This window comes from Nonomuraea solani, from assembly GCF_900108335.1.
GTDB lineage: Bacteria > Actinomycetota > Actinomycetes > Streptosporangiales > Streptosporangiaceae > Nonomuraea > Nonomuraea solani.
The window spans coordinates 1-228052 of the sequence record NZ_FNVT01000019.1 but is presented as its reverse complement, the minus strand read 5'-3'; the positions used below and the strand labels follow the sequence as shown (position 1 = coordinate 228052).

Below are 228052 nucleotides of genomic sequence, written 5' to 3'. Positions count from 1 at the left end.
CGTTCGTGTCCGGACTGGCCAACGCCGACAACTACCGCGTCAGGTCGGGCGACATCATCACCAGGAACATCGTCACCCAGACCAAGGAGCTGCGCCCGTCACGGGACGGCGGCACGGAGGAGCACGACGTCGCGCCCGCCAGGCGGCACGTGCAGACCCTCACCGACGAGCAGATCCTGCGCCTCGAAACGCTCGGCCGCCGCATCGAGCGCCACTTCGGCCGCCCCCAGGACATCGAGTGGGGCCTGGCCGGCGGGGACTTCCAGGTGCTGCAGAGCCGGCCGATCACCACGCTCTACCCGGTGCCGGAGGCCGGAGACGACAAGAACCACGTCTACATGTCCTACGGGCACCGCCAGATGATGACCGACGCCTTCAAGCCCCTCGGCCTGTCGTTCTTCGCCCTCCTGCACGACCGGCTGGGCCGCTCGGCGGGCACGGTGACCGGGGGCCGCTTCTACAAGGACATGTCGGCCGAGCTGTCCTCCCCGATGGCCCGCGCCGTCACCCTCAAGAGCCTCGGCCAGGTCGACGTGCTCATGGCCAACGCGCTGCGTACCGTGCTGACCAGGAAGGACTTCGCCCGCGGCCTCGCCCGCGGCAAGACCTCGATCCTCGCCTTCGGCGAGGGCGGGGTGCTGCCGATGGTCCGCCAGTACCTGAGCATGGCCCGGCGCGACGACGCGGACGTCGTGCCGCAACTGATCGCGGAGAACGAGGCGACGGTCGAACGGCTCCGGCGGGGGATCGCGGGCAGGTCGGGCGACGAGCTGTTCCAGTACATCCTGGACGACCACGACGTGCTGGCCGCGCTCACCTTCGACCCGCGCAGCGTGGCGGCGGCCTTCGTCGGCATCCAGTCGGTGAACTGGGTCAACAAGCACATGAAGGCATGGCTCGGCGTCGAGAACGCCGCCGACTCCATCGCCCAGTCCGCCGACCACAACGTCGTCGCCGCGATGGGCCTGTCCCTGCTCGACGTGGCCGACGTGATCCGCCCGTTCCCTGAGGTCGTCCGGCACCTCGAAACGGTCGGCCGCGACACGCTGCTGCCCGGGCTCGACCTCCTCGAAGGCGGCCCGCGGGCGCGGCGCGCCCTTGAGGGCTATCTGGCCGAGTACGGGATGCACTGCTCGGGCGACATCGACATCACCAGGACGCGGTGGAGCGAGGACCCGACCCTGCTCGTCCCCCTCCTGCTGGCCAACGTCAGGAACCTGGAGCCGGGGGAGAGCGCCCGCAAGGCGGGACGGGGCCGCGCGGAGGCCGAGCGCATGATCGCCGACCTGCTGGACCGCCTGAAGGGGAGCCCGCGCAAGGCCCGCAAGGCGGCCCGCCAGATGAGCCTGGTGCGCCACTTCATCGGCTACCGCGAATACTCCAAGCACGCCCTGCTGCAGCGGTACGAGCTGTACAAGCGCGCGCTGATGGCCGAGGCGGACCGGCTGGCCGGGAACGGGGTGATCGAGCGGGCCGAGGACGTGCACTTCCTGTCGCTGGAGGAGTTCAGGGAGGTGGTGCGGACCGGCCGCGCCGACCGGGCCCTGATCGAGCGGCGGCGGGCGGAGTTCGAGGAGTACGGCAAGCTCACGCCGCCGCGCGTCATCACCTCGGAGGGCGAGGTGATCTCCGGCGAGTACGACACCGGCGCCCTGCCGGAGGGGGCGCTGGCCGGGATCGCGGTGTCGTCGGGCGTCGTGGAGGGCCGGGCGCGGATCGTGCGCAGCATGCGCGACGCCGCCGTCGAGGAGGGCGACATCCTGGTCACGGTGTTCACCGATCCGAGCTGGTCGCCACTGTTCGTGTCGGTGAAGGGGGTGGTGATGGAGGTCGGCGGCGTGATGACGCACGGCGCCGTGGTGGCCAGGGAGTACGGGCTGCCGGCCGTCGTCGGTGTCCAGAACGCCACCCAGGTGATCGAGGAGGGCCGCCGGATCCGGGTCAACGGCACCGAAGGGTATGTCGAGCTCCTTTGATGACACTCTCTTGACAGATGCTGACTTTACGATCAAATTAGGCAAGGTTTACCTAACTTAACCACTTAGGGAGGACTTGCCGCAATGGAGGGGATCGAAGGCAGGATCGCCTTGGTGACCGGCGCGGCCCAGGGGATCGGAGCGACCGTGTGCTCCGCCCTGGCCGACGCCGGAGCCAAGGTCGCCGCCGCCGATTTGCGGGCCGGTGCCGTGGCGGCCGGTGTGGTGCCGTACCGCATGGACGTGCGCGATCCCCAGGACGTCGAGGACGTCGTCGCCGCCGTGGAGCGGAACCTCGGGCCCATCGGCCTGCTCGTCAACATCGCCGGCGTGCTGCTGCCCGGCTCGGTGGACGAGACCGACGCCGACCGCTGGCGCCAGAGCTTCGCCGTCAACGCCGACGGCGTCTTCCACGTCTCCCGCGCCGTCGCGCGCCGGATGGCGCCGCGCGGGCAGGGCGCCATCGTCACCGTCGGCTCCAACGCCGCCTCCGTGCCGCGCGTCGGCATGGCCGCCTACGCCGCCTCCAAGGCCGCGGCCCGCATGTTCACCCGCTGCCTCGGCCTCGAAGTGGCCGGGCACGGCATCAGATGCAACGTCGTCTCCCCAGGATCGACCGACACCGCCATGCTGCGGGCGCTCTGGGCGGGCACCGACCCCGACGAGGCGCTCTCCGCCACCCTCGCCGGCGACCCCGGCGCCTTCCGCGTCGGCATCCCGCTCGGCCGGGTGGCCGACCCCGCCGACATCGCCGACGCGGTCCTGTTCCTCTGCTCGGAGCGGGCCAGGCACATCACCATGCACGTCCTCCTCGTGGACGGCGGCGCGACCCTCCGCGCCTGACCAGATTGGACGTACATGCATCTGCTGACAACCGCGGCGGATCCGCTGGCGGGCTACGACCGCGCGGCCTCGGTGCTGTTCGCCTCGCCCCACGGCACGCTGCTCACCCAGGGGGTGCGCGGGGTGGCCGGGGGCGAGCTGGGCACCCTGGCCGGGCGGTTGGACGGGCCGGCCGCCGGGGCGATCGGGTTCGACGGCACGGCGCACCTGATCAGGCCCGAGTCCGAGACCTGGACGCAGCCGATCCAGCCGGGCGGCCGGCCGCTGCGCAGCGGCGGCTGGTGGAGCAGGCGGATCCCGGTGCCCGCCGACTACGTCGCGGCGGTGCGGAAGGTCCTGGACGAGCTGGGTGCGGGCCGGCTGGCCAAGGTGGTGCTGGCCAGGACCGCCGAACGGTGCGCGGTCACCACCACGACCACCCGCCTCAGCCGGGCGCTGTCCAGGGCGGTGGCCGGTGTCTGACTCCGCCTCGGCCGAGAGACTGCGCGCGCAGATCGCCGAACTCCTGGACGTCGAGCCGGGCGAACTCGGCCTCCACGACGACCTGGTGGAGGCCGGGCTCGACTCGATCCGGGTGATGACGCTGATCGAGCACTGGCAGCGGGAGGGGCACCGGATCGGGTTCGCCGACCTGCTGGAAAAGCCGACCATCGCGGCCTGGGCGGAGCTGTTCGCCTGACATGACCGCCCTTCCCTCTTCAGGACCCGGGACTCTCACAGGAAACGCCCGATGACCACACCACCTGCTGGGCCGCTCATGCCTCTTACCGGGGCGCAGGCCGGGATCTGGTTCGCCCAGCGGCTCGACCCCGCCAACCCCGTCTACAACACCGCCGGCCGCGTCGACCTCCGGGGCCCGCTCGACGCGGCCGTGTTCGAGCGGGCGCTGGCGCGCTGCCTGGCCGAGGCCGAGCCGCTGCGGCTGCGCTTCACCGAGGAGCCCGCCCAGTACCTGCGCGAGTACGACTCCCTGCGCGGCTCCCTGACCGTGCTCGACCTGCGCGGCGAGGCCGACCCTGAGGCCGCGGCGGACGCCTGGATGCGCGCCGACCTGCGTACCCCGGTTGCCGAGGCCTGGCGGCCGTACGTGGGTGGGGTGATCGAGACGCATGACGTTGCCTGCGGGCACAAGGGCATGATCCGGCCGGGGCCGATGGCCGAGATCGGTGCGATGGTCGCGGCCCGTCTTCAGGAGCCGACCTCGTGAATCCCTTCGACGACCCGAAAGGCGAGTTCCTCGTCCTGGCCAACGACGAGGAGCAGCCGTCCATCTGGCCCTCCCTCAGCGTCGTGCCCGACGGGTGGTCGGTGCGGTTTGGCCCGGACGTCCGGGCGGCGTGCCTGGCCTATGTCGCCGCCTGTTGGACGGACCTGCGTCCATGAAGCCCGTCACCCACACTGCGGCGAATCTACAGTGTAAAGGCGCTGGCTTCGGTCGGCCTTCCGGAACTGGAGCCTGAATGGCACGCAGCAACCTGACCACCACCAGGATCAAGCCGCAGACCTCCGAACTGCTCATCCTCCACGTCCTGCGCACCCAACGCCTGTCGCCGCACTTCATTCGCGTCACCCTGGGCGGCGGTGACATCGGACGCTTCGTGCCCATGGGCTACGACCAGTGGTTCCGCCTCTTCTTGCCCGTCTCCAAGGATTCGCTGACGCGCCTGCCGCCCAAGCTCACCGCCCTGAGCTATGCCAAGATCCTGACGATGCCGAAGGCGTCCCGGCCGGTGCTGCGCAACTACTCGGTACGGGCGTACCGTCCGGAAGGCCCCGAACTGGACGTGGACTTCGTCCTGCACGGCTCGGCCGCCGACGGCCCTGCTGCCACCTGGGCTGAGACGTGCGTGCCCGGTGACAGCGTGGGGATCATCGACGAGGGCATCGGCTTCAACCCGCCGTCCGGGACGCGACGGGTCGTGCTGGCGGCCGACGAGAGTGGACTGCCGGCACTGGCGGGCATCTTGGCCTCCCTGCCGCCGGCCACCGAGGGGCACGCGCTCGTTGAGATCCCCTCTCTGGAGGACCGGCAGTCGCTCGATGCGCCTGAGGGGGTGGAGGTGACCTGGCTCGCCCGCGACCACCGCAATGCTCGTGGCGATCGCGGTGCCCGTGACGATCGTGATGACCGCAGCGCCTCTGACGACCGTGATGACCGCAGTGCCCCCGACGCCCACGCCGCCGCCCCTGGTGCGCTGGTGCTGGCGGCTGCGCAGGAGATTCCCTTTCCGGCCGAGTCGTGCTACGGCTGGGTGGTGGGGGAGTCGGCGTTGCCCACGGCGTTGCGCCGGCACTGGGTGCGTAACGGCGTGCCGAAGGAGCGCATCATGTTCTGTGGCTACTGGCGCAGGCGCTGACGAGTGACCTTGGGTTCCCCACGGACGGCGAGGGTGGGCTCGGCTCGCTGGACGACCATCGTCGCCAAGGTGGCGACGTGCGGGAACGGGCAGGCAGGTGGTCAGGGCTGGGAGCCTGGGGCGTCCGGCACCTTTCCGAGGGGGACGCCCCGGGCGGTGAGCAGGACGAGGAGGACGCAGCTTCCGCTGAGGGCGATGTCGGCGACGTTGCCCACGAACAGGCCGCCGTAGTCGATGAAGTCGACGACATGCCCTTGGGCGAAGGACGGCGGGCGGAAGAGGCGGTCGAGCAGGTGGGAGGTGGCGCCGCCGAGCAGCGCGCCGAACGCGACCGTCCAGGCCATGGAGGCCGTCGTACACAGCCGGCGCCCCGCGTACAGGATGCCGCCCACCGCGGCGGCCGCCGCAAGGGTGAACACCCACGTCGCGCCGGCGCCGATCGAGAACGCGGCGCCGGCGTTGTACAGCAGCCGGAATTCGAGCAGTTGCGGGATCACCGCGATGCGTTCCCCGCCCGAGAGCACCGAGGTCGCCCAGAACTTGGACGACTGGTCCACGAGGAGGACCAGCGCGGCCAGCGCGAGCATCCACCCGTACCGCCGCATTCCTGGCACCGCTGGCTCTACGACCGACACTCTCAACCCCCCGCAATCCACGACGATTCCGCCTCAAATCTAGCGGGCTGACCCGGGTTCGTACGGCTCGATGGCCGTCACGGCTGCCAGGTGCCGTGCGGGTTGTCGATGACGTAGCGCCACTGGCCGTCGGCGCCGCGCCGGGCCACGTCGGTGGCCGTGCCGCTCATGTCGATCTCGGTGCCGTCGGTGGCGGTGCCGCGCATCGACCAGTCGACGATGAGCAGGGCGATGTCGCCGGAGACGTACACGTGGCGCGGGCGGGCCTTGATCGGCAGGCCGAAGCTCTGCATGTGCCGGTTGGCGGCGATCCGGGCGGGCCCGGTGACGGGATGGCCGGGCACGGGCACCAGGACGGCGTCGTCTTCATAGATGTGCTCGATGGAGCGGGAGTCGCCTGAGTTCATGGCCGCGACGAAGCGGGCGGCCGGACCGTCAGGGTCGCCGGCGAGGACCGTACGAGATTGTGAAATGTCATGACTGTTCATGACCTATTGATCATATCACGTTCCAAGATCACCTCGCGTGGATTGCGCCGTGGGTGAAGGGCTTCCGCTGTCGGCGATGACGGGGTGTGCCGGGCTGCCGGTGGAGGGAGGGTGGACGGGACGGAAGGTGGTGGGTGTGATGGTGGTAGCGCAAGTCACAGGGCCGGGGGAGTGGCTGGCCGATGAGGTCCGGGGCCGTGACGAGTGGAAGGTGTGGCTGACGGAGGAGCACCGGCGGGAGGTGCTCGCGGCCGTGCGGGCGGCCGGGCCCTCGCCGGCGGAGGTCTCCGAGGAGGGGTTCCGGCTGCCGGCGCTCGGTCCGGTGCTGCGGGAGGTTCGCGCGGAGCTCGTGGGTGGGCGCGGGTTCGTGCTGGTGCGGGGCGTGCCGGTGGAGGAGATGAGCGAGCACGAGTGCGCGGTCGCCGCGCTGGGCCTGGGCTGTCATGTGGGCGGGGTCGTCGCGCAGGGCGAGACGCTGTTGAAGCATGTGCGGGACACCGGCGCGGACCCGGCGCGGGCGCGCAGTTTCGAGCACAGCGGCCGGCTCGGCTACCACAGTGATCCGTCGGACGTGGTGGCGTTGCTGTGCGTACGCCCGGCGATGTCGGGCGGGGCGAGCGCGATCGTCGGTTCGGTGGCGGTGCACAACGAGGTGGCGCGCACCCGGCCGGACCTGGCGGAGGTGCTCTACCAGCCGTGGTGGCACGACCGGCGCACCGGTGACGGGCCGGACAGCTTCTACGCCCAGCCGATCTGCGTGGCGCGGGACGGGGGCGGCCTGTCGATGGCGTACGGGCCCGACTACCTGCGTTCGGCGCAGCGGGGAGCGGAGGTGCCGCCGTTCAGCGCGGCGCAGCGGGAGGTGATGGAGCTGCTCGATCGGCTGACCAACGACGCCCGGTTCGCGCTGACCATGGAGCTGCGGACGGGCGACATGCAGTTCCTCAACAACCATGTGGTGCTGCACAGCCGTACCGCGTACGCGGATCATCCGGATCCGGCGCGGCGGCGTCACCTGCTCCGGCTCTGGCTGGCCACCGGGCGGGGCGAGGTCCAGCCGTCGGCCAGGTCGGCGAGGTCGTCGAGCGCCGCCTCGACGCGCTCCTTGTCGCCGGTGGTCAGGTAGTCGATCTGCAGACCGGCGTAGGCGGCGTTGAGCAGGGTGGCGTTGCGCAGCGCGAGCTCTTCCGGCACGCCGTGGGCGCGGAGCACCCCGGCCACGAAGCCGGCCCGGTCGCCGAGCATCTTGGGCACGTAGGGGCCGGTGAGGCGGCCGGCGGCGGACAGGCCCTCGATCTCGTGCAGCAGGCGGACCATGGGCAGGTCCTCGTTGATGTGCCAGGCCCAGGAGGCGCGCACGACGTCGCCGAGCCCGGTCCCGGGGTCGGGCAGGGCGCGCAGGCGGGCCTTCTGGCGCTGGTCGAGGTGGGCGAGGACGGCGGTGATCAGCTCGTCCTTGCCGGCGAAGTGGTGGGTGAGCGCGTACGTGCTGCGGCCGAGCGCCTTGGCCAGCGGGCGCAGGGAGAGCTGGGCGATGCCGTGCTCGGCCAGGTAGCCGACGATCGCGTCGAGCAGTTCGGTACGGCGCTGCGGATCACGGGGCCTGGCCACGTAAAGGATTCCTTCCGGCGATTAACATGACGATCGTTATGTTAATCGTGCGAAAGGACCCCCGCCAGATGACCACCATGACGTTCGCGACCGTACGCGGCCTGCGCCTGGCCTGGCTCGACCACGGCCCCGAGGACGGCATCCCGATCCTGGCGCTGCACGGGCACTTCGGCCGGGCCCGCGCGTTCGCGAACCTGGCCGCCGCCCTCGCCCCCGGCCACCGGGTGATCGCGCTGGAACAGCGCGGCCACGGCCACAGCGAGCGCGGCGACGGCGACTTCGGCTCCGACGCCTACGTGGCCGACGCCGCCGCGTTCCTGCGCGGGCTCGGCCTGGGCCCCGTGATCGTGCTGGGCCACTCCATGGGCGGGGTGACCGCGTTCCGGCTCGCCGCCCGCCACCCGGACCTGGTCCGCGCCCTGATCGTCGAGGAGGGCGGCGCGCTCAACCGGCGGCCGGAGGTGCCGCACCCCGTCCTCGACGTACGCGACTGGCCCCGCCGGACCGCCACCCTGGCCGAGTTGCGCCGCGCCATCGAGGCCCGTGGCATCCCCGACGCGGGCTACTTCCTGGAGAGCGCGGCCGAGCACCCGGACGGCTGGGGGCTGCTGTTCGACCACGGCGACATGATGGCCTCCCAGCAGGCCCTCGTCGGCGACTGGTGGCCGGACTGGCTCGGCTCGAGCTGCCCGGCGCTGCTCGTGCACGGCCTGGACAGCACCATCCTGCCCACGGCCATGGCCAGGCGGATGGCCGCGCGCCGGCCGGGCACCGTGCTGCGCGAGCTGCCCGGCTGCGGCCACTGGGCGCACGACGACGACCCCGGCGCGTTCGCCGGGGCCGTACAAGAGTTTCTGGAGACGCTCAGGTCGTGATCGCCTTGGACTCCATGTCGGCGATCGTCCACTCCTCGACCTCGTCCAGATGGACGGCCGCCGCCCGCTGGGCGGTGGCGGAGTCCCTGGCCGCCATCGCGTCGAGGATCTCCAGGTGGCGCCGGGTGGAGCCGGCGATGCGGTGCGGCCCGGTCGCGCCCAGGACGCGCAGCCACTGCACGAACGGCTCGGTGGAGGAGCGCGCCTTGATCAGCCGGGCGTTGCCGGTGGCCGCGACGATCTCGTTGTGCAGGCGGCTGTCACTGGCGAAGAACGGCTCGTAGTCGCCGCGCTCGGTCTGCTCCAGCGCCTCGACGGCCTCCGCGCGCAGGTCGGCGATGTGCTCCTGCGACATCGAGGCGGCGGCGAGGCCGGTGGCCACCCATTCGATGCCCTTGCGCAACTGGCAGACCTCGTGCACGTCGGTGACGCCCGGCCGGGCCACGAAGGTGCCGGACCGGGGCCGCGTCACGATGAGCTGGTCGTGTTCGAGGCGGGCCAGCGCCTCACGTACGGGAGTGCGTGAGACGCCGAACTCCGTCGCGACCGCCTGCGGGTCGAGCCGGGAGCCGGGCGCGTACGTCCCGCCGGTGATCCGTTCGCAGAGGATCCGGTAGAGCTGCTCCGCGATCGACTCCACGACCAGGGACGAGCCCTTTGCCAGAGGCGGCACCATGTCTCCTTTACCGGACGAGTGACGGCTAAGCGATCAGATTAGCCGCGCGCAGCGCGGTGGCGATGCGCTCGCGCTCGGCCGGGCTCGCGGGCGCGAACGGCTTGCGCGGCCGCCCTCCGTCGCGGCCCTGCAACTGCAGCGCGGCCTTGAGGGTGGCGGGCAGGTTGGGGCCGTCGATGGCCCGCCACACGCTGAGGATGCGCTCGTGCAGCCGCCGCGCCAGGTCGTGCTCGCCGGCCTGGACGGCGTCCCACAGCTCGACGCTGAGCCGGGGCGTGACGGTCGGGATGGCGGCCAGCGCGCCGTGGGCGCCGAGCATGAACGCCGGGTAGTGCAGGTCGTCGAGCGCGGCCAGGATCGTGAACCGGTCGCGTACCCGGGCCAGCAGGTCGACCAGCAGGTGCATGTCGCCGCCGCTCTGCTTGACGGCGACGAGCTGCGGCACCTCGGCCAGCCGCTCGATCACGTCCACCGGCACCAGGGCCCACGGCACCACGTTGTAGAGCACGATCGGCAGGCCCACCGTCTCGCCGATCTCGCGGTAGTAGGCCACGGTCTCGTCGGCCGACGGGGCGAACACGTAGTGGACAGGGGTGATCTGCAGGGCGTCGACGCCCGTCTCCTTCAGCGCCAGGGAGTAGCGGAGCACCTGGGCCGTGGAGTTCTGGATCACGCCCGCGATGACCGGCACCCGGCCGCCGGCCTCCTCCACCACCGTGCGGCAGATGTCGACGCTCTCCTCCAGCGACAGGGTCTGGCCCTCACCGGTGCTCCCGCACGCGCAGATCGCGGTCACGCCGGCGTCGAGCAGATATTTGACCTCCGCGCGCAGCAGCCCGAGGTCCACCTGGTCGTCGTCGTCGAACGGCGTGACGACGGTCGAGATCATCCCGTGCAGATCCAGCATGAAGACTCCTGGTCCTTGGTGTTGCGATGGTGTTAAATCTAGTGTCTGATATATCAGACTACCAGAAGGGATGCCGATGGACAGCTCGACCAGCGCCCCCGCACCATCGCGGACGCCCGGCCGCACGCCGCTCAAACGCGTCGTGTGGGCCAGCGCCCTGGGCACGACCGTGGAGTACTACGACTTCACCCTGTACGCCACCACCGCCGCCCTCGTCTTCGACGACGTCTTCTTCCCCACCGAGACGCCGCTGGTCGGCACGCTGGCCGCGTTCGCCACGTTCTTCGTCGGCTACCTCGCGCGCCCCCTCGGCGGCCTGATCTTCGGGCACTTCGGCGACAAGCTCGGCCGCAAGAACGTCCTGATCATCACGATGCTCATGATGGGCGCCGGCACGTTCGCCATCGGCCTCATCCCCTCCTACGCCTCCATCGGCATCGCCGCGCCGCTGCTGCTGGTGCTCATCCGGCTGGTGCAGGGCCTCGGGATGGGCGGCGAGTACGGCGGCGGCGTCCTCATGGCCCTGGAGTACAGCCCGCGCGAACGGCAGGGCCTGTCCACCTCGCTGGTGCACATCGGCACCCCCGCCGGCGTGCTGCTACCGGTCGGCCTGGTCACCCTGCTCGACACCTTCCTGCCGGAGGGCACGTACGAGGCGTGGGCCTGGCGCCTGCCGTTCCTGGTGAGCATCGCGCTCATCGCGGTCGGCTTCTACATCCGGCTGCACCTGAGCGAGAGCCCCGAGTTCGTCAAGATGCGCGCCGAGCGCGAGGTGCACACCGTGCCGGTCAAGGAAGTGTTCCGCCGGCACGTGGGCAGCGTGGTGCTGTCCATCCTCGCCAAGATCGCCGAGAGCGGGCTGTTCAACGTCTACTACGTCGTCGCGATCGCCTACGTCACCACCGAGCTGGGGCAGCCGCGCGGGCCCGTGCTGATGGCGGTGCTCATCGCCTGCCTGGTGGAGTGTTTCACGCTGCCGCTGTTCGGCGCGCTGTCGGACCGGATCGGGCGGCGCCGCGTCTACATCGCCGGCGCGGTGTTCCAGGCGGTGCTGGCGGTGCCGTTCTTCCTCATGGTGCAGACCGGCTCGTTCGCGCTGACGACGATCGCGATGGTGCTCGGCCTGGCGGTGGGGCATGGGGCGATGTACGGGGCGCAGGCCGCGCTGTTCGCGAACCTGTACCCGGTGCACGTGCGCTACACCGGCCTGTCGGTGACCCAGCAGGTGGGCGCCACCCTCGGGGGCGGGCTCGCCCCGCTGGCGGGCACCGCGCTGCTGGCCGCGGCGGGCGGGCATTGGACGTGGCTGGTGGCGTACATGATCGGGGTGGCCGTCCTGTCCAGTCTCGCGGCGAGCCGGCTGCGCAGTGGCGAGGTGCGCGCATGAGCGGCGCCTTCGTTTCCGGACAGACGGGTGCGGGCATGGGTTTCCAGCGATTCCAGGGAAAGGTGTGCGCGTGAGTCATCTGTTCGTACCCAAGGGTGACGCGGTCGCCCCGGCGCTGCGCGGCTTCGCCCGCGCTCACGCCGAGCTGGTGGAGCTGCGCGAGAACCCCGCCCACCTGGTCGCCCGCGAACGCGACCCGCGCCGCGTGGCCGGCCTGGTCTCCGGCGGCGGCTCCGGCCACGAACCGCTGCACGCCGGCTTCCTCGGGCGCGGCATGCTCGACGCCGTCGCGCCCGGCCAGGTGTTCGCCTCTCCGCACAACGGGCAGGTCCTGGAGGCCAGCCGGGCCGCCGCCGGCCCCGAGGGCGTCCTGCACATCGTCAAGAACTACACCGGTGACCGCATCAACTTCGGCATCGCCGCCGAACGCCTGCGCCACGAGGGCATCGAGGTATGCCGGGTCCTCATCGACGACGACCTGGCCACCGACGACGCGGAGAGCGCCACCGGGCGGCGCGGCACCGGCGCCACCGTCGTGGTCGAGAAGCTGCTCGGCGCCGCCGCCGACGAGGGCCGCGGCCTGGCGGAACTCGCCGGCCTGGGCGCCGCCGTCGCGGCCGCCTCCCGCAGCCTCGCCGTCGCCTCCCGCGCCCAGACCTCCCCGCACACCGGCGACCCGGCCTTCGAGCTGGGGGCGGACGAGCTGGAATACGGCGTCGGCATCCACGGCGAACGCGCCGCCACCACCATCGGCCGGCCGCCGCTCGCCGAACTGCTGCCGCGCATGGTGGACGAACTTCTGGCCGGCCTGCCACCCGGCCCCGACGACCTGCTGGTCCTGGTCAACGGGCTCGGCGCGACCACTCAGCTGGAGCTGTACGGGATCTTCGAGCAGGTGGCCGACGACCTCGAGGGGCGCGGGCTCCGGGTGTGCGAGTCGCTGGTCGGGACGTTCGTGCCGGCGCTCGACATGGCCGGGTTCTCGCTGACGCTGACCCGTCTGCACGAGGGCTGGCGGGAATGGTGGCACGCCCCCGCCCGCACCCCGGCCTTCCCCGACCGGCCGGCCATTTCCCAGGAGACCGCGACCTCGCGGCCCGCCGCCCCTGGAAGCCCCGCGCAGGCGGCCGCCGTCGCGGGAGCCGCGCCCGAGGCTCCGGTGCTGCGGCGATACGCCGAGGCGGTGGACGCCGCGCACGGCGAGCTGACCCGGCTCGACCAGGCCAGCGGCGACGGCGACTTCGGGGACAACCTCCGCTCCGGCCTGCGGCGCGTCATCGCGGAACTCGACTCCGGCGGCTCTTCCGGCGACGGGTTCGACGTGGCGGGGCGGGTCTTCCTCGACGAGGTGGGCGGCACCAGCGGCCCCCTGTTCGGGCTGCTCTTCACCGAGCTGGCCGGCCGCGGAGACGGTGACCAGCAGGTCCGCTGGGCGCGCGGCGCGGCCGCCGGGCTGGCCGCCATCCAGCGGGTGGGGGAGGCCGAGGTCGGCGACCGTACCCTGGTGGACGCGCTCGCCCCGGCGGTGGCCGAGCTGGAGCGCGGCACGGGCTTCGCGGCGGCGGCCCGCGCGGCGGCCGAAGGGGCCCAGGGCACCGCCGGCCTGCGCGCCCGCCGCGGCCGGGCCAGCTACGTGGGCGACCGGGCCCGCGGCCTGCCCGACCCCGGTGCGGTGGGCGTGGCCCTGCTGTTCCAGGCCCTGGCCGGCACGGACGGTCCGCAGCCCTGAGCCGGGGAGGGCCGGCCCTCCGTGCCGGCCGGGTCAGTTCAGGGCGGCTCTGGCGTCGGCGAGGATCTCCGCCTGCCGCAGCCACTGCTCGCCGTCCAGCCCCAGGCCGACCGCGTCCGCGCCCGCCTCCGCGTACGCGGCCAGCCGCTCGGTCACCCGCGCCGGCCCGCCGGTGACCGGAATGTCCGCGGCCTCCTCCTGCGACATGCCGAACGCGTTCACGAGGCTGCCGACGAAGGACTCCACCGCGGCCCGATCGTCCACCAGGACGGCGTGACCGCCCACCGAGACCGAAGGGACGGGACGGCCGAGCTCGGCGGCCAGTTCACGGAGCCGGGCCACCTTGACGGCCAGGTCGCCGGGGCTGATGAGCGAGGGGGCCCAGCCGTCCCCGTACAGGATGGCGCGGCGCATGGCGGCCTCGGAGTTGCCGCCGACGAGGATCGGCGGGACGGCGGCGGCCGGGCCCAGGGTGAGCTCGGCGTCGCCCACCACGACCGGCTCGCCGCGGATGAGGCCCGGCAGCGCCCGCAGCGCCGCGTCGGTCCAGCGCCCCCGGCCGGTCGGCGGCGCGCCGACCGCCCGCCAGAACGGCGAGCCGGGGAACCCGCCGATGCCCACCCCGAGCACCACCCGGCCGCCCGACAGGTGCTGCAGCGTCTGTACCTGCGCCGCCACCCAGGCCACCGGCCGCAGCGGCAGGCTGAGCACGCCGAACTCCAGCTCGATCCGCTCGGTGGCGGTCGCGGCGGCGGCCAGGACGAGCGGCGGGTCCAGGCCCGGCGTGCCGTCCCCGATGATGACGTCGGCCGCGCCGATTCCGTCGTAGCCGAGCTGTTCGAGGTGGCGCGCCATCGCGAGGTCGGGTACGCCTCGCGGGTCCGCGGGCAGGCTCGTGGTCAACCGCATCGTGATCCTCCATGCAGGTCGAGGGGCATACGGATCACGGTAGAACCTCAAGTCGACTTGATATCAAGCCGCCGGGGTCAGGGCGCTGAGGTCGGCTTCGATGTGGGTGACGGCGGTCATGGCCCCGTACGCCAGCAGGTAGACCGTGCAGTGGTCGCTGTGGCGGCGGTCGGTGGCGCGCCAGGTGGCGACCAGTTCGTCGGTGATGGCCTCCGGCGCCAGGCCCGCCAGGATCGCCACCCGCGCCCCGGCCCGTTCCGTCTCCGTCAGCTCCGCCAGGGGCTCCTCCAGCCAGGGGCCCGCGGCCAGGCGGCGGCCCCGGTGGGCGGCGATCACCTCGGCCACCACGCCCGCCGCCCGCGGCGTCAGCAGGCCGCCGCCCTGGGTGGCGGTGGCGGCGAGGGTGGCGTAGGCGGTGCCGACCGGTGTGCCGGCCGCCCATCTCGGCTCCTTCCCGGACGGCAGGCCGTCGAGCAGGGACAGCGTGGTCCCGGGCCGCAGGTCCTTGATCAGCTCGCGCAGGACCGGGGCGCCCTCGAACGGCGGCTCGTCGGCCGGGTCCATGGTGCCCGGCAGCAGGCCGGCGGGCAGCATCGCGGCCGCCACCCGGTCGACGAAGTGCGTGAACAGCGCCGTCCCGAGGAACTCGGCGGCCGTCCCGGCCGGGAACGGCGCCGGCTCCGGCTCCCTGCCGGTCACGCCGGTCGAGGCCGCCCAGCTCAGCAGCGCCGCCAGCCGGTCGTCGGCCGGCCGCTCACCGCGTTCGATGGTGCCGGCCAGCTCCGGCTCGCCCATCAGGCGCAACACCGACAGGAACGCGCGCACGTCGTACTCCAGGGCGTTGGCCTGCGCCGCCCCCAGCGCCACCACGACCTTCTCCAGCGGCGGTACGTCCCCGGCCAGCTGCGCCTCACGCATCAGCGACCAGCCGGCCGCCAGCGGCTCCGGCGCCGGGGACATCATCATCACGGCCGGCCCGATGCTGCTGAACTCGGCGTTGACCTGCGCGTACACCTCCGCGACCAGCCCTCGGGCGCGCTGCGGGGTCACGGGGGTGACATGGCGTACAAGAGTTGACATGAGCTCTCCAGAAGAAGGCGGAGGCTCGATCATCGCCGCGCGGGTCCGGGCACGTCGTCGTACGGCCGGAGACAGTGCGCGTTACTCCCGCCGGGGTAGGGCCCCCACGGGCTACGGCGCCGGGAGTAGCACCCGCCACCCGTGCGCCGGCACCAGCGCCGGATCACCCGCACCGGCGTCGCCCGCCTCCGCGACGGCATACCGGCCGGGACCGAGCGGGAACCGGTACGGCCGGTCGTCCAGGTTGAGCAGGGTGAGCAGGGCCTGACCGGAGCCGTCGCCGCTGCGCAGCACGGCGGAGCGGTTGGCCAGGTGCGGCACGCTCGTGCGGGCCCTGGCCAGCCACGGGTTCGCCCGGCGCAGCGCGATCAGCCGCCGATGCAGCCCGAACACCTCCCGGCCCTGTTTCGGCAGGTCGGCGGGCGTGGCCGGGAAGGCCGGCCGGATGGCGTCGTCGCCGCCCTCCCGCTCCTCCTTGACGCCCTGAAGGCCCAGCTCGTCGCCGTAGTAGACGCTCGGGGCGCCGCCGACGGTGAACAGCACGGCCAGGGCGTGGCCCAGGTGCCGCGGGTCGTCCAGGCGGGTGGCCAGGCGGGTGACGTCGTGGTTGCCGGTGAAGGTGAGCGGGGTGAAGGACTCCAGCATGGCGTCGTGGCGGTCGAGGGCGTGGGCGAGCTCGTACAGGTTGCGGTCGTTGAGCGAGCTCCAGATGGCCTTCCACAGCTCGTACTGGGTGACGGAGTCCAGCCCGGACCGGGCCACGTAGCCGGCGTAGTCGCCGTGGATGACCTCGCCGGCGAACCACGCCTGGGGGTGGCGGGCGCGCACGCGGGGCAGCACTTCGCTCCAGAACTCCGCCGGTACGGCATAGGCCGCGTCGAGCCGCCAGCCCGCCGCGCCCCGGTCCAGCCAGTGGCCCAGAACCGAGGCGACGTACGCGCGCACGGCCTCCTGCCCGTGGTCGAGCGCCACCAGCCGGTCGTGGCCCTCGAAGGTGTCGGGCTCACCGTCCGGGCCGCGCCTGAGCCAGCCGGGGTCGCCGGCGAACGAGCGGCCGACGTGGTTGAACACGCCGTCGAGCACGATCCGCAGCCCGCGCTCGCCCGCCTCCCCGACCAGCGCGTCGAAGTCGGCGTCGTCGCCGAGCCGCCGGTCGATGGCGAAGTGGTCGACGGTGTCGTAACCGTGCGTCTCGGAGGCGAAGATCGGGCCGAGCTGAAGCCCGGTACAGCCCAGCTCGGCCACATGATCCAGCCACGACCGCAGGTGACGCAGCCCATGCCGCACGGGCCCGCCGTCCCCCACCGGGGGCGCCCCGGTGAAGCCCAGCGGGTAGACCTGCCACCAGATCGCCTGATCACTCCACGAAAGGGCCATCCCTTAACGGTAGTCCGAAACCCCGATATGTCAGAGGCCGGCGGCCTCCTCCAGGGCCTTGACGTCGATTTTGTGCATGCCGAGCATCGCCTTCATGACCTGCTGCGCCTTGACCGGGTCGGGCTGGGACAGCAGGGCGGGCAGCCGGCGGGGGATGATCTGCCACGACAGACCCCACCGGTCCTTCAGCCAGCCGCACTGCGACTCCTCCCCGCCGTCCGCCGTGAGCGCGGACCACAGCTCGTCCACCTCCTCCTGCGACTCACAGTCGACGAACAGGGAGATGGCCGGGTTGAAGGTGAACTCCGGGCCGCCGTTCAGGGCCATGAAGCGCTGCCCGGCCAGCTCGAAGGTGACCATCATCGCGGGGCCCGCCTCGCCCTGGCGCTGCACCTCCAGGATGCGCGAGCCGGTGAAGAGCGAGGTGTAGAAGGCGGCGGCCTCCTCGGCCTGGCCGTCGAACCAGAGGAACGTGGTGATCTTCTGCATGGTCTTTCCCTCCATCAGGGGGTCGTCTTACCAACGCGTCGAACGGCCCCGGCCGGGATCGACATGGCCTGAGAAAAAAATCCGTCAGCCCAGAACGGCGCCGATCGCGGTCATGATCGGGATGGACAGGCCCGTCGTCAGCAGGATCGTGCTGCGGGCCAGCCGCCTGCCCGTGTCGTAGGTGACCGCGTACACGTAGATGTTCTGGGCGGTGGGCAACGCCGCGAACAGGGTGGCGGCCAGCAGCTGCGTGCCCTCCAGGTGCAGGAGGAAGCGGGCGGTCACGTAGCCGATCACCGGCTGGGCGAACGCCTTGAGGACCACGGCCAGGGCGATGTCCTTGCCGACGCCGTTCCCCTCGGGCGTGGCGGGGGCGCGGCGGGCGCCGTACAGGCTGAGGCCGTAGGCCAGCAGCGCGACGGGTACGGCCGCGCCCCCGAGCAGGTCGATCGGGCGCATGACCATGACCGGCAGCGAGACCCCGCTGATCGCGAAGGCCAGCCCGAGCAGGGAGGCGACCGTGAGCGGGTTGCGGAAAGGGAGCAGCAGCGCCGCGCGCACGGAACGTGAGCCCTTGTCGAGGATGAGGAAGGCGACCGGCGTGAGCACCAGGAGCTGGAAGAGCAGCACGGGGGCCACGAGGGCGGCGTCGCCGAGCACGTAAAGCGAGATGGGCACGCCGAGGTTGCCGGCGTTGACGTACGACGACGCCAGCGCCCCGATCGTGGCCTCCCGCGCGGTACGCCGCCACGCCAGCATCGCCACCAGCACGAACGCCAGCTGCGTGCACACCACCGCGACCACCTCGGTCAGCAGCACCGGCGAGAACAGCGACGCCAGGTCGGCCCCCGACACCGTGGCGAACATCAGCGCCGGCGTCGCCACGAAGAACGCCAGCCGCGACAGCACCAGTTCGTCGCTGGCCTTCAGCAGCCCCGTGACGCCGATGATGTACCCCAGCACGGCGACCGACACCAGAGCGGCGAACGCCGCGACAACCCCCGACACGTGAATCCCTCCAAATCGGACGTTAGGGAGCGTATCTGAAGGTAGTCGGGACGAGCTCTTGCCGGTCCCGGTCGCTCGCGTACGATGAAGATCGGTCCTCGGCCAGAGGTCCACCCGCACGAACTCTCCCCGAGCGAAACGGCGCGAGCCGGCCTCGCCTCGCGCCGCGAAACGACCATCACCGGCGGATCGAGACAGGGATCGAGGGATCGTGACTCGGAGATCGGCAGACCACTCCTCAACGCGCGTCGCGGTGACGTTGATCGTCAACGGCGAGAAACGCCCGCTCGACCTGGACGCCCGCGTCACGCTCTTCGAGGAGACGGTCACCGACGCCGGCACGGGGCGGGTGGCCAACGCCACGTTCGGGGACTACCTGGTGCCGGTGAACGCCGACATTCCCGACATGGAGGTGGTGTTCGTCGGCGGCCCGGACCCGTTCAACCCCATCGGGGTGAAGGGGGTCGGCGAGATCGGCCTGGTCGGGATGGCCGCCGCCATCGCCAACGCCGTCTTCCACGCCACCGGCCGGCGCGTCCGCGCCACGCCGATCACGCTTGACCTCCTTCTGTGAGGTGGGCGCGATGGCGGCGGACGAGCGCCTCCAGCGCGGTGATCGCCGCCGCCGTGCAGAGGCCGGTGACGATCCACCGCGACCGGCCGCGCTCGGCCCTCGCCAGGGTGAACCTCCGCAAATCATGAAAAAGGCGGCCGTGGGACCCGGGGGTCCCACGGCCGCCTTCAAGAGCGGGAGGCTAGCTGCAGTGCTCCAGGGGGCTGTCGTAGACGGCCGTGCCCGCCTTGCCGCCCCACCTGACGCACTTGTCCGCGGCGGCGGCCCGCACCGGTCCGGCGTAGTAGGCGAAGTTGCCGGCGTCGGTGGCGCGCGGCTTGCCCTCGACCTCCAGGTAGGCGCTGACGGCGCTGGCCGTGCCGATGGACGTCTTCTTGATCGTGGCCACGCAGTTGTTGCCGTTGGCCGAGTTGTACAGCAGGGAGACCGTGCCCGCGGTGCCCAGCGGCGCGGAGTCGATCACCTTGTAGCCGTCGCCGCACACGGTCTCGGGGGTGTGCGGGTTGGTGGGCGTGCCGCCGCCACCGGTGACGAACTGCATGTACTTGGTCCAGTTCCAGTGGCCGCCCGGGTCGGTGTGGGTGGCGCCGGGGACCTGGTTGTGGCCCACGATGTGGGTGCGGTCCAGCGGGATGCCGTACCGGCTGGCGATGTTGCGGGTCAGCGCGGCCGAGGAGCGGTACATGGTGTCGGTGAACCAGGAGGCGTTGTCGACGTAGCCCTCGTGCTCGATGCCGACGGAGCGCCGGTTGTACGAGCCCGCGTGGAAGGCCCGGTCCTTCTCCCTGACCGTCTGGGTCACGGCGCCGTCGGAGGAGCGGACGACGTAGTGCGCGGAGGTCGGGTTCGGCCGGGGGCCGGTCTGGAACCAGCTGATCGTCCCCGCGTAGGTGCCCTGGGCGACGTGGATGACGATGCGGTCGATCGCGTCGCTGGTCGGGCGGTTGGAGACGGCGTAGTTGCTGCTGTGCGCGGGCGCCCACGCGGCCGACGGGTAGTCCGTCGAGGCCGCGAGCGTGCTCGGGTTGCCCAGGTCCTTGGCCTTGGCGTACGGGCCGCGGTCGGGCTCGACGGCGCGCGGCTTGACGGTGACGGTCTCGCCGCCCGGCGCCGGGGCCTGGATGCCCTCGTCGAGCAGCTCGTAGACCGTGTCGGCGTACAGGCGCGCGACGTCGGGGGAGGAGGCGCCGCCGTACTTGGCGACGGCCTGGTACCACTTGCCCGGCTCCTTGCGGGCCGCGGCGGTCAGGCCGAGCTTGTCGGCGTGCGCGCGCAGCACGGCCGCGCCGCCCTGGATGTTGGCCGCGTCGTCCTTCTTGAGCGCGGCGGCGCTCTTGCCGGTCAGCTTGGCGGCCTGCTCCAGCGAGCCTGAGGCGACCAGGTGCATCACACCGTAGCCGCCGCTGGAGCTGGGCTCACCGCCGTGGCCGTCCAGGTGGGTCTCGGCGTACGCGAGCGACACCAGGAGGTCGCGCGGGACCTCGTACGTGGTCGCCGCACTGGCGAACGCGTCCTCCATGGGACCGGCGGCGATGGCGGTGGCCGGCTGGGCCACGATCAAAGACAGGGGGATGATCGCGCCGGCCACCAACGCGGCTGCACGGCGACGTACGTTTCTGTGTTCACTCACGAGATCAAGAGTGGAAGGTCCACGTACAGAGAACCTCCAGAAACGGCACAGGCGACAGGTCAGGCGATCTTGCGGGTGGCCCGCATGCCGACGTACACGCAGGGCGTGCCGTCGGACAGCGTCGTGAACACCACGGGGGTGTGGGCCTCGCCGCTGGGGACGAACCCGGTGGCGGCGAACACCGTCGCGGCCCCCGATCGCGACACCGGGGTCAGGGCGCCCTCCAGCGGCGGCGACAGGTCCGCGATGTCGTCGGCGAACGCGTAACGCAGGCGCGCGCCGCCGTCGCCGTCGCGATGGACGGTGATGATGACCCCTTCGCGCCGGTACGTCCCCAGCAGCGGCTCCAGGTCCACGGCAGGCGGCTCCGCCGGCGGCGCGAAGGGGGCGGGCATGCGGACGCCGGCCAGGTCGGCGGCCAGTTCGCCCACCAGGTCGTCCTGCAGCGGGGCGACGTGGCCACCGTTCATCAGCAGCGCGACCGCGAAACCGGCGCCGGGGATCACGCGCAGGCAGGCGTGCTGGCTGACGGCGCTGCCGAGGTGGCCGAAGCCGGCGGTCCCGTCCCAGTCGCTCAGGCCCCAGCCCAGGCCCCAGCCGTCGGCGGCCATGCTCCACCTGTCCGGGCAGTCGACCTCGCGGCGTCGCATGGCGGCGACCGCGCCGGCGGACAGGACGCGGGTGCCGTCGGCGGCCAGGCCGCCGTCCAGGTGCATCTTGGCGAAGCGGACGACGTCGCCGGCCGAGACGATGACCCGGCCGCCCGGGGCGACCGCGCGCGGCATCACGTCCCAGGCCGGGGCCGGGACGGGGTCGTCGCCGACGTGGCCCATCGCCGTACGGAAGCGCAGCGCCTCCTCGGGCAGGGTCATGGAGTGCTCCAGCCCGAGCGGGGTGAACAGCCGGTCCTTCAGCGCCTGGTCCCAGGTCTGGCCGGTGAGCACCTCGACGATGCGGCCCAGCACGACGTAGCCGACGCCGCCGTAGCTGAAGCCTGTCCCCGGCGACACGTCCAGCGCCACGTTCCTGGCGGCCTCGACGTATCGGGCCAGGCAGTCGTCTCCGCGTCCGGCGTCGTAATAGAAGTCGGTGGTCATGCCGCCCGTGTGGGACAGCAGTTGCCTGACGGTGATCGTCTTGGTCGCCTCCGGGTCGGGGGTGGCGAACTCGGGCAGCACGCTCACGACGGTGGCGTCCAGGTCCAGGTCGCCGGAGTCGACCAGCGTCATCGCCAGCGTGGCGGTGTAGACCTTGGCGACCGAGCCGGCCAGGAAGACCGAGTCGGTGGTCACCTCCACCCCGGTTCCGCGGTGCAGCACGCCGCTGGCCAGCTCGTGGACGGTGCCGCCGGTCAGGACGGCCAGCGCGGCGCCCGGCACGCGGTGGGCGGCGCGCAGGTCGTCGAGGCGGGCCTGCCAGTGATCGTGGTCGAAACGCATGGGGGTTCCTCTCATGGTCCGCACGGCGTGCGGTCGCCGCACACTGTACGGGGATCGCACATCGTACGCAAGGCATACACTGTGCGACGTGAAGGAACCGTTTCCCTCGGTGTGGGCCCGCCCGCACGCCGAGCGGCGCGAGCAGCCGGCGCTGAGCCGGCGGCAGATCGTCGCCGCCGCCCTCGAGCTGCTCGACGCCGAGGGCATCGACGCGCTGAGCATGCGCAAGCTCGGCACCCGGCTGAACGCCGGCGCCACCTCGATGTACACGCACGTGGCCAACAAGGACGAGCTGATCGAGCTGGTCGTGGACGAGGTCTACGGCGAGATCGAGGTGCCGCCCGCGGGCGGCGGGGAGGGCTGGCGGGCGGCGGCGTTCACGTGCGCGGGCAGTATGCGGGCCACGCTGCTGCGCCATCCGTGGATCGTCTCGGTGCAGGGCGAGGCCGGGGTGGCCTATCTGGGGCCCAACGTGCTGCGGTTCTCCGAGAGCCTGCTCGGGGTGTTCGAGGGGGGCGGCTTCTCGCTGGAGGCGGCCGACCGGGCGCTGAACACCCTGACGGCCTACGTGCTCGGCTACGCGACCAGCGAGGCGGCGTGGCTGACCACGCTCAGGCGCAGCGGGCTGAGCGAGGGGGAGTGGACCGAGCGGCTGTGGCCCGTGGCCGAGGAGGCGGTGCGCGCCTATCCCCGGCTGCGGACGTTGTACGCCGCCCAGCGACACGAGGACCGCGACCGCGACTTCGCCGAGGGCCTGGAATGTGTGCTGGACGGCTTGGTGGCACGGCTCAAATAGGGCTCAGGTAGCGAGGCGCGCCAGGTCGTCGGCCGAGAGTCTCAGCTCGGCGGCGGCCATGTTGGCGGCCAGGTGGTCGGGGTTGCCGGTGCCGGGGATGGCCAGGACGTGGGGGCCCTGGTGGAGCGTCCACGCCAGCCGTACCTGCGCCGGGGTGGCGCCGTGCGCGCGGGCCACGGCGAGCACGGCCTCGTCGTCGGTCGCGGGCGCCCCCGCCTCACGCCCGGCGCCGGCGATCGCGAAGAACGGCACGAAGGCGATGCCCCGCTCGCCGCAGGCCCGCAGCACCTCCTGCTCGGCGGCCGTGGCGCCGACGCCGTACGGGTTCTGCACGCAGACCACCGGCGCGATGGCCTGGGCCTCGGACAGGTGGGCGAGCGTGGCGTTGGAGATCCCGAGATGGCGGATGAGCCCCGCCTCGCGCAGCTCGGCCAGGGCGCCGAAGTGCTCGGCGATGGAGCCGTCCCCGCGGCTCGGGGGGACACGCAGGTTGACCACGTCCAGGTGGTCGCGGCCGAGCTGGCGCAGGTTCTCCTCGACCTGGCCGCGCAACTGCTCCGGCGTGGCCCACCACCACTGCCCCGAGGGGTCGCGGGCCGGCCAGACCTTGGTGGAGATCACCAGGTCGTCCGGGTACGGCGCCAGCGCCCGATTGATCAGCTCGTTGGCCGAGCGCAGCGGCGAGAAATAGTACGCGGCGGTGTCGATGTGGTCGACGCCCAGCTCGATCGCGCGCCGCAGCACGGTGATCGACCGCTCGCGGTCGCTGGAAGAGGCGGAATCGAAGGCGGCGGCGCCGGTCAGGCGCATGGCGCCGAGGCCGATGCGGTTGACCCGCAGGTCACCGAGGTTAGAGGTCATGAAAAAAGCCTCCTCGGCGGACAAAGGTCCGGGCCGAGAAGGCTTCAGCGGTGTCGTCATTCTATCAGGACGCGGCGTGCTCCCAGTCGATGTGGTGGTCGTAGATCCACTGGCTCGGGTCGTGGCCGGTCTTCGCCATGCGGCTCATCGCCAGGCGCATGACGAAGTCGCGCGGGACGCGCGCCAGCGGGCCCAGCGTCTTCCAGCCTCCGGTGCGGTTGCCCTGCGCGACGACCCGTTCGACGCGGGCGCGGCGCTGCCTCTCGTACGCGGCGAACGCGGCTTCGGGGCCGGCGGCGTCGCGCAGGCAGGTGGCCAGCACCACGGTGTCCTCGATGGCCATGGCCGCGCCCTGGCCGATGGAGGGGGCGGTGGCGTGGGCCGCGTCGCCGATGATGATCATCCGGTCGCGGTGCCAGCGCGGCACGGAGGGAATGTCGTAGGTGTTCCAGCCGGGCAGGAACGTGTCCGTGGCGGCGATGATGTCCAGGGCGGGGCCGCGGTCGTGCCGGAACAACTCGACGAGGCGGGCGCGCCAGTCGTACGTGCTGGGCGAGGTGAGCTCGGTCCGCTGCGCCGGGTTGGCCGCCCACCACACCTCGCCGTCCGGGTGGGTGGTGTGGGTGAAGAAGCAGCGCTTGCCGAAGATCGCGTGCATGACGCCGGGCTCGCCGCCGGTCGTGACGCCGCGCGCGTAGCCGCCGAGGGTGAGCAGGCCGGTGTAGCGCGCCTCGGGGGCGTCGGGGTCGATGAGGTGGCGGGTGCGCGAGCGCAGGCCGTCGGCGCCGATCAGCAGGTCGCCCTCGGCCGTGGTGCCGTCGGCGAAGCTCGCCCGTACGCCGTCGCCGGTGCCGGACGCGTCGACCAGGCGCTTGCCGTACTCGATGCGCAGGCCGCGGCGCAGGGCGTGCTCGCGGAGGGTGCGGTAGAGGTCGGCTCGCTTGACCGTACGGGAGGTCGTGCCGTCGGGCAGGGAGCTGCCGTGGGGGAGCCGGCCCAGTAATCTGCCGGATCCGCTGGTGATGGTGATCTCCGGCGTGTCGAAGCCCAGGTCGCCGATGTCGACGCCGAGGGTGCGCAGGGCGTCCAGCGCGTTGACGGCGAGGGTCAGGAACGCTCCCGCCTGGTCGGCGGTCTTGTCGTAGGCCTCGTAGATCACCGCGTCGTGGCCGGCCTTGCGCAGGGCGATGGCGCTCAGCGTCCCGGCGATGCCCCCGCCGATGACCATGGCTGTGTATGTCATACACTGAGTGTATGTCATACACTTAGATCATGAACGACAAGCTGCTGAGAGCGCTCTGGGAACCGGCGGCCCCACGGGAGGGGCTGAGCCTCCCGGCGATCGCGCGGGCGGCGGTGGAGCTGGCCGACGCCGGCGGCCTCGAAGCGGTGTCGATGGCCAGGGTCGCCGAGCGGCTGGGCTTCACCACGATGTCGCTCTACCGGCACGTCAAGAGCAAGCAGGAGGTGCTGCTGCTGATGCTGGACGCGGTCGCGCCCGTGCCCGCCGAGCTCGACGAGCCGTGCGACGGCTGGCGGCCGGGCCTGGAGCGCTGGTGCCGGGCCCAGTGGGAGATGCTGCGCGCCCACACCTGGATCGTGCACCTGCCCGTCTCGGGGCCGCCGATCACGCCGAACCAGCTCGCGTGGACCGACCGCGCGCTGGCCGTCCTGCGCGGCACCGGCCTCAGCGAGAGCGACAAGGCCGGCGTGGTCCTGCTGGTCGCCAGCCACATGCTGACCGCCGCCCGGATGAGCGTGGAGCTGGGGCGGGCCGCCTCGGGCGAGTCGATCGCCGCGTACACCACGCTGCTCGGCGACCTGGTCGACGAACGCCGGCTGCCCGCGCTGCGCACGGCGCTCGACGCGGGCGCGTTCGGCTACCCGGCCGGGATCGCCGAGGAGGAGCGGCGCTTCGACTACTCCTTCGGCCTGGCCCGCGTCCTGGACGGGGTGGCCGCCTTGATCGGCGACCGCCGCGGGTGACCCGACGGGCATGATCGCTACGCTGGTGATTCATGCCGAACCTCGTCCCAGACCTCATCGCGCCCGGCACCCTGAGCGGTGTTCCACAGCCCGTCCTGACCGCCGGGCCCGGCCTGCTGCTCCGGCCCTGGACCGCCGCGGACGCGCCCATGATCGTCGACGCCTTCCGCGACCCGGCCACCCGGCACTGGCACTGCCGCAGCGTCGAGTCCGTCGCCGAGGCCGAGGAGCTCATCGACGGCTTCACGCGGGGGTGGCGTACCGAGACCAGCGCCACCTGGGCGGTCGTCACCGCCGGGGGAGAGGTGCTGGGCCGGGTCGCGTTACGCGCCATCGGGACGGCGAAAGGGGAGGCCGAGGTGGCGTACTGGATGCGCGCCGCCGCCCGCGGCCGGGGCGCGGCGCCCGCCGGTGTCGGCGCGATGAGCGCCTGGGCCTTCGGCGTCGGCCTGCACCGGCTCATCCTCAACCACTCGACCAGGAACGAGGCGTCCTGCCGGGTCGCGCAGAAGACCGGCTTCGAGCTGGAAGGGGTACGGCGCAGCGCTGAGCTGCACGTCGACGGCTGGCACGACGTCCACCTGCACGCCCTGATCGGCCCTTCGGACCAGCGCGAGGACGACCCGCTCGGGCCATACCGGGCGGCGGGGTGAACCTGGGCGCGCGTCTCAGCCCAAGCGCGATACGGCGGCGCTGGTATCAGGGGGGCGGCCACCTTCCCCGGGGTCGTCGCCCGCGGTGTGGCCGGTGGCCGGCAGGGTCGGCGCGGTGGCGGGGCCGAGGAGGCGGCGGCGCGCGTACATATCGTTCATACTGCCTAGATCGGTGTCGAGCGCGAGGAGTTCCGTGCGCTCCGTGAGAAGATCGCAACTATGACCGCACTGCCTGGCTCGGACCGCCGGGGCTCTTTCGCCCGCGCGGCGTCTTTCGACATCTCCGTGACGTTCATGGCGCGACCGGGACGGTTCGCCCATACCGGTGTCCGGCCACTCGCGGGGCGGCCATGGCCAGGCGGTCCCGGCGGTCATCCACGCCCCGCCTCCGGAGAGCGGCGGGGCGCCGCACGGCGGACGGACACGGTCGAGTGCTGAGCATGCCCCAAGCCGACACCCCCGACCCCAGCCCCGATCCCACCACTCGCCCCGTCCTCGCCAGGCGCCTCGGAGGAGCGTCCGCCCGCGATGCCGCCCGTGATGCCGCCGGTGATCCGCAGGCCGGGTTCTTAGTCGCCGCCCACAACCGGGAAGCAGACCGGCGCGAGACACCCCACGGAGGCGAGATGGCGCACGACACCCCCCGCGGGCGCGAGACCGCGAAGAGCCCGGACGGCCGGTCGGCGGACGGGCCGGAGACGCCCGGCGAGTCGGCCACCGTGCCACCGGATTCCACGGCGGGCACTTCGGCGGGCCCCACGACGGGTTCCACGACGGGTCCGCAGGTGGCCGGGGAAGGGGCGCCCGAGGCGGCCAGTGTCGGGTTGATCGCCGGGCTGCGGCCGCGGCGTCAGCCCGGGGACGGCGGTGAGGTGCGCGGGGTCGACGTCGACCTGGTGGACGCGCTGGCCCCGCCGACCCGCCATGCCGTGACCGCCTGGCTGCAGGACAAGCCGTCCGCGGCCACCCGCCAGGTCAGGCTGCAGGTCCTGGCCGCGTTCCTGCGCTGGCTCGACACCGCAGAACCCCCGGTAGAGCCGCTCGCCGTCACCGGAGCCCACCTCGACGACTACTGCGACGCGGCGCTCTCCGGAACCCTGACCATCGGCGTCCGCAACCCGGGCAAACCCCTGTCGAACACCACGGTGTCCAGGAAGCGCGCCGTCCTGTCCTCGTTCTACCGCTTCGCTTGGCGCCACGGGCTGGTCCAGCACGACCACGCCATCGGCCGGCAGGCGCCCGACGCCCGCGACGGCCGCCTGCTCACCCGCGAGGACCGGCGGCTGCTGCGCAGGGGCATCGCCCGGCTGGCCGCCGAGGGCAGGAACGCGGAGGCCGCCGCCGTCGCCCTGCTGGAGGCCACCGGCGCCCCCGTGGACGCGCTGGCCAGCCTCACACCCCAGGACCTGCGTCCCGTGGCCGCCGGTGACGACGGGCCGACCCTGATCACGGTGCACGACAGCCGGGGCGACATCGTCGCCTTCCCGATCCCGCCGCTGGCCCGCCCGCTGCTGCGGAAGCTGTCCGCCGGCCGTACCGCGGGAGAGTTGCTGATCAGCCGGGGTGACGGGCACCCGGTGGACGTGCAGTGGCTGCGCCGCGCGCTCACCGACGCCGCGCTCGCCGGCGGCATCCCGCGGCAGCGGGCCGAGCTGCTGCACCCGTACATGATGCGGGCCACCACCGTGGCCGAGCTGCTGCGCGACCGGGCCGGCAACGGCATGCAGCCGCCCGCCGGGATGACGGCCCTGGTCGGGAGCGGCCGGCCCAGGTAGGAGACCTCCGGCGGGGACGGTCCCCGTACCGTCCCCGCCGTGCGGCTCAGGGCCTGAGATACTCGGCGGCCTTACCGCAGTAGCTGATCCCCACCGGCGAGTTGCTGAACCGGCAGACCTGTACGACCACGCGGTCGATCGCGCTCACCCCCATCGCGTCGGACAGCACGAGCGCCACCGGGGCCGTGCCGTTGTCGACCTTGACGGCGTCGCGGTCGACGACCGTCGCACCGTTGTAGGCGACGAAGGAGGCTTGGGAGTACATCTGGTCGGGTGCGCAGATCGAGATGCCCGCGTCGTCGGACACCTCACCCTTGACCACGACGGTCGGCCTGATCACGGGTCCTTCGTCCCAGTTGAGCGTTCCTTCCGTGACCCCGCGGAGGCACCGGTCCCCGCTGTCGGCGGAGAACTTCACCGCTGCCGCCTGAACCGCCGCCGCCTGAGCGGCCGCGGCCGGCTGTGCCCCCAGCAGGCCCGCGGTGATGGCGGCGACCAGCGCCGGCCAAGCACGTAAACGCATGACAGTTGACCCTTTCGTGTGGTTGATCCTGACCTTCATCGTCGATCAAGCCTTCGATGAGTGCCAGCCCCACTCCCGGCCGGGCACGTGGGCCGGTACGGGGCCTGCGGGAAGAAGGCCCACCGAGGCGGCAGGCCGCCTCCGGCTCGCTCGCACACGGCGGCCCGCCGTGGTGTCCGGGGCGAGGTCGTACCGCTGGAAGGGGGCGCACTGCCCGGCGGCGTACAGGGTGCGGCCGTCGGCGCCGAAGGCGAGGATGCCGTCGCCAGGAGTGGGTCGCGGTGGAGTAGTGCGCCCGCCTGGCCATGGCCCGGCAGGTCAGGCCGCCCGCCTCCTGCCGTAGTTCGCGGAGCTCACAGGCGAAACGGGCCACGCGCCCGTCGGCCGGATCCAGTGGTCGCTCGCCGCGCCCCAAGACTGATCTTGCCCCCGTCGGTACGGAGTGATCACGCGGCCGGATTCGGACATGTCACGGCCGGCGAGTTCGCGGGAACTCCGATCGGCGGGCGATCGTTCGCGAGCATGAGGGGACACGGAAGGCGGGACCGGCCTTGAGAACCCGGCTGCTCGGCAAGTTCCTGATCAACCTGGTCCTGTGCCTGGTCGCGGGCCTCGGGCTGGCGATCACCGTGGGCGGGCCCACGTGGCGGGCCGCGCTCTGCGCGATCGCCTTTCTCGTCGCCGGCTTCCTGTTCGGCCTGCCCACAGGCCGCTACCTGGCACGCTCGGAGGAACGGCGGGGGAGCCTGGCGGGGGCCGTGCAACAGCCGCAGGGCCCGGAAGAGCCTCGGGAGTGGCCACGGAGCCTGGGGCCGGTCATCGTGATCATGACCCTGTCGACGGAGCTCCTGCGCGTGGGCCTGGTGCTCTGGTCCGGCATGACGGCGCAGGAGGCCGCCTGGACCGCGCTGCTGGGCCAGACCCTGATGTGGCTGCCCGGCCCGATCATCGCGCTGACCATCCCGAGAGCCCACCCTGCCCGGCCCGGCGAGCGTCCGCCCGGCCCGGCGTACGTGGCGACCAGCGCGGGGACGCTCGCCAGAGACATGGCGCACTGGCTGCTGGTCGCGTGGAGCCCGCTGCTGGCCCTGCTCACGTTCGCCGAACAGGTGGGCGTCTCCCTGGCCGGCGAAGAGCGCCGCCGATACCAGGCGGCCGCCGGCTACCTGCTCCTGGCACTCGCCCTGGCGTTGTGGCTCGCGTGAGCCGCCGGGAATCCTCCTCCGAGGCGCGCTGACCTTCGTACGTCCTCGGGCATAATCAGAGCCATGCGTGCCGGAATCGCGCATCACTTCGGCTGGGCCGTGGCCGTCACGGCATCGGACGACCACCAGGTCGTGGACCGCCGCCGGATCGAGCTGATCGAACCCGGCGTGCCACCGGCGCCCGTCCACCACCCGGGCGCACCACTCGACGACGCCGCGCTCTCGGACCTGGTGGCCAGGGTGCGAGCGTCGGCGATCCGGGCGACGTCGGCCTCCCTCGACGAACTTCCCGGGCCGATCGTCTCCATCTCCATCCGCGCGTGGCCTCCCGGCTTCCCGGACGACATCGCCGTGCAGCGGCGCGTCCCGTACGAGGCCAGGGCGGACTCCGTCATGTACCGCCGGATCCTCGCCGGCCTCGCCCACGCCCGGGGCTGGGCCGTCCACCTCTACGACGCCAAGGACGTCGAGCACCAGGCGGCCGCGATCCTGGCCGGGCGGACCCGTGAGGTCCTGTACGGGCCGCGGGCGACGCTCGGCCCACCCTGGACGAAGGACCATCGGACGGCGCTCGCCGCCACGATCCTGGCCGCCACCACGAGCAGGGCCCTGAACAGCGGATCACCCTCGTGAAGGGAAGGACCCCATGAAGATCGTCATCATCGGCGGCACCGGGCTGATCGGCTCGAAAGTGGTGGACCGGCTGCGCGTCCGCGGCCACGAGGCCGTCGCCGCCTCGCCCGCCACCGGTGTCGACACCCTCACCGGTGAGGGCCTGGCCGCCGCGCTGACGGGCGCCCAGGTCGTGGTGGACGTGACCAACTCGCCCTCCTTCGAGGACGCCGCGGTGCTGGAGTTCTTCACCACCTCCACCGCCAATGTGCTGGCCGCCGAGGCGCGGGCCGGGGTGGGGCTGCACGTGGTGCTGTCGATCGTGGGCATCGAACGCCTGCCCGCCAGCGGCTATTTCCGGGCCAAGGTCGCCCAGGAGAAGCTGGTCGAGGAGTCGCCGATCCCGTACACGATCGTCCGCGCCACCCAGTTCTTCGAGTTCGTCCAGGGCATCGCCGACGCCGCCACCGACGGTGACACGGTGCGCGTGCCGCCGGCCGCGTTCCAGCCGATCGCCGCCGACGACGTGGCGGACGCGATCACCGAGGCCGCCCTGGAGCCTCCACGGAGCGGCACCATCGAGATCGCCGGGCCGCGGCGCTACCCCTTCGACGAGCTCGTCCGGATCGCCCTGACCGCCTGGAAGGACCCGCGCGAGGTCGTCACCGACCCGCGCGCGGCCTACTTCGGCGCCGTGCTCGACGAGGGCAGCCTGGTGCCCGCCGGCGACGGCGCCCACCTGGGCAAGATCGGCTTCGAGGACTGGCTCGCCCGCTCCTGACGATCACCGTTGTCGGTACGACCCTCTACGCTGCCATGGCATGACCTTGCCCCCCGACCTGTCGGGTCACCGAAGCAAACTCGGCTCGGCGTCTCCCGCGAGCGCCTGGAAAGCGGTCCGCGAGCTGGTCCTCGACGGCCGCGCGGAAGCCCTCGCGCTGGCCGCCGACTTCGCGGAGATCGCCGAGCCGTCCACCGACAAGCTGCTCAAGCTCTGGCCGCAGGCGCCCGACCCGGACGGCTTCGCCGAGCTGCTGCTGGCGCCCGCGTTCGACCGCGAGGAGCGTACGAAGCTGGAGCTGCGCCGCCGCGACACGATCACCGGCGTGCGGCACCTGACCATGCTGCGGTCGCTGCGCCTCGACCACTGCAAGAACCTGACGGATCTATCCGATATCGCCGAGCTGACCGGGCTGTTCCGGCTCGAACTGGACGGCTGCGCGGCCGTCACCGACCTCACCCCGCTGTCCGGCCTCCCCGCGCTGAAGACGCTCATCCTCCGCAGCAGCCGGGCGCTCACCGACATCACCCCGCTGCTCAGCCTGCGCGGCCTGCGCCATCTCGACCTGCGCAGCAGCGGCGTGACCAGCGTCGCAGGGGCCGGCGACGCCTTCCCGCACCTCGAATACCTCAACCTCGACCACTGCCGGGCGATCGACGACGTCCTGCCCCTGTCAGGGCTGCGCCGCCTGAAGATCCTCGACCTCAGCGGCACCAAGATCCGCTCCCTGGCCGGCCTGCGCGACCTGGGCTCCGTCACCGAGCTGACCATGCACTGCGCCCGCCTGAAGAGCCTCGACGGCCTCGCCGCCATGCCCGGCCTGCGCCGGCTGTGGCTCGGCGGCTGTACGAACCTGACCGGTCTCGACGGCCTCGGCCACCACCCCCACCTGACCAACCTGGGCCTGCCGAGCTCGCCCATTCCGGACCTGCGCCCGCTGTCCCGGCTGCCCGCCCTCGCCACGCTCAACATCGACCGGTGGCAGAGGCTGACCTCGCTCGACGGGCTGGAGGAGCACCCCTCGCTCGCCGAGCTCAGCCTGACCTACGCCGAGGACCTGCGCGACTTCTCCGCCCTGGCCCGCATGCCCGCCCTGCGCGAGCTCACCCTGCAGGGGATGGCGCAGCTCACCGACCTGGCCCCGCTCGCCGGGCTGCGGCACCTTGAGGAGCTGCACGTGTTCATGGGCGACCACCTGCGCACCCTCGGCGACCCGGGAGACCTGCCCGCGCTGCGCACCCTGCGGCTCTACCGCTGCGATGCCCTGGCCGATCTGGGGACGGTGATCGACCTGCCGTCGCTCAAGGAGGTGGAGGTGGATCGGTGCCCCGCGCTGCCGGCCGCCGTCATGGCCGCGTTGGAGGCCCGGGGCCTGCTCACCGGCTAGGCTGGGCCGGGTCGTCGTCCGAGCGGCCCCGGGGGGAGGGGACTGGGATGGTCGGCCGTTACGCACGTGTCGTGGTGAAGCTCAGCGGCGAGGCTCTGGCGGGCCGGTCGGGCTGGGGCACCGACCCGGCCAGCCTGGCGCAGCTCGCCGACGAGCTGCTGTCGGTGCACGCCCTCGGCGTCGAGCTCGCCGTCGTCATCGGCGGCGGCAACTACTTCCGCGGCCGGATGGCCGACGGGTGGGGGATCGGGCGGGCCGAGGCCGACAACATCGGGATGCTCGGCACGCTCATGAACGCCCTCATGCTGCGCGGCGTGCTGACGGCCCGCTGCGACTCCGACATCCGGGTGATGACGGCGGTGCCGATCCAGAGCGTGGCCGAGCCGTTCATCCGGCTGCGGGCCGACAGCCACCTGCGGCGCAAGCTGATCGTGCTGCTGGCGGGCGGCATCGGCCAGCCTTACGTCACCACCGACTACCCGGCCGTCCAGCGCGCCCTGGAGCTGGAGGCGGACGCGCTGCTGGTGGCCAAGCGCGGCGTCGACGGGGTCTACGACCGCGACCCCAACCTCGACCAGGACGCCAAGCGGTTCACCACGCTCACCTACACCGAGGCGCTGGCCGCCGGCGTCAAGGTCATGGACCAGAGCGCCTTCGTCCTGGCCAACGAGCAGGGGCTGCTCATGCACGTCTTCGACGTCGCCGCGGTGGGCGCGATGAGCGCCATTTGCCAGGGGGAGGACATCGGCACCCGCATCACCCCCTAAGGCTCCAGCAGCCGCCGCAGGTCGTCGACAGGCTGCACCCCCGACACGGGCGGCCGGCCGTCGATCACCAGCGAGGGCACGCCGGTGACCCCGGCCGCGGCCGCGCGCCGCCGGTCGGCCCGTACCGTCCCGGCGTGGTCGTCCCCGGCCAGCATCGCGCCCACCCGCCCGCCGTCCAGACCGGCCTCCTCGCCCAGGCGCCGCAGGACCTGCGGGTCGGCCACGTTGAGCCCCTCGGTGTGGTACGCCCGCAGCAGGCGTTCCCTCATCTCCTCACCCCGGCCCTGACCGGCGGCCATCAGGCACAACCGGTGCGCGTCGAAGGTGTTCACCGGCCGCGCCAGGTGCAGGTTCAGCTCCAGCCCCTCCGCGGCGCCCATGGACCGGATCAGGGCGACCCGCTCCGGCGCCCGCTCGCCCCACCATTCGGCCATGGCCTCGTCGGCGGGCGGCCCGGGGACCCGGCTCGCGTCCGGGGCCAGCTCGAAAGCGCGCCAGACGACCTCCACCCCTTCAGGGTCGGCGAGCCGCTCCAGCGCCGCCGTCAGGCGTCTCTTGCCGATATAGCACCAGGGGCAGAGCACATCGGCATACATCTCCACGTTCATATATGTCCTTCGCAGTGATCGGGTGTGCCCATCCTGCAAGCTCGACCGCGATTGAGGTCAACAACCGGCGGTTGTGAAACCGGCGTTCCGGTTGTTTGTTTCCGTCGCCGTTCCCGGTGTTGGATCAGCACCCGTCGGACGAAGGGGTGGGCATGGGGCGAGACTTCGGGTGGTTGTGGCGGGCCTTCGCGGTCAGCTCCCTGGGCACGGGGCTGGCGCTGGACTCCCTTCCGCTGCTCGCCGTCCTCGTGCTCGGCGCGAGCGCGGCGCAGGTGTCCTGGCTCGCGGCGGCGGGCGGCGCGGCCGGTGCGCTGCTGGCGGTGCCGCTGGGGCCCTGGGTGGAGTTCCGTCCCAAGCGGCCGCTGATGATCGGTGCCGACGTGCTGCGCTTCCTCGTGCTGCTGACGCTGCCGGTCGCCTACGTCCTGGACCTGCTGAGCCATCCCCAGTTACTGCTGGTGGCCGTGGTGGTCGCCGTGGCCGACATCGTGTTCATCGGCGCGAGTGGCGCGCATCTGCGGGCGCTCGTCCCCGAACACCACCTGACGCGGGCCAACGGCCGGTTCGAGACCGTCAGGTGGGTGTCGACGGCCGTGGGCCCGCCGGCCGGCGGCGCGCTCTTCGCCCTGCTGGGGCCCGTCGCCACGATCCTCACGAACGCGATCAGCTACCTGCTCTCCGCGCTGGCCATTCGCGCGATCGCGGCCCCCGAGCCGCCGCCGCCCGCACCGGTCGCGGGCGGGTCCCGGCGGGCCGAGCTCGCCGAGGGGTGGCGCGCGATCGCCGCCGACCGCGACCTGCGGCTGCTGTTCGCCAACGCCGTGCTCGTCAGCGCGCTCATCATGGCCGCCGGGCCGCCGCTGCTGCACCTGATGCTGGGCGAGCTGGGGTTCACACCTTTGGAGTACGGGCTCGGCTTCGGCATTCCCTGCCTGGGCGGCATCCTGGGCGCCCGGCTGTCCGCGCCGCTGGTCCGGCGGTTCGGGCAGCGGCGGATCATGCTCGGGTTCGGCGTCGGCCGATCGTGCTGGCTGGTGGGGCTCGCCTTCGTCGGGCCCGGCACGGGCGGGCTCCTCGTCGTGATGGCGGTCGAGATGGCGATGATCACGTGCATGGGCGTCTTCAACCCGGTGCTGGCGACGTACCGGCTGCAACGGGCGGACCGGCGCACGATGGCCCGCGTTCTCACCACCTGGACGATCGGCTCCCGGGCGGCCGTCGCCGCCACCACGGCCCTGTGGGGCGTGCTGGCCGCCTTCGCCGGCGCGCGGACCTCGATCGCCGTCGCGGGGATCCTGCTGATCGCCACGAGCGCCCTGCTGCCCTGGCGGGCGGGGAACGGCGACGCGCGCCACTCTTAGGGAAATTTCCCTAAGCCGATGGGGTGAAGTAATGTACGTTCCCTCGAGGGACGCTGATCGTACCGCGGGTGCGACGGCGCGGTTCAACTCAGCGAACACTCTGACCATTCCGGTCACCTGCGCCTTGGGGATAATAAGGTGGCCGAGCTCGAACGGACCGGCGCGTGGCAACGCGATTTCCGGCTGCTCTGGAGCGGCTCGGCGATCTCCCAGCTCGGCTCCGTCAGCGCCACCGTGACCGCGCCCCTGCTGGCGCTGTCGCTGACCGGCTCGCCGGTGTTCGCCGGCTGGGTCACGGCCGCCGGCACCCTGCCCCGCATCCTGCTCCACCTGCCGGTCGGCGTGCTCATCGACCACTCCGACCGGCGCCGCGTCCTCATCGTCACCATGACGGCCCGCCTCGTGCTGGCCGCCTCCGTGGTCGCGGCCATGCTGACCACCGAGCTCACGGTCTTCCTGCTGCCGGCCATCGCCGTCCTGCAGGGCGTGTGCCTGGTCGTGTGCGGCACGGCCGAGACCACGCTCATCCCGCGGCTGGTCCCCGGCGAGCGCCTGCCCGGCGCGATGGCCAGGAACGAGGGCCGCGTCCACGGGGCCGGGCTGCTCGGCCGCCCCCTCGGCGGCCTCCTGTACGACCTGCACCATGCCCTGCCGTTCCTCATGGAGACGCTGACGTCCTGCCTGTCGGTCGTCGCCTTCGCCAAGATGCGCAAAGAACCGGCCGAGCCCGCCGGGCGGCGGCAGGCCCTGCGGATGGCCGGCCGCGCCCAGGAGCTGCGGGCGGGCCTGCGGTTCCTGGGGGAGGACCGGCTGCTGCTGTCGGTGCTGGTGGTGTGCGCCCTGGCCAACTTCTGCTTCCAGACCCTGGGCCTCGTGCTCGTCATGGTGGCGCACCAGCAGCAGTTGTCCATGTTCGTGATCGGCTGCCTGATCGCCGCGTCGGGGTTCGGCGGGGTGGTGGGCGCGTTCACGGCGCCGCGGCTCCTGCGGCGGCAGAAGGACCAGCGCAAGATGATCGTGCAGAGCGTGTGGTCGTGGATGGCGCTCAGCTTGGTGCTCGCCCTGATGGAGCCGGGCACGCTCTTCTACGCGGTCTTCGCGCTGCCGCTCGTGTGGGGCGGCATCGGGTTCACCGGCGCGCACCTCAACGTCGCGCTCGCCCTCTACCAGGCCGAGCGGGTGCCGCAGCACCTGTACGGCCGGGTCACCGGCGCCGGGCGGTTCCTGTCCGGCAGCGCCGTCCCGCTCGGCGCGCTGGCCAGCGGATACGTCATCGCCGAGCTTGGCACGCAGGACGCCGTCATCCTGGTCGCGGTGGTGGTCGCGGCGCTCGCGGTGGCCATCACGATCATGGCGCCGCGCCCGGTCGAGCGCTGCACCCGGGTGCGCGCCGCCCTGGCCTGGGTCGCCCGCGGCGGGCGCGGCTGAGCCCTACGCTTGTCGGCCATGTACTCCCCGATCGAGCCCTACGACCAGGGCATGCTCGACGTCGGCGACGGTAACGGGATCTACTGGGAGGTCAGCGGGAACCCGGCCGGCAAGCCGGCGGTGATCGTGCACGGCGGGCCCGGCGCGCCGTTCTCCAAGCACGGGCGGCGCTTCCACGATCCGGAGGCGTACCGGATCGTCATGTTCCACCAGCGGGGGTGCGGCCGGAGCACGCCGGACGCCGGGCTGCTGGAGACCGACCTGTCGGTCAACACCACCGAGCACCTCATCGCCGACATGGAGCTGCTGCGCACGCACCTGGGCATCGAGAGGTGGCAACCGCTCGGGGCGTCGTGGGGTTCGGCGCTGAGCCTGGCCTACGCGCAGCGGTATCCGGAGCGGGTGAGCGAGCTGATCCTGTACTCGGTCACGGCGGGCCGCCGCACCGAGATCGAGTGGATCACCCGCGACGTCGGGCGGATCTTCCCCCGGCAGTGGGAACGGTTCCGCGACGCCGTACCGGAGCAGGACCGCGACGGCGACCTGGCCGCCGCCTACGCCAGGCTGCTGAACGACCCGCTGACCTGCGAGCGGGCGGCCCGCGACTGGTGCGCGTGGGAGGACACGCACGTGAGTCTCGACCCCAAGCACCGGCCGAGCCCGCTGTTCGACGATCCCGCCTTCCGCATGACGTTCGCGCGGCTGGTGACCCACTACTGGGCCAACGACTGTTTCCTGTCCGAGAAGGACGATCTCGTGGAGAACGCCCACCTGCTGAGGGGCATCCCCGGCGCGATGATCCACGGCCGGTACGACGTGAGCAGCCCTCTGGACACGGCCTGGGAACTGAGCAAGAACTGGCCCGGCGGCGACCTCGTGGTCATCGACGAGGGACACGGCGGGGCCGACATGGTGGCGGCGGCGGTCGAGGCGGCGAATCGGTTCCGCTGAGCGGCCACTCGGGGCTCGCCCGTCCGCCGTAGAGTGGTGATCATGCAGCCGCTGCCGACGATCACCCCCGCCACCGTTGACGTGATCGAAGCCCTGATGGCCGACCTGAACGCACGGTGGGACCTGGAGATCGTCAAGGCGTCGGGCCGGGCCCCGGGGAGCGTCTATCTCGTGCTCGACCGGCTGGAGCGCAGCGGATGGGTGACCTCCGCCTGGGAGGCGGACTCCGTACGGGAAGGGCCACGCCGGCGGCTCTACCGGCTGACGGGCGACGCCCTGCCCGCCGCCCGCCGCGCCGTCGCCGCACACGCGGCGGCCGCGCACCAGCCGATCGGCCAGAGCCTGCCCCAGCCGGGGGTCGTCGGCGAGGGCCTGCCCCAGCCGGGAGTCTGAGGTGGACGCGTTGAGCCGTGGCATCATCGTCACGGCGGCCGCCATCCTGCCCGGCCGGGCGCGGCGCGAGCGCTACCGGGAGCAGTGGCTGGCCGCCGGGGCGGGGGCTCCGGAGCTGGAGATCAGCCCGCTGACCGTGGCGCTGGGCGCCCTCAGGGCGGCGCTGGCGATGAACCTGACCCGTGGCTCGGCCGTGGCGCTCGGGCTCGCGGCCGTCCTGGTCATGGGCGGGATCCGGCTGGCGACGATCACCCCGGACCCGGTGCCCGGCGCCGCCCTGACGCTGGCGGGCGTGGCGTTACCGGTCCTGCTGCTGATCATCCGCAGGTTCACGGAACGCGACACGCCCGGCGACTGGGACTCCGTGGCCGCCGGCCGGGGACATCCGCCCTCTCCGGACACGGATGCCGAACCGGCCAGGACCTGGTTGTTCTGGCCGGCCCTGGCGGCCCTGGCCGCGCTGCTGCTCTATCTCCTGTTCGCGTGACGAAGCCGCCCCGGGATCAGGCCTTGGCGCTCCTGACCGCCAGTGGTTCGCTGGGCGCGTCGGCCTTGGCCTTGGCCATGCGCTCGCCCAGCGCCTGCAGCTCCTTACGGCCCATCGCCTCCCGGACCTGCGGGAACCACTCCTTCTCCTCTTCCTCGACGTGGTGGCGGACGTTCTCGATGAGCACCGTCACCTTCGCGGTGAAATGTTCGTCCGCGGGGTCGAGGTCCTTCAGCTCCGAGAGGATCCACACCACGACGTGGTGCTCCTCGACGCTCTCCAGCACGTGGTCGCTCGTCTCGGGGACCTTCGCGCGAGCCGCCGGGTAGAAGATCTCCTCTTCGATGTACGCGTGCGTGACGAGCTCCTGGGTGATCTGGTCCACGAGCCGCCGCTTCTCGACGTGGGCGCGTTCGCCGGCCTGCTCGAACTTCTTGAACAGGGCCTCGACGTTCTTGTGATCCTCTTTGAGCAGCACGATGGCGTCCATGTCTCCTCTTTCGGGGGTGGGGGTTTGTCGGGTCGGGGTGCACCGTCTTCCCCGTCCGTCCGGGATGAAACGACGGCGCCGTTCCCGCTGAACTTGGTGCCCGCCAGGTCGGACGCTGGCGGGCAGCCGTTACCCCCGCGTCGGCTGCGGCCGCTAGCGGAGAGCCTTCTCCAACTGGGCTTTGGTCATCTGCGAGCGGCCCTTGATGTCACGGCGCTGGGCTTCGGCGTACAACTGGTCCCGCGTACGACCACTGATGCGACCGTTGCCGCCGGAACGCGAGCGCAGCGTGCTCGTCGCCGACGTACGGCCGGAGGTCTTCGACTCACCGGCCTTGGCGCGCTGCTTGTTGACCGTGCGGGACGCCATCTCCGTCGCCCGCTTCTTGCTCGTCCCCCGCTTCTGGGCGCTGTCCTTGATGTGGCTGTACTGGCGTTCCCTCTTCGAACTCGATCCGCGAGGCATCCTCGTTCTCCCCTCGTGATTACCCGCGAAAGCGGATTCGCTGCTCATACCCACATGAGAGCTGTGAAACGGGGCGTAACGCTGTGACGTGCCGTTTCGTCCCTCATGGGCGGGGAAGACGGGGTGCACGCAAGGGGAGGTGACATGATCCGGCACGCACGGCATTTCACGGGTGAGCATCCGGGAACCGCGATACGGGACCGCCTGCGGTGTGGGCGCCGGACTGCTCGCCCCCCTCACTCCGGACTGACTTCAGCCCTTCATCAGACCCCGTATCAGACCGGGACCTGGCCGTTCGCGAACAGCGAGTCGCTCAGCGCGCGCAGGCTCGACTCCAGGTCCGACTCGACCTTCTCCGAGCTCGCCGTCGGCCCCGCCACCGAGCGGGCGTACCCGAACGCGTGGCTCGCCGCCAGGCTCAGCTCCTCCAGCCGCTCGGCCGCCTTCGGCGGGCACAGCGGCTGGAGCTGCCTGATCGCGGTCTTGGCCGCCCAGTACTCCGTGCGCGCCTGGCGGATCTGCGTGGGCAGGTCTTCTCCGTCCAGCCGGGCGTGGCCGTTGAGCCGCATGTCGAGCACGATGCCCAGCGTGATCCCGAGCTTCAGCACCGCCGACTGCACCTCGGCGAGCGCGGCGCGCAGCGCGGTTTCGCGCGCCTTGAGCGCGTCGGCCCGCCGCTGCTCCTCCGCCGCCAGCCGGGCGTGTCTGGCCTTCACCCGTTCGGTGATCGTGGTCCAGCTCGCGCCGCACAGCGCGGCCAGGAACGTGGCCGAGCCGGTGATCAGGGCCACGAGCGCGATGTCGGACATCAGGCGCCGTCGCGCAGGTGCTCGGCGGTCTTGCGCTGGTGCCGCGGCAGCCTCGGGTGCCGCGCAGAGATCGCCTGGTCCGCGAACTCGGCCGCCGTGGTGACGTCGCCGGTCAGCTCGTGCACACGGGCGGCCCGCAGCAGGGCGGGCCCGTTGTCCTCGGCCTCGGCGATGGCGGAGCTGAGCTCCTCCCCGGCCGCCTCGACCCGGTCCAGCGTGGCCAGGGCCAGCGCGCGGGCGGCGCGGGTGGACGGTTGCGGCCAGCGGCTGGCGGACTGCCCGATGTCCTGCAGCGCCGACGTGGCCTGCCCCAGATCGGCCAGGATCTCGCCCCGCGTGCGCCGAGCCTCGGAGGCGTCGCCCTCGCGGTCGATCACGTCGGTCAGCACGGTGATCGCGGCCTGCGGCTCCCCGGCCTCCCAGAGCACCTGGCCGAGCGTGGTCCGCACGACCAGGTCATGGGGTGAGCGGCCGAGCGCCGCGTGCAGCTCCTCGATGGCGTCGCTCTGCTTGTCCTGCGCCAGGGCGATCCGGCCGATGGCCGTCAGCGTCCAGCCCACGGCCGTGCCGTCGGGCAGCGCCTCGTACAGCTTGGCGGCCTCACGGTAGCGGGCGACCGCCTCGTCCAGCTCGTCCTGCTCGTAGGCGATGTTGCCGAGCAGCGACTGCAGGTCGGCGCGTACGCGCAACGCGGTTCCCGGGGCGGCGAAGGCGGCCTCCTCGGCGATCCTGCGGGCCCGCTCCGGCTGGCCCTCCCAGCAGGCCCGGACGGCGGCGCTCAGCCGCGCCGCCGGATCCGCCGACGGCGCGGGCCACTGCGTGGCGTCGAGCCGGCGCAGCGGGGCCGCCAGCCGCCGCCTGCGCAGCTGGTGCAGGCGGAGGCCGTGCTGTTGCAGGGCCTTGAGCAGACGGTGGTCCTCCAGCGCGTGCAGCAGCACCCCGCGCACCTCCACCAGCGGCGCGAACCTGCGGCTGTCGTGCAGGATCTTCTGCCGCAGCCAGGTCTCCAGCCGGTACGGCGACAGCTCGTAGTCGGCGGCCACCTCCGCCAGGGCCCGCGCGCAGAACCCGTTCAGCGCCCGATCGACCTCGACGTCGAGCCGCGCGTTCATGAACCGCTCCCGATCGGGCGGATCACCCCACAGATGGCTGCCGGCCACCTGTAAGAGCAGCGGATCGATGTCCCGTTCCGGCGACCGCTCGCGCACGTGCCCGGTGTCGTCACGGATGTTGCGCAGCTCCTCGACCAGCTCGGCGACCCGCTGCGGGGCCGCCCGGTGGCCGGCCACCTCCATGGACCTGTTAACGACCGCGGCGGCCTGCTCCGGGCTGAACGCCCGCAGGCCGAACTCGGCGTAACCGGGACTGCCGTACCCCTTCAGCACGTGCAGCAGGTCGTCGAGGTAGTCGGTGCGCACCGACAGCAGCAGGTGCAGGCGGGGATGCCGCTCCAGCGTCTCGAACAGCTCGTCGAGGAAGTGGGCGCGGTGGTGCTCGTAGGAGGGCGACTGCCGCAGGAACGTCTCCGCCTGGTCGATCGCCGCCAGCGTCGGGGCCGGGTCGCCGTACCGGTCGATGCCGTCGTGCCTGCGCAGGAACTCGCCGACGCTCCAGCCGGCGATGCGGGCGGGCGGCTCGCCGGCGCCCCAGGAGGAGAGCAGGGCCAGCACGTACGGATTGCGGTCGGGCAGCGTGGCGGCGGGCCAGACGCGCGAGGAGGTGGCCTGACCGACGGGTAACACCCGCGCGCGCTCCCGCTCCAGACCGGGGATCAGGCCCGCGCGTAACAGCGACGTCTTGCCCGCCCCCGCGTCGGAGTGCAGGATCGTCAGCCGGTTGCGCCGCCACAGGGTGGACAGCTCGCAGATCTCGTCGGCCCGTCCGGAGAACAGCAGCTCATCGCGGGCCTCAAAGGCCCGCACGCCGATGAAAGGACCGCGTGGCGGATGCGCAACTGTCATATAGCCGACCTTGTCTGCGGAGGACCTGAATTCCGTTCTCCTAGAAGAACGGAGAATTCATGTCGCCGGATCACGCCTCAAGGGATGCTGTAATAGTACGGCATCCCCTTTTGCCTGAGGCGGATCCGGGAAGATCGAAATCCCCACCCGCTGATCGATCAGCTGTCCAGTTGCGGCGGCAACGTGCTGTTGTCGAACCGCGCGAACGTCTCCTCTTCTTCCAGCCCGCCTTCGAGGAGCTCCGATAACGCGTGCGGAACCGCGGTATCGCCGAGTTCTCGCAGGTCGGTACGGGAGATCACGGACAGATCGACGAAGGCTCGTGACCGTGTGACGATCTGGGGCTGCATGGGCGCTCCCTCGCTGGGGCGATGTCCGCCCCGCAGCGTCGGCGATGGTGTTCAACAGGCATTTATCACATCCGCCGACCGCCGCCTAGCCTGGGAGAATAACCCGGATTTCCAGTCGCGCCGAATACGCGAAATGTGCGGTCCCTAACCGGGAAAACACCCGGCGCGAAGCGGGGCCATCGGGCCTCGGGCGGGACTACTATCGATTTATCCTGCGCATGTTCTCGGATATCCCTGCTGTGATTCGCGTCGAGTGGACGGGAGGCGGAGCACGTGTCGGTCTCATGGCACCCCGCCACAGAGCGGTCGGCGACCAGTTTTCCCGAGGTCTGGAAGGTTCCGCCGCGCAATATCAACTTCACCGGGCGTGAGCTGCAGCTCGGCAGACTGCGCGGCGGCATCGGTGAGAGGATCACCGCGGTGGTGCCCCACGCCCTGCACGGCCTCGGTGGCGTCGGCAAGACCCAGATGGCCATCGAGTACGCCTACCGCTTCCGCGCGGAATACGACGTCGTCTGGTGGATCCCGGCCGACCAGCCCGGCCTGGTCAGATCGAACCTGGCGATGCTGGCCCCGCGCCTCGGCGTGCCCGACCCGACCAGCACCGGCATCGAGGAGGCCGCCCTGGCGGTTCTGGAGGCTCTGCGCCGCGGCGAGCCGTACGCGCGCTGGCTGCTGATCTTCGACAACGCCGACGAGCCGGAAGACCTCACCGACCTCCTCCCGCCGGGCCCGGGAGACGTCCTGATCACCTCCCGCAACCACCGCTGGGGCAGCGTGGTCGAGGCGCTGGCCATCGATGTGTTCACCCGCGAGGAGAGCGTCGACTTCCTCAAGAAGCGCATGCGCAGATCGATCGGCGACGCGGACGCCGGCCGCCTGGCCGACGCGCTGGGCGACCTGCCCCTGGCGCTGGAGCAGGCCGCCGCCCTGCAGACCGAGACGGGCATGTCGGCCGAGGAATACCTGCGCCTGCTCAAGGAGCAGACGGCGAGCCTGCTGAGCGAGGGCAAGCCGACCGAATACCCGGTGTCGATGACCGCGGCCTGGGGCCTGTCGGTGGCCAAGCTGAAGGAGTCGCTGCCCGAGGCCGTCGACCTGCTGCGCTGCTGCGCCTTCTTCGGTCCCGAGCCGATCCCGCGCACGGCGTTCCGCCCGGTGCCGGGCCCGGTGCGCCCGGAGGTCGCCGAGGTGCTCGCCGATCCGATCCGGTTGAGCAAGGTCATCAAGCGCCTGGGCCGCTACGCCCTGATCCGCGTCGAGACCGAGACGGGGGCGCGGACACTGCAGGTCCACCGGCTGATCCAGGCCCTGCTGCGCGAGGAACTGCCGGTCGACGTCCAGGACACCATCCGCTCGGAGGTCCACTCCCTGATGGTCGGCGCGGCCCCGCAGAACCCGGACGACCCCGCCGACTGGCCGCAATACGACGCCCTGCTCGCCCACGTGGGCCCCACCAGGGTGGCCGGGAGCACACGCGACGACGTGCGCGACTTCGCGATGAACATCCTGACCTACCTCAGCGCGTCGGGTAACCACGAGGCGGCGCGCACGCACGTACAGACGTTCCTGGAGCAGTGGACGGCGAGCTCCGGGCCCGCCGACCTGCACGTGCTGCGGGCCCGGCGCGCGCAGGGCAACCTGCTGCGCGACCGCGGCCGCTACAACGAGGCCTACGAGCTCAACCAGGAAACGCTGAAGACGATGCGCGAGGCGGTCGGCGAGAAGCACCGCGACACCCTGATGCTGCTCAACGGCATCGGCGCCGACCTGCGGGCGAGGGGCCTGTTCCACGAGGCGCGCGACCATGACGCCGAATCCGTACGCCTGCACGAGGAGGTGCTCGGGCCCGAGCACGTGCTCACCCTGCGCGCCATCAACAACCTGGCCCTCGACTACGGCCTCACCAGCGAATACCAGGGGGCCAGGTCGCTGCTGGAAGAGGCGCTCAGGACGGCGCAGTTCGCCCAGCCCGTGGTCACCCGGGGCACCGTGCTCAACCTGTGGACCGGCCTCGGCCGCATCGTCCGGTTGTGCGGCGACTTCGAGGAGGCCTGCGACATGGGCGAGGAGGCCCTGGCCTACGGCTTCGAGGCGTTCTCCGCCGACCATCCCCGCATCCTGATGGCCCAGAAGGACCTGTCCATCGCCCGGCTGCGCACCGGTGAGCGCGACAGGGCCCTCGAACTGGCCTCCGACGTGCACGCCCGCTACAAGCGCCTGTACGACCTCGACCACCCCGGCACGCTCGCCGCGGCCACCGCCCTGTCCAACGCGATGCGCTACAACGCCCAGGCGGAGGAGGCCTTCACGCTGGCCCAGGACACCATGCAGCGCTATCCGGCCATGTACGGCGCGGAGCACCCGTACAACTACGGCTGCGCCAGCAACGTCGCGCTCCTGCACCGCGTTCTCGGCCGCCCCCGCCAGGCCCGCGACCTCAACCGGCAGAACCTGGCCGGCATCGAGGCCAAGCTCGGGCGCGACCACCACTACGTCCTGATCATCGCGCTCAACCTGGCCAGCGACCTGTCCGAGCTGGGGGAGCTCGACGAGGCGTGCGCGCTGGAAGAGGACACCCACCGGCGGCTGGCCGCGCTCCTGGGCGACACGCACCCCACGACCCTCGGCGCCGCCGCCAACCTGGCCGCCGACCTGGCCACCGCGGGCCGTAAGGAGGAGGCGCAGCGCCTGCACGACGCGACGATGCGGCACTACACGGAGACGCTGACCATGGAGCACGCGGACGCCGTCGCGGCGGCCGAGGGGCGACACCTGGACTTCGACTTCGACCCGCCGCCGGTTTAAGGCCGCAGGTTCGACCTTTCGCCGTCGGTTCAGGCCGGAGCCGCCTTGGCCAGGAGTTCGACGTCCGCGGCCACCACCCGCCGGATGTGGGTGATCAGCCGGTACAGGTCGGCGCAGTAGACCGACGGGTTGCGGAACCCGCTGCCCGGCCGATATCGGTGCGGATACAGCCCGCCCCCGCACACCTGCGCGATGTCACACGCCAGGCAGGTGGGCGACAGCGCCCTGGCGCCGATCTGCCGGGCCGCGATCGCGGGCAGCAGCAGCGCCGTGTCGAAGGAGTCCCGGTAGACGTTCAGCGGCGTGCCCGTCGCCCCGTCGTAGGCGGACTTCAGCGTGTCGACCTGCTCCATGCCGCCGTTCGTCTCCACCACCAGCATCGCCGCCGGCGACAGCCCGATCGACTCGCTCCTGGACGGCCGCCCGCACACCAGCCGGACGATCTCGCCGAACAGCCGGATCCGCGTCTCCCGGCGGGGCGCGCCGTACCAGTGGTCGAAGATGGGGATCAGCCATTCGCCGTAGATCGCCCCCGGGTCGGGCAGGCCGGGCGGCGGGGCGCCCCAGTGCCCGTGGGGCAGCAGGAAGTCCACCATCGGCGGCGCGAACTCCAGCAGCGCCTTGTACGTCACCAGCGGGTCGTTCGCCAGGTCCACCGTGCACAGCAGCCCGCCGAACAGGTGACGGTAGGCGGGCGACGTCAGCCGCTCCAGGCCGGCCCGCACCTCGTCGTAGCTGCCCCGGCCCGAGACGCGGCGGCGGTGCCGGTCGTGCCCGTCGGCGTCGCCGTCGAGGCTCACGCCCACGGACACGTCCAGCTCGGCGAACATCTCCAGGAACGCCTCGTCGAGCAGCACGCCGTTGGTCTGGACGCGTACGGTGAGGCCGGCCACCCCGGCCAGCGCCGAACGCAGCGACCGCACCGCGTAGCGGGTGTGATCGACCCCGGCCAGCAGCGGCTCGCCGCCGTGCAGGATGACCTCGACGTCACCGAGACGGTGGGCCAGGGCGTGCTCGGCGACGCGCGCGGCCACCCGGTCGACGGTCATCTTCGACATGCGGCGCGGCTGGCGCCGCCAGCCCTGGTCGGCCATCTCGTACATGTAGCAGTAGTCGCAGGCCAGGTTGCACCGGCTGTGCAGCTTGACGATGAACTGCCGCAGCGCGGTCGGCCGCCAGCCCAGCTCCAGCAGCCTGTCGACGTCGAGGCCGGCGGGCCACTCCAGGGCGTCCGCCCCGGGCTCTTCTCCCACGCGCATCAGCTCCAGGCACGACGACTACGGGGGCACCCGCTACATGATGACTGAGGGCCCGGGGTCGCGCCATCGTTCCATGGCGATTATTCCCGGGGTTCTCCGGCCTGGAACACGCAGGAGAGGGCTCGGAACAGCGCCGTCGCGAACGAGAGGTCGTTGCCAGGTTCGAGCCAGTGCCGCCCGGCCACCCGGATGCCGCCGGCGATGGCGGCCGCCGTGACGGCGGGGAACAGGTCGCGGTCCGGGTCGAGGCCGGTCCGCTCCGCGATCGCCTCCGCGAGCGGCCGTTCGGCCGGGACAGGCGGTGGGCGAGCACATCGTGCATCTCCCGGGCGATCCGGTCGCGTTCGGGCGGCGGCGACATTGGCTTCCAGGCTTCACCCACATATGGAGGATGCTCATGACCATCGGGTCGGCCTCGCCGTGCAGGACGAGCGTGGGCGCGGTGATCGCGGGCAGGCGGGGCAGCAGGTCGCCGGTCGCGCCGACGGCCGCCGACTGGCGCATCTCGCCGCCCTGGGAGTCCGGGCAGCGGTCGTACGACACCGCGGCGGCCTCCCGCCACCATGCCTCGTCCGGCGGGTAACCGGGGGAGGCGATCACCCGCATGCCGTCGGCGAACCGCCGCGCGGCGCCCTCCCGGCCGGGGGCGTGGCGCCGCGGGCTCTGCCTGAGCATGAGCCGGGCCACCGTCGCGACGTTGACCCGGCCGCGCTTCCATCCCGGGTGCGCGCGGCGGCTCCCCGTCCGGTGTGCCCAGGCGCTCGTAGGCGAGCTCCACGTCGCCGTTGCGCGCGAACTCGATCGGCACGTCCCACACCCCATTTTTTACAATGCAGTCGCATGGCAACCAGGGCGTGCCCGCTTTCTCAATGCACTAAGGTGACCCGTCATGATCACGCCACCCGCCGAGCCGCCCTACATCACGGCCCTGCGCCCCAAGCTCGCCACGGTGTCGGAGGCGCGGGCGTGGAAGGCCGTCCGCGAGCTGGTCCGGCAGCCGGCGCCCGCCGGTCACGCGCGGACCGCGCTGACGCTGGCCGGCCTGTTCGCCGCCAAGCTGACGTCACCGCACACCCACAAGCTGCTGAAGCTGTGGCCGGAGTCGACCGATCCGGACATCTTCGCGGAGCTGGTGCTGGCGCCCGCGTTCGTGCGCGAAGGACGTAGCGAGCTGACGTTGACCAAGGCCGCCGCCGTCCCCGGCCTGCGCCATCTCACCGCGCTGCGGTCGCTGCGCCTCAAGGACCGCGAGAACCTGTCCGAGGTCGCCGGGCTGACCGGGCTGACGGAGCTCGACGTGCGCGGCTGCCCGTCGGTCGCCGATCTGCGGCCGCTGACCGGGCTGACCGCGCTGCGCGAGCTCGACCTGCACGGCTGCTTCCCGGTGTCGGACATCTCCCCGCTGATGGGGATGACCGAACTGCGCACCCTGGACCTGATGGGGACGTCGGTGGCGAGCCTCGACGGCATCGCGGCGGGCCTGCCCCGGCTCGAAGTCCTCAACCTCCAGGCCTGCCGCTCGCTCCGGGACCTCAGCCCCTTGGCGGGCCTGCGGCACCTGACCGCCCTGTGGCTCACCGGCAGCCCGAACCTGAACGGGCTCGACGGTCTCGGCCACCACCCGAACCTGACCTCGCTCGGCACGCCCACCTGCCCGCTCACCGACCTGCGCCCGCTGTCCCGCCTGCCGGCGCTGACCGAGATCACCCTTTTCAAACGCAACCGGCTCACCTCGCTGAACGGGCTCGGCGGGCATCCGTCGATCAGCGGGGTCCACCTGGTCGAGACCGAACGCCTCACCGACGTCTCCGCCCTGGCCGACATGCCCGTCCTGCGCGAGCTGTCCCTGAACCGGGTGCACCACCTGACCGATCTGTCCGCCTTCAGCGACCTGGCGCACCTGGAGCGGCTCGTCCTGCACGACTGCCGGGGGCTGCGCAGTCTGGGCGCGCTCAAGCTGCCGGAGTTGCGGTCTCTGAGCGTGTACGACGGCGCGAACCTGACGGATCTCGGCGACCTGTCCGGCCTGCCGGCGTTGTCCAAGGTGCTGCTGCGCGGCTGCCCGAACCTGCCCGCCGCCACGATCGCCGGCCTCAGGGCCCGGGGCATCGACGTACGATAGGCCCCCTTCTCTGCGCGAGTCGCCCCGCGAGAGGGCTGCTTGGCGTAAGAATGCCAAAGGTGACTCGTGATGAATTCTGGGCGATCCTCGCCGAACGTCCCACGCTGGACGAACTCGTCGCCACGCTCAGCCGGTTGACCGCACGCGAGATCGCCGCCTTTGACGGCCACCTCGCCGACTGCCGCCTCGCGGCGCATCGGGCCGATCTGTGGGGAGCCGCGTATTTGATCAACAACGGCTGCTCCGACGACGGCTTCGACTACTTCCGCTGCTGGCTGGTCGCCCAGGGGCGGGCGGTGTACGAGGCCGCGCTCGCCGACCCCGACTCCCTGGCCGGCCACGGCCCGGTCAGGAGCAGCATCGCCGGAGATCTGGGCGCGTGCGAGTACGAGGACTTCATGTACGCCCCCGAATGGGCCCACCGGCAGCTCACGGGGCGCGGCCTGCCCGAGGGCGGCGGCGCGTACCCGAGACTGGGGCGATTCTGGGACTTCAACGACGACGACGAGATGCGCCGCCGGTACCCGCGGTTGATGGCGCTGCTGGACGAGTCCGACGCGATCGCCTGACCGTGCCGGACGGGTCCGACGCGATCGCCTGACCCGTGCTGGACGGGTCCGGCGCGGTCGCCTGACCGTCAGGCGGGCTGCTCGTCGTCCCAGTCGGGCGGCGTCACCGTGCCCGCCAGCCAGTCGTCGCGCAGGATCGCGTAGCCGATCGAGTCGTACAGGGTGCCGTCCTGAGCCGGCCACGCCTGCCGGTAGTGCGCCTCCTTGGCGTAGCCGCTCTTGCGGAAGACCTTCCGCATGGCGTGGTTGTCCTGGCGGGTGGTGCCCTCGATGCGCAGGATCTGGGGCAGCTCGGTGAACAGGTACGCGGTCAGCCAGACGACCGCCGCCGTCCCGAGGCCCAGGCCCCGCCACGGCAGCCCGATCCGCAGGTCGAACAGGGGCGTGTCGTCGGCCAGGTCCTGCAGCCGCACCAGCCCGGCGCGCCGCCCGTCGGCGAGGATCCAGAACGTCCGGGTCTCCTCGTCGTCGTAGCCGCCCTCGGCCGCCCGGCGCCTGATCGCCTCGGGGTCCTGGGTGCCGACGTGGTAGGGCCACTCCTCGCCGGTCAGGAAGGCGGCCAGCGCCTCGGTGTCAGCGGGGGAGAATCGCGCGAACTCGATGTGCACCCGGAAATCATTCTCGTCTCTCCCGTATCTGGTCAAATCGATTTCCGGATGGTCACTCTTCCGGGCGGCGCGCCACGAAGACGTACTCGCGGCTTTCCTCCGTGAACGGCTCGTTCCCGAAGCCGCCGTAGAGCGCCGTCAATTCGAGCCCGGCGACGTCGAGCAGCCCGAGCCACTCGTTCTTGGTCGCCCACCAGGAGGAGCTCGTCGCGCCGTCGTCCAGGACGATGTCGATGCGGTTGTCGCCCACGGCGAACCGGAAGGTGTGCGGGACCGGCTCCTCTTCGCGCGCGCCGTCGAGACGTGCGGCGAGGTGGTGGTCGAAGGCGATGGCGTTCCAGGCGAAGTGCCCGCCGGGCCGGAGGGAGGCGGCTATCCGCTCGAAGGCGCGCCGGCGGTCGCTCCACGCCGGGAGATGCTGCAGCGAGAGGAAGGGGCAGTAGATCAGTGCCGCCGGCTCGTCCAAGGAGAGGTCGCGCATGTCGCCTTGCCGCAGGTCGAGCTCCACTCCGGCGGCGGCCGCGCGGGTGCGGCACTGGGCGAGCATGGCCGGGGAGTGGTCGATGCCGATGACGGGACGGCCGATCGCTCGCGCGACCGGGATGGCGACGCGCCCGTTGCCGACCGCGAGCTCGACCACCGGGCCGCCGGCGTCGCGCGCCAGGGTGGTGTAGAAGGGGACGTCGTCGGTGACGTGCGCGGTCCAGTCGTCGTACCGGTACGCGAAGGCTTCGTCCCACGTCATGGTCCATGATCCCACCGGATGGCGATCAAGCCAGCGAATCACGACTTATGCCGCTAGGGTGCATAAGTCCGCCTCAGCCGTCACAGGAGTCACCGTACTCATGCCGAACGCCGACCCGCTGCGCCCGGGCGACCCCGAGGTGATCGCCGCCTACCGGATCGTCGGGCGGCTCGGCGAGGGCGGCCAGGGCATCGTCTACCTGGGCCAGGCGCCGGACGGCCGGCCGGTGGCCGTCAAGGTGCTGCGGCAGGCCGCCGGGGGCGACCGCTTCGCCAAGGAGATCGCGGCGGCGCGGCGGGTGGAGCCGTTCTGCGTCGCCCAGGTGCTGGACGCGTCGCTGGGCGGGCGGCCGTACATCGTCAGCGAGTACGTCGAAGGCCCGTCCCTGCAGCGGAAGGGCCGCCATCACGGCGCCGACCTGCAGCGGCTGGCCGTCAGCACGGCCACGGCGCTGGCCGCGATCCACCAGGCGGGCATCGTGCACCGCGACTTCAAGCCCGCCAACGTGCTGCTCGGCCGCGATGGGCCGCGCGTCATCGACTTCGGCATCGCCCGCGCCGCCGACTCCGCGGTCACGGTCACCAGCAGCGTCGTCGGGACGCCCGCGTACATGGCTCCCGAGCAGCTCGCGGGCGCGTACGTCGGCCCGGCGGCGGACGTGTTCGCCTGGGCCTCGGTCATCGTGTTCGCCGGTACGGGCACGCCGCCGTTCGGCGAGGACTCGCTGCCCGCGGTCATCAACCGCGTCCTGAACCAGGAGCCGTTCCTGGGGGACCTGCCGGATCCGCTGCGCTCGGTCGTGTACGCCTGCCTGGCCAAGGACCCGAACGCCCGCCCCCGGATGCAGGACGTCCTCCTCCGCCTGATCGGCGGCCGGCCGGAGGCGCCGATCCAGCGGCAGCCTTGGTCAGGTGCGCCGAACCCCGTCATGTCCGGCCCGGTGCCGCCGCGCCGTCCGAGGTCGCGGTTCCCGCTGATCGCCGGCGTCTCCGGGGCGGTGGCCGTGTGCCTGACGGCCGGTGTCGTCATCTGGAACGCCTCCCTGGACAAGACCCCCGAATCGGTCAAACTGGCCGCCAGGCTCGGCGAACGCGAGCCGACCCCCTCGGTCACCGCTTCACCCAAGCGCCAGAAGACCTCCACGCCCACCGGCAAGAAGACCACCAGGACGCGCACCCCGTCGGCCGCCCCGAAGACCACGCGCCCAGCCCCCTCTCCGTCCCAGCGGCGCACCACCGCCCGCCCCACCCCGACTAAGCAGCCCACCACGGCCCGCCCCACCCCGACCAGGAAGCCGGCCACCAGCCGCCCGTCGCCGACCAGGACCAAGGCCAAGGCCGCGTCGTTCACGCTCGCCTACGTGAGGATGGCCGGGAAGTCCCGGATCAACCAGGAGGGCGTCACCTGCTACTACGGCGCCATGACGTTCGGCGTCGGCCTGGACAGCAGCGAGACGGGCGCCCCGTTCTCCTACCAGTGGCTGGTCGACGGCCAGGTGATCGAGAGCGGCTCCCGGCGGATCCCCTCCCACGCCCGCAGCGACTATTTCGGCTCGAAGAGGGAGATCACCCTCGAACTGGGCTCCCGGCACACGGTCACCTTCCAGCTCACCTCCCCGGTCCGGCGGGCGATGTCGAAGAGCTGGACCATGTGCTGAGCCGCCACAACGAGGTGACCTCCGCCTGCCTGGCGGCATGGAGGGGATCGGCGGTGTCACGCGCCCGGGGATGCCGCGGCACGGTGTCGATCCGGTCCACGACACGCAGCCCGGCCGCCGTGAACGCCTCCAGCAGCTCGCGCCGCGTCCTGAGCCCGAGGTGCTCGGCCAGATCCGACAGGACGAGCCAGCCCTCGCCCCCCGGCCGCAGGCGGGCGGGCAGCCCTTCGAGGAACCCGCGCAGCATGGCGCCGTCCTCGTCGTAGACGCCCTGTTCGAGGGCGGAGCTCGGCCGGGCGGGCAGCCAGGGCGGATTGCACACGACCAGATCGGCGCGGCCCTCGGGATAGAGGGCGGGCCCCACGATCTCGACCCGCCCGTCCAGGCCCAGCCGCCGCACGTTCTCCCGGGCGCAGTCCAGGGCGCGCGGGCTGATGTCGGTGGCCACCACCCGCTCGAACCCGCGCCTGGCCAGGACGGCGGCGAGCACGCCGGTCCCCGTGCCGAGGTCGAACGCCGTGCCGAGGCCGGGCAGCGGCGCTTGCGCGACCAGATCGACGTACTCGCCTCTGACCGGCGAGAACACCCCGTAATGGGGATGAACACGGGCGTCCAGGGCCGGCACCGGCACGCCCTTCACGCGCCACTGATGAGCCCCGAGCACGCCCAGCAGCTCGCTGAGCGCGACCACCACCGGCTCGTGCGGCGGGCCGTACGCCTGCGTGCACGCGAGACGTACATCGGGAGCCCTGCGCAGGCTCAGCGAATGATCGTCCTCCAGCAGCACCAGCAGCTTGCCCAGCACGCGCGCCCGCCGGCCGCGCGCCTGACGGTGCTGCTCGAAATCGCCGGCGGGGCCGTCACCGGCGCGGCGGCCCATCGCGCGCAGGAGCTGACGGCCGTTGTGGTAGTCGCCCCGCCACAGCAGCGCGGTGCCTTCGCGGGCCAGGCGGTAGGCGGTGTCGGCCTTCATCCGGTCGTCGGCGACGACGACCCGGCCGGGAACGGGTGCCGCGTTCTCAGAACGCCAGCGGGCGGATCGGGTGGTGTGGTCTTCGGTCCAGCGGACGGTGGACACCGGGTACTCCTCGTGATCGAACGTGCGGGGGGCACGAAGAGCACTTCGGCGAGGAGCAGGACGACCACCCGTGCCGCGGCGCGCGCACGAGTGTCAGGGCAGGCAGGGCTACCGCTCCCGCGCCGAAGCGCGCGAGCGGACGTCGCCCAGAACCATGCCCAGCGTCACGACAAGCCCTTTCCACGAGGATGACGTACGAGGTTCGCACAGCACGTCCGCCACCGGCAAATCGGCTACCGGGCGGCGCGGACCAGCACGTCGCCGGCCTCCGTCCGGTAGTACAGCACCGGGGCGCCGCTGCGGCTGCTGCTGGCCGCGCCGTACGTGGTCTTCGCGCTGCGGCCGGGCCTGCTCGTGGCCGCGCTGGCCGTGGCGGTCACTCTGGCGCTGGCGAAAGGGCTTACGTGACATAGCCCCCCATGGTGCGGAAGAAGTCGGTGGCGCGGTGCTCGCGGCCGTCGTCGGTGCGGATACGCTCCAGGATCACGCCGTACTCGGTGCCGCCGCGCGCGCCGGGCCCGCAGACGATCGCGACCCCCTTGCCGTCCGGGCGGAACACCCGGCCGGGCGTGCCGCCCAGGCGGAGCCTCGACACCGAGGCCGACAGGACCCGGATGCGCTCGCCGTTGTAGTACGCGAACGCGTTGGGGTAGGGGTCCGCCTGGGCCCGTACCAGGTTCGCGATGTCCCTGGCCGGCGACGTCCAGGAGATCCGGCTGTCCTCGGCCGAGCGCTTGTGGAAGAACGTGGCCTGGGCCGGATCCTGCTTGACCCAGTCCGTACGACCCGAGTGGATGAGGTCGATGGCCTCCAGCGTCATCGGCGCGAACAGCTCGATCGTCTTGTGGAACAGGTCGGTGACGGTGTCGTCGTCCCCGACCGGCACCCGGCGCTGCAGCACGATGTCGCCGAGGTCGAAGCTCTCGTTCATGAAGTGCACGGTGACGCCGACCTCGCGTTCACCGTTGATCAGGGCCCAGTTGAGCGGCGCGAAGCCGCCGTAGCGGGGCAGCAGCGCGTCGTGGATGTTGATCGCGCCGTGCTTGGCCAGGCCGTAGATGTGCGGGGCCACCCAGGTACGCCAGTCGGAGGAGACCAGGAGGCCGGGGCTCAGCTCGCGCAGCAGCTCCGCCACCTCCTCGTCGTTGGCGTACCGGCGTTCCAGCACGGGGATGTCGTGCTTGGCCGCGAGGTCCGCCACCGAGTCGTCCCAGATGGACTCGTACGCGTGGTCGCTCGCCGGATGGGTGATGACGAGCGGGACCTCGTGCTCGGAGGTCAGCAGGGCCTCCAGCACCCGGTGCCCCCACGTCTGGTAACCCATGAAGATAAGACGCACGCCCTCTTTCCTTTCGGTTCGCGTTCAGTTGGCTGGTTGGGCCCGCAGTGTGCGTACCTCGCGGGTGAGCAGGAGCGGCAGGCACACGCCGGCCGCCAGCAGTCCGAGCACCCACAACATCGGCCGCACGCCGACCACGTCGCCGAGCACGCCGCCGAGGGCGGCGCCCAGCGGGAGCGTGCCCCACACCGCGAACCGCATCGAGGCGTTCATCCGGCCCTGCAGCTCCGTCGGCGTGATCGCCTGCCGCAGGCTGATCTGGTTGATGTTGTAGACCGAGATCCCCGCCAGCATCAGCCCGATGGCGACGGAGATGAGCAGCGCCCCGGCACCCCGGCCGGCCGCGGCGATGAGCAGGATCGGCAGCACCGCCAGCATCGCGGCGCCCACCAGCGTCGGCCCCAGCCCCAGCGCCTTGACCACCCGGGCGTTGACCACCGCGCCGAGCAGGGCGCCCGCGTTGCCCAGGGTCAGGATGAGCCCCAGCGTGCCGGGCGTGAGGTCGAGGTCGTTGAGCGCGAACACGGTCAGCAGCGCGGTCAGCGCGCCCCCGAGCCCGATCAGGTTCATCAGGCTCGTGCACATGGCGATCGCCCGCAGCGTACGGTTGCCGAACACGAACCGCAGCCCCTCACCGATCTCCCGGGCCATCCTGCGGCGCGGCGCCGGCGCCCTGGTCTCGCCGCCCGCCCTGATCCTGCTGATCAGCACGGCCGACAGCAGGTACGTGCTCACGTTGAGCAGCAGCACCAGCGGCGCGAGGAGCACCTGGAGGAGCAGCCCGCCGAAGCTCGGTCCCCCCAGGTAGGCGATCGACCTCGACACCTCCAGCCGGGTGTTGCCCGCCGGTATGTCCTCCGTCTCGACCACCGACGGCAGGAACGCCTGGTCGGCGATCTCGAAGAAGACCGTCTGCACCCCGACCAGCAGGCCGACGACCAGCATCAGACCGATGCTCAGCACGTCGAACGCGAAGGCGAGCGGCAGGGCCGCGAGCACCGCCATCCGGCCGACGTCCGTGAGGATCAGGGTGCGGCGCCGGTTCCAGCGGTCGACCCACACGCCGGCGGGCAGCGAGACCAGCAGGAACGGCAGCGTCTCCGCCGCCGCGAGCAGGCCGACCTGGGTCGCGGACGCGTCGAGCACGGTCAGCGCGATCACCGGGATGGCGAAGAAGGTGATCTGCGAGCCGACCTGGCTGGCCGTCTGGGCCGCCCACAGCAGGGTGAAGTCGCGATGGCGCCAGAGACTCGGCCTGGCGACGGTGGGCGTGGCCTTACCGTCCACGGGGGTGCCCCTCTCTTCCTCAGCCCGTCTTCTCGGCCCGCGCCAGGTGCTCGCGGAGTGAGCGCGGCCGCATGTCGGTCCATACCTGTTCGATCCGGTCGAGGCAGCTCTCGCGGTCGCCGGTGGTGCCCTCTTCGGTCCAGCCGAGGGGCAGGGGGCGTCCGGCGGGCCAGATCGAGTACTGGTCCTCGTCGTTACGGACGACGCGGTAGTCGGTGCTGTCGGTCATGAGCACTCCTCATCGAGCTGAATCTCAAGCTGAATGGACGCGACCGGCCGGTCCAGGCCGTCGGCCAGGGTGTCGAGCACGCGTCTGACGTGGTGCAGCAGGTGTACGGCGCGCTCGTCCGACACGTGCTCGCGGTAGTGGCTCACCTTCAGCAGCAGGGCCGGGTCCGGCCAGACGACCAGCCGCAACGTCTCGTCGCCCGGGGAGCCGTTGGCGATCGGGTTCCAGCTCGCGAGCCGCGACTGCAGCCGGCCGTCGAACGGGAAGTTCTCGACCACGATCTCGGTGTCGTAGAGCCGGTCGGCGTCGTCGATCCCGCACCAGCGCTGGACGTCGAGGGGGGAGACGTGCTCATACCTGGTCGCGTCGGCATGGTCGGCCTGCAGCCCGCGCAGCCAGTCGGCGCAGGTGGCGGCGCCGTCGATGACGACCCGGCAGGGCAGCCGGTTGTTGAGACACCCGACGGCGTCCTGCCCGTCGTCCGTGTCGGCCCGGCCCGAGACGACGGTGCCGAAGACGAGGTCGCCGGTCGCGAGCGCGTGCCCGAGCGCGATCGCGTAGGCGCCCTGGACCAGGGTGTGCAGCGTCACGCCCGCCTCGGCGGCCCGCTGGTTCAGCAGCGCGGTGCGCTCGGCGGGCAGCCAGGCCCGCTGGTCGGCGTGCGCCCGTCCACTCGAACCTGCCACGCCGTCCGCGCCGAGCAGGCGGTGCGGCGCGCCGGCGAGCCTGCCGGTCCAGTACGAGCGGGCGGCGGCGAGGTCGGACTCCTGCCGGATCGTCCCGAGCTCCGGCCGGGCGGCCAGGGTGACCGGCTCGCCGGCCCGGAAACCGTCGTGCAGGTCGAACAGATCCCGCAGCAGCGCCGAGAACGACCAGCCGTCGAGATTGAGGTAGCAGTAGTCCCACACCAGGTAGGCGGCTCCGTCCCCGAGGTCGAACACGGTCAGCTCGACCTGACAGCGCCGCAGCGGATCGGCCGGGCTGCTCCTGACCGTGCTCAGATACCGGTCGAGCGCCAGAACGGCCCCGGCCGTGCCGTGCCCGCGCAGGTCCACGCGGCGTACGGGCAGGGCGGCGTTGCGGTGCACCACCCGCAGGTCCACACCGTCATGGGTGCGCAGCGAGGTGCGCAGGGCCGGATGGTGCTCGACCAGCGCGTTCCAGGCCAGGACCAGCGCGTCGACGTCCACGCCGGCGCCGGTGACGTCGAACGCCTCGTACACCCGGTACATGCCCGGCCGGGGCTGGTTCCGCAGCCGGTTGAGCCCCCAGCGCTGCATCGGACCGGCCGGCTCGATCCGCTCGGCGTCGATCACCCCGGCCAGCAACGCCGCCCGGCTCGCCCCCTCGATCCCGAGATGGGCGGTATCGGGTAGGCGAAACTCACGGGAGATCGGCCGGTGCGAGCCGACAGGCGTTTCCCGCAGGTCGCCCGCACTAACCTGGGGCGCCCAGGCCGCGCCGAACGCCTCCGCCAGCTCACGAACGCTCTGATGGGCGAACACGTCCCGCACCGTGAACGGCATCCCGGCCGCCCTGGCCAGCGAGACCATCCGGATGCTGGAAATGGAGTTTCCGCCGACGGCGAAGAAGTTGTCGTCGGCCGAGACATCGTCGCGCCCGAGCACCTCCCACCAGATGCGCAGCAGCGCCGCCTGCGTGGCGTCCACCGGCGCGGCCTCGGGCCGCGGACCTCGTACGGGCTCGGGCAGCGCGCTCGGCACCAGCTTCCCGCCGGCGGTGCGCGGCAGCTCGGCCAGCTCGACCAGGTACGCGGGCACCTGGTAGCCCGGTATCCGCTGGACGAGGAATCGCCGCAGGTCATCGGTGTCGAGGGTGCCTCCGGGCCGGGCCACCACGTAGGCGATCACCTCGTGCGAGCCCTCGGTACGCACCGCCCGCGCGACCACCTCCTCGACGTCCGGATGAGCGGCGACCGCCACCTCGACCTCGCGCAGCTCGACCCGGTGACCGCGTACCTTGATCTGGCCGTCGACCCGGCCGACGAAGCGCAGCACACCGTCGGCGTCCACCTTGGCCCGGTCGCCGGTCCGGTACATCCGCGCCCCCGCCACCCCGGCGAACGGATCGGGCAGAAACCGCTCGGCCGTCGCGGCGGGCAGGCCCGGATATTCGCGGGCCAGGGCGGGGCCGGCGACGTACAGCTCGCCCGCCAGGCCGGGCGCGACCGGCCACAGCTCGGTGTCGAGCACGTAGCCGCGCATGCCGCGCATCGGCAGGCCGATCGGCACGACGGGGCCCAGCCTGCCGTCACTCACCGAGCCGGTGTGGGTGATCGAGGTGATCAGCGTCTCGGTCAGGCCGTAGGCGTTCACGACCGGTACGTTGGTACGCTCCGACCACCGCTTGAGGTCGGCCACGTAGCCCGCCTCCGCGCCGATCACCACGGTACGCAGCGCAGGAGGGAGCGGGCGCGGGCGGCGTTCCAGGTCGCGGGCCCACTCGGCCCAGTAGGAGCTGGTGAAGTCGGCCAGCGTGCCGCCACCGTCGGCGAGAACCCGTTCCAGGTCCACCGGGGCGATCTTGTTGTCCTCCAGCAGCAGCACCGAGCCGCCGAGGCACCACACCGGCACCGTCTCCTCGAAGCAGACGTCGAAGGTCAGCGCCGAGAACTGCAGGAACACGTCGTCGGCGGTGATCGCCAGGCGCTCGGCGAAGATACCGGCGTAGAAGGCGAGCGCGTCATGGGCGACCGCGACGGGCTTGGGCAGCCCGGTGGATCCCGAGGTGAACAGCACATAGGCCAGCGCCTTGAGCTGAACGTCGGGCACCTCGGCCCCATCACCGCCTGTGCCGTCCAGATCCAGCCAGTCGAGGTCGATGTCGAGTCGCTTGGCGATCGTCTTGGCCGCCTCGGGGGACTCGGCCAGTCCGATGCGCACCCCGGCCGCCTCGGTCATCGCACGCAGCCGCTGGTCGGGTAAGGACAGGTCGAGCGGGACGACGGCGGCGCCCGCGTACCAGGTGCCGAGCACCGCCACGGCCCAGCCCACCCCGCGCGGCAGGGCGAGCAGCACGGCCTCCTCCGGCCCCGCACCCGCTCGGCGCAGCCGCGTGGCCAGCGACCTGGCACGATCGTCGAGCTCCCGGTACGTCACCTCGACGCCCCGATCGGTCCGGGCCGCGATGGCGCCGGGGCTCAGAGCCGCCCGCTCGGCGATCTGCACCGGCACCGGCACCCGCGTCGGCAGGACCGGCCCTTCGGGCTGCGCGGGACCGAACAGCAGGCTGCCGTTTCCGCCCGCGTCGAGGTCGCGCACCAGCCCGTCGCCGCCATCGGCCACGAACGACTCCAGCAGGGCCAGGTAGGCGTCGGCCAGCGCGGCCACCGTGCTCTCGTCGAACAGGTCCGTGCGGTACTCCCAGTCGGCGACGACCTCCCCGGCGGTGACCTCCACCCCGAGACCCAGCTCGAACTTCGCGTTCGTGCACGGCGTCGCCATCCGCTCGGCGACGACCCCGGGGCCGAACTCGGGCGCGATCACGTCCAACTGGTCGAGGCCGCACAACACCTGGACGATGGGCGCGTACACCGTCGAACGGGGCACCTGCAGCCGGTCCACCAGCTCCTCGAACCCGACACCGCCGTACCGCATCGCTTCGAGCACCCTGCTCCGCACCTGGCCGAGCAGGTCGTGGACGGTGTCACCGGCACCGACGCGCAGCCGCAGCGGGGCCGTGGTGACGAACATGCCGATGGTGTCGGCATCGTCCATCGAGGTACGCCCCGACGACGGCGAGCCGATCACCAGGTCACGCTGCCCGGTCAGCCGTGCCAGCAGAACCGCGTACGCGGCCAGCACCACCATGTACGGCGTGACCCGCCACCTCCCGCAGGCGCCCACCAGCCGCTGCCACAGCCCGGACGGAACCACCCGCCGCAACGCCCGCCCCGCGCTCCCGCCGCCCTCGGGCCGCGGCCGGTCGGCCGGCAGCTCGATGACCTCGGGAGCGCCCCGCAGCAGCTCCTCCCAGTACCGCAGCGCCTCCTCCCGGTCGGCCGGCACGGTCGTATCCCGCCCGAACCAGGAGGTGGGCAGGAAGAGCACCTCCCACGTCTCGTCGGCCGGTGTCTCCGCGGCGAGTACGCGGTAGAGGCGGCCGAGGTCGCGATACAGCACCCTGAGGGACAGGCCGTCGCACACCAGGTGATGGACCACCAGGACCAGCACGTGGTCGTCGGCGGACAGCCGCAGCAGAGCCGCGCGCAGCAGCGGGCCCCGGGACAGGTCGAACGGCCGGCCCACCTCATGAGCGAGCCTGGCCCGGGCCATGTCCAGCGCCGTGCGCGGCGAGTGCGAGAAGTCCACCACCGGCATCGCGAGCACCACCGGGCCGGTGTCCTCCAGCACGGGCCGCTCGCCCGGGACGACGTGGCCGCGCAGGACCGGATGCCGGTCGAGCAGGGCGGTCAGCGCCCGGTGCAGCACGCCGGCGTCGAGCGGGCCGCGCACCCGGAGTGAGGTGTTGATGTGGTAGAGCGCCGCCCCGCCGTCCGGCTGGACCTCACGCTCCCATAACTCGCCGAACCAGAGCCCGAGCTGCGAGGGCGTCAACGGCGCACGATCGGGTGCGCCGGTCATGCGGGCACCTCTTCGGCGAGGTGGCCGGCCAGCTCGGCGACCGTCGGATGGGAGAAGAAGACGGCCACCGGGAGGTCGACGCCGGTCGATTGGCTGATGCGGTGGCGGATCCGCAGCACGGCGAGGGAGTGTCCGCCCAGATCGAAGAGGTTGTCGTGCCGGGCCACCTCGGGCACGTTGAGCACGTCCGCCCAGATGCCGCGCAGTGTGCGCTCCAGCTCGGCCCATTCGGCCCCTTCCGCCACCTCGGTGGTGGCAGGGCCGGTGCCGGGTGGTGGGTCCGGGAGCCGGGCGCGGTCGATCTTGCCGGACGTGGTCAGCGGGATCTCGTCGAGCAGGACGTAAGAGGTCGGCACCAGGCCCGAGGGCAGCTTGAGCGCGGCGTGGGCGGCGAGGTCCTTCGCGGAGGGTGGTTCGTGCGCCGAGGGTCGTACGTACGCGACCAAGCTCTGGTCGGGGGCCTCGCCGCGGACCACGACGTACGCGGCCGCGACGCCCGGGTGTGTGCCCAGGACCTGCTCGATCTCGCCGAGCTCGATGCGCAGGCCACGGATCTTGACCTGGTGGTCGCGCCGGCCGAGGTAGTCCAGCCTGCCGTCCATCGCCCACCGGGCGCGGTCGCCGGTGAGGTAGAGGCGGCCGCCCGGGCGCCGGCCGTACGGGTCGGGGACGAAGCGTCCGGCGGTGAGGCGGGGGCGGCCGACGTAGCCGTCGCTGACGCCCTCGCCGCCGATGGCGAGCTCGCCCTCGACGCCGCGCGGCAACAGCATCCCGTTCTCGTCCACGACGTAGACCTCGACGCCGGGGCCGGGGGTGCCGAGTGGCCAGGGCCGGTCGGGGTCGGCGGTCACCGGGCCGCCGGTGACGAACACCGTCGTCTCGGTCGGGCCGTACAGGTTGCGCACCATCGGCACGCCCGCCTCCGTCAGCAGCCGTACGAGCGGCGCGGTGCCGGCCTCTCCCACGAAGTTCACCGAACGTACGCCCGCCGGGATCGCGCCCTCGCGCAGCAGTTCGGCCAGCATGCTGCCGACCACGTTGACCTGCGTCGGCACCAGGCGCTCCGGCAGCGACGGCAGCCCGAACAGGTCGTCGACCAGCACGATCGTGCCGCCGGCCGCCAGCGTCGGCAGGAGCTCGTGCGCCGAGACGTCGAATGTCAGCGCGGTGGAGGCGAGCGTGCGGTCCAGCAGCCCGGCGGGGCTCTCCGCGAGCGTCCAGCGGACGAAATGGTCGAGGTTGGCGTGGGTCACCCGGCAGCCTTTGGGCCGTCCCGTGCTGCCCGAGGTGTACATGACCCAGGCGGTCGCGGCAGGGTGCGTGCTTTGACGGGGGGAGGCGGCTCGGCCGGGGACGTCGGTGATGTCGAGTGCGCTCCACGGGCCCGGGGGGAGCAGGCCGGCGGTGCCGGGCTCGACGAGGACCTGGCGCGCGCCGGAGTCCGCGAGCATGTACGCGATCCGGTCCGCCGGATGGGCCGGGTCGAGCGGCAGATACCCGCGCCCGGACAGCAGCGTGCCCAGCAACGCGATCAAGGCCGAGGGCGTACGGCGCAGCAGGATCCCGACGGGAGCGTCGGAGCCGGGCGTGAGCAGGCAGGCGATGGACGCGGCCCGGGCGGCCACCTCCGCGTAACCGAGCGTCTCGTCCACCGTGCTGATCGCGGCCGCGTCCGGAGTGCGCGCGACCACCCCGGCGAACAGCTCGGCGAAACCGGGGGCCGGTTCGGCGGACGCGCCGGTGCCCAGGGTGAGAAGCCCGGAGCGGCTCGCCGGGCCGAGCAGATCCACCGAGGCGAGCCGCACCCCCGGGTCGTCCGCCATCGTGGCCAGGAGCTGCAGGTAGGAGTCCGCCACCTCGGCGATGAACTCCTTGGCGAACAGGTCGCTGTTGTACTCCCACAACATCGTCACCCGCCCGTCGAACCGCCCGTCCGCCCCGGGCTCCGCCTCCGCCCTCGGGATGACGACCACGTTGAGGTCCACCTTCGCCGAGCCGTTGTCGCGCTCGTACACCGTCGCCGAGCACCCGGGCAGCTCCAGATCGGGCATCCGGGCGTCGTTGGCGCTGAACATGACCTGGAAGTACGGGTTGGCCGCGGGGTCGCGGTCGGGGTTGAGGGCGCGCACCAGCTCCAGGAACGGGTACTCCTGGTTGGCCGTGGCCGCGCGGACGGTCTCGGTGCTGCGGCGCAGCAGCTCGGCGAACGTGGGGTCGCCGCCCGCGTCGCAGCGCAGCACGACCGCGTTGACGAACATGCCGATGACGTCCTCGGTCTCGGCGAGCTGGCGGTTGCCGAACGCCGAGCCGATCGCGAGGTCGTCCTGGCGGGTGTAGCGCCACAGCGTGGCGTAGAAGCCGGCGAGCATGGCGCTGAACAGCGTGGTGTGGTGGGTCCTGGCGAGCTCGCGGAGCGCGGCGACGGTACGCGCCGACACCTCCAGCCGCACCATGCCACCGTCGAAGCTCTGCGGCCGCGACCTGGCCTTGGTGGTGGGCAGCGACACCGCCGGTGGGCTGCCGGCCAGGGTCGCGGCCCAGTGGTCGCGCTGGCGCCGCATGCCGTCACCGGCCAGCGCCCGCTCCTGCCAGCGCGCGTAGTCGGCGTACTGGAACTCGATCTCGGGCAGCCCGGCGGGCGCCCCGGTGACCTCGGCGGTGTACGCGGCCCGCAGCTCCCGCATCAGCAGCCCGAAGGACCAGCCGTCGTGCACGAAGTGGTGCTCCACCAGGATGATCTCGTGCAGGTCGGGCGCCAGCCGGACCACCGTCCACCGCACCAGCGGCAGCTCGCCCAGGTCGAACGGCGTGGTCATGTCGCGGACGACCAGCTCCTCCACCTTGGCCCGGCGCTCGGACTCCGGCACCGTGGACAGGTCCGCGAGGTGGACCGGCATCGGGCCCGCCGCGTGCACCCGCTGGTACGGCACCCCGTCGTCGTCGTGGAACGTGGTCCGGAAGATCGACTGGCGGGCGGTGATGACGCCGGCCGCGCGCCGCAATGCACCCAGGTCCAGGTCGCCGACCACCCGTATCGTCGTCTGCGCGTGGTAGGCGATGTTGCCGGGGGAGAGCCGGTCGAGGAACCAGACCTGCTGCTGCTGCGCGGTCAGCGGCACCCGGGCGTAGTCTCCGCCGCGTTCCATCCGGACGGACGCGCTGGGGCTGCTTCTTTCGACGAGCTCGGCCAGGTCGGCGACCGTCGGGTGGGCCATCAGGTCGGCGACGGTGATCTCGGCCCGCAGGCGGGCGCGGATCCGGTTGGTGATCTGCACGGCGGCGAGGGAGTGGCCGCCGAGGTCGAAGAAGGAGTCGTCGGCGCCGATCCGGTCGACGCGCAGCGTCTCGGCCCACAGCCCGGCCAGCGCGCGCTCGGTCGCGGTCTCCGGAGCCCGGAAGGGGATGTCGCGCTGCCACAACTGCGACTTGGGCAGCGCGCCGGTGTCGATCTTGCCGCCGGGCAGCAGCGGGAGCGCGTCGATGACGACGTAGCGGCTGGGCAGGTGCCCGGCAGGCAGGGAACGTGCCAGGTGCTCGCGGAGCCGTCCCGCGGTGGGCACGCTGTGGGAGTCGGCCGGTACGACGTACGCGACCAGCCGGGGATCACCGTCGTCCCCGGTCTCGGCGCGGGCGTGGGCCGCGGCGACCTCGGGATGGGTGCGCAGGTGCCGGACGATCTCTTCGGGATGCACCCGCTGGCCCCGGATCTTCACCAGGCCGTCGGCGCGGCCGAGCACCCGTAGCACGCCGCCGGGCCCGAGGACGCCGCGGTCGCCGGTGCGGTACAGACGCGCCCCCGGCCGCCCTGACCAGGGGTCGGGGACGAACCTGCCGGCGGTCAGCCGGGGGTCGCCGCGGTAGCCGAGCGCCACGCCGGGCCCGCCGATGTACACCTCACCGGCCGGGACCCGCTCCAGGTCGTCGTCGAGCAGCAGCACCTCGGTGCCCGGGATGGCGGTGCCGACGGGCAGGGTCCCCTCACGGGAATCGGTGCCGGTGAGGGGGTGCGTGGTGGAGGTGATCGTCGTCTCCGTGAGACCGTACGCGTTGATCATCTCGACCTGGCTGAACCGGCGCCAGGCGGCCAGCGTCGCCGCGCGGCCCATGTCGCTCCCGACGACGAGCAGCCGCAACGACGCCGGTACGGCCCCGCCGCCCTGGTCGAGGTCGCGCACCCACTGCTCCCAGTACGGCGTGGGCAGGTTCGCGACGGTCACCCGCTCACGCTCGATGAGCCCGGACAACTGCTCCGTCGTGATCGCCGAGGCCGGCGCGAGCACCAGCGTGCCCCCGGCCAGCAGCGTCGGGAAGATCTCCTCCAGCGCCACGTCGAAACCGATCCCGGCGAACTGCAGCACCCGGTCCTCGCGGGTCAGCCCATAAACGGCCCGCACGGCCTTCGCGTGCGCGGCGAGCGCCCGCTGCGGCACCTCGACGGCCTTCTGCGTCCCGGTGGTGCCCGAGGTGAACAGCACGTAGGCGAGCTGCTCACCGTGGAAGGCCACCTGCGCGAGAGGTGAGCCGGACGCGGGAAGGAGCCGTACGCCCGCCCGCTTCGCGACCGGCGCCCCCGCCGCGTCGGTGAGACACAGGTCGGCCGTGGCGAGCATGCGCAGCTTCCGGTCGAGCGGCAGCGACGGGTCGACCGGAAGGAAGGCGGCCCCGGACAGCAGGACGCCGGCCAGCCCGGCGATCAGCTCGTCGCCTCTGGGCAACATGATCGCGACGACGGTGCCGGCCTCCGGCGCACCGACGCGCGAGGCGACGTCGAGCGCCCGTTCCCGCAGCCGCCGATAAGTCAGTTCTGAGCCGCCAGCGCGAACGGCAATTCGCTCGCCGCCCGCCCTTAATGATTCGTCGAGTGCGTACGAGAAAACAACGGACTTGGCGTTCACGCAGCCTCCAGATCGTTAACCCTGCTCCCGCACCGCCAGGCCGTTCCCGATCACCCGCGCTGCCCGGACCAGCATGTCAGTCGGCTCACATCGTGTCTTCGTGAGTTGTGACAACCCGCCCATACCACTATCGACGGCCTTTTCATCACAATTGATAATGAGTGGTTGAAGCCTTTTTCGTTAATCTCGGAACATGTCGCGAAAATCCGAAAAAAGGACCGCCGGTGACTGACAAGTTATGGGGCGGTCGTTTTGCCGAGGACATCACTCAGGACGTACTCGACTACACACTCACCGTGGACGTGGACGAACGGCTCGTCTTCGCCGACCTCTGGCAGAGCGTCGCGCACGTGCTGATGCTGGGCGCCAGGAAGATCGTGCCCGCCGAGGCCGCGCGGGACCTGCTCGGCGCGCTGCTCCGGCTGCGCGACCAGAGCGAGAACGGCCGGCTGCGCCTGCGCCCCGAGCTGGAGGACGTGCACTTCAACATCGAGCAGCAGGTCATCGAGGATCTCGGCCGGGAGGTCGGCGGCCACCTGCAGACCGCGCGCTCACGCAACGACCAGGTGTCCACGGACGCCCGCATGTACCTGCGGCGGGTCCAGCTCGACGCCGTCGAGGCCAACCTGGAGCTGATCGGCGAGCTGCTCGGCTTCCCCGAGGAGGAGCTGCTCGCGATCCTGCCCGGCTACACCCACGGCCAGGCCGCCCAGCCGATCTCCGTCGCCTTCTGGAAGACCGCGCACGCGAGCCTGCTGCTGCGCGACGTGCGCCGGTTGCGCGGCGCCTTCGACCGGACGGACGAGTCGCCCCTGGGCGCCTGCGCGCTGGCGGGCACCTCCTTCCCGCTGGATCGCCAGGTCACCGCCCGGCTGCTCGGCTTCCGCGCGGTGCTGAGTCACGCGCTCGACGCGACCAGCGCCCGCGACTACCTGATCGAGAGCGCCTCCGCCTTCGCGATCGGGGGCAACAACCTGTCGCGCATGGCCGAGGAGATCGTCGTGTGGAGCGGCCACGAGCACAGCCTGGTGGAGGTCCAGGACGCGTACGCCACCGGCAGCTCGATCATGCCGCAGAAGAAGAACCCGGTCGTCGCCGAGCTGGCCAGGGGCCGCGCGGGGCGGACCGCGGGCACGCTCGTCCAGCTCCTCACCATGGCCAAGGGGGTGACCCTCGGCTACAGCTGCGACCTGCAGGAGGACAAGCCGTACCTGTGGCACGCCATCGACGCCTACCTCTCCACCCTGCGCATCGTGGCCGGCCAGACCAGGGGGCTGCGCTTCGACGGTGCGCGCGGTGAGGAGCTGTGCTGGGACAACTTCTCCACGGCCACGGAGCTGGCCAACCACCTGACGGCCGGCGGGCTGGCCTTCCGCGAGGCGCACCACGTCAGCGGCGCGCTCGTCTCGGCCCTCATCCGGCGGGGCGCGACCCTGCGGGACACGGCCGCGAGCGCGGAGATCCTCGCCGGGCTCGGCCACCCGGTGCCGGAGCCGGTGCTCGCCCGCATCTTCGCGCCCAGGACCGCGGTGACCGGCTACACCAGCCCCGGCGGCACCTCGCCGCGGAGCGTCACCGCCGTACGCGCCGAACTGCGGGCCGCCGTGACCGCGTACGGCGCCTGGCTCGAGGGGACGCGGCGCCGGCTCCAGCGCGCGCACGACGCCGCCTTCGGCGCGGCCCGCGACGTCGCCGACGGCGCCGACCTCGGCAAGGCCCTCGACCGGATCGCCCCCGACCTGCCCACGCTCTACGGAGACCTGTCATGAAGATCGTTCTGGCCTACTCCGGCGGCCTCGACACGTCGGTGGCCCTGCACTGGCTCAAGCGGCGGTACGACGCGGAGATCATCGCCTTCTGCGCCGACATCGGCCAGCTGGAGCCGCTGGAGACCGTGCGGGAGCGGGCGCTGCGCACCGGCGCCTCCAAGGTCTACATGGAGCCGCTCACCACCCGCTACCTGCGGGACTTCGCGCTGCCCGCGCTGCAGGCGCACGCCCGGTACGAGAACAGGTACCTGCTGGCCGCGCCGCTCTCCCGGCCGCTGATCGCCGAGCGCATGGTGGAGATCGCCCACGCCGAGGGCGCGGACGCCGTCGCCCACGGCGCCACCGGCAAGGGCAACGACCAGGTGCGCTTCTTCACCAGCGTGACCGCGCTCGATCCGCGGCTGCGGGTGCTGGCGCCGGTCATCGACTGGGAGCTGACCACCCGTGAGACGGAGCTGGCCTACGCCCGCGAGCACGGCATCGAGGTTTCGGTCAGTAAGGAGAAGCCGTACAGCATCGACACCAACATCTGGGGCACCAGCATCGAGTGCGGCGAGCTCGACGACATCGACCGGCCGCCGCCCTGCCACGCCTGGCAGCTCACCGCCGACCCCAAGGCCGCGCCCGACCGGGCCGAACGGGTCACGATCGGCTTCGACGGCGGCGTACCCGTCTCGCTCGACGGCGACAAGCTGGAGCTCACCGACCTGGTGAACCACCTGACCGCGATCGCCGCCGGGCACGGCGTGGGCCGGGTGGACATCGTCGAGAGCCGGGTCGTGGGGTTCAAGACCCGCGGCATCTACGAGGCCCCGGCGGCGACCGTGCTGATGGCGGCGCACGAGGAGCTGGAGGCGATCGTCCTCGACCGTGAGACGCTGCACCACAAGCAGGGGCTGGCGCAGCGGTACGCCGAGCTCGCCTACTACGGCTACTGGTTCTCCGACCTGCGCCGCGCGCTCGACGGGTTCGTCGCGACGTTGCAGCCGCAGGTGACGGGCGAGGTGACCGTCGAGCTCTACAAGGGCAACTGCTCCGTGGTCGCCCGCCGGTCGCCGAACTCCCGTTACAGCGGGGCGCTGGCCACGTACGAGGCGGGGGACACCTTCGACCACCGGGCCGGCGCCGGGTTCGCCTACGTGTGGTCGCTGCCGCTCAGAGGCCGCCAGGACTGACTTGAACGCTGTGCAAGCTATCTTGGGCGCATGCCACGCGACACGCTGACCCGCGAACAGATCGTCAACGCCGCCATCGACCTCCTGGACGCCGAGGGCCTGGAAGGCCTGAACATGCGCGCCCTGGGCAAGCGGCTCGACTCCGCGGCCACCGCCGTCTACTGGCACGTCGGCAGCAAGGACAACCTGATCGCCCTGGCCGGCGATCAGGTGTGGGGCGAGGTCCCGCTGCCCGACCTGGCCGTGATCGGCTGGCGGGCCGCCGCCACCCAGGCGGCCACCGGCCTGTACGAGATGCTCGCCCGCCACCCCTGGCTGGTCCAGACGTTCACCGCGTTCCTGATGCCGAGCGCCGGCAAGGCCCGCCACGACGACCACGCCCTGGCGATCTTCGAGGCGGCCGGGTTCGCCGGCGCGCAGGCCGACCAGGCGGTCGCCACCGTCTTCACGTTCGTGCTCGGCAACGCCCTCGTCCCGGCCGCGCAGGCGTCGCTGACCAGGAAGCTCGGCCGCGACGGCGGTGACCAGGAAGAGCTGATGCGCGAGACCATGGAACAGGCCGTGGAGATCGCGAGCCGGTTCCCGCGCCTGCGCGCCCGCCTCGACTCCGTCGCCGGTTACGCCGACGCGCCGGACGACACCTTCGCGTTCGGCCTGGAGACCATCCTCGACGGCCTGGAGGCCCGGCTCAATCCGTAGCGCGGCGCTCCTCCCGAAAGCCGGAACGCCGCACAATCGGCAGCGGATCGTGCGAGTATGTGGCCTTGCCCTGCTTCAGCTCCCGGCCGCCGGCCCTTGCGGCAGACACGAGAGTGCCGGAGCCACCGATGGAGCGTCGTATGGACCACCTGCAACTGTCCACTCGCCGTCTCGGCCGTGCCGCCGTCGTCACGGTCGGGGGCGAACTCGACTCGGTGACCAAGGGTGCGCTGGACCGGTGCCTGCGCACGTTCTTCCGTACGGCCGATGACCACGTGGTCGTGGACCTGTCGGGCGTGACGTTCATGGACTCCGGTGCCCTCGGCATGATCACGGAGCACCATCAGCGGGCCACCTCGTCGGAGGGCAGCCTCGCCTTCGCCGGCGCGTCCCCGTCGCGGATGCAGGTCCTGTGGCTGACCGGCCTGGCCACCTGGCTGCCCTTCTACAAAGACGTGGCCGCCGCCGTTCAGGCTCTCGGCGGCGACGACGGCCCTGGGTGAATCAGTACGGCAGTCTGCGTCCCGAAGGTGTCCGCAGGTCCAGGCCCGGTTGCGGGCGGGCCGGTCTCGGCCTGGGTCTCATGAAGGTGGTGCGCAACTCAGCCTCCTCAGGGTCGGGGTCCTAGTTCCTAGTACGTCCCGGCGGCGCGCCGCGGATGAGTGAACAGGACCCCGATCTCCAGGGAGGTCAGGCGAGCGCGCGAGCCAGGGCGTTGTCCCCGCCGGGCGCGACCGGCTTGGTCAGGGTCACCGGCGCCTGGGACATGAACCGCGGCCGGGTGCCCCGGTGCTCGTCGGCCGCGTGCACGGTCAGCGGGTGCACCAGGTACATGTCACCCGGCAGCCCGGTCGCGTACGCCACCGGGCGGTCCTTCGAGGCCTCGTCCAGCAGCGGCCCGGCCTCGAACGGGTCGAGCACCCGCTCACCCAGCATCTCCGCGGCGTCGCGGTGCGAGCCCACCCTGATCCGGGTCGGCGCGTCGTCCTCGCCCACCTCGGACAGCAGCACCAGCAGCAACATCGTCTCCGGCCGCCCCGACACCGCCCACGAGCCGTCGGGCAGGGCCACCGAGGCGTCGATGTGCCAGCCGCGATCGTCCACCGGCGCCTTGCCGGGGAACCGGATCGGCATGTTGCCCAGGACGCCGCGCGGCTGGTAGCCGCCGGGCCCGGCCACCTCGTCCAGCGCCTCACGCAGGCGCGGGCTGCGCATGAGCTCCCCGAACGGGCCCTTGCCGGCCAGGTCGGCCGCCCACACGACGGGCTGCTGCCAGCCAGAGGGGTCGTCGGGCGACAGGCCGATCTGCCGCCACATCAAGTCTCTGGCCGCGTCGCCGACCTCGCGGGGCACGGCCGCTTCCAGCTTGGCGAACCCATCGGCGATGAACCGGTCGACATCGATAACAGTCATAGGCGCCACGATAACGACGGCGTCCACCGATTTTCCGGCGTACATCTGCGGGATGACATCGCCGCGAGGATGGACCCGCGGGCTGATGCCGGACGGCTCGCGCCTGTCCTAGCGTGCTGCCCGTGGACAGTGACGACACAACAGGACAGGTCATCGTACGGCTGGACGGGGTGCGCAAGCAGTACGGCGAGACCGCGGCGCTGGACGGCGTGACCCTGGAGATCCGCGCGGGCGAGGCCGTCGCCGTGATGGGGCCGTCCGGCTGCGGCAAGTCGACCCTGCTCAACATGATCGCGGGCCTCGACCGGCCGACCGGGGGCACGGTCGCGGTCGGCGGGCAGGAGCTGGGCCGGCTGAGCGAGACCGGGCTGGCGTTGTTCCGGCGGCGGCACATCGGCATGATCTTCCAGTTCTTCAACCTCATCGACGACCTGCCCGCGCTGGACAACGTCGCCCTGTCCGCGCAGCTCACCGGCACCCCGGCCCGCCAGGCCCGCCGGCGCGCCCTCGAACTGCTCGACGAGCTGGGCATCGCGGGCCGTAAGGACGCCTACCCGGCGGTGCTGAGCGGTGGCGAGCGGCAGCGGGTGGCGGTGGCGCGGGCGCTGATGAACCGCCCGGCGCTGCTGCTGGCCGACGAGCCGACCGGGGCGCTGGACCGGCGGTCGGGCGAGCAGGTGATGGACCTGCTCATCGACCTCAACCAGATCGGCCAGACGCTGCTGCTCGTCACCCACGACCCGGCCCTGGCCCGCCGCTGCGCCGGCCGCCTGATCGAGCTCGCCGACGGCCGCGTCACCGGCGAAAGCGCCCTGGAGCGTGCCGAATGAACGCGCCGCGGGCGGCTGATGGGAGCCCTGGAGCGTGCCGAATGAGCGCCCCGTGCGCGGCTGACGGGTGCCCTGGAATGGGCCGAATGAGCGCGGACGGCATGAGTGGATGGGAGGGGGCCCGATGAGCGCGGTGTGGCGGGCCGCGCGGGCGGCGGTGCGGCGGCGACGGCTGCAGACGGTGATCATCGGGCTCGTCGTGTGGTCGGGCACCACGACGATCATGCTCGCGCTCGGCCTCCTCGACGCCACCACCACCCCCTTCGACCGCGCCTTCGACCAGCAGCGCGGCGCTCACACGGTGGCCGTCTTCGACCTGACCAAGGTGTCGAAGGAACGACTGGCGCGAACCGCGAAACGGCCGGGCGTCGAGGCCGCGGCGGGCCCGTACGACCAGGTCGTCATCGACTTCCCCAGGACCACCGACATCAGCGAGGCCGAGGGCCCGCTCAAGCTGGTCGGCCGCGCGGACCCCGGCGGGCCGGTGGACCGGCTGCCCCTGCTGCACGGCCGCTGGGCCACCGCGCCCGGCGAGATCGTCATCAACCAGAGCTCGGCCGACGACCGCCTCAAGCCCGGCGCCCTGGGCTCCCGGCTGGTGGCGCCCGGGGTCCCGCCGCTGACCGTCGTCGGCTTCGCCTCCAGCATGAGCCGGTCGGCCGACGCCTGGGTCACTCCCGCCCAGGCCGCCGCGCTCCGCCCCACCGGCGCGCAGATGCTCTACCGGTTCACCGACCCCGGAGACGCCCTGGACACGGTCACCGCCGGGCTGCCCCCGGGCGCGCTGACGGTCGCGCAGTCCCACGTCGCGCTGCGGCGGGCCTTCTCCAGCACGGCCTCCTCCTACCTGCCGTTCATGACCCTGTTCGGCGTGCTCGGCCTGCTGGTCGCCGTCCTCATCGTGGCCAACGTGGTCAGCGGCGCGGTCGTGTCCGGATCCCGGCACATCGGCGTGCTCAAGGCGGTGGGCTTCACCCCGAACCAGGTGGTCGCCGTCTATCTGACGATGGTGTCGGTGCCCGCGATCGCCGGGTGCGTCCTGGGCACGCTGATGGGCAACCTGCTGGCCAGGCCCCTACTGCGGGCCGCTTTCCAGGGCACCGAGACCGGCAGCGCCGGCATCGGGATCAGCCCGTGGGTGTCCGTCGTCTGCCTGGCGGGGATGCCGCTCCTGGTCGTCCTCGCGGCACTGGTGCCGGCGCTGCGCGCGCACCGGCTGCCGGCCGCCCGGGCGATCAGCGCGGGCGGCGCGCCGGGCCGGGGACGAGGCCGGGGATGGGGGCTGGGTGTGCGGCGCCGGCTCGGCGGCTCCCGGCTGCCGCGCCCGGTCAGCCTGGGGCTGGGGCTGCCGTTCGGGCGGCCGGGCCGTACGGCGATGACCATGGCGGCGATAGTGCTCGGCGTGGCCACGGTCACCCTCACCACCGGGCTCACCAGCACCATGATCGCCTTCGCGGAGGCGGAAGGGAGCCCGGTCCCGCGGGTGGGCGTGCGCGCGGGCGAGCCGGCGTTCCAGCAGACCGCACCGAAGCTGAGCGACGAGCGGATCGAGGCGCTGCTGCGCTCCCTGCCCGGCGTGACGCACGTGACCGCCCAGCGTTTCGTCGAGGTGCGCCTGACCGGCCAGGCGCAGCGCGGCGCCGTCAACTTCCAGCGCGGCGACCCCGCCACCGTGGCCGGTCAGATCGTCGAGGGGCGCTGGATCGACGGCCCCGGCCAGATCGTCGCCCCGCCGCCGTTCCTGGCCCAGCGCGGCCTGGGGGTCGGCGACCAGGTCACCCTGGAGCTGAACGGCCGGCAGGCCCGCGTCACGATCGTCGGCCAGATCATGAGCGGCGACCCCCGCTTCCTCTGGTCCTCCTGGCAGACGCTGACCACGCTGGCCCCGGACACCGGTGCCGACAACTACGAGGTACGCCTCGCCGCCGGCGCCGACCCCCACGCCTATGCCAGGGCGGTCAAGGCGGCCGACCCCGGCCTCTACCCGTACGTCGCGGGCGCGGAGAGCACGGCCACGGCGGTCGTCGTCGGCTTCGCCTCGGTCTTCACCACGCTGCTGATCGTCGTCGCGGCACTCGGCGTCTTCAACACCGCCCTGCTCGACATCCGCGAACGCCGCCGCGATCTCGGCCTGCTCAAGTCCATCGGAATGACGCCCCGCCAGGTCACCATCATGGTGGTCACCTCGATGGCGGCCCTGGGCGTGGCCGGCGGCCTGCTCGGCATCCCCATCGGCACGCTGGCGCACCGGGCGATCGTCGACAACGTGCCGGCCGTGGTCTTCCCGGAGCACATGAAGGACGTGTGGGACCTGCCCCTGCTCGCCCTGCTGGTGCCTGCGGGCGTGGCGATCGCCGTACTCGGCGCCCTCATCCCCGCCCGCTCGGCGGCCCGCCTCACGATCGCCGCCGTCCTGCACAATGAGTGACCTCAGAAGGGGAACGTCCGGTCCTGGTCGCGTACGGTGACCCACTGGAGCTCGCAGAACTCCTCGGCGGCCAGGCCCAGCCCGAAGCGGCCCCAGCCGCTGTCCTTGACGCCGCCGAACGGCATCTGCGGCTCGTCGTTGACCGGCTGGTCGTTCACGTGCACGATGCCCGCGTCCAGTTGCGCGGCCAGCCGCAGGCCGCGGCCGGCGTCGCCGGTGATGATCGAGGCGGCCAGGCCGAAGTCCGAGCGGTTGGCGCGGGCGACCGCCTCCTCGGCCGAGTCGACCACCTCCAGGACCACCACGGCCCCGAACGTCTCGCCCTGCGCGATCTCCGCCTCGTCGGGCACGTCGGCGAGCACGGTCGCCGGGTAGCACGGCGGCTCGGGCACGCCGCCGGCCAGGACGCGGGCGCCCAGCCCGACGGCCTCCTTGACGCGGCGGTCGAGGAGCGCCAGCGCCCACTCGTTGATCACCGGTCCGACGACGGTGGCCGGGTCGCGCGGGTCGCCGGTCGGCAGCGCCGCCGCCCTGGCCGCGAACCGTTCGGCGAACGCGGCGGCCAGCGGGCGTTCGACGTAGACGCGGCGGGCGCACATGCACACCTGCCCCTGGTGCACGAAGGCGCCGTAGGTGGCGGCGTCGACCGCGTAGCCGAGGTCGGCGTCGCCCGCCACGATGAGCGGGTTCTGGCCGCTGAGCTGGAGCAGCACGCGCTTCAGCCGCCGGCCCGCCTTCTCGGCGAGGCGGCGGCCGGTGGGCGTGGAGCCGGTGAAGTTGATCCGCTTGACCAGGGGGTCGTCGAGCAGCGCGTCGCCCACGCCGCCGGCCTCGCCCGCGGCGTGGGTGACGACGTTGAACGCCCCGGCGGGCAGACCGGCCTCGTGCAGGATCTCGGCCCAGAGCGCGCCCCCCGTGTACGGGGACTCCTCCGACGGCTTGAGCACCACGGTGTTGCCGAGCGCGAGCGGCCCGACGGTCGCCCGGCCGGCCAGCACGACCGAGGCGTTCCACGGCGCGATCGCGGCGACCACGCCCACCGGCCGCCGTACGGCCATCGCCCGCGTGCCCTCGACGTCGGACGGCAGCAGCTCCCCGGCCGGCCGGTAGGCCAGGTGCGCGGCCTGGCGCAGCAGCTTGAGGGCGAAGTCGACCTGTACGCCGCCGAAATGACGCCCGCACCCGGTCTCCAGCGCGAGCGCGCGCAGCACCTCGTCGCGGCGGCTCTCCATGAGGTCGGCCGCGCGCAGGAAGATCCGCTGCCGCTCATGGGGCAGGGCCCTGGCCCAGCCGCCGAACGCCGCGTGGGCGGCGGCCACGGCCCGCCCGGCGTCCTCGCCGTCCCCGGCCGCGACCTCTCCGAGCACCTCCCCGGACCAGGGGGAGCGGTTCGGGTAGGTACGGCCCGAGGCCGCCTCCACCCACGCGCCGCCGATGAAGTGCCCGGTACGTGGCCTGGGCCAGCCGCTTCCGGTCATCGAGCCCCCGATCCGCTTGGTTCGAATAGTTGGAACTGTATGACCGTATCCTGACGGGTGTGAGCGACGATCCCCGCCCGCGCGGCCGCACGAGCGCCGACCCGGCCTTCTCCGTCTCCCTCGAACGCGGCCTGCGCATCCTGTCGGCCTTCAGCGGGGACCGCTCCGTGCTGGGCATCGCCGACCTGGCGCGCGCGGTCGGGCTCAACAAGAGCACCACGCACCGCTATGTCGCCACCCTCACCAAACTGGACTACATCCGGCAGGACCCGGAGACCAAGAAGTACTACCTCGGCCCCCGCGTGGTCGACCTCGGGTTCGCCGCGATCGACTCCATGGAGCTGACGAAGGTCGCGGGGCCGCTGCTCCAGGCGCTGGCCGACGAGACCGGGTTCACCGTGAGCATGGGGCTGTGCGACGGGCCCGACGTCGTCTACGTGGACCGCAGGCGCAGCGGGCGGCGCAGCTCGCTGGCCATGGACCTCAACCTGCACGTGGGGTCCCGGCTGCCGGCGTACTGCACGTCGATGGGCAAGGTGCTGCTGGCGTACAAGGATCCGGCGGCGCTGCGGCAGATCCTCGACCGCACCGACATGGCCAGGCGCGGCCCCAAGACGATCACCAACCGCGAGCAGCTGATCGCCGCGCTGGCCAAGGTGCGCCAGAGCGCCGTCGCGGTCAACGACGAGGAGCTCGCGCCGGGGCTGCGCTCGTTCGCGGCGCCGGTGTGGGACCGCTCGGGCGAGGTGGTCGCGGCGGTCAACATCGCGGTCCACCTGACCATCTCGCCGACCAGCGTGGAGGCGCTGGCCGGGCGGGTGGAGCCGGCGCTGCGGCGCACCGCCGGGGAGATCTCGCGGCGCCTGGGATACCGCCCGGAGGCGTAGGGCGTTCCAAGGAGGCAAATCGCGTTCGAGCCTTCGGAACCTGTTGTTGCTCTGATGCGGGCGGGATCGTACGGTCGGCTCAATTCCCGCCACCGGAGGCCACCCGAGGTCCTTACCGCCCACCAGGTGGCGTTCCCCCCAGAGCAATGGCGGTGTGCTCGGCATGCCGCCGACAAGGAGTTCGCGTGAGCGACACCTCTTCGAGCGGCCCGAACCGCCGCTCCGTGCTGCGGGCGGCCGCCGCCCTCGGTGGTGCGTCCCTGGTGAGCGCCTGCGGCGGGCTGAAGGGCACCGGCGCCTCGTCGTCGGACGTGCTCAAGATCGGCTACGTCAGCCCCCAGACGGGCCCGCTGGCCGGCTTCGCCACCGCCGACACCTTCGTGGTCAAGCGCATCCAGGAGGCGGTGCGCGACGGCTTCACCGCCGGCGGCAGGAAACGCCGGATCGAGATCGTCGTCAAGGACACCCAGTCCAACCCGAACCGGGCCACCGAGGTCACCCGGCAGCTCATCAACAGCGACAAGGTGGACCTCATCGTCGGCTCCTCCACCCCCGACACCACCAACCCGGTCGCCGACCAGTGCGAGGCCAACGGCATCCCCAACGTCACCACGATCGCCCCCTGGGAGGCGTGGTGGAACGGCCGCGGCGGCAAGGACAAGGGCTTCACGTACACGACCCTGTTCTTCTTCGGGATGCGGGAGTTCGCCGACTGCTTCTTCCCGATGTGGCGGCGCATGGACGTGTCCAGCAAGAACGTCGCCGCGCTGTGGCCCAACGACACCGACGCCAACGCCTTCCGCCAGGGCCTCGGCCCGATGATGAAGCAGGCCGGCTACACCCCGGTCGACGGCGGCGCCTACCAGGGCGGCGCGACCGACTTCACCGCGCAGATCGCCACGTTCAAGGAGTCGGAGGCCGAACTCTTCACCTGTACGCCGATCCCGCCCGACTTCCAGACCTTCTGGAAGCAGGCCAGGCAGCAGGGGTTCAGGCCGAAGCTGGCCACCGTCGCCAAGGTCATGCTGTTCCCCTCCGAGGCCGAGGCGCTCGGGCCGCTGGCGGCCGACATCGCGACCGACTTCTGGTGGACGCCCGCGCACCCGTACAAGTCGACGCTCGACGGAGGTTCCGCCAAACAGCTCGCCGACGACTTCGCCGCCGACACGGGCAAGCAGTGGACGCAGGCGCTCGGCTCGGTGTATTCGCTGTTCGAGATCGCGATCCAGGCGTTCAAGGAGGCGGGTGACCCGAAGGACCGCGACGAGGTGGCCTCGAAGCTGCGCGGCATGAAGATCAGCTGCATGAGCGGGAACCTCGACTTCACCACCGGCCCGCACCCCGGCATCGCGATCCAGCACCCCGTCGGCGGGCAGTGGCGCAAGGGCGAGACGTTCCCGTGGGACGTCGTGATCGTCGACAACTCGGGCAACAAGGACGTCCCCATCGGCGGCGACCTGCGGCCCACCAACGCCTGATGACGACGACACCACTGCTGCGTCTCGACGGCCTCACCAAGAGCTTCGGCAAGGTGACCGTCGCCAGGGACCTGACCCTGTCCGTCGGGCCGGGCGAGGCCCTCGGGATCGTCGGGCCGAACGGGGCCGGCAAGTCCAGCCTGTTCGCGATGATCTCGGGCGACCTGCGGCCCGACGGCGGCACGGTCTGGCTGGACGGACGGGAGATCACCCGTGTGCCGCCGCACGTCCGTACGCGGGCCGGCATCGGACGCACCCACCAGGTGCCGCGGCCGTTCGAGCACCTGACCGTGTTCGAGAACGTGCTGGTCTGCGGCCACCAGGGCGCGGCGCTCAAGGGCCGGCGGGCGTGGGGGCATGCCATGGAGGTGCTCGACCGCACCGGCCTGGCGAGCCTGGCCAACATCCCGGCCGGGCGGCTCACGCTGCTGCAGCGCAAGCGCCTGGAGGTGGCCCGCGCCATGGGCACCCGCCCCCGGCTGCTGCTGCTGGACGAGGTCGCCGGCGGGCTGACCGAGCCGGAGGTGCTGGAGCTCGTCGGGGTCGTCCGGCGCCTGCACGCCGACGGCCTCGGCATCGTCTGGATCGAGCACGTCGTGCACGCGCTGGTCAAGACCGTCGGCCGGATGGTGTGCCTGGCGGGCGGCGCCGTGGTCGCCGACGACGCCCCCTTGAGAGTGCTGGCCGACGCGAAGGTACGCGAGCTGTACCTGGGCGTCATGACGGAGGAGGATGCGTCATGACGCCGCCGATCCGCACGACCGGGGAGAACGCGTCATGACGCTGCTGTCGGTGCGCGACCTCACCGTTCACCACGGTCAGTTGCGCGCGGTGGACGGGCTCAGCCTCGACCTGGGCAAAGGCGAGGTGCTGGCCATCATCGGCGCCAACGGCGCCGGCAAGTCCACCCTGCTGCGCGCCCTGGCCGGGCTGAACCCGCCGACCTCGGGCTCCGTGCACTTCGGCGGCCGCGACATCACCCGGCTGCCCGCGTACAAGCGGGTGGGCGCGGGGATCGCCCTGGTGCCGGAGGGCCGCAGGCTGTTCCGCTCCCTCACCGTCGAGGAGAACCTGCTGGCCGGCGCCTACCGCCGGCGGCCCGGCGCCTGGACGCTGCCCGCCGTGTACGAGCTGTTCCCCTGGATGGCCGACCGGCGCACGCAGAACGCCGCCCAGTTGTCCGGCGGCGAGCAGCAGTCGGTCGCGATCGGCCGGGCGCTGCTGGCCAACCCCGCCCTGCTGCTCATCGACGAGCTGTCCCTGGGCCTGGCGCCGGTGATCGTCCGCCGCATCTACGAGGTGCTCCCCGGCATCGTCGGCACCGGCACCACCGCGCTGCTCGTGGAGCAGGACGTCTCCCAGGCCATGCGCGTCGCCGACCGCGTGCACTGCCTGCTCGAAGGCCGCTCCGTGCTCCAGGGCCGGCCCGCGGACCTGACCGCCGAGCAGGTCGAGCACGCGTACTTCGGGATGGGGGACTGACATGGGCTGGCTCAACGCCATCGTCCAGGGGCTGCTGCTCGGCGGCCTCTACGCGCTGTTCGCGACCGGGCTGTCGATCATGTTCGGCGTCATGCGGATCGTGAACCTGGCGCACGGCGACCTCGCGGTGGTCGCCTCGTTCCTGGCGCTGGCCCTGGTCGGCGGGACCGGGCTGCCGCTGTGGATCGTGCTGGTGGTGACCGTGCCGCTGTTCGCCGTGCTCGGCTACCTGACCCAGCGGCTGCTGCTGCAGCGCAGCCTGTCGGCGGGGCCGCTGGCCACGCTGCTGGTCACGTTCGGGCTGTCGATCGTGCTGCAGAACGTGCTGCTGGAGATCTTCTCGGCCGACACCCGCACTCTTGACGGGGGCGCGTTCGCCACCGGCTCGTTCGAGCTGAGCGGCTCGATCTCGGTCGGCTACCTGGCGCTGACGACGTTCCTGCTGGCCGGCGCCGCGCTGATCGGCATCCAGATGTTCCTGTCGCGCACCGGCCTCGGACGGATGCTGCGCGCCTCCGCCGACGACCGCGAGACCGCGAGCCTGATGGGCGCCGACAGCCGGCACGTGTACGGCGTCGCCACCGCGATCGCGTTCGCCACCGTCGCGCTGGCCGGCCTGATGTTCGCGATGCGCTCGTCGTTCGACCCCTCGATCGGGCCCGCCCGGCTGATCTTCGCCTTCGAGGCGGTCGTCATCGGCGGCCTCGGCTCCCTGTGGGGCACGCTGCTCGGCGGCATGGTCCTCGGCGTCACCCAGTCGCTGAGCGCGCAGGCCGACCCCGCGCTGACCCTGCTCGCCGGGCACCTCGTCTTCCTCGCCGTACTGGCCTTCCGGCCGCGCGGCCTGCTCGCGGGGCGGGCCGCATGACGATCTCCGAGACGCTCACCGGCCGCGCGGCGGCGGCGCTGGACGTGAGCCGGGCGGCCCGGTCGTCGAAGGTGGCGGCCGTCGTCATGGTGGCCGCCGCCGGGCTGCTCGCGGCGCTGCCGTTCCTGGTGTTCAGCACGGTCACCGACACGCTGGTCAACCTGTTCGTGCTGATCGCGCTGGCGAGCATGTGGAACCTGCTCGCGGGTTTCGGCGGGCTGGTGTCGGTGGGGCAGCAGGCTTACATCGGGATCGGCGCGTACGCCGTCATCGCGCTGGCCGACCTGGGCGTGCAGCCGTACCTGGCGCTGCCGCTGGCCGCGCTCACCTGCGCGCTGTTCGCGGTGCCGACCTCGTGGCTGGCCTTCCGGCTGCGCGGCGACTACTTCGCGGTCGGGACCTGGGTGATCGCCGAGGTCTACCGGCTTCTGGTGGTCCGGATCGACAGCGTGGGCGGCGGCAGCGGCAAGGGGCTGACCGGGCTGTCGGGCATCGACCAGACGCTGCGGGGTGCGCTGACGTACTGGATCGCGCTCGCGCTGGCGCTGGCCACGATCGGCGGGTGCTACCTGCTGCTGCGCGGGCGGCTCGGGCTGGCGCTCATGGCGGTGCGCGACGAGGAGACCGCGGCCGGCTCCGCCGGGATCGACGTGGGGCGGGCCAAGCGGCTGGTCTACCTGGTCGCGGCGGCCGGGTGCGGCGCGGCGGGCGGGGTGATCACGGTCAGCTCGCTCAGCGTCAACCCGGACTCCATCTTCAGCGTGCAGTGGTCGGCGTACATGATCTTCATCGTGGTGATCGGCGGCATCGGCTTCATCGAAGGGCCGCTGCTCGGAGCGCTGATCTTCTTCGGGCTGCAGCAACTGCTCGCCGACTACGGCTCGTGGTACCTGGTGCTGCTGGGCGCGGTCGGCATCGTGGTCGCGCTGTGGTTGCCGGGCGGGTTATGGGGGATGGTACGCGGCCGGACCGGGCTGAGCCTGTTCCCCGTCGGCTACCACGTACGTATGAGGTGAGGAACACGAACGGAAGGACGGTCGCCATGGGACTGCTCGACGGCGTCGAATGGCAGGGAAAGATCTTCAAGAACGGCGAGTGGACCGCCGGAAAGGGCGGCGACTACGCGGTCGTCGAGCCCGCCACCGGCAAGGAGCTCGGCCGGATGGGGCGGGCGACCCCCGAGGACGTCGCCGAGGCCGGCGCGGCCGCCGCCCGCGCCCAGAAGGAGTGGGCGGCGCTGCCGCACACCGCTCGCGCCGCTGTCCTGCGCAAGGCCGGTGACCTGTGGCAACAGCACGCCGAGGAGATCAGCGGCTGGAACGTGCGCGAGGTCGGCGCGGTCCCCGGGATGGCCGGGTTCGCCCTGCACGTGGCCTCCGAGGAGTGCTACGAGGCGGCCGGCCTGCCGGCGCGCGCCATCGGCGAGGTCCTGCCGTCGGAGCAGCCCCGGCTGTCCATGGCGCGGCGGCTGCCGGCCGGCGTGGTCGCGGTCATCTCGCCGTTCAACGTGCCGATCATCCTCGGCATCCGCTCGGTGGCGCCGGCGCTCGCGCTCGGCAACGCGGTCATCCTCAAGCCCGACCCGCGCACCGCCGTCACCGGTGGCACGCTCATGGTCCGCGTGTTCGAGGAGGCCGGCCTGCCGCCCGGCGTCCTGCAACTGCTGCCGGGCGGCCCCGACGTGGGCGAGGCCCTGATCACCGACCCGGCGGTGCGGGTCATCTCGTTCACCGGCTCGACGGCCGTCGGCCGGCGCATCGGCGAGCTGGCCGGCCGCCACCTCAAGCGCGCCCATCTGGAGCTCGGCGGCAACTCCGCGCTGCTCGTCCTGGACGACGCCGACGTGGACGCCGCGGTGAACCTGGCCGCCTGGGGCTCGTTCTTCCACCAGGGCCAGATCTGCATGACGACCGGCCGCCACCTGGTCGCCGGCCACCTGTACGACGCCTTCGTCGAAGGACTGGCCGCCAAGGCCGCCGCCCTGCCCGTCGGCGACCCGGCCGGCGGCGAGGTGGCGCTCGGCCCCGTCATCGACGCCGGACAGCGCGACAAGATCCACGGCTTGGTCACCGCGAGCGTCGGCCAGGGCGCCAGGCTGGCGGCCGGTGGCACCTACGACCAGCTCTTCTACCGGCCCACGGTGCTGGCCGACGTGCCCCTGACCGCGCCGGCGTTCGCCGACGAGGTCTTCGGCCCCGTCGCGCCGGTCACTCCCGTCGCCTCCGTGGAGGAGGCCGCGCGGCTGGCGTCCGCCGGTGAGTACGGCCTGTCGCTGGGCATCGTGACCCGCGACGTGATGCGCGGCCTGGCCGTGGCCGAGCAGATCCCCACCGGCATCGTGCACATCAACGATCAGACGGTGAACGACGAGGCCAACGCCCCCTTCGGCGGTGTCGGCGCCTCCGGCACCGGCTCCCGGTTCGGCGGCGCCGCGGCCAACGTCGAGGCGTTCACCGAGACCCGCTGGATCACGATGCGAGGGGAGCCGCCGCGGTATCCGTTCTGACAACCTCCGTAAAGACCCTTTCGCGGCGCGCCGAAATGGTTTACAACGTGGGAAAGAGAATCGGAGGTACCCTCTATGCGGCACTTAGGCCGTATCGCCCTGCTTCTGAGCACCGTCGCGGCCTGGTTGCCGACCGGTGGCCCGGCCGCGGCCGCCGTGGCCCCTGCCGCCGTGATCAGCTCCAACTTCCCCGACCCCGACATCCTCCAGGTCGGCTCCACGTTCTACGCCTACTCCACCAGCGGCTCGGCGGGCCGCATCCCGGTGGCCAGCGCGCCGTCGGCCACCGGGCCGTGGACCAGGCGCGGGGACGCGCTGCCGAACAAGCCGTCATGGGCGGGCACCGGCGGATTCTGGGCGCCCGACGTCTCGCGCCGCCCCGACGGCCGCTACCTCATGTACTTCACCGGCCCCAGCACCGCCGCCGGGCGCATGTGCCTCGGCGCGGCGGTCGCGGACGACCCGCTCGGCCCGTTCCAGCCCCTGGGCAGCGCGCCGCTGGTCTGCAACGCGAGCGAGGGCGGCGACATCGACCCGTCGAGTTTCGTGGACGCCGACGGCAAGCGCTACCTGCTCTACAAGAACGACGGCAACGCCGTCGGCAAGCCCTCCATCCTGTGGCTGCAGCAGGTCGCGGCGGACGGCGTCACCTTCGTCGGCGGCCGGACCGAGCTGATCCGCAACGACCGGCCGGAGGAGGCCGGGGTGATCGAGGCGCCGGTGCTGGTCAAACGGGCCTCCCAGTACGTGCTCTTCTACTCGGGCGGCTCCTACACCGGCAACAGCTACTTCACCGGGTACGCCGTGTCGCCGTCGCTCAAGGGCCCCTACACCAAGGCGTACCGGCCGCTGATGACGACGGCCACGTTCGACGGCGCCGTCCAGGGTCCCGGCGGCACCGACGTGCTCGGGAACCGCGCGTTCTTCCACGGCTGGGTGAACAACGCGCGCTGGATGTACACCGCCGAGCTGGGCTGGGCCAACGACTACCCGGTCATCCGCGGCAGCCGGGTCCGCTACGAGGCCGAGCGGGGCGCGATCAACCACGCCGAGGTCCGCAACGCGTCGGGCGCGTCCCAGGGCGCGGTCGTCGCCAAGCTCGACTACGCCGACAGCTGGGTCGACGTCACGGTGTACGCGCCGGTCGCCGGGGCCTACACCGCCCACGTGACGTACGCGGCGGGGTACGGCGACGCGCAGCACCGGCTGACCGTGAACGGCGGCGCGCAGATCGTGGTCGACTACCCCGACCGCGGCTGGGAGAACTGGACGCAGGTGCCGGCCGGAATCACGCTGAACGCGGGCTGGAACGTGCTGCGCTTCCAGCACCAGACCCGCTGGGCGGAGCTGGACCACATCGAGATCGCCTGATCGCTCCGGAGGGACGGCCGGCGATCACGGGCCTGAGGACCCGGGTGCGCCGGCCGCCCGACTTCAGGCCCGGATCACCCGGCCGCCCGTCGCCCGCAGCTCGTCCACCGCGAGTTGCACGACGGGCGACGACGCCGACGGCAGCACCCGGACGAAGTCAGCCACCGGGATCTCGGCCGGCTCCGGCCGCAGATCCTGCCACAACGTCACGAAAGGACCGGCCTCCGCGGCCTCGACACCGGCCAGGGAACCGGCGGGCGCAGCCGTCGATCAGCGTCCGCCGCGGCACCCGGCCCGACCCGGCCAGCGTGACCAGCTCCCCGATCAGGCTCTGACCGTCGGACCAGAGATGGTTCCAGGCCAGCGCTTCGGCGACGCCCTGCGCCTGGAACAGGTGCGGCAGCAGGTGATCGAGCAGCGGGTCGTCGGTGAGGACGGCGGCTCCCCGGCTCAGCCGCTGCCGCTCGGCCAGCCGCCCACACCCAGCCGGCCACGAACGCGTCGTTGCCGGGCGGCTCGATGCCCGTCTCGATCGCCAGCCCCGCCGCCAGGTCCCAGCCCTGCAGTTGCTCGCCCCACCGCCACGGCGAGCCGGTGACCGGCCGCAGCCGCCGCACCAGGCGTACGGCCAGGTCACGGCGCCACTCCTCGGGCCGGTCGCGGATCAGGGACAGCACGCGTACGGCGTCGGCCTCGGCCGCGGGCACCCGGCGCAGCTCCCGCCGGTCGAGCCAGCTCGCCACCTGCTCCGCGCCGCCCAGGCAGGCGGCGCCCGCCAGCCGGTAGCCGGGGGCCAGCTCCTGGACCCGCCACCGGGCCTCGACCCCGCCGCGGAGCCGTCCGGCGAGATGCGCGGGCAGGTGCCGGGCCACCTCACGCCGGCCGGCGTCGCCGAGGCCGTTCAGGAGTTCCGCGAGATCGTTCAGGGCGGCGGCCTCGACGCGGTGGAGCACGTCCTGCAGCGGGGTCCTGCCGCCCGGGGCTAATGGGGGGTGTGGGGCGCGCTCGCGCTGGCCTTGATCATGGCCGCACCCTAGTGACCGGGGCCGACACTTCCGGCGAAGTAGGCCGCGACGACCCGCGTGTGCAGGGAGAACGCCAGCTCGGCGGGCCGGTCGATGAGCAGCCACTCCGACGTCTCCGCCGTGGCCCGCACCGGCGGGAGGCCGGCCGCGTCCAGCCGCGGGCCCAGGGCGAAGATCAGCACCGTCCCGTCGGGGGCGCTGATCACGTCGAGGAGCCGTACGGCCTCCGCGTCGACGACCACCCCCGTCTCCTCCCGCAGCTCCCGTACGGCGGCGCGCTGCCAGGACTCGCCCAGATCGACGTAGCCGCCGGGCAGGGCCAGGGCGCCGCGGTGCGGCTCGACGTCGCGGCGTACCACCAGGACGCCGTCGTCCACCGGCAGCACCATCACCGCGACCGGCAGCGGGTTGAGGTAGCTGGTGTTGCCGCAGGCGGCGCAGGCGCGCGGCCAGGGCAGGCCCGCCGGGAAGGCCGTGCCGCAGAAGGAGCAGTGCGCGTTCTTGGTCGTCACGGTGGTGATCCTAAGGGCCGGGCGCGGTCGATCCAGTCGAGCAGGAGCCGCGCGAGCTCGTCCACGCCTTCGGGCCGGACGGTCCCGTGGGCGGCGAAGTACGCGACCACCGGATCCCCGGCGTCGCAGCGGGCGCACAGGACGACCTCGCGCGCGCCCCCGGCCTGGTTCGCCCAGGTGGCGGGCAGGCGCAGGACGGCCAGGACGCTGTCGGTGCGGCAGCGGGGGCAGCCGCCGTCGCCGGTCACGCGCCCCCGATCGCGCCCGCGCCGAGCAGGGCCTTGACGTCGCCGTAGAACGCCGGCTCCGGAGTGACCTGGAACGGCGGCAGGTCCAGCAGCACGCCGGCGGCGCCGTTCCTGAGCAGGCGCACGTGCACGGGCGCCCGCCCGGGATGGGTGGTCAGGATGTGCCGGAACTCCCGCACCAGGCGCGCGCTGAGCTGGGTCTCGTGGATCGAGATCACCACGGGCGGCTCGGTGCCCGCCTGGGCGACGTTGAGCGGGGTCAGCTCCTCGCCATAGACGCTCACCGTCTCGTCGCGTACGTTGATCCGGCCGCGTACGGAGATCACCTGGTCCTGGGCGAGGGCCTCGCCGTACAGCGAGTACGTCTTGGGGAAGATCAGGCACTCCACGGCCCCGTCGTGGTCTTCGAGGGTGACGATCGCCCACGGGTTGCCCTGCTTGGTGACCTTACGCTGCACGCCCGAGACGATGCCGCTGATCCGGGTGACCCCGTCCTGCCGCCCGGAGGTCAGCAGGTCGGCGATGGTGGTGTCGCGGTGGGCGTTCAGCACGTGTTCGGCGCCGTCGAGCGGGTGGCTGGAGACGTACAGGCCGAGCATTTCGCGCTCGAACGCGAGCAGCGTCGCCTGGTCCCACTCGCCCTCGGGGATCGCGACCGAGAACGCGCCGCTCCTGCTCGGCTCCCCGAACAGCGAGTCCTGGCCGTGGGCCGCGTTGCGCTTGAGGTCGATGACCCCGTCGACGGCCTGCTCGTGCACCGCGACCAGGGCCTTACGGTGGTGCCCCAGGCTGTCGAAGGCGCCCGACTTGGCCAGCGACTCGATCACCCGCTTGTTGCAGACGACGGAGGGGACCTTGGCGAGGAAGTCGTTGAAGTCGGTGTACGGGCCCCGCGCCTCCCGGGTGGTGGCGATGGCGTCCACGACGTTGGCCCCGACGTTGCGCACGGCGCCGAGGCCGAAGCGGATGTCGGTGCCGACGGCGGCGAAGTTCAGCAGGCTCGCGTTGACGTCGGGAGGCAGCACCTTGATGCCCAGCCGCCGGCAGTCGGCCAGGTAGACGGCCATCTTGTCCTTGTCGTCGCCGACGGAGGTGAGCAGCGCGGCCAGATATTCGCATGGATGGTTGGCCTTGAGATACGCGGTCCAGTACGAGACCAGGCCGTATCCGGCGGTGTGCGACTTGTTGAAGCCATAGCCGCTGAAGGGGACCAGAACATCCCAGACCGCCTTGATCGCCTCGCCGGAGAAGCCGCGCTCGCGCATGCCCGCCGAGAACCGGTCCCATTCGGCGTCCAGGACCTCCTTCTTCTTCTTGCCCATGGCCCGGCGCAGCATGTCGGCGGCGCCCAGGGAGTAGCCGGCGAGCCGCTGGGCGATGGCCATGACCTGCTCCTGGAAGACGACCAGGTGATAGGTGTCGCCCAGGATGGGTTCGAGCGCGTCCGCCAGCTCGGGGTGGATCGGCTCGACCGGCTGCTTACCGGTTTTGCGCAGCGCGTAGTTGGTGTGGGCGTTCATCTCCATCGGGCCGGGCCGGTAGAGCGCGTTCACGGCCGCGATGTCGGTGAACGTGGTCGGCTGCATCAGCCTCAGCAGGACCCGCATGCCGCCGCTGTCGAGCTGGAAGACGCCGAGCGTGTCGCCGCGCGCCAGCAGCTCGTACGTCGTCGCGTCGTCCAGCGGCACCTCGCGGATGTCGATGTCGAGGCCCTTGTTGGCGCGCACGCCCGCGACCGCGTCGCCGATCACGGTGAGGTTGCGCAGGCCCAGGAAGTCCATCTTCAGCAGGCCCATCTCCTCGGCCTGCGTGAAGGGGAAACCGGTGACGATCGGCCCGTCGGCCTTCGGCCTGGCCAGCGGGATCACGTCGGTCAGCGGCTCGCTGGACAGGATCACCCCGGCGGCGTGGACGCCGGTGCCGCGGGTCAGGCCCTCGATCCCGGCCGCCGTGTCGACGACCCGTTTCACGTCGGGGTCCTGCTCGTACAGTTGGCGCAGCTCGGCGGCCTCGCCGTGGCGCGGGTGGCCGGCGTCGTGGATGGCGGCCAGGGGGATCTCCTTGCCGCCGACCGCCGCCGGGAACGCCTTGGTGATGCGGTCGCCCAGGGCGTACGGGAGGCCGAGGACGCGGCAGGAGTCCTTGATGGCGGCCTTGGCCTTGATGGTGCCGAACGTGACGATCTGGCAGACCCGGTCCTCGCCGTATTTCCGGGTGACGTAGTCGATCATCTCGTCGCGGCGCCGGTCGTCGAAGTCGAGGTCGACGTCCGGCATCGAGATCCGCTCGGGGTTGAGGAAGCGTTCGAAGATCAGCTTGTGCTCGATCGGGTCGAGCTGGGTGATCCCCGTGCAGTACGCGACGATCGACCCGGTGGCCGAGCCGCGCCCCGGGCCCAGGCCGATGCCGTGCTCCCGCGCGTACCGGCAGATGTCGGCCACCACCAGGAAATAGCCGGGAAAGCCCATCATGTCGATGACCGACAGCTCGTAGTCGATGCGGTCGAGCACTTCCTGCGGCGGGCGCGCGCCGTAGCGGTCGCGCGCGCCTTCCAGCGTCTCCGCGCGCAGCCAGCTCGACTCGCTCTCACCCTCCGGTACGGGGAAGCGCGGCGTCAGGTCCCGGTGGGCGAACACCTCGTCGTAGTCGCCGACCCGTTCGGCGATCAGCAGCGTGTTGTCGCAGGCGCCCGGCACCTCTCCGTCCCAGAGCGCGCGCATCTCCCCGGCGGACTTGACGTAGTAGCCGCTGCCGCTGAACCGGAACCGTTCGGCGTCGGCCAGCCGCTTGCCGGTGCCCACGCAGAGCAGCACGTCGTGCGCCCTGGCCTGGTCCTCGGTGACGTAGTGCGAGTCGTTGGTGGCCAGCGGCGGCAGCCCGAGGTCCCTGCCCAGCCTGAGCAGGTCCTCGCGGACCCGTCGCTCGATGGCCAGGCCGTGGTCCATCAGCTCCAGGAAGTAGTTGCCCGGGCCGAAGAGGTCGCGGTAGCGGGCGGCGGCCTCGACGGCGCGGTCGTACTGGCCGAGCCGCAGCCGGGTCTGCACCTCGCCGGACGGGCAGCCGGTGGTGGCGATGATGCCCTGGCCGTGCTCGGCCAGCAGTTCATCATCCATGCGCGGATATTTCTGGACATGTCCTTCGAGCCACGCCCGCGACTGCAACCGGAACAGATTCCGCAGACCCCGGGCGTCGGCCGCCCACATCGTCATGTGCGTGTACAGGCCGCGCCCCGACACGTCGCCGCCCTCGCCGGTGTCGTCGTTCGACTTACGCAGGGCGAGGTTGTCGCTGTAGAACACCGGCTGCCGGTGCCGCCGCGAGGCCGGGGCGACGTAGCTCTCGATGCCGATGATCGGCTTGACCCCCGCCTTGCGGGCCGCGTGGTGGAACTCGTACGCCCCGTGCACGTTGCCGTGGTCGCTCATCGCCACGGCCGGCATCCCCTGCCGGGACACCTCCTTCATCAGCAGGCCGACCTTGGCCGCGCCGTCGAGCATGCTGTACTCGGTGTGCACGTGCAGATGCACGAAGGACGCCACGAACACCACGCCTTCCAGTTGTAGGCTTATCCCCGCGAACGAGCATTCGACCCGAAGGCGGGTGGGGTTGTCCAACAACCGACACACCGAAACAGCACAACCAGAAGATGTGAGTGACCTCGACCTCGGCACGGTCCGCGCCTTCGTCGCCATCACCGAGGACCACTACTTCAGCGAGGCCGCGGCCCGGCTCGGCATCAGCCAGCAGGCCGTCTCCAAGCGGATCGCCCGGCTGGAGTCCGACCTGGGCGTGCGCCTGTTCTTCCGCTCCCGCAACGGGGCCGAGCTCACCGCCGACGGCCGGGCGTTCCTGCACCACGCGCGCGCCCTCATCGGCATCGCCGACCAGGCGCTGGAGGTGCTGCGCGGCCGGCGGCGCTCACTCCGGGTCGACGTGCTGGACACCCGGCTGTCCTCCGTCGACCTGGTGCGGGCGTTCCACCAGAGCGCCGAGGGCGTCGACATCGAGATCACCACCTCCAACGGGCTCAGGACCGCCCGCGACGCGATCGCCCACGGCTCCGTCGACGTCGCCTTCGCCCGCTTCACCGGCACGCCGGACGAGGACCTGCGGTGCGTGCCCGCCTACCTCGAACCGGTGCACCTGCTGGTCGACCGCGACCACCCCTTCGCCGGCCTGCCGGAGGTGCCCATCGAACGGCTGTCGGGCACGACCGTCTGGATGCCCGGCAACGCCCCCGGCAGCGAGTGGGCCGAGTTCTACCGGCTTCTGGAGGCCGCGTTCGACATCGAGATCGACGCCACGGGGCCGGACTTCGGCTGGGAATACTTCGTCGAGGAGATCGGCTCGGGCCGGCGGGTCGGGTTCGCGGGGGAGGGGCTCCGGCTGCCCTGGCATCCCCGCACCGTCCAGATCCCGATCGTCGGCCCGGCCCCCGTCTACCCGTGCTCGCTGCTCTGCCACCGCCAGAACCACCACGCGGTACTGTCCCGGCTCATCGACTTCGTCACCGCCGAGTTCCGCCCCTTCGACCCACGTCACCAGTGGCTACCGGACGCCGACCGCGCCGCCTTCACCCACCCCCACTGACGACCGGTCCTCCAGCCACAAGCAGCGCCACCGCCCCCGGACCATTCGGGCCAGTGGGTCTTCAGTGGCCGAAGGATCCGACCAGGGCCTCCGGTCGGTCGCGTTCGGCGTACAGCCGCCAGAAGGTTTCGGCGAACACGTCGGGATGGATCACCTCCGGCTCGAACCCGAGCGGTTCGGTGGCCGACATGATGGCCTGGTGGGGCACGCTGCCCTCGATCAGCGCCCCGACGTTCACGGCGCCGACGTAGACGCCCTTGTCCGCCAGCGCGCCGTTGAGGTTGTGGAAGTAGTTGCGCAGCGCCGCCTGCGCCATACCGGCGTTGCCGAGGAACGGCGTCGGATGGATCCCCGACTGCCCGGCCGTGAACAGGATCGCGCCGTCGCCCCGCCCGACCATGTCCGGCAGCACGGCCCTGACCAGGGCGACCCCCGACAGCAGGAAGCGGTCGAGGATGATCTGCAGGTTGGACGGGTCGACGTCGAGTACGGCCTTGATGCCGTCCCCCATGTTGCCGCCGCCCGGGCTGAACTCGGCGACGTCGATGCGGCCGAACCGCTCGGTGATGGCCGCGACGGCGGTCTCGATCTGCGCGGGGTCGTACACGTCGGCGGTGAAACCGGCCGCCTCGACGCCGTCCGCGGCGAGTTCGGCGACGAGACGGTCGAGGTTCGCGCTGGTACGGGCGACGAGCGCGACACGGAACCCTTCACGGCCGAAGCGGCGGGCGAGGGACAGCCCCAGGACGGGACCGGCCCCGAAGATCGCAAGGGTGAGGGGCATGACAGCTCCTTCAATAAGTTGACTGTAGTCCCAACTTATACGGGAAAGTTGGGAGCACGGTCAACTTAGGTAGGATCGCTCCATGACGACGCGTACGAAACGGCTGAGGGCGGACGCGCAGCGCAACCGCGACCTGCTGATCGGGGCGGCCAGGGAGTTGTTCGGCGCGCGCGGCCTGGACGTCTCGCTCGACGAGATCGCCCGGACGGCGGGGGTGAGCAGCGGCACGCTGTACAACCACTTCCCCGACCGCGCCGACCTGGTCGAGGCTGTCTTCGCCGACCGGGCCGCCACCGTGGTGCGGATCGCCGAGCACGCCCTGGCGATGGACGACGCGTGGGCGGGCCTGGTGCACTTCCTGGAACGGGTCTGCGAACTGCAGGCCGCCGACCGCGGCTACAACGACCTCGTCTCCCGCCGCGGCCCGCAGGCGCCGCCGACCGAGACCCATCTGCGCGGCTACGAGCTGATGAAACAGATCATCGAACGGGCCCGCGAGTCCGGGGCGCTGCGCGCCGACTGCACCCTCGAGGACATGGCCTTCGTGACGTGGGGCACCGCCCGCACCGTCGAGGCCACCGCCGGAATCAGGCCCCAGGCGTGGCGCCGCCATCTCGCCCTCATGCTCGACGGCCTGCGCGCGCCGGCCGCGCATCCGCTGCCGGAACCGCCGCTGCGGCCGGAGGAACTGGTGGACGCCATGCGCGCGTGCTCATGACGTTTCTTCGGAAACCATAAAAGAAATTCTGGCCCGCTCCAGGAAGCGGGCCAGAATGCGTTCTACCGGTTCGGCTCGACGATGGTGACGCGGGTGCCGTCGCCCAGGGGGTCGGCGCCGGCGGGAAGGCTCCAGAGGGCGACGGACAGCGCGCCCAGCAGCACACCCGCGGCGATACGCCTGAGTTTCACCTTCTTTTCCTTTCATTCTCCGATATATCCGGTATTCACCCTAGGGCGGGCCATCGCAGTGGCCGGATATTTCAGAAAAATGTGGAGTATCGAGTGGAGCTGCTATTTCGCGGCGGCTTCCTGGTCCGTGGCGATGCGGCCGCGCAGCATGGCCGCCATGACGTCCATGAAACGCTGCGCCCGCCCGCGCCCGATGACGAACGGGTTCTTCGCCGCCCCCGCCCGCAACTCCTCCATGCGCACCAGCCCCTGGTCGGCCTGCCCATGGTTGTTCAGCTCGACGTCCACCCCGGCCCGCCGCATCCGCGCCGCGAAGGCGAGCGTGGAGGACAACTGGACGCGCTTGTCCGCGGTCGCGCGGGGCGGGTTGAGGCCGCCCAGGAGCATCGCCGTGTGCCGCCGTCCCTTCCACCGCACCGGGAAGATCGGCGAGATGGTGCCGGAGGTGTGGCCCGGCGTGTGGTGGAAGGTGATCGTCGTGTCGCCGAGGGTCAGCCGCTGCCCGTCGGCGATGTCCAGGTCTCGTACGGGGGCGTCCGGCGGGGAGTCGGTGGCGAGGAGGTCCCAGTCGGCCGGGGACATCATGACCCGGGCCTTGTACCGGCCGGCGAGATAGCGGGCGCCGCCGAAGTGGTCGCTGTGCCCATGGGCGCACACCACGTATTTGATCTTCGACGGATCCACGCCCAGCGACCGGAGCTGCGGGACGATGACCTTCTCGGCGTCGTCCGGGGAGCCCAGCGCGTCGATGAGGATGACGCCCTCCGAGGTGAGCAGCGCCGTGGCCGACACCGTGCCGATGCTCACCACCGCGACGTTGTCGAAGATCTTCAGCGGCTCCGGCGGCTGCACCGGCCGCGGCGTGCCGCCGGGAGTGAGGGCCCTGACGAGGTTGCGCAGAATCGGATCGTCGCCGGCCAGCCGGGCGGCGTGGTCATAGTGCTCCTTCGCGCTCTTGGGCGCGGTGGCCGACGCCTCGCGTCCAGCCAGCGGCACGAGACCTCCGGCCAGCAAAAGGGCGCGGCGGGACGGATGCACAAAGGACATGCGGGAATACCTGCTTTCGACTTCGCCCGGCACTTTCCCGCCCCAGCAGACCAGAGGCGATCAAGTGGCGTCCAATACCGGTATGACCGCCGAAGCGATAGCGAAAGCGATATCGCCTCAGGTCATGGCCGCCGCGTCGGCGCCCCAGCTGGCCAGCAGCCGCAGGTTCTCCGCCGCCGCCGAGCCCGGCCGGGCGTGGTAGACGGTCAGGCAGAGGTCGGGGTCGTCGGGCAGGCGCATCGACTCGAAGGTGAGTGACAGCTCGCCCACCAGCGGATGCCGCAGCCGCCGGGTGCCGTGGCTGGTCTCCTTGACGTCGTGTGTGGCCCACAGGTGGCGGAAGTCCTCGCTGCGCAGCGACAGCTCACCGATCAGCGCCGACAGCCGCGGATCGTCAGGATGCAGGCCCGCGTCCAGCCGCAGCGCGCCGACCACCTCGGCCGCCTTCGCCGCCCAGTCGGCGAACAGCCGGCGGCTGTCCGGCCGCAGGAACACCAGCCGCGCCCAGTTGCGTTCGTCTTCGGGCAGCAGGTCCCAGTCGCCGAAGAGCGCCGCCGCCGCCGCGTTCCAGGCGAGCAGGTCCGAGCAGCGCCCCGTCACGTACGCGGGCACCGCCTCCAGCGAGGCCAGCAGGTCGAGCAGCGCGCCGCGCACCTGCGGCCGCACCGGCTTTCTCGGTCTGAACGGCCGGTGCTGGTGGCGGAACAGGTGCCCGAGGTGCTCGTGCTCGGCGTCCGACAGCCGCAGGGCCCGGGCGAGCGCGTCGATCACCTCGGCGGACACGTTGTTGCCCTTGCCCTGTTCGAGCCGGGTGAGGTAGGCGACCGACACGCCGGCGAGCTGGGCCAGCTCCTCCCGCCGCAGGCCCGGCACCCGCCGGTGCCGCCCGAAGACCGGCAGGCCGACCTCCTCCGGCCGCAGCCGGGCCCGCCGGCTGCGCAGGAACTCGCCGAGCTCGGCGCGCGGGTCGAGGGGCCGCTCCGTGTCCTCCATCGTCCCATTCTCGCTGATCGCAGGCCCGGGACCGGTCACGAGCCTGACCCTGCCAGGAGTAGGACCAGCGGACGTAAGCGGAACAGGGCTCTGGGTGTCCGCGCCGCGCGGCGGCAGTCTCGTCTCCCGCACCACTCGTACCGATGTGAGGAGATTGTCATGAGCGCTCCCGGCGCGGCCCCAGTGGCCGTGCGGTGGCCGGCCCGGCTGTGGATCGCGCTGCTCGTCTTCAGCGGCGTGATCCTGCTCGACGGGCTGGAGAACTCGATGATCGCCGTGTCCCTCCCGGAGATCCAGCGCGAGCTCGGGATGAGCGCGGCGACCGCGCAGTGGCTGATGGGCGCCTACATCCTGGCGTTCGGCGGCTTCCTGCTGCTGGGCGGCCGGTTCGCCGACCTGTTCGGCCGGCGGCGGGTGCTCGTGGTCGCGATGACCGTGTTCGCGTTCCTGTCGCTGCTCGGCGTGTTCGCCGACGACGCGGCCCTGCTGATCGTCTCGCGCTTCGTCAAGGGCATGGCCGCGGCCTTCACCGCGCCGGCCGCCATGTCGCTGCTGACCACGACGTTCCCCGAGGGCCCGCAGCGGAACAAGGCCTTCGGCATCTTCAACGTGTTCGAGGCGTGCGGCTACTCCTGCGGGCTGCTGGTCGGCGGCCTGCTCGCGGCGCTGGACTGGAGGGCCACGTTCGTCCTGCCGATCCCGATCGCGGTGCTGGTGCTGGCCGGCGCGCTGCTCGTCCTGCCGCCCGACCCGCCGCGCGCCGGACGGGCGCGGCTCGACCTCGGCGGCGCCGTGACCCTGGTCGCCGGGATGCTGCTGCTCGTCTACACGGTCACCACGGCCGCCGACGCCGGCTGGACGTCGCCGTGGACGATCGGCGGCTTCGCCCTCGCCGGGCTGCTGCTCCTCGCCTTCGTGATCATCGAGCGCACCGTGGAGCAGCCGCTGATCCGGCTGGGCATCCTGCGCGGCCGTACCCTGGTCACCGCCAACCTCAGCGCCGCGCTCCTGTACGGCGGCGCCATGGGCTTCCAGTTCCTGCTCGCCCTCTACCTGCAGAACCTCAACGGCTGGCAGCCCTGGCAGATGGCCCTGGTGCTGCTGCCCGCCGGCCTCATGGTGGTCCTCGCCGGCCCCAGGCTCGGCGCCCTCATCGACAGGTACGGCGTGCGGAAGGTGCTGATCGCCGGCCTCGTGGCGTTCGTCCCGGCCTACCTGCTCATGCTGCGCATGGGCCCCGAGCCCGACCTGTGGACCGTCCTGCTGCCCGCCTCCCTCCTGTGGGGCGTGGGCTTCGCGCTCAGCATCTCGGCCCTGATGGTCGCCGGCACCAGCGGCGTGGCCGACCACGAGCAGGGCCTGGCCTCCGGGCTGCTGACCAGCTCACTGCAGGTCGGCGGCGCCTTCGGCCTGGCCGTCGTCACCGCGGCGATCGTGCCCGGCACCCGGCTGGACCAGCTCTACCCGGGCGTCGCCGTCATCCTGGTCCTCGCGGTCCTCACCCTCCTGGTGCAGCTGCCGCGCTCGCGGACCAGCCCGGCCAGTAAGGGCTGAGCAGGTCGAACTGGTTCGGCAGGCCCAGCAGGTAGCGGGCGTCGTCGGTGTCGTACAGCGGCTGGAACTCGCGCGGCAGATAGAGGCCGAACAGCCGGGCCCGGGAGGCCGACGAGCCGGCGGCGTCCAGGACGGCGTTCGCGCGCTCCGGCACGGCAAGGGCGCCCGCCCGGCCATCGTCCGGGGTGTCCGGGACACGCTCCCCGAACTCACCCGGCTCCTCCGATGAAGGTCACCGGCCTTGGCGCAGGCCCGGGATGGTCAGGCCGACGGCGGCCACGGCGGCGACGCACAGCAGCCCGCCGCTGACCAGGGCGGTCGTGCCCGAGGTGGCCTGCGCGATCAGCCCGCCGCGCAGGTTGCCCAGGTCGGGCCCGGCCCGCCCGACGATCTGTTCGGCGGCGCCGACCCGGCCGAGCAACTCGTCCGGTGTGTGCCGTTGCACGATGGTGCTCCGGGACACTACGGAAACGGTGTCGGCGGCCCCGGCCAGGGCCAGGAAGGCGAGTCCCGCCCAGGGATCGGTGGACAGCCCGAACAGCGTGAGCGCCACACCCCAGCCCACCGACCCGCCGAGCATGACCAGGCCGGGCCGGGGGAGCCGGGTGAAGGCCCCGGAGAAGACGGACGCGGCGACCCCGCCGACCGCGATGGCCGTCAGGAACAGCCCCAGCGTGCGCGGATCGTCGCCGAACCGCTCGGCGTTGACCAGCGGGAACAGGCTGACCGGCATCGACAGTACGGTGGCGGCCAGGTCGGTGAGGAGCGCGCCCCGGACGATGGGCGTACGGACCAGGAACGCCAGGCCGTCCAGCACGCCGCGCAGACCGGGACGGGCCGGCTCACCGCCCGGGTTCGTCCGCGGCAGGTCCAGGGCGCCGAAGATCGCCGCGCTGAACGTGAGCGCGTCGATCAGATGGCAGGCGGCGATTCCCGGCCCGCCCAGGATCAGCCCGCCGAGCGCGGGACCCAGCAGCAGGGCGCCCTGGAACGCGATCCGGTTCAGCGCCAGCCCGGCGGCGAGCTGGTCTTCGGGCAGGAGCCGGGGGATGAACGTCCGTGCCGCCGGACCGCTGCCGGCGGCCAGGCAGGACTGCGCCGCGATCATCACCAGGAGCCCCGCGGGCGGCAGGTAACCGTAGAGGAACTGGCCGGCGAGGACCAGCGAGCCCGCCGCCTGGCCGCCGGTGACGATCAGGTAGAGCCGCCGCCGGTCCACGCGGTCGACGACCGAGCCGATGAAGAGGCCGAGCACGATGAGCGGAAGCGCCGAGGCCAGGCCGACGGCGCCGGTCCACGCGGTGCTGCCGGTCGTCGCCCACACCTGGAACATCACGGCGACGAACGCCATCTGGCCGCCGATCGCGGACAGCGTCTGGCCGATCCACAACCGCCGGAACGGTGGTGAGGAGCGTAAGGGGGTCACATCCAGCAGCGCGCCGGCGATGGTCATGGGGCCGAATTCTAACAGCGCTGTTATTATTTGCGGAACGCGGTCTCCGGCGCATCGGTGAAGACGCCGAGCGCCTCGGCTACCTGCGGCCGGCTCCAGGCCGCGCATGGCTAATCCTCATATAGGCAACTCGGGTTGCTAGTCGCGGAGTCCGGGGGTGTGGTGCCGCAGCACCTCCAGGAAGGCGGCCGTGAGCCGGCCCTGGTGGCCGCCCTTGCGGCGGACCGCGACCACGGGCAGGTGCGCGTCCAGGCCGTCGACCTCGATCGCCCGCAGGCTGCCGATCCGCAGCTCCTCGCGTACGCTGCTGGGCGGCATGAGCGCGATGCCGAGACCGGCCTGCACCAGGCGTTTCTGGGCGGTGAGGCTGTCGACCCTGATGATCGAGGCGCCGGCCGTCTCGCGCTCCAGGAGGTGGCCGAAGGAGTCGGGCTGGCCGCGTTCCGGCGGGAAGCCGATCCATCGTTCGCCCGCGAGTGCCCGCAGGCCGGGCAGGCGGCGGGCGGTGACGCGGTGCGCGGCGGGCACGATGACCAGGAGCCTCTCCGCGCCCAGCGGGATCGACTCCAGCTTGGGGTCGGCGTCGGGGAAGTAGCGCAGGCCCAGGGACGCCTCGCCGCCGCGTACCAGGGCGCTGACCTCGCGGCTCGTCGCCGTGCGCAGTTCCACCGACACCTCGGGGAAGCGGGACTCGAACGCGCGCAGCGCGTCCACGATGTGCGAGTCGGCCAGGGTGCCGACGATGGCGAGGCCCAGGGCCGTGGCGCCGCCGGCCCGCTCGCGTACCGCCCGCTCGCCGTCGCGGACCGCGGCGAGCACGGTCTCGGCGTACGGCAGCAGCGCCCGCCCCGCCTCGGTCAGTGTCACGCGGCGGCCCGCCCGCTCGAACAGCGTCGTCCCCAGCGACCGCTCCAGCTCGCGGATGCGGCGGCTGATGGCGGGCTGGGAGCGGCCGAGCCGCCTGGACGCCTCCGTGAACCCGCCCAGCTCGGCCACGTGGACGAAGGCCTCGACCTCATCGAGCGTCATATCCATAAGTTTTGCTGATGGCAACGATCCATTCAATGCATTCGCCGACTGCCCTGATCGGAACGAGAGTGAACTGGTCACCCGGACTCCTAGGGGGAGCACATGACCGATCAGCTGACCAGGGCGACCACCTTCCGCGCCTTGCACGAACGTCCCGAGCCGCTGCTGCTGCCCAATCCGTGGGACGCGGGGACCGCGCGGCTGCTGGCCTCGCTCGGCTTCGAGGCCCTCGCCACGACCAGCCTGGGCGTGGCCAACCACCTCGGCCGTACGCGGGCCGGCCGCCAGGACGTCCTCGACAACCTGCGCGCCATCTGCGACGCGACGCCGCTGCCCGTGAACGCCGACCTGGAGAACTGCTACGCCGACGAGCCCGCCGAGGCCGCCAAGATGATCGAGGCGGCCTGCGCGCACGGCGCCGCCGGGGCCTCCATCGAGGACACGACGGGGGACAAGGCTTCGCCGATCTACGACTTCGAGCTCGCCGTCGAGCGGGTGCGGGCGGCGGTCGAGGTGGCGCGCGGGCTGCCGTACCCGTTCGTGCTCACCGCGCGGGCCGAGAACCTCCTGTACGGTGTCGCCGGGCTCGACGACACCATCCGGCGGCTGCAGGCGTTCGAGGCGGCGGGGGCGGACGTCCTCTACGCGCCGGGGCTGCGCACCCTCGACGAGATCCGCACGGTGGTCTCGTCCGTCGGCAGGCCGGTCAACGTCGTGATGGGCTTCGCCGACCCGGCGATCACGCTGGAGCAGCTCGCCGAGGCCGGGGTGCGGCGGGTGAGCATCGGGGGAGCGTTCTCGCGGGTGGCCATGGGCGCGTTCCTCGGCGCCGCGCGGCAGATGCGGGAGGGGCGGTTCGGGTTCGTGAGGGAGATGACCTCGCTCAGCGAACTCTCCGACGTGTTCGGGGCCTTTGACGGCCCTCGATCTTGAATTTGCGCTGGGAGTGAAGACGCTGGGTGTGGCGCGGCGGGGTGGGCCAGGATGAGGCCATGCGGACATTTGTTCTGGGCGGTACGAAGTTCCTGTCCAAGGAGATCGCGCGGCAGGCCCGCGATCGCGGACACGAGGTGGTGTGCGCGGCGCGGGGGCTCGCGGGCGAGCCGGCGCCGGGTGTGGAGTTCGTCAAGGTGGATCGGGGCGAGGACGGCGGGCTGGCGCCGGTGCGGGGGTCGTTCGACTTCGTCATCGACGTCGCCAGGCATCCGAGCCTGGTGCGACGGGCGGTCACGGAGCTCGCGGGCCGTTTCGGTCACTGGACGTTCGTGTCGTCGTGCAACGTCTACGCCGATTTCGGGGTGGCCGACCAGGTCCTCCACGAGCCGCTGGCCGCCGACGCCGACGAGTTCGACCCGGCGAACTACGGGCCCGCCAAGGTCTCGTGCGAGCGGATCGCCGGTGAGGAGGCGCTGCTCGTACGGGCCGGGCTGATCGTGGGCCCGGAGGACGAGTCCGACCGGCTCACCTACTGGGTGGACCGGCTGGCGCGCGGCGGGCCCGTGCTGGCTCCCGGGTCGCCCGACGACCTGGTGCAGTTCGTCGACGTGCGCGATCTGGCGGCCTGGACGCTCGACGCGGCGGAGAAGGGGCTCGCGGGGCCCTACGACGGGTGCTCCATGCCCTTCAGCAGGGGCAGGCTGCTGGCGGAGATCGCCGAAGGGGTGGGGGTGGAGCCGGAGCTGGTCTGGGCCGACCAGGAGTTCCTCGTCGAGCGGAAGGTGGCGCCGTGGATGGGGGAGCGGTCGCTGCCGATGTGGCTGCCGTTGCCGGAATACGCGGGCTTCATGGCGCGCGACACCTCCGCGACGCTGGCCGCGGGGCTGCGCATCCGCCCGGTCGCCGACACGGCTCGCGACACGCTCGCCTGGCAGCGCGAGTCCGGGCACGTGGTGAGCCGTTCCGGCATCTCCGCCGCCGACGAGGCCGAACTGCTCCGGGCGCTCGCCTAGCCCCATTATGTACGCTCGTACATATGAAGCCCGGCCTTGACGACCGCTCGACGCTGGCCGAGCTGCTGGGGGCGGTCGGGGAGGGCACGGAGACCCGGCCGCCGCCGCGCGTCGGCGTGCGGTCGTTCGCCGGCTTCGGCCTCGTCGCCCTGGACGTCGCACCGATCACCATCGGGTCCAACGCGCAGCTCATGACGCCGACGCATCCGGTGGATCCGGAGTTGCGCCGGGCGAAGTGGGAGGCCGCCCGGGTGATCCGCACGATCGAACCGGGCCCGGCATGAGCACCCCCACCGCCCCGCGGCCGCCCGGCCCTCAGCCAGCCGGCCCGCAGCCGGTCGGTTCTCAGGCGGCCGGGCCGTCGTCGGCCGGGTCGCGGCCGGCTGGTGCGCGGCGGGCTCGGCGGCATGATCCTGGGCGGCGGGATCGGCTGATCGATGCCGCGCTCACCGTGATCGCCGAGCGGGGTGTCGCCGGGACGACGCATCGGGAGATCGCCCGCGTCGCCGATGTGCCGCTCGGCTCGATGACCTATCACTTCACGTCCCTGGACGAGGTGCTGGCCGAGGCGTTCACCCGGCACGCCGACGCGGTGGCGCGCGTTTTCGACGAGCGTCTGAGCGCCGCCGCAGACCGTGACGCGGCGGTCGAGGCCGTCATCGCCCTGGTGTCGGACGACCTGCTCGGCGCCCAGGACGACCTCGTCCTGTCCGTGGAGCTGTACGCGGCCGCAGCGCGCAACCCGGCCCTGCGGGCCGTCACCCAGGCCTGGATGGCACGCAGCCGCCAGGCACTGGAGCGCCACTTCGACGCCACCACCGCCCGCGAACTGGACGCGCTCATCGAAGGACTCGTCCTGCACAGCGCCCTGTCGACCGACCCGATGACACCCGAGCAGATCCGCCACGCCATCCACCGATACCTGCGCTGACGCCAGCGCGGGCCTGCCCCTGCCCATTCGCCCGGTCCCTGCGCTGATCCCGCCCCCGCCCGTACGTGATCGGAAAGTCGATGTCCGCCGTCCCCCGCACCCTGCCCGGCCGCGAGGCGCGCCTGGCCCGTGTCGCCGTCGCGGCGCTGTTCCTCACCAACGGCGCCGTGTTCTTCAACGTCGTCCCGCGCTACCCGCAGATCAAGGCCGACCTCGGCCTGAGCAACGTCATCTTCGGGACCGCGCTGGCCGGCTACCCGATCGGCGCGCTGCTGGCCGGGCTGCTCGCCGGCGCCGCCATCCGCCGGCTCGGCTCCGCACGGGTGGCGGCGTTCGGGATCGTCGTGACCACGGTGACGACGCTGGTCATCTCCTTCACGCCGAACTGGATCGCGCTGGGCGGCGCCCTGTTCGTCGTCGGCGCTCTCGACGCGATCGTCGACGTCGCGCAGAACGCCCACGGCCTGCGGGTCCAACGTCTCTACCGGCGTTCCATCGTCAATTCGCTGCACGGGGTGTGGAGCATCGGCGCGGTCCTGGGCGGCCTGATGGGCTCAGCCGCCGCCGGCCTCGACATTCCCCTCGCGGTCCACCTGGCCATCTCCGCGACGGTGTTCGGCATCGTCGCCCTCATCGCCTACCGGTTCCTGCTCCCCGGCCCCGAGAACGCCGAACGACTCGCCGAACCCGAGGACCTCGCCACCACCGCCGATCACTCGGCCCAGGGCCTTGCCGCGCCCGATGGCCAGGCCACAGGTGGGGGTGGGCGCTGGTTCGCGGGCTCCGCCGTGCGGATGCTGGCCGCGCTCGGGATGCTGGCCGCCTGCGGGGCCCTCGTCGAGGATGCCGGCGCGTCCTGGGGCGCCCTGTACCTCAGCGGTGACCTGCGCACCAGCGCCGCCACCGCCGGCCTGGCCGTCGTGGCCCTCCAGGTCGCCATGACCGTCGGCCGGCTCACCGGCGACCGCGTCGTGGACCGCTTCGGTCAGCGCGCCGTCACCCGCGCCGGTGCCGTCCTCGCCGCCGTCGGCATGGGTGCCGCCCTCGCCGTACCGTCCGTGGCGAGCACGCTGGCCGGTTTCGCCCTCGCCGGGCTCGGTGTCGCCACCCTCGTGCCCGCCGCCATGCACACCGCTGACGAACTGCCCGGCCTTCCTCCCGGCAGCGGCCTGACGATCGTGAGCTGGCTGCTGCGCGGAGGGTCCCTGCTGTCCCCGCCCCTCGTCGGACTCGTCGCCGACCTCACCAGCCTGCGCGTCGGACTGCTCTCCGTGGTGCTGGCCGGCGTCATCACCGTCGTCCTCGCCCGCGCCCTGAGGACCGCACCACGTCCTGAGGACGGGTGACCCACGGCACGCGCTCTTGTGAATGCGAGGGGGAAGCCATGGATCACCTCGTGGCTGCGACTGGATTCCGGTATTCAGGTTGGAATGTGCGGAAGGTAGGGTGAGGGCTTGTGACGACGTTTCGGATCAGCGAGGCCGCGGCGCTGCTCGGGGTCAGCTCTGACACCGTCCGCCGGTGGGTCGACGCGGGCAGGCTGGGTGCCGAGCGCGACGAGCAAGGGCACCGGCGGGTGAACGGCGCCGACCTGGCCGCCTTCGCCCGTTCGCAGATCGAGACCGGCGACGACGGTGGTCGCTCCTCGGCGCGTAACCGGTTTCGCGGGATCGTCACCGAGGTGATCCGCGACGCGGTGATGGCGCAGGTGGAGATCGCCGCGGGGCCGTTCAGAGTGGTGTCGCTGATGAGCCGTCAGGCCGCCGACGAGCTCGGCCTGGAGGTAGGGGTGGTGGCGGTCGCCGTGATCAAGTCCACCAACGTCGTCGTGGAGATTCCCGGTCACGAGCGCGTGGCCGGTCATGTATGAGGAGCCCCTGTGGTGCGTCTTTCCCGATGGGCGATCGCCCTGCCCGTAACGCTCGCGCTGGCGGGCCTGTCCGGTTGCGGCTCCGGCGGACCGGCCACGTCCACGACCGGAGCTTCGTCCTCGGCGAGCCAGGCCAAGGAGGTGACGGTGTTCGCGGCGGCGTCGCTGACCGGGACGTTCACCGAGCTCGGCAAGAGCTTCGAGGCCGCGAATCCGGGTACGACGGTGAGGTTCAACTTCGGTTCCAGCGCCACGCTGGCTCAGCAGATCACCCAGGGCGCTCCGGCGGACGTGTTCGCGGCGGCGAGCCCGGCCACGATGAAGACGGTCACCGACGCGTCGCTGGCGGGTTCGCCGACCACGTTCGTACGGAACAAGCTCCAGATCGCGGTGCCGGCCGACAACCCGGCCAAGGTGGGCGAGCTGAAGGACCTGACCGACGGAAAGGTGAAGGTGGCGCTGTGCGCGGAGCAGGTGCCGTGCGGGGCGGCGGCGGTCAAGGCGCTGGCCGCGGCCAAGCTGACGGTCAAACCGGTCACTTTGGAGCAGGACGTCAAAGCCACGCTGACCAAGGTGGAGCTGGGTGAGGTGGACGCGGCGCTGGTCTACAAGACCGATGTGATCGCTTCGGCGGGCAAGGTCCAGGGCATCGCGTTCCCCGAGGCGGACCAGGCGATCAACGACTACCCGATCGCCACGTTGTCGAAGGCACCGGCCGGTGACGCGGCCCAGCGGTTCGTCGATCTGGTGCTGTCGCAGCAGGGCAAGGACGTGCTGACCAAGGCCGGCTTCGAGGCCCCCTGATCCGATGGGTGCCTCCGCGTCAGAACAGCTCGAACCGGTGAGCGCCACCGGCCGCGAGGTCTCCGGGCGGCTGCCCTGGATGCTGGTCGTGCCCGCGCTGGCGGGGCTGACGTTCCTGGTGCTGCCGCTGGCTGGGCTGCTGATCCGGGCGCCGTGGCCCACGCTGCTGGAACGGCTGGCCGAGCCGCACGTGCTGGAGGCGTTGCGGTTGTCGCTGGTGACCGCCACCATCGCGACCGCTCTGTGCCTGCTGCTCGGCGTGCCGCTGGCCTGGCTGCTGGCCCGGGTGGAGTTCCCGGGCCGGCGCCTGGTGCGCGCCCTGGTCACGGTGCCGCTGGTGCTGCCCCCGGTGGTCGGCGGTGTGGCGCTGCTGCTCGTGCTCGGGCGGCGCGGGCTCGTGGGGCAGTGGCTGGAGGCCACCTTCGGGATCGCGCTGCCGTTCACCACGGCGGGCGTGGTCGTGGCGGAGGCGTTCGTGGCGATGCCGTTCCTGGTGATCAGCGTCGAGGGCGCGCTGCGCGGCGCCGACCGGCGTTTCGAGGAGGCCGCCGCGACGCTCGGGGCCTCGCGCTGGACGGTGTTCCGGCGGGTGACGCTGCCGATGGTCATGCCGGGCGTGGTGGCCGGGGCGGTGCTGTGCTGGGCGCGGGCGCTGGGCGAGTTCGGGGCGACGATCACGTTCGCCGGCAACTTCCCCGGCACGACGCGGACGATGCCGCTGGCCGTCTACCTGGCCCTGGAGACCGAGCCGGAGGCGGCCATCGTGCTCAGCCTGGTTCTGCTGGTCGTCTCGGTGATCATTCTGGCCAGCCTGCGCGACCGGTGGGTGAGCGCGCCATGACCCTCGATGCCCGGCTGGTGGTCACCCGGCCCGCTTTCACCCTCGACATCACCCTGAACGTGCGGCCGGGCGAGGTGGTCGCGCTGCTCGGGCCCAACGGCGCCGGCAAGACCACGGCGTTGCGCGCCCTGGCCGGGCTCACCCCTGCGTCCGGCGGGCAGATCGCCCTGCGCGGCAGGCCGTTGCACACGCTGCCCGCCGAGAGCCGCCCGATCGGCATGGTGTTCCAGGACTACCTGCTCTTCCCCCACCTTTCAGCGCTGGACAACGTCGCCTTCGGGCCGCGCTGCCAGGGCGTGCCCAAGGCCGAGGCCCGCCGCACCGCCGCCGCCCTGCTGGAACGGGTCGGCCTGGCCGACCGCGCCGCCGCCAGGCCACGGCAGCTGTCCGGCGGTCAGGCCCAGCGGGTGGCGCTCGCCCGCGCGCTGGCCGTACGGCCCGAACTGCTGCTGCTCGACGAGCCGCTGGCCGCGCTCGACGCCCACACCCGCCTGGAGATCCGCTCGCAGTTGCGCCGCCACCTCAACGAGTTCGACGGCGCCACCGTCCTGGTCACCCACGATCCCCTTGACGCCATGGTGCTGGCCGACCGGCTGATCGTCATCGAGAACGGCGCCATCGTCCAGCAGGGCACCCCGGCCGAGATCGCCCGCCGCCCGCGTACCGACTACGTGGCCAGGCTGGTCGGGCTCAACCTGTATCGCGGGACGGCCGACGGGCTCCGGGTCAAGGTGGGCGAGTTGCTGCTGCACACCTCCGAGCACCTCGAAGGGGCCGCGTTCGTCGCGTTCCCGCCCGCCGCCGTGGCGCTGTACCGGACCCGCCCCGACGGCAGCCCCCGCAACCTGTGGCAGGCCCGCATCGACGGCATCGAACGGCACGGCGACAACGTCCGGGTGCACCTCGACGGCCCCGTCACCGCCTTCGCCGACATCACCCCCGCCGCCGTCGCGGACCTCGACCTGACCCCGGGCCAGCAGGTCTGGGCGTCGGTCAAAGCCACCGAGACCCACGCGTACCCGGCATGAGCGGCTGTGACGCCATTTGTCTCGGCGGCCCCGGCCACGGCCCGCTCACCCACATCGAGCGGGACATCGGCCTCCTCGCCATTTCCGTGCCACGCCCGTCGCCCGGCCGGCCCGAGACGCGCGCCGCAGCGGTCGCCCGGCATCACCAGGTGTGGTCCCCGCTCGTCGAGAGGGCGGGCAGTCCATGCCGACGACCCGCAGCGCGGCGGTGTTGCCGAACTCAGGGTCGATCTCGTCCCACGACAGCGCCGCCCGATGACCGTCACGGTGAAGTAGTGGCCCGTTGAGAAAGGCGGCCCCGGGAAGTGGGTGCCAGGCGGGGCGGGGTCATCCCGTGGTGCGGCATGGTCCGCCACGAATGGTCGGGCTATGCCAGGTGCTCGCGGGTGAGCCGGTCGAACACCTCCCGCAGGTCGAGGTCGCGGGCGATGTCCAGCACCGCCCTGGCCATCACCGACTCGGGGCCCGTACCGGCCACGATGAGCCCCACGCGCGGCTCCTTGGCCGGCCGCTCCAGCCGGACCACCCGCATGCCCTCGGGCACGCCGAACATGTGCAGCCACGCGTGCGCGATCACACTCGACCAGCGGTGCGTCGCCACGTGCGCGAACAGCGCCGAGACGGTGTCGGTCTCGATCGCCGGCACCGCCACCGCCCCCGCCTGCCTGAAGTTGGCGTCCAGGATGCGCCGGTTGCGCATCTCGGGCGCCAGCAGGCACAGCGGCAGCGCCGCCACCTCCGCCCAGCGCGCCACCCGCCGCCCGGCCAGCTCGCCGTCGGACGGGGTGAGCAGCAGGTAGCGCTCCTCGTACAGCGGGCTGGCGCGTACGTCGCCGAGGTCCTCCTCGTCGTCCATGTACGTCATCGCCATGTCGATCTCGAACTCGGTCAGCCGCCGCGCGATCTCCCGGGACGACAGCGACGTGAGCAGCACCCGGACGTGCGGATTCCGTTCGCAGAACGGCGTGGTCAGCAACGACGCCGCGGTCAGCGCGGTCGGGATCGCCCCCATGCGCAACGTGCCCGACAACCCGTCGCGCATCCGGGACAGGTCCTGGCGCAGGGAGTCGGTGTCGGCGAGGATGCGGTGCGCCCACAGCAGCACCCGCTCGCCCTCGGGCGTGAGCCCGGCGAACCGCCGGCCGCGCCGGACGAGCGGCACGTCCAGCTCGCGCTCCAGCTTGCGGATGGCGGCCGACAATGACGGCTGGGAGACGTGGCAGGCCGCCGCGGCACGGGCGAAATGCCGTTCACGGGCCAGGGCGACCAGATACTCCAGTTGGCGCAGCAGCACGCCACAGAATGCCCCGGCCACGCCCGTCCCGTCCACCTCATGCGGCTCCGTCGCTGACCGCGACCGGCACGCGGCCCTGCGCGAGACCTTCTACGGTGACCCCGGTGGCGCCGCGGCGGCGTTCCGTCCGCGAGATCGACTCCGTGTCGGCCGCGCCCGCCCGCGTCGTGGAGCTCGACCGCGCGCACTCACCGTTCCTGTCCCGGCCGTCAGAGCTCGCCGAGGTGATCGCCGCCCTCTGGTGACGACGGCGCGCACAGCCGGACGAGTTCGGGCACCAGGTGCCGGAGCATCTCCTCGTCGCGGGGGTCCGAGGGAGCGTACTCGGTGATGCCCAGGCCGGCGATCTCGTGCCCGGCGGCCAGGGCGGCGACCTCCTCGATGAGCGCCGCCGGGGACAGGCCGCCGGGTTCCGGGTAGCCGACCGAGGTGATGCCGTCCAGCACGTCGAGATCCACGTGGACGTACAGGACGGCGTCGTCGTCGATGGTGGACAGGCCGCCGATGCCGGTACGCCGGATGTGGTCGGTCTCGGCGGGGTCGAAGCACCGCGTACCGGACAGGGCGATCTGGTCCGGGCGCAGCGCGGGGGAGGGCACCAGGCCGGGCGGGCCCTCGCCCTGGAGCGCGCGCAGGATCATGCCGTGGAAGGCGCCCGACGGGGACGTTTCCGGGGAGTTCATGTCGGGGTGGGCGTCGAACCAGACGAGGTTGAGGCGGTCACCGTACCGGCGCAGCGCGGCCGCGACCGGTTCGAGTTCGACGCCGCAGTCACCGCCGACCGTCACGGTGAAGCCGTCCTGCGGCAGTGCCTGCCGGACCCGGGCGGCGGTGTCGGCCAGGGTGCCGCCGGTGCTCACCCGGACGTGCCGCGCCTCGGGGATCATGGCGGCCAGCCGGGCGGCGCCTTCGACCAGCCTGGGTGCCGTGGGGGACAGCGATCCCTGCCATTGGGGGATCTCGACGACGTTCAACATCCTGTGCTCCTCATCCGGTGGTCGGGGCGACAGTCTCGCGTGGTCCAATTGGCAATGTCCACTTAGTGTTTCCGTACTGATCTATAAGGATCGCTTGATGTTGGATCCCGCCCGGCTCCGGCTGCTGCGCGAGTTCGCCGAGTACGGCACCATGACCGCCGTGGCGGACGTGTGCGGCATGACCTCCTCCGCCGTCTCGCAGCAGCTCGCCACCCTGGAACGCGAGGCCGGGGTGCCGCTGTTCGAGCGGGCCGGGCGCCGGGTCCGTCTCACCGCCGAAGGGCGGCGCCTGGTCGGGCACGCGCACATCGTCCTGAACGCGCTGGACGCCGCCGAGGAGGATCTCCGCTCGGCGCCGACCCCGCGCGGGCCCGTCCGGGTGGCCTGTTTCGCCACCGCCGCGGTCCACCGGCTTCTGCCCGCGATCGCGGTGGCCAGAACCCGTCACCCCGAGCTGAACGTGATCGTCTACGAGCTCGAACCCCGCCCGGCGATCGAGGCGCTGCGCGGCGGGAGCTGCGATCTCGCGATCACGTTCGTCTACAGCCTGATCCCCGAGGACGTGCCGCCCGGGGTGTCGCGGCGGCTCCTGGGCGCCGAGCCGATCATGATCGCGCTGCCGGCGGGCCACCCGGGCGCCACCGGCGCGGTGGACCTGCGCGTCCTGCGCGAGGAGCCGTGGATCGCGGGCTCCCAGGGCACCACCGACCACGAGATGCTGCACCGGGCCTGTGGCCTGGCGGGGTTCCGGCCGAACGTGATTCACACGGCCGACGACTACGCGCTCGTCCTGCGCATGGTGCGTGAGGGCCTGGGCGCCGGGCTGGTGCCCGAACTGGTCTCCACGGTGGTCGGTGTCCCCGACGGCGTCGTCCTGCGCCCGATCTCCACGGTCGAGATCACCCGGACCACCCACGCCCTGGTCCGCACCGTCACCCCCGCCGTCAACGCCATGATCGAGCTGCTGTTAAGTTAGCCTTCCCTAAGTTATGTCCGTTTCGGGGAAGGAGCGCCGGTTGGAGTCCGGCCGTGACGTACTGCTCCGTTCGATCGCGGGCCAGCGCCGCAGACTCGCCGCCGGGTCGCTGCTCGGCGCCGGTCACCAGGCCGGCGAGGCCCTGGTGCCCGTCCTCATCGGGCTGGCCATCGACCAGGCCGTCGTCGGCGCCTCCTGGGGACGGCTGCTCATGTGGCTCGCCGTTCTCGCCGTCGTCTACGTCGGCCTGTCCTTCAGCTACCGGTTCGGCATCCGTGTCGGCGAGCGCGCCGCCGAGGAGGCGGCCCACGACCTGCGCCTCGCCGTGGTCTCCCGGGTGCTGCACCCGCGCGGCGGCGCCGAAGAGGGCCGCCTGCCCGGCGCGCTGACCAGCATCGCCACCGAGGACGCCCGCCGCGTCGGCGCGGTCATCATGGCGGTCCTGGCCGGGATCGCAGCCCTCACCGGCCTCGCCGTGTCCACCGTCGTCCTGCTGCGCATGTCGATCCCGCTCGGACTGATCGTGCTGCTCGGCACGCCGGCCCTGCTGTGGCTGGGACACCTGCTCGGCAAGCCGCTGGAGCGCCGCAGCGAGGTCGAGCAGGAACGCGTCGCGCACGCCTCCGGCATGGCCGCCGACCTCGTCGCCGGGCTGCGGGTGCTGAAGGGCATCAACGCCGAGGGGGCCGCCGTCGAACGCTACCGGCGCACCAGCCGCGACTCCCTGTCGGCCACCCTGCGCGCCGCCCGCGCCGAGGCGCTGCAGAACGGCGTCGTCCTCGCGCTCACCGGCGCGTTCATCGCGCTGATCGCCCTGGTCGGTGGCAGGTTCGCGATCGACGGCAGCATCAGCCTGGGCCAGCTCGTCTCCGCCGTCGGCCTGGCGCTCTTCCTGCAGGGCCCGCTGCAGCTGCTGGCCTGGGTCAACGCCGAGCTCGCGCAGGGCCGCGCGTCCGCCGCCCGGGTCGCGGCCCTGCTGTCGGCACCGCACGCGGTGACGGGCGGCGGCGGGCTGCCCGGCGCGGGTGCGGGCGAACCGCCCGGCGCGGGTGCCGGCGAACCGCTCGGGACGACCTCGGGTGCCGGCGAACCGCTCGGGACGATCACAGGCGCGGTACGGCTGCGCGGCCTCACCTACGACCGCCTCACCGGTCTCGACGCCGACATCGCCCCCGGCGAACTCGTGGGCGTCGCCGCCACCGACCCGGCCGCCGCCACGGCGCTGCTGCGCTGCCTGGGCCGGCAGGCCGACCCCGAGTCGGGCTCGGTCGAACTCGACGGCGTACCGCTGCGCGACCTCGACCCCGCCCGCCTGCGCGAGGCCGTGCTGGTCGCCGAGCACGACGCGATCCTGTTCGAAGGCACGGTACGCACCAACATCGGCGGCACCGCCCCCGCCGAAGCGATGGCCGCCGCCGGCGCCGACCAGTTGCCGGGTGGCGAGGACACCCGCGTCAGCGAACGCGGCGGCTCCCTGTCCGGCGGGCAGCGTCAGCGCGTCGCCCTGGCCAGGGCCCTGGCGGCGGGGCGGCCTGTGCTCGTGCTGCACGATCCGACCACCGCCGTCGACGCCGTCACCGAAGCGCGCATCGCCGAGGGCATCAGGCGGGTCAGGCGCGGCCGTACCACGATCGTCGTCACCACCAGCCCCGCGCTGCTCGCGGTGGCCGACCGGGTGCTCCTCCTGGACGATGGCCGGGTCACCGACGCCGCGCCCCACGCGGACCTGCTCCGGCGCAACGCCGGCTACCGGACGGCGGTACTGGCATGAGCACCCCCCGCGAACTGCTGCCCACCGCCACGCCGGCGCGTACGCGGGCGGCCGTGTGGAAGATCATCCGGCCGTATCGGGGGCTGGCCGCCGCCGGGCTCGGCCTGCTCGTCGTGGCCACCTCCGTCGGCCTGCTCACCCAGCCCCTGCTCGGCTGGGTCGTGGACCTGGTCGCCGGCCGCCGTCCCGCCGCCGAGCTCACCACGCCGGTGGTCCTGCTCGTGGTCGTCGGGGTCGCGCAGGGGTTGCTGACGGCGTACGGGCTGGTGCTGGTGTCCCGGCTGGGCGAGACCGCGCTGGCGGAGCTGCGCGAGCGCTTCGTCGAGCGGGCGCTGGCGCTGCCGCTCGAACGGGTCGAACGCGCCGGGTCCGGCGACCTGACCTCGCGGGTGACGCGCGACGTGGCGCAGGTGGCCGAGGCCGTGCGCTCGGCGCTGCCCGCGCTGGTCCGGTCGCTGTTGTCGATCGGGCTGACGCTGGTGGCGATGGCGCTGCTCGACTGGCGGTTCCTGGTCGCGGCGCTGCTCGCCGTACCGGTGCAACTGCACACCGCCCGCTGGTACGTACGCAACGCGGTGCCTCTCTACGCCGCCCAGCGCGTCGCGACGGGGGAGCAGCAGCAACAGCTGCTCGACACCATCGGCGGCGCCTCCACCGTGCGCGCCTACCGCGCCGAGACCGAGCACCTGGAGCGCGTCACGGGGCGTTCACGTGCGGCGGTGGACCTGACCATGCGCGGGGTACGGCTCGTGCTGCGCTTCTACAGCCGGCTGCACATCGCCGAGTACGTCGGGCTGGCCGCCGTGCTGGCGGCGGGGGTGTGGCTGGTGAGCGACGGGTCGGCGAGCGTCGGCACCGTCACGGCCGCCGCGCTGTACTTCCACAACCTGTTCGGGCCGGTCAACACGGCCCTGGCGCTGCTGGACGACGCCCAGTCGGCCAACGCGAGCCTGTCCCGCCTGGTCGGCGTCGCCGACGAGGCGGCACCGGAGCGTGCGCCGTTCAGCGAAGTGGTCGTCGGGCCGGAGGGTGTTCCGGACGGGCATGGCCGTGGCGGGGTGAGCGTGCGCGAGCTCGTTCACGCCTACGAGCCCGGCCGGCCGGTGCTGCACGGCGTCGACCTCGACATCCATCCAGGCGAACGCGTCGCGCTGGTCGGCGCGAGCGGCGCGGGCAAGACCACGCTGGCCAAGCTCATCGCCGGCGTCCACGAGCCCACCACCGGCACCGTCGCCGTCCCTTCCGGCATCGCCATGGTCACCCAGGAGGTGCACGTCTTCGCCGGCCCCCTCGCCGACGACCTGCGCCTGGCCCGCCCCGGGGCGACGGACGACGAGCTGCGCGCCGCCCTGACCACCGTGGACGCGCTCACCTGGGTCGAGACGCTGCCCGACGGCCTGGCGACGGTCGTCGGCGAAGGCGGTCACCGGCTCACCGGCGCGCAACGCCAGCAACTCGCGCTGGCCCGGCTCGTCCTGGCCGACCCGCCCGTGGCGGTCCTCGACGAGGCCACGGCCGAGGCGGGCAGCAGCGGCGCCCGCATACTGGAGCGCGCGATCGAAAGCGCCATCGACGGCAGGACCGCGCTGATCGTCGCCCACCGTCTCACCCAGGCCGCCACCGCCGACCGCGTCGTCGTCATGGAGGACGGGCGCGTGGTGGAGCGCGGCTCACACGAGGACCTGCGCGCTGCGGGCGGCCGCTACGCCACCCACTGGGCCGCCTGGACCGACCACCAGTCAGCCCCGGCGACCGACCAGGAGGGCACCACCTGACGGCACGTCGGTTGTCAGAGGCGTTCGCGCCAGGGGTGGGCGGCGTGCACGATCTTCAGCGCCTCGTCCAGCCAGCGCCGCTGCTCCTCGGTCAGCAGGGGAAGGACCGTCTCGAAGTCGGTCTCGTCCTTCGGGCGCGGGTCTTTGGACTTGTAGAGGAGTTGCACTTCGGGAGCGAGCCGGTGGAAGCCGTCCTCCTCGACGGTCAGCCCGGCCAGGGGACGGCGGACGCGGGGGTCACGCCGGTAGATCCACTCCTGGCCGTCGGCCTCGTCCAGCATGAGCTGGAAGCGCCAGGGACCGTCCGGCTGCTCGCGTACCCAGATGTGACGCGCCTGCTCGGGCAGGACCTCGTCGAGCGCCCACGGCCGCAGGTTCCCGGAGATCGCGACATGGACGTCCCAGCCGTCCAGGAGCCGGCGCGCGCCAAGCTGGTCCCGGCGCAGGAGCCCGAGGTCCACGTCCCCGTGCTCGCGGAAGGCGCGGCCCACGGCCAGTTCGATCGCGTACCCGCCGGCCACCCACCACGGCGCCGCCAGCCTGCGGAAGAGCGCGACCACCTCCGCGAGCGGAGCGGCGTCCCAGGGGCCCCACGGTGTGTCGATCCTCGTCATCCGATCATCATGCGGAACGTGGGTTTCCGTGCGGTGCGTAAATGCCGGAAACGGTGGCGGAATTTAATTCCGCGCCGCAATGCCGGTGCGGAGATATCGTGGGCCCATGGGGCGACCCGAGCGCAAACTCGACCCGGATGGCGGCCCTTTACATCAGTTCGCCGCCGAGCTCAGAGAACTTCGGACAAAGGCCGGTAAGCCCAGCTATCGCGAGCTGTCCAAACGCGCGCATTTCTCCGTCACCGCACTTGCCGAGGCCGCCAGCGGGACCATGGTGCCGACGTTGCCCGTCGTCCTGGCGTACGTCGTGGCCTGCGGTGGCGATCCGGAACAGTGGGAAGAACGCTGGCGGCTGCTGAACGATCAGATCAAAGGCCCCGAGCCGGCGGAGGAGGAGGCGGCGCCCTATCTGGGCCTGCGGACATTTCAGCCGCAGGACGCCCGGTTGTTCGCCGGGCGTGAGCGGTTGGTGGCCGCGCTGCGCGAAAGGCTGCTCGCCGACTCCTTTCTGGTCGTCGTGGGCCCTTCGGGTTCGGGTAAGTCATCGTTGCTGCGGGCCGGGTTGCTGCCCGCGTTGCGGGACGACTGGCCGGTGGCCCTGTTCACGCCGGGAGAACGGCCGCTGCGGGCGCTGGCCGGGCGGCTCGCCGAGGCGGCGGGGTCGAGTGCGAAGGCCGTGCTGGAGGCCGTACTGGATGACCCGCGCAACGTGGCCGTGCAGGTGGGCTCGCGGCTGCTGATCGTGGTCGACCAGTTCGAGGAGATCTTCACGCTGTGCCCGAGCGAGGCCGAGCGCAGGGCTTTCATCGCCGCCCTGGTGGCCGCCGCCGCCGAGCCCTCGTGCCGCGTCGTCGTGGGTGTGCGCGCCGACTTCTACGCCCGGTGCGCCGGATATCCGGAGCTGGTGCCGGCGCTGCAGGACGGCCAGCTTCTCGTCGGGCCGATGGACGACGACGATCTGCGCGAGGTGGTCAAGGAACCGGCCCGGCGCATGGACGTCCACGTCAGCGCCGAACTGGTCGAGCTGGTCGTGGACGAGGCCAGAGGGCAGGCCGGGGCGCTGTCGCTGGTCTCGCACGCGCTCCTGGAGACGTGGCGCCGGCGGCGCGGCAACGCGCTCACGGTGGCGGGCTATCGGGCGACGGGCGGGGTGCGGGGGGCGATCGCGCAGACGGCCGAACGGGTGTACGGCGCTCTGACGACGGGCGAACGGGAACAGGCCAAGCACCTGTTCCTGCGGCTGGTCACGCCGGGTGACGGCACGGAGGACGCCCGCCGCCGGGCCGCCCGTACCGAACTGTCCGGAAACGGGCACATGGTGATGAACGGGAGTGTTGCCGGGGTGCTCGATCGGCTCATCGCGGCCCGGCTGATCACGGCCGACGAGGAGAGCGTGACGATCGCGCACGAGGCGCTGATCCGTGGCTGGCCCCGGCTGGGCGGCTGGCTGAGTGAGAACCGGGAGCTGCTGCAGGCGCACCGCCGGTTGACCGAGGCGGCCGCCGAATGGGACCAGCACGGCCGGGACGAGGCGTTCCTGTACCGGGGGGTGCGCCTGGCGGGCTGGGACGACCGTCCTGGCGACCGTCTCAACGCCCTCGAACACGCCTTTCTCGACGCCTCCCGCCACAGGCAGTCGGCCGCCAGGACGCGGCGGCGCCGGCGGGTCCGCCTGGTGGTCGGCGGGCTGATCGCCGTGGTCGCCGTGGTCAGCGTCCTGGCCGGCCTCGCCCTGACGCAGACCCGCGAGGTCTCCGTCCAGCGGGACATCGCCCTCTCCCGTCAGCTCGCCGCCGAGGCCCAGGGTGAGCTGGCGCTCAACCCCGGGCGGGGGCTCCGCCTGGCCGGGCGGGCGCACGTGCTGTGGCCGACGGTGGAGGCGGACACGGCACTGCGGCAGGCGCTGATCGACGACCGGTTGCTGCGGACGATGCCGGGCTTCGGGCGTACGCTCGGCGTGACCTTCTCCCCGGACGGCGGCCGGGTCGCCGTCACCACCGCCGACGGCCTCGTACGGATCTGGGCCTGGGAGCAGGGCCGCCTGTCCGCGCGGCCACAGGTCGTCCTGAGCGGGCACGAGGGCGAGGCGTGGAGCCCCGCCTTCAGCCGCGACGGCCGCCGCCTGGTGACCGCGGGCCTGGACGGCACCGTACGCGTGTGGGACCCGGCGGGCGGCGCGGACCCGGTCGTGCTGCGCGGGCACAAGGGCCCGGTCTGGGGCGTGGCGTTCACCACCGACGGGCGGCGCGTGGCCTCCACGGGGGAGGACGGCACGCTGCGGATATGGGACGTGGCCGGTCGCGCGGACCCGCGGGTGCTGCGCGCGGGCAAGGGGACGTTCTTCGGCCTGGCCGTCAGCCCCGACGGCCGGCATGTGGCCACCAGTAGCTCGGACACCCTGATCCGCGTCTGGGACCTGTCCGGCCGGGCGGACCCCGTCGTGCTGAAGGGGCACGAGTCGATGGTCAAGCGCATGGCCTACAACGCCGACGGCACCCGGCTGGCCAGCGCCGGCATCGACGGGACCGTCAGGGTCTGGCCGATGGACGAACGCGACGCCGTGCCGGTCGTGCTGCGCGGGCACGAGGGCAGCGTGGAAGGGGTGACGTTCAGCCCCGACGGGCACCGCGTGGTCGCCTCGGGCGACGACGGCTCGATCCGCGTCTTCGGCCCGGCCGGCGGCGGCGACCCGCTGGTGCTGCGCGGCCACGACCGGGTGGTGTGGAACGCCGACTCCAGCGCCGACGGCCGATACCTGGTCAGCGTCGGTGACGACGGCACGATCCGGGTCTGGGACACCCGGGTCATGGGCGAATCCGTGATCATGCGCGGTCACCGCGGCGAGGTGTGGAACCTGTGCCTGTCACCCGACGGCACGCAGATCGCCAGCGGCGGCGCCGACAAGGACGTCCGGCTCTGGGACGTTTCGGGAAAGCGCGCTCCCAGGGTGCTGCAGGGCCACACCGGCCAGATCTACGGCCTGGCCTTCGGCCCCGGCGGCCGGCTGCTGGCCACCGGAAGCGGCGACGGCACCGTACGCCTCTGGGACACCACCGGCGATGCCGAGCCGGTCGTCTGGCGCGGGCACACCGAACCCGTCGGCGCCGTGGCGTTCCGTCCCGACGGCCGCGACGTCGCCAGCGTCAGCAACGACGGCACCCTGCGCGTCTGGCCGGTCGGCGGCACCGGGCGGCCTCGGGTGATCAAGGTCAGCCCCGAGATGGTCCGATACGTCGCCTACAGCCCCGACAGCCGCTACATCGCCACGTCCGGGCTGGACGGCCTGGTCCGCCTGTACGACACCACCACCTACGGCCCGCCCACCGAACTGCGCGGCCATGAGGGCATGGTGTGGGCGGTGAGCTTCAGCGCGGACGGCCGCCGCCTGGCCAGCGCCGGCACCGACGCCACCGTCCGCATCTGGGACGTCGCCGGCCACGCCGCCCCGCTCGTGCTGCGCGGCCATCAGGGCGCGGTCTGGCAGGTGGCCTTCACCCCGGACGGACGCTGGGTGGCCGCGGGAGGCCACGACGACACACTCCGCATGTGGCGCGACGGCAAACCGGGCACCCCGCTGACCGTCACCGGCTTCGCGGCGACGGTCGAAGCCGTCCAGTTCCTCCCGAGCGGCCCGGCGAGCACAGCGGGAACCGCCCTGCCTGAGGACGGCACGCCCGCAGGAGCCTCACCGGCGCATGGCGGCGAAGGCGCCGTCCGGCTGGTGACCGCGCACGGGGACGGCACCGTGCGCATGTGGACCTGCGACGCCTGCGCCCCCATCGAACGCGTCCTCGCCGAGGCCAACGCCCGCCTGACCGCCCCTCCCGAATAGCCCGCCCGAGAACATGTGAGGAACGCACATGACGTGGTGACAAACCGTCTCTAGGCCCCTCGTACGACGGCTTCTACGGTCGAAGCATGCCCATCACACACCTCGTCGCCGCGGCCGCCCTGGCCTTGCCCGCGATGATCCTGCCCGCCCAAGCCGCCGGCTCGCACACCTGTTTCGGCGGCGAGCTACGCCCGGGCGACAACCTGCTCGCGTCGGGCTGCGACGGCACCGGCTACGTCAACGTGACGGTCATCGTGAGGTTCGGCCCTGCCGCCGGCACCTATCTCTGCGGCTCGGTCTTCTCCTGGAACGGAACCCTGTCAGGAACCGGCTGCCACCTCCACTGACACCTCTTCACGAACGGCGGCTTCGCAGGTGCCCGGGCAGTAGCCGTTGGTGACGATGAGCCGTCCGCGAGCGGGCGTGTAGGAGTCGGACTGCGGGGAGACGATCACGCCCTGGCACGTCGGGCATACGGTCGGCCGGTCGGCGGTCATGGGGGCCCTTTCAGGGAGGCGACTGCCACTATCGTACACACGTTCGATCGGTGGTCAGGTATCGGCCGGCGCGTACTGGGCCGCCTGCAGCCCGTACATGGTCGCGTACGCCCCGCCGGCCCGCATGAGCTCCTCGTGCCGCCCGTGCTCGACGATCCGCCCGCCCGCGAAGACGTAGACGCGGTCGGCCCGCGCCACCGACGCCAGCCGATGTGTGACCAGGATGACCGTGTGCCCACGGGTGGCCAGCCCGGCCACCTGGTCGAAGATCTCGATCTCCGCCTCGGGGTCGAGCGCCGAAGTGGGCTCGTCGAAGACCAGCACCGGCGCGTCCCTGAACCAGGCCCGTCCCAGGCCGACGCGCTGCCACTGCCCGCCGGACAGCTCCGTGCCGCCCATGAACTCGCGGGCCAGCAACGTCTCCCACCCGTCGGGCAGACCGGCCACCACGGCGTCCGCGCCGCTGGCGACGGCGGCCCGCCACAGCCGCTCCCGGTCACCGCCCTCGGGGTGGCCGAGCGTCAGGTTGACGCGCGCGGTGGCGGGCCAGCGGGCGAAGTCCTGGGCGACCAGGGCGACCCGGTCGAAGACGCTCCGCCGGTTCAGCCGCTCGATCGGTACGCCGCCCCAGGTCACCCGCCCCGACGTCGGCAGATAGAGCCCGGCCAGCAGCTTGGCCATCGTGCTCTTGCCCGAGCCGTTGGCGCCCACGAACGCCACGATCTCGCCCGGCCGGATGACGACGTCGGCGTGGGCGAGCGCCGGGCGGCTCTGGCCGGGATAGACGAAGGTCAGGTCGTCGGCGCGGATCTCGACGGGATGACCGGGCAGCGGCACCGGCCCACTGCTCATCTGGTGGCGGGCGGCCTCGTCGCAGGCGCGTTCCCACTCCAGGACGTACAGGCCCTGCTCGTAGACCTGGTTGATGGACATCACCAGGCTGATCAGGCCGGCCTTGGCGGTGCGGATGGCGATGACCGCCGCCCCGGCCACGGCCAGCGGGATCGTCCCGGCGGTCAGGAGCAGGCCGAGCGTGACGTAGGTGAGGACGCCCGCCGCCCCCGACACGGCGTCCCCGGCCAGCGCCAGGCGCGCCTCGTCGCGGCCCAGCCGGGCCTGTTCGGCCTCCGCCACGGCCGAGAGCCGGTCGTAGTGGCCGAGCAGGAAGTCGCCGGCGGCGTGCGCGCGTACCTCCGGAGCGACGTCACGCCCGGTGAGCAGGCCGCTGAGCACTTCGAGCTGGCGGCTGAGCTCCATGTTCCGCTGGGCGGAGACGAACCGGGCCCGGGCCGAGCGTACGGCGCTCCAGCCCTTCGGCAGCACCGTGGCCAGCAGCAGCGGCAGGAGCAGCGGATGCAGGACGCCGAGCACCGTCCCCACCGCGAGCAGCGTGGACAGACCGGCCAGCAGTTGCGCCGCCTGGGCGATCACCAGCCGGGCCGCCCTGGTGCCCTGCCGGGCGGCCTCCAGGAGGTTGTGGAAGCCGGGCGACTCCAGGGCCGCCAGCTCCGCGCCGGCCGCCAGCCTGAGCAGCCGCGTGTAGGCGAGCCGCTCGATCGTGGGGCCGAGCCGGCTGACCGCCGCCTTCCCGGCGGCGCGCGCGAGGCTCCCGGCCGCGGCCGCGCCTCCCACCACGAGCAGCGCGGGCACGGCGGACGCGAGCCGCTCCGCCGACGGCCCGCCGGTCATGAGCGGAACCAGGACGCGGTACGTGGCCATCAGCGTGACCACCGTCGCGACCCCCGACAACAGCTCGGCGACCAGCACCACCAGCAGATCCCTCGGCGCCGCCCGCCGGGCCAGTCGCACGGTGACGGCCACCAGGCCGGGCAGTTCGCGCGCCATGGACAGGAATCCGGTACGCACCCCGGCGCCCTCGTGCTTGAGCCGGCCCATGGACGCGCGGATGCCGCTGCCGAACAGCGGATCGCGTACCTCCGACGGGGCGTGCCCCGTGCGATGGCGCCCCATCAGGCCGCCAGGAACAACGACATGGCCGGTACGTCCCCCGTCACGGCCAGCAGCGCCAGCGCGATCCCGGCGGCCCCGCTGAGCAACCCTGGCTCCTCCACCTCGAACCCCAGCGGCCGCCGGCCGTCATAAGCCGCGCAAAGGCGGTCAAACAGCCCCTCGGCGGCGGCCGCGAAATCGTAGCCGGCCTCTCTGGTGGCGCCCGCGGGGCCGTTCCGGGCCTCCCCGGCGGCGAAGGCCGCGGTGATCAGCAGGAGCCCGGCCAGCCCGTGGCACACCCCGAGCGACTCCAGCCCCCACACCCGCGGCGCCACCAGCAGCCGGGCCATCGCCTCGTCGGCGGCGCGCCGGTAGCGGGGCTCGTCGAGCGCCTCCCCGGCCAGCCGCAACGCCCGCGCGACGCCCGGCACCCCGTAACACCAGGAGGCCCGCCGCGGCGACGGATGCCACCCCCGCACATCGACGCCCGCGGGCCACACCGTCCCCCACTCGTCCTGCCGGGCGACACCCAGCAGCCGGTCGGCGATCGCCCTGATGCCGTCCGCGCGTACCGTCCCCTGAGCTGCCAGCAGCGAGAGCGCGGCGAGCGCCCCGGCGGCCCCGTGCGAGAGCCCGCAGTCGGCATACCCCTCACCGACCGCCCACCCGGCGGGAACGCGGCGCATCGGAAAGGCCGGTCCGGCACCCGCCAGAGCGTCGGCCACCTCGTCCCGCTTCCCCGACGGCGGCCGCATCAGCAGATAGAGGGCGGCCCCCGAGGTGCCGGAGACGAGGTCGTGATCGGGTACGGCGCCCACGGCCGCGTCCACCCGCCCGAGCAGGCCACCGTAGTGACCGGCCCCGCTCAGCGAGGCGGCCGCCGCCCCTATTCCGGCGATCCCGCCGTCGAAAAGACCGGCGCGCGACGTCGCCCCCGCCCGCGCCGCGAGCGCGAGAAAACGATGACCGAGGGCATGCCAATCAGCGCCGGGATCTCTTCTGTCAAGAGCGGCGTAAAGCGGTACTAGTCCCAATTCTCCATAAGCCAGCACACCAGCCCGCCTTTTATCCGGATTAATGTGAGCCGGATCGGCGAGGCGAGCCGCCACCTCCCGCGCGATGGCCAGGGCGGCGGCTCGCCGGGGCGCACCGGTCAGATGCACATGCCCGGGGCCTTGGCCCCATAGGTGGGCGAGCACGTCCCGCAGTCCTGCGTCCCGCTGCAGGTCCCGCTCCACGACACCTGGGTGCCGCACGTGGTGTCACTACCACTGCAGGCGTAGACCGGCGGGACCGAGTCCGTCTCGACGAGTAGCTCGATGTCGAGGTCGAAGACGTCCTCGGCGAGGTCGACCTGGGCCACTGGGCTCACGTTGTCTTCCCTTCCGTTCGATTGCCCGGCTTCGGGCTGATCGGAAAGCGACGCTACCGGTATGCCCGCACACAACGGCTTCGAATTATAGAAATTTCGAAGCATCGAATCGCGGCGGATATGGCTGTTAGGCTCTCGCGTTCAGCACGGCCGTCACTGAATTCGTCATGCTCCATTCACGCGTTGAGAAGGCAGGATATGGCTGAACTCGTCGCCGCCGACGTGGCGTTGCTGCGCATGAGCGCCCTCCCGGCCGCACGCGGGGAACAGACCCGCGACGACGGCGGAGATCCCGCGGGCCACCTGCGCTCGCTCACCGCCGACCCGCTCGTCAGAGAGGCGATCGCGGTGTCGAGCCCGTCGCTGGCGCGCACCCTCGATCTGCTGCACGAGGGGCGTCCCGTCGAGCCGAAGCGGCTGCGCAAGGCCGCGCTCGCGGTCACCCGCTACGTGCTGCGCATGGCCACCCGCCCCACCCCGTTCGGCCTCATGGCGGGCGTGGCGGAGGCGCGGTTCGACGACACCGGCAAGGTGCGGGTGGGGGAGGCCCACCGCAAGCTCGTCCGTCCCGACATCGCGTGGCTGCTGGACATCGTGCGCGAGCACGAACGCCGTCCCGAGGTGCTGCGCGGGCTGCGCGTCGTGCTCAACGGCCTGTGCTTCGCGCGCGGCGACCGGCTGGCCCTGCCGCATCTGCCGCGCGACGGCGACAGCGGCGTCCGCGAGCTGTCGGTACGCATGACGCCCCTGGTCCGCGCGGTCATGGAGCACGCCCGCCGGCCGGTGGCGTTCACCGGCCTCGTCGACCACCTGCTCGCCGCCTTCCCGCAGGGGACCAGGGAGAAGGCCGAGGGCGCGCTGGCGAACCTGGTCGACCGCGCGGTCCTGCTGACCGACCTCGTCCCTCCCGACGACGCCCCCGACCAGATCGCCCACGTCGCCGACCGGCTCCCACCCCGCGAGACGGCCGCGCTCACCGTGCTCACGACGGCCGCCGCAGCGCTGCGCGCCTACACGACGGCGCCGCTCGGAGCGGGATCATCCGCCTGGCGGGACGTCGTGACGGCCACCGAGCGGGCCCGCCCCGGACACCACGCGCCGCACGTTGACCTGCGGCTGGACGCCGACGTACGGCTCCCGCGCGAGGTCGCCGCCGAACTGGAGCACATGGGCCGCACCCTGGTCCGCATCACCCCGCCCGGACAGGGCACCGAGCACCTGCGCGCCTACCACGACGAGTTCCTCGACAAGTACGGCACCGGCCGCCTCGTCCCCCTGAAGGAACTCCTCGACCCGGAGCTGGGCCTGGGCGGCCCGGCCGGCTACCGAGGATCCGAACGCCCCGAGCGCGACCCGGAACAGGACGGCTACCGCACCCGCGTGCTCGGCCAGCTGGCCCAGGGCGCGCTGCTCGACGGCGCGCGCGAGGTGGAGCTCGACGACGCCACCGTGGACCGGCTGGCCGACCGGGACGACGGCCGCCTGCCGGAGGTCCTGGAGCTCGGCGCCCACCTGCTCGCCGACTCGATGGAGGCGCTCAACGGCGGCGACTTCCGGCTGGTGCTGGCCAACATGCCGCTCTCGCGCCGGGCCGGCGCCATGACCGGGCGCTTCACGTACTTCCTCGACGAGCTGCGCGACCAGACGGCCGACATGTGGCGCGCGGGCGACGCCGCGGCGGCGCAGGTGACGTTCCAGCCGGCCTGGACGCGGATCATGAACGTGGCCCGCGTCCCGGCCCTGCTGGAGCGCACGCTGCCGATCGGCAGGTTCGCCGACCCGGGGGACGAGTCGGTCATCTCCCTCGACGACCTGGCCGTCGGCGCGGCCGGCGACCGGCTGTTCCTGTGGTCGGAGCGGCTGGGGGAGGAGATCGTCCCCGCCACGCCGCACATGCTCGTCGTCCCGCGCGTGGCCCTCGACGCCGTCCGGTTCGTCTACGAGCTGGGCGAGGCCAGGCACCGGGTGTGCCAGGGATGGGACTGGGGCCAGGCGGGCAAGGTGCTGCACTACCTGCCGCGCGTCCGCCGCGGCCGCTCCATCCTGGCCTCGGCCATCTGGCGGCCCGCCGCCGAGCTCAACGACCGCGCCGCGCCCGACGGCGAGTGGGAGCGGCGCTTCGACGCCTGGCGGGAGCGGTGGCGGGTGCCCTCGGCGGTCTACCTGACCAACGGCGACAACCGCATCGGGCTCGACCTCGACGCCCCCGCACACCGTACGGTCCTCCGCCACGAACTGGCCCGCAGGCCCAGCACGCTCCTGGTGGAGGCCCCGGGCGGCGACGGCTTCGGCGCGGGCTGGCTCGGCGGGCACGCCAACGAGCTGACCGCGACCCTGCGCTCGACCGCTCCCGAACCGCCGATCCGCACGGCGGCCCGGCTCACCCCGCCCGCGCCCCGCCACCATCCCGGCGGCCCGTGGCTGTACGCCAAGCTCTACGCCTCCGCCGACCGGCACACCGACCTGATCAGGCAGCGGCTGCCGATCCTGCGCGCGGCGCTGCCCGAGGGCGTGGACCGCTGGTTCTTCATCCGCTACTTCGACCCGGGCGCGCACCTGCGGCTGCGCTTCCACGGCGATCCCGGCCTGCTCGGCCGCGAGGTGCTCCCGCTGGTGCACGACTGGGCCGCCGACCTGTGCCGCGCCGGGCTCGCCCGCTCGCTCGTCCTGGACACCTACGAGCCCGAGGTCGAGCGGTACGGCGGCGCGGCGGCCCTGGAAGCGGCCGAACGGGCGTTCACCGCCGACAGCGACGCCGTGCTGGCCCAGCTCAGCCTGCGATCCGCGATGACGCCGGAGCTGCTGGCCGCCGCCAACTACGCCGACCTGGCTCGGGCCTTCCACGGGCAGGGCTGGGAGGACTGGGTGATGGCCGCATACCCCGTGGACGAGCACCATCGCGCCTTCCAGAGCGTGCGCCGCACCGCGATGGACACGATCGCCGGGCGCGACCTCGACCCCCGGCTGGCGGAGATCTGGCGGGCGCGCAGCGGCCCCGTCGCCGCGTACGGCGAGCTGATCCGCTCGCTGCACCGCAGGACGCCCCTGCCGGCGCTGCTGCACATGCACCACAACCGGCTGATCGGCGTGTCCAGGATGTCCGAAGGCGCCTCGTACGCCATCGTCCGCGGCGCGCTGCAGGCGCTGCGCGACCGCGCGAGGCACCAGCGGTGACGCGAGAACGCGCGGTGCGGGTCGCCGAAGAGGTGGCCCACCGGCTGGCCGACCCCGCCGACGTCGAGAAGGCCGCCTCGGCCGGCACCGACCGGCTCCTGGACGGCAGGACGCCGCTGATCTGGCATGCGATGTCCCTCAACGAGGGATTCCTCGGGGTCGCGCTGCTCCACGCCGAGCTGGGACGGCGTGAGCACGCGCACGCGTTCCTGGCCGCCGCGGCCGGCACGAGGCCCGCCCGGCACGCGCTGAGCGACGGGCTGCCGGCGCTGCTGTTCGCCACCCGGGCCGCCGCCGTCAAGCCGGGCGACTACGCCGGCCTGCTCGGCCGGGCCGAGGGCGCCGTCCGCGAGATCACGCGGCAGCGCGCCGAGACGGAGACGGCCGGGCTCGCCCGCCTGCGGCAGGACGGCGGGGGAGTGACGTTCGGCTCCTACGACGTCGTCGAAGGGCTGAGCGGGCTGGGCCGCCTGGTGCTGGCGTACGGCGACACCGAGCCGCTGTCCTACCTCATCGCGCTGACCGAACCCAGGGAGGTGGCGGGCGGCACGGTGCCCGGCTGGCTGGTCTCGCACGCCCCCATCCGCGGCGGCCCCGACGGTGACGGGCACTTCAACCTGGGCCTGGCACACGGCATCCCCGGCCCGCTGGCCCTGCTGGCCATCGCCCACCGGGAAGGGGTACGCCTGCCCGGCCAGGAGGAGGCCATCGAGCGGGTCGCGGACTGGCTGCTCGGCTGGACCGACGGCCGCTCCTGGCCGCCGACGGTGACCTTCCACCACGAACTCGCCCGTACCCACACCCACGCGTTGCCGCCGCGCCCGGCCTGGTGCTACGGCACGGCCGGTGTCGCCAGGGCGCTGTTCCTCGCGGGCACGGCCCTCGACCGGCCGGACTGGCGGCGGGCGGCGATCCGCGCGCTGCGCGAGACCCTCGCGCTGCCCTGGGACGCCTGGGGCATGGTCGACGCCGGCCTGTGCCACGGCTGGGCCGGGATGCTGCACGCCACGTACACCGTCGGCCGGGACAGCGGCGACGAGACCCTGCTGGCCGCGGCCGACGGGCTGGCCGGACGGATCGTGGCCGCGTACGCCGACGACGCCCCCTTCGGCTTCCGCTACTCGGCCACCGGCGGCGTCGAGGTGTCCCCCGACCGCGTGGGGCTCCTGGAGGGCGCGGCGGGCATCGCGCTGGCCCTCCACCACTACGGCACCGGCGAGCCGCCCGTCACCGGGTGGGACACCGCTCTCCTCATGAACTGAAAGGACGTAGATGACCGGGCTGGCCGCACTCGTGGGAGACGTGGACACGTTCTTCGAGCAGCACCTCGGCAGGAAAGCGCTCCACCGGCACGGCGTGGCCCGCGAGGTCGTCTCCCTGGACGACGTCGACCGGGTCATCACCGGCAGCGGGCTGCGCGCTCCCGGCCTGCGCGTGGTGAAGGACGGCACGGTGCTGCCGCCGGAGCGCTACGTGTCGCCGTCCACGTACGGCTACGCCGGGCTCGGCGACGTCGTGGACCCCGGCAAGGTGACGGCGCTCTTCCGCGACGGCGCCACGATCGTCCTCGGCACGGTCGACGCCCTGATGCCCCGGCTGCACGAGCTCTGCAAGACGATCGAGATGGAGCTCGGCCACCCGGTGGACGCCAACATCTACGTCGCGCCGCCCGGCGCGCAGGCGTTCCAGGTGCACTGCGACGCCCAGGACATCCTCGTCGTCCAAGCGCACGGCGGTAAACGCTGGACGCTCTTCGACCACCTCGAACCCGACCCCGCCGGCGGCCGGATGCTGCCCGGCCTCGACGCCCCCGCCACCGACTACACGCTGCGCGAGGGCGACGTGCTCTACGTCCCGCGCGGGATGCCGCACCTGGTCCGTACCGAATCGTCCGCCTCCGTCCACGTCAGCATCAGCGTCAACACGCTGACGTGGGCCGACCTGCTGACGGCGCTGACGTCGCAGCTCCTGCGCTCCGGCGCGTACGCCCGGCCGCTGCCGATGGGCAAGGACGTCGCCGGCCAGGTCGGGCCCCTGCTCAAGCGGTACGCGGACGACTTCGCGGCCGCGCTGGCCGACCCGGGCCACGACCGGCTGCACCGGGCGATCCACGGCAGGACCGCCTGCGCCGAGGGGCACCGGGCCGGGCTGCTCACCCAGGCCCTGCTCGGCACGCCGCCCGCCCCGGGGGAGCGGATCGCGCTGCGCCCCGGCACCTGGCCGCTGATCACCGGCGAGGGCACCAGGATCGAGGCGGGCGGCCGCACGTTCGCCGTCTCACCCGAGGTCGGGCGGGCATGCCGCCGCCTTCAGGACGGCCCGCTGCCCGTCGCCGAGCTGCCGGGGGAGGTGGCCGGGACGCTGGTCGAGCTGGGCCTGTGCGTCACGTCCGCCTGACCTACCAGGTGACGGGCAGCTCGTGCATGCCGTACACGGCCGCCTCGTCCTTGAACCCGAGCTGGTCGGCGGGGACGGCCAGGCGCAGGCCGGGCATCCGCCGCAGCAGGGTCTCGAAGACGATCTCCAGCTCCACCCGGGCCAGGTTCTGGCCCATGCACTGGTGGGCGCCGTAGCCGAAGGCCAGGTGGTTGCGGGCGCCGCGGTCGATGTCGAACCGCTGCGGGTCCTCGAACACCTCCGGGTCGCGGTTGCCGGCGTTGGCCAGCATGAGCACGCCGGACCCCGCGGGGATCACCGTCCCGCTCAGCTCGACGTCCTCCAGGGTCACCCGGGTCATGGCGAACTCGGCGATGGTGAAGTAGCGCAGCAGCTCTTCGACCGCGTCGGCCGTCTTGTCCGGGTTGTCGCGCAGCGCGGCCAGCGTCTCCGGCTGGTCCAACAGCAGGTACGTGCCCAGTGAGATCATGTTCGCGGTGGTCTCGTGCCCGGCGATCAGCAGCAGGAACGCCAGGCTGAGCAGCGCCGGATGGTCGACCTCGCCGTTCTCGCGCTGCTTGGCGATCTGGCGGCCGAGCAGGTCGTCGGAGTGCTCCTGCTCCTTGGCCGTGATCAGCTTGTCCAGGTAGATGGCCAGCTCCAGGGTGGCGTGCTGGCGCTCCTGCTCGGTGGCGCCGCGGTCGAGCAGCCGCGCCGAGTGCACCTGGAAGAAGTCGTGGTCGGCGTACGGCACCCCGAGCAGCTCACAGATCACCAGCGAGGGCACCGGCAGGGCCAGCGCGCGCACCAGGTCGGCCGGCTGCGGGCCTTCGAGCATGGCGTCGATGTGCTCGTCGACGATCTCCTGCATGCGCGGCCGCAGCGCCGCGATGCGCCGGACGGTGAACTCACCGATCACCGCGCGCCGGGCCGGGCCGTGCTCGGGCGGGTCCATCTCCAGGATCATCTTGGGCAGCGGCGACGCCTCCAGCCCGCCCCCGCTGTCTCCGGCCAGGCGGGGCGTCTTCGGGTGGCGCCGGTCGGCGGTGAAACGAGGGTCGGTCAGGATCGTCCTGATGTCCTCGTAGCGGGCCGCCACCCAGGCGTCCTTCCCCGTCGGGAGCGTCACCTTGGCGACGGGCTGCTCACGCAGCAGTTCCAGGTGCTGCTCAGGAGGGGCGAAGGGGCAGCTGCGCGTGGTCTGGAGCGTCGCAGCGGGGTCAATGGTCAAAGCTCTCCCCATTCGGTGTGACTGCCACAATAACCTACATATGTACGTTAACAGACGAGTGTCCGGCAAAGTATGCTGAACCGGTGGCGACTCCCCAAGACCGCGTGGCCGGACAGGGCGACCGCCGGATGCGACGCACCCAGGCGGCCCTGCGCAACACCCTCATCGAGCTCGTCCAGCAGCGGAACCTGGCGCAGATCAGCGTCGCCGACGTGGCCGAACGCGCCGGCGTGGGCCGCTCGACCTTCTACGCCCACTACCGCGACGTGCACGAGCTGGCCGAGGCCGCCTGCACGGCGATGATCGACGAGCTCATCGACGCCATTCCCGGCCACAGGCGGGCGGGCTCGCCCGACAACCTGGCGTTCTTCTTCGCCCACCTCGCCGAGCACGCCGGGCTCTACCGTGGCGTGCTGGGGCCGCAGGGCAGTGCCCGCCTGATCGACCACGTACGCCGCCGCGCCACCGTCGCCACGTACTTCGGCTCCCGCCACCCCGCCGACTGCCTCTCCACCGGGGACGTGCGGCTCGTTACCGAGGACGTGCCGCATTCCACCGGGGATGCGCCGCACTTCACCGGGGACGTGCTGCTCTCCACCGGCGACACGCCGCACGACGTGACGGCCGCCTTCACCGCGGGCGCGCTCCTGGGCGTGGCGATCGACTGGCTCCAGCGCGGCTGCCCCCACCCGCCCGCCGAGATGGCCGACCTGACCCGGCCCCTCCTCATGACCCTCTACCAGGACCGTCGCTGACCCTCTCGGTATATTCACGAAGATGTTCACGCTGGAGTCCCTGGTCGCGAACGCGTCCTTGCGGCTGAAGGTCCTCCTGCCAGGGCCGGAAGGCGCCATGGACGAGCCCGTCGCGTGGGTCCACAACACCGAACTGCCCGACCCGTCCGCGTACGTCCGGGAACGGGAACTCGTGCTCACCAACGGGCTGTGGGCGGGGCAGGTGAGCGCGGCGCGGTTCGTGGCGGGCGTGCGGCGGGCCAGGGCGGCGGGGATCGTCTTCGGGCTGCGCGCCGAGACCCCCGTCACGCCGCCCGACCTGGTCGACGCCTGCCGCGACGCCGGGCTGCCGCTGCTGGAGATCGCGCCCGAGGTGCCGTTCACGGCGATCTCCCAGGCGGTCTCCGCCCTGTACGCCGACCAGCGCCGGGAGTCCCTGGCCGGCACGGTACGCAGGGGCGACGCCCTGGCGACGGCCATCTCGCGCGGCGCGGGCGTCTCCGGGGTGCTGGCCGTGCTCAGGCGCGACCACGACCTGCCCCTCGCGGTGGTCGACCGGATGGGCCGGACCCTGGCGGCGGCCGGGACTGAACTCGACGACGCCCAGGCCCGGACGGTGGCCGCCGGCCTGGCCCGCCGCCCGCCCGCCCTCGAACTCGACCTGGGTGGTGTCACCGCCGCGCTCTTCCTGGTGGGCGCGGTGGGCGACGTGGACGCAGCCCTGGTGTGCCTGCGCCCGCTGTCCACCCTGGGGGCCGCCGAGCGGGAGGCGCTGGAGCAGGCGGGCCGGTTCCTCAGCCTGGAGGTGGCCAAGCAGCAGGCGGTACAGGCGATCGAGATGCGGTTCGCCGGTGAGCTGCTGGACATGGTGCTGTCGGGCGGGACTCGGGCAGGGGAGGTGGCGGGGCGGCTGCGGGCGTTCGGCGTCGACCCCTCGGAACCCTTGGCCGTCTGCGCCCTGACCTTCACCGACCCCCACCCGGCAACCCCGCCAGGCCCGGTCGGAGGGCGGGGGGAGGTCGCTTCAACCGGCCTGGCCGGAGAGCAAGGGCCGGTCGCCTCGACGGGGCTGGCCGAGGCGGTCGGTGACTTCTTCGGGGGCGCCGGTATTCCGGCCGTGGTCATCGGGGGCACGCACGACGTCGTGGTCGTGTTCGCCTGGCGGGACGCGGACTCCGAGCTCCCACCGCTGGCCCAGCGCCTCCTGGCGGCCGTGGAGCGGCGCTTCCCGGGCCGGCGGGCGGTCGCCGGGCTCGGTGGCGTCGCCCCGTACGCGGCCCGCCTCCGTCAGCCGCTGCTGCACGCGCGGGAGGCGTGCCGGGTGCTGCGGCGCTCCCGTACCGGACCGGTGGTGCGGAGCTTCGCCGAACTGGGCACGCACCGGCTCCTGCTCGGCCTGGTGGACCAGGAGACGCTGCACGGCTTCGCGCACGACCTGCTCACCCCGTTGCGCGACCACGACGCCCGCCGTGGCGGCGACCTGGAACGCACCCTGCGCGCCTTCCTCGACCACGACGGCCACTGGGCCGACACCGCCGCCGCCCTGCACGTCCACGTCAACACCCTGCGCAACCGGCTCACCAAGGTCGCCGACCTGACCGGCAGAGACGTGGGCCGCACCGAGGACCGCGTGGACATGTTCCTAGCCCTGGCCATAGACGCCATGGACTGAGGCCGCCCGGCTCAAATCACGGCCCCTGTCCAGCGATCACCATGGAGTGAGGCAGTCGCTCAGGTCATGGCCCCCAGCCACCGCCGCGCGTTGTCCAGCGTCGCCATGGGCTCCAGCATCCGGCGGTCGTACGGCTCCAGCGGCAGTCCCCGCGACAACCGGTCAGGCAGATCGGGATTGGCCAGCGCACCCCGTCCGATGGACAGCAGGTCGGCGTGGCCGTCGGACAGGACCTGAGCCGCCTGCGCGAGATCGTGCATGCCGCCGTTCGCGATGACCGGCAGGCCGGTCACCTGGCGGGCCAGGCCCGTGATCGTGACGCCGCCGTCCAGGCGGGCGGTCTCGTTCCAGTCGCGCCCTTCGCTGGCGATGTGCAGGTACGTGGCCCCCGCCCCGGCCAGCGTGCCGAACACGATCCGCGCGTCGGCGGCGCCCCCGGCCCAGCGGTGGGTGAAGTCGTTCACCTTGCCCTGGGAGAGCCGTACGCCGACGGGGAAGTCCGCGCCGAGCTCGTCCCGGATCGCGGCCACCACCTGCGCCGTCAGCCGGATCCGGTTCGTGACCGGGCCGCCGTAGGAGTCGGTGCGGTGGTTGGTGTACTCGGTGAGGAACTGGTCCAGGAGGTAGCCGTTGGCGCCGTGCAGCTCGACGCCGTCGAAGCCGGCCTCCCTGGCACGGACGGCCGAGTCCACGAAGCCACCGATCGCCGCCTCGATATCGGCCCCGGTCATCTCCCGGGGCGTGGGCCACGGACCGGACCCGCCGTACTCCGGCAACATTCGCCCGACCGGCGGCACGGCGGACGGGCCGGCCGTGTCGGTGCGGTACCGGTTGCCCTGCGACAGCGCGCCCGCGTGCATGAGCTGGAGCACGACACGCGCCCCGGCAGCGTGCACCGCGTCGGCGACGCCTCGCCAGGCCGCCACGTGCTCGGCGGACACGATGCCCGGCTGATTGAGGTAACCCTGGCTGTGCACGGCGTCGGTGTAGGTGCCTTCCGTGATCACCAGGCCGAAGCCGCCGGTCGCGTATCGGGCGTAGTAGTCGATCATCTCGGAGGTCGGCGTGCCGTCGGGGGCGGCCGACACCCGGGTCATCGGTGAGACGGCGAGCCGGTTGGGCAGGTCGAGGCGGCCGAGCCGGATGGGCTGCAGTGCCGCTTTGAGTTCAACGGATGTCATGACATCAGATGACCACGCCGTCTCCGATCGGGACCATGGAGATTCATCCACGAAACGCCACGTCGGCTGTACGAACCTCCATGGGTGCAGAATCGGCTGCGAGACCCTCAACGGGCGCCGTAGCGGGTGGACGGATCTCCGCGAGTGCCGTGTCGGCTGGACGAGGTTCCACGGATGGCGCGTCGGCCGGACGAACTTCCGCGGGTGCCCGCAGTGCCCCGAGAAGTCGCGGTGCCGCCGTCGCCACGAGCACCGCCAGGGCCGCGGGGATGATCAGGGCCGCCGGTAGCGAGGCCGCCCCGGCGGCGTACCCGATGACGGCTGGTCCGACCAGGCCGCCGCCGTAGCTGCGACGTCACCTTCGGCCGCGCGCCGAGCCTGCCCGACCCGGTACGACAGAGACCGGTTCGCTATGAGCCGATCACCGTCGTGCTGCCGGAGCGGCATCCGCTCGCCGGGCTGGACGCCGTACCGTTCGAAGCGCTCCGCGGCACCAGCCCGTGCATTCGTGCCGGCGACCACGCCACGCCCGGCTGGGAGCACGCCGTGCTCCAGTTGCTCGCGCCCTTCGGCGTGGATCCCGCCCTGGCCCACCCGCACGTGCAGGGGGCCGGCGAGCTCGCCCGGCACGTACGCGACCGCGACGCCCCCATCCTCACCCTGGCCGGCCAGCCGGCCGTGCCCGGCGCGGTGGTGCGGCGGCTCGTGGACCCGGTCGCGATCTTCCCCTGGACGATGATCTGGCGCGCCGGCACCGACCATCCCGGGGTGCGCGTCCTGCACGAAGCCGTGGACGAACTGGCCGCCGCCCACGGCTGGCTGTCGGCCCCGGACGGCGCCTGGTTCCCGGAGCCCGAGGCGAGCCGCCTGCCCGGATGAACCGGGTGCGCGGTCAGGCGCCGGCGAACGGCATGTGCTCGCCCGGCACGTACGTGGGGAACGGCTGGTAGACGTTCACGCCAGGCTCCCCGCGCAGCAGCAGCGCGGAGACGAACGGCTGCTGTTCGCTGGTGATCCGGGTCGAGGTCGGGATGTAGCGGATCGTCAGCCCGCAGCGGCGCTTCGGCGAGGTGTTGGCGTTGGAGGCGTGCAGGATGTTCGGATGGTGCACCTCCACGTCGCCGGGTGACAGCACCAGGTCCACGGCCTTCGACTCGTCCACCGTCACGGCGCTCTCCGAGCCGAGCACGTTGTCGACGTCGTCGCGCTGCCGCAGCTCGTGCAGGTCGTCCCGGTGCGAGCCGGGGATCACCCGCAGGCAGCCGTTCTCCGTCGTGGCCTCGTCCACGGCCAGCCAGAGCGTGACCACCCGCATCGGCTCCAGCGGCCAGTACGCCCCGTCCTGATGCCAAAGGACCGGTTTGCCGGCGAACGGCGGCTTGCTGATGTAGTGCGAGGCGAACAGGGCGATGTCGGGGCCGACGAAGTGCTCGGCGATGTCCAGCAGCCGGTCGTCGCTGACGAGCCGGACCCAGAAGGGGTCGCCCGCGACCAGCTCGGTGCCCAGGTCCTCGCCGAGCCGCTCGGGGTGCTTGGCCTGGAGCCAGGCCACGTGCTCGCTCGCCTCGCCGATCAGGTCACGGTCGAGGACGTTCCGGAAGATCGTGTAGCCGTCGCGGTCGTAGTCCTGGAGAGTCCGGTCGACTTCCGTGATCACCATGTACTCCTCTGGAGGCCGTGGGCGGGTCATCGATCCGGATTCTTCGTTCTCGACGGTCCGTGTTACTAGTATTCGGCGCGCCATAACTATTAATTTCCTGACATGTCGACCATCCTGCGCTGGGTCGAGTTCGCCGCGGGCCTGCCCTACCACGCGGCCCTCGTGCCGGTGACCGGCGGCCGCCGCGACCGGCCGGAACCCCACACGCACGCCGACTTCCACGAACTCGTCCTCGTCACGGCGGGCACGGGCACGCAACGTGTCGGCGAGGCCGAGATACCCCTGCGCGCGGGCGACCTGTTCCTGGTACGCCCGTCCGACCACCACGAGTTCGCCGCCACCGAGGGCATGCGCTTCGTCAACATCGCCTTCCCCAGCGAACGCTGGCACGCCTTCGCCGACCTCGCCGGGCTGGCCGGCACCGCGGACTGGGACCGGCGTGAGCTGCCCCTGATCGCCCGTACGGACCTGGACGGGCCCGTCGCCGCGGAGTTCGCCCGCGTGCTGGCCGCCTACACCGGCACACCCCGCGTACTCGACCTGGTCAGGCTCTGGACGGCGGTGGTCCCGGTGCTGGAGCGCGCCGACGGCACGGCCGTGGACGGGCGGCCCGGCTGGCTGGTGTCGGCCTGCGTGGCGATGAGCCGCGAGGAGAACCTGCGCGAGGGCCTGCCCCGGCTGCTGGCGCTGGCCGCGGTCAGCTCCGGGCACCTGGCCCGCTCCATGCGCCGGCACTACGGCCGCACCCCGGTGGCGTTCGTGGCCGGGCGCCGCCTGGAGCACGCCGCCCTGCTGCTGACCACCACGACGGCCGGCATCGGGGAGATCGCCCAGCGCTGCGGATTCTCCGGCCAGTCCTACTTCGGCCGGCTCTTCCAGCGGAGATACGGGATGGCGCCGCGCGACTATCGGGAGGCGACGCGGCGGGCGGTGGTCCCCGCGGCTATGGACACCCAAGATATCAAGTGATTAGATGACTCGCCACGGGTCCCGTTTCACCCCCACCGTGCAGCACTTGTGAGCGAACAGGAGGCCGGGCATGAACCGGTCGCGTCCACTGCTTCTCGCCGCCGTCATCTCCCTCGTCCTGGCCGGCTGTTCGGGCGGCGAATCAGGCGGCTCAGGAGGCTCGGGGCCGAAGGCCGCCAAGACCGAGCTGAAGCTGTACAACGACAAGGGGGCCTGGAGCAAATACTTCGACGAGATGGGCGCCCTGTCCAAGCAGCAGATCGGCCTGTCGATGAAGCCGGTCGGCTACACCGACGAGCCGACGTACCAGGCGTTCATCAAGGCGTCCTTCCGCACCGACGTCAAGCCCGACCTGTTCACCTGGACGACCGGCGGGCGGCTGGTGGAGATCGTCGCGCAGAAGCAGGTGGCCGAGACGACCGCGCTCTGGCAGGAGGCCATCAAGAACGGCGACCTGTCCACGGAGCTGGCCGAGTATTACACGGTGGGCGGCAAGCAGTACTGTGTGCCGCTGAACGCCGCGTACTGGGGCATGTTCTACAACAAGAAGATCTTCGACCAGCACGGCCTGCAGCCCCCGAAGACCTGGGACGATCTCATCAAGATCGCCGACACGCTCAAGCAGAACGACGTCAAGGCGTTCTACCACACCAGCGTGCTGTTCTCCTTCGTCTGGTTCGAGCAGCTCCTCGCCGGCACCGACCCCGACCTGTACGACCGCCTGTCCACCGGCCAGGCCAAGTACACCGACCCCGGCGTGGTCCAGGTGATGGAGAAGTGGAAGTCGATGATCGACGCCGGCTACTTCACCAACCCCGGCGACAAGACCGACCCGGGTGACGTGCTCAAGACCGGCAAGGCGGCGATGCTGTCGTTCGGCACCTGGTTCAACACGAGCATGACCCAGCGCAGCATGAAGGCGGGCTCCGACTACGGCTTCTTCGTGATCCCGAACGTGAACGCCGCGCTCCCCAAGACCTCGATGATCTTCGAGAGCGGCCCCCTCTGCTCACTGGCCAAGGCGCCCGACCCCGAGGCCAGCACGAAGTACCTCAAGTGGTGGGTGAGCTCCGCCGCCCAGGAGAAGTGGGCCACCGCCCGGGGCGACGTCTCGGCCAATCCCAAGGTCGCCATCGCCGACGAGGCCATCGCCGAGGTCGGCAAGTCCGCGGGCAGCGGAGAATATCGCCTGGTCAACCGCTACTTCGAGGCCACGCCGCCGCCGGTGCTGACGGCCGCGCTGGACGGCTTCGGCGCCTTCGTCGTCAAGCCGGACGGCTACCAGAAGGTCCTGGCCGACATCCAGGTCGCCGCCGACGAATACTGGAGCACCCACAAACAGGGTGGCTGACGGGCCGGCGGGTCTCCGCCTCAGGAGACCCGCCGTGTGGCGGCTCAGTTCACGCAGTCCTGCGTCTTGAGGCCGAGGGCGAGCTCCTCGACCTTGTTCCGCTGGTTGACACCGAAGTAGAAGAACGCCTTGCGGTTGCCCGGCACGGTGGCGTAGTAGCCGCTGATCTCCTTCTTGACGCCGGGGTAGGCCTTCTTGACCTGGCTGAGGGTCGCGCCGACGGCGATGCCCTTCGGGGTGCGCGCTCCGGGCGGCGCGAAAATGACGGCGACGCCGCGCTTCTTGGAGAGGAAGAGACTCGCCTTCTTGTCGGCCTTGTAGTGATAGCGGCTGCAGTAGCCGCCGAATTCGCGCACGAGCTTGCCGGTGGCCTTGGCCTGCGCGGTGGTCATCCCCAGCTTGACGCCCCCATAGCCGTACGGGCCCAGCGTGCCGGCGGCGGTGGCCGCCTGCGCCGGGCTCGCGATCACCAGCGCCGTGCTCGCCGCCGCCACCGCCGCCATCGCTCGCATCGTGTTCATCCCCATCACCCTTCATTGGTTTTTCCCTCTCTCTGATGCCGGTTATGGCCGCAAAGTTCGCTCCGTTTGGCGACAGGTTCGGCAGGTACTCTCGGCGCATTTCCGGCCGGAAGAAGGGTGCAGAGTGAAACGTCTTTTAGCCGTGCTCGCGAGCATGGCCATGGTGACGCTGGCCGCGGTCACGCCCGCGGCGGCCCAGACGGGCCTGGCCGTCAACCCCACTGCCTGGGCGTCCGTGACGTCCCAGGATCCCGATCAGGCTCACTGGTCGGAGTACGAGCCGACCTGGGAAGGCGCCGACGTGTCCGTCGGCCGTACCGACCATGGCGAGGTCACGCGCGCGTTCTTCGAGCTGGACGTCACCGCCTTCGCGGGCAAGCGCGTCCTCGACGCCAACTTCGTCCTGTACGTCCGCGCGCACGGCGCCTGCGGGCCCGACACCGAAATGTGGGAGACCGGGCGCATCTCCTCCCAGACGACCTGGAACGACCAGCCCCAGTGGCTGCGCGAACTCTCCACCTCCCCGGCCGACTGCGGGGTGCAGGGATGGATGATCTCCGAGGCGGTCAAGGACGCCGTGGCCCGCGGCGACGAGGTCGTCACCATCGGCCTGAAGTCGGCGGACGAGAGCACCGCCGGGCGCTACGTCTTCTGGACCACGCCGTCCGTGGGCAACGCGACAGGGCCGGGCATGTCGGTCCGCTACAACACGGTGCCCGACGTCCCGTCGGGCCAGGCCGTCACGGCCGGAGACTGCCAGGCGCCGCCCGGGGGGCCGTACCTCCGTACGACGACGCCGTCGTTCCTGGCCATGCTGACCGACCCCGACCACGGGGGCAACGAGATCATGCGGGGCCGGTTCGAGTGGGCCGACGCCGCCGGTGCGAAGATCGGCGAGGCCGTGACAACCGAGCAGACGGGGGACGCGCGCCACTGCGTCACCGTCCCCGCGGGGCAACTCGCCGACGGCGGCTCCTACACCTGGCGGGTACGCGCCGAGAACTCCTACACCGTCGTCGGCCCGGGCGGCTACGAGACCTACTGGGACATGGGCGAATGGAGCGCCTGGCAGCCGGAGCTGCACATCGACCAGGCGCCGCCCGCGAACCCGCCGGCCATCAGCTCGGCCGACTTCCCCGAGAACCAGGTGGGCGGCCGCGTCGGACAGCCCGGCACCTTCACCCTCGCCCCGAACGGCGTCACCGACGTCGCCTCCTACGACTACGACTTCGGCCGGGGCTTCGTGCCGGTGCGGGCGGGAGCCGACGGGACGGCGACGGTGACGTTCACACCCACCAACACGTTCCCGCAGCGGCTGATCGCCAGGTCCGTGGACCGCGCGGGCAACCTCGGCCCCACGGTGACGTACGCGTTCCGCGCCGCCCCGCGCTGACCTCGTAGGGCGGCCAGGTCCTGGCCGCCCTGCGATCAGTGTTTCATGAGAGCGGAGTACTGCTGCGGATCGCTGGAGGCGCGCACCACCAGCTCCGGCCGCAGCAGCTCCGTCTCGGCGCGACCGCCCTCCAGGACGCGGACGAGCTTGCGCAGCCCTCTGCGCCCCATCTCGTGCATGGGGGAGCGGACCGTGGTGAGCGGCACCGGCAGCTCGGCGGCCAGCGGCGTGTCGTTGAAGCCCACGACCGCGATGTCCACGCCCACCCGCAGGCCGTGGTCGCGCAGCGCGCCGAGCGCGCCGATGGCGCCGAAGTCGTTGACCACGAACAGCGCCGACGGCGGCGGCCCCGACGCGAGCACCCGCTCGGTGCCGGCCCGGCCGCCGCGCGCGTCGAAGCGCGAGTGCACGATCCGGTGCGCCGGGATCGGCAGCCCGGCCTCGCGGAACCGGTCGGCGAACCCGCCGGTGCGGTTGATGCCGGTGCTCGCGTAGGGCTCGCCGGCCACCACCGCGACGTCCTCGTGCCCCAGCTCCAGCAGGTGCTCGGCGACCATCCGCCCGCCGAGATAGTCGTCGCACACCACCGAAGGATGCCCCTCGGCCTGCCGGTTGACCAGCACGAACGGCACGCCCCGCGCGGCCACCTCGTCGAGGAAGCCCGAGTCGGAATGAGCGTCGCCGAAGATGATGCCGTCGACCCGGCGGGCCAGGACCATCTCGGTGCGGGCGCGCTGCTCCTCGGGGATGTCGCGGGTGTTGGCCACGAACGTGGACAGGCCGTGCTCGGCCGCCGCCTCCTCGACACCTTCGTAGATCGTCGCGAGGACCATGTCGGACAGCCGGGGGACCAGCACGCCGATCAGGTTGCTCCGCTGGGTGCGCAGGCTCATCGCGTGCGGGTTGCGCTGGTAACCCAGCTCGTCGGCGAGCTTGCGCACCCGCTCGACGGTCGGGCTCGACGCCGCCCGCAGCCCTTCGCCCGGCTTGGCGTGCAGCACCCGGGACACCGTGGAGACGTGGAGCCCCAGCCGATCGGCGATCATCTGCAGCGTCACCGGACGCGCCCTCTTGGCACCCATGTCCCTCGGCTTTCGGCGATCACGGCTTGGCGGCTTCACCTGATTTTAACGTGATGTTCTTGACATTCCGTAGTCGCAGGTCAGATGCTACCAAACGTTTGGCCCAAACGTTTGGGTAAACCGAGGAGGTCCCGCGTGTCCAAAGTCATCGTCCTGTCCACCGGAGGGACCATCGCCACCCGCAGGAACACGCGGGGAGTGGGTCTCGCCAAGGACTCGGCGGGCGAACTGCTCGGGCGCCTGCCCGCCGTACCCGGCGTGGCGCTCGAAGGGGTGGACGTGCTCTGCGCGGGCAGCTATCTGTTCACGCTCGCGGACATGCGCCAGGTCGCGCTGAGCATCCGCGCGGCTCTGACCGGGCCGGGCGTGCTCGGCGTCGTCGTCACCCACGGCACGGACGGCATGGAGGAGACGGCGTACCTGGCCGACCTCTTCCACGACGATCCCAGGCCGGTCGTGTTCACCGGCGCGCAGCACCCGGCGGACGCGCCGGACGGCGACGGCCCGCGCAACCTCGCGGGCGCGATCGCGGTGGCGTCCTCCGCCCGGGCGCGCGACCTGGGCGCGCTGATCTGCTTCGACGGCCAGATCTACGCCGCCGCCGGCACCCGCAAGACCCACACGCTGGCCGAGGCGGCGTTCAGCACACCCGACGGCGGGCCGCTCGGGCGGGTCCGCGACGGCCGGGTGAGTCTCTCCATGACTCCGGTACGCGCCAAGCCGCTCGACCTGGACACCTTCGACCTCGACGGAGTGCGTACCGACATCGTGGCCCTCTACCCCGGGTGCGACGCGGCCGCGCTGCGCGCCGTGGCCGAGGCGGGCGCCACCGGGATCGTGCTCCAGGCGCTCGGCGCCGGCAACGCCAACCCGCTGATCAGGGACGAGGTGGCCCGGCTGACCGAGGCGGGCGTCGTCGTCGCCCTGTCCACCCGGGTCGACGCCGGTCCCGTCGCCACCCTCTACGGCAACGGCGGCGGGGCCGACCTCGTCGAGGCGGGCGCCGTACCGACCGGAACCCTGCGCTCGCCGCAGGCGCGCGTCCTGCTCAGCGCGCTGCTCGGTGGCCGGCGCGACCCGGACCGCGTACGCGAGGAACTGCGCGCGCGGACGTCACCAACCGAGCGGACGTCACCAACAGAAAGGACGAACTGATCATGCCCAAGGAGATTCTCGTGGCGTACGGCGTGGACGTCGACGCCGTCGCCGGCTGGCTGGGCTCCTACGGCGGCGAGGACTCGCCGTGCGACATCTCGCGCGGCCTGTTCGCCGGCGAGGTCGGCTCCCCGCGCCTGCTGCGCCTGTTCGAGAAGTACGACCTGCGCACCACCTGGTTCATCCCCGGCCACTCCATCGAGACCTTCCCCGACCAGACCCGCATGGTCGTCGACGGCGGCCACGAGATCGGCGTGCACGGCTACTCGCACGAGAACCCGATCGCGATGAGCCGCGACCAGGAGAGCGCCGTCCTCGACCACTGCATCGACCTGGTCGAGAGGTACTCGGGCCGCAGGCCGACCGGCTACGTCGCCCCCTGGTGGGAGTTCTCGCCCGTCACCAACGAACTGCTGCTGGAGCGGGGCATCAAGTACGACCACTCGCTCATGCACCAGGACTTCACCCCCTACTACGTCCGCGTCGGCGACAGCTGGACGAAGATCGACTACTCGCTCCCGGCGGCCGAGTGGATGAAGCCGCTGCGGCGGGGCCAGGAGACCGATCTCGTCGAGATCCCCGCCAACTGGTACCTCGACGACCTCCCTCCGATGATGTTCGTCAAGGCCAGCCCGAACAGCCACGGCTTCGTCAGCCCGCGCCACCTCGAGGAGACGTGGCGCGACCAGTTCGACTGGGTGTACCGCGAATCGGACTACGCGGTGTTCACCATGACCATTCACCCCGACGTCTCGGGCCGCCCGCAGAACCTGCTCATGCACGAGCGCCTCATCGAGTACATCAGCGGCCACGAAGGGGTGCGCTGGGCGACCTTCGACGAGATCGCCGACGACTTCAAGGCGCGCTTCCCGCGCTGACGCGCGGCTTCCCCCCACCTCGAAAGGGCATTTTCCATGACAACGACCTCGCCGAACGCCACCGGGCGCCTGCCGCGCTTCGGGGTGCGGGAGACGCGCAAGGCGACCGTGATCGCGCTGTTCGCGTGGATCTTCGCCGTCTACGACTACATCATGTTCGGGACGCTGCTGCCGGAGATCTCCGCGCAGTTCGGCTGGACCGCGGCGGAGGCGTCGCTGTACTCCACGCTGATCTCGGTGGGGACCGCGGTCGTCGTGCTCGGGGTGGGGCCGCTGGTCGACCGGCTGGGGCGGCGCAAGGGCATGATCATCACGGTGTCGGGCACGGCGCTGGCCTCGGCGGTGTCGGCCGCCACCATGAACGCCGCGTACCTGATCGGCGTCCGCTCCATCGGCGGGCTCGGGCTGGCCGAGCAGTCGGTCAACGCGACGTACCTCAACGAGGTCTACGCCGTCACCGAGGACGAGAAGATCAAGAAGCGGCGTGGCCTGATCTACAGCCTGGTCCAGGGCGGCTGGCCGCTCGGCACGCTGCTGGCCGCCGCGTTCATCGCCGTCTTCCTGCCGCTGGTCGGCTGGCGCGGCTGCTTCCTGCTGGCGACGTTCCCGGCCATCGTGATCGCGCTCCTGCGGCGCGGGCTGCGCGAGACGCCGCAGTTCGAGCTGCAGCAGCGGATGGAACGGCTGCGCAAGGCCGGACAGCGCGAGGAGGCGGCGGGGCTCGCCCGCGAGTACGGCGTGTCCGAGAGCCAGGCGGCGCCCTTCCTGGAGATCTTCCGCGGGGCGGCACTGCGCAACACGCTCGTGCTCGGGTTCGCCTGGTTCGTCAACTGGTTCGGCATCCAGGTGTTCAGCGTGCTGGGGACGACGGTGCTCACCGAGGGCAAGGGCGTCGGGTTCACCAACTCGCTCCTGATGTTCATCGTGATCAACGCGGTCGGCTACCTCGGGTACGTCTTCCACGGCTGGGCCGGGGACCGGTGGGGGCGGCGCAACGTGATCGCGTTCGGCTGGATGGCGTCCGGGGTGCTGTTCGCCCTCATGCTGGTGGCCGCCGAGGGGACCTTCGCGGTGGTGGCGCTGTACTCGCTGGGGATGTTCTTCCTGGTGGGGCCGTACTCGGCGATGTTGTTCTACATGGGCGAGTGCTACGACACGCGCTGCCGGGCCACGGGGACCTCGTTCATCAACGCCATCAGCCAGCCGGGGGCCATCGCGGCGGGGGCGATCATCACGGCGATGCTCGTCGCCGGCTCGGACTGGAGCCAGGGGGCGCTGATCGTGGGGGCGCTGGGGACGTTCCTGTCCGGGTTCGTGATGTTCGGTGCGCGGAAGGTGCCCGCACTGGCGGGCTGACCATTTTTAGGGATTTATTGTGAATATGTCAGGACGGGTTGCCGTCATCACCGGAGCCGCCAGCGGCATCGGCCGCGCGCTCGCCGTCTCGTACGCCTCCCGCGGCGTCCGCACGGTCATCGGCGCCTACCCCGGCGACCCGCACGACCCCGCCGAGACCCTCGCGCAGGTCGAGCGCGCCGGCGGCGCCGGCGTGGTGCACGAGGTGGACGTACGGGACGCCGCCCAGGTCGAGGCGTTCGCCCAGCGGGCCCTTGACGAGTGGGGCCGCCTCGACATCGCGGTCGCCAACGCCGGGGTGCTGCGCCGGGCTCCCCTCGCCGAGCTCACCGACGCGGCCTGGGACGACATGCTGCAGGTGGACCTGACCGGCGTCCTGCGCACCCTGCGCTCGTCCGCCGCCCGGATGTCCGGCGCGGGCGCCATGGTCGCGGTGTCGTCGATCGCCGGCGGCGTGTACGGCTGGGGCGAGCACGCCCACTACGCCGCCGCCAAGGCCGGGGTCATCGGCCTGTGCCGGAGCCTGGCCGTCGAACTCGCGCCCCGGCGCGTCCGCGTCAACTCCGTGATCCCCGGCCTCATCGTCACCCCGCAGTCCTCCGACCCGGTGAACTCCCTCGGCCCCGCCGGCCTGGCCCGCGCCGGCGCCGACATCCCGTGGGGGCGGGTGGGGGAGCCCGGAGAGGTGGCCTCCGTGATCGGCTTCCTGACGTCGGACGACGCGGAGTACGTCACCGGCCAGTCCCTCATCGTGGACGGCGGCCTGACGGTCCGCATGCCCGCCTGACCGCCCCCCATTCACCTGCCTACGTGAAGACCTGCCCGCCATGCCTGGAGGAACCATGCCCGCCCTGGAGAACCGGACCGCCCTGATCACCGGCGGCGCGAGCGGGATCGGCCGCGCGATAGCGGAGGCGTACCTTCATGAGGGCGCCCAGGTCGTGATCGCCGACCTGGACGTCTCCGCCACCGTCCCCGGCGCGGCCGCTCACGTCGCCCTGGACGTGAGCGATCCGGCCTCCGTCCAGGACGCCGTCGCCACCACGACCGGGCTGCTCGGCCGAATCGACATCCTCGTCAACTCGGCCGGCATCCTCACCGAGGCGCCGCTGGCCGAAATGGAGCCGCGGGTGTGGTCCGAGACGATCGCGGTCGACCTCACAGGCGTCTTCCTGTGCTGCCGGTACGTCGTACCCGGGATGATCGAACGGCGCTGGGGCCGGATCATCAACATCGCCTCCCAGCTCGGCATCAAGGGCGGCCGCTCCCTCACCCACTACGCCGCCGCCAAGGCCGGGGTCATCGGACTCACGAAGTCCCTGGCCCTGGAGGTCGCCGAACACAACGTCCTGGTCAACGCGATCGCGCCCGGCCCGGTGGAAACCCCGATGGTCGCCGGAATCACCGAGGAGTGGAAGTCGGCCAAGCGTGCCGAACTCCCTCTGGGCCGCTTCGGCCGCCCGGAGGAGGTGGCCCCCACAGCCGTCCTCCTCGCCACCGACCCCGGCGGCAACCTCTACGTCGGCCAGACCCTCGGCCCCAACTCGGGCGACGTCATGCCGTGATGAAGCCTGGAGACCCAAGCGAGAGAGGTGACCCCTGATGTGCGGTGCCTGCGGCGAGCGGGGGAGCGGCGACTGGGCACGCCCCTGGCTCGCCGGCCCCGCCGCCCGCGCGGCGATCGCCACCGCCGCCCGCGCCGCGGCCGGACGGGCGGGTCCGTCCGCCGGACCGAGGATCTCGCCCACCGCCGGCGGCTGGGTGGTCGCCCGGCCGACCGGGGGTTCAACGGTCTGCGCGACGCTGGGCGAACTCGTCGCCGCGATCCGCACCACGTCGCCCGCCCCGCTCAGCCCCCTCGACCCGCCCGGCCCGCCCGGCCCGCCCGGCCCGCCCGGCCCGCCCGGCCCGCCCGGCCCCCTCGACCCGCTCGGCCCGCTCGGCCCGCTCGGCCCGCTCGACCCGCTCGACCCGGAGCGTCCATCGGGCCGGTTGGCCGTGCCCTCACGGGACGGCCGCACCGGAATCGTCCTGCGGGTCAACTCCGGAACCCCACCACGACCCCTCGACACCGCCCTCCCCGACGGGATCGTGACGGTCCCGGACGACCGGGCGGCACTGGCCGTACTCGCAGACCTGGCCACCCCACCATGGCTCCAGCGCGCCTACCTCGCCCGGCTCGAAGGCGTTGAGGCACCCTGGGGAGGCCCACCGGTCACGCTCGGCCGGACGCTCACCTCACCGGCCGTGGCCGCCGACGCCGTGCTCCGGCTGGAATGGGCGCGCCAGGGCGGCCTGTACGACGGCACCGCCATCGCACTCCGCTGCCCCCTCGACGAGGCGACGTACCTGAACGTGGAAATCCGCGCCGGCCACGTCGTACGCGCACACCACACCGGCCCGCACCACGTCGCGGATCCGCGCGTCCGGACCGCGGGCGACGATCACCAGCACCCGGGCATGTCGTACCGAGTCCTCTGAATCCGACGGCACTGTGACAGTGATTCTTCGCCGTGGCGGAAGTGGGGTTTCGAGTGAAGTGCCGAGACCGCCGGTGAGCCCGAACGCGATGGTATGCGCTCCTGGCATCTTCAGGTCGCCGCCGAGCGTGGAGGAGGGTGACCGGATTGCGAGGTTCCCGAGCCCGCACGGAAGAGATCCTCGCCGGCAGGCGTACGGTCGTGCGTCGTGCAACACCGGCTCCACCCGGACACTCTGAATTACGAGCTTTCGTCGGGGGAGGTCGTGATGCGGAGGGCGTACACGAGGTCGTGGATGCCGGATCTCGTCGACAACAGGTCGCGGTTCAGGAGGCGTTCGGCGGTGCGCAGGTGGGCGGTGACGGTGTTGCGGCTGATGCCCAGCAGCCCGGCCGTCCGCTGGGTGTCGGTGTCGGCCTGGATCCAGGTGGTCAGCGTGCGGTAGAGCTTCTGGTGGCCGGGATCGTCGATCGGGGCCAGCAGGGTCCGGGCCCAGGTGGTGGCCGCCTGGGTGCGCAGCAGTTTCTCCAGCGACGGGGGCGAGTGGGGGGTGCCGCTGTCGGCGTACAGGCTGGTGATGGCCAGGGCCAGGGCGAGCGTGGCGCGCGAGCCGACGTCGTCGAGCCGGATCCCGAGAGCCGCCTCGACCCGCTTGAGATGGGCGGTGACGCTGTTGCGGCCGATGCCGAGCAGTCGCGCCACCCCGACGCGAGGGAACGTCACCGCGAGCCGGGTGATGTCGATGGTCAGCGCGGGCACCGGGCGCAGCGGGCGGAGGTAGGAGCGGGCCCAGGCCTCGGCGGGTTCCCGGGGGAGCAGGTGCTCCAGCGGCGCGGGGCCACGGTAGTCGGCGATCCGGCCGGGGGTGTTCCTGGCGACGGCCAGGGCGTGGCGGGCCTCGTGGTACGCCTGGGCGGTGGCGGCGAGCGGTTGCGGCGAACTGCCGCCCAGCGTGTAGTGCGCGTTGTCGCGGATCAGGTGGCGCAGCCCGTCCACCAGGCGGGAAGTGGGCGCGTCGGGAGTGAGGCAGATCAGGTGGTCGTCGTAGACGGGGCAGCGCAGCATCAGTCCGCGGCCGTGATAGCCGGATAAATCCTGATAAGTCCGTATGTGGCGGTCGCGGTCATCCGGCGGGCAGCGCAGCAGCAGGACGCGTACCCGCTGGGCCTCCAGCAACGCCGGTACGGCGCCGCTCGTGAGCCGCCGGGCGAGGGTGGGGTCGCCCGCCATCAGGGCCATGAAGACCGCCACCCTGACCTGGGCCGCCTTGTGCTGGTAGGCGTTCGCCAGCCCGGCGTCGACCCGGACCCGGCGCAGCACCGCGATCAGGCTTCCCGCGTACGTGACCAGCCCGGCCGCCCGCGAGGTCAGCGTCTCCGGGACGACCACGACGAGCACGGGCCGCGGCACCTCGGCCCCCAGCGCCTCGCACCGGACCCGGAGCGCGCCCGCCTCCGTGGCGGCCGTGGCCACCTGCCCACGCGACAACCGGCCGAGCGGCTCCTCCAAGGACTCCGTCAGCCCTTGCGGGAAACCCGGCGTCGCCAGCTCCACCGCACCGGCCTCGTCGACGAGCGCCACCTCCGCGCGAATCCGCCGGCCCAGCCAGCCGACGATTCTCGCCAGGTCAGGCCCGGACTCCCGGGCGGCCTGGCGCCGCAGTTCCCGTACCAGCTCCTCAAGCCACTCATTCTCCGCCCGGGCCTCGGATGTCATGAAACGACCATCGCCATCAGCGGCGCGGAACTCCAGAGCACGCGTTCGATAGGTCCGTATTCTTGGGAAAGCCGATCGGGCCGTCACGACCCCATGTCACAGTCCGGGGCGTCCAGGTCGTCCTTGGGACATGACCGACAACCGGGGGAACGGGCGCACCCGCCGCGGGCTCGCGTTCGCGAAGATCGGCGCGGGGCCGCCGCTGGTGCTGCTGCACGGCATCGGGTCCTCGCGCGCGGCCTGGGCGCCGGTGCTCGACGGGCTCGCGGCCGCGCACACGGTGTACGCGGTGGACCTGCCGGGCTTCGGCGGCTCCGACACGCTGGACGGCAACCATCCGGTGACGCCGCGCCGGCTGGCCGAGGTTGTGGCCGCGGCCCTGGACGAGTGGGGCGTCGACCGGCCGCACGTCACCGGGCACTCGCTCGGCGGATGGGTGGCCCTGGAGCTGGCCCACCTCAGGCCGGTCGCCTCGCTGACCCTGCTGGCTCCGGCCGGGTTGTGGAGGCGGGGCCAGCCGGCGTACTGCACCGTGAGCTTCGTCCTGACCTGGGCCGCCTGCCGGTACGGCGCGCCGCTGCTCAGCACGCTGTCGCGCCGGGCCTGGGGGCGCAGGCTGCTGTTCTGGCAGCTCTTCCACCATCCCGAGGCTCTCGCCCACGAGGACGTGGTCCACGCCGTCGCCGACATGGGGCGCGCCCCGGGGTTCCTGCCGACGTTCAGGGCGGCCATGTCCATCCGTTACCGGGCGGCGGGGGAGGTGTCCGCGCCGGTGACGGTCGCCTTCGGAGCCTCGGACCGGGTACTTCTCACGCGGCAGTCCCGGTTCACCGACCAGCTCCCGCCGCACACCCGGCACCTCGTCCTGCCCGGCGCCGGTCATGTGCCGATGAGCGACACCCCCGAGCTGGTCGCGCGGGTCATCCTCACGGGGACGGCGGCGTCATGATGCCACGGGAGGCCGAGCTCTCGGCCGGTTACGCGGCGGCGCGCTCCCATCTGACCCGGGTGGCGTACGCGATCCTGGGCACGGTGTCCGAGGCCGAGGACGTGGTCTCCGAATGCTGGTTCAAGCTCGTCCGCGCCGACCGCCGGGCCCGCGTCCAGGACGTCGAATCCTGGGCGACGGTGGTCGTCGCGCGGGCGGCGATGGACGTGCTCAAGACCGCCCGGCTGCGCCGCGAGACGTACACCGGGCCCTGGCTCCCCGAGCCCCTCCTGACGCCCGTGGCCGACCCCGCGGACCGGGTCACGCTCGACGAGTCGGTCGGCTTCGCGCTGCTCGTCGTCCTGGAGTCGCTCACCCCGGCCGAACGTACCGCCTGGGTGCTCCACGACCTCTTCGGCCTGACCTTCGAGGACGTCGCCGCCACCGTCGGCCGCACACCGGCGGCGGTGCGCCAGCTCGCCGCCCGCGCCCGCAGGCACGTCGGCGAGGGCGCGCCACGCGTCGACGTCGACCGCGACCAGCACCGCCAGGTCGTCGAACGGTTCCTGGCCGCCGCGGCGGGGGGCCGCCTGAGCGCCCTTGTGGCGATCCTCGACCCCGGCGCCGTGCTCACCAGCGACGGCGACGGCCGGGCCAACACCGCCCGCCAGCCGGTCCACGGTGCCGAACGGGTCGCCCGCTTCGTGCTCTCCATCATGAGCGACGCCGCACCCGGCCAGGTCCTCGCCCCGGTTACCGTAAACGGCGCCCTCGGCCTGGCCCTGTACGACCACGGCAAGGTCGACACGGTCGTCTCCTTCACCGTCACCGGCGGGTTGCTCAGCCGCATCGACTTCATCCGCGCCCCGGCCAAACTGCGCTAGCTACGATCATGCGGTGCGGCTCTCTCACGCGGGAAACACGGCGGCCACGCCCATCCTCGACTGGCGGGACCCTCGCGTCCTGAGACTGGCGGCCGAAGCCAGGAAGGCGAGCGGCGACCGGGCGTTCCTGATCGCGGCCCACCGGCTCATCGCGGCACGCGTGCGCCCGGTCTCGTGACGACCTGTTCGGCGCGCACGGGCAGACCCTGTGCCTGCCGGTACGCGTTCCCGTGGATCTCGTCATGCGCCGCCGGGTAGCGTAGAGCCCAGGTACGTCGAAGTCGGAGGTGATCACGGTGCATCCGGTCTAGTGACGGCCCCATCCCGGGGTGTCACGGAGCCGAAAGGTGACCGTATGAGCAAGACCGACAAGACCCGGCCCTGGTGGGTACGCATGGCCGACGCGCCGATGGTGACCTGCGTGCCCGTCCACGACCACCGGTTCGGGATCTGCACGCTGCCCGACGAGATCACCACCGCAGGCGCGTCTCTGAACCACCGCACCAGCGGCTGTTACTGGAGGGCCACCGACCACCACCTGCTCGGTGCCGGCGCCCTCGGCGGCGGCCGGGAGTGGAACGACCTCCGCCGCGAAGAGCGCCGCCGCAGCCGCCGCCGGGCACGTCGCGACCTGCGGAAGTATCGCGACGACCGGGCCTAGGACCCCTGGGCGCGCACGGACAACGCGTGACGGAAGACGTTACGCGGGTCCCAGCGCGCCTTCACCCGCTGCAGCCGCGCGTAGTTCTCCCCGTAGTAGATCGTCGACCACGGCACGCCGGAGGTGTTCCACCGAGGGTCGGCGTGGTCGGCGTCCGGATAGTTGATGTAGGCCCCGCCGCAGTTGCCGCCCGGCACCGGCACGCCTCCCGTGGCCGCGAACGTGCGCTGGTGCAGCCGCCGGACCCACTCCAGGTGCGCGGCCCCGTCCTGCTCGGCCGACCAGGACGCCAGCTGGAGCATCTTGAGCACGGACTGACGCTCCACGGTCGCGGTGGCCTCCGGACGCGTCCGGTTCACCCGCCCTCCGTACGAAAGGAGCCACAGCAACCCGGTGGAGGAGACCGCGTCGGCGGCGTTCAGGGCGTCGTACGCCACGTCGGCCTGCTCGTCCGTGAGCGCCTTGCGCAGGTAGGCCGACTTGCCCTTGTACCGGCCCGACTCCGACTCCGCCCCCAGCGACAGCGTACGGACCGCCTGGTACCACGGCACCCGCTCCAGCGGCGGCACGAACACCTCGGGCGTGACCCCCTCGGCCACGGCGGCGAAGTGCTCGCGCAGGACCTGTTCGGCGCCGGGCACGTCCGCGTCGATCTGCGTGGGCAGGATGATCCCGCCCGGGTCGGCGCCGGCCTGGCGGCCGGGGATCAGCAGGGAGCCCCACAGGGAGACGTGCGGGCTGCCCGGCGTGCCGTAGCGCTCGTGCCACTCGGCGAAGTTGCGCAGCAGCCGACGGAACGACTCCTTCGTCATGCCGTTCCAGGACCAGATCGCCACCCCCGACAGGACGGTGGCGGGCGGCCGGGGCAGCAGCTTGGCCGGGTCGTCGCCCCGGGCCTCCGGGTCGCGCATCCAGTAGCGCGTCACGATGCCGAAGTTCCCGCCGCCGCCACCCGTGTGCGCCCACCACAGGTCGTGGTTCGGGTCGGCCGGGTTCCTGGTCGCCACCACCGCCCGGGCCCGCCCGTTGCGGTCGACCACCACGACCTCCACCGCGTCCAGGTAGTCGACGGTGAGCCCGTCGCGCCGGGACAGCGGCCCGTACCCGCCGCCCGCGATGTGACCCCCGGCGGCCACGCCCCCGCATTGGCCGCCGGGAATGGTGACGCCCCACCCGAAATAGAGCGTGCGGTACGCCTGCATGAGCGTGGCGCCCGGCTCGATGGCGAACGCGCGGCGCCGCTCGTCGTAGTAGACCTCCGACATCTCACACAGGTCGATCACCACCTCCGCGCCGTCGCCGACGAAGTTCTCGTAGCAGTGACCGCCGCTGCGCACGGTGACGCGCCGGCCCGCCCGGACCGCCTCGTTGACGGCGGCCACGACCTGCTCCGTGGAGCCGGGGACGTGGAAGTAGTCGGGTTCGGCGCGGAAGCGCTGGTTCGTCCGGCGTACCGCTAAGTCCTCGTAACGGGGGTCGCCGCGCCGGACGACCACCGGGCCGAACTCGGGCGTGCCCGGCGCGGCGGCCGCAGCCGGCGTGAGCCGCGTCGCGACGGCCGCCCCGCCGACCGCCGCCGCGCCGCTGAGGAGCCCGCGGCGTGTGACCTCGCTCATGCTGATCCTCAATCCCCTGGTCGAAGTCCCGAAATATGTGCTCATGACACTATGTGTGGGGCGCTGCGGGGAGAATGCATTCAGGCGTACGCCGGGGGTGGAGCTAGCTACACCTCCGGCCGTACCGGCATCCTGTCCCCATGTTGATCAGAGAAGCCGGCGCGGCCGACTGGCCCGCCATCTGGCCCTTCTTCCACGCGATCGTCGCCGCGGGGGACACCTTCACCTATCCGGTGGATCTCGACGCGGAGCGGGGCCGTGACTGGTGGTTGCTGCGGGCACCCGACCGTACGGTCGTCGCCGTGGACGACGCGGGGAAGATCCTCGGTACGGCGAAGATGAACCGCAACCATATGGGCAACGCCTCCCATATCGCGAGCGCCAGCTACATGGTCGACCCCGCGCATTCCGGACAGGGCGTGGGGCGGGCGCTGTGCGAGTACAGCCTGGAGTGGGCGCGGGCGGCGGGGTATCGCGCGATGCAGTTCAACGCGGTGGTGGAGACGAACGCGCACGCGGTGAAGTTGTACCGGTCGCTCGGGTTCGAGGTGGTGGGCACGCTGCCGGAGGGCTTCCGGCACCCGGAACGAGGTTACGTCGGGTTGCACATCATGTACCGCGCGCTCTGACCGGAGGACGCCGGGTGGGATATCCTGGCGGTCGGCGTCCGTCCGCGCCCAACCTCCGGCGGCCCGCCCCAGCCGGGCCACCCACGGAGGCAAAGGGGGGCCCACCTCTCGGCCGGAGCGCCGTCGTCGATCGCGCGCTCACCGCACCGGTCGCTGGGGGATCCGCGGGTGGGGCGCGGGAGATGACCATGACCAAGCAGGCCGACTTCAAGCGGCGCGTGCGCGCCCGCATGGCCAAGACCGGCGAGTCGTACGCGACCGCCCGCAGCGAGCTACTGGCCGGACACCGTGACGACGGCTGGATGGCCGAGGCGTTGCACGTCAGCAACGGCGACGCCACCGACCTGCCGGGCACCGGCATCGCCCGGCGCGTGATGTTCTGGCGCGATGTCCTGCACGAGGGCCCGGTGCCCGCCGTCGGCCCCGAGGAGCTGCGCCGGATCAGGGCGGCGTTCCTCATCCAGGCCGACGCGGACGACCGCGGCGAGGTCATGGAGATGTTCGTCGAGCGAGACCGCGACCTGGCGGCCAACCGCGACGGCGAATACGTGCTGTGGTTCGAGGCCGACCTCTACGACCAGCTCCAGATCATCCAGATCCTCGCCCGCCTCGCCGACCTGGAGGTGCCCGCCGAGCGCGTCACCCTGATCTGCATCGGCGAGCACCCGGGCATCGCGCGCTTCGGCGGCCTCGGCGAGCTGACCGCCGAGCAACTGCGCGAGCTGCCCGCGACGAAGGCGTGCGCCCGGCTGACCCCGGACGCCCTGGAGCTGGCCACCCGCGCCTGGGCCGCCTTCCGGGCGCCGACGCCCGCGGGCCTCGGCGCCATCGCCGCGGTCCGCTCGCCTGAGCTGCGCTTCCTCGGCGAGGCGTTCGACCGGCTCAGCCGCGAATACCCGGCCACCCGCGACGGGCTGTCGCTCACCGAGCGACGGGTGCTCGCCGCCGTCGCCGACGGCGCGTCCGACGCCGCCACCGCGTTCGTCCGCGCCGGGGCCAGGGAGACGCGCCCGTACCTCGGTGACGACTGGTGCTTCGCGATGATGGACCGGATGGCGTACGCGCCCGTCCCGCTGCTCGGCACCGAGCCTTCCGGCGCTCCGGTCGGCCGCGCCACCCGCCTGCGCCTGACCGCGACCGGGGCGCGGGTGCTCGCGGGCGAGGCCGACCACGTCACGCTCAACGGTATCGACCGGTGGATCGGCGGCGTGCACCTGCACGGCCGGGACGCCCGCTGGCGCTGGGACGACGGCACGGAGGCCATCGCCGAGAGCCGCTAGGAGACCAGCGGGAGGAGCGTGATCAGGCCCGTCACGCGGGCACTCGGGGATTCGTTCACCGCTGGAGGCCGGGATCCCTCCCGGCCACCGGGCGGGCGTCCAGGTGCCAGAGCTGCGAACCGGCGTTCGTGCACGGATTGACCCGGGCCTCCGCGCCGTCCGCCGTGGAGCCGTCCGCGACGTCCAGGCACAGCGCCTGGTTGTTACGGGGCTTGATCACGTAGACGGACCTGCCGGCCGCGACCGGCAGCCAGTCCTGCGCGCCGGTGCCGTTGCACGTCCACAGGTGCGCCTTGTCACCCGGGTCCACGGAGATGTTGCCGTTGGGCACGTCCAGGCACTTGCCGGACTTCGGGTTGACGAAGGAGAACACGCCAGTGGCCCGCCGCGTCGGGCGCCACTCCTGGGCGAGCGCGCCGCCGCAGGTCCACTGCTGGATCCGGGTGCCGTTCGTCACGGCGCCCGCGTCGGCGTCCAGGCAGCGGCGGCTGGCCAGGTTGATGGCGCGGTAGACGGCCGAGGCGGACACGCCGGTGGCGTCGCCGGTGCCGAGGGAGGAGCCGGTGGCGACGTACGCCTTGCAGGTGCCGTCGGCCACGTCGGTGGCGATCTCCAGGACCCGGGTGCCGTCCGCGGAGGGCAGCAGCGGTGGGCTGTAGTTCTGACAGGGCAGGTACAGGTTGGCGTTCGGCGGATCGAGATCGACGCCGACCTTGACCGGGGCGTCGATCTCGTACCAGGCGCCCACGCCGCCGGCGGTGTTGACCAGGATGGTCCGGCCGCTCTCCGGCAGGACGGTGGCGGCTCCGCGGTCGCCGCCGGTGCGCACCAGCTTGGCGATCACCATGAGCCGCCCGCCGGGGCCGCCGCCGGGAGCCCACGCCACCGTGGGCGCGTGGGCGAGGTGCTTGCCGTCGGCCGTGCGGATGATGGTGCCGGGGTTCGCCGGGTCGCCCCAGTTCCAGCCGTCCGACGAGGTACGCAGATAGACCCGGCAGCCGTGCCCGTTCGTGACCGGCCGCAGCTCGCAGTATTCGTACACCATGACGTAACCGCCGTTCGGCAGCCGCCTGACCACGGGCATGCCGGGGCTGTCCGCGGCGTCCGCCTCACCGGCCACCGTGTTGACCTTGGCGCTCCACGTCAGGCCGCCGTCGGCCGAGCGCACGCGCGCCAGCGTCTGGCCGTAGCGCGGCTGCTGGGTCTTGTCCGAGAAATGCATGACGAGCTGCCCCGCCGCCTCGGAGAACTCGGGCTCCCACAGGCCGTGGCCGGTGGAACCGGTGACGATCGGGCCGCCGATGGGCGCCCAGGTGTATCCGTGGTCGGCGCTCGTCCAGGCGACGATCCGGGCGGTCGGGTTCGGCTGGTCCTCGCCGCCGCCCAGGGTGTTGATCGACGCGGCCCAGATGAGCGTGCCGGCCGGGCTGGAGCCGAGCCGGCGCGGGAACTCGAACAGCGCCGAGCAGCACGAGAACTCACCGGCGGCCGGGCCGGTGGGAATCTCGCTGATGCGGCGGAAGGTCCGCCCGTCGTCGGTGCTCTCGTGGATCGTCCCGCCGGCGCCGGTGTTCGTGGTGGCGAGAACGCGGCCGTTGTGAGTGGTGTCCGCGTGCTGCAGCCGGATGACGCGCGGGTACCACGCCTGCCCGGCGTCGAGCGGCGGTGTCCCCGGCTCCACACTCGCCTGAGCCGGGGCGGCCACGCTGAGCCCCGTCCATAACAGCAGCGCGAGCAGAACCCGCCCGAAGAAGAGCATCGAACCTCCACGTACGAACAGCATGAACGGGAGCCGATGCTAGAGGGATCACCCGGCGGAAAGCGTCAACCCTCCGCCGTATTCGTTTTCAAACTTCCGCGGTACTGCCGGCCTCCCGCACGGCGTCGAGCAGGCTCGGCACCCGCACGTCCGGAACGCCCTCCCGCAGGCGGTTCATGACGTAACCGAACGCGAGCCCGCTCGCCGGGTCGGCGAAGCCGATCGAGCCGCCCAGGCCGGGGAACCCGAAGGCGGCGGGGGAGTACCAGAACGCGTCCGGCGTCGGCAGGCCGAAACCGGTGCCGATGCGTACGGGCACGCGCAGGATCCGGTCCACGCCGGCCACCCGCTCCGCGGTCGCGGCGGCCAGATGGTCAGGCGTGAGGATGCGGTGCCCGATGAGCGCGGCGTAGAAGCCGGCCAGGCCGCGGGCCGTGCAGATGCCGTTGGTGGCGGGCATCTCGGCGGCCTGCTCGGCCGGGTCGTTGTGGTCCAGCGGCGGGGTGACCACGTTCATCGCGCGCACGGTCAGCGACGTGGGGTCGGCGTAGGCCGCCAGCACCCCTCGCATGGGCTCGGGGACGGCGTCGAGGTCGACCGCCGCCAGCGCGTCGGAGCCGGGCAGGTCGTCCGCGACGATGCGGCTGACCCGGTGGTGCTCGGACTCGGGCAGCCCGATCCACAGGTCCAGGCCGAGCGGCCCGGCGATCTCCTCGGCGAGGTAGGTGCCGAGGCTGCGGCCGCTCGCCCGCCGTACGACCTCGCCGACGAGCCATCCGTACGTGAGCCCGTGGTAGCCGTGGTCCGTGCCCGGCTCCCAGTACGGCCGCTGCGCCGCCAGCGCCGCCACCATCGGCTCCCAGGCGATCGCCTCCGCCGGAGTGACCGGCTGGTCGATCGCGGGCAGCCCGGCCTGGTGGGTGAGCAACCACCGGACCGGTACGTTCTCCTTGCCCCCGGCCGCGAACTCCGGCCAATAACGAGCCACCGGCGCGTCGAGGTCGAGCTCGCCCCGCTGCGCCAGCAGGAGCGCGCAGGCCGCCGTGACGGCCTTGGTGGTGGAATAGACGACCTGCAGGGTGTCGCGCTCCCAGGGGCGGCCGGTCCGGGGGTCGGCGATTCCGCCCCACAGGTCGACGACCTTCCGGCCGTGCAGATAGACGCTGACCGCGGCGCCGATGTCGCGGCCGGTGGCCAGGTTGGCCGCGAACGCCTCGCGTACCTTGTCGAATCCCGGTGCGGTCTCCCCGCTGATTTCGGGCATGCGTCATCGCCTTCCGTCGTGATGAATGTCAGCCGCGGAACTTCTCCACCAGCCAGGAGCACAGCTCCGGCTCGCTCATCTGAGGAAACTCAGCGGCGAAGGAGGCCAGCGCGCGCGTCGCCTCGTCCCTGTCGAGACCGCGCGCCATCGCCGCCTTGAAGTATTCCTGGCGCGCGAGGGAGGGCCGCCCTCCGCCCGCTCCCCGGCCCGGCAGGCTCTCCCGCCATCGGACGATCTCGCCGAGCCGATCGGCCCGCCAGCCCGGAGCGCCGTCGACCTCGACGTCCGGCCCGGGAAAGGGATGGTCGGAGCCGTCCGGATGGCGGGTGCGCCACTTGTGCACCGCATGCCGGCTCACGCCCAGGGCCTCGGCGACGCCGATGATCCCCAGGTAGCGCTCCGCCATGGAGAACATTGTCTCCATAAGAGACGATATTTGGCAATACACCGTTCGATGTACGGCTCTACGCGTCCGGCGCAGACCGAAGTGACGCGCCACGGACGACGCGGACCCGGCGGCCACACCCCTAACGTCGTCGCCGTACCTCCGAACCAGCGAAGGAAACCCCATGACCAAGAGCATCATCACCGTTCTCGCCGGCGTCGGCCTGACGGCCGGCCTCCTCGCGCTGGGCGCCGCCGGCGCGTCCGCCGATGACCGGACCGAACTGACCACGCCGAAGCCGCCGAAGGGCGCCAGGGCGGTCGTCCAGGTCAGCCCCAACCCCACCACCAAGCGGGGCGAGGAGATCACGATCACCGGTCACTGCGGCGGCGGCAAGCGGCTCAAGGCCGTGCTCGGCGGGGTGCGCAAGGAGATCCTGCGCGACGTCCGCATCATCGACGACAACCCGAAGGCGTTCGTGGCCAAGGCCACCCTCGACCCCAAGGTCGGCAACGGTGTCGGCCCCATTCTGGTGGACTGTGACGGAGAGGCGGGCGTGACCCTCCTCGTCACCCACGTCTGATCCCCTCCCAAGAGAAGGCTCCCCATGGTGTCCCCTTTCCCGCGACACGCGCCCGCGGCGGTACGTCACTCCGCCTGGCTGGTGGACCTGGCGTTCGCCGTGCTCACCGTCGTCGGCGTGACCACCGGGGCCCTGGCGGCCGGGGTCCGCGGCCCATGGAACGGTCTCATCCCCCTCGCGCTGTTCCTCGGGGCGCTCCTGATGTTCAGGCGCCGGTGGCCGTTGACCGTGCTGCTGCTGTCGATCGCCGCGATCTTCCTCTACCGCGCCACCAGCGTCTTCGAGGGCGGCTGGATCTGGCCGGCGTCGGTCGCCTACGTCAGCGCCGCGTGCACGCCACGCGTCCGGTGGGTGGCGCTCATCGGCGCCGCCCAGCTCGTCTACGCCACCGTCGACTTCTGGTGGGTGCTGGAGCGGAACGCAGGCCGTTTCCTCATCCACATCGTCGGCGAAGGGCTGCTGCTGGCGATCCTCATCGCCGCGGGGACGGGCTACGCCACCGCCATGAGCTGGCGTGAGCGGCTGCGCGAGACCGACGGCCGGGCCCGCGCCGCCGAGGAGCGCCTGCGCGCCGCCCGCGAGGTGCACGACATCGTCGCCCACACCCTCGCGGTCGTCGGCGTCCAGCTCAACGTCGCGTCCGACACCCTCAAGGAGGCGCCGGACGAGGCCGCGGCCGCGCTCCGCGTGGCCAAGGACGTCAGGAACCGCGCGATGGCCGACCTCACCTCCCTGATCGGGGTCCTGCGCGACAGCACCGCCCCGCAACCCGACCTGGCCGCACTCGGCACCCTCATCGAGGACGCCCGCGCCGCCGGGCTCCAGGTCACCCTCGACCAGCGCGGCGACCCCGCGACCATCCCCGCCGCGCAGGCCGTGGCCGTCTACCGCATCGTCCAGGAGGCGCTCACCAACACCCTCAAACACGCCGGCGCGGCCAAGGCCGAGGTGACGATCGAGCGAAGGCCGTCCTCGATCACCGTCGAGGTCGAGGACGACGGCCGGGGCTGCGCCGAGATCACCGAGAGCCACGGCCTGGCCGGCATGCGGGAACGGGTGAACGCCCTCGGGGGCACGCTCACCGTGGACTCGAAGCCGGGCGGCTTCTCGATCCGGGCCGACCTCCCTGTGGCAGGCTCGCACGTATGACGACCAAGGTGCTCCTCGCCGATGACCAGTCCCTGGTACGGGCCGGATTCCGCAGCCTGCTGGCCCGCGCCAGGGACGTCGTCATCGTCGGGGAGGCCGCCACCGGCGACGAGGCCGTCCGGCTGGCGGCGGCCACGCTGCCCGACGTGATCCTCATGGACATCCGGATGCCCGGCATGGACGGCATCACCGCCACCCGCCACATCGTCGCCGACCCCGCCATCCCCGGCTGCCGGGTGATCATCCTGACCACGTTCGACACCGACGAGCACCTCTTCGACTCCCTGCGCGCCGGGGCCAGCGGCTTCCTCACCAAGGAGATCGAGCCGGGCGACCTGCGCCGCGCGGTGGCCGCCGTCGCGGCCGGGGACGCGCTGCTGTCCCCGGGCGCGACCCGCCGCGTGGTGGAACGCTTCGCCCACGCGCGCGGGCCCGAGCCGGTCGCCCGGCGGCGGCTGGAGGCCCTCACCGAGCGGGAAGGGGAGGTGGTCCGCCTGGTCGCGCTCGGCCTGTCCAACGACGAGATCGCCGAACGCCTCACCATCAGCCCGCTCACCGCCAAGACCCACATCACCAGGGCCATCGCCAAGCTGGAGGTACGCGACCGCGTCCAGCTCGTCATCCTGGCCTACGAGAGCGGCCTGGTGCGGCCGGGCGGGCCCTAGGACAGATCGGCGAGAAAGTCCAAGGCGATCGACCAGGCCCGTTCGGCGGCCTCCGCGTTGTAGTCGGGCAGGTCGGGGTCGGTGAACAGGTGGCCCACGCCCTGGTAGCGGAAGACCTCCACGTCGGCCCGGGCCCGGCGCATGGCGAGATACCAGGCGTTCTGCCAGTCGACGGGCTCGTAGGTGTCGGGGTCGGCGACGTGGAGCTGGACGGGCAGGTCGTCGGCCGCGGTGCCGTCGGCCATGTCGGACGTGCCGTGCATCAGCAGCAGCCCGCTGGACCGCTCGTCGGCCAGGGCCAGGGTCTGCGCGAGCGCGGCGCCCAGGGAGAAGCCCATGTAGACCAGGCGGCCTTCGGCGGAGAGCGGGGCGGCGGCGGTGATGGCGCGTTTGAGCAGCTCGTCCCGGCCGATCTCCTCCTTGATCGCGATGCCCTCTTCAGGGGTGTCGACGATCCGGCCGTCGTACAGATCGGGAACGTGGACGTCGTGGCCGGCCGCCCGCAATCTGTCGGCGGCTTGGTGGACGGCGGGCCGCAGGCCGTACATGGAGTGCAGGAGAAGGATCCGAGCCATGCGTGCCAGCTTAGCCAGCCCTGATCTCGGGGCGGTGCCGCCTCAGAGGCAGAATCCGACCATGGACGTCACACTACGGAAGATCATCGCGGAGCTGAACGAGGCGGCCGCCCGGCACGACGCCGGCCAGGAGAACCGGCTGGACCGGTGGCGGGTGCTGGAGCCCGACGCGGGGGAGTTCCTGTGGTTCCTGGCGCAGAGCGTCGCGGCGCGGACGATCGTGGAGGTCGGTACGTCGCGCGGGGCGTCCACGTTGTGGCTGGGCGACGCCGCCCGGGCGGTCGGCGGCCGCGTGCTCAGCCTCGACACCGACGCCGAGGCCCAGGATCATGCCCGGACCGCGATCGGTGCGGCGGGGCTGGCCGGGCACGTCGAGTTCCAGGTCGGGGACGGTGGAGCCGCGCTGGCGGGCATGGCGGACGGCTCGGTGGACCTTCTCTTCCTGGACGCCGAGCGGGTGGAGTACGCCTCATGGTGGCCGCATCCCCTCCGGGTGTTGCGGCGGGGCGGGGTGCTCGTGGCCGACAACGCTCTGTCGCATCCCGGGGAGATCGCCCCGCTGCGCGACCTTCTCACGCGGGAGCCGGGCCTGGCGGTCGCCACGATCGCGGTGGGCAAGGGCGAGCTGGTGGCGACGCGCCGGGACTGACGACTCTCACCCGCGGGTGGACAGGTGGACGAGCGTGTCCGCGAGCAGCCCGGCCTGCCGTTCGCAGCCGGCCTCGTCGTTCGTCTCGGCCAGCTCCAGGACCAGGCCGTCCATGCGGTGGATGAGGAACCGGGCCAGGTCGGGGATCGGGACGGCCGGCTCGGCGCCGTCCTTCCGGACGGCGGCGGCCAGATTGTCCTGGATGAGGCCGCCGCCGAGCGGTCCGTTGACCACCGCCCAGATGTTGCCGTTGTCCGGCTGCGGCACCACGCTCTTCCTGTTGCGGATGACCCACAGGGTGAGCTCCATGAGGGCGAGATGGAGCCCGAGGTGGTCGCGGACCCATCGCCAGTAGGTGGTGACGATCGATCGCAGGGTCGCCTCGAAGCCGTCACCGGGGTCGAGGTCCGCGAACGCGGTCTCCATCGTGGCGCGGGCCCGCTCCAGGATGAGCATGTTCATTTCGTTCTTGCTGCGGAAGCAGTAGTGGATCGTGCCCAGCGGCGCGTGGGCCCGCTCGGCGATGCGGCGGGTGGTGGCCCGGGCGAGCCCTTCGGCCGCGATCACCTCGATGGCCGCGTCGATGATGAGGCGTCGCCGTTCGTCGGCCGCCAGATAGGTCACGATCACTGCTCCAGGGTCGGGGACCACTCGACGATAAAGGAGCGGAGGAGCGCGAAGAGCCGCTCGCCCTCGGTGCCGGGGATCAGATGGCCGAAGCGCTCGAAGACCTCGTAGCCGGCCGGCGCGGACGGGGAGGAGCGCCTTCGCCGCCATCGCCGCCTCCTCTCCGCCCTCGGCGCGGAAGCCCTCGACGATCAGGTCCCGGTCCCAGCGGGCGACCGTGCTCTGCAGGATCAGTTTCGCCGGGTGGCCGGGATGGCGGGCGGCGTAGTTCATGGCCACCGTGCCGCCGAAGGACCAGCCCAGGACGATCGGCTTGGTGATGCCGAGGACCTGGCAGAGCTCGTGGACGTCGTCGGCCCACTGGTCGAGGTTCCAGGTCGCCGGGTCGGAGTCCTGGCTGCCGGTCGTTGTCAAAGGGGAGAGCCCGCCGGGCCCTGGCCGGCGAGGCCAGGGCCCGCAGGCGCCGGGGCTCAGGACTCGTCCACCACCTGGCCCATCAGGGCGGTGGCGTCGCTGGTCAGGGCCATGGCCAGCGGCGCCTCCGGGAAGGTGGGGATGGCGGCGAGCGCGGCGCCGAGCTGCTCGGCGGTCTCCCAGTGCCAGGTGTCGGTGTAGGTGCCGTTCTCGAGCCGGATCAGCACGGCGTGGGTGAGCCCGGGGTGGCCCTTCCTGACGGTCGCGATCAGCGAGCCGCGGCGGGCCAGGAACTCCGCCAGGTCGGTGTCGGCGACGGAGTAGCGGTGCGAGCGGACGACGGACATATCGGTGTCTCCTTCTGTACGGGCTGTGTGGGGGGCTTACCAGGAGCCGGCGATCTGCCGGATCGGGGCGTTGAGGCGGTTGAAGAGGTTGGTGACGGCGATCATCAGCAGGATCGAGGCCAGTTGCCGCTCGTCGAAGTGGTCGGCGGCGTGGTCCCAGACCTCGTCGGGGACGGCGTCGGCGCGGTCGGCCAGCCGGGTCGAGGCCTCGGCCAGCTCCAGGGCGGCCCGCTCGGCGTCGGTGTAGTACGGGGCCTCGCGCCAGGCGGCGACCAGGCCGATGCGCTCGTCGCTCTCGCCGAGCTTGCGCAGGTTCTTCAGGCCGGCGTCGACGCAGAAGCTGCAGCCGTTGATCTGGCTGACCCGCAGGTGGATCATCTCCATGAGCTCCTGGGGGAGGCCCTGCGACTGGGCCGCCTTCATCAGCTCCATGATCGGCTTCATCGCGGTCGGGATGATCGTGGCGGGGTTCTTCATCCGGGCTTCCATCGTGGTTCCTCCGTCTTGGTCGGTGTGAAACCAGAGTGGATCGGCGGATTGATACATTCGCTATGCGCTGACGATGTGATGGTGATGGGGGGACGATGTGCGGTTCATCCTTCTCGGCCCCGTCCACCTGGTCGTCGCCGGCGAGCCGCTGACGGGCATCGCCCCACGTCACCGGGCCGTACTGGCCTACCTGCTGCTCAACGCCGGCCGGGTGATCAGCATCGAGCGGCTGATCGAGGCGATGTGGGGCCACGACCGGCCCGACACCGCCCGGTCGCAGATCCACGCCTCGATCACCGCGATCCGTAAGGTGCTGCGTGGCGCGGGCGCCGAAGGGCTGCTCGAAACGCGGACCGGCGGCTACGTCGCGCACCCCGGGCCTGGTCAGCTCGACGCGCGGGAGTTCACCGAGCTGGTGGCCGCCGGGAGGCTGCGCGAGGCGCTGGAGCTGTGGCACGGCGAGGCGCTGGAGGACGTGCAGGCGCACTACGCCGGTGGTGTGCGGGAGCTGTGGAACGATCGGCGGCTGTCGGCGTACGAGCGCCTGGTGGAGGCCGAGCTCGCCGCCGGGCGGCATGATGAGCTGCTCGACGAGCTGGCCGCCCAGGTGAGCGCCGCCCCGCTCCGCGAGAAGCTCAACGGCCACCTCGTCCTGGCGCTGCACCGGGCGGGGCGGCAGGCCGACGCGCTGGCGGTGGCGCGGGCCTACCGCACGGCGCTCGCCGACGAACAGGGCCTCGACCCCGGCCACGCCTTCACCGAACTGGAGCACGCCGTCCTGACCGACGCCCCGGCCCTGCGCCTGCCGCCCCGGCCGAGCCACCCGCCACAGCAAGCGGCCCTGGCCGGTGACGCGGCCGTGCGCCTGCCGGAGCGGGCGCCCGTGGCCGACGACGCAGCCTCGCGCCTGGCCGACGAGGCGGCCTCGCGCCTGGCTGGCGGCGCGGCCCCGCGCCTGCCCGGTGCGGTGGCGGGCGACCCTGTTTCGCACCCGGCCGGCGATCCGACCTCGGACGGGCCGGAGCGGGTGGTCCCGGTGGAGGGTCCGGGCTTGCGGCCGGTGCTTGGTTCGGCGGGGCGGTCCACTTTTCTGCCGTACGACATTCCCGATTTTTCCGGACGGAGCGCCGAGCTGGAGCGGCTCGCGGGCGACCACCCCGGGGCCGCGATTGTCACGATCGACGGCATGGCCGGGATCGGCAAGACCACGCTCGCCGTGCACGCCGCCCACCGCCTGGCCGACCGCTATCCGGACGGCCGCCTCTTCATCGACCTGCGGGCCCACACCGCGGGCCGGGAGCCGGTCGACGCCGCGACCGCGCTGGAGGCGCTGCTGCGCCAGCTCGGGGTGCCCGCCGACCGCATCCCGGCCGCCCCGGCCGAGCGGGGCGCCCTGTGGCGGGCCGAGCTGGCCGGCCGCCGCGTGCTCGCCGTCCTGGACAACGCCTCCGACACCGAGCACGTACGCCCCCTGCTGCCGGGCCATTCCGACACCCTCGTCCTGATCACCAGCAGACGGCGGCTCGTCGACCTGGACGGCGCCCACGCATTGTCGGTCGACGTGCTGGACGAGCGGGACGCCGCCGGGCTGTTCGGCCGGATCGTGGGCGAACGCGCTCACCACGAGCCGGACGCCGTACACGAGGTGCTGCGGTTGTGCGGCCACCTGCCGCTCGCCATCCGGATCTCGGCCGCCCGCCTGCAGCATCGCCCGCGCTGGACCGTGTCCTACCTGGCGGGCCGGCTGCGGGACCACCGCCGGCTCCTCGACGGCGTGTCGGCGGCCTTCACCCTGTCCTACGAGCAGCTCGACGAGGCCGAGCAGCGCATGTTCCGCCTGCTCGGCCTGGTGCCCGGCCGCGACATCGACGCCTGCGGCGCGGCCGCCCTGGCGGAGACCTCCGAGGACGAGGCGGAGGACCTGCTCGAAGGTCTCCTCGACGCCCACATGCTGCTGCAGCTCGAACCCGGCCGGTACACCTTCCACGACCTGCTCCGCGAGCACGCCCGCTCGCTCGCCGAGGACGACGGCGCCGTCATGCGGCTGCTCGGCTACTACCTGCACCGCTCCCGCGCGGCCATGGACCGGCTCTTCCCGCACAGCGTCGCCCAGCGGGAGGGCATCCCCCGGCCGGCCGCCCCGATCGCGCCCCTTCGCGACGCCGCCGAGGCGAGCGCCTGGCTCGACGCCGAGCGCGCCAACATCATCGCGACGGCCGTCCACGGGCCCGAGATCTGCCTGGGCTTCCTGGCCCTGTCGATGCGCCCCTTCCTCGACCGGCAGGCGCACCACGACGACGCGATCACGCTCCACACCCTGGCGCTCCAGCGCAGCCGCAGGCTCGGCGACCGGGCGGTCCAGGCGCGGGCGCTCACCGACCTGGCGTGGACGTACTGGCGGATCGGCGAGTACGAGCGCGCGGAAGAGCACGCCCACCAGGCCCTCGACACGGGCGAGGAGGCCGGCGAACGGGCGCGGGCGTTGCTCACGCTGGGCCATGTGGCCCTGCGGCGGCGGGCGGACGCGCAGGCGGAGCGGTACCTGGAGCAGGCACTCGATCTCACCCGGATCGGCGCCGACACCTGGGGCGAGGCCCACGTACTCGGCCTCCTCGCCCTCACCCTCGACCGGGCCGGCCGCCCGCAGGAGGCCCGGCGGCACCTCGACCTGGCGCTGGCGCTGCACCGCAAGGTCGGCAACCCGGCCGGAGAGGCGATGACCCTCAACCACCTCGGCGTCGTCCTGCGGCACCAGGGCGAACTCGCCCAGGCCCGTGCCCGCCACGAGCAGGCCGCGGCCCTCTATCGCTCGCTCGGCAACCCCGCCGACGAGGCGGCCGCGCTCAACGGGCTGGCCGAGGCGGCGGGCGACCCGGCCCTGGCGGTCGAGGAGCACACGGCCGCGCTCGCGCTCGCCGACCGTACGCGCAACCGGCCGGAGCGGGCGCGTGCGCACGACGGGCTGGCGCGCGCCCACCTCGCGCTCGGGCACGCGGAGCAGGCCGGCGAGCACGGACGGCTGGCGCTCACGCTCTACGGGGAGCTGGGCGTCCCGGAGACCGAGGACATCCGAGCCTTCCTGAAGGACGTCGCGCCCTCCTGAACGACCGGCGCCTTCCAGAGGGACTTTGTGCCCTCCTGAAAGACTTGGCATCTTCCCGAAGGACCTCGCGTTCTCCTGAAGGACTTCGCGTCTTCCTGAAGGGCGCCGCGCGGCCCTGATCGGCCGGTGCCCCCGGCAACCTCTAGCATGTCGCACGTGATCTCCTACGACGACCCTGACCCGTTCGAGTACCTGGACACCTCGGCCCTGCCGCCGCGCCAGCAGCGCATCCTGGCCATGATCAGGGACTGGGTGGTCCGGTACGGCTACCCGCCGAGCACCCGCGAGATCGGCCAGGCGGTCGGGCTGCGGTCGTCCTCGTCGGTGTCGAAGCACCTGAAGAGCCTGGAGGACAAGGGCTTCCTCCGCAGGAGCGCGACGATGACCCGGCCGATCGACGTGCGGCTGTTCCTGCGGGCCGCGGAGCCGGGGCGGCCGGCCGGCGACGTGGTGAGCGTGCCCGTGGTCGGGGACATCGCCGCGGGCATCCCCATCCCGGCCGACGAGCACGTGGACGGCACCCTGACGCTGCCCCGCGACCTCACCGGGCGCGGCACCGTGTTCGGCCTGCGCGTACGGGGCGACTCGATGATCGACGCCGCGATCTGCGACGGTGACATCGTCGTGGTACGCCAGCAGCCCGAGGCGCACTCGGGCCAGATCGTCGCCGCGATGATCGACGGCGAGGCCACCGTCAAGGTGTTCCGACGCCGTAACGGGCACGTCCAGCTCGAACCGCGCAACCCCGCCTACGACGTCATCGACGGCGACGCCGCCGTGGTGCTGGGCATCGTGGTCTCGGTCCTGCGCAGCGTCTGAACAGGCCCCGGCCAGATGCTGATCGACCGGCCTGAGCAGGCCCGCCGATCGATTGGCCTGACCCGGCCGCCGCCGGACCGCCGATCGACCGGCCTGAGCACGAACCGTCGCCCGGCTGATCCGTCTCCTACCGCTCCTGCTCGCCCGTCAACTGCTCGTGCAGGGTGCGGGCGGTGCGGACGAAGCCGCTCGAACCCTTGCGGGCCGCCACCTCCGCGACCACGGGGACGGATCCGGACGCCCCGGCCCAGCGGGCGGCGTCGATCGCGAAGGTGAGCGCCTGGGTGTGCCCGGAATACGGCCGCTCGTCCGGCCCCGGCAGGTAGACGGGCAGCAACCCGGTCATGATCTCCCACACCTGCCGGTGCGCCCCCCGCTTCGCGCATTCCTCCAGCTCCGCGCGTACATGAACCATCTTGGCCACGCCCCGCCGCAGGCACAGCCCGAGCTGTCGCCCGCACTCCACGGTGGGCAGGCAGCCGGCGGCGGCCGCGCCCAGCAGCAGCGCCCGGCCACGGTCGGCCCAGGCGTAGAAGCCCTGCTCGGCCAGCTGGACGGCGATCAGCAGCGCCATCGCCTCGCCCACCGGCCCGTCCTGGGAGAACAGCGCGGCCACGTACTCGTGGAAGTAGCCGTGCCGGTCCCACGAGTTGAGCAGGTGCGGCAGCAGATGCATGGCCACCGCCTCCCGGTCCGACGGCAGCGTCAGCCACCAGGACCCCATGTAGACGCCGTCGCGCTCACCCGCATACGAGCGGGGATCGGACAGCAGCGCGTCGATCAGCGGCAGCCCCGTCGGCTCGATCGCGATGCGGGGGCGCAGACTGGGGCTGTGCCCGCCCTGCTGCCGGTCGTGGGTGTAGTCGCCCCCGCCGTGCGACCAGTCGACGCGTAACGCGGGCTCCCGCCGCCCGGCCAGCCAGCGGACCAGCCTGGCGCCGGCCGGCGAGGTCAGCTTCCCGGCGCGGTCGATCACCTCGGCGTCCACCTCGCGCGGCAGCCGCAGCAGCGCCTGCCCCAGGTCGGCGGGCATGGCCTCGACGCCGGCCCGCTCGTAGCCCTCCAGGCGGGCCACCAGCTCGGCGGGGTCGAGGTGGCCGGAGGTCAGGGTCGGGGTGGCCAGCAGGTATGGAGGCAGTGTCCCGGCCTTCAGCGCGGCGTGGATCTCGGCGCAGCGCATGAGCATGGCGTGGTGCGGAGCCGAGACGCGGTTGCGGTCCGGCAGCCGGTCGCGCGGTTTGCCCTCCTTGTCTTCGGGGCGGCTCCAGTATCCCGACGAGATGATCGAGAAGCTCAGGATCTCCGCTTCGAGCGGCGGCCCCTCCTTGAAGCGCCTCAGGTTGCCCAGCGGAATGCCCTGTTTCGTGAGGCTCGCGGTGATGCTTTCCCGCGTTTCGGCGGGCAGCCGGCCGAAGGCGACCTCGGCATCTCCCTCTTCGGTGCGCACGCTGATGGTGTGCCGGGCGAACGAAGGCGCGGGTTCGGGCTCGGGAACGGGCGGTTCTTCGCCGGGGTTCGCGGCCTCGCGCAGCAGCGCCTCCGTCCACTCCTCCAGGGCGTGCCACTCGCGCAGATTGTAGATCCGGCCCTGGCCGGGACGCGGCCGGGGCGACGGGTCGCGGACGAAGGCGTCGATCCACCGTTCGAAGGTGATGCCGTCGCCGACATGGTCGGAGGTGGCGGTGAGGTCGTCGATCGGCGGCGGGAACGGCTCTCGGGCGATCGGCACGAACGGCGGCAGCGGCTTGGGCTCGAAGCCGGCGGCCGCCTCCGGTTCGGCCACGACCACGCCGTACGCCTGCGACAGGCGCGCGGCCAGCACGGGAGGCAGGACGCCGGCCGCCTCCCGCACGGCCTCGGCCCCGGCGGGCGTGAAGCGCGCGGCGTGCTTGAGTGCCAGGCGGACCGTGCGCTCGCGGACGTCGTACGACTCGCACAGGAAGGCCGAGGCGAGCGCCGGGGCCAGGTCGTCGAGGTCGCCGGCCGTGTCGCGGGCGGTCTGGTCCAGCAGCGTCAGCCCCGCGCGCACGAGTTTGCCCTCGGGGCGGAACAGCAGCGCCGACACCGCCTCATCGACCTCCTCGCCGCTGAGCCCGCCCGCGCCGCGCAGTTGCCGCAGCGCCAGGTCGGCCACCGGGCCCGGCGCGGCGGGCAGCAGCCGCAGGTAGTCACGGTTGCGCTCCTTGGCCGGCGCCGGGGCCAGCAACTCGTGCAGGCGGGCGAAGAAGCGCAGGTCGGTGGCGCTGCCGCCGCGCAGGAACCGGCGTACGCAGCCGTCGACCAGCGGCCCGGGATCGAACCGGCCGGCCGCGACCGCGTCGCGCAACTCCCCCAGCCAGGTGCGCCGGCCGGACTCCCAGGAACGCGCGTCGACGGTGTCTTCCCGCAGCACCCGGCCCACGCCCTCGGCCTCGAACAGCCTGGGGACCAGGTGTTCGGCCAGCGGGTCGTTCGCCAGGTCCGGCGGCTGGGACACCCAGGCGACCATGAGCGGGTCGTGCACGGGAGGGACGGCGCGGGTGCGGCGCAGCAGCTCCAGGGCCAGGGGTGCGCTGTCGTCCCTGGCCTGGGCCCGGGTGCCGCGCAGTCGTAGCGTCAGTCGTACGGCGAGGTCGGCCTGCCACTCCGGCGGCCGCGCGGCGATCACCCGCAGCAGCGGCTCGGAGTCGAGCGGCGGCCGCCAGCGGGTGAAGTCGCGCCGGTAGAGCCAGGTCGTGACGGCCGCCGCCCCGCCGAGCACGCCCGCGCCGGCGACCCGCATGGGCTCGATCCACTCCTCGGCCTCGGTCCAGACGCTCTGGCGGCGCCGGCGGTCGGCGGCCAGCTTTCTGGCGGTGCCGATGTGGCCGGGCAGCTCGCGGGCCACCTCGCGGCGGCCGTCCTCGTCGAGGGCCAGCACCGCGTCGGCGACCCGGGCCGGGTCGTCGGTGGTGATGGCCGCGCGGACGCCCGGCCAGGCCGTGGGGGGTTGAGTGGTCATGCAGCACACCGTAGAGATCGCCTCCGACAAACCGCCGGGTCATCAAAAGGCGCAAAACCCTCTTTGTGGTGAATGGCCTGTCTAACGTGAAGCAAGGGAAGTGATCTCTAGGACGATCGGGGGATGGTTCTATGACGTTCTCAACGATTCTGGCGGGCCTGTTCGTGATCGCGATCGCGTGGATCCTGATCTGGATGGTGTGGTCGCTGATCGGCGGCCGGCCCTCGACGCGGAGAGGCTCGGGCCGCCCCGGCATGCCGTTCAGCGGCTATTCGGGGATGCCGGGGGATAGCGGCTCCTCGGGTGGTTACGACGGCGGGGGCTCGTCGGGCGGTGGTGACGGCGGGGGCGGCGGCGGAGGCTGCTGAGGTCAGATCACCTCGAAGTTCGCCATCATCGCCATGTCCTCGTGCTCGGCGTTGTGGCAGTGGAACACGTAGCGGCCACGGTAGCCGTCGAAGCGGGCGATGACCTCGACCGACTGCCCCGGGCTCAGGTCCACGGTGTCCTTGAGGCCGCCGTCGAACGGTCCCGGGGGACGGCCGCCGCGCGACAGAATGTGGAACCCCACCAGGTGCAGGTGGACGGGGTGGTGCACATCGGCGACGAACCGCCAGATCTCCACGTCGCCCAGCCGGGGCCGGGCCGACATCCGGTCCGGTGCGAACGGCTCGCCGCCGATCACCCACCCCGCGCGCCCGTGGACGTGGCCGCCCCTGAAGGCGAACTCGCGTACCGTCGTGGCCTGCGACCGGCTGGGCGGCGCGAGGTCGCTCAGCTTCGGCGGGATCCGGCTCTCGTCCGGCGCGCGGCGGGCGACGACGAACCGCATGACCCGCGCGGTCGGACCGGTGCCGAGCCGGTTCACGAGCGTGACCTGGGCGCCGACCGGGTAGCGACCGAAGTCGACGACGACGTCGTACCGCTCCGCCGGGCCGATGGGAAGGTGGTCGTGGCTCCGGGGTGCGTCGAGGAGCCCCAGATCGCTGCCGATCTGGACGAATCCGCCTCCGCCGGGCGGCGGCGGGTCCAGCGCCAGGTCGTAGCGGCGGGCGTTGGAGGCATTGAGGACGCGCAGCCGGTAGCGCGCCGCCGCCACCTCGTGGATCGGCCACGGCGCCCCGTTGACGAGGATGACGTCGCCGAACACGCCTTCCACGTACGCCTCCGTCACGCCCGGCGTGGTCCGCAGCGTCGGATCGAGGGACGGGTACGCGAACGCGCCGTGCTCGTCGAAGGCGCGGTCGGCGATCATCAGCGGCAGCTCACGGTCGCCCGCCGGAAGATCCAGCGCCTCCTCCTCGTCGTCACGGATCAGGTGGAACCCGGCCAGCCCCCGGTACACGGCGGGACCGGTGAAGTCCATGCGATGGTCGTGGTACCACAACGTGGCCGCGCGCTGCCGCATCGGGAAGAGGTAGTCACGGGAGCCCTGCGCGATCCGGGCACGGGCATCGTGCATGCCGTGCCCTGAGTGCCCATCGTCCCAGCCCGCTGCCGGCAGGACGAGGTCGGTCGGGTAGCCGTCCGAGTCGGCGGGCGTCCGGCCGCCGTGCAGGTGGACGACGGTGGGGACGGGCAGCTCGTTGCGGTGGTGGATCACGGCCGTCCGGTCCCGCCGCGACTCGATGGTCGGGCCGGGGAACGTCCCGTCGTACCCCCAGATCGGCGTCCGGACGCCCGGGATGATCTCGGCCGTCGCCTCACGCTGGGTGATCGTGTAGCGATCGGTCCCATCTTTCGTGTACGGGCGCAGCACTCGCGGGATCGGCAGCGGCACCCGGAACGGCTCCGGCAACGGAATCCCGCTGCGCAGCAGTTCGCCTGTGCCCTGCGCGCCCGCGCTCAGAAGCCGAGGCCCGGCAAGCCCGGCCGCGAGCACGACCCCGGCCCCACCCGCCAGCCCGAGAAACGCCCGCCGGGAAAGCACACCGGTCGGCCCCGGCACGTCACCGGTCGGTCCCGGCGGAATGCCGGTCGGTCCTGGCACGTCACCGGTCTGCCCTGGCATGTCACCGGTCGGCTCCGGCGGGACATCGGTTGGTCCCGACGGGATGCCGGTCGGCTCCAGTGAGACAACGGTCGGGCCTGGCAGGACGCTGGTCCGTCCCGGTGGGGCGTCGGTGGACTCCGGTGGGACCTCGGTCGCCCTCGGCGTCACGCCAGCCGACTCGGGCGTCACGCCGGTTGGCTCGGGCGTTACGCCGGTCGGCTCCGGGGGTGTCCGCCGAGGCACGTCGGCTGGCTCCGGAGGTGTCTGGCGAGGGTCGTCGGCCGGCTTCTGGAATGTCCGCCGGAATCGCCTGCTCATCGGGCCGCTCGCCGTACCTGGGGACGCCACACGGCGACGGTCGTCAGGACCATCGCGGTGACGAGTGCGACCCCGAGCGGCAGATGCAGGTCGAGGGCGCCGTCGAGCCCGGCGAAATACTGCACGGTCTCTCCGGCGGCGACGAGCACGCTGACAACGGACAACCACCGCGGCCCCCGAACCCACCACAACACCAGCGCCGCGAGCACCTGCGCGTACCCCAGGGCGGACACCACATCGGCACCCCACCGATGCGGCCAGAGCATGTCATAGTCGCCGCTCAAATAGCCCCCGGCGAACACCGGCTGGCCGATGATCGCGACGGCATGCACGCTCACGATCATCCGATTCACCAGCAGCGCCCTGCTGCCCGTCATCACGGTTTCACTCATGCGACCGACCGTAGGAGCAGCCGCCTTATGCTGTCCAAGACAAGATTCGTTATCCGTTCATAACACTCAAGGCATCGGCCACTTTAGTGCTCCCGCGATCGTTCCGGGACAATGGCGGCGTACCGCGACCTGCTCTACGGGAGGAAGCCGTGACGCCTCAGACGACCGGCTATGTCACGTACGACGAGATGAAGGGGCCGGATCTCGACGCCGCGCTCTGGAGCCCGGCGCGCCTGCCGCTCCCGGCCGGTGGCGTCCACATGCCGCTGGAGCCCGCCGCGGAGCAGGCCGTCGGGGAGGGCGAGGTGCGGGTGACGATTCCGCGGTTCTCGCTGGCGCACGACACGTTCCAGCCCGCCGACAGCGCGAAATACCTCATCTTCTCGACCGGTGAGTTCGAGCTGCCGCCGGATCGGCCCGCGACGTTCGCCGCCGATCTCGCGGTCGAGAACCTCGGCGGTGAGCCGGAGGACTACCGCCAGGGGCTGGCCGCCTTCCACGTCTTCGACTTCGACGTGAGCAAGCGCGTGTTCGCCGTCTGCGGCACCTCGACGCGCGTGCTCGCACTGCATGAGCAGTTGGGGGCATGGGGCGCGGGTGAGCCGTTCTATCACGTGGTCGAGTCGCCGTACGAGGACTTCGGCGACGACTTCGTCACCCGGCTCCGGGCGTGCGAGATCACACTCGACCGCAGCGCGTCGGCCGCGATCTGGCGCGTCGATGGTCGCACCGTGTACGAGGCCCACGGCACCTTCATCCCCGAACGGGTCCGCATCGGCTTCGGCATCTGGACGATGCTGCCGATCCGCGACGGCCGCAGCCGCTCGCTCAACGGCCAGGGCATCACCGCCCGCTGGCGCCACTTCCGGGTACGCGGAACCGGCGCCTGAGCCGCCCCCCGAGCCCCGTCGCGCCAGACCGACTGAGCCGGTCAGCTGGGCTGGTCGAACGGGCCGGTCGAACGGGATGGGCAGAGCCGGTCGGTCGGGCGGGTTGGTCGGGCCGGTTGGGTTGGTTGGCTGGGCTGGTCGGGTGAGCCGGTCGGTTGGGTTGGTCGGCTGGGCTGGTCGGGTGAGCCGGTCGGTTGGGTTGGTCGGCTGGGCGGGCCCGTCGGACGGGCCTGTCCCACTGGTCCAGTCGTACCGGCCGTCGTACCGGCTGGTCGCACTGGCCTCGTTGCACGCTGGCCCGCCCCGTACAGGTCCTGTCGTGTCGGTGCGGTTCAGTCGACGTCGACGTCGTCCAGGAAGTGGAGCAGGTGGGACAGGACGCGGCGGCAGGCGTCGATGTCGGCGTCGGTGAGGTCGCCGCCCACCTGGCCGAGCACCGCGCGCTCGCGATCGATCACCGCCGTGATGGCGGCCCGCCCCTCCTCGGTCAGCTCGATGAGCGACGACCTCTTGTGCGCCGGATTGGGCAGGAACGCGACCAGCCCCCGCCCGGCCGCTTCATTGATCATGCGCTGCACGAACTGCCGGCTCAGCGCCTGCGCCCGGCCCATCCGCGGAACCGTCATCGGCCCGTGCTCGCGCAGCATGTTGAGCACCGCGCGCACCCCCACCGACAGCCCTTCGATGGGCGCGTCCTGCTCCACCTTGCGCTGGGCGCGCCGGTAGAGCGGCCCCACAAGGTCGAACACCTGGGTCAGCCGGTCGCCCCGCTCTGTTTCGCTCACCCCACCATCATGACACCTAGGTTGTCATTATCGGGCAACAATGACAACCTAGGTGTCATGTCTGACGATCTGTTCTGGCTCGACACCGGCACCGGCCGTCCCCTCGTCCTCCTGCACGGCGGCTTCGTGGACCACCGCATGTGGGACGGCCAGATCCCGCACTTCGCCGCCCGGTACCGCGTCATCGCCCCCGACGCCCGCGGCCACGGCCGTTCGGCCAACGCCACCGGTCCGTACCGGCGCGCCGACGACCTCGCCGCCCTCCTGCGTCACCTGGACACCGGCCCCGCGATCCTCGTGGGCATCTCCATGGGCGCGAGCATCGCCGTCGAGACCGCGCTGGAGCACCCCGAACTGGTCGATGCCGTGGTCGTCGGCGGTGCCGCCACCGGCGAGCCCTACTTCACCGACCCCTGGACCACGCGATCCATGGCCACCTGGCACGCGTCCATGGCCGCCGGCGACCTGGAAGGCTCGATCGAGGGCTTCATGGCCTTCGCCGCCGGTCCTCACCGCACGCTGGACGACCTCGCCCCCGACGTCGTACGCCGCCTGCGCGACATGGCCAGGACCACCATGTCCAAACACACCGCGGGCGAGCCCGACCACCTCGTCCCGGTACGCGAGACCTGGGAGCGCCTCGGCAAGATCGACGTCCCCCTGCTGGCCATCAACGGCTCCGCCGACTCACCCGATCACATCGGCATGGCCGAACGCATCGCCCGCACCGTTCGCGGCGGCCGCATCGCCACGATCGACGGCGCCGCCCATTACCCCAACATGGAACGCCCCGGCCTCTACAACGCCATTCTCGGCGACTTTCTCCGCGCCCTCTGACAAGGCATCCAGGAATTGTTCAGTCCTGGCCGGCGCCTTGCTGAACAACCATTTCCCGCCTCCAATGAGAAGTCCGGCCCGGATATGCGCGGGCCGGACAGGCCATGAAACGGGGGATCTCTTCCATGCTGCCTTCACGGCTCAACCGCCTCTTATCCGTCATCGCCGCCTCGGTTCTCGCCGTCGCGGCCATGGTCGCCCCGGCACGTGCCGCCGCGTTCGATCCCATCGGCACCGAGCCCGTCGCCCCGTACGCTCTACCCGCGGATACGGCCCTGCCCCAGCGGGGCTGCACCACGACGCTCGCCGACCCCAAGAACGCCGCCGGCAGCATCCAGGCGGTCCAGGTGATCTACGCCTGGCACGAGGGCAACGGGAACAACTACGAGATGTACGCCGAGCGCATCGCCAGAATCGTCGACCGGATGGACTGGCTGCTCGACGAATCGACGAACTACGACCAGCACATCAACCTCAGTTGCCGTACGGGACACGCCACCGGCACCTATTCCGGCTATGCCCGCGCGCTCGTCGTACCGGAAAAGATCGAGAATGGCGTGATCGGCGGCGAGACCGATCCGTTCGTCATCGCCGACGATCTGGCGGCGGCGGGATATGACAGCGGCAACCGCAGATATCTCGTGTTCGAGGACTTCAACGGTACGGCGACGGCCCACTGCGGCCCCGTCTGCGTGGCGACCACCGACGACTGGGACAGCGCCACCATGATGCACGAGCTGATCCACCTGCACGACGTGGACCACGCCAAGGTCAGCGAGGTGCCCAACAGCTTCTCACTGAACGACGTGATGATCAGCCAGTACAACGACTGGCAGATCGACCAGGAGTTCAACACCTACTACGACCCGAGCGAGACCTCGGCGCTGTTCTACACCTCCAGCTATCCGGACACCCGCAAGGTCAACCTCGCCAGCTTCCCGCCGTTCACCACGCCCGTCTGCTGCGACGTGGGGTACAGCAACGACGCCCTGACCGCCCAGGAACGGACGATCGAGAGCGACGCGCCGTACGGGTTCCCGACGGGGTTCACCGTCACCGGCGGCGGCTGGATGCAGGTCACCCCGCCCGGAGCGGACGGGCAGGTGTCGGCGCGCTACTACGACGGCCGGCGGTCGCTGACCATGAACGTCCAGGCGCACGCCGAGGGTCTCGTGTCGGTGACCCGCAGGCCGGCGGTGACGGCGGGGCAGCGGTACAAGTTCTTCGCCCGGCTGACCACCGGCACCTCCGGCGACGTCAAACTGCGAATGTCCTGGTACAACGCGTCGAACACGCTGCTCTCCGCGAGTGACAGCGCGGTGCACTCCCTGTCGTCCGGGTGGCAGGAGTACTCGGTCTCGGCGATCGCGCCGGCCGGCGCCGCCACCGTGCGGCTGTCGGTGGTGAGCCCGGCGGGGCAGACGTTCGCGTACGTGCTCGACAGCCTGCAACTGAACCACTGCAACAACGGCCGCACCACCGACGGCTGCCGCCTCAACGGCTGACCGTCGCACACCGCCGTGAGGGGTTCGCCCCTCACGGCGGTGCGCGCACAGGTTCGCCCTTACGACGGATCCGGGTCGATCCGTACGTCGTGACCGCCGTCGCCGTCGCACATGAACGACGCCAACGCCAGGCCCTGTTCGGCCACGGCGTCGCGGTCGGCCCCCGAGAGCCGGCGCAGCGGCGTGACGGTCACCGTGCCGGTCCCCATGCCGGTCCCGAACGTCCAGGTCGCGGCGACCCGGCCATCGACCAGGACGACGCGGGCACCGGCGACCGACAGGCCGCGGTGGGCGTCGTCGATGATCCGGCCGCGGTCGTGGTAACCGAGGATCGCGTTGTCGAACGCCGGCAGGAACCGTACCGGGGCGGGGGTGTCGGGGTCGGGGCGCGGCGCGTCGGGCAGGTCCAGCAGTTCACGGCCCCGCTCGTCGCGGAAGGCGACCAGCTCCCCGCGTACGGCGGCCACCGCGGCCGGCAACCCGGCCAGCCCGCACCAGGCACGCAGGTCGGCCGTGGCGGCGGGACCGAACGCGGCCAGATACCGCCGCACCAGCACCTCCCCGACCGGATCAGATCCAGCCAGGTCAGAGCCGGCCGAGCTGGAGCCGGCCGGGTCAGACCCGTTCGGACCGGAGCCGTTCGGGGCCGGTGGGTCGATGTCGCGGCCCAGCCAGGACGAGAGCAACACGTTGCGCACGCCCCCCTTCATCCGCCACAACCCCCGCGGCGGCAACTGCACCATCGGGACGAGGGCGGCGATCACCATCTCGCCCAGCACCCGCGCCCCCGGCTCCGGCCAGCGCCCGGAGAGCGCCCGCCCGATCTCGGTCATCGAGCGGGGCTCGCCGTCGGCCATCACCGCCAGGCCCGCCACCGTCAGCTCCTCGAGGTCCACCCCGTCGAGCTCGCGGCGGTAGACCCCCAGCATCCGTTGCCGCAGCATGGCGTCGTGGCGGGCCCGCCAGGCCAGGGCGTCGCCGGCGGTGACCAGGTGGACGGTGCGGCGCATGAGGTGGGTACGCACCACGTTCCGCCCGGTCAGCAGCCCGTCCAGCACCGCCGGGTCGAACCCCCGCAGCCGCGACCAGAGCCCGACGAACGGCTCCTGCGGTTCCTGCGCCTGCAGACCGCACAGGTGCGCGACGGCGTCGAGCACCGGCATGCCGGCCCGGTCGAGCAGCAACTGCCGGGCGAGCGTCGCCCGGTTGAGCGCCCGGGTGCCGAGAACGGTCATCGGCCCACCCGGACACTCATCACGCGCCCGGCACCGCTCACGACGGCACCGCTCACGCAGGCAATGCTCACGTCGCCACCACGCACGCAGGCACCACTCACGTCGACGTCTGCCCGTCGATCGACTCGCGCAGGATGTCGGCGTGCCCGGTGTGCTGGGCGGTCTCGGCGATGACGTGCATCAGCACCCGGCGCACACTGCGGACCGCGCCAGCCTCGTGCCACGGCGCCGGCGGCAGCGGGTGCGTCGCCGACAGGTCGGGAAGGGCGGCGACGATCTCCTCGGTACGCGCCGCGACCTGCTCGTAGCGCTTGAGGATGCCGTCCAGCGTGTCGCCGGGCAGCATCTGGAAGTCGTTCTGATGGTCGATCATCCACTGCGGGTACTCGCGTGCCGTACCGGCCGCGACGTCGGCCCAGGTGACACCGTCGGGCAGGTCGAAGGTCATCGCCGACGCGCCGTCGACCGCGAAGCGCAGCCACGATTCCTCCATGGCCGCGACGTGCTTGACCAGCCCGCCCAGGCACAGCGCGCTGACCGTCGGGCGCTCGCCGAGCTGCTCGTCGGTGAGCCCGCGGAGGGTGTAGATGAGGGTGGATCGCGCGCTCGCGAGCTGGCCGAGCAGCTCGGTCCGCTCGGCGTCGAGGTTCGGGGATGCGGTCACGGTGTTCTGGCCCTTCGAAGAGTCGTCATTGACTGGCATGTGACAACTGTCGCAGGGGTAGCGGCCAGGTTCTGTCCTCTTCTCCGGGCACTATGGAGAACATGCCGAAGACTTCCGCGCGACTGCTGGCCCTGCTCTCGCTGCTTCAGACGCGCCGGGACTGGCCGGGGGCGATGCTGGCCGAACGGCTCGACATCAGCCCGCGCACCGTGCGCCGCGACGTCGACCGCCTGCGCGAGCTCGGCTATCCCATCGTGGCCTTCAAGGGGCCCGAGGGCGGCTACCGGCTCGACGCGGGCGCGGAGCTGCCGCCGTTGCTGTTCGACGACGAGCAGGCCATCGCCCTGGCCATCGCACTCCAGAGCGCCACCACCACGGGTGCCGGGATCGAGGAGGCCGCGGCGCGGGCGCTGAACACCGTACGGCAGGTCATGCCCGCCCGGCTGCGCCACCGGATCGACGCCCTCCAGGTCACCGCCGTCGAGCAGTCCACGCTCCGACCGGCCCCGCAGGCCGACAGCGGCGTGCTCATGGCGATCGGCGCCGCCGTCCAGGCCCGCGAGGTGCTGCGCTTCGACCACACCTCCGGGACCTCGCCGCGCCGGGTGCAGCCCCATCATCTCGTCACGTGGGGCGGGCGCTGGTATCTGGTCGCCTGGGACCTCGACCGCGAGGACTGGCGCACCTTCCGCGCCGACCGCATCACGCCGCGCACCCCTACCGGGCCCCGCTTCACCCCGCGCGAACTTCCCGGCGGTACGGTCACCGCCTACGTGGCCGCCAAGTTCCGGGGCGCCGCGGTGGCCGGCGACTGGCCCTGCCACGGCGAGGTCATCCTCGACCTGCCCGCCTCCGCCGTGTCCCGCTTCGTCCGCGACGGGCTCGTCGAGGAGCTCGGCCCGGACCGCTGCCGGCTCGTCCTGGGCTCGTGGTCATGGCACAGCCTGGCCGCCGCCATCGGCAGGTTCGACGCCGACATCGAGGTCGTCGGCCCGCCCGAGCTCAAGGCCGCCTTCGCCCACCTGGCCCGCCGCTTCACCGCCGCCGCGACCGGCTAACCCCTGTATTCCGCACCCACTCTCCGACGTACTTCGGCGAGGTCCTTCAGGAGGGAGAGGGAGGGAGGTGGAGGGGCCGGTTGGCCTGTGCGGACGACGGGCCGGTGTCCGTCTGAGCGGTGAGGGGACGGGCTCAGCTCGGGCCGGGCAGCCAGGCGAGGGTGGCGGTGCGGGAGCCGTACTTGGCGCCCCGGGTCACGCCCTCCTTGCCCACGACCGCGGCCTGCCCCGCGAGGTACAACCGCCGCGGACTGTCATCCCGCCGCGCCACCTGGATCACGCCATCGTCCCGCCCCAGGCTGAGCCCCGTCCCGACGTACCCCATGGAGTACGGCTTGAGCCCCAGGCCCTTGACGATCCGGACCAGCGTGTCGGCCGCGTACGCCCCCTGAGGCCCCGCCGTCTGGCAGGACGCCCGCGCTCCGGGCACGGCGGCGCAGTCGCCGACGGCGAAGATCCGCGGGTCGCTCACGCTGCGCAGATGCTCGTCCACGACGGCCCGCCCCCGGTCATCGACCCGCAGGCCGCTGCGCGCCGCCAGGTCGGGGATGTTGCCGATGACGGCCCACAGCGTGAGGTCCGCGTCGATCACCTCGCCCGACGCCAGACGTACCTGGTCGGAGCCGGACACCACGGCGTCCTCCGTCAGCGACACCTTCAACCGCTCCAGCCCGGCCCGCACCCGCCGCCGGGCCCCGTCCGACAGGCCGGCCGCGAAGTTCCGCCCCACGAGTCGTACGCGCAGGTCGGGACGGCCGTAGGCGATCTCGGCGGCGGTCTCGATGCCGGTCGGCCCGGCACCGATGACGCACACCGTACCGCCTGCGACAAGACCCGCCAGGGCCGCGCGGGCCTGCTCCGCGCCCTCCCACGTCCCCACCGGGACCGTGCCGGGCAGCGGCGAGACCGTGCTCCCGACGGCCAGGAACAGGTAGTCGAAGTCCAGCGTCTCGCCCACGCCGAGCGTCACGGTGCCGTCGCCGATCTTGTCCACGGCCGCCACCCGCGTACGGATGCCGTCGCGCAGCATCTCCGACAGGGGGGTCGCGGCCTTGCCGGTCCCGGCGACCTGCTGGTGCAGGCGTACCCGCTCGACGAAGTCCGGTCGTGGATTGATCACCGTGATCTCCGCGTCCGGTAGCTTCTTCGCCAGCCGGTTCGCCGCGAGAGTCCCGGAATATCCGGCGCCGACTACGACGATCTTCATGTCCGCCTCCTCCGTCGAAAGGGTTCTGCAACCCCGACGAGGCAGGCGGCCTGTTTGTGAGGTTCACGGCCCGAGCTGCCGCGCGAGCCAGGGCAGGGCCTGGGGCAACTCGCGGTTCCAGGTGTTGAAGTTGTGCCCGCCGCTGGGCAGGATCAGCGACCACGCCCGCATCGGCGGCCGCACGGCGGCGGCGAACCGCTCGGTCGGCAGGTAGTCGCTCTCGCCCTTGCGGCTGCTCGTCACGAGCACGCTGACGGGCGGCGCCGGGAGGTTCGCCAGCCGCCACATCAGGTCGTTGCGCCGCGCGAGCGTCCTGTCGTGGCCGAAGAGGTCGCCGGTGGTGCGGTCCACGATGGTCTTGTAGTAGCCGGACAGCGACACCGCCGCCGAGAACGCGCCGGGATGCGTCATGGCGATCTTCAGCGCGCAGTAGCCCCCGGTCGAACCGCCCAGAATGCCCCAGGACTCGCGACCGGCGGCCACCCGGTAGTGCGCGGTCACGGCGTTCCTGACGTCGGTCGCGAAGTACGTCTGCGCCTGCGGCCCGCCCGGCACGTCCACGCACTCGGTGTCGCGCGGCAGCACCACGCTGGGCCGCATCATGACGAGGACGGTGGGGCGCGCCTGGTGCGCGGCGATGGCGCGCGCCATCCGGCCGGGCAGATCGAGCCTGGTCATGAGGTTGCGCGGCTCGCCGGGATGACCGGTCAGCGCGATGATCGCGGGCAGCCGCCGCCGTACGTCCGCGAAATACGCCGACGGCAGGAACACGTACGCCTCCTCACTCAGGTGCGCTCCGTGGCGATGGCGGGACGCCGCCCGGAGCAGCGGGAGCTGGCCGAGGCCCTCGACGTGGACGACTTCATGATGGACGACCCGCGGCCGATGGCGTACGACGTGGTGATCGAGGCGGCCGGCAGCACGGCCGCCGTCCCCGTCGACGACATCGTGAACAACGACCTCACCATCCGCGGCAGCTTCAGCTACACGGCCTCGGCCTGGGCGGAGACCGTCCGGCTGCTCAACGCCGGCCGCTTCCGGCCGCTGCCCCTGGTGACGCATCGGTACGGCATGGAGGAGCACGCCGACGCCCTCGCCACCCTGTCCCAGGGCGCCGCCAGGCCGCGCGGCAAAATCCTCTTCGAGCTGTGACGTACGCGTGGTGGCTTCCGGGCGATCCCGGTAAAGAGGCATGGCCGTGACCGCAGCCGAAGACGCGGTGCCCGCCGACGCGATGATGGCCGGCGGGCCCGACTACCTCGCCGGCGCGGCCGGAGGATACGACTGGTCCGGCGCGCGGCACGTGGTCGACGTCGGCGGCACGGGCGCCCTGCTCGCCGAGGTGCTGTCCCTCGCCGCCGCGGCCGGGCTCGACGTCGCAGCCGTCCACCACACCGCTCTCGGCCACGTCGTCATCGACTGCACTCCTCAAGGGAAGGCCCACTCGGCGCGTGCGGGCGACGATGCTGACGGGGCGGGCGGGTGGCGCGTTGCCACAGGGCGGGCCAGCCGCCGTTGCCGAGCCAGGCGGCCGGGACGCGGAGCCCGCCGGTGGCGATCCGGTCCCAGAAGACGTCCAGGTCGGCGCCCAGCTCGGCGGCGTCGGGGAAGGCGCGGAGCCAGGGGCCGGCCGGGTCCTCCAGGTCGGAGCGGGGGAAGCCGGGCACGGTCGTCTCGCGTGGCGCGGTGATCGGGACCGTCGGCTGGGCCGGTGGCCAGGTGGTGACGGCGACGATCAGCGGCGGCAGGAAGGCCGCGTCGGCGTGCCGGGTGACGTGGCCTGCCAGGATCGGGTCCGCGGCGCGGGCGAGCCGGCCGAGGGCGGCGCGGATCCTGCGGGTGACCAGCTCCATCGAGCGCGCGGGCGCGATCGTCCCGTGGCGGGCGAGCTTGCGCAGCGAGCGGGGGAGCGGCGCGTCGGTCAGGAGCAGGCCCAGGTTGTCGAAGCGGGCACGGAGCTCGGGGTCGAGCGCGGCGAGGGCGACGGCGAGCGGGCGGACCCCGGTGGCTCGCCACAGCTCGGACAGGCCGACCTCGGGCAGGGCGTTGAGGAGGGCCCGGTCGATCCGGTCGGCAGGCAGCCGGCGCAGGGCCATGAGCACGTCCGTGGCGGGAACGGCACCCTGGCCGCCCGCGATCGAGGCGGGGACGCGCGCTGAGGTGGGAGCACCCGCTGAGGTGGGGACGCTGGCTGAGGCAGGGGCGCCCGCCGCGCGTGTGGTCGTCCCCGTTCGGGCCTCGTGCAGGGCTTCCAGAGTGAGCAGGGCGGACGCCGTCGCGGGGTCGGCCAGGGCGTGCCCGGCCTGTTCCGCCAAGGGGCCGCTGACCTCGGCGAACAGGCGGTCGGCGCGGCGGGAGACCGGGCGTTCGCGGGTGGGCGGCGGGAGCGGCTCGCGGGCGGGCGGGCGTTCGGCCGGAGGCGGCGGGAGGGTGGCCAGCCAGCGGGTCAGCCGCTCCTTCAGGCCGGGGTCCGGGTCGGTGTTGAAGCGGGCCTGCAGCTCGGCGAGGTGCCAGCCCGAGCGGCGGTGCTGGACCTCGGCGTTGGCCAGGATCGTGCCGTCGGGGGCGCGCAGGGCCGCCAGGACGCAGGTGCCCTTCATGGCATCGTCCACGTAGAACGGCTCGGCGATGCAGTTGCCCATGTACGACGCCCAGACGGCCAGGGTGCGCGGGCTGCGAGCCCATTCGACGCGCGCGTCCGTACCGGGAACGACGATGCCGTCCACGGCGGCCAGCGGTTTCGGCAGGCGGAACGGCTCGACGAGCGCCAGGGCGATCTCCAGGCTGCCGGTCAGCCCGGAGACCAGCTCCTGCCAGTCGCGGCAGCGGCGCGGCGGCCGGGCGCCGAGCGAGACGAGCTGCGCGGCACCGGCCAGAGCCGAGGCGAGGGTGTCGAGGCCGGGGGTGAGGTCGTGTTCGGGGATCGGGTCGAAGTCGGCGTAAAGGACGGTGTCCTGGAACTCGATGGCCGCCCTGGCGTGGCCGTTCAGCCGGGCCAGGGCGTCGGCGAGCTCGCCGTACCAGAGCAGGTCACCGGCCGTCTCCAGCTCCTCGGGCGCGGCCTCGGGGCGGTCGGTGAGCCGCTGGGCGAGCGGCGGCCGGTCGCCGCTGACCGGCGGCTGGATCCAGTCGGCGGGCGGGCGCTCGGCCGTGTAGCCGACGGCGGCGCGCCACTTCCGCAGGTCGTTCCGCGCCCAGGGACGCAGGCGCTCGGAGCCGCTTCGAACGAGCTCGTGGACGGACTTCAGAACGACCTGCGCGTAGTCGGCCGCCCTGGCCAGCCGCTGCCGCACATACGGCTCGGCGGGCGCGTCGAGGTGCCTGGCCAGGTCGCGCACGTAGCAGCCGGGACGCGCGGGCAGGCCCGCGAGACCGGGTACGCGGCGCGCGGCCCGGCCCGCCTCGTGCTGGTCCAGCAGGTCGGCGGCGGCGCGGATCTGGCCGGCGCAGCGGGCCAGACCATCGGCGACCCCGTGGTCGGCCACGGCCGCGGCGGTACGCAGCAGCACGGTCGCGGCCATGGCGTTGTGCGTGGCCCGGTTCAAGATCTGCAGCCAGTGCCACTCCTGCGGGAACCAGCGCACCGCCTCGCCCACGGTCGGCTCGCGGCCCAGGGCGGCCCGTACGTAGCCGACCGCGTAGTCGTCCTCGTAGGCGTTGTAGCGGCGGGTCAGCTCCTCCAGCCGGCTCTGCCTGGCCTGGGTCGCCCGGAGCCTGACCCTGCGCCTGCCCTCCTCCTGCCGGGCGGCCACCCGCACCCACAGGTCGAGGAGCAGGTCGAGCCGGCGCCGCGAAGAACACGGGGCGAGCACCTGCTGAAGGTGGGCGGCCATCGCGGACGGCGTCGCGTGCGGCTCCGGCTCGACCGCCGCATCGGCGCCCAGGCCGAGGACGTGTTCGAGCTGCTCCGAGCCCAGCAGCGCGCTGGCCGACGAGGCCAGCTGCAGGGCCGCCCACCGCTCGTCGGCGATGGTACGGGCCGCCGCCGCGCCCACGCGCTTGGTCGCCTCCGCGCCGAACAACGCCACCAGGACCCCCGGCCGCTCGCCCAGCCGCGCCATCCCGTCCAGCCCCAGCAGCCGGATCGCGGCCAGGACGGCGTCGCGCCGGTCACCGCGTGCCCCGTCCAGCCGCGCGGACACGAAGCCGGGGCCGAGCTCGATGCCCGCGCCGGTGACCAGGACGCCCCCGGCGGTCACCAGGCGGGACAGCTCGGCGACGGCGGGCCCTGGATCCTCCGCCGCGGGACCGACCACGACGGGCGCGCCCGGCGGCGCGCCCGCGGGCACGGGACGGCCACGGGCGTCCCAGACCCGCTGGTCCCGTCCCGTCACCACGCCGTACGCCAGCCGCACCACAAGCCCATGATTCGGTCCCGCTCCCTTCCGGGGCAACCGAGTTCCCTGAGCGCGAAACGGGCTTCGACCGACAGGTGCAAGAAAACTTGCACCTGTCGGCATTCGATAGGGTGACAGAGTGGTCACCGCCAGAGAGAACAGCACCCCGCCGGGAGACAGACGCGTACGCCGGACCCGATCAGCGCTGGCACGCGCGCTGATCCAGCTCGTGGAGGAGCGCGACCTGTCCCGGATCAGCGTCTCCGACGTCGCCGAGGGCGCCGGAGTGAGCCGTTCGGCGTTCTACGACCACTACCGCGACGTCCACGAGCTGGCCGAGGACGCCTGCACCGCGATGATCGACGACCTGATCGAGTCGCTGCCCGGCCCCAGCCTGGACGCGGCGGACATCGAGCAGGAGGCGACCGCGTCGCTGGCGGCGTTCTTCGGCAGTCTGGCCGGGCACGGCGGGCTGTATCGCGCCCTGCTGGGGCCACAGGGCAGCGCGCGCGTCGTCGGCCACATCCGCCGCCGCATCGCGGTGGTCATCCGTGAGCGCCTGGAGCATGCCGGTATCCGCGAGTGGCCGGAGCGCGTCCCGCACGACGTGACGGCGGCGTTCACGGCGGGCGCGCTCATCGGCGTGGCCATGGACTGGCTGGAGCGCGGGTGCGCCCGGACCGCGGCCGAGATGGCCGAGGCGACCTGGCCGCTGCTGAACGCGCACTACCGCATCAACGACGCCTGAGCGTTCGGCCGGATCGTCGTCGATCTCCCGGAAGAGGTTTCCTGGCGACATCAAGTGGTTTCCTGAAGACATTGTCTCAGGCCGTCGCGCGGTCTAGTGTCGTCAGGAAACGATCAGGGAGAACCGCGTGTCACTCGACGACCTCGCCCGTGCGATCGCCGACCCGGCGATCGAGTTCCGTCCCGAGCTGCGCTGGTGGCTGGCCGAGGGCCTGCACACCGACGAGACGCTGATCCGCGAGATCGACACCGCGCACCGGCTCGGGTTCGGCGGGATGGAGTTCCTCGCCATGGACGAGGGCGCCATCGACCACTCCCGGTACGGGTGGGGCGCCGAGGAGTGGGTGCACGACTCGTACGTGGTCGTCGAGGAGACGACCAGGCGGAACATGGCGGTCAGCTTCACCTCCGGCACCAACTGGTCCAACGCGAACCTGCCGACGATCACCCCCGACCACCCGGCCGCCGCCCAGGAGCTCGACGTGGTGACCGAGGACGTCACCGGCTCCCGCGGCGGGGCGCTGCCGCGCGTCGACCTCGACGCCGAACCGCCCGCGACGACCCTCCCCGGCCATCGCGGAAAGGTCACCGAGCAGCGCCTGGTCGCCGTCGTGGCCGTGCGCGTGCTGGAGACCACCGAGACGGGCGCGATCCTCGACCCCGATTCCGCCGTCGACCTCACCGGCCGCGTCGAAGGGGAAAGCCTGGAGTGGAGCGCGCCCGGCGACTGGCGGCTGTTCGTCTTCTGGGCGCACGGCACCGGGCAGACCGCCGCGCCGTCGGCGTCGGTCAACTACACCGTCAACTACCTGGACCGGGACGGCGTCGAGGCGGTCATCGACTACTGGGACACGGTCGTGCTCACGCCGGAACTGCGCGAGCAGATCGGCCTCAACCCCCGGCCGCAGATGTACATGGACTCCCTGGAGCTGTCGACCTATGGGGCCGGCGGCATGTTCTGGGGGCACACCGTCGCCGCGGAGTTCCGCGCCCGCCGGGGCTACGACATCACGCCCTGGCTGCCGTTCCTCATCCGGAGCGCGCCCTTCATGGCCGTCAGCACCACCTACCCCTACGACGTCCGCGAGGAGCACCGCGTCACCGTCGAGAAGGTGCGCTTCGACTACGTGCGCACGCTCACCGACCTCTACATCGAGAACATGCTGCGCCCGTTCGCCGCGTTCCTGCACGAGCACGGGATCGGGCTGCGCGCCGAGATCAGCTACGGGCTGCCGTTCGAGCTGACCCGGCCGGGCCCTGAGGTCGACGGCATCGAGACCGAGTCGCTGGAGTTCGGCGCCCAGATCGACGCCTACCGGCTGATGGCGGGCCCGGCGCACCTGTTCGGCAGGCAATACTCCTCCGAGACCGGCGCCACCACCCGCAACCACATCCTCGACCACCGCTTCTACGACCAGATCATCGCCACCCAGCTCGCGGCCGGCATCACCAGGACCGTGCTGCACGGCTGGGCGAGCACCGCCGGCGCCGAGGGTGTCACCCGGTGGCCCGGGCACGAGGGCATGTGGCCGCTGTTCTCCGAGCGGTTCGACACCCGGCAGCCCGCCGCCGAGTTCTACCCGCTGTGGAACAGGGCGATCGGCCGGTACCAGTACGTCCTGCGGCAGGGCCGGCCGCGGATCGACGTGGGGATCCTGCGGACCGACCACTTCACCGACAACACCTCGGGCATGGCCATGTTCGACGGGGAAGGGCGGCGCGTCCCGGACGAGGACGCGTACGGGCGCATGTGGATGCGCGACCGGCAGAACCACTGGTGGCAGGACCTGGGCATGCAGGACGCCGGATGGACGTACGAGTTCTTCGACGGCTCGCTGCTCCTGCGCGACGAGGTGGAGTTCACCGGCGGGCTCGTCCAGCCCGGCGGCCCCGGCTACCAGGCGCTCGTCGTCTACCAGGAGACCCTCGACGCGGACGTGGCGGCCCACCTGCTGCGATGGGCGCGTGACGGCCTGAAACTGCTCATCGTCAACGGCGCCCGCGAGCTCAAATGGCTCATGGCCGGTCAGCACACCACCCATGCCCAGGCCGCCGCCCGTACCCCCGGGCTCGACGGCCGCGACGAGGAGCTGGCCGGGACGATGGCGCTGCTGAAGGCGCTGGACAACGTCGCGGAGGTGCACGATCCGGCCGGCACCGTCGAGGCGCTGCGCGGCCTCGGCGTCGCCGGGCGGGCCGAGTTCGACGGCCGCAGCGTGCTCGGCCACCTGCGCGAGGACGGCGACCTGCTGCACCTGTACCTCTACCACTTCCTGTACGAGACCGGCGAGCCGGTCACGATCGAGGTCGCCCTGCCGGGCGGCGGAGCCGTGCACCGCGTCGACGCCTGGACCGGCACCGTCCGCCCCCACCACGGGGTCCGCCACGACGCCGGCCGCACGATCATCACCGTGACGCTGACACCTGGCGAGACGGCGCTGCTCACCCTCGACCGCTCGGCCCGGCAACGGGCCTCCGACCCCGTCACACCCGAACTCCTCCAGGAACTCCCCGACTGGACGGTCGCGGTCGAGAGCTGGGACGCCGGCGACCTCGAAGTGATCACCGAGGACCGCGGCCTCGGCTACGTGACCCGCGAGGTACGGCCGACCACGGCGATCACCCGGCTCGATGGCGGCCGCGGCCCGCTGCGCCCGTGGACGGACCTGCCAGAGGTCGGCCCCGAGGTCAGCGGCGTCGGCGAGTACACCACGACGTTCACCCTCGACACGGCACCTGTCACGGGGGAGAGATACGTGCTCGACCTCGGCTCGACGGCGGGCGGCCTCGGCTCCGTCCAGGTCAACGGGGACGAGGCCCAGGGCTTCGACACCTCCCGCCCGCGCGTGGACGTCACCGCCGCCCTGCGAGCGGGGGACAACACGGTGACCGTCCGCGTCGCCAGTTCGCTGAACAACCGGCTGCTCGCCCGCGGCTACTACGACTCCATTCCCGACGTCCTGTCCCAGATCGCCGGCGGGGGCGAGCCGCAGCGGACCGCGGCCCACGACCACGGCCTGCTCGGGCCGGTACGACTACTGCGCGAGGCGACGTGACCCGGGCGCGGCGCGGCGAGGACGCCGACCTGTCACCCGTCATCAAGCCGGACCCGCTCGACCCGCGCGTGTCACTCTCCACGATCATCCACTGGGCGGACAGCCACGCGGTGCGGGTGGACCTCATGACCGCCGTCGAGTTCCCCGTTGACGATGTGCCGATGTTCCTCGTCGTCAACCAGCTCAGCTACCGGGGAGCGATGCGCCCCAGCGACCTGGCGCTGGCGCTGGGGACGGGACGGGCGAACCTCACCAAGATCGCTCACCGGCTGCACGACGCGGGCCTCATCGTGCGGGTGCCCGAGCCGTCCGACGAACGCGGCGTGCTCCTCGCGCTGACCCCTCAGGGACGGGAGATCGGGGAACGCATCATGGAACGCGTCCAGCGCGACCTCGAATCGGCCCTGGCGGACTGGAGCGAGGAGGACGTGACCACGCTCAAGGGCCTCCTGGCCCGCCTGGCCCGCGACGCGCCGGGCCGTCATCGCTGAGGCGTGCAGCAGGCCGAGCCCGTCTCCTTGGCCAGGCTGCCGGCGTCGGCCTTGACCACGTACACCTCCCACGGCTCGGCGCCAGGGCCGTGGACCCAGACCTTGTCCTGGAGGGCGTAGCAGCAGGAGGTGTCCTTCTCCTCGAACGTGGCCAGGCCCGCCTCGGCGAGCCGCCGGGCGGCGGCGTCGACCTGGGCGGTGTCCGCCACCTCGACGCCCAGGTGGTCCATCCGGGTCGGCTCGCCCGCCTCGCCTTCGATGAGCACCAGCTTGAGCGGGGGTTCGGCGATGGCGAAGTTGGCGTAGCCGGGGCGGCGCTTGGCCGGCTCGGCACCGAACAGCTTGGAGTAGAAGGCGATCGAGCTCTCCAGGTCGGCGACGCGAAGGGCGAGCTGGACGCGTGACATGTCGATCTCCTCTGTTTCGATGCATGTCTAAGTAGGTCCGAGTCTGCGCTCCTGGTCAGGTCAAATCAAGAGGCTCGTTGATCGCGAAGTTCTCGTCGAGCACGGTGACCAGCCGGCCGGCGGAGGCCGGGGCGATCTCGCCCGCCCATCGGCCGACGAGGCCGAGGAAGCCTTGAAGCTGTAGTCGCACCGTGTCCAGGAGGGCGGGCAGGTCGTCGAGCCGGATCTCCACCTCGTGCCCTTGCCTGAGCCGGACGGCTCCGCCCATGAACGCGAACTCGGTGCCGGGGTCGTGCCCGAGCCAGATGTCCTCTCCGTGCAGGACGTCGCGCCATTCCCGCCAGTCCTCCAGGCCGCAACAGCATCCCGGCAGGAGTTCGGCCCTGGTCGCCGTGTCCGTGACACGCAGCCCGCCCGGGGCGGTGAGTGCTTCGGCGTCGATCAGGTGCCGGTCCATCAGGTGGTGGAGATCGTCGAGCGGCGCGGTCGGGATGTCGCCGTGGTCGAAGATGATCGCCATCGCGGTGCCGACCTCGGCCGGGCTCATCTGGCCGGAGAGGGCGAGAAGGGGCCCGGCCGGTTCCGCGATCGGCCAGGCGGTGAAGCCGGTCGCTCCGTAGGTTTCGAGAACGGCGTCGATGTGGATCACGTACCCGATTATCGGGGTGCCCCGGCGAACTCGGGGGCCGGGAGCCCGCGTTCGGCGTACAGCAGGACCGCCGCGCCGGCCAGCACCAGCAGCGCCAGCACCGTCCACAACTGCCACGGGCCGGAATCGAGCAGGAACCCCAGCAGCAGCGGCGCGATGGTCCGGCAGAGCGACCAGGACGACTGGTAGACCGACAGGTACCGTCCCCGCAGGTGGCCGGGCGCGGCCTGGACCGACAGGCCCTGCGCCGGGCCCGAGTGGACCAGTTCGCCGCCGGTGTAGAGCACCGCGACCGCCAGCACCGCGACGAGCGCGTCGGCGCCGCTGACGAACTGCGGCAGGAGCGCGAAGGCCCCGAAGGAGAGCGCGAAGATGACCGCGCCGAGCGCGGCCCCTCGGGTACGCCTGCCCCGCATGGTCAGGCGGGCGACCGGCACGCCGAGCGCGGCGACCAGCGCGGTGTTGACCGCGAAGACGGCCCCGGCCAGGGCGTCGGGCAGGCCGACGTCGCGCGTCAGGAAGACCGGCAGGGCCATGGCCTGGGTGGTGTAGCCGAAGGCGATCAGGAAGTTGGCGGCGGTGATGAGCAGGTACGGCCGGTCGGCGAGCACCTGCCGGTACCCCTCCCGCGTCCGCTCCGGCACCCTGGCGGCGCCGCGGACGGCCGGGATCCGGGCCACCAGTGCCGCGGCGACGGCGAAGACCGCGGCCAGCACCGCCGCGGCGGCGATGAAACCGGTGGTGCCGTTCAGCGCCAGCAGGCCCGCCGCCGCCAGGCTGCCCAGGCCCATGCCCCCGTTGCGGAGGCTGCGATCCCAGGCCAGCAGCCGGTCACGCTCGGCGCCCTCGGCGATCTCGCCGATGAACGCGTGCTGGCTGGGCGCGGCGGCCCACATCCCGACCGCGACCACCAGGGCGACCGCCAGGAAGGCCGGATAGGAGTTCACGAACGGGTAGGCGGCGAAACCGGCCGCCCGTAACAGCAGCGCGCCGATGACCACGCGCCTGCCGCCGAACCGGTCGATGAGGACGCCGGCGACCGGCATGAACGCCAGCGCGCACAATCCGGCGACGCTCAGGCCCGCGCCGATCGAGGTCAGCGACAGGCCGGTGAGCGCGTGGATGAACAGCATGGTCAGCGGCACGTAGATGCCGTCACCGATCGAGCCGGCCAGGCCGGCCGACATGAGGCGGCGGCGGGTGCGCGCCCCAGGGCCTGTGGAGACCGAGCGCATTGCGGAGTCAGGGGAGGTCGAGCGCATGGCGTCCTCGCTTCAGTTCGGCGAACGTCTCCATGCCGGCCAGGGTCCGCAGGGCCTGGAACAGCCGTACCGCGTCGTCGCCTTCGGGGACGGCGGTGAGGACGGGGCCGAAGAAGGCCGCGCCGTCCACCACGACGATGGGGGTGCCGGACTCTTCGCCGACCGCGTCCTGCCCGGCCTGGTGGGCGGCGCGCAGGGCCGCGTCGAAGTCGCCGGTGTGGGCGGCGTCGGCCAGGTGCGCGGGCAGGCCCAGCTCGTCCAGGGCCTCGGCGATCACCGCGTCGTAGTCCTTGTTCCGTCCCAGGTGGATGCGGGTGCCGAGCGCGGTGTACAGATCGCGCAGGATCGCGGTGCCGTGCAGGGCCGCGGCGGCGGCGCACACCCGAGCCGGGCCCCAGGCGCGGTCGTTGAACTCGCGGTACCAGGGTTCGAGCTCGCGGTGCTCGTTGAGCACCGACAGGCTCATGATCCGGAAGTCGAGGTCGATCGGCCGCAGTCGTTCGACTTCGAGCAGCCACCGGGAGGTGACCCAGGCGAAGGGGCAGGCGGGGTCGAAGTGGCAGACGACCGGAACACGACTACCTTCCATGGAAGACATTATAGCTTCCATGGAAGGTATAATGGAAGGCATGCAGACCGATGCCATCGCCACCATCGTCGACCAGTGGAAACGCGAGCGGCCCGACCTGGACCCGGCCCCGATGCTGGTCATCGCGCGGCTCTTCCGGCTCACCGACACGCTCGACCAGCGGCTCCGCCCGCCCTTCGCCGCGGCGGGGCTGGGCAACGGCGACTTCGACGTGCTCGCGGCGCTGCGGCGAGCCGGGCGGCCGTACGCGTTGTCGGCGGGGGAGCTCAGCCGCACGGTGCTGGTCACCACCGGCGCGATCACCAAACGGGTCGACCGGCTCGAAGCCCGCGGCCTGGTCCGCAGGTCCGTCGACGAGGCCGATTCGCGCGGCCGTCTCATCACCCTCACCGCCGAGGGCGCCGACCTGACCGACGAGCTGATCGCCGTCCACCTGGACAACCAGCGGCGGCTGCTCGCCGGACTCGGTGAGGAGGAGCGGGCTCAGCTCGCCGGCCTGCTCGAACGGCTCGCCGCGACGGTGTCCGCCGACTGACTATCGGCGGCGGGAGGCGGCATCCAGTGCCGGCGTGCTGGTGCTCCACATGTTGTCGGCGACGTTCACCGTGTGCCCGGGCGGAACGATCTCGTCGATGCGATCGAGCAGGTCGTCCGGCAGGTCGACGCCGTCGGCCGTCAGGTACGACTCCAGGTGCTCCATCGTGCGCGGGCCGACGATCGTGGAGGTGACCGCCGGGTGGCGGGTGACGAACGCGATCGCCAACTGGACGAGGGTGAGACCGGCCTCGCCGGCGAGTGCCCCGAGGGCGTCGGCGGCGTCGAGCTTGGCCGCGTTCGCCGGCGACGTGGCGTCATACGCGCTGGCGAACCGTTGCCGCCGGGCCGCCGAACCCGGCCCGGCGATCTCCACGCCCTTCCGGTAGCGGCCCGTCAGCCAGCCGCCGGCCAGCGGGCTGTAGGCCAGGACGCCCATCCCGTACCGGCGGCAGGTCGGCAGCACGTCGTACTCGACGGCGCGGGTCAGCAGCGAATAGGGCGGCTGCTCGGTACGGAACCGCTCGCGCCCGCGCCGCTCGGCGGTCCACTGGGCCTCGACGATCTCCGAGGCGGCGACCGTCGAGGCGCCGATCATCCGGATCTTCCCGGCGCGGACCAGGTCGGACAGGACCCCCAGGGTCTCGTCCACGTCCACGGCCGCGTCGAGACGATGGATCTGGTAGAGGTCGATCCAGTCGGTGCCCAGCCGCCGCAGCGAGCCGTCGACCGCCTGGGTGATCCACCGCCGCGACGTCCCCCGGTGGTTGGGGTCCCCGCCGAACGGCAGGCCGCCCTTGGTGGCCAGGACGACGTTCTCACGCCGTCCGCCGGCGAGCGCCTTGCCGACGATCTGCTCCGACTCGCCGCCGGAGTAGAAGTCGGCGGTGTCGATGACGTTGACCCCGGCGTCCAGGGCGCGGTGAATGATCTTGATGGAGTCGTCGTGGTCGGGGTTGCCGAAGGCGCCGAACATCATCGCGCCCAGGCACAGCGGGCTGACCGAGACGCCGGTGCGTCCGAGAGGGCGATATTCCATGAAAAGAACTCCTTGACTACTTGGATTCGACCCGGCTGGCCGTCAGCGCGTCACAGGCCGCCCGCCAGGCCGGGTCTCCGGGATAGAGCTCGGTACGCAGATAGGCCCAGGTCAGCCGCTGGACCACGGCCACCCGCCCCGGGTTCTCGTCCGTGGTCTCGGCGACGTCGTATCCGGCGACCCCGCCAAGCCCGTGCTCCGCGCCGAACAGGGTGAGCAGGGACTTGGGGCCGGGGGCGAGGTGGTACGGATCGGCGTGCCAGTCCGCGCCCCGGACCGTCAGGTGAGCGGAGTCGTCCTTGTCGCCGGCGACCACGAGCGCGGGTGTCGTCATCGTGGAGAAGTCCGTGGTCAGGAGGAAGGGCAGGTTCTGGGCCACGGACTCGACGATGGCGTCGCCGCCTCTGCCGGGCGCGGCGAGCAGGACGCCCGCCTTGATCCGGGGCTCGGCCAGGTTCGCCTCCGTTCCGTCGTCGGGATCGGTGAGCCGGGCGCCCAGCAGCAGGCTCGCGGTGTGCCCGCCCATCGAGTGCCCGGCCACGGCGACCCTGCCGTGGTCGAGGCGGCCGGCGAGCTGCGGGACGGCGGCCTCGATCTCGTCGAGCCGGTCCAGGATGCGCGACATGTCCTCGGCCCGCGACCGCCAGAACAGCGGCGCCCCGGGGGTGCCGGGGTCCAGGCTCAGCGTCCGCGAGCTGAGATGGGTGGGCTGGATCACGACGAAGCCGTGCGCCGCCCAGAAGCCGGCGAGCGGGGCGTAGCCGTTCAGGGAGGACAGATGGTTCGAGTAGCCCTGGCCGTGTGACAGCAGGATGATCGGCAGGTCGTTCCCGGCTACGGGCGCGGAGACCCGTACGTGCAGGTCCACGGCCCGGTCGGGGGCCGGCAGCACCACCGGGGCGACCGAGAGAACGGGAGCGGGGTAGGTCGATTCAGGCATGGTTCCTCCGATGTCGGGGCAGGCTCGGCTAAGCTGAAGCGGAGCGTTGTTCCGATTAGAAAATACGGAGCGCTGTTCCGCTTTGTCAATCGAGAGGAGAGCGTGGTGGCCGCGACCAGCAACCCCGGGGAGGTGCCGGCCCGTGCCAAGCGGGCCGACGCGCTGCGCAACGAGCGGACGTTGCTCGCCGCCGCGGCCGCGGTGTTCGTCACCTCCGGCGTGGACGCGCCGATCCGGGAGATCGCGGCCAAGGCGGGCGTCGGGATGGGCACGATTTACCGACATTTCCCGACCCGGGCGGATCTGGTGGTCGCGGTCTACCGCCACCAGGTCGAGGCGTGCGCCGAGGCCGGCCCGGCCCTGCTGGCCGAAGCCGACTCCCCGTTCGCCGCCCTCCGCCAGTGGGTCGACCTCTTCGTCGACTTCCTGGTCACCAAGCACGGGCTCGCGAACGCGATGCAGTCGGACAACAGCGGCTTCGAGGCGCTGCACACGTACTTTCTCGACCGCCTGGTGCCCGTCTGCGCGCACCTGCTCGACGCCGCGGCCGACGCGGGCGAGATCAGGCCCGGTACGCAGGCGTTCGAGCTGATGCGCGGCATCGGCAACCTCTGCATCGGACACGACAGCGACCCGCGCTACGACCCCCGCCGGCTGATCGAACTGCTTCTTCAGGGGCTGAGGCTAGTGTGAGGCGTTATGGACCCCCTGGCTTATCGCCGGACCCTCACCACGATGGGCCGCCCGGCCGGACGATGACCGTCGCCGAGGTGGTGGGCCGCACGCTGGCGGGTCGCGATCATCCGAAGTACGCGTACGCGCTCACCGAGACGGTCACCTGCGACGTGTCCTCGTTCTTCAGCACGATCGTGCCGTCCGGCCGCAGCGCGGCCACGGTGGAGCCGATGCTCTCCTTTCCGCCGCCGTACGCCACGACCCGGACCCCGTTCCCGCTCCCCGCCGGGACGACCACGACGGCACCGTTCGCGGCGCCCTGTGCGGCGACGGTGATGCCGAGCGCCGACACGCCGGAGGAGGGAACACCCGCGGGCGTCACCGCGCGTGTGCCTCCCGGCGCGATCGTCACCTTCCCGGTCAGCGGCACCGGGCTGATCGCCCTGATGGCCGCGCCGCGCTGGGCGGAGGTGGAGTAGCCGGACACGTCCACGGACAGCTCCACCGGCTGCCCGCCCAGGTTGTGGAGGTTGACCTTTCCGCCCGTGCCGGGCTTCACCAGGGTGAAGAACTGGGCCGCGGTGTTGGCCGGATAGTCGATGTTGGCCTCGGCGGGGAAGACGTCGCCCGCGGCGTACGCCCGGATGGTCCCGGTTCCGGCGCTCGTCAGCGTGGCCGTGAGCGCGACCGCGTCCACGCCGGTCGAGGGCAGGCCGCCGGCGCCGGTGGTCGCCAGCTCGTAGTTGCCCCACGCCGGTACGACGATCTTGTTCGCGATCCGGGTCGGCGTGAGCGGCAGGTAGGTGGCGCCGATGGTGGCCGCCGCGTGGTCGAGGGTGTAGCCGTGGACGTCGAGGTAGACGTTCACCGGCTGGGCGCTCCGGTTGGCCACGTTGATCCTCCCGTCGGTGCCGACCTTCGCGATGATCAGGTTGGCGGCCGTCCGCGTGGAGTCGTACAGGACCGTCGCGCTCTGCGGCTCCGCCTCACCCGGCGGATGGACCGTCACCGAGCCCGAGTTGAACCAGGCGCCCTTGGCGCCGACGTTGAGCACCACGGCGGCGAGCCCCTGGCCGGGCAGGCCCGCTGTGCCGGAGACCTACCCCTGGAGACGGTGGCACGGAAGATCGGCTACGGCTCGGAGTACGCGTTCGCCGCCGCCTTCAAACGGCACTTCGGCACCGCCCCCGGCGCCTACCGCCGCCAGAACCCGGCGCCCCGCAAACGCCGGAGGCCCTGACCGCCTGCCCCCCCGCGAACGCCGGACGGCCCGACCTACGCGCCGGTGCGCCGCCGGGCCAGCTCCCGGCCTTCCGCCGGTAGCGCGTCGGCGGCCAGCAGGCGCGGTAGCAGATCCGGTTCGAGGGTCATCGCACGGAAGACGAGCGCGACCGTCACGTCATGGCCGGGCCGGTGCACGACCTCGACCGCGTCACCGGCGCGGATCTCACCGGGCTCGACCACCCGCAGATACGCCCCCGGCCGCGCCGCCCGCGTGAACCGCTTGATCCAGCCGTCCCGCTCCAGCCAGCCCTGAAACGTCGCACACGGAATCCGCGCGCACGACACCTCCAGGACCACCTCGGGCCCGATCCGCCAGCGCTCACCGATCAGCGCGCCGTTGACGTCCAGCCCCAGGGTCGTCAGGTTCTCCCCGAAGATCCCGTTCGTCAGCGACCGGCCGAACTCGGCCTCCCACCCGTCGAGATCCTCGCGCGCGTAGGCGTACACGGCCTGGTCGGAGCCACCATGATGCTTGACGTCATGGACCCGGTCACCGGCGAGCCCGACCGCCCCGGTGCCCTTGGGCCCGGGGGCGGTGACGGCGACCGGGCCGGTGACGGGCCGCTTGTCGATGCCCGTCAGGCCCAGGCCCTTCCACGGGTTGGGACGGGGCCGGCCGACGTTGACGGAGAGGACCTTCATGGCGGCGACGGTACGGCCCATCGCCCGCTCACGCGACTCGATTTCCGTCGAGCGCGGCCAGATCGTCCGAGGAGAGCACGAGGCCGGCCGCGTCCAGGTTCTCCTCCAGATGGGCGAGCGATCCCGTGCCCGGCGTGGGCAGGATGACCGGCGAACGGTGCAGCAGCCACGCCAGCGCCACCTGCCCCGGAGTGGCCCCATGGCGCCGGGCCACCTCCGGCAGCTCGGCCCGCGCCAGCGCGCCGTTGCCGAGCGGGAACCACGGCAGGAACGCCAGCCCGCGTTCCTCGCACAGCTCCAGCACCGGCGCCGACTCGCGATCCAGCAGGTTGAAGCGGTTCTGGACCGAGGCGATCGGCGTGATCTCCAGGGCGTGCTCCAGCTCCGCCACGGTCACCGTGTCGAGCCCGATGTGCCGGATCTTGCCCTCGGCCCGCAGGTCGGCCAGCGTGCCGAGCTGGTCGGCCGCCGGCACGCCGGGGTCGATGCGGTGGAGCTGGTAGAGGTCGATGGTCTCGGCCTTGAGCCGGCGCAGGCTCGCCTCGCACATGGCCCGCAGCCGCTCCGGCCGCCCGTCGGTGTGCCAGACGTTGGGCCCCGTACGAACGACGCCGCCCTTCGTCGCCACCACCAGATCGTCCGGGTACGGGTGCAGCGCCCGCGCCACCAGCTCCTCGGCGATGCCGGGCCCGTAGTTGTCGGCGGTGTCGATGAGCGTCACCCCGCGCTCCACGGCACGGCGCAGCACCGCCACGGCCGCGCCGGGCTCCAGGCGCGGCCCCCAGTAACCGGGGCCGGTGAGCATGCCGGTGCCGTACCCCAGCCGTCGTACGCGCAGCTCGCCCGCGATGTCGAAACTCTTCAAGGGGCCCGTCCTCCTCAGTAGCTGTGGTCGGCGGTGACGTCGGCGGAGGCCGACACCGCCCGCTCGGCCCGGCCGCCGCCCAGCCCGAGCAGGATCATGGACAGCGCGTCGACGATGGTGAGGTGGGCGAGGCGGCCGGCCACCGCCTCCATGCCGAGGACGAGGTCCTGCCCGCCACCGACGAGCGCCCACGTGCTCTCCTCCACCAGCGGCGAGCTGGTGTAGCTGGTGATCGCCACGACCCGCGCCCCGGCGGCGCGGGCGCGGCGGGCCGTCTCGACGGTGGAGCGGGTCGCCCCGCTGTGGCTGATCGCCAGGCACACGGACCGCTCGGGCAGCAGCTCGGCGGCCAGGTGCGCGGTGAGCGGGTCGGGCGGCAGATCCACCGGCAGGCCCAGGGCCCGCAGCCGGTAGGCGGCGTCGACGGCGACCGCCCCGGACAGGCCGGTGGCCGCCATCAGCACCCGCCCGGCCTCATTGATCGCTTCGGCGGCCGCGCCCAGGTCGGCGCGCGACAGCGTGGTCTCCAGGCCGCCGAGTGCCTCCCGCGCCGCCCGTACCGTCGCGGTCAGCGGGTCGAGCTCGTCGCGGGGCTCCGGCGGCGTCTCGCGGGCGGCGGCGATCTTCAGCTCCTGGTAGCCGCCGAACCCCAGCCTCCGGCACGACCGGACGACGGTGGACGCCGACGTGCCGGCCAGGCCCGCCACGTCGCTCACGCTCAGGTGCACGAGCCGGGCGCCCTGGTCGAGCACCACCTGCGCGACCCGCGCCTCGGCGTCGTGCAGTCCCAGGAGCTTCGCGCGCACGGTGGCGGCGAGGGAATTCTGTTCCACGGATGAAAGGTAGCAGAGAACGAAATTCCGTGAAACGACGTACGCATCCGGCCTGCGGGGCGCTCTGACATGAAAAAGGTTTCGCGAACAGGAGTGCATGGATGCCCCATCGCCACATTCATCTCGTCGGAAGCTATCCGGCCGCCGACGTCCGCCAGGCCATGACGGTCATGGCGGGCGTGGCGGGCCCGTACCTGAGGACATTGGCCGATGGTGAGGTCGGCGCCCGCCGCTACTGGATCCGCCACATCATCGAGGACCTGCGCGAGAACCCGGACGTCGAGCTGCGCGCGGACGGCGGCTGGTCCGGCTACGACGACCACCCGATCTTCAAGGTCAGGCGCGGGCACCGGCTCAGGCCCGGCGCCCTGCGCCTCGGCACCGCGCAGGCCGCAGGGGAGAGCTACGCGGTGTTCAAGCAGGTCCGCGCGGAGCACCGGCTGGACGGCGTGGCGTTCCAGGTCGGCGTGCCCAGCGACCTGGACCTCGCGCTGTTCTCCTTCGGGCCGGCCAGGGCGCTCGCGCTCCGCCGCGCCTTCAGGGAGGCCCTCGCCAGGGAGATGAGGGAGATCGCCGCATGGGGCGGCCGGGACGTGCTGTTCCAGATCGAGGTGCCGGCCGAGCTGGTCATGGTCGCCACCGTCCCCGGCCCGCTGCGGACCCCGGTCGCCCGATTACTGGTCGGCGGCTTGATCAAACTGGTGGTCGCCGTGCCGCCGGACAGCCGCTTCGGCGTCCACCTGTGCGTCGGCGACCTCAACAACCGGGCGTTGAAGCGACTGGGCACGCTCGCACCCGTGGTCTCCCTGGTCAAGGCGCTGCTCCGGGCCTGGCCGCACGACCGCGCGCTGGAGTTCGTACACGTCCCGCTGGCGGCGGGCGATCGGCCGCCACCCCTCAAGACGGCCTTCTACCAGGGTCTGGAACCCCTCGCCGACCTGCCGCCGGGCATCCGGTTCGTCGCGGGCCTGGCCCACGAGGCGCAGGGGCCGGACGACCAGCGCCGGGTCCTGCGGACCGTGGAGCGGGTCCTGTCCAGGACGGTGGACGTCGCCTCCGCCTGCGGGCTCGGCCGGCGGTCCGAGGGGGACGCCCGGCGCGCCCTGGACAGAGCGGTCGCCCTGGCCGAATCGTGAGCCGGGGGTGCGCCCCGCCGGGCGCACCCCCGGAGGGTCTCAGCCGCCGAAGGACCAGGCGAAGATGTGCGCCGTGGCCGCGCCCGCCGGCCTGGCCAGGGTCAGGCTCTTCACCTGCTTGGCCGGGTCGAGCCGGATCGGGGTGACGGCGAAGACGTACACGTTGATGTCCTGACGGCCGCCACCCCCGTCCAGCCGGTACGGCGTGCGCAGCACGATCTCGTTGCCGAAGCGCGGCGGGTAGGCGTCCCGGGCCAGCGCCCAGTCACTGAAGCCCACCTTCGTCTCCTGCGTCGACCCGTCGGTGTAGGTGATGGTCACACCGGTCTCGATGTCACCCGACGCGCCCGCGCCCAGCAGCGCGAGCGTGCCGGCACCGGCGGGCGCCGTGAGGTCCACGGTCTGGCCGGCGGCCTGGACGTTGTCCCATTCGCCCGGCTTCCGGTTGGGCCAGGTGAAGGTGTGGTCCTTCCAGGTCACGGTGCCGCCGGGCCGCGCGCCCGCCGCCAGGGCCTGGGCCGAGTAGCTCCAGCCGCCGTTGTCGAAGTCGGCCTGCCCGGGCTCGGTGTCGTCGCCGACGCCGGCATTGTTCTGGTGCCATTCGATGGTGCCGCGCCTGGCCACGTTCAGCCTGATGGCCGCGCTCACGCCCGCCACCTCGACGGGCACGGTGGTGAACCCGGTCGCGACGCCGGCTCCCACCTCGACGGTGACCTGGGCCTTGGCCTGGCCGTTGTCGGGCACGTCCACGGTGCCTCCCGCCGGGGTGACCGTGATGCCCGGGGGCGGCTCGGCCGTCCAGGTCAGCGCGCCGCCCTTGCCGACGGCCTGGACGGTGAGCGTGGTGGTGACCGTGCCTCCTGGTTCGACGGCGGTGGCGCCGGGGTCGAGGCTGACCAGGTACGGCTTCATGCCCGCCTGGAAGCTCGGCGGTATGTCCTTGGCGCCGAACTCGGTGCTGGGCTGGGCGCCGAGGGTGAAGTCGAGCCTTCCGCTGAACCCTTCGGGCAGCCAGGCCCTGGTCGAGGCCGTGCCGTTGACCTTCAGCGCCTGGACGTACCGGTTGGCCTCCGAGGCGCCCGCCGCGTTGATGGTGATCGTCTTGCCGTTGGAACGGGTGACGGTGATCTTCTCGAACGCCGGGCTGTTGACGATCAGCTCCGAGCGTCCCGGGATGGCCGGATACATCCCCATCGAGGCCTAGACGTACCAGGCGCCCATCGTGCCCAGGTCGTCGTTGCCGGTCAGGCATCGGCACGAACGAGCCGTCGCCGAAGCGCGGCTGGATCCAGCCGTTGGCCGGGTTGTAGGTGTTCTGCCACGGCTGGGCGCGCTTCATGAACGTGTCCCGCGTCGCCGTGTCCCTGAGGCGTCCGGCGAGCTGGGCGATGCCGAAGTCGGCGGTGGCGTACTCCAGGGTGGTCGACGGATCGACGGGGACGTAGCCGCTCTTCAGGTAGGCGGCGTTGCCGGGCCGCTCGGTGTAGCCGGTGCCCGGGTCGGGGCCGACGCGCCCGGCGCCCTTGACCATCGCGGTCAGCGCGCCGTTGGCGTCGAAGTCGCGGGCGCCGAAGGCGTACATGCTCGCGATGATCGAGTGGTACGGGTCGCCGTTCATCACGCCGGTGATCGTGTTCTGGTGCGACCAGCGGTCCCAGACGTCGCCGATGGAGTGCGCGTCGTCGTACATCGACTGCGCGATGTCGCTCGCCACGTCCGGCGCGAGCAGCGCGATGAGCTGCATCTGGCCGCGGTAGACGTCCCATCCCGAGAAGGTCGCGTAGTGGTGGTGACCACGTCTGACCTGGTGGGTGCGATAGTCGAAGCCGGTGTAGGTGCCGTCGGCGTCGTCGAAGACGTACGGCTGGAGCAGCGCGTGGTAGAGGCTGCTGTAGAACGTGCGCTTCTGCGTGTCGTCGCCGCCGGTGACCCTGATCTGGCCGAGCCGGTCGTTCCAGGTCTGCCTGGCGCTCCTGGCGATCTGGTCGAAGCCCTTGGAGCCGACCTCGGCGCGCAGGTTCCGCCTGGCGCCGTCGATGCTCACGTACGACAGGCCCACGCGCATCTGGACGGGGGTCTCCGGGTCGAACTGCAGGTAGACGCCGATGCCCGGCCCCTTGACGATCACGTCCTGGGGGGCGCCGCGTGCTTGTGAGACGCCGGCCAGACCCCGGGGTTTCGCCACCGGCGGGACCTTGGCGTCCGAGCGGCCCTGGACCTGGACGTCACCCGGCACGACCGAGTCGTCGCGCCTGGTGCCGTACGCGCGCACCGGCCGGTCGAAGGTCGCGTGGAAGTACACGTAGTAGTCGCTGGACGTGCCGCAGAAGCCGCCGGTCCTGGCCCACCCGCTTACGGTGTTCCCGCTGATCTTCGCTCCGGCGTCGTCCACGCCGTTGATGGATCCGGTGACAGCGTGAGCGGCTTACCGGCGGGCCCGGTGAAGCGGCCCACGCCCGCCCTGACGGTGGCGGTGGTCTCGGCCTTGACGCCGGTGTCGAGCGTGAGGCCGTACGAGCCGGGGGAGGCGCTCTCGTTCTCCTGGCTGAAGGTCTGGACGTAGTCCTCGAAGTGGGTGGCGGGGGAGCGCCCGATGGCGCCGGAGATCGGGACGACCGGGAAGTCCTGCGCGCCGCCGCAGCCCGGGCCCGAGATGTGGGTGAGCGACAGGCCGCGCAGGCGATCGTCCTCGTATTTGTAGCCGCCGCCCGACTGGCGGATCGTGTCGGGGCTCCACTGCATCATGCCGAAGGGCAGCGCCGCGCCGGGGAAGTTCATCCCGGCGTCATCCTGGAACCACTAAACGATTCCCCTCGGAGCCTGTCAAGACGACTGTCAGTACATCTAGAGCCGCACCTGTTCCGCCGTGCCGGCGGGCAGCCAGCGGAACAGGCCGCCGACCCGCTCCGGAGCCCGCCGCAGCTCACGCTCGATGCCGTCGCGGCCCTGCCGGAAGTGCTGCCAGCCCTCGTAGTGGACCGGCAGGACCGTGCGCGGCGCGATGGCCTCGCACAGCCGTACGGCCTGCCGCGCGGTCATGGTGTAACGCAGCGGCCCGGTGAGGGGGAAGCCGACGCCGCCCAGGTGCAGCAGCACCGTTCCCGGCCGGATCCCGGCGGCCGTCCGGCGCAGCGCCCGGTGGTAGACGGTGTCGCCGGTGATCCAGAGCGGGCCGTGCGCCTGGCCCGGCCAGGTGAGCGCGAAGCCGATGACCTCGCCCACGATCGGCCGGCTCAGCGGCGGGCCGTGCCGGCAGGGCGTGGCGAGGACGTCGATCGGCGGCCGCCCGGGGGCTTCGAGGCGGGTCGCCTGCCCGGCGCGCAGGCCACGGGCCGGGACGGGCAGCGACGGGGCGCCGGAGCGGGTCGTGACGACCGTGCCTGCCGCCGGCAGCAGGGCGCGGCCCGCGTCGTCGAGGTTGTCGCCGTGGTGCACGTGCGTGAGCAGCACCGCGTCGATCGCGCCCAGGCCGGCGGCGGCCACGGCGGGGCCGGTCAGCTTGCGCGAGGAGGTTCCCCAGCCGAAGGCGTAGGTACGGCCTGGCGGGTCGAAGGTCGGGTCGGTGAGCAGCCGCCAGCCCTCGAACTCGATGAGGACCGTGGGACCGCCGATGTGGGTGAACCGGACCTCCGTCATGACATGTCCCTTTCTGGCCGGCTTCCGGGGCGGGCACCCCGGAAGCCGGTTTCAAAGGTCAGGAGTGGTCGAGCGCCCAGGCGAGCGCGTGGTCGGCGATCTCCTCCCAGCCGTCCTGGGCGGGCATCAGGTGGGAGCGGCCGGGGTACTCGATCACTTCGGTGACGGTCTTCGGCGACTTGTAGTGCGCGGCGTTGGAGCGCTGGATCTTCGGCGGCATGAGATTGTCGTTCTCACCGGCGATGAACAGCAGCGGCTTACGGTCGTCGTTGTGGTAGTTCACCCAGTTGTCGTCCTTGCCCGGGTGGATGTTGGCCAGCGCGCTGCCCCAGAAGATGTGGCCGGAGGCCGGGATGTGGTAGCGCTCGTAGGTGGCGCGCGCCTGGTCCTCGGGGAAGGTGTTGGTGAAGGCGTAACGCCAGTGCTCGTAGTCGAGCCCGACCGCCTTGTGCCGGTTGGCGGGGTTCCGCAGCACCGGGAAGGTGGCCCTGATCTGCGACAGCGGGATGATCTTGACGCCCTCGGTGGGGGCCGAGTTGATCGCCACCCCGGCGGCGCCGTACCCGTGGTCGAGCAGGATCTGCGTGAACACGCCACCGGCGGAGTGGCCGATGAGGATCGGCGGGGTGTCCAGCCCGCTGATCAGGGTCTCCAGCGACTCGATGATCTGTGGGACGGTGACCCGCTCGATGGGGGAGGGGTCGGCGTTGAGCGCCTCCACCTCGACCTCGAAGCCGGGGTAGGCGGGCGCGAGGACCTTGTAGCCCTGGGCCTGGTAGCGGGCGACCCAGTGCTCCCAGCTCCGGGGCGTCACCCAGAAGCCGTGGATCAGGACGATCGTGTCGGGTTTCATGCGGAGCTCCTTGGCGTTGTGGTCCTCAGGCGTTCAGGAAGGCGAGAAGGTCGTCGTTGAACTCGCGCTCGAACGCGCCGGCCAGGCCGTGCGGAGCACCCTCGTAGATCTTCAGGGTGGCGTCCTTGACCAGCTTGGCGCTCTCCAGCGCGGAGGCGGCGATGGGCACGATCTGATCGTCGTCACCGTGCGCGACCAGCGTCGGAACGTCGATGCTCCGCAGGTCCCCGGTGAAGTCGGTCTCGGAGAAGGCCCGGATGCAGTCGATCGCGCCTTTGAGGCCGACCTGCATGCTCCACAGCCAGAACGCGTCGATGACGCCCTGCGACACCTGCGCCCCCGGCCGGTTGTAGCCGTAGAAGGGCACGGCCAGCTCCTTGTAGAACTGGGAGCGGTCGGTCTCGACGCCGGTTCGGATGGCGTCGAACGCCTCGATCGGCAGCCCGCCGGGGTTGGCCCCGGTCTTGAGCATCAGCGGCGGCACGGCGCCCAGCAGCACGACCTTGGACACCCGCCCGGTGCCGTGCCTGCCGACGTAGCGGGTCACCTCGCCGCCGCCGGTGGAGTGGCCGACCAGGACGGCCTCGCGTAAGCCGAGGGTGTCCATGAGGGCGGCCAGGTCGTCGGCGTAGGTGTCCATGTCGTTGCCGTTCCAGGGCTGGCCGGAGCGGCCGTGGCCGCGCCGGTCGTGCGCGATGGCCCGGAACCCGTGGGAGGCGGCCAGCCGCGCTTGGCCGTCCCAGGCGTCGGCGTTCAGCGGCCAGCCGTGACTGAACACGACCGGCCGTCCCGCCCCCCAGTCCTTGTAGAAGATCTGCGTGCCGTCGGTGGCGCTCACGTAAGGCATTTCCAGACCTTTCAGATCGGTGTCGATGGGCTCGACGGTAGGTCCGCCGCGCTCGGCGGGCATCTGTCAGATGACTGCACCGGTACGCATCGCGGGCTCGCTCACGGGTTCGGTCAGGTGCCGGTGGTGGGTCTCCGGGGCGAACAGGACGGCGGTGAAGGTGATGGCCGCGCAGACCACCAGCAACAGGGCGACCGGCCAGGACGCGCCCCCGGCAGCCGCCACCAGGGCGGCCGCCACGAGCGGGGCGGGACCGCTGCTCAGCGCGGCCGTCCACTCCCGGGCGATCGCGATGCCGCTGTAACGGTGGCGGGTGTCGAACAACTCGGTGAGCAGCGAGGCCAGCACGGCGAACATCCCCGCGACGCAGACGCCGTACCCGAACGTGACCGCCAGGATCACCAGCTCGGGCCGGCCGGTGTCGACCAGCCAGAACATCGGGAAGGCGAACACGCCGAGCACGAACGCGGTGCCCAGGAAGACGGGCCGGCGGCCGAGACGGTCGGCCAGCATCCCGAACAGCGGCGTGACCACGATCGCCACCGCGGACGAGCACACGTTGCCGACCAGTCCCACCGTGGCCGGCAGACCGAGCGTCTTGGTCATGTACGACAGCAGGAAGACGTTGATGATGTACGCGATCGCCCCGAAAGGCGCGTTGGCCACGAACGCGATCAGCAGGCTCCGCGGCTGCCTCCTGACGACCTCCAGCGCCGGGAACCGGCTCAGGCCGCGCGCCCGCTCGCGTTCGAACAGCTCCGACTCCGGCACCCGGAACCTGAGGAACAGCCCCACGCCCACCCCTGCCAGGCTGAGCAGGAACGGCAGCCGCCAGCCCCAGGTCTCGAACGACGGCAGCGCCGAGACGGCGGTGAAGACCAGCGTGGCGGTCAGGATGCCGATCTGCACGCCCGCGCCGGGAAGCGAGGCCCACAGCCCCCGCCGCCGGGGGTCACTGGTCTCGGCCACCAGCACCAGGGCGCCCGCGTACTCGGCTCCCGCCCCGAAGCCCTGCGCCAGCCGGAGCAGCGCCAGCAGGATCGGCGCCGCCACGCCCACCTGGTCGTAGGTGGGCAGCAGCCCGATGCCGGCCGTGGACAGCCCCATCAGCAGCAACGTCACGACCAGCATGGGTTTGCGCCCGACGCGGTCGCCGAAGTGGCCGAACACGACACCGCCGAGGGGACGGGACAGAAACCCGACCGCGAACGCGGCGAAGGAGCCGAGGGTGCCCGCGAGCGGCTGGTCGGCCGGGAAGAACCGTTCGTTCAGGACGATCGCCGCGGCCAGGCCGAAGAGGGCGTGATCGTAGAACTCGACCGCGGTGCCGATGACGGCGGCCTTGGTCACGGGTCTGCTGGTCATGACCGTCTCCCGTCGGTAGGGGCGAGCACCCGTGCCAGGAAGCGGCCGGCCTGCTCGATCGCCGCCTGGGCGGCGTGGGTGCCGCGCAGCGCGTTGAGCGTGAGGAATCCGTGGATGACGCCCTGGTAGCGCACCGCGGTCACAGGCACGCCCGCCCGGCGGAGCTGGGCGGCGTACGCCTCGCCCTCGTCCCGCAGCACGTCGGCCTCGGCGGTGATGACCAGCGCGGGCGGCAGGCCGGCCAGGTCGCGCGGCGTGGCCCGCGACGGCGAGGCGGTGATCTCGGCCCGCCGCGCCTCGTCCGCCGTGTACTGGTCCCAGCACCAGCGCATGCCGTCCGCGCGCAGGAAGTAGCCTTCGGCGAACTCCCGGTAGGAGCCGGTGTCGGACGCCGCGTTGGTGGCGGGGCAGAGCAGCGCCTGCCCCGCCAGGCGCCCCCGGGCCGCCAGGGCCAGCGCGGCGGCCAGGTTGCCGCCCGCCACCGCGACCTTCGAGGCGTCCAGGCCGAGCGCGCCGCCGTGCGCGCGCACCCAGTCCAGCGCCGCCACGCCCTCGCCGAGCGCGACGGGGTAGCGGGCCTCGGGGGAGAGGCTGTAGTCGACGAACACCGTCGCCGCCCCCGACTCATGCGCCAGCTCGCGGGCCAGCCGCTCGTGGGCGTGCTCGCCGCCGAACACCCAGTCGTCGTGCAGGTAGAGCACCACGGGCAGCGGGCCCGCGCCGTTGCCTGGGCGGAAGACGGTGAGCCTCGTCCCGGCGACGGGCTGCCGGACGACGCCCGGCACGCGCAGCTCCGGCCGTTGCACCTCGGCCAGCGCCCGGCGGCCCGCTTCGAGGGGCATGGCGTGCAGGTAGGGCGGGCCGGCGGTCGCGTCGGCGAACGCCTGGGCGGCCGGTTCCAGTACGGGTTTGATCATGGGCCGCTCCAGGGGCGAGGTGCCGCCGATGTTAGGAAAAATCAAGGCACCAGACATTCGTCACATGACGTACATCTGCGACAATTTGATCATGGGGGCGTCGGCGGGAGATTTAGCGTGATCACGCTCTTCGGGCGTGAGCGGGAGACGGCCAGGCTCGAAGGGCTCGTGGACGGCGTTCACGAGCGCGGCGACGCCCTGGTCGTGCGCGGCGTGCCCGGCATCGGCAAGTCCGCCCTGCTGGCGGTCGCCGTCGCGCGGGCCGAGGCGCGCGGGGTGACGGTGGCCGGCGCGTCCGGGGTGCAGAGCGAGACGCACCTGCCCTTCGCCGGGCTGCACCAGGTGCTGCGGCCGATGCTCGGCGCCGCCGATCAACTGCCCGCCCGCCAGCGGGAGGCCCTGCTGGGCGCCTTCGGGATGGCCGAGGTCAGCGACCCCGAGCCGTTCCTGGTCGCGCTGGCCGTCCTCAACCTGCTGGGCGACGCGGCGGCCCGGCGGCCGCTGCTGATCGTGGTGGACGACGTCCAGTGGCTGGACCGGCCCACCACCGAGGTGCTGGCGTTCGTGGCCAGGCGCGTGCGCTCGGATCCGATCGTGCTGCTGATGGGGCTGCGCGACGGCTACCCCACCGGCCTGGACGGCAGCGACGTACCCGAACTGGAGCTGACCGGCCTGGACCCCGCCGCGGCCGAGGCGCTCCTGGACGCCCAGGCCGCCGAGCTCAGCGTCGGCATCCGCTGGCGCGTGCTGAGCGAGGCGGCCGGCAACCCGCTCGCCCTGGTCGAGCTGCCGCTGGCGCTGGAGGCCGGGACGGTCACCGCCGAGGCGGGGATCCTGCCGCTCACCGCGCGCCTGGAGCAGGCGTTCGCCGTACGGCTGGCTGATCTTCCGCCCCCTGCCAGAGCGCTGCTGCTGGTGGCCGCCGCCAACGACGGCCACGACCTGGCCGACACCCTCGCGGGCGGCGCGATGGTGACCGGCGCCGAGGTGAGCGCCGACGCGCTGGCCCCGGCCGTCGACGCGGGGCTCGTGGAGCTGCAGGAGCAGGCACTCCGCTTCCGGCATCCGCTGGTGCGCTCGGCCATCTACCAGCGGGCCGGCCGCACCGATCGCCTGGCCGCCCACGCCGCGCTGGCCCGGGTGCACGGCCGCGATCCGGACCGCAGGGCCTGGCACCGCGCCGCGGCGATCGCCCATCGGGACGAGTCCGTCGCCGCCGAGCTGGAAGAGGTGGCCGCCCGGGCCCGGCAGCGCGGCGCGATCCCGGTGGCGGTGACCGCCCTGCGCCGTGCGGCGGAGGTCAGCGAGGAGCCCGCCGCCGGCGCTCACCGCGTGCTGGCCGCCGCCGAACTGGCCTTCGAGCTCGGCCGCGGCGACCAGGCCGCCGAACTGCTCGCGCTGGCCGAGCCGTCCGTCGCCGGCGAACTGCCGCGGGCCAGGGTCGTCCTGCTCAGCGAGGAACTGGGCGAAGGGCGCAACGACGGCCCCGCGGGGATCCGGCGACTGATCACGACCGCCGAGGCGGTGGCGGCGGCGGGCGACCGCGAGCTCGCGCTCAACTTGGTCCGGACGGCGGCCATCCGCTCCTGGTGGAGCGACCCCGGCTGGGAGCAGCGCTCGCGCGTCATCGCCCTGGCCGAGCGGCTCGCGGCCGGCGACGACGACCCCGAACTGCTGATCACCCTGGCCACGGCCGGGGCGGTGGAACGCGGGGCGGACGTCATCGAACGCCTGACCAAGGCGCGCGACGCCCGGCTGGACGGGGCCATGACGCGGCTGCTGGGCGTCGCGGCGAGCACGGTCGGCGCCTTCGACCTGGTCGGCGACTTCCTGGACCCCTCGATCGCCGACCTGCGCGCCCAGGGCAGGCTGGGCCTGCTCACGCGGGCGCTCAGCACGCAGGTGTGGCGCCAGATCTTCTGCGGCGACTGGGCCGGGGCGCTGCTCGTCGCCGAGGAGGCCGCGCGTCTGGCCGGCGAGACCGGGCAGCGGCGCCGGCAGGCCTCCGCCCTGGCGATGCGGGCGCTGCTGGCCGGGCTCCGCGGTGACGAGGCCCGCGGCCTGGAGCTGGCCGCCGAGGGCGAGCGCGTGCTCGGCACCGTCGCCATCAGCTCGGTCGCGGCGCTGTTCCAGCACGCCAGAGGCGTGATCGCGCTGTGCGCCGGGCGGCACGACGACGCCTTCGGGCACCTGTGGCGCCTGTACGAGCCGGGCGACGCCGCCCACCACGCCACCTGGCGGCAGTGGGTGATCAGCGAGCTGGCCGAGGCCGCGGTCGGGGCAGGCCGGCAGGAGACGGCCAGGCGGGCGGTGGCGGAGCTGGAGCGGGTGGCCGCCCTGACCCCGTCCCCGCTCCTGCACCTGGGGCTCCGGCACGCGCGGGCGGTGCTGTCCGACGACGAGGCTCTCTACGACGTCGCATTACGCGCCGACCTGGCGGCCTGGCCCACCGCGCGGGCGCGCCTGCTGCTCGCCCACGGCATGTGGCTGCGCCGGCGGCGGCGGATCCAGGAGGCACGCGTGCCGCTGCGGGCGGCCCGCGACACCTTCGACGTGCTCGGGCTGCTCGCCTGGGGAGAGAAGGCCCGCCAGGAGCTGCGGGCCGCGGGCGAGGCCAGCGACCTGCGCGTCCCGCCGGCCGCCGAACTGCTCACCTCGCAGGAGCTGCACATCGCCCGGCTGGCCGCCGCCGGGCTGTCCAACCGCCAGATCGGGCAGCAGCTCTACCTGTCGCACCGGACCGTCAGCACCCACCTGTACCGGGCGTTCCCCAAGCTCGGCATCACCTCGCGCGCCCAGTTGCGGGACGCGCTGGAGGGGGCTTGACCTCGTGGCCGAGCAGGTGCAGCGGGCCCGCGCCGACGCCCGCCTCCTCCATCGCCCTCCAGTAGGCGAGGGCCGGTGAGACGCCGACCAGGCCGTGCACCAGGGGAAGGCCGGGGCGGGCCGCCCTGAGCAGCGATTCGAGCCGGCAGGAGGCGATCGTGCCGGGAATCCACGACTGTGCCGCGTATGCGGCCGGCGGCAGCCCGTCGGCGATGCGCCGCTCGACGTCGCTGACCGCCAGCAGGCCGCCGCCCACGATCAGCACGTCGCGCCGTTCCTCCATCCTGGCCAGGGCCTTCACCGGGTCGAAGCAGTGCGGGAAGGAGTCGTCGACCACGATCGTGCCGGGGTGGAGCCGGTCCACGTCGAGCAGGGTGTCGTCGCCGCTGATCGCGGTGATGAGGAGAGTGGCCTCGTACAGGGCGGGGCCGGGCTCGTGCACCTCGACGGCGCCGGCCAGACCGCGGTCCACCAGGTCCTTCGCCAGCTCCGCGAGCCGGGGCGCGCTGCCCGCGACGTCGCACAGGAGCAGCCGGGCGGGTGGGCTTTCGGCGAGCGTCAGGAGCAGTTCGAGGCAGGCTCGGCCGATCGAGCCGAGACCGGCCACCGCGACGGTGAGTTCATCGAGGGTACGCCCTGATCGTTCGAGCGCCGCGTGGACGGTTTTGACCACGGACACGGCGGTCGCCGCGTGGCCCGTGGTGACGGCGGCCGTGGTCTCTCGAAGGACGTCGTAGCCGTACCCGGTGAGTGAGGGGATCATGCCCGCGAGCGAGACGCAGCGGGCGCCCAGCGACGCGGCGTACTCCACCGCCCCGGCCGCCCGACCGGCCAGATCGGGTACGCCCGGCAGCTCGTCGGCGAACAGCGGCAGGCAGACGAAGCCGGACCGGCCCAGTGGGGTGCTGATCTCCTCGACCAGGCGGGGGCGGCCATCGGGGAAGAGCAGGGCCCGTACCTGTTCGCGTGACCACGTACCCGGTTCCAGGCCGGCGAGCGCGGTGAGCTGGCCGGGGGCGGGGAGGTAGCCGATGAGCGCGGCGTCCAGCGGGTCCGTGGCCAGTTCCTTGCGCAGCGCGCGTACGAACGCGCCGAAGTCCGCCTCCGTGAAGACCGAAGCCCGCAGCACCAGCCGCAGCTCGCCGTCCCCGGCCGGTCGCGCGGCCAGGAAGGTGTCGGTTCCGGTCGGGGCCAGGTCGGAGTCCAGGTCGTCCCATTCCATGCTCAAGCTCTCGCCCTTGAGCGGGCCGAGCGCCGAGAAGTCGAGGAAGGTGAAGAAGAACTGGGCCGGTGGCTCCGTGCCTTGCCGGAGGCCGTCGGTACGGGCGGACACGACCTCGGCGGCGACCCTGCGCAGGTCGTCGGTGAAGGCCCGGCCCGCGCCGGGTGGCCGGGCCGGGCGCAGCGGCACGGCGGCGGCGAAAGGGCCGAACACCCGGTGGGCGTCGGGCGGCGCGTGGTCGCGGCCGGTGACGGCGAGCCCGAGGATGAGATCGTCCTGGCCGGTGACGGCGGCCAGAGTTCGGTAGTACGCGGTCAGGATCGGGGCGAAGAGGGTCGTACCCGCCTCGCGGGCCATCCGGCGCAGGGCCGTCACCTGGTGCGCTTGGAGGGTGAACCCGGCGGATCGATACGGTCCTTTTCCGCCCAGGACCGGACGTTGGTACGGCGCGGCGGGGCGGGCGGGAGTCGTCGTGCGTTCCAGCAGGGCCACATGGTCGCGGAAGGTGCTGCGGAGCGGGGGAGGCTCGGCGGCGTCACCCCGGTCGTACGCGGTGAGCAGTTCGCGGCCCAGGAGTGCCGCGCTGTAGCCGTCGCCGATCAGGTGATGGGCGTGGACGATCAGCACGTGCTCGTCGGGTGTGAGGGTGATCAGCCGCAGGCGTAGCAGTGGCCAGGCCCAGGACTCGAAGCGGCGTGCGCGTTCTTCGGCGACCTTCGATGGGAGGAGTTCCGGGTCGGGCAGGGTCTCGAAGGAGACGGGGAGCCGGATGGCGGGCGGAAGCTCCTGCTGGACGGCGGGGCGGGCGCCGGCGGGGAAGACGGTCCGCAGCATGGGATGGCGGACGACGCATGTGTCCACTGCCCGCTGGAACCGGTCCTGGTCGAGCCGTCCGTGGATTCGTACGCAGGCCAGCCAGGTCGAGGGGGCTTCGGGGGCGATCGCTTCGGCGAGCAGGAAACCGCGTTGGGAGGGGGTGAGCGGGAACGGGCCGTCTTTGCCGTGCGGGGTGTCCACCGGGGTCGCCCCCGGGGTTTCGTCCACGGCGGTGGCCAGGGCTTTCAGGGTGCCGTGGGTGTAGACGGCGGTGGGTCTGGGCACGTTTGGGAGCTTCTCGCGCAGCCGGGCGAAGACCTCGAGGATGAGGATGGAGTCGCCGCCCAACGCGAAGAAGTCGTCCTCCCGGCCGATCGACGGGACATCGAGCAGCTCGGACCAGATCCGCGCCAGCAGTACCTCGGTCGGCGTCTTCGGTGTGGCTTCGACGGGCGCGGGGGTGAGGTCGCCGCGGTCGATCTTGCCGGTGCCCGTCAGCGGGAGCGCATCGACGACGTGGAGACGGGACGGCACCAGGTACGCCGGCAGCATCCCGGCCAGATAGGCGCGCAGGGCCGTCGCCTCGGGCACCGGAGCCCCCGCCCGGCATTCGACGAAGGCGGCCAGCCGATCACCGTGCGGTACGACGGCGGCACGGGCGACGGCGGGATGCGTTTGCAGCGCCGCCTCGATCTCCCCGGGCTCCACCCGATGCCCGCGCACCTTCACCTGGTCGTCGACGCGCCCGAGGAACTCCAGCTCTCCGGCCGGGGTACGGACGACCCGGTCGCCGCTCCGATACCAGCGCCGCCCGTCGCGCTCCGTGAACGCCGCGGCCGTCAGCTCCGGCTCGCCCAGGTATCCCGGTGTGAGGCCCACGCCGGAGATGAGCAGCTCGCCGGGTTCGCCCGGGGCGCAACGGCGGCCGTCCGGGGCCACCACCTCGACCCGCGTCCCGGTGAGGGGCCGGCCGATCGGCAGGGTGCGTACGTCGTCGGCGGGCCGGGCATCGATGACATGACATGTCGCATTAATGGTCGCCTCGGTGGGCCCGTACAGGTTGGCGATCCGCTGCCCCGGCCCGAACAGGTCGTACCAGCGGCGCACGTGGGCGGCCGGCAGCGCCTCGCCACCCACGTGGATCCAGCGCAGCGCCGACAGATCCGGTAGCGACCCGCCGTTCCGTACCCGGGTCTCGGCCGCTTCGAGCAGCCGCGACCACAGGCCGGGCACCGAGCTCCACACGGTGATCCGGCCCTGCTCGACCCGCTCCAGCAGCGCCTCGGGATCGCGGACCAGGTGCCGCGGCAGCGTGACCACCGTGGCACCGGCCAGCAGCGGGGCGAGGAGCTGTCGTACTGAGGCGTCGAAGCACGGGGAGGCGGTCTGGGCGAGCCGGTCGCCGGGCCGATACCCGAACGTGGCCAGGGCCCAGTCGAGGTAGTTCTCCATCGCCTGGTACGTGATCGGCACCCCCTTGGGCCTGCCCGTGGACCCCGACGTGAAGATCACATACGCCACCGCCTCAGGGCCGACCGCTGTCGCGCCGATGACGCCGAGGGTTTCCGGGCCGGTGGGCGACGCCTCCGCGATACCGCCGGAGAGCCGGCCGTCGGTTTCCCAGTCGGCGGGCAACGCCTTCGCAACGTCGCCGGGGAGCCCGCCGCCGGTTCCCGGGCCGGCGCGCGGCACGTCCGCGATGCCCTCGGGGAGCCGGTCGTCGACGGTGACCAGCGTCGCGGAGACGGCCTGGGCGAGCGTAGTCGCCGGGGCTCGGGTCGCATCGTGGCACACGAGGGTCCGTGCCCCCGTACGCGCGAGTTGCCCGGCCAGTCGTGCGGACGGATGCGCGGCGTCCAGCGGCACCCATCCGGCGCCCGCCCGCAGAATCCCGACGACACCCGCCACGGTGTCGGCGCCGGGCTCGGTGATCAACCCCACCAGGTCGCCGGGGACGACACCGGCGGCCCTCAGCCGGGCGGCGAGGGCCGCGGCCACCCGGTCGAGCTCGGCGTACGTCATGGTGCCCGCCCCGGTGTCGACGGCGATCGCCCCAGGAGCCGCCTGGAACCGGGCCAGCAACCGCGCGACAACGCCGGCCCGCGGCTCAGCGTGGATTTCCGTTCGGCGCGGCACGAAAGTGCTCTCGGCGAGTTCGGCCAGGTGTTGCCGGGCCAGCTCCTCGATCGTGGCGCGGTCGAACAGTCGCGACGGGAAGTTCCACGAGAAGTGCAGCTCACCGTCCGCCTCCCAGCCCAACAGGCTCAGCCGCGTGGCGGCGGACGCCGTTCCCGCCGCGACCGGCCGTACCTCCACCGGACAGCCGGGGTCGATCGCGACCGGGAAGCGCGCGAAACTGAACGACGCCGGGCTGACCGTACGAGGGCCGGCACCGTTCGCGGGCAGCAGCCGGGCCAGATCCAGGCTGGTGGGCCGGCCGTGCCTCTCGCCCGCCGCCCAGGTGTCCCGCAGCCGGGCCGCCAGCGCGGACACCGATTCGCCCGGTTCGACCCGGGCCATCACCGGCAGGGTGTCGGCCAGCGGGCCGACGATCCGCTCGACGCCGGGCAGCCGGATGTCGCGGCGGGCCCTGGCGACGTTCACGGCCACATCCCGCCGACCTCCGCTCCACCGGGACAAACATCGCAGGTACGCGGCGAGCAGCAACTGGAACAGGGACACCCCGTGCGCGGCGGCCAGGTCGCGCAACGCGGCCGACAGCTCGGGGCCGGTGGACACCTGATGGGTCAGCAGCGGCGGTCCGGGCAGCCCGCGCGGATCGCCGTCGTAGGGGAGCGCGAGCGGGTCGCCGCCGAGAGCGAGGGTGTCCCGCCAGTACGCCAGGTCGTCGCGGAAGGCCGGGCTCGACCGTTCCGCCTGGGCCTGGGCCGCATAGGCGGAGAACGTGGTTTCGAGCGATGGCAGAGCGGGAGTCCTGCCCCGGGCGAGCGCGGTGTAGACGGTCCACAGTTCCGCACCAAGGAGGTTGAGGCTGAATCCGTCGGCGGCGGCGTGGTGGACCACGACGATCAGGTGGGCGGTGCCGGTGCCGGTGCGTACGAGCAGGGCGCGCACGGGCGCCTCGGTCGTGAGGTCGAAGACCCGGTTGCACAGTGCCGTCTCGAGAGCCGCCAGCTCCTCGCCGTTCGCGCAGATGCCGGGCCGGACCTCGTACCAGTCGGGCACCACGCCCTCGCCGGAGGGGACGGAGACCGCCGTGTCGTCGGAGCGTACGCGGAGCCGGAGCATGGGGTGGCGGTCGGCGAGTCGCTTCAGCGCCCGCCCCAGCAACTCGGCGTCGAGCGGACCGTCGATGCTCTGACGCACGTAACCGTAGGCGGCGATGTCCGGATACAGGCGACTCTGGGTACGGAAGGCAAGCTGCACCGGCGTCAGCGGGAATGGCCTGTCGTCCTGATCGTCCCGTCGAGGGCCGTCCTGAAGGTACACCGAGAGTTCGCGCAGCGTCCGATGCTCGAAGAACAGCGTGATCGGCAGCGAACGGTTCAGCCTCCGCTCCAGCCGCTTGACGAGATCGACGGCCGTGAGCGAGTCGAGCCCGAGACCGAGAAGCGGCTCGTCGTCGCCGATGTCGTCGGGAGCGCACCGAAGAGCCTCGGCCACGAGCCGCCGCAGAAGCTCCGGCCCGTCACTCGCCTCCTCAACCTTCGCATGAGGGGTCACGGGGGCAGGCGCTTCGGCGCCGAGGACGGCGCGTGGCCGTGAGCCCGCTTCCAGATCGGCGACCAGAAGCTGGGCGGCATCAACACCGCGCGTACCAACACCGAGCGCATCAACACCGCACGCATCATGCAACGCCCGCAACGCGTCGGCCGCGCTCAGGGGCTTGAGCCCAGGCGCGCCGGCACCGCCCACCGACCAGCCCGAGGCCGGACGGGTCCCGGTGCCGCCTGCCGGCATGCTTTCCGCCTGGTCGGCCTCAGTACCGCCGCCTGCCGGCAAGCCGCTTCCGGTGCGTCCTGCCGGCAGGCCCGCTGCCAGGCCGGTCCCCGTGATCGCGGCGAAGTTCAGTGCCAGCCACGGCCGGCCTGCCGCGCGCTCTGCGGCGGCGAAGGCGTCGAGGAAGGCGTTGGCCGCCGCGTAGTCGCCGAGCGCTCCGGCCAGGCCGGGCAGCACCGAGGCGACGGAGGAGAAGGCCACGCAGATGACGGGGCGCAGGTCGTACCGGAGGAGCCCGCGGGCGAGCAGGTGGGTGCCGCGCGTCTTCGCGGCCAGGTTCCCGGCTACCTCCTCGGGGGATTTGGCGCGAAGTGTCCCAGGGCGCACCACGCCGGCCGCATGGAACACACCGTCCAGGTGTGGCAGATCCGCCAGTACGGCGTCCACGTCGGCCTCGCACGACACGTCAGCGACGCGGTATTGGGCGACGGCACCACGGGAGCGCAGGTCGGACAGCAGCTCGACGGGCGGTTGCGGCGACCGGCCGATCAGCACCAGCGTCGGCCGGCCACGGTCGGCGAGGTCGCGAGCGAGCGCACTACCCACCCCGCCGGCGCCTCCGGTGATCAGGTACACGCCGTCCGCGGGCAACTCCGTCGGCGTCGTGGTGACGGCAGGCTCGGTTGTTGTCGTGACGGCAGGTTCGGTCGTGGCGGCAGGCTCGGTCGTCGTGGTGACGACAGGCTTGGTCGTGACGGCGGGCTCGGTCGTCGTGGTGACGACAGGCTCAGGCGTACGGCCGAGACGCCGACCGGCTCGCCAGGCGACCGTGGTCGATCCTTCCCGCGAGGCCAGTTCCCGGTCGAGCGCGGAAAGCCGCGTGGCGAGGTCGTCCGACGAAGACAGGTCTATGCATTGGGCCACCACACCGGGCAACTCGTCCGGCAACGCCGACGCCAGCCCGATGAGCACCGCCTGCACCGGCCGCGGCCGCTCCACCACCTCACCGGCGATGTCGACGTGCTCGGTGGTGCGGGCGTCTTCGGTTGAGATGCCGGAGGCGCGACCGTCCTTGGGGGCGGCACCGGCGGGGTGGGTGTGCTCGGTGGTGGCGTGCCTGTCTTTGGGGACGGCGGGAGTGTGCCCGCTGGTGTGAACGTCGTTGGTGGCGACGCCGGTGACATGGACGTCCTCGGTGACGACGAGCATCCGAGAGCGGTCGTTCGCGAGGCGAGGCAGCAGGTCATGGAGGTCGCGCACCATGGCGAGGTGGGCGGCGTCCAGCTCCGCCACCGAGTCCGGGTCCGTGGGGGGCCCGCCGAACAGGACGACGACGTCCGGCCGTGGCGCCTGGTCCGCGTGTGGGTCCTCGGCCCGGTTCACGGTGGCGCCGCGTCCCTTGAGCCGGTCCGCCAGTGCGCGGGAGAGGGGACAGTCCGGGCCCGCCAAAAGCACCGTACGCGGCTCGGGACCGACGGTCAGCGGTGCGTCGTCCCACACGAACCGATGCAACAGCCGCCGTGGCGCGGCCGCCGGCCAGTATCGGCGCCGCTGGAAGGGATAGGTGGGTACGGCCACACGCGCACGACCGGCGTCCAGCACTGTGCGATCGAGGCTCACGCCGTGCTCCCAGAGCCGACCGGCCGTCTCCAGCAGGCCGCGCACCCCGTCACCGTCCCGGGACGCCAGCACGACAGGGGTACGTCCGTGCGCCGCCGCGATCGCGCGGACGGACCCGCCCAGGGTGGGTGTGGGGCCGAGCTCCAGAAACGTGTCGTACCCGTCGTCGAGCAGCCGCTCCACGGCGGCGCCGAAGCGGACCGGGCGTGCCGCGTGCTCCCGCAGGTACTCCGGCGTGAGGGCAGGCTGCCACTCCGCCGTGACCGTACTCATCAGCGGGGTGACAGACGACCGCGGGGTCAAGGACGCGGCCGCCTCCGCCAGCGGATCCAATGCCGGGTCCATCAACGGGGAATGGAAGGCCCGGGACACCTCCAGCCGTCGCGCGGCGATCCCCCGGGCGGTCAGCTCGCGTACGGCACGGTCGACGGCCTGTGGCGTCCCGGCGATGACCGTCTGGGCGGGGGCGTTGATCGCGGCCACGCTCAGCGCGCCTTCCGACCCGGCCACCAGTTCCGCCACGACGTCCTCGCCCGCGCGTACGGCGGCCATGGCGCCCGGAACGCACAAGTCGTTCATCAGACGGCCGCGCTCGGCGGCGAACCGTACGGCGTCGCCGAGCGTGAGCCGTCCCGCGACACAGGCGGCGGCGATCTCGCCGACGCTGTGCCCGGCGACGGCGTCCGGCACGATCCCCCACGCGCGCAACTGACGGGCGACCGCGACCCCGTACGCGACGAGCAGCGGTTGGGCTACGTCGGTGCGGGCAAGGTCGGCGGGAGAAACGCCGGGATCCAGGCACCAGGCCGACAGGCTACGGCCGGCGATCTCGCCGACGAGGTCGGACGCCTCGTCCAGAACGTCCCGGAACACCGGCGCGTCCGCGTGCAGGGCACGGGCCTGCCCAGGGCGTTGCGCACCCTGGCCCGGCAGCAGGAGGACCAGCCGCGGCCGTGACCCCGGCTGCCGGCCCGCCGGTCCTTCCTCCAGTCGCGCGGCGAGATCGCCGTCGGACACCACGGCCAGCCGGTGCGGCCCCTCGTCACGAGCGGCGGCCACCGCGGCACAGACGTCCCCTTCATCGAGCTCCGGGTGCTCCCGCAGGTGCCGCGCCAGGTCCGCCATGGCGGCACGCAGCCCCTGCGCACTGCGCGCCGACAGCGTGAGCAGCCACGGACCCACAGAAGCGGCCGCCCGCGGTCCTGCCGACGCGGGCGTGTGGGGTGGTCGCGGTCGTGCGGGCGCGGGCGTGTGGGGCGGTCGTGGTCCTGCGGTGGTGGAGGCGGGGGGTGGCTGTGGACTGGTGGCAGTGGGTGCCGAGATTGGTCGCGGTCGTGCGGGCGCGGGCGTGTGGGGTGGTTGCGGGCTCGTGGCGGTGGGCGTGGGGGGTGGCTGTGGACCGGTGGTGCCGGACGCGGAGGACGACCGCGGGCCTGCGGAAGCGGACGGGGAGGTAGGTCGCCGGGTGGGTGGTTCCGTGAGGATGGCGTGGGTGTTGGTGCCGCCGAAGCCGAACGCGTTGATGCCCGCGACCAGAGGGCCCGGCGTGTCCCATTCGCGCAGCTCGCTCACCACCGCGAAGCCGGATTCGCCCAGGTCAGCCTTTGGTGCGAGCGGTGTGTGGTGCAGAGACGGGGGCAGTTGCCGGTGCCGGAGCGCCAGCAGGACCTTCACCAGACCGGGCATGCCGGCGGAGTTGAGCAGGTGCCCGAGGTTGGTCTTGACCGAGCCGAGCAGCCGCGGCCGCCCGTCGGCGCGCGGTGGGAAGGCGTGCGCAAGGGAGGCGAGCTCGATGGGGTCGCCGATCGGCGTGCCGGTGCCGTGGGCCTCCACATACGAGACGCTGCCGGGGTCGATGCCCGCCTCGCGGTACGCCTGGGTGATGACCTCCCGTTGGGTCAGCGGGTTGGGGGCCATCAGGCTGAGTGAGCGGCCGTCGTTGTTCACGGCGGTGCCGCGCAGGACGGCCAGAATCGGATCGCCGGCCCGTTCCGCGTCGTCGAGACGTGTCAGTACGATGGCCGCGCCGCCCTCGCCGGGGACGAAACCGTCGGCGGCGGCGCCGAATGTGTGGCATCGGCCGGTCGGCGACAGGGCCTGGGTCTTCTCCAGCGCCGCGTACCCGTCGGGGGTGAGGTTGAGATGGACACCGCCGACGACGGCGACGTCACACTCACCCTGTTGCAGGCTGCGGCGCGCCAGGTGCAGGGCGACGAGCGCGGACGAGCAGGCGGTGTCGACCACGAGCGCGGGACCGGTCAGGTCCAGGCAGTGCGCGACCCGCGCGGCGAGCAGGTTGCCCAGGTTCCCGACCAGCGCGGACGCGGGCAGCTCCGCTTCTTCGAGTAGCCGGCGGTATCCGCTTTCCCCTGCGGCGGCGAACACCCCCACCCGGCGGCCCCGCCTCCTCGGCCCCGCGTATCCGGCTCGTTCGAGGGCCTCGTGGGCCAGTTCGAGGAAGAGCCGGGCCTGCGGATCGGTCGCGGTGGCCTCCTCCTCGCCGATGCCGAAGTACTCGGCGTCGAAGGCGGCCGGGTCGTCGAGGAACGCGCCCCACCGGCCCTCCGCGTCCGCCGGGTCCGCCCACCGTCCAGCGGGTACGCCGGTGACGGCGTCGTGTCCTTCCGCGAGCCGGCGCCAGAACTCCTCGGGCGTGTCGGCACCAGGGAAACGGCACGCCGTCCCGGTTACGACGATCATCGGGCCATCGGGACCGCCGGGGTGCTCCGGTATGTCGGCCTGGTCGTCGGCGGCCAGGACGTGGCCGGCGAGGGCGGCCACGGTGTCGTGGTCGCGGACATCGGACGGTCGCAGGGAGACGCCGAACAGGTCCTCCACGGCGGCGAGCACCTGCATGGCCTTGAGCGACGAGCCGCCGAGGGCGGAGAACCGGTCGTCCAGGCCGATCCGGGTAACGGGCAGGCCGAGCACCTGGGCCCAGATACCGAGAACGGCGGACTCCACCTCCCGGCGGGAACGAGGCACGGACAGCCCATCCGATCCGGCGTCCCGGACCGGCACCGGCTCGCCGGACGCCTGCTCCGCACGCTGGGTCGGCTCGCTGGATGTCGCCTCGGCAGGTTGGACGGGCTCGCCGGATGTCGTCTCCGTGTGCTGGACGGGCTCGCTGGACGCCTGTTCCGCGTGCTGGACCGGCTCGCTGGACGCCGGCACCGTACGGTCGACGGCCACCGCTCGGTGGGTCTCGAATTCGGCGTAAGCCCCCGCCTCGAAGCGCTCCCGCATGAGCGCCCGGCGCAGCTTCCCGCTGGTCGTGCGCGGGAACGCCCGGGCCGGCAGCGCCAGCACCCGCACGTCGTCATGCCCCAGGGCCGCGCCGACCCGGACGGCGACCTCGCGCAGCACGTCCGGGTCCGATCGGCGGGTCGTGACGAACACCACGACCCGCTCCCCGCCCGACACCGGGTCGGCGGAGCCGACGACCGCGACCGGACCCCGCGCCTGCCCCGGCGTGCCCGCCGCCACCTCCTCCAGGTCGGACGCATGGTAGGTGGCCCCGTTGACGAAGACGACGTCCTTGTGCCGCCCGGCCACGCACAGCCGTCCCTCGAAGAGAAACCCCAGGTCGCCGGTACGCAGCCACCCATCACGGAAGGCGGCCCCGGTCTCGGCAGGGGAGCGGTGGTAACCACGGGCCAGTTGCGGACCCCGTACCTCGATATGTCCGACTCGCCGGTCACCCAGGCGCGCGCCCGTGGCGTCCACGATCCGGACCTCGCACCCCGGCACGGGACGGCCCACCGGCATCAGTTCCACGGCGTGCGGGCCCGGTTCCGTGTACGCGGCCTGCCCCCGCCCGAGCGCCGCCCGGTCCAGGACGAGCGGCTCCGCCACCTCACCCAGAGGCGGGATGGTGACGGCGAGCGTCGCCTCGGCGAGGCCGTACACCGGCTGTGGCGCCTGCGCGGCGAGCCCGGTGGGCCGCATCCGGCGGACGAACGCGCGCCACACCGCAGGTGAGATCGGCTCCGCGCCCACGAGGATCATCCGCACGCTCGTCAGATCCAGGCTGGCGAGCGTGTCCAAGGGGATCCGCCGCTCCACCAGCGCCAGGGCGAAGTTCGCGGCGGACAGCAGCGTCGCCCGGTGGCGCGCCACCGCCTCCAGCCACAGCGCGGGCCGCTTGGCGAACGACAGCGGGCTCAGCTTCACCTGCTTGATCCGCGCGGCGAGCGGGACGAGGTGGGTGCCGATCAGCCCCATGTCGTGGAAGTAGGGCATCCAGCTCGCGGCCACGTCGTCCGGCCCGATCGCCGTCGCCACCCGGATCTGCTCCAGATTGGCCAGTACGGCGGCATGCGTCAGCTCAACGCCCTTCGGCGCCCCCGTGCTGCCCGAGGAGAACTGCAGGAACGCCACGTCGTCCGGCGCCCGTACCGGCAGAACGGCCGGCGGGCGCCCGTCGCGCAACACGTCCAGATGCAGGGGCCGTACGCCGTCGCCCAAGGCTGAGAGCAGCGGGGCGGTGGCCGCGTCCACGGCGACGGGCGGCCGGTCGAGGAACTCCCACACGGGACGGATCCGCCGCACGTCAGGGGCCAGAGGCACCGGTACGAGGCCGGCCGCGAGAAGGCCCCAGAACAGCGGCTGGAAGTCATCACCGGCATCGGCGAGGAGGAGCACGGCGGTCCCGGGCGCCAGACCGGCGTCGAGCAGGCCGCCCGCCACCCGCAGGGATTCGTCCCGCAACTCGCGGAAGGTGACGGTACGTTCGCCGCCGTCACCGCGTACATGCACGATCGCCTGATCCGGCGCCCGCGAAGCCGCCCCCAGCAGCACGTCCGGCAAAACCGTCGCTTCGCCCAGCCCGCTCATGCCCGCCCCGCCTTCCACCGGCTCCTGTCGCGTCCGCGTGGGAAAGGGAGCCTACGGGCTTCGGGCGGTAATTCTGGGATTTGTCCCGGTACGTGAGACCCGGAGCTCGTTAACCGGTACGGTGTTCCACTCCGTTCCATCCCGTCCGGACACGCGGGCGGACCTCGGGGAACGAGCCGTCGCCGAACAGGATCCGCGCCGCCGCGGCACGACCGGCGCGCCCGCGGAGCACGGCCACCGCAGCCTCGGCCGCGGCGGGGGAGCGGATGCCGGCGAACACGCGGCGCAGCAGCAGCCGTCCCCGGAACCGGGCCCGCAACCCGTTTCCGTCATACCGGCTCAGCACCCGCGCGTCACCGGTACGCAGGTATTCCAAGGCGACCTCGGCGGCCAGTTCGGACATGCGCAGGCAGGGGTCCAGCCCACCGGCCGTCAGCGGCGACACCGCGCCCGCCGCGTCCCCGACGAGGAGCCCGGCGGGGCACGCCAGCCGTCGCAGCACCCCGCCCACCGGGATCGGGCCACCCCGGCGCTCGACCGGACCGGCCGGCGCCGCGCGGCCGGGCGCGTCCGCGGCGAAGGCGTCCAGGAGGTGACGGAGGCCGGTACGCATCGCGGCCGGATAACCCGCGACACCGACGTGCGCGTGCCGGCCGTCGTCGATGACCCAGCCCAGGTAGCCGGGCGCGACCCGGGGGTCCAGCACGCAGTGGAACGCCGGGGTGGTGGTGCCCGACGCGACCGGGTGGACGATCTCGGCGCCGACGATGAAACGCCGGTTCACGTCGAGACCGAGGTCACGGGCCACCCGGGAGCGGGCGCCGTCCGCGCCGACGATGAACCGCGCCGCCACCGGTTCCGCACCCTCGAACCGCACGAGACGCGCCGCCGCGCCCGTGAACCGTGCGGAACCCGCCGACGCGCCCGTGAACCGTGCGGAACCCGCCGACGCGCCCGCGAACCGCGCGAGACGCGCCGACGCACTCGCGAACCGTGCCGAATCCGCCGACACGTCCGCGTCCTGTACGAGATCCGCCGACGCGCCGGCGTACCGCACGCCCAGCAGCACCCGCGCACCCGCCGACGACGCCGCGCGGTGCGCGTGCTCGTAGACGGCCGCCATGTCGGCCACGCGGTACTCGTCCCGGTCGCTGGTGAGCCGGATCGGGTCCCGCCGCGAGGGCGGATACAGGAGCACGTCCCGGATACCGGGCCCGAGCAGGTGATCCGGCAGGTCGAAGTCGTCGAGAGTGCGGCGGACAAAGATCCCCGTCGTACGGATGCCCGACGACAACGACCTGCGACGGTCGACCACCAGCACGCTCAGGCCGCGCCGCGCGAGCAGCCGGGCCGTGTGCAGGCCGGCCAGGCCCGCACCCACCACCAGGACGTCCACTGTCTGCATAATCTGCGACGGTAGGCGCGCCACCCCAAGAGTGGACCGCCTTGCACACGACCCACCCAGTACCTCTACACGGCCACCACATCACGTCCAGGCCGATCTCCCCGAACGGCGCTCAGGAGGTCGGGGCGTCGCTGACCCATGGTCCTGCCGTCGCCGTTCATGATCACGGCAGAGCGGCCGTCAGCGGACCTGGCGGATGGGGATGACGGTCAGGGCGCCCAGGACCGCGAAGCACAGGGCGGCGGTGAAGGCGGCGGGGTAGTTCTGGTCGCCGCCGCCGATGGTGAGGAAGAGCGGCGCGATCAGGGGTGCCAGCGACTGCGGGAGCGAGTTGGCGATCTGGAAGACGCCCAGGTCCTTGGCCGCGTTGTCGCGGTTGGGCAGCACACGGACGACCAGCGCCATGTCGACGGCGAGGTAGGTGCCGGTGCCGAAGCCGAGGATCGCCGAGCCGATCAGGTAGTGGGGGAAACTGGCGGCGAAGCCGAGGGTCAGCAGGCCGGCGCCCATGATGAGGGAGGCGACGAGCACGAACACCTTGCGGCGGCCGGTCCGGTCGGACAGCCAGCCGCCGACGGTGGCGGTGAACAGGGAGCATGCGGTGAAGACCAGCGTGGCGGTGAAGACGAGGGACACCGCTTCCGCGGGGGCGTACCCGAGCCGGTCGGTAATGACGTAGAAGCCGAAGGTGAGCTTGAAGGCGTTCGCGGTGAAGATGAGGAAACGTCCGGCGAAGGCCCAGCCGAAGTCGCGGTGCGCGAAGGGGTTCACCCACAGGCTGCGCAGCAGGTCGAGCAGGCGGAAGGGGCCGAGCAGCCCGGGGTCGGCGGGACGGTCGGGGAGGAAGGCGGCGAACAGCCCGATCGCGGCGAAGGCGAAGACGCCCGGCAGCAGGAACATGAGCGACGTACTGTCGACGACCATCGTGGTCAGGAACGTGCCGACCAGGATGCCGATGTTGCTCATCGGGCCGAGGATGCCGGACACCCGGCCGCGCTGCCGTTCGGGCACGTGGTCGGAGATGACCGCGTTGAGCGCGGCCTGCGCGGCGTTGTAGCCGACCTGGGTGACACACCAGCCCAGCAGAATCGCGGGTACGTTCTGCGCGACGGCCATGATGAGCAGCCCGCCGGCGCCGGCCAGGGCTCCACCGGCGAGCCACGGGCGGCGGCGGCCGAAGCGGCTGGTGGTGCGGTCGGACAGGTTCCCCCAGATCGGGGTGATGGCCATGGACAGGAACGCGCCCGCCGACAGGACGAGCCCCAGGCTGGCGGCCTTGCCCTCGGGGTCGACGGCGCCGACCTTGACCGAGAGGGTCACCGTGATCGGGGTGAGCAGGCCGGCCCAGAGACCGAGCTGGCCCAGCGCGTACAGGGCGATGAAGCGGATGCCGACCGGCGCGGTCGGCTCATGACGGACGGTGGTCGTTGAAGTGGACATGGCGGCCTCCAAGGGGGGTCAGAGGAGGAGACGGAGGTCGTCGGCGAGGTCGTGCAGCCGGTACGGGGGCGCGGCGCCCTCGGTGACGGCGGCGTGCAGGGCGCGCCAGGAGGCGCGGGCCGCGTTCTCGTAGAGGGCGGGCAGCCGGTGTTCGCCGTCCGCGTCGGAGCGGACGACGTCGGCCGGGCTCGCGGTGGCGGGGTCGGGGAAGGACACGCGCCACTGGGCGGCGGGGCCGAGCAGGCTCAGCCGGGCGCGCGCGGGCCCCCAGGGGGAGACGGCGGCGGCCAGGTGGACGGGCACGTCGCCGGCCCGGGCGTGCGCGGTGTGGCCGTGGTCGTCGCTCTGGAGGAGTTCGAGGGCGGTCGCGGGGCCGAGGGCGGTGCGCAGGAGCGCGAGCTGGTCCACCAGGACCGGCAGGCCGGGCGGGACGGTCGCGGTCAGTTCGACGAGCGCCGCCTGGCCGAGGTCCCGGCGCAGGGTGCCGGTGGCCGCGGTGAGCGCCGGGTTGAGCGCCCAGGTCGCGGCCACGACGACGGGGACGCCCGCCTCGGCGGCACGGTCGGCGAGATCGTGTACGCGGCCGGGGGCGCCCGTCGTCACACCGGTGAGCAGGATGCCGCGCGGCCGGTCGGCGAGGGCCTTCGTCAGGGCGTCGAGGCCGGCCACGGCCAGCACGTCGCCGCCGGTGGCGACCGGGCGGAAGTCCTGGGGCAGCGAGGCGAGGGTGGCGTGGAGCGCCGGGCGGTCGGCGTCCCCGGCGAGGGTCACCGTGAGGGGAGCGGTCATGCGGCGGCTCCTCGAAGCAGCAGGGCGGCACGGTCGGCGAGGTCCAGCGCGTAGGCCAGGTCGGCGACGACGTCGCCGGGGCCGTACCGGAGGGGCTCCGCGCCGGTCGCCACCGCCGCCAGGTGCCGCCATTCGCCGGTGTAGCCGTTGCCGGGGTACGGCCCGAAGAGCCGCGTGCCCGCGCCGGTGCGCAGTTCGGCCGTCGCGGAGCCGGCGCGTACATAGGAGGGGGTGAAATCCAGCCGCAGCTCGCCGCCGTCGCCCCAGACCTCGAAGGTCCACTCCGTACGCCAGCCGCCGTGCAGGTAGCCGATCAGTTCGGCGGTACGCCCGCCGCCCCGCAGGGTGAGCACGTACCCGAACGGCTGGAGCCGCCGGACGAGGTCCACGCTCTCGATCTCCGGCAGGAAACGCCGTACCAGCGGCAGGTTGTGGATGGCCAGCCCGAGGATCGCCCCGCGAATGGCCGCGGCCGGGTCGCCGCTCCTGGGCGGGAACACCGGGTCGGCGTGCAGTTGGGTGGCCGCCGACTCGAAGCGCGCGTTGGGCGGCAGGACGATGCGCGAGCGTACCCGGCGGGCGGTTTCCGGCAGATCGCCCCAGGCGCGCTCGGCGGCGAGCCACGCCGGGTCGTAGGTGTGCATGGCGCCCACCACGACCGGCACACCGCTCTCCCGGCTCGCCTCGGCGATCGCGCGGGCCTCGTCCAGGGTGGTGGCAAGCGGCTTTTCCACCAGGACGCCCTTCTTGCCGGCGCGGCAGGCGGCCTGGGCCTGTTCGGCGTGAAAGGGATGCGGGCTGCACACGGCCACGAGGTCCACGGCGGGGTCGGCGAGCAGGTCGTCGACGCTCGTGCCGTACGCGGCCCCGGCGCGGGCCGCCACCGCGGCCGCCGTGGCGGCGTCGACGTCCATGACGTGCGTCACGCGCAGCCGGTCGGACAGCCCCGCGATGGCGGGCAGGTGAATGGCCTGGGTGACCGGGCCGGCTCCGATGATCCCGATGCCGAGCGTCATCGGCGTGCCTCCTTTCCCAGGTGGGTGCGCGTCCATTGGCGTGACAGGGCGGCGCTGTCCTTGGGGGTGCCGTGGTCGGGCACGTCGACCTCGATCACCAGCCAGCCCGCGAAGTCGCCGGGCAGGGCCGCGAGTGCCGCTTCGAGATCCACGTCGCCCTGGCCGGGCTCGGTCCACAGGTGCCGTTCGAGTACGGTCTCCCAGAAGCCGCCGCCTTGGGCCGCGACGGCGGTGTGGACGTCCTTGAGGTGCGCGGCGCCCACCCTGTCCCGGTAATGGGCGATGAGGGCGGCGGGGTCGGCGCCGGCCCACCGCAGGTGCCCGGTGTCAGGGCCGAACGCCAGCAGGCCGGGCGCGATCGCGTCCAGGACCGCCCGGGTCTCGTGCTCGGTCTCTATCCAGGTGCCGACGTGCGGGTGCAGGCAGGGGCGTACGCCTTCGGCGACGATGACCTCGCAGGCACGGGCGAGGTTCTCGATGACGGTGCCCAGCCGCGCCGGGTCGGACGCGGCGCCCACGGCCGGCGTGGCGAGCCGCTCGGCCGCGAGCGTGGAGGCGATGAAGACCTCGGTCATGCCGAGCGCGGCCTGCGTGCCCGCGTGCCGCCGGGCGCTTTCGAGAAGGGCGGGCATCCCGCCGGGGTCGTCGTAGGCGCCCTGGAAGTAGCCGGGCGCCGGGGTGAGTCCGTACTCCTGGAGGAGGGCGAGGTAGCCGGACGGGGTCAGGCCCTGTGGGACGTCGGCCTGTACGGCGGTGAAGCCGGTCTCGGCGATCTCGGTGAAGGCGGTGCGGAGCGTGGGCACGTCCAGCGTGAAGCCGGCCGGGCCGAGCAGCCATGGCAGAGGGTTGATGCCGATCAGGGGTTCGTGGGATCGCATGGAGGAGTTCCTCGGGCAAAAAGTGATCGGTTGTTTACGTTTCGGCAAACGTAAACGCCTGATAGCTTTTGCGCAAGAGGGCGTTTCCCGGGAGGCTGGTTCAGTGGCGAATGCCGGAGGAAGTGCGCGCGGGCCGTACCGGAGCGGCATCAGGCGGCGCGAGCAGATCGTCAACGCCGCCGCCAGGGCGTTCACCGCGCACGGCTACGACGGGGCCTCCATGCGGCAGATCGCGGCCGACGTGGGCGTCTCGCCCGCCGCCCTGCTGCGACACTTCCAGGACAAGGAAGACCTGCTCGCCGCCGTGCTGGAATGGTGGGCGAGAGAGACCGCCGCGCTCGGCGTCGGAGAGCGGGCCGGCCTCGGCGGGTTCGACGACCTGCGCGCGCTCATGAGATATCACGTCGAGCACCGCGGCCTGCTGGAGCTCTTCATCCGCCTCACCGGAGAGGCGTCCAACGAGAAGCACCCGGCGCGGGCCTTCATCCAGGAGCGCTACGCGAAGATCGTCGGCATGCTGGTCGAGCGGCTGCTCGGTGTGGCGCGGGCGGGGGAGATCCCGCCCATCACCCAGGGTCAGGCCGAATCGGAGATCCGCGCCCTCTGCGCCACCATGGACGGGCTGGAGATCCAGTGGCTCCTCGACCCGGCCATGGACCTCGTCGGCCTCTTCGACCAGCACCTCGACCACACGCTGGAGCGCTGGCGGCGTGGGGGGTACGTTTCTTCCGCGGGCTGAGAATCGGCGCGGGTCATCGCGTGCGGCGACGGTGCGAGTTTGACGAATCCACCCGGCTGTGGAATCCTGAAGGCGGCACTGAGGTTGACGCTCGCAATTAGTGTAGACACTTGTTTCTCTTTTGCGTTATGATGCTCCCTCGTGCTGCCTATCGACACCCCCGATTCTGTCGGGACGCTTGGCATGCGCGTAACTCGATTCCATCCGTGCCCTCCGGAAGGACGCTCGTTGGCAGCCTCGCGCAACGCCTCCGCCGTACCCGCTGGTCCCCGTCGCGTCTCTTTTTCGCGCATCCAGGAGCCTCTCGAAGTTCCTGACCTTCTCGCCCTGCAGACCGAGTCGTTCGACTGGTTGCTCGGCAACGAAAAGTGGAAGGCCCGGGTAGAGGCGGCTCGTCAGGCCGGGCGCAAGGACGTCCCGACCCAGTCGGGCCTCGAAGAGATCTTCGAAGAGATCAGTCCTATCGAGGACTTCTCGGGGACCATGTCCTTGTCGTTCCGCGACCACCGGTTCGAGCCGCCGAAGTACTCAGTCGATGAGTGCAAAGACAAGGACATGACCTTCTCCGCCCCGATGTTCGTGACGGCGGAGTTCATCAATAACACCACCGGTGAGATCAAGAGCCAGACGGTGTTCATGGGGGATTTCCCGCTCATGACGCCGAAGGGCACGTTCATCATCAACGGCACCGAGCGTGTCGTGGTCTCGCAGTTGGTCCGTTCGCCCGGCGTCTATTTCGAACGTAATGTCGACAAGACGTCCGACAAGGATCTTTATGGCTGCAAGGTCATCCCGTCCCGGGGTGCCTGGCTGGAGTTCGAGATCGACAAGCGCGACAGCGTCGGTGTGCGCATCGACCGTAAGCGCAAGCAGGCCGTCACCGTGCTTCTCAAGGCACTGGGATGGACCAGCGAGCAGATCCTCGAGCGGTTCGGCCAGTACGAGTCGATGCGGGCCACCTTGGAGAAGGACCACACGGCCGGCCAGGATGACG

At 72.4% G+C, this 228052-nt stretch carries 203 protein-coding genes and 5 pseudogenes (1 of these 208 cut by a window edge); 107 read left to right on the top strand and 101 right to left on the bottom strand.

The window, feature by feature from the left end; all coding sequences use genetic code 11:
- The 7 genes from rph to C4V41_RS46030 form a co-directional block, all read left to right on the top strand.
- On the top strand, positions 1-1976 hold the 3' portion of the coding sequence (gene rph, locus C4V41_RS46060; RefSeq protein ID WP_103962370.1) for a rifamycin-inactivating phosphotransferase. 646 nt of this gene lie to the left of the window's left edge; only the last 1976 of its 2622 coding nucleotides appear in the window; its start codon lies off the left edge, out of view; the stop codon is at positions 1974-1976.
- Positions 1977-2060: 84 nt separating this feature from the next.
- Positions 2061-2819, top strand: coding sequence for a 2,3-dihydro-2,3-dihydroxybenzoate dehydrogenase (gene dhbA, locus C4V41_RS46055; RefSeq protein WP_103962369.1), 759 nt, complete (start codon positions 2061-2063; stop codon positions 2817-2819).
- A gap of 15 nt (positions 2820-2834) precedes the next feature.
- Positions 2835-3281 carry a hypothetical protein gene (locus tag C4V41_RS46050; RefSeq protein WP_103962368.1) on the top strand — a complete coding sequence of 149 codons (447 nt, stop codon included), beginning with the start codon at positions 2835-2837 and terminating at the stop codon, positions 3279-3281.
- Entirely contained in the window at positions 3274-3498 is a 225-nt protein-coding gene (locus tag C4V41_RS46045; protein WP_103962367.1) for a phosphopantetheine-binding protein, read from the top strand. Before C4V41_RS46050 ends, C4V41_RS46045 begins: the two co-directional genes overlap by 8 nt.
- 51 nt (positions 3499-3549) lie before the next feature.
- Positions 3550-4026, top strand: coding sequence for a condensation domain-containing protein (locus tag C4V41_RS46040; protein ID WP_103962366.1), 477 nt, complete (start codon positions 3550-3552; stop codon positions 4024-4026).
- A complete protein-coding gene (locus C4V41_RS46035; protein ID WP_103962365.1) occupies positions 4023-4202 on the top strand; it encodes an MbtH family protein in 180 nt (59 codons plus the stop codon). Before C4V41_RS46040 ends, C4V41_RS46035 begins: the two co-directional genes overlap by 4 nt.
- 77 nt (positions 4203-4279) lie before the next feature.
- Entirely contained in the window at positions 4280-5176 is an 897-nt protein-coding gene (locus C4V41_RS46030; protein WP_200824688.1) for a siderophore-interacting protein, read from the top strand.
- A gap of 101 nt (positions 5177-5277) precedes the next feature.
- Here the strand turns inward: C4V41_RS46030 and C4V41_RS46025 are convergent, their stop codons facing one another.
- Positions 5278-5781: a signal peptidase II gene (locus tag C4V41_RS46025; RefSeq protein ID WP_103962364.1), complete on the bottom strand. Its 504-nt coding sequence runs from the start codon at positions 5779-5781 to the stop codon at positions 5278-5280.
- A 107-nt stretch (positions 5782-5888) separates the two neighbouring features.
- Positions 5889-6299 (bottom strand): YybH family protein, encoded by a 411-nt coding sequence (locus C4V41_RS46020; protein ID WP_103962363.1) that lies wholly within the window; start codon positions 6297-6299, stop codon positions 5889-5891.
- A 139-nt stretch (positions 6300-6438) separates the two neighbouring features.
- Here C4V41_RS46020 and C4V41_RS46015 point away from each other — a divergent pair, with 139 nt between their 5' ends.
- A complete protein-coding gene (locus tag C4V41_RS46015; RefSeq protein ID WP_160150627.1) occupies positions 6439-7425 on the top strand; it encodes a TauD/TfdA family dioxygenase in 987 nt (328 codons plus the stop codon).
- Here the strand turns inward: C4V41_RS46015 and C4V41_RS46010 are convergent.
- Positions 7311-7910: a TetR/AcrR family transcriptional regulator gene (locus C4V41_RS46010; protein ID WP_103962361.1), complete on the bottom strand. Its 600-nt coding sequence runs from the start codon at positions 7908-7910 to the stop codon at positions 7311-7313. The two genes, C4V41_RS46015 and C4V41_RS46010, sit on opposite strands and share 115 nt — an antisense overlap.
- A gap of 68 nt (positions 7911-7978) precedes the next feature.
- Here C4V41_RS46010 and C4V41_RS46005 point away from each other — a divergent pair, with 68 nt between their 5' ends.
- Complete coding sequence (locus C4V41_RS46005) at positions 7979-8785, top strand: alpha/beta fold hydrolase (RefSeq protein ID WP_103962360.1); 807 nt, start codon at positions 7979-7981, stop codon at positions 8783-8785.
- Here the strand turns inward: C4V41_RS46005 and C4V41_RS46000 are convergent.
- Positions 8775-9461 carry a GntR family transcriptional regulator gene (locus C4V41_RS46000; RefSeq protein ID WP_200824687.1) on the bottom strand — a complete coding sequence of 229 codons (687 nt, stop codon included), beginning with the start codon at positions 9459-9461 and terminating at the stop codon, positions 8775-8777. The two genes, C4V41_RS46005 and C4V41_RS46000, sit on opposite strands and share 11 nt — an antisense overlap.
- Before the next feature lie 25 nt (positions 9462-9486).
- Entirely contained in the window at positions 9487-10368 is an 882-nt protein-coding gene (locus tag C4V41_RS45995; protein WP_103962359.1) for a dihydrodipicolinate synthase family protein, read from the bottom strand.
- Between the two features lie 76 nt (positions 10369-10444).
- Here C4V41_RS45995 and C4V41_RS45990 point away from each other — a divergent pair, with 76 nt between their 5' ends.
- Positions 10445-11755: an MFS transporter gene (locus C4V41_RS45990; RefSeq protein WP_103962358.1), complete on the top strand. Its 1311-nt coding sequence runs from the start codon at positions 10445-10447 to the stop codon at positions 11753-11755.
- A 70-nt stretch (positions 11756-11825) separates the two neighbouring features.
- Complete coding sequence (locus C4V41_RS45985; RefSeq protein WP_146104041.1) at positions 11826-13484, top strand: dihydroxyacetone kinase family protein; 1659 nt, start codon at positions 11826-11828, stop codon at positions 13482-13484.
- A gap of 33 nt (positions 13485-13517) precedes the next feature.
- Here C4V41_RS45985 and C4V41_RS45980 read toward each other — a convergent pair whose 3' ends face one another.
- The 5 genes from C4V41_RS45980 to C4V41_RS45960 all read right to left on the bottom strand — a co-directional run bounded on the left by C4V41_RS45980 (position 13518) and on the right by C4V41_RS45960 (position 18347).
- On the bottom strand, positions 13518-14393 hold the full coding sequence (locus C4V41_RS45980; RefSeq protein WP_103962356.1) for an LLM class flavin-dependent oxidoreductase: 876 nt from the start codon (positions 14391-14393) through the stop codon (positions 13518-13520).
- Positions 14394-14456: 63 nt separating this feature from the next.
- Positions 14457-15473: a DNA-binding protein gene (locus C4V41_RS45975; RefSeq protein ID WP_146104040.1), complete on the bottom strand. Its 1017-nt coding sequence runs from the start codon at positions 15471-15473 to the stop codon at positions 14457-14459.
- A 111-nt stretch (positions 15474-15584) separates the two neighbouring features.
- Positions 15585-16850: an alpha-amylase family glycosyl hydrolase gene (locus C4V41_RS45970; protein WP_103962354.1), complete on the bottom strand. Its 1266-nt coding sequence runs from the start codon at positions 16848-16850 to the stop codon at positions 15585-15587.
- A 30-nt stretch (positions 16851-16880) separates the two neighbouring features.
- On the bottom strand, positions 16881-17339 hold the full coding sequence (locus C4V41_RS45965; protein WP_103962406.1) for a VOC family protein: 459 nt from the start codon (positions 17337-17339) through the stop codon (positions 16881-16883).
- A gap of 84 nt (positions 17340-17423) precedes the next feature.
- Complete coding sequence (locus C4V41_RS45960) at positions 17424-18347, bottom strand: AEC family transporter (protein ID WP_103962353.1); 924 nt, start codon at positions 18345-18347, stop codon at positions 17424-17426.
- A 211-nt stretch (positions 18348-18558) separates the two neighbouring features.
- Between C4V41_RS45960 and C4V41_RS65960 the strand changes: the two genes are divergently transcribed.
- Complete coding sequence (locus tag C4V41_RS65960; protein WP_327537509.1) at positions 18559-18921, top strand: hypothetical protein; 363 nt, start codon at positions 18559-18561, stop codon at positions 18919-18921.
- A 181-nt stretch (positions 18922-19102) separates the two neighbouring features.
- On the opposite strand, the gene C4V41_RS45950 is transcribed toward C4V41_RS65960, so the two are convergent.
- Both C4V41_RS45950 and C4V41_RS45945 read right to left on the bottom strand, forming a co-directional pair.
- Positions 19103-20551 carry an N-acetylmuramoyl-L-alanine amidase gene (locus C4V41_RS45950; RefSeq protein ID WP_235030792.1) on the bottom strand — a complete coding sequence of 483 codons (1449 nt, stop codon included), beginning with the start codon at positions 20549-20551 and terminating at the stop codon, positions 19103-19105.
- Between the two features lie 59 nt (positions 20552-20610).
- Complete coding sequence (locus tag C4V41_RS45945) at positions 20611-21990, bottom strand: serine hydrolase domain-containing protein (RefSeq protein WP_103962352.1); 1380 nt, start codon at positions 21988-21990, stop codon at positions 20611-20613.
- Between the two features lie 88 nt (positions 21991-22078).
- Here C4V41_RS45945 and C4V41_RS45940 point away from each other — a divergent pair, with 88 nt between their 5' ends.
- Entirely contained in the window at positions 22079-22786 is a 708-nt protein-coding gene (locus tag C4V41_RS45940; protein WP_235030791.1) for a TetR/AcrR family transcriptional regulator, read from the top strand.
- Positions 22787-22789: 3 nt separating this feature from the next.
- Here C4V41_RS45940 and C4V41_RS45935 read toward each other — a convergent pair whose 3' ends face one another.
- Positions 22790-23647, bottom strand: a complete 858-nt coding sequence (locus C4V41_RS45935) for an aldo/keto reductase (protein WP_103962350.1) — start codon at positions 23645-23647, stop codon at positions 22790-22792.
- Between the two features lie 64 nt (positions 23648-23711).
- Positions 23712-24890 (bottom strand): FAD-dependent monooxygenase, encoded by a 1179-nt coding sequence (locus C4V41_RS45930; protein WP_103962349.1) that lies wholly within the window; start codon positions 24888-24890, stop codon positions 23712-23714.
- A gap of 29 nt (positions 24891-24919) precedes the next feature.
- Here C4V41_RS45930 and C4V41_RS45925 point away from each other — a divergent pair, with 29 nt between their 5' ends.
- The 3 genes from C4V41_RS45925 to C4V41_RS45915 all read left to right on the top strand — a co-directional run bounded on the left by C4V41_RS45925 (position 24920) and on the right by C4V41_RS45915 (position 28061).
- Entirely contained in the window at positions 24920-25633 is a 714-nt protein-coding gene (locus C4V41_RS45925; protein WP_103962348.1) for a TetR/AcrR family transcriptional regulator, read from the top strand.
- A 32-nt stretch (positions 25634-25665) separates the two neighbouring features.
- Positions 25666-26286, top strand: a complete 621-nt coding sequence (locus C4V41_RS45920) for a GNAT family N-acetyltransferase (RefSeq protein WP_103962347.1) — start codon at positions 25666-25668, stop codon at positions 26284-26286.
- Positions 26287-26912: 626 nt separating this feature from the next.
- Positions 26913-28061 (top strand): site-specific integrase, encoded by a 1149-nt coding sequence (locus tag C4V41_RS45915; RefSeq protein WP_103962346.1) that lies wholly within the window; start codon positions 26913-26915, stop codon positions 28059-28061.
- A gap of 46 nt (positions 28062-28107) precedes the next feature.
- On the opposite strand, the gene C4V41_RS45910 is transcribed toward C4V41_RS45915, so the two are convergent.
- Positions 28108-28584, bottom strand: coding sequence for a hypothetical protein (locus tag C4V41_RS45910; protein ID WP_103962345.1), 477 nt, complete (start codon positions 28582-28584; stop codon positions 28108-28110).
- 551 nt (positions 28585-29135) lie between these two features.
- Here C4V41_RS45910 and C4V41_RS45905 point away from each other — a divergent pair.
- From C4V41_RS45905 to pyrH, 5 genes are all read left to right on the top strand, one after another.
- Positions 29136-29789 (top strand): hypothetical protein, encoded by a 654-nt coding sequence (locus C4V41_RS45905; RefSeq protein WP_103962344.1) that lies wholly within the window; start codon positions 29136-29138, stop codon positions 29787-29789.
- A gap of 63 nt (positions 29790-29852) precedes the next feature.
- Positions 29853-30422, top strand: coding sequence for a hypothetical protein (locus C4V41_RS45900; RefSeq protein ID WP_103962343.1), 570 nt, complete (start codon positions 29853-29855; stop codon positions 30420-30422).
- Between the two features lie 13 nt (positions 30423-30435).
- Positions 30436-31182: an SDR family oxidoreductase gene (locus C4V41_RS45895; RefSeq protein ID WP_103962342.1), complete on the top strand. Its 747-nt coding sequence runs from the start codon at positions 30436-30438 to the stop codon at positions 31180-31182.
- A gap of 40 nt (positions 31183-31222) precedes the next feature.
- Entirely contained in the window at positions 31223-32569 is a 1347-nt protein-coding gene (locus tag C4V41_RS45890) for a leucine-rich repeat domain-containing protein (protein ID WP_146104039.1), read from the top strand.
- 47 nt (positions 32570-32616) lie between these two features.
- Positions 32617-33336 (top strand): UMP kinase, encoded by a 720-nt coding sequence (gene pyrH, locus C4V41_RS45885; RefSeq protein WP_103962340.1) that lies wholly within the window; start codon positions 32617-32619, stop codon positions 33334-33336.
- Here pyrH and C4V41_RS45880 read toward each other — a convergent pair.
- On the bottom strand, positions 33333-33944 hold the full coding sequence (locus C4V41_RS45880) for a DsbA family oxidoreductase (RefSeq protein ID WP_103962339.1): 612 nt from the start codon (positions 33942-33944) through the stop codon (positions 33333-33335). The genes pyrH and C4V41_RS45880 overlap by 4 nt on opposite strands.
- Positions 33945-34096: 152 nt before the next feature.
- On the opposite strand from C4V41_RS45880, the gene C4V41_RS45875 reads away from it, so the two are divergent.
- The 5 genes from C4V41_RS45875 (at position 34097) to C4V41_RS45855 (ending at position 38564) form a co-directional block, all read left to right on the top strand.
- A complete protein-coding gene (locus C4V41_RS45875) occupies positions 34097-35305 on the top strand; it encodes an MFS transporter (RefSeq protein WP_103962338.1) in 1209 nt (402 codons plus the stop codon).
- Positions 35306-35443: 138 nt separating this feature from the next.
- Complete coding sequence (locus C4V41_RS45870) at positions 35444-36733, top strand: MFS transporter (RefSeq protein WP_160150626.1); 1290 nt, start codon at positions 35444-35446, stop codon at positions 36731-36733.
- A gap of 18 nt (positions 36734-36751) precedes the next feature.
- Positions 36752-37684: a prolyl aminopeptidase gene (gene pip, locus C4V41_RS45865; RefSeq protein WP_200824684.1), complete on the top strand. Its 933-nt coding sequence runs from the start codon at positions 36752-36754 to the stop codon at positions 37682-37684.
- 42 nt (positions 37685-37726) lie between these two features.
- Positions 37727-38077, top strand: coding sequence for a PadR family transcriptional regulator (locus tag C4V41_RS45860; RefSeq protein WP_103962404.1), 351 nt, complete (start codon positions 37727-37729; stop codon positions 38075-38077).
- Positions 38078-38087: 10 nt separating this feature from the next.
- Positions 38088-38564, top strand: a complete 477-nt coding sequence (locus C4V41_RS45855; protein WP_146104038.1) for a hypothetical protein — start codon at positions 38088-38090, stop codon at positions 38562-38564.
- Positions 38565-38580: 16 nt separating this feature from the next.
- Here C4V41_RS45855 and C4V41_RS45850 read toward each other — a convergent pair whose 3' ends face one another.
- From C4V41_RS45850 to C4V41_RS45830, 5 genes are all read right to left on the bottom strand, one after another.
- Positions 38581-39054, bottom strand: coding sequence for a hemerythrin domain-containing protein (locus C4V41_RS45850; protein WP_103962334.1), 474 nt, complete (start codon positions 39052-39054; stop codon positions 38581-38583).
- A 153-nt stretch (positions 39055-39207) separates the two neighbouring features.
- Positions 39208-39519: a plasmid stabilization protein gene (locus C4V41_RS45845; RefSeq protein WP_103962333.1), complete on the bottom strand. Its 312-nt coding sequence runs from the start codon at positions 39517-39519 to the stop codon at positions 39208-39210.
- 275 nt (positions 39520-39794) lie between these two features.
- Positions 39795-40328: a beta/alpha barrel domain-containing protein gene (locus C4V41_RS45840; RefSeq protein WP_103962332.1), complete on the bottom strand. Its 534-nt coding sequence runs from the start codon at positions 40326-40328 to the stop codon at positions 39795-39797.
- On the bottom strand, positions 40328-42289 hold the full coding sequence (locus C4V41_RS45835; protein ID WP_103962331.1) for a tetratricopeptide repeat protein: 1962 nt from the start codon (positions 42287-42289) through the stop codon (positions 40328-40330). Before C4V41_RS45835 ends, C4V41_RS45840 begins: the two co-directional genes overlap by 1 nt.
- 158 nt (positions 42290-42447) lie before the next feature.
- Positions 42448-42639 carry a hypothetical protein gene (locus C4V41_RS45830; RefSeq protein ID WP_103962330.1) on the bottom strand — a complete coding sequence of 64 codons (192 nt, stop codon included), beginning with the start codon at positions 42637-42639 and terminating at the stop codon, positions 42448-42450.
- Between the two features lie 273 nt (positions 42640-42912).
- On the opposite strand from C4V41_RS45830, the gene fxsT reads away from it, so the two are divergent.
- Positions 42913-45447, top strand: a complete 2535-nt coding sequence (fxsT, locus tag C4V41_RS45825; protein ID WP_103962329.1) for an FxSxx-COOH system tetratricopeptide repeat protein — start codon at positions 42913-42915, stop codon at positions 45445-45447.
- A gap of 29 nt (positions 45448-45476) precedes the next feature.
- Here the strand turns inward: fxsT and C4V41_RS45820 are convergent, their stop codons facing one another.
- From C4V41_RS45820 to C4V41_RS66275, 3 genes and pseudogenes are all read right to left on the bottom strand, one after another.
- Positions 45477-46706 (bottom strand): FxsB family cyclophane-forming radical SAM/SPASM peptide maturase, encoded by a 1230-nt coding sequence (locus tag C4V41_RS45820; protein ID WP_103962328.1) that lies wholly within the window; start codon positions 46704-46706, stop codon positions 45477-45479.
- An 80-nt stretch (positions 46707-46786) separates the two neighbouring features.
- Positions 46787-46978 (bottom strand): annotated as a pseudogene (locus tag C4V41_RS65600) (acyl-CoA-like ligand-binding transcription factor); the annotation flags it as partial.
- 20 nt (positions 46979-46998) lie between these two features.
- Positions 46999-47067 (bottom strand): annotated as a pseudogene (locus C4V41_RS66275) (histidine kinase); the annotation flags it as partial.
- A gap of 36 nt (positions 47068-47103) precedes the next feature.
- Here C4V41_RS66275 and C4V41_RS62375 point away from each other — a divergent pair.
- The 3 genes from C4V41_RS62375 (at position 47104) to C4V41_RS45800 (ending at position 49397) form a co-directional block, all read left to right on the top strand.
- Positions 47104-47289, top strand: coding sequence for a hypothetical protein (locus C4V41_RS62375; protein WP_160150625.1), 186 nt, complete (start codon positions 47104-47106; stop codon positions 47287-47289).
- A 306-nt stretch (positions 47290-47595) separates the two neighbouring features.
- The gene (locus C4V41_RS45805; protein ID WP_103962326.1) at positions 47596-48828 is read left to right on the top strand and encodes a leucine-rich repeat domain-containing protein; all 1233 of its coding nucleotides are present in this window, start codon (positions 47596-47598) and stop codon (positions 48826-48828) included.
- A 59-nt stretch (positions 48829-48887) separates the two neighbouring features.
- Entirely contained in the window at positions 48888-49397 is a 510-nt protein-coding gene (locus C4V41_RS45800) for a DUF4240 domain-containing protein (protein ID WP_200824683.1), read from the top strand.
- A 68-nt stretch (positions 49398-49465) separates the two neighbouring features.
- On the opposite strand, the gene C4V41_RS45795 is transcribed toward C4V41_RS45800, so the two are convergent.
- Positions 49466-50005, bottom strand: a complete 540-nt coding sequence (locus C4V41_RS45795; RefSeq protein ID WP_103962324.1) for a GNAT family N-acetyltransferase — start codon at positions 50003-50005, stop codon at positions 49466-49468.
- Positions 50006-50057: 52 nt separating this feature from the next.
- Positions 50058-50750, bottom strand: a complete 693-nt coding sequence (locus C4V41_RS45790; RefSeq protein WP_103962323.1) for a class I SAM-dependent methyltransferase — start codon at positions 50748-50750, stop codon at positions 50058-50060.
- 100 nt (positions 50751-50850) lie between these two features.
- On the opposite strand from C4V41_RS45790, the gene C4V41_RS45785 reads away from it, so the two are divergent.
- Positions 50851-52407: a serine/threonine protein kinase gene (locus tag C4V41_RS45785; RefSeq protein WP_160150624.1), complete on the top strand. Its 1557-nt coding sequence runs from the start codon at positions 50851-50853 to the stop codon at positions 52405-52407.
- On the opposite strand, the gene C4V41_RS45780 is transcribed toward C4V41_RS45785, so the two are convergent.
- The 7 genes from C4V41_RS45780 to C4V41_RS45755 all read right to left on the bottom strand — a co-directional run bounded on the left by C4V41_RS45780 (position 52358) and on the right by C4V41_RS45755 (position 65839).
- Positions 52358-53485, bottom strand: coding sequence for a methyltransferase (locus tag C4V41_RS45780; RefSeq protein ID WP_103962321.1), 1128 nt, complete (start codon positions 53483-53485; stop codon positions 52358-52360). The genes C4V41_RS45785 and C4V41_RS45780 overlap by 50 nt on opposite strands.
- A gap of 233 nt (positions 53486-53718) precedes the next feature.
- Entirely contained in the window at positions 53719-53865 is a 147-nt protein-coding gene (locus tag C4V41_RS62370) for a hypothetical protein (RefSeq protein WP_160150623.1), read from the bottom strand.
- A 20-nt stretch (positions 53866-53885) separates the two neighbouring features.
- Entirely contained in the window at positions 53886-54824 is a 939-nt protein-coding gene (locus C4V41_RS45775; RefSeq protein ID WP_103962320.1) for a methionyl-tRNA formyltransferase, read from the bottom strand.
- 24 nt (positions 54825-54848) lie between these two features.
- Positions 54849-56111 carry an MFS transporter gene (locus tag C4V41_RS45770; RefSeq protein ID WP_103962319.1) on the bottom strand — a complete coding sequence of 421 codons (1263 nt, stop codon included), beginning with the start codon at positions 56109-56111 and terminating at the stop codon, positions 54849-54851.
- 19 nt (positions 56112-56130) lie between these two features.
- On the bottom strand, positions 56131-56340 hold the full coding sequence (locus C4V41_RS45765) for an MbtH family protein (RefSeq protein WP_103962318.1): 210 nt from the start codon (positions 56338-56340) through the stop codon (positions 56131-56133).
- Positions 56337-60944 carry a non-ribosomal peptide synthetase gene (locus C4V41_RS45760; RefSeq protein WP_103962317.1) on the bottom strand — a complete coding sequence of 1536 codons (4608 nt, stop codon included), beginning with the start codon at positions 60942-60944 and terminating at the stop codon, positions 56337-56339. Before C4V41_RS45760 ends, C4V41_RS45765 begins: the two co-directional genes overlap by 4 nt.
- Positions 60941-65839, bottom strand: a complete 4899-nt coding sequence (locus tag C4V41_RS45755; protein WP_103962316.1) for a non-ribosomal peptide synthetase — start codon at positions 65837-65839, stop codon at positions 60941-60943. Before C4V41_RS45755 ends, C4V41_RS45760 begins: the two co-directional genes overlap by 4 nt.
- Before the next feature lie 224 nt (positions 65840-66063).
- On the opposite strand from C4V41_RS45755, the gene argH reads away from it, so the two are divergent.
- The 4 genes from argH (at position 66064) to C4V41_RS45735 (ending at position 69985) form a co-directional block, all read left to right on the top strand.
- The gene (gene argH / locus C4V41_RS45750; RefSeq protein ID WP_160150622.1) at positions 66064-67608 is read left to right on the top strand and encodes an argininosuccinate lyase; all 1545 of its coding nucleotides are present in this window, start codon (positions 66064-66066) and stop codon (positions 67606-67608) included.
- On the top strand, positions 67605-68783 hold the full coding sequence (locus C4V41_RS45745; protein WP_103962314.1) for an argininosuccinate synthase: 1179 nt from the start codon (positions 67605-67607) through the stop codon (positions 68781-68783). Before argH ends, C4V41_RS45745 begins: the two co-directional genes overlap by 4 nt.
- Before the next feature lie 30 nt (positions 68784-68813).
- Positions 68814-69482, top strand: a complete 669-nt coding sequence (locus C4V41_RS45740; RefSeq protein ID WP_103962313.1) for a TetR/AcrR family transcriptional regulator — start codon at positions 68814-68816, stop codon at positions 69480-69482.
- A 140-nt stretch (positions 69483-69622) separates the two neighbouring features.
- Positions 69623-69985 (top strand): STAS domain-containing protein, encoded by a 363-nt coding sequence (locus C4V41_RS45735; RefSeq protein ID WP_160150621.1) that lies wholly within the window; start codon positions 69623-69625, stop codon positions 69983-69985.
- A 187-nt stretch (positions 69986-70172) separates the two neighbouring features.
- Here the strand turns inward: C4V41_RS45735 and C4V41_RS45730 are convergent, their stop codons facing one another.
- A complete protein-coding gene (locus C4V41_RS45730; protein WP_103962311.1) occupies positions 70173-70895 on the bottom strand; it encodes a phytanoyl-CoA dioxygenase family protein in 723 nt (240 codons plus the stop codon).
- 122 nt (positions 70896-71017) lie between these two features.
- On the opposite strand from C4V41_RS45730, the gene C4V41_RS45725 reads away from it, so the two are divergent.
- Both C4V41_RS45725 and C4V41_RS45720 read left to right on the top strand, forming a co-directional pair.
- The gene (locus C4V41_RS45725; RefSeq protein WP_103962403.1) at positions 71018-71725 is read left to right on the top strand and encodes an ABC transporter ATP-binding protein; all 708 of its coding nucleotides are present in this window, start codon (positions 71018-71020) and stop codon (positions 71723-71725) included.
- Positions 71726-71849: 124 nt separating this feature from the next.
- On the top strand, positions 71850-74153 hold the full coding sequence (locus tag C4V41_RS45720) for an ABC transporter permease (protein WP_103962310.1): 2304 nt from the start codon (positions 71850-71852) through the stop codon (positions 74151-74153).
- A gap of 2 nt (positions 74154-74155) precedes the next feature.
- On the opposite strand, the gene C4V41_RS45715 is transcribed toward C4V41_RS45720, so the two are convergent.
- Positions 74156-75631: an aldehyde dehydrogenase family protein gene (locus C4V41_RS45715; protein ID WP_103962309.1), complete on the bottom strand. Its 1476-nt coding sequence runs from the start codon at positions 75629-75631 to the stop codon at positions 74156-74158.
- Positions 75632-75690: 59 nt separating this feature from the next.
- Between C4V41_RS45715 and C4V41_RS45710 the strand changes: the two genes are divergently transcribed.
- The 8 genes from C4V41_RS45710 (at position 75691) to C4V41_RS45675 (ending at position 84223) form a co-directional block, all read left to right on the top strand.
- The gene (locus tag C4V41_RS45710; RefSeq protein ID WP_235030790.1) at positions 75691-76518 is read left to right on the top strand and encodes an IclR family transcriptional regulator; all 828 of its coding nucleotides are present in this window, start codon (positions 75691-75693) and stop codon (positions 76516-76518) included.
- 185 nt (positions 76519-76703) lie between these two features.
- Positions 76704-77996, top strand: a complete 1293-nt coding sequence (locus C4V41_RS45705) for an ABC transporter substrate-binding protein (RefSeq protein WP_160150620.1) — start codon at positions 76704-76706, stop codon at positions 77994-77996.
- Positions 77996-78739 carry an ABC transporter ATP-binding protein gene (locus C4V41_RS45700; protein WP_103962307.1) on the top strand — a complete coding sequence of 248 codons (744 nt, stop codon included), beginning with the start codon at positions 77996-77998 and terminating at the stop codon, positions 78737-78739. The genes C4V41_RS45705 and C4V41_RS45700 overlap by 1 nt, the downstream gene beginning before the upstream one ends.
- Positions 78729-79478 (top strand): ABC transporter ATP-binding protein, encoded by a 750-nt coding sequence (locus tag C4V41_RS45695; RefSeq protein ID WP_235030789.1) that lies wholly within the window; start codon positions 78729-78731, stop codon positions 79476-79478. The genes C4V41_RS45700 and C4V41_RS45695 overlap by 11 nt, the downstream gene beginning before the upstream one ends.
- A gap of 1 nt (position 79479) precedes the next feature.
- Complete coding sequence (locus C4V41_RS45690) at positions 79480-80346, top strand: branched-chain amino acid ABC transporter permease (protein ID WP_103962306.1); 867 nt, start codon at positions 79480-79482, stop codon at positions 80344-80346.
- Positions 80343-81362, top strand: coding sequence for a branched-chain amino acid ABC transporter permease (locus C4V41_RS45685; RefSeq protein ID WP_103962305.1), 1020 nt, complete (start codon positions 80343-80345; stop codon positions 81360-81362). Before C4V41_RS45690 ends, C4V41_RS45685 begins: the two co-directional genes overlap by 4 nt.
- A gap of 26 nt (positions 81363-81388) precedes the next feature.
- Positions 81389-82852 (top strand): benzaldehyde dehydrogenase, encoded by a 1464-nt coding sequence (locus tag C4V41_RS45680; protein ID WP_103962304.1) that lies wholly within the window; start codon positions 81389-81391, stop codon positions 82850-82852.
- A gap of 75 nt (positions 82853-82927) precedes the next feature.
- Complete coding sequence (locus C4V41_RS45675) at positions 82928-84223, top strand: family 43 glycosylhydrolase (RefSeq protein WP_103962303.1); 1296 nt, start codon at positions 82928-82930, stop codon at positions 84221-84223.
- 63 nt (positions 84224-84286) lie between these two features.
- On the opposite strand, the gene C4V41_RS62365 is transcribed toward C4V41_RS45675, so the two are convergent.
- The 5 genes from C4V41_RS62365 to dnaE all read right to left on the bottom strand — a co-directional run bounded on the left by C4V41_RS62365 (position 84287) and on the right by dnaE (position 89547).
- Positions 84287-84433 carry a hypothetical protein gene (locus C4V41_RS62365; RefSeq protein ID WP_160150619.1) on the bottom strand — a complete coding sequence of 49 codons (147 nt, stop codon included), beginning with the start codon at positions 84431-84433 and terminating at the stop codon, positions 84287-84289.
- Positions 84430-85176, bottom strand: coding sequence for a hypothetical protein (locus C4V41_RS61170; RefSeq protein ID WP_146104037.1), 747 nt, complete (start codon positions 85174-85176; stop codon positions 84430-84432). Before C4V41_RS61170 ends, C4V41_RS62365 begins: the two co-directional genes overlap by 4 nt.
- An 80-nt stretch (positions 85177-85256) precedes the next feature.
- Positions 85257-85760 (bottom strand): NUDIX domain-containing protein, encoded by a 504-nt coding sequence (locus C4V41_RS45665; protein ID WP_103962301.1) that lies wholly within the window; start codon positions 85758-85760, stop codon positions 85257-85259.
- Positions 85757-86008, bottom strand: a complete 252-nt coding sequence (locus C4V41_RS45660; RefSeq protein WP_103962300.1) for a DUF6300 family protein — start codon at positions 86006-86008, stop codon at positions 85757-85759. Before C4V41_RS45660 ends, C4V41_RS45665 begins: the two co-directional genes overlap by 4 nt.
- Positions 86005-89547, bottom strand: a complete 3543-nt coding sequence (gene dnaE, locus C4V41_RS45655) for a DNA polymerase III subunit alpha (RefSeq protein WP_268808822.1) — start codon at positions 89545-89547, stop codon at positions 86005-86007. The genes C4V41_RS45660 and dnaE overlap by 4 nt, the downstream gene beginning before the upstream one ends.
- A gap of 109 nt (positions 89548-89656) precedes the next feature.
- Between dnaE and C4V41_RS45650 the strand changes: the two genes are divergently transcribed.
- Complete coding sequence (locus tag C4V41_RS45650; protein WP_200824682.1) at positions 89657-90598, top strand: LysR family transcriptional regulator; 942 nt, start codon at positions 89657-89659, stop codon at positions 90596-90598.
- Positions 90599-90659: 61 nt separating this feature from the next.
- On the opposite strand, the gene C4V41_RS45645 is transcribed toward C4V41_RS45650, so the two are convergent.
- Positions 90660-91382, bottom strand: a complete 723-nt coding sequence (locus C4V41_RS45645; RefSeq protein WP_103962298.1) for an SDR family NAD(P)-dependent oxidoreductase — start codon at positions 91380-91382, stop codon at positions 90660-90662.
- Between the two features lie 82 nt (positions 91383-91464).
- Between C4V41_RS45645 and C4V41_RS45640 the strand changes: the two genes are divergently transcribed.
- Complete coding sequence (locus C4V41_RS45640) at positions 91465-92100, top strand: TetR/AcrR family transcriptional regulator (protein ID WP_103962297.1); 636 nt, start codon at positions 91465-91467, stop codon at positions 92098-92100.
- Between the two features lie 62 nt (positions 92101-92162).
- On the opposite strand, the gene C4V41_RS65595 is transcribed toward C4V41_RS45640, so the two are convergent.
- The 3 genes from C4V41_RS65595 to C4V41_RS45630 all read right to left on the bottom strand — a co-directional run bounded on the left by C4V41_RS65595 (position 92163) and on the right by C4V41_RS45630 (position 94331).
- Positions 92163-92291, bottom strand: a complete 129-nt coding sequence (locus tag C4V41_RS65595) for a hypothetical protein (protein ID WP_268808821.1) — start codon at positions 92289-92291, stop codon at positions 92163-92165.
- 102 nt (positions 92292-92393) lie between these two features.
- Positions 92394-93338, bottom strand: a complete 945-nt coding sequence (locus C4V41_RS45635) for an MBL fold metallo-hydrolase (RefSeq protein WP_103962296.1) — start codon at positions 93336-93338, stop codon at positions 92394-92396.
- A gap of 117 nt (positions 93339-93455) precedes the next feature.
- Entirely contained in the window at positions 93456-94331 is an 876-nt protein-coding gene (locus tag C4V41_RS45630) for a helix-turn-helix transcriptional regulator (protein WP_103962295.1), read from the bottom strand.
- Between the two features lie 159 nt (positions 94332-94490).
- Here C4V41_RS45630 and C4V41_RS45625 point away from each other — a divergent pair, with 159 nt between their 5' ends.
- A complete protein-coding gene (locus tag C4V41_RS45625; RefSeq protein WP_103962294.1) occupies positions 94491-95885 on the top strand; it encodes an MFS transporter in 1395 nt (464 codons plus the stop codon).
- Here C4V41_RS45625 and C4V41_RS45620 read toward each other — a convergent pair.
- The 3 genes from C4V41_RS45620 to C4V41_RS45610 form a co-directional block, all read right to left on the bottom strand.
- Positions 95830-96039 carry a hypothetical protein gene (locus tag C4V41_RS45620; protein ID WP_200824681.1) on the bottom strand — a complete coding sequence of 70 codons (210 nt, stop codon included), beginning with the start codon at positions 96037-96039 and terminating at the stop codon, positions 95830-95832. The two genes, C4V41_RS45625 and C4V41_RS45620, sit on opposite strands and share 56 nt — an antisense overlap.
- A gap of 78 nt (positions 96040-96117) precedes the next feature.
- A complete protein-coding gene (locus C4V41_RS45615) occupies positions 96118-97338 on the bottom strand; it encodes an MFS transporter (RefSeq protein WP_103962293.1) in 1221 nt (406 codons plus the stop codon).
- Between the two features lie 138 nt (positions 97339-97476).
- Entirely contained in the window at positions 97477-98367 is an 891-nt protein-coding gene (locus C4V41_RS45610) for a LysR family transcriptional regulator (protein ID WP_160150618.1), read from the bottom strand.
- Between the two features lie 102 nt (positions 98368-98469).
- Here C4V41_RS45610 and C4V41_RS45605 point away from each other — a divergent pair, with 102 nt between their 5' ends.
- The 9 genes from C4V41_RS45605 to C4V41_RS45565 all read left to right on the top strand — a co-directional run bounded on the left by C4V41_RS45605 (position 98470) and on the right by C4V41_RS45565 (position 105790).
- On the top strand, positions 98470-99300 hold the full coding sequence (locus C4V41_RS45605) for an isocitrate lyase/PEP mutase family protein (RefSeq protein ID WP_103962291.1): 831 nt from the start codon (positions 98470-98472) through the stop codon (positions 99298-99300).
- A 59-nt stretch (positions 99301-99359) separates the two neighbouring features.
- Positions 99360-100316, top strand: a complete 957-nt coding sequence (locus C4V41_RS45600) for a Rossmann-fold NAD(P)-binding domain-containing protein (protein ID WP_103962290.1) — start codon at positions 99360-99362, stop codon at positions 100314-100316.
- 23 nt (positions 100317-100339) lie between these two features.
- Positions 100340-100600 carry an LbetaH domain-containing protein gene (locus tag C4V41_RS45595; RefSeq protein WP_200824680.1) on the top strand — a complete coding sequence of 87 codons (261 nt, stop codon included), beginning with the start codon at positions 100340-100342 and terminating at the stop codon, positions 100598-100600.
- A complete protein-coding gene (locus C4V41_RS45590; protein ID WP_103962289.1) occupies positions 100597-101247 on the top strand; it encodes a TetR/AcrR family transcriptional regulator in 651 nt (216 codons plus the stop codon). The genes C4V41_RS45595 and C4V41_RS45590 overlap by 4 nt, the downstream gene beginning before the upstream one ends.
- An 80-nt stretch (positions 101248-101327) precedes the next feature.
- On the top strand, positions 101328-102593 hold the full coding sequence (locus C4V41_RS45585; RefSeq protein ID WP_103962288.1) for an MFS transporter: 1266 nt from the start codon (positions 101328-101330) through the stop codon (positions 102591-102593).
- Positions 102594-102703: 110 nt separating this feature from the next.
- Positions 102704-103117 carry a TOBE domain-containing protein gene (locus C4V41_RS45580; protein WP_103962287.1) on the top strand — a complete coding sequence of 138 codons (414 nt, stop codon included), beginning with the start codon at positions 102704-102706 and terminating at the stop codon, positions 103115-103117.
- Between the two features lie 12 nt (positions 103118-103129).
- Positions 103130-103921, top strand: coding sequence for a molybdate ABC transporter substrate-binding protein (modA, locus tag C4V41_RS45575; protein ID WP_103962399.1), 792 nt, complete (start codon positions 103130-103132; stop codon positions 103919-103921).
- 4 nt (positions 103922-103925) lie between these two features.
- Entirely contained in the window at positions 103926-104762 is an 837-nt protein-coding gene (locus C4V41_RS45570; protein ID WP_103962286.1) for an ABC transporter permease, read from the top strand.
- A complete protein-coding gene (locus tag C4V41_RS45565) occupies positions 104759-105790 on the top strand; it encodes an ABC transporter ATP-binding protein (protein WP_103962398.1) in 1032 nt (343 codons plus the stop codon). Before C4V41_RS45570 ends, C4V41_RS45565 begins: the two co-directional genes overlap by 4 nt.
- Positions 105791-106157: 367 nt before the next feature.
- On the opposite strand, the gene C4V41_RS45560 is transcribed toward C4V41_RS45565, so the two are convergent.
- Positions 106158-107120: a LysR family transcriptional regulator gene (locus C4V41_RS45560; protein WP_235030788.1), complete on the bottom strand. Its 963-nt coding sequence runs from the start codon at positions 107118-107120 to the stop codon at positions 106158-106160.
- 68 nt (positions 107121-107188) lie between these two features.
- Here C4V41_RS45560 and C4V41_RS62360 point away from each other — a divergent pair, with 68 nt between their 5' ends.
- Positions 107189-107329 (top strand): hypothetical protein, encoded by a 141-nt coding sequence (locus C4V41_RS62360; RefSeq protein WP_160150617.1) that lies wholly within the window; start codon positions 107189-107191, stop codon positions 107327-107329.
- Here the strand turns inward: C4V41_RS62360 and C4V41_RS45555 are convergent.
- Positions 107294-108061, bottom strand: a complete 768-nt coding sequence (locus C4V41_RS45555) for an arginase family protein (protein ID WP_200824678.1) — start codon at positions 108059-108061, stop codon at positions 107294-107296. The two genes, C4V41_RS62360 and C4V41_RS45555, sit on opposite strands and share 36 nt — an antisense overlap.
- Positions 108062-108158: 97 nt before the next feature.
- Between C4V41_RS45555 and C4V41_RS45550 the strand changes: the two genes are divergently transcribed.
- From C4V41_RS45550 to C4V41_RS45540, 3 genes are read left to right on the top strand one after another with little or no spacing between them, the layout of a single operon-like run.
- On the top strand, positions 108159-109037 hold the full coding sequence (locus tag C4V41_RS45550; protein WP_160150616.1) for a LysR family transcriptional regulator: 879 nt from the start codon (positions 108159-108161) through the stop codon (positions 109035-109037).
- A gap of 40 nt (positions 109038-109077) precedes the next feature.
- Positions 109078-110808 carry an ABC transporter ATP-binding protein gene (locus C4V41_RS45545; RefSeq protein WP_235030787.1) on the top strand — a complete coding sequence of 577 codons (1731 nt, stop codon included), beginning with the start codon at positions 109078-109080 and terminating at the stop codon, positions 110806-110808.
- Positions 110805-112583 carry an ABC transporter ATP-binding protein gene (locus C4V41_RS45540; RefSeq protein ID WP_103962282.1) on the top strand — a complete coding sequence of 593 codons (1779 nt, stop codon included), beginning with the start codon at positions 110805-110807 and terminating at the stop codon, positions 112581-112583. Before C4V41_RS45545 ends, C4V41_RS45540 begins: the two co-directional genes overlap by 4 nt.
- A gap of 14 nt (positions 112584-112597) precedes the next feature.
- Here C4V41_RS45540 and C4V41_RS45535 read toward each other — a convergent pair whose 3' ends face one another.
- On the bottom strand, positions 112598-113197 hold the full coding sequence (locus C4V41_RS45535; RefSeq protein ID WP_103962281.1) for a nucleotidyltransferase domain-containing protein: 600 nt from the start codon (positions 113195-113197) through the stop codon (positions 112598-112600).
- A 106-nt stretch (positions 113198-113303) separates the two neighbouring features.
- Between C4V41_RS45535 and C4V41_RS45530 the strand changes: the two genes are divergently transcribed.
- Complete coding sequence (locus C4V41_RS45530) at positions 113304-117029, top strand: nSTAND1 domain-containing NTPase (protein ID WP_146104035.1); 3726 nt, start codon at positions 113304-113306, stop codon at positions 117027-117029.
- Positions 117030-117115: 86 nt separating this feature from the next.
- Positions 117116-117376, top strand: a complete 261-nt coding sequence (locus C4V41_RS45525; RefSeq protein WP_103962279.1) for a hypothetical protein — start codon at positions 117116-117118, stop codon at positions 117374-117376.
- 204 nt (positions 117377-117580) lie between these two features.
- On the opposite strand, the gene C4V41_RS45520 is transcribed toward C4V41_RS45525, so the two are convergent.
- The 3 genes from C4V41_RS45520 to C4V41_RS61165 form a co-directional block, all read right to left on the bottom strand.
- A complete protein-coding gene (locus C4V41_RS45520) occupies positions 117581-119497 on the bottom strand; it encodes an ABC transporter ATP-binding protein (RefSeq protein WP_103962278.1) in 1917 nt (638 codons plus the stop codon).
- On the bottom strand, positions 119497-120510 hold the full coding sequence (locus tag C4V41_RS45515) for a lanthionine synthetase LanC family protein (protein ID WP_160150615.1): 1014 nt from the start codon (positions 120508-120510) through the stop codon (positions 119497-119499). Before C4V41_RS45515 ends, C4V41_RS45520 begins: the two co-directional genes overlap by 1 nt.
- A 119-nt stretch (positions 120511-120629) precedes the next feature.
- Entirely contained in the window at positions 120630-120848 is a 219-nt protein-coding gene (locus C4V41_RS61165; RefSeq protein WP_146104034.1) for a hypothetical protein, read from the bottom strand.
- Positions 120849-121046: 198 nt separating this feature from the next.
- Between C4V41_RS61165 and C4V41_RS45510 the strand changes: the two genes are divergently transcribed.
- The 3 genes from C4V41_RS45510 to C4V41_RS45500 are packed head-to-tail and all read left to right on the top strand — an operon-like array spanning position 121047 to position 126419.
- Positions 121047-124022, top strand: a complete 2976-nt coding sequence (locus C4V41_RS45510; protein ID WP_160150614.1) for a lantibiotic dehydratase — start codon at positions 121047-121049, stop codon at positions 124020-124022.
- Positions 124019-125284 (top strand): lanthionine synthetase C family protein, encoded by a 1266-nt coding sequence (locus C4V41_RS45505; protein ID WP_146104033.1) that lies wholly within the window; start codon positions 124019-124021, stop codon positions 125282-125284. The genes C4V41_RS45510 and C4V41_RS45505 overlap by 4 nt, the downstream gene beginning before the upstream one ends.
- 10 nt (positions 125285-125294) lie before the next feature.
- Positions 125295-126419 carry a JmjC domain-containing protein gene (locus tag C4V41_RS45500; RefSeq protein WP_103962274.1) on the top strand — a complete coding sequence of 375 codons (1125 nt, stop codon included), beginning with the start codon at positions 125295-125297 and terminating at the stop codon, positions 126417-126419.
- 1 nt (position 126420) lies between these two features.
- Here the strand turns inward: C4V41_RS45500 and C4V41_RS45495 are convergent, their stop codons facing one another.
- Complete coding sequence (locus tag C4V41_RS45495; protein WP_235030786.1) at positions 126421-127629, bottom strand: cytochrome P450; 1209 nt, start codon at positions 127627-127629, stop codon at positions 126421-126423.
- An 83-nt stretch (positions 127630-127712) separates the two neighbouring features.
- On the opposite strand from C4V41_RS45495, the gene C4V41_RS45490 reads away from it, so the two are divergent.
- Positions 127713-128384: a TetR/AcrR family transcriptional regulator gene (locus C4V41_RS45490; protein WP_235030785.1), complete on the top strand. Its 672-nt coding sequence runs from the start codon at positions 127713-127715 to the stop codon at positions 128382-128384.
- A 22-nt stretch (positions 128385-128406) separates the two neighbouring features.
- On the top strand, positions 128407-130035 hold the full coding sequence (locus C4V41_RS65590; RefSeq protein ID WP_103962272.1) for a PucR family transcriptional regulator: 1629 nt from the start codon (positions 128407-128409) through the stop codon (positions 130033-130035).
- 59 nt (positions 130036-130094) lie between these two features.
- On the opposite strand, the gene C4V41_RS45480 is transcribed toward C4V41_RS65590, so the two are convergent.
- Positions 130095-131216, bottom strand: a complete 1122-nt coding sequence (locus C4V41_RS45480; protein WP_103962271.1) for an oxidoreductase — start codon at positions 131214-131216, stop codon at positions 130095-130097.
- 321 nt (positions 131217-131537) lie between these two features.
- Between C4V41_RS45480 and C4V41_RS45470 the strand changes: the two genes are divergently transcribed.
- A complete protein-coding gene (locus tag C4V41_RS45470; protein ID WP_103962270.1) occupies positions 131538-132095 on the top strand; it encodes a LysR substrate-binding domain-containing protein in 558 nt (185 codons plus the stop codon).
- Positions 132096-132108: 13 nt separating this feature from the next.
- On the opposite strand, the gene C4V41_RS45465 is transcribed toward C4V41_RS45470, so the two are convergent.
- Positions 132109-132876 carry a phytanoyl-CoA dioxygenase family protein gene (locus C4V41_RS45465; protein WP_103962269.1) on the bottom strand — a complete coding sequence of 256 codons (768 nt, stop codon included), beginning with the start codon at positions 132874-132876 and terminating at the stop codon, positions 132109-132111.
- A 102-nt stretch (positions 132877-132978) separates the two neighbouring features.
- On the opposite strand from C4V41_RS45465, the gene C4V41_RS45460 reads away from it, so the two are divergent.
- Positions 132979-133845, top strand: coding sequence for an AraC family transcriptional regulator (locus C4V41_RS45460; RefSeq protein ID WP_103962268.1), 867 nt, complete (start codon positions 132979-132981; stop codon positions 133843-133845).
- Between the two features lie 70 nt (positions 133846-133915).
- Complete coding sequence (locus C4V41_RS45455) at positions 133916-135196, top strand: ABC transporter substrate-binding protein (protein ID WP_103962267.1); 1281 nt, start codon at positions 133916-133918, stop codon at positions 135194-135196.
- A gap of 44 nt (positions 135197-135240) precedes the next feature.
- On the opposite strand, the gene C4V41_RS45450 is transcribed toward C4V41_RS45455, so the two are convergent.
- A complete protein-coding gene (locus C4V41_RS45450) occupies positions 135241-135717 on the bottom strand; it encodes a hypothetical protein (RefSeq protein WP_146104032.1) in 477 nt (158 codons plus the stop codon).
- 124 nt (positions 135718-135841) lie between these two features.
- Here C4V41_RS45450 and C4V41_RS45445 point away from each other — a divergent pair, with 124 nt between their 5' ends.
- Positions 135842-137110, top strand: a complete 1269-nt coding sequence (locus tag C4V41_RS45445; RefSeq protein WP_146104031.1) for a hypothetical protein — start codon at positions 135842-135844, stop codon at positions 137108-137110.
- 35 nt (positions 137111-137145) lie between these two features.
- Here the strand turns inward: C4V41_RS45445 and C4V41_RS45440 are convergent, their stop codons facing one another.
- Entirely contained in the window at positions 137146-138168 is a 1023-nt protein-coding gene (locus C4V41_RS45440) for a LacI family DNA-binding transcriptional regulator (RefSeq protein ID WP_200824677.1), read from the bottom strand.
- A gap of 159 nt (positions 138169-138327) precedes the next feature.
- Here C4V41_RS45440 and C4V41_RS45435 point away from each other — a divergent pair, with 159 nt between their 5' ends.
- From C4V41_RS45435 to C4V41_RS45410, 6 genes are read left to right on the top strand one after another with little or no spacing between them, the layout of a single operon-like run.
- Positions 138328-139347 (top strand): asparaginase, encoded by a 1020-nt coding sequence (locus C4V41_RS45435; protein ID WP_200824676.1) that lies wholly within the window; start codon positions 138328-138330, stop codon positions 139345-139347.
- A gap of 2 nt (positions 139348-139349) precedes the next feature.
- Positions 139350-140225 (top strand): polysaccharide deacetylase family protein, encoded by an 876-nt coding sequence (locus tag C4V41_RS45430; RefSeq protein WP_103962262.1) that lies wholly within the window; start codon positions 139350-139352, stop codon positions 140223-140225.
- A 36-nt stretch (positions 140226-140261) separates the two neighbouring features.
- A complete protein-coding gene (locus C4V41_RS45425) occupies positions 140262-141581 on the top strand; it encodes an MFS transporter (RefSeq protein WP_103962261.1) in 1320 nt (439 codons plus the stop codon).
- A gap of 25 nt (positions 141582-141606) precedes the next feature.
- Positions 141607-142368, top strand: a complete 762-nt coding sequence (locus tag C4V41_RS45420) for an SDR family NAD(P)-dependent oxidoreductase (RefSeq protein ID WP_103962260.1) — start codon at positions 141607-141609, stop codon at positions 142366-142368.
- Between the two features lie 55 nt (positions 142369-142423).
- Complete coding sequence (locus tag C4V41_RS45415; RefSeq protein WP_103962259.1) at positions 142424-143146, top strand: SDR family NAD(P)-dependent oxidoreductase; 723 nt, start codon at positions 142424-142426, stop codon at positions 143144-143146.
- Between the two features lie 37 nt (positions 143147-143183).
- The gene (locus C4V41_RS45410; protein WP_103962258.1) at positions 143184-144062 is read left to right on the top strand and encodes a hypothetical protein; all 879 of its coding nucleotides are present in this window, start codon (positions 143184-143186) and stop codon (positions 144060-144062) included.
- 239 nt (positions 144063-144301) lie between these two features.
- Here C4V41_RS45410 and C4V41_RS45405 read toward each other — a convergent pair whose 3' ends face one another.
- Complete coding sequence (locus C4V41_RS45405) at positions 144302-145777, bottom strand: helix-turn-helix domain-containing protein (protein ID WP_103962257.1); 1476 nt, start codon at positions 145775-145777, stop codon at positions 144302-144304.
- Positions 145778-145907: 130 nt separating this feature from the next.
- Between C4V41_RS45405 and C4V41_RS45400 the strand changes: the two genes are divergently transcribed.
- The 4 genes from C4V41_RS45400 (at position 145908) to C4V41_RS45390 (ending at position 148250) form a co-directional block, all read left to right on the top strand.
- Positions 145908-146726 carry an alpha/beta fold hydrolase gene (locus tag C4V41_RS45400; RefSeq protein WP_103962256.1) on the top strand — a complete coding sequence of 273 codons (819 nt, stop codon included), beginning with the start codon at positions 145908-145910 and terminating at the stop codon, positions 146724-146726.
- Positions 146723-147589, top strand: coding sequence for an RNA polymerase sigma factor SigJ (sigJ, locus tag C4V41_RS45395; RefSeq protein ID WP_103962255.1), 867 nt, complete (start codon positions 146723-146725; stop codon positions 147587-147589). The genes C4V41_RS45400 and sigJ overlap by 4 nt, the downstream gene beginning before the upstream one ends.
- Positions 147590-147602: 13 nt before the next feature.
- Positions 147603-147767, top strand: a complete 165-nt coding sequence (locus C4V41_RS62355; protein WP_160150613.1) for a hypothetical protein — start codon at positions 147603-147605, stop codon at positions 147765-147767.
- 177 nt (positions 147768-147944) lie between these two features.
- Positions 147945-148250, top strand: a complete 306-nt coding sequence (locus tag C4V41_RS45390) for a hypothetical protein (protein WP_103962254.1) — start codon at positions 147945-147947, stop codon at positions 148248-148250.
- Here the strand turns inward: C4V41_RS45390 and C4V41_RS45385 are convergent.
- Positions 148247-149866, bottom strand: coding sequence for an FAD-binding oxidoreductase (locus C4V41_RS45385; RefSeq protein ID WP_103962253.1), 1620 nt, complete (start codon positions 149864-149866; stop codon positions 148247-148249). The two genes, C4V41_RS45390 and C4V41_RS45385, sit on opposite strands and share 4 nt — an antisense overlap.
- Positions 149867-150006: 140 nt before the next feature.
- Between C4V41_RS45385 and C4V41_RS45380 the strand changes: the two genes are divergently transcribed.
- A complete protein-coding gene (locus C4V41_RS45380; protein WP_103962252.1) occupies positions 150007-150495 on the top strand; it encodes a GNAT family N-acetyltransferase in 489 nt (162 codons plus the stop codon).
- A 188-nt stretch (positions 150496-150683) separates the two neighbouring features.
- Complete coding sequence (locus C4V41_RS45375; RefSeq protein ID WP_235030784.1) at positions 150684-151775, top strand: DUF1835 domain-containing protein; 1092 nt, start codon at positions 150684-150686, stop codon at positions 151773-151775.
- 55 nt (positions 151776-151830) lie between these two features.
- Here the strand turns inward: C4V41_RS45375 and C4V41_RS65585 are convergent, their stop codons facing one another.
- The 3 genes from C4V41_RS65585 to C4V41_RS45360 all read right to left on the bottom strand — a co-directional run bounded on the left by C4V41_RS65585 (position 151831) and on the right by C4V41_RS45360 (position 155204).
- Complete coding sequence (locus tag C4V41_RS65585; RefSeq protein ID WP_103962251.1) at positions 151831-153558, bottom strand: RICIN domain-containing protein; 1728 nt, start codon at positions 153556-153558, stop codon at positions 151831-151833.
- Between the two features lie 64 nt (positions 153559-153622).
- Positions 153623-154798, bottom strand: a complete 1176-nt coding sequence (locus C4V41_RS45365) for a serine hydrolase domain-containing protein (protein ID WP_103962250.1) — start codon at positions 154796-154798, stop codon at positions 153623-153625.
- A gap of 28 nt (positions 154799-154826) precedes the next feature.
- Positions 154827-155204: a hypothetical protein gene (locus C4V41_RS45360; protein WP_103962394.1), complete on the bottom strand. Its 378-nt coding sequence runs from the start codon at positions 155202-155204 to the stop codon at positions 154827-154829.
- 163 nt (positions 155205-155367) lie between these two features.
- Between C4V41_RS45360 and C4V41_RS45355 the strand changes: the two genes are divergently transcribed.
- Genes C4V41_RS45355 through C4V41_RS45345 form a run of 3 tightly spaced genes read left to right on the top strand, consistent with a single transcriptional unit; the run spans position 155368 to position 157580 of the window.
- The gene (locus C4V41_RS45355) at positions 155368-155766 is read left to right on the top strand and encodes a hypothetical protein (RefSeq protein WP_103962249.1); all 399 of its coding nucleotides are present in this window, start codon (positions 155368-155370) and stop codon (positions 155764-155766) included.
- Positions 155767-155790: 24 nt separating this feature from the next.
- Positions 155791-156915: a sensor histidine kinase gene (locus C4V41_RS45350; protein ID WP_103962248.1), complete on the top strand. Its 1125-nt coding sequence runs from the start codon at positions 155791-155793 to the stop codon at positions 156913-156915.
- Positions 156912-157580 (top strand): response regulator, encoded by a 669-nt coding sequence (locus C4V41_RS45345; RefSeq protein ID WP_103962247.1) that lies wholly within the window; start codon positions 156912-156914, stop codon positions 157578-157580. The genes C4V41_RS45350 and C4V41_RS45345 overlap by 4 nt, the downstream gene beginning before the upstream one ends.
- Here C4V41_RS45345 and C4V41_RS45340 read toward each other — a convergent pair.
- Positions 157577-158155 carry a dienelactone hydrolase family protein gene (locus tag C4V41_RS45340; protein ID WP_103962246.1) on the bottom strand — a complete coding sequence of 193 codons (579 nt, stop codon included), beginning with the start codon at positions 158153-158155 and terminating at the stop codon, positions 157577-157579. The two genes, C4V41_RS45345 and C4V41_RS45340, sit on opposite strands and share 4 nt — an antisense overlap.
- A gap of 61 nt (positions 158156-158216) precedes the next feature.
- Here C4V41_RS45340 and C4V41_RS45335 point away from each other — a divergent pair, with 61 nt between their 5' ends.
- Entirely contained in the window at positions 158217-158804 is a 588-nt protein-coding gene (locus tag C4V41_RS45335) for an O-methyltransferase (RefSeq protein WP_103962245.1), read from the top strand.
- Between the two features lie 6 nt (positions 158805-158810).
- Here the strand turns inward: C4V41_RS45335 and C4V41_RS63460 are convergent, their stop codons facing one another.
- Genes C4V41_RS63460 through C4V41_RS45310 form a run of 3 tightly spaced genes read right to left on the bottom strand, consistent with a single transcriptional unit; the run spans position 158811 to position 160681 of the window.
- Positions 158811-159845: an alpha/beta fold hydrolase gene (locus C4V41_RS63460; RefSeq protein WP_200824675.1), complete on the bottom strand. Its 1035-nt coding sequence runs from the start codon at positions 159843-159845 to the stop codon at positions 158811-158813.
- Positions 159846-159901: 56 nt separating this feature from the next.
- The gene (locus C4V41_RS45315; RefSeq protein ID WP_103962242.1) at positions 159902-160192 is read right to left on the bottom strand and encodes a hypothetical protein; all 291 of its coding nucleotides are present in this window, start codon (positions 160190-160192) and stop codon (positions 159902-159904) included.
- Positions 160193-160228: 36 nt separating this feature from the next.
- Entirely contained in the window at positions 160229-160681 is a 453-nt protein-coding gene (locus tag C4V41_RS45310) for a carboxymuconolactone decarboxylase family protein (RefSeq protein ID WP_103962241.1), read from the bottom strand.
- Between the two features lie 97 nt (positions 160682-160778).
- On the opposite strand from C4V41_RS45310, the gene C4V41_RS45305 reads away from it, so the two are divergent.
- Both C4V41_RS45305 and lexA read left to right on the top strand, forming a co-directional pair.
- Positions 160779-163784, top strand: coding sequence for an AfsR/SARP family transcriptional regulator (locus C4V41_RS45305; RefSeq protein WP_103962240.1), 3006 nt, complete (start codon positions 160779-160781; stop codon positions 163782-163784).
- Between the two features lie 147 nt (positions 163785-163931).
- Positions 163932-164603: a transcriptional repressor LexA gene (gene lexA, locus C4V41_RS45300; protein WP_200824674.1), complete on the top strand. Its 672-nt coding sequence runs from the start codon at positions 163932-163934 to the stop codon at positions 164601-164603.
- Positions 164604-164730: 127 nt separating this feature from the next.
- Here the strand turns inward: lexA and C4V41_RS61155 are convergent, their stop codons facing one another.
- Positions 164731-167583: a DUF7824 domain-containing protein gene (locus C4V41_RS61155; RefSeq protein ID WP_146104029.1), complete on the bottom strand. Its 2853-nt coding sequence runs from the start codon at positions 167581-167583 to the stop codon at positions 164731-164733.
- 131 nt (positions 167584-167714) lie between these two features.
- Here C4V41_RS61155 and C4V41_RS45290 point away from each other — a divergent pair, with 131 nt between their 5' ends.
- Positions 167715-167951, top strand: coding sequence for a hypothetical protein (locus tag C4V41_RS45290; RefSeq protein WP_103962239.1), 237 nt, complete (start codon positions 167715-167717; stop codon positions 167949-167951).
- Positions 167952-167953: 2 nt separating this feature from the next.
- On the opposite strand, the gene C4V41_RS45285 is transcribed toward C4V41_RS45290, so the two are convergent.
- Entirely contained in the window at positions 167954-169573 is a 1620-nt protein-coding gene (locus tag C4V41_RS45285) for a multicopper oxidase family protein (protein ID WP_235030783.1), read from the bottom strand.
- A gap of 317 nt (positions 169574-169890) precedes the next feature.
- Positions 169891-170286: a hypothetical protein gene (locus C4V41_RS45280; RefSeq protein ID WP_103962237.1), complete on the bottom strand. Its 396-nt coding sequence runs from the start codon at positions 170284-170286 to the stop codon at positions 169891-169893.
- 149 nt (positions 170287-170435) lie between these two features.
- On the opposite strand from C4V41_RS45280, the gene C4V41_RS45275 reads away from it, so the two are divergent.
- The gene (locus tag C4V41_RS45275; protein ID WP_103962236.1) at positions 170436-171176 is read left to right on the top strand and encodes a DUF6081 family protein; all 741 of its coding nucleotides are present in this window, start codon (positions 170436-170438) and stop codon (positions 171174-171176) included.
- Positions 171177-171508: 332 nt separating this feature from the next.
- Here C4V41_RS45275 and C4V41_RS45265 read toward each other — a convergent pair whose 3' ends face one another.
- A complete protein-coding gene (locus C4V41_RS45265; RefSeq protein ID WP_103962234.1) occupies positions 171509-171961 on the bottom strand; it encodes a MarR family winged helix-turn-helix transcriptional regulator in 453 nt (150 codons plus the stop codon).
- A 57-nt stretch (positions 171962-172018) separates the two neighbouring features.
- Between C4V41_RS45265 and C4V41_RS45260 the strand changes: the two genes are divergently transcribed.
- Together C4V41_RS45260 and C4V41_RS45255 are read left to right on the top strand one after the other, a co-directional pair.
- A complete protein-coding gene (locus tag C4V41_RS45260) occupies positions 172019-172798 on the top strand; it encodes an alpha/beta fold hydrolase (RefSeq protein WP_200824673.1) in 780 nt (259 codons plus the stop codon).
- A gap of 125 nt (positions 172799-172923) precedes the next feature.
- Positions 172924-174303 (top strand): hypothetical protein, encoded by a 1380-nt coding sequence (locus C4V41_RS45255; RefSeq protein ID WP_103962232.1) that lies wholly within the window; start codon positions 172924-172926, stop codon positions 174301-174303.
- Positions 174304-174362: 59 nt separating this feature from the next.
- On the opposite strand, the gene C4V41_RS45250 is transcribed toward C4V41_RS45255, so the two are convergent.
- Positions 174363-175538: a winged helix DNA-binding domain-containing protein gene (locus C4V41_RS45250; protein ID WP_103962231.1), complete on the bottom strand. Its 1176-nt coding sequence runs from the start codon at positions 175536-175538 to the stop codon at positions 174363-174365.
- Between the two features lie 97 nt (positions 175539-175635).
- On the bottom strand, positions 175636-176241 hold the full coding sequence (locus C4V41_RS45245) for a DinB family protein (RefSeq protein ID WP_200824672.1): 606 nt from the start codon (positions 176239-176241) through the stop codon (positions 175636-175638).
- A 62-nt stretch (positions 176242-176303) separates the two neighbouring features.
- Here C4V41_RS45245 and C4V41_RS45240 point away from each other — a divergent pair, with 62 nt between their 5' ends.
- Positions 176304-177260: a helix-turn-helix transcriptional regulator gene (locus tag C4V41_RS45240; protein ID WP_103962230.1), complete on the top strand. Its 957-nt coding sequence runs from the start codon at positions 176304-176306 to the stop codon at positions 177258-177260.
- A gap of 133 nt (positions 177261-177393) precedes the next feature.
- On the opposite strand, the gene C4V41_RS45235 is transcribed toward C4V41_RS45240, so the two are convergent.
- Together C4V41_RS45235 and C4V41_RS62350 are read right to left on the bottom strand one after the other, a co-directional pair.
- Positions 177394-178467 carry an NAD(P)/FAD-dependent oxidoreductase gene (locus C4V41_RS45235; RefSeq protein ID WP_103962229.1) on the bottom strand — a complete coding sequence of 358 codons (1074 nt, stop codon included), beginning with the start codon at positions 178465-178467 and terminating at the stop codon, positions 177394-177396.
- Between the two features lie 63 nt (positions 178468-178530).
- Positions 178531-179238, bottom strand: coding sequence for an alpha/beta hydrolase (locus tag C4V41_RS62350; protein WP_160150612.1), 708 nt, complete (start codon positions 179236-179238; stop codon positions 178531-178533).
- A gap of 27 nt (positions 179239-179265) precedes the next feature.
- On the opposite strand from C4V41_RS62350, the gene C4V41_RS62345 reads away from it, so the two are divergent.
- Complete coding sequence (locus tag C4V41_RS62345) at positions 179266-179619, top strand: MDR/zinc-dependent alcohol dehydrogenase-like family protein (RefSeq protein ID WP_160150611.1); 354 nt, start codon at positions 179266-179268, stop codon at positions 179617-179619.
- A gap of 260 nt (positions 179620-179879) precedes the next feature.
- On the opposite strand, the gene C4V41_RS62340 is transcribed toward C4V41_RS62345, so the two are convergent.
- Positions 179880-182825: a hypothetical protein gene (locus C4V41_RS62340; protein WP_160150610.1), complete on the bottom strand. Its 2946-nt coding sequence runs from the start codon at positions 182823-182825 to the stop codon at positions 179880-179882.
- A gap of 118 nt (positions 182826-182943) precedes the next feature.
- On the opposite strand from C4V41_RS62340, the gene C4V41_RS45220 reads away from it, so the two are divergent.
- The 3 genes from C4V41_RS45220 (at position 182944) to C4V41_RS45210 (ending at position 187098) form a co-directional block, all read left to right on the top strand.
- Positions 182944-183552 carry a TetR/AcrR family transcriptional regulator gene (locus C4V41_RS45220; RefSeq protein WP_103962227.1) on the top strand — a complete coding sequence of 203 codons (609 nt, stop codon included), beginning with the start codon at positions 182944-182946 and terminating at the stop codon, positions 183550-183552.
- A gap of 127 nt (positions 183553-183679) precedes the next feature.
- Positions 183680-186607, top strand: a complete 2928-nt coding sequence (locus C4V41_RS45215) for a glycosyl hydrolase (RefSeq protein ID WP_103962226.1) — start codon at positions 183680-183682, stop codon at positions 186605-186607.
- Positions 186604-187098 carry a MarR family winged helix-turn-helix transcriptional regulator gene (locus C4V41_RS45210; RefSeq protein ID WP_103962225.1) on the top strand — a complete coding sequence of 165 codons (495 nt, stop codon included), beginning with the start codon at positions 186604-186606 and terminating at the stop codon, positions 187096-187098. The genes C4V41_RS45215 and C4V41_RS45210 overlap by 4 nt, the downstream gene beginning before the upstream one ends.
- Here C4V41_RS45210 and C4V41_RS45205 read toward each other — a convergent pair.
- From C4V41_RS45205 to C4V41_RS45190, 4 genes are read right to left on the bottom strand one after another with little or no spacing between them, the layout of a single operon-like run.
- A complete protein-coding gene (locus C4V41_RS45205) occupies positions 187089-187505 on the bottom strand; it encodes an ArsI/CadI family heavy metal resistance metalloenzyme (RefSeq protein ID WP_103962224.1) in 417 nt (138 codons plus the stop codon). The genes C4V41_RS45210 and C4V41_RS45205 overlap by 10 nt on opposite strands.
- A 55-nt stretch (positions 187506-187560) precedes the next feature.
- A complete protein-coding gene (locus C4V41_RS45200) occupies positions 187561-188154 on the bottom strand; it encodes a hypothetical protein (RefSeq protein WP_103962223.1) in 594 nt (197 codons plus the stop codon).
- 8 nt (positions 188155-188162) lie between these two features.
- On the bottom strand, positions 188163-189416 hold the full coding sequence (locus C4V41_RS45195) for an MFS transporter (RefSeq protein ID WP_103962222.1): 1254 nt from the start codon (positions 189414-189416) through the stop codon (positions 188163-188165).
- Entirely contained in the window at positions 189397-190005 is a 609-nt protein-coding gene (locus C4V41_RS45190; protein WP_235030782.1) for a mycothiol-dependent nitroreductase Rv2466c family protein, read from the bottom strand. The genes C4V41_RS45195 and C4V41_RS45190 overlap by 20 nt, the downstream gene beginning before the upstream one ends.
- A 40-nt stretch (positions 190006-190045) precedes the next feature.
- Here C4V41_RS45190 and C4V41_RS45185 point away from each other — a divergent pair, with 40 nt between their 5' ends.
- The gene (locus C4V41_RS45185; RefSeq protein ID WP_103962391.1) at positions 190046-190540 is read left to right on the top strand and encodes a MarR family winged helix-turn-helix transcriptional regulator; all 495 of its coding nucleotides are present in this window, start codon (positions 190046-190048) and stop codon (positions 190538-190540) included.
- Here C4V41_RS45185 and C4V41_RS45180 read toward each other — a convergent pair whose 3' ends face one another.
- Positions 190541-191578 (bottom strand): aldo/keto reductase, encoded by a 1038-nt coding sequence (locus C4V41_RS45180; RefSeq protein WP_103962220.1) that lies wholly within the window; start codon positions 191576-191578, stop codon positions 190541-190543.
- Positions 191579-191594: 16 nt separating this feature from the next.
- Positions 191595-192518 carry an alpha/beta hydrolase family protein gene (locus C4V41_RS45175; RefSeq protein WP_103962219.1) on the bottom strand — a complete coding sequence of 308 codons (924 nt, stop codon included), beginning with the start codon at positions 192516-192518 and terminating at the stop codon, positions 191595-191597.
- 105 nt (positions 192519-192623) lie between these two features.
- On the opposite strand from C4V41_RS45175, the gene C4V41_RS45170 reads away from it, so the two are divergent.
- Positions 192624-193211 (top strand): TetR/AcrR family transcriptional regulator, encoded by a 588-nt coding sequence (locus tag C4V41_RS45170; protein ID WP_103962218.1) that lies wholly within the window; start codon positions 192624-192626, stop codon positions 193209-193211.
- A gap of 106 nt (positions 193212-193317) precedes the next feature.
- On the opposite strand, the gene C4V41_RS45165 is transcribed toward C4V41_RS45170, so the two are convergent.
- Entirely contained in the window at positions 193318-194250 is a 933-nt protein-coding gene (locus C4V41_RS45165; protein ID WP_200824671.1) for a hypothetical protein, read from the bottom strand.
- 57 nt (positions 194251-194307) lie between these two features.
- Here C4V41_RS45165 and C4V41_RS65580 point away from each other — a divergent pair, with 57 nt between their 5' ends.
- Entirely contained in the window at positions 194308-194433 is a 126-nt protein-coding gene (locus C4V41_RS65580; RefSeq protein WP_268808818.1) for a hypothetical protein, read from the top strand.
- Between the two features lie 35 nt (positions 194434-194468).
- Here the strand turns inward: C4V41_RS65580 and C4V41_RS45155 are convergent, their stop codons facing one another.
- From C4V41_RS45155 to C4V41_RS45145, 3 genes are read right to left on the bottom strand one after another with little or no spacing between them, the layout of a single operon-like run.
- Entirely contained in the window at positions 194469-195119 is a 651-nt protein-coding gene (locus C4V41_RS45155) for an MOSC domain-containing protein (RefSeq protein ID WP_103962390.1), read from the bottom strand.
- Positions 195120-195147: 28 nt separating this feature from the next.
- Positions 195148-195984, bottom strand: coding sequence for an aldo/keto reductase (locus tag C4V41_RS45150; protein WP_268808817.1), 837 nt, complete (start codon positions 195982-195984; stop codon positions 195148-195150).
- Positions 195985-195998: 14 nt separating this feature from the next.
- Complete coding sequence (locus tag C4V41_RS45145; RefSeq protein ID WP_200824670.1) at positions 195999-196817, bottom strand: MurR/RpiR family transcriptional regulator; 819 nt, start codon at positions 196815-196817, stop codon at positions 195999-196001.
- Between the two features lie 101 nt (positions 196818-196918).
- On the opposite strand from C4V41_RS45145, the gene C4V41_RS45140 reads away from it, so the two are divergent.
- Complete coding sequence (locus tag C4V41_RS45140) at positions 196919-197953, top strand: uroporphyrinogen decarboxylase/cobalamine-independent methonine synthase family protein (RefSeq protein ID WP_103962215.1); 1035 nt, start codon at positions 196919-196921, stop codon at positions 197951-197953.
- Between the two features lie 39 nt (positions 197954-197992).
- On the opposite strand, the gene C4V41_RS64730 is transcribed toward C4V41_RS45140, so the two are convergent.
- Both C4V41_RS64730 and C4V41_RS64725 read right to left on the bottom strand, forming a co-directional pair.
- Positions 197993-199141: a glycoside hydrolase domain-containing protein gene (locus tag C4V41_RS64730; protein ID WP_235030781.1), complete on the bottom strand. Its 1149-nt coding sequence runs from the start codon at positions 199139-199141 to the stop codon at positions 197993-197995.
- A gap of 109 nt (positions 199142-199250) precedes the next feature.
- Positions 199251-199934: pseudogene (locus C4V41_RS64725) on the bottom strand (glycoside hydrolase domain-containing protein); the annotation flags it as partial.
- On the opposite strand from C4V41_RS64725, the gene C4V41_RS64720 reads away from it, so the two are divergent.
- Entirely contained in the window at positions 199879-200052 is a 174-nt protein-coding gene (locus tag C4V41_RS64720; RefSeq protein ID WP_235030780.1) for a hypothetical protein, read from the top strand. The pseudogene C4V41_RS64725 and the gene C4V41_RS64720 sit on opposite strands and share 56 nt — an antisense overlap.
- Before the next feature lie 8 nt (positions 200053-200060).
- Here C4V41_RS64720 and C4V41_RS65575 read toward each other — a convergent pair.
- The 7 genes and pseudogenes from C4V41_RS65575 to C4V41_RS45110 all read right to left on the bottom strand — a co-directional run.
- Positions 200061-200345 (bottom strand): annotated as a pseudogene (locus C4V41_RS65575) (hypothetical protein); the annotation flags it as partial.
- Positions 200306-200731, bottom strand: a complete 426-nt coding sequence (locus tag C4V41_RS63450; protein WP_200824667.1) for a hypothetical protein — start codon at positions 200729-200731, stop codon at positions 200306-200308. The pseudogene C4V41_RS65575 and the gene C4V41_RS63450, both read right to left, overlap by 40 nt.
- Before the next feature lie 66 nt (positions 200732-200797).
- Positions 200798-201589 (bottom strand): MBL fold metallo-hydrolase, encoded by a 792-nt coding sequence (locus C4V41_RS45130; protein ID WP_103962214.1) that lies wholly within the window; start codon positions 201587-201589, stop codon positions 200798-200800.
- A gap of 58 nt (positions 201590-201647) precedes the next feature.
- Positions 201648-202442 carry an alpha/beta hydrolase gene (locus C4V41_RS45125; RefSeq protein ID WP_103962213.1) on the bottom strand — a complete coding sequence of 265 codons (795 nt, stop codon included), beginning with the start codon at positions 202440-202442 and terminating at the stop codon, positions 201648-201650.
- A 25-nt stretch (positions 202443-202467) separates the two neighbouring features.
- Positions 202468-203289 carry an alpha/beta fold hydrolase gene (locus C4V41_RS45120; protein ID WP_103962388.1) on the bottom strand — a complete coding sequence of 274 codons (822 nt, stop codon included), beginning with the start codon at positions 203287-203289 and terminating at the stop codon, positions 202468-202470.
- Between the two features lie 66 nt (positions 203290-203355).
- Entirely contained in the window at positions 203356-204654 is a 1299-nt protein-coding gene (locus C4V41_RS45115; RefSeq protein WP_103962212.1) for an MFS transporter, read from the bottom strand.
- Entirely contained in the window at positions 204651-205571 is a 921-nt protein-coding gene (locus tag C4V41_RS45110; RefSeq protein ID WP_103962211.1) for an alpha/beta hydrolase, read from the bottom strand. Before C4V41_RS45110 ends, C4V41_RS45115 begins: the two co-directional genes overlap by 4 nt.
- A gap of 117 nt (positions 205572-205688) precedes the next feature.
- On the opposite strand from C4V41_RS45110, the gene C4V41_RS45105 reads away from it, so the two are divergent.
- On the top strand, positions 205689-208397 hold the full coding sequence (locus tag C4V41_RS45105) for an ATP-binding protein (protein WP_103962210.1): 2709 nt from the start codon (positions 205689-205691) through the stop codon (positions 208395-208397).
- On the opposite strand, the gene C4V41_RS45100 is transcribed toward C4V41_RS45105, so the two are convergent.
- The 6 genes from C4V41_RS45100 to C4V41_RS45075 all read right to left on the bottom strand — a co-directional run bounded on the left by C4V41_RS45100 (position 208354) and on the right by C4V41_RS45075 (position 226319).
- A complete protein-coding gene (locus tag C4V41_RS45100) occupies positions 208354-220791 on the bottom strand; it encodes a hybrid non-ribosomal peptide synthetase/type I polyketide synthase (RefSeq protein WP_103962209.1) in 12438 nt (4145 codons plus the stop codon). The genes C4V41_RS45105 and C4V41_RS45100 overlap by 44 nt on opposite strands.
- 109 nt (positions 220792-220900) lie before the next feature.
- The gene (locus C4V41_RS64705) at positions 220901-222196 is read right to left on the bottom strand and encodes an NAD(P)/FAD-dependent oxidoreductase (protein ID WP_103962208.1); all 1296 of its coding nucleotides are present in this window, start codon (positions 222194-222196) and stop codon (positions 220901-220903) included.
- 180 nt (positions 222197-222376) lie between these two features.
- Positions 222377-223636 carry an MFS transporter gene (locus tag C4V41_RS45090; RefSeq protein WP_103962207.1) on the bottom strand — a complete coding sequence of 420 codons (1260 nt, stop codon included), beginning with the start codon at positions 223634-223636 and terminating at the stop codon, positions 222377-222379.
- Positions 223637-223654: 18 nt separating this feature from the next.
- Positions 223655-224425, bottom strand: a complete 771-nt coding sequence (locus C4V41_RS45085) for a hypothetical protein (protein ID WP_103962206.1) — start codon at positions 224423-224425, stop codon at positions 223655-223657.
- Positions 224422-225441 (bottom strand): Gfo/Idh/MocA family protein, encoded by a 1020-nt coding sequence (locus C4V41_RS45080; protein WP_103962205.1) that lies wholly within the window; start codon positions 225439-225441, stop codon positions 224422-224424. The genes C4V41_RS45085 and C4V41_RS45080 overlap by 4 nt, the downstream gene beginning before the upstream one ends.
- Positions 225438-226319 (bottom strand): sugar phosphate isomerase/epimerase family protein, encoded by an 882-nt coding sequence (locus C4V41_RS45075; protein WP_160150609.1) that lies wholly within the window; start codon positions 226317-226319, stop codon positions 225438-225440. Before C4V41_RS45075 ends, C4V41_RS45080 begins: the two co-directional genes overlap by 4 nt.
- A 103-nt stretch (positions 226320-226422) precedes the next feature.
- On the opposite strand from C4V41_RS45075, the gene C4V41_RS45070 reads away from it, so the two are divergent.
- Together C4V41_RS45070 and C4V41_RS45065 are read left to right on the top strand one after the other, a co-directional pair.
- Positions 226423-227058 (top strand): TetR/AcrR family transcriptional regulator, encoded by a 636-nt coding sequence (locus C4V41_RS45070; protein ID WP_160150608.1) that lies wholly within the window; start codon positions 226423-226425, stop codon positions 227056-227058.
- A 228-nt stretch (positions 227059-227286) separates the two neighbouring features.
- A pseudogene (locus C4V41_RS45065) lies at positions 227287-228052 on the top strand (DNA-directed RNA polymerase subunit beta); the annotation flags it as partial.

Excerpts from the sequence above, each read along its gene's own strand:
- C4V41_RS45715 (WP_103962309.1), bottom strand. The coding sequence starts at position 75,631 with ATGACCGGAAGCGGCTGGCCCAGGCCACGTACCGGGCACTTCATCGGC.
- C4V41_RS45250 (WP_103962231.1), bottom strand. The coding sequence starts at position 175,538 with ATGACCGTTCTCGGCACCCGGGCGCTCAACCGGGCGACGCTCGCCCGG.
- C4V41_RS45845 (WP_103962333.1), bottom strand. The coding sequence starts at position 39,519 with ATGCCTCGCGGATCGAGTTCGAAGAGGGAACGCCAGTACAGCCACATC.
- C4V41_RS45530 (WP_146104035.1), top strand. The coding sequence starts at position 113,304 with ATGGGGCGACCCGAGCGCAAACTCGACCCGGATGGCGGCCCTTTACAT.
- C4V41_RS46025 (WP_103962364.1), bottom strand. The coding sequence starts at position 5,781 with ATGCGGCGGTACGGGTGGATGCTCGCGCTGGCCGCGCTGGTCCTCCTC.
- C4V41_RS45430 (WP_103962262.1), top strand. The coding sequence starts at position 139,350 with ATGCCCAAGGAGATTCTCGTGGCGTACGGCGTGGACGTCGACGCCGTC.
- C4V41_RS45185 (WP_103962391.1), top strand. The coding sequence starts at position 190,046 with ATGCAGACCGATGCCATCGCCACCATCGTCGACCAGTGGAAACGCGAG.
- C4V41_RS45975 (WP_146104040.1), bottom strand. The coding sequence starts at position 15,473 with ATGTCAACTCTTGTACGCCATGTCACCCCCGTGACCCCGCAGCGCGCC.
- C4V41_RS45600 (WP_103962290.1), top strand. The coding sequence starts at position 99,360 with ATGCGGACATTTGTTCTGGGCGGTACGAAGTTCCTGTCCAAGGAGATC.
- C4V41_RS45630 (WP_103962295.1), bottom strand. The coding sequence starts at position 94,331 with ATGGAGGACACGGAGCGGCCCCTCGACCCGCGCGCCGAGCTCGGCGAG.
- C4V41_RS45760 (WP_103962317.1), bottom strand. The coding sequence starts at position 60,944 with ATGACCGGCGCACCCGATCGTGCGCCGTTGACGCCCTCGCAGCTCGGG.
- C4V41_RS45740 (WP_103962313.1), top strand. The coding sequence starts at position 68,814 with ATGCCACGCGACACGCTGACCCGCGAACAGATCGTCAACGCCGCCATC.
- C4V41_RS46040 (WP_103962366.1), top strand. The coding sequence starts at position 3,550 with ATGACCACACCACCTGCTGGGCCGCTCATGCCTCTTACCGGGGCGCAG.
- C4V41_RS45690 (WP_103962306.1), top strand. The coding sequence starts at position 79,480 with ATGGGCTGGCTCAACGCCATCGTCCAGGGGCTGCTGCTCGGCGGCCTC.
- C4V41_RS45635 (WP_103962296.1), bottom strand. The coding sequence starts at position 93,338 with ATGTCCTTTGTGCATCCGTCCCGCCGCGCCCTTTTGCTGGCCGGAGGT.
- C4V41_RS45450 (WP_146104032.1), bottom strand. The coding sequence starts at position 135,717 with ATGAACACGATGCGAGCGATGGCGGCGGTGGCGGCGGCGAGCACGGCG.
- C4V41_RS45360 (WP_103962394.1), bottom strand. The coding sequence starts at position 155,204 with ATGGCGGAGCGCTACCTGGGGATCATCGGCGTCGCCGAGGCCCTGGGC.
- C4V41_RS65585 (WP_103962251.1), bottom strand. The coding sequence starts at position 153,558 with ATGCTGTTCGTACGTGGAGGTTCGATGCTCTTCTTCGGGCGGGTTCTG.
- C4V41_RS46005 (WP_103962360.1), top strand. The coding sequence starts at position 7,979 with ATGACCACCATGACGTTCGCGACCGTACGCGGCCTGCGCCTGGCCTGG.
- C4V41_RS45390 (WP_103962254.1), top strand. The coding sequence starts at position 147,945 with ATGAGCAAGACCGACAAGACCCGGCCCTGGTGGGTACGCATGGCCGAC.
- C4V41_RS45790 (WP_103962323.1), bottom strand. The coding sequence starts at position 50,750 with ATGACGTGGGACGAAGCCTTCGCGTACCGGTACGACGACTGGACCGCG.
- C4V41_RS45410 (WP_103962258.1), top strand. The coding sequence starts at position 143,184 with ATGTGCGGTGCCTGCGGCGAGCGGGGGAGCGGCGACTGGGCACGCCCC.
- C4V41_RS45645 (WP_103962298.1), bottom strand. The coding sequence starts at position 91,382 with ATGCCCCTCACCCTTGCGATCTTCGGGGCCGGTCCCGTCCTGGGGCTG.
- C4V41_RS63450 (WP_200824667.1), bottom strand. The coding sequence starts at position 200,731 with ATGAACTTCCCCGGCGCGGCGCTGCCCTTCGGCATGATGCAGTGGAGC.
- C4V41_RS45090 (WP_103962207.1), bottom strand. The coding sequence starts at position 223,636 with ATGTCCACTTCAACGACCACCGTCCGTCATGAGCCGACCGCGCCGGTC.
- C4V41_RS45245 (WP_200824672.1), bottom strand. The coding sequence starts at position 176,241 with ATGCCAGTCAATGACGACTCTTCGAAGGGCCAGAACACCGTGACCGCA.
- C4V41_RS46015 (WP_160150627.1), top strand. The coding sequence starts at position 6,439 with ATGGTGGTAGCGCAAGTCACAGGGCCGGGGGAGTGGCTGGCCGATGAG.
- C4V41_RS45500 (WP_103962274.1), top strand. The coding sequence starts at position 125,295 with ATGACCGGGCTGGCCGCACTCGTGGGAGACGTGGACACGTTCTTCGAG.
- C4V41_RS45695 (WP_235030789.1), top strand. The coding sequence starts at position 78,729 with ATGCGTCATGACGCCGCCGATCCGCACGACCGGGGAGAACGCGTCATG.
- C4V41_RS45510 (WP_160150614.1), top strand. The coding sequence starts at position 121,047 with ATGGCTGAACTCGTCGCCGCCGACGTGGCGTTGCTGCGCATGAGCGCC.
- C4V41_RS45180 (WP_103962220.1), bottom strand. The coding sequence starts at position 191,578 with ATGGAATATCGCCCTCTCGGACGCACCGGCGTCTCGGTCAGCCCGCTG.
- dhbA (WP_103962369.1), top strand. The coding sequence starts at position 2,061 with ATGGAGGGGATCGAAGGCAGGATCGCCTTGGTGACCGGCGCGGCCCAG.
- C4V41_RS45880 (WP_103962339.1), bottom strand. The coding sequence starts at position 33,944 with ATGAACGTGGAGATGTATGCCGATGTGCTCTGCCCCTGGTGCTATATC.
- C4V41_RS45565 (WP_103962398.1), top strand. The coding sequence starts at position 104,759 with ATGACCCTCGATGCCCGGCTGGTGGTCACCCGGCCCGCTTTCACCCTC.
- C4V41_RS45605 (WP_103962291.1), top strand. The coding sequence starts at position 98,470 with ATGACCGATCAGCTGACCAGGGCGACCACCTTCCGCGCCTTGCACGAA.
- C4V41_RS45875 (WP_103962338.1), top strand. The coding sequence starts at position 34,097 with ATGGGGCGAGACTTCGGGTGGTTGTGGCGGGCCTTCGCGGTCAGCTCC.
- C4V41_RS45900 (WP_103962343.1), top strand. The coding sequence starts at position 29,853 with ATGCGTGCCGGAATCGCGCATCACTTCGGCTGGGCCGTGGCCGTCACG.
- C4V41_RS45465 (WP_103962269.1), bottom strand. The coding sequence starts at position 132,876 with ATGGTGATCACGGAAGTCGACCGGACTCTCCAGGACTACGACCGCGAC.
- C4V41_RS45990 (WP_103962358.1), top strand. The coding sequence starts at position 10,445 with ATGGACAGCTCGACCAGCGCCCCCGCACCATCGCGGACGCCCGGCCGC.
- C4V41_RS45520 (WP_103962278.1), bottom strand. The coding sequence starts at position 119,497 with ATGGGGCGCCATCGCACGGGGCACGCCCCGTCGGAGGTACGCGATCCG.
- C4V41_RS45120 (WP_103962388.1), bottom strand. The coding sequence starts at position 203,289 with ATGCCTTACGTGAGCGCCACCGACGGCACGCAGATCTTCTACAAGGAC.
- C4V41_RS45315 (WP_103962242.1), bottom strand. The coding sequence starts at position 160,192 with ATGTCCGTCGTCCGCTCGCACCGCTACTCCGTCGCCGACACCGACCTG.
- C4V41_RS45175 (WP_103962219.1), bottom strand. The coding sequence starts at position 192,518 with ATGCCTGAATCGACCTACCCCGCTCCCGTTCTCTCGGTCGCCCCGGTG.
- C4V41_RS45730 (WP_103962311.1), bottom strand. The coding sequence starts at position 70,895 with ATGACTGTTATCGATGTCGACCGGTTCATCGCCGATGGGTTCGCCAAG.
- C4V41_RS46020 (WP_103962363.1), bottom strand. The coding sequence starts at position 6,299 with ATGAACAGTCATGACATTTCACAATCTCGTACGGTCCTCGCCGGCGAC.
- C4V41_RS45735 (WP_160150621.1), top strand. The coding sequence starts at position 69,623 with ATGGACCACCTGCAACTGTCCACTCGCCGTCTCGGCCGTGCCGCCGTC.
- C4V41_RS64705 (WP_103962208.1), bottom strand. The coding sequence starts at position 222,196 with ATGCAGACAGTGGACGTCCTGGTGGTGGGTGCGGGCCTGGCCGGCCTG.
- C4V41_RS45100 (WP_103962209.1), bottom strand. The coding sequence starts at position 220,791 with ATGAGCGGGCTGGGCGAAGCGACGGTTTTGCCGGACGTGCTGCTGGGG.
- C4V41_RS45615 (WP_103962293.1), bottom strand. The coding sequence starts at position 97,338 with ATGACCATCGCCGGCGCGCTGCTGGATGTGACCCCCTTACGCTCCTCA.
- C4V41_RS45840 (WP_103962332.1), bottom strand. The coding sequence starts at position 40,328 with ATGTCCGACATCGCGCTCGTGGCCCTGATCACCGGCTCGGCCACGTTC.
- C4V41_RS65590 (WP_103962272.1), top strand. The coding sequence starts at position 128,407 with ATGTTCACGCTGGAGTCCCTGGTCGCGAACGCGTCCTTGCGGCTGAAG.
- C4V41_RS45405 (WP_103962257.1), bottom strand. The coding sequence starts at position 145,777 with ATGACATCCGAGGCCCGGGCGGAGAATGAGTGGCTTGAGGAGCTGGTA.
- C4V41_RS45255 (WP_103962232.1), top strand. The coding sequence starts at position 172,924 with ATGCTGCCTTCACGGCTCAACCGCCTCTTATCCGTCATCGCCGCCTCG.
- C4V41_RS45415 (WP_103962259.1), top strand. The coding sequence starts at position 142,424 with ATGCCCGCCCTGGAGAACCGGACCGCCCTGATCACCGGCGGCGCGAGC.
- C4V41_RS45895 (WP_103962342.1), top strand. The coding sequence starts at position 30,436 with ATGAAGATCGTCATCATCGGCGGCACCGGGCTGATCGGCTCGAAAGTG.
- C4V41_RS45805 (WP_103962326.1), top strand. The coding sequence starts at position 47,596 with ATGATCACGCCACCCGCCGAGCCGCCCTACATCACGGCCCTGCGCCCC.
- C4V41_RS45720 (WP_103962310.1), top strand. The coding sequence starts at position 71,850 with ATGAGCGCGGTGTGGCGGGCCGCGCGGGCGGCGGTGCGGCGGCGACGG.
- C4V41_RS45375 (WP_235030784.1), top strand. The coding sequence starts at position 150,684 with ATGACCAAGCAGGCCGACTTCAAGCGGCGCGTGCGCGCCCGCATGGCC.
- C4V41_RS45570 (WP_103962286.1), top strand. The coding sequence starts at position 103,926 with ATGGGTGCCTCCGCGTCAGAACAGCTCGAACCGGTGAGCGCCACCGGC.
- C4V41_RS45260 (WP_200824673.1), top strand. The coding sequence starts at position 172,019 with ATGTCTGACGATCTGTTCTGGCTCGACACCGGCACCGGCCGTCCCCTC.
- C4V41_RS45890 (WP_146104039.1), top strand. The coding sequence starts at position 31,223 with ATGACCTTGCCCCCCGACCTGTCGGGTCACCGAAGCAAACTCGGCTCG.
- C4V41_RS45995 (WP_103962359.1), bottom strand. The coding sequence starts at position 10,368 with ATGCTGGATCTGCACGGGATGATCTCGACCGTCGTCACGCCGTTCGAC.
- C4V41_RS45085 (WP_103962206.1), bottom strand. The coding sequence starts at position 224,425 with ATGACCGCTCCCCTCACGGTGACCCTCGCCGGGGACGCCGACCGCCCG.
- C4V41_RS45970 (WP_103962354.1), bottom strand. The coding sequence starts at position 16,850 with ATGGCCCTTTCGTGGAGTGATCAGGCGATCTGGTGGCAGGTCTACCCG.
- C4V41_RS45240 (WP_103962230.1), top strand. The coding sequence starts at position 176,304 with ATGCCGAAGACTTCCGCGCGACTGCTGGCCCTGCTCTCGCTGCTTCAG.
- C4V41_RS45965 (WP_103962406.1), bottom strand. The coding sequence starts at position 17,339 with ATGCAGAAGATCACCACGTTCCTCTGGTTCGACGGCCAGGCCGAGGAG.
- pip (WP_200824684.1), top strand. The coding sequence starts at position 36,752 with ATGTACTCCCCGATCGAGCCCTACGACCAGGGCATGCTCGACGTCGGC.
- C4V41_RS45550 (WP_160150616.1), top strand. The coding sequence starts at position 108,159 with ATGTTGGATCCCGCCCGGCTCCGGCTGCTGCGCGAGTTCGCCGAGTAC.
- C4V41_RS45625 (WP_103962294.1), top strand. The coding sequence starts at position 94,491 with ATGAGCGCTCCCGGCGCGGCCCCAGTGGCCGTGCGGTGGCCGGCCCGG.
- C4V41_RS45340 (WP_103962246.1), bottom strand. The coding sequence starts at position 158,155 with ATGGCTCGGATCCTTCTCCTGCACTCCATGTACGGCCTGCGGCCCGCC.
- C4V41_RS45335 (WP_103962245.1), top strand. The coding sequence starts at position 158,217 with ATGGACGTCACACTACGGAAGATCATCGCGGAGCTGAACGAGGCGGCC.
- C4V41_RS45700 (WP_103962307.1), top strand. The coding sequence starts at position 77,996 with ATGACGACGACACCACTGCTGCGTCTCGACGGCCTCACCAAGAGCTTC.
- C4V41_RS45080 (WP_103962205.1), bottom strand. The coding sequence starts at position 225,441 with ATGACGCTCGGCATCGGGATCATCGGAGCCGGCCCGGTCACCCAGGCC.
- C4V41_RS45945 (WP_103962352.1), bottom strand. The coding sequence starts at position 21,990 with ATGCGTTTCGACCACGATCACTGGCAGGCCCGCCTCGACGACCTGCGC.
- sigJ (WP_103962255.1), top strand. The coding sequence starts at position 146,723 with ATGATGCCACGGGAGGCCGAGCTCTCGGCCGGTTACGCGGCGGCGCGC.
- C4V41_RS45745 (WP_103962314.1), top strand. The coding sequence starts at position 67,605 with ATGAAGATCGTTCTGGCCTACTCCGGCGGCCTCGACACGTCGGTGGCC.
- C4V41_RS45680 (WP_103962304.1), top strand. The coding sequence starts at position 81,389 with ATGGGACTGCTCGACGGCGTCGAATGGCAGGGAAAGATCTTCAAGAAC.
- C4V41_RS45380 (WP_103962252.1), top strand. The coding sequence starts at position 150,007 with ATGTTGATCAGAGAAGCCGGCGCGGCCGACTGGCCCGCCATCTGGCCC.
- C4V41_RS45915 (WP_103962346.1), top strand. The coding sequence starts at position 26,913 with ATGGCGCACGACACCCCCCGCGGGCGCGAGACCGCGAAGAGCCCGGAC.
- C4V41_RS45640 (WP_103962297.1), top strand. The coding sequence starts at position 91,465 with ATGACGACGCGTACGAAACGGCTGAGGGCGGACGCGCAGCGCAACCGC.
- C4V41_RS45140 (WP_103962215.1), top strand. The coding sequence starts at position 196,919 with ATGCCCCATCGCCACATTCATCTCGTCGGAAGCTATCCGGCCGCCGAC.
- C4V41_RS45190 (WP_235030782.1), bottom strand. The coding sequence starts at position 190,005 with ATGGAAGGTAGTCGTGTTCCGGTCGTCTGCCACTTCGACCCCGCCTGC.
- C4V41_RS45935 (WP_103962350.1), bottom strand. The coding sequence starts at position 23,647 with ATGACCTCTAACCTCGGTGACCTGCGGGTCAACCGCATCGGCCTCGGC.
- C4V41_RS45130 (WP_103962214.1), bottom strand. The coding sequence starts at position 201,589 with ATGACGGAGGTCCGGTTCACCCACATCGGCGGTCCCACGGTCCTCATC.
- C4V41_RS45785 (WP_160150624.1), top strand. The coding sequence starts at position 50,851 with ATGCCGAACGCCGACCCGCTGCGCCCGGGCGACCCCGAGGTGATCGCC.
- C4V41_RS45835 (WP_103962331.1), bottom strand. The coding sequence starts at position 42,289 with ATGACAGTTGCGCATCCGCCACGCGGTCCTTTCATCGGCGTGCGGGCC.
- C4V41_RS45365 (WP_103962250.1), bottom strand. The coding sequence starts at position 154,798 with ATGCCCGAAATCAGCGGGGAGACCGCACCGGGATTCGACAAGGTACGC.
- C4V41_RS45290 (WP_103962239.1), top strand. The coding sequence starts at position 167,715 with ATGACGTTCTCAACGATTCTGGCGGGCCTGTTCGTGATCGCGATCGCG.
- C4V41_RS62375 (WP_160150625.1), top strand. The coding sequence starts at position 47,104 with ATGACCATCGGGTCGGCCTCGCCGTGCAGGACGAGCGTGGGCGCGGTG.
- C4V41_RS45540 (WP_103962282.1), top strand. The coding sequence starts at position 110,805 with ATGAGCACCCCCCGCGAACTGCTGCCCACCGCCACGCCGGCGCGTACG.
- C4V41_RS45280 (WP_103962237.1), bottom strand. The coding sequence starts at position 170,286 with ATGAGTGAAACCGTGATGACGGGCAGCAGGGCGCTGCTGGTGAATCGG.
- C4V41_RS45125 (WP_103962213.1), bottom strand. The coding sequence starts at position 202,442 with ATGAAACCCGACACGATCGTCCTGATCCACGGCTTCTGGGTGACGCCC.
- pyrH (WP_103962340.1), top strand. The coding sequence starts at position 32,617 with ATGGTCGGCCGTTACGCACGTGTCGTGGTGAAGCTCAGCGGCGAGGCT.
- C4V41_RS45765 (WP_103962318.1), bottom strand. The coding sequence starts at position 56,340 with ATGACCGACAGCACCGACTACCGCGTCGTCCGTAACGACGAGGACCAG.
- C4V41_RS45155 (WP_103962390.1), bottom strand. The coding sequence starts at position 195,119 with ATGAAGGTCCTCTCCGTCAACGTCGGCCGGCCCCGTCCCAACCCGTGG.
- C4V41_RS45525 (WP_103962279.1), top strand. The coding sequence starts at position 117,116 with ATGCCCATCACACACCTCGTCGCCGCGGCCGCCCTGGCCTTGCCCGCG.
- C4V41_RS45675 (WP_103962303.1), top strand. The coding sequence starts at position 82,928 with ATGCGGCACTTAGGCCGTATCGCCCTGCTTCTGAGCACCGTCGCGGCC.
- C4V41_RS45355 (WP_103962249.1), top strand. The coding sequence starts at position 155,368 with ATGACCAAGAGCATCATCACCGTTCTCGCCGGCGTCGGCCTGACGGCC.
- C4V41_RS46050 (WP_103962368.1), top strand. The coding sequence starts at position 2,835 with ATGCATCTGCTGACAACCGCGGCGGATCCGCTGGCGGGCTACGACCGC.
- C4V41_RS45115 (WP_103962212.1), bottom strand. The coding sequence starts at position 204,654 with ATGACCAGCAGACCCGTGACCAAGGCCGCCGTCATCGGCACCGCGGTC.
- C4V41_RS45350 (WP_103962248.1), top strand. The coding sequence starts at position 155,791 with ATGGTGTCCCCTTTCCCGCGACACGCGCCCGCGGCGGTACGTCACTCC.
- C4V41_RS45535 (WP_103962281.1), bottom strand. The coding sequence starts at position 113,197 with ATGACGAGGATCGACACACCGTGGGGCCCCTGGGACGCCGCTCCGCTC.
- C4V41_RS64730 (WP_235030781.1), bottom strand. The coding sequence starts at position 199,141 with ATGTATCCGGCCATCCCGGGACGCTCGGAGCTGATCGTCAACAGCCCG.
- C4V41_RS45460 (WP_103962268.1), top strand. The coding sequence starts at position 132,979 with ATGTCGACCATCCTGCGCTGGGTCGAGTTCGCCGCGGGCCTGCCCTAC.
- C4V41_RS45910 (WP_103962345.1), bottom strand. The coding sequence starts at position 28,584 with ATGCGTTTACGTGCTTGGCCGGCGCTGGTCGCCGCCATCACCGCGGGC.
- C4V41_RS45195 (WP_103962222.1), bottom strand. The coding sequence starts at position 189,416 with ATGCGCTCGACCTCCCCTGACTCCGCAATGCGCTCGGTCTCCACAGGC.
- C4V41_RS45425 (WP_103962261.1), top strand. The coding sequence starts at position 140,262 with ATGACAACGACCTCGCCGAACGCCACCGGGCGCCTGCCGCGCTTCGGG.
- C4V41_RS61155 (WP_146104029.1), bottom strand. The coding sequence starts at position 167,583 with ATGACCACTCAACCCCCCACGGCCTGGCCGGGCGTCCGCGCGGCCATC.
- C4V41_RS45075 (WP_160150609.1), bottom strand. The coding sequence starts at position 226,319 with ATGCGATCCCACGAACCCCTGATCGGCATCAACCCTCTGCCATGGCTG.
- C4V41_RS45830 (WP_103962330.1), bottom strand. The coding sequence starts at position 42,639 with ATGCAGCCCCAGATCGTCACACGGTCACGAGCCTTCGTCGATCTGTCC.
- C4V41_RS45590 (WP_103962289.1), top strand. The coding sequence starts at position 100,597 with ATGAGCACCCCCACCGCCCCGCGGCCGCCCGGCCCTCAGCCAGCCGGC.
- C4V41_RS45480 (WP_103962271.1), bottom strand. The coding sequence starts at position 131,216 with ATGACATCCGTTGAACTCAAAGCGGCACTGCAGCCCATCCGGCTCGGC.
- C4V41_RS45420 (WP_103962260.1), top strand. The coding sequence starts at position 141,607 with ATGTCAGGACGGGTTGCCGTCATCACCGGAGCCGCCAGCGGCATCGGC.
- C4V41_RS45310 (WP_103962241.1), bottom strand. The coding sequence starts at position 160,681 with ATGGAAGCCCGGATGAAGAACCCCGCCACGATCATCCCGACCGCGATG.
- C4V41_RS45610 (WP_160150618.1), bottom strand. The coding sequence starts at position 98,367 with ATGACGCTCGATGAGGTCGAGGCCTTCGTCCACGTGGCCGAGCTGGGC.
- C4V41_RS45345 (WP_103962247.1), top strand. The coding sequence starts at position 156,912 with ATGACGACCAAGGTGCTCCTCGCCGATGACCAGTCCCTGGTACGGGCC.
- C4V41_RS45110 (WP_103962211.1), bottom strand. The coding sequence starts at position 205,571 with ATGATCAAACCCGTACTGGAACCGGCCGCCCAGGCGTTCGCCGACGCG.
- C4V41_RS45860 (WP_103962404.1), top strand. The coding sequence starts at position 37,727 with ATGCAGCCGCTGCCGACGATCACCCCCGCCACCGTTGACGTGATCGAA.
- C4V41_RS45235 (WP_103962229.1), bottom strand. The coding sequence starts at position 178,467 with ATGAAGATCGTCGTAGTCGGCGCCGGATATTCCGGGACTCTCGCGGCG.
- C4V41_RS45925 (WP_103962348.1), top strand. The coding sequence starts at position 24,920 with ATGAACGACAAGCTGCTGAGAGCGCTCTGGGAACCGGCGGCCCCACGG.
- C4V41_RS45385 (WP_103962253.1), bottom strand. The coding sequence starts at position 149,866 with ATGAGCGAGGTCACACGCCGCGGGCTCCTCAGCGGCGCGGCGGCGGTC.
- C4V41_RS46000 (WP_200824687.1), bottom strand. The coding sequence starts at position 9,461 with ATGGTGCCGCCTCTGGCAAAGGGCTCGTCCCTGGTCGTGGAGTCGATC.
- C4V41_RS45595 (WP_200824680.1), top strand. The coding sequence starts at position 100,340 with ATGAAGCCCGGCCTTGACGACCGCTCGACGCTGGCCGAGCTGCTGGGG.
- C4V41_RS45400 (WP_103962256.1), top strand. The coding sequence starts at position 145,908 with ATGACCGACAACCGGGGGAACGGGCGCACCCGCCGCGGGCTCGCGTTC.
- C4V41_RS45685 (WP_103962305.1), top strand. The coding sequence starts at position 80,343 with ATGACGATCTCCGAGACGCTCACCGGCCGCGCGGCGGCGGCGCTGGAC.
- C4V41_RS45820 (WP_103962328.1), bottom strand. The coding sequence starts at position 46,706 with ATGCGCGTGGGAGAAGAGCCCGGGGCGGACGCCCTGGAGTGGCCCGCC.
- C4V41_RS45555 (WP_200824678.1), bottom strand. The coding sequence starts at position 108,061 with ATGTTGAACGTCGTCGAGATCCCCCAATGGCAGGGATCGCTGTCCCCC.
- C4V41_RS45585 (WP_103962288.1), top strand. The coding sequence starts at position 101,328 with ATGTCCGCCGTCCCCCGCACCCTGCCCGGCCGCGAGGCGCGCCTGGCC.
- C4V41_RS45205 (WP_103962224.1), bottom strand. The coding sequence starts at position 187,505 with ATGTCACGCGTCCAGCTCGCCCTTCGCGTCGCCGACCTGGAGAGCTCG.
- C4V41_RS45980 (WP_103962356.1), bottom strand. The coding sequence starts at position 14,393 with ATGCGGTTGACCACGAGCCTGCCCGCGGACCCGCGAGGCGTACCCGAC.
- C4V41_RS46030 (WP_200824688.1), top strand. The coding sequence starts at position 4,280 with ATGGCACGCAGCAACCTGACCACCACCAGGATCAAGCCGCAGACCTCC.
- lexA (WP_200824674.1), top strand. The coding sequence starts at position 163,932 with ATGTCGCACGTGATCTCCTACGACGACCCTGACCCGTTCGAGTACCTG.
- C4V41_RS45455 (WP_103962267.1), top strand. The coding sequence starts at position 133,916 with ATGAACCGGTCGCGTCCACTGCTTCTCGCCGCCGTCATCTCCCTCGTC.
- C4V41_RS45920 (WP_103962347.1), top strand. The coding sequence starts at position 25,666 with ATGCCGAACCTCGTCCCAGACCTCATCGCGCCCGGCACCCTGAGCGGT.
- C4V41_RS45850 (WP_103962334.1), bottom strand. The coding sequence starts at position 39,054 with ATGGACGCCATCGTGCTGCTCAAAGAGGATCACAAGAACGTCGAGGCC.
- C4V41_RS45930 (WP_103962349.1), bottom strand. The coding sequence starts at position 24,890 with ATGACATACACAGCCATGGTCATCGGCGGGGGCATCGCCGGGACGCTG.